Raw genomic sequence first — 230686 nt, 5'->3', positions numbered from 1 at the left:
TTTGAACACAAAGTGCACAAGATTTTTTAAATTAAATATCTTTTTAAGTTTCACAAAGGTACTTCGACAAGCTCAGTATAAACTTCAAACTTAACAAAGAATTATCTCTAATTCTTATTATTAATAGGAATAGATGAATCTCGTTCCTTGATTTTTTGCAGCCCGACTTGAGCGGAAATCCTTTTTTGCTTGTAGTCGATTTCTATTGATACTGAAATTCTCCTGCAAAAAAGATTGGGAGCGGAAGGCGGATAAAGCTGCCCAAATAATTATAGATTTAGTTACAATTATTTAGAATGGTTCAAAGTTACGACAAAATTTATTAAAAATTTCGATGTTAAATATTTATAAAATGACTGTGATTATTGGATTAAGGAATAATTATTGAGTATTTTTGACCAATTCATTTATTAATAACAAAATAAATACGAAACTATGGCATTCGAATTACCAAAATTAGCTTATTCGTACGATGCGTTGGAACCAACGATTGATGCGAAAACAATGGAAATCCACCACACGAAGCATCACCAGGCTTATGTGGATAATCTTAATAACGCCATTGCAGGAACTGACCTTGAAGGAAAATCTCTTGAAGACATCCAAAAAACAGGTACAGATAAGCCGGCTGTAAGAAATAACGGCGGTGGACACTTTAATCACACACTTTTCTGGGAAATTTTAACTCCGGGCGGAAGCAAAGAGCCGGTTGGAAACGTGAAAGCTGAAATCGAAAAAATTGGTGGTTTTGAAAAATTCAAAGAAGATTTTTCTAATGCTGCTAAGACTAGATTCGGTTCTGGATGGGCTTGGCTGGTGAAAAACTCTGATGGTTCTGTGGTTGTTTCTTCAACACCGAATCAAGATAACCCACTAATGCCTGTTGCTGACGTAAAAGGAACTCCGATTCTTGGATTGGATGTTTGGGAACACGCTTATTACCTGAATTACCAAAACAGAAGACCTGACTATGTGTCTGCGTTTTTTGATGTAATCAACTGGGATAAAGTGGAAGAGCTTTATAACAAATAAGATATTAAATTTACTAAATAAAAAAACCATCAGGATTTCTGATGGTTTTTTTGTTTTATCTGATTGAAATGCAGTTTATTTTTTTATTATTTTACTGCTGGAGATCTCACCATTTTCAGTAATGATTTTTAAGATATAAACTCCGGCTGTTACAGACGCTAAATCCAATTTGCTTTCGTTCGTTTTCAAAACTTTTTGTCCATTGCTGTTGTAAAGTTCAAGAGATGCAATCTTTTTGTTCCCTGAAACGTAAATATAATCCGTGGTTGGATTAGGATAAATGGTAATGGACTTCTTGTGTATTTCGTTTGTACCAAGCGATTTTAATTTGAAAATTACCATTATTGTATGATTGTCTGTCACATTTGAAAAAGTGTAAGTGTTTGGTTTTCCAATGTTTTCATTATCTACAATTACAGATTCGACTTCGTAATCTTCTTTTGGAGTCCATTCAAAAGTTTTGTCTGAGCCTGATTTTAGGGCAACAACGCCATTTGGAGAAATCGTTCCCCATTCCTGATTATTTGAATTTGAAGTGATAACGTTTGTCAGGTATTCACTTCCCTGTAAATATGGGTATCCCTGATTCTCGCGTATTTTCCAAATATTGGTAAAATCCCAGGTCAGACCGGTTTCATAAGTGGTTTGTTTCTGGACATTTGTGATGGATTTGTTCATTCCTGACCAATCATTTTCTGTCCCATTAGTAATGATTTGACCATTCACAATCATAGCATCCAAAGCAATATTATTGGTTAGTTCCGCATCAAACTCAACATCACCGGCAATTCTGTGGATCTTATTAAGATTTCCGGTAGGCGATGACATTAATTTAGGATTAAGTGCTGCCGAATTGGAAATGGGTCCCCAAGTTGTTCCTGCAAGGCCTCCAACCAAAGAATACCCGCCAGAAACAGAACCGTAAGCATAACTATTAGAAATACCGTTGGATAATCCAATCAATCCTCCGACATACATTGCATTGTTGTCTGTGACAGCTACATCTCCTGAGGCAAAGCAGTTTTCTATAAAGGAATTGCTGAAAGATGAACCTGCAAGTCCTCCGATATCCACGTAACCACCTTCTGGCGTAGTGTCCGCTACAATCTGGGTTACATTTCCAGTAGCATAACTATAGGAAACAGTTGCTCCTAAAATCCCTACTAAACCACCGATGGATTGACTTCCGCTCACATTTCCGGAAGCGTGGCTGGATGTAATAGTGCCATAAGATTGACCAACTAATCCACCGCCGACTTTTTGGTCAGAATAAACAGTTCCTGTTGCATAAGAATTTGAAACTGAGTCAGAAGCGCCAACTAATCCACCAACCCACATATTTCCAGAAATATTTCCTGTTGCGAATGAGTTATTGATAGCTGCATAAGAATCTCCTACTAAGCCGCCAATTGTGCTGGTTCCTGTCACGCTACCTGAAGCATTGGAATTGGTGACTGGCGCCTGGTTGACACCAATCAAACCTCCCATAAAATTGCCCACAAAAACACTTCCTGTATTTTTCACATTACTGGAAGAACTTGAACCTGAAACCTCGGCTGATGTTTTTCCAATCAATCCGCCCACGTTATCTCCGGCTGTATTGACTTCACCAGAAGATTGGCAGTTGCTTATTAGCGATGAGCTTTCCCCAATCAATCCGCCAACATAGTTATATGCGGTTACGATTCCGGTTACTTTTACGTTATTAATTGTCCCGCTATTAGCTGAACCTGCAAGAATACCAACATAATCTTGTCCTACAATCCCATTGGAAGCGAGCTGGATATTAAGATTATTAATAACAGCATCCGTTGTATTACTGAAAAGTCCAATGTAATTACTTTCCGGCCTGTAAATCCACAGATTTGTGATTTTAAAACCATTGCCTTCTAATGAACCATAAAAAGCGCTCTCACCCTCTTCGCTTCCATAACCGATAGGTTTCCAGCCTTCATTCGGATATTGAGTTGCAATAAATGCTGCTAAATCGATGTCATTAATTATAGAAAAATGTATATCGCTGTTTGCAGAGCCGATGTAATTTCTCATTTCGTCAAGTTGAACGGCATTTGTAATCAAATAAGGACTGGCTTCAGTACCATTTCCTGTTCCGGAGAATTGTGCTTTTGTGCTGACAAACATCAACAAAAGTACAATGATGGAAAAAATAGATTTAATTTTGTACATAAGATTTTTAATTAAAAAGTATAGAGCAAAAGTAGAATCGAATCTGATTTTCAACAAATAATGGAGGTATGCAAAGGGTGTGCATCGTGTTATTATTAATTGTAAAATGGTGAGCGTAATATTTAATATCTTTGATTTCTAAATAGTTACGAAATCCTATCATCTTGTTGATGAATTTTCATAAATTCGGATTAGAATTTATTCTAAATTTAATTTACTATGCGTTTGCGGTTTTTATCCATTATATTTTTCTTTTTATTTTTTACTGCTCATTGTTTTGGAGCCACAGATAGTCAAAGATTTGAAACAATCTCCAACGAGGTCAGTAAAGATGCCTTCATCCGTGATTCCGACACCCAAAATCTTCTGAAAGAATTAGAAAAAATTTCCGCAAATCATCCTGCTTTGGTTCCCCGATATCTCTATTGGAAATCCTTTGTAAATTATGCGCAAGGTGTTTCCGATTCGAAGATCAATACAATCATTCGTTCCAAGCTGGAGTTTTTTAACGAAAAGAAATATCCGTTTGAAAATGCACTTTTGCTACACTCTTTGGCGTATAATGATGTCATCATTGGAAATTACACAGACAGTTTTACAAACTCTTTAAAAGCATTGGTTCGGTATAAAGAACTTAATAATATTTTATTCAAATCCCGTGTTGAGCTTCTGTTAGGCGTTATTTGTTTCAGAACCAGAAATTTTGATATCTCTGAAAGATTTTATAAACAGTCACTCTCGCCGAAGATTCCAAAAGCTGAATATATGAAAGCACAGGTCAATATGTATTGTGCTCAGGCTTTTACAAAGACCGGTATCGAAAAAGCTATCAACGGAATGGTGAAACTGATTCCTGCAGTCGATAAATTAAATGATTTAGGCGTTTCTGCTGTGTTGTATCTCAACATCGGAGGTTGCTATATGCTGGAAAACAAACCGGAATTGGCGCATTCTTATTATCAAAAAGCGATGCAAATCGGAAATCAAATTGAGAATAAATCCTTTATGACCTCTTTGCTCATCAATGAAAGTGTTTACTCGTTAGGAATCGGAAATTTCAAAGAAGCGGAATCTTATATCGAAAAAGCCGAAAAACTGTCTCAGGAAATCGGAAATGCGGAACAACTTTCTTTGGTTTATAACGTCAAATACACCATTTACGAGAAAGAAGGTTCTTCTGAAAAAGCATTTACTTATCTTAAAAAATATAACAATCAAAAAGAAAAAATCCTAAGCAGTTCCAAAACCATAGATTCTTATCAGGCTTATGTAGAAGCTTTTATGGCATCTGCAGAAAAAGAGCTGATGATCTCCAAACAGAAGACAATGCTGGAAAAGCGGAAATTGACCATCACGCTTATTTCTTCAATTTTTATTATTCTTTTAGGAATCGCTTTATCCGTTATTTTTTATCAGAAGAAAAAGCAACAGGCTTTTGTCAAAGAATCTGAAAAAGAGGCGCTTCGTAAGCAATTGGCTTATGAGAAATCAATACAACAAATTAGAGAGGAAAAGCATAAAGAGGTTTTGGATGCTAAAGTTCGGGAAGTCACGTCTTACTCGCTGATTTTATCTAATAAAAACAATGTGCTTCAGGAGATTTTGGAAAAAGCCGGAAAATCCAACGGACATAATGAAAATGAAACCGAACATTTTTCTGAGAACGTGGTTGATATCGTGAGAAAAAATCTGAATACAGAAGTGGAAAGTCACAAATTCATTCATCATTTTAATGAAGTTCATCCTCAATTTTTCAGTAAGCTAAAATCTATCTGTAAAGATCTTACCGAAAATAATCTGCGGATGTGTGCCTACTTCAAAATGGGAATGTCTATGAAACAGGTCGCTGTAATCCTGAATGTGTCGACTGAAACCGTCAAAAATGCGCGTTATCGCCTGAAGAAAAAACTGATGTTGGAAAAAGATGACAATCTGGATGATTTTCTGAGGAATATCTGATATATGCTATTGATTTGTTGAGACTTCCGCCTGAGTGTCCGGTTTTGGTTCTTTCTTTTCCTCTTTGGTTTTTTCAGCTTCCAACTTTGCTTTCTCTTTGTCAAGTTTTTCCTGTTCAGCTTTTGCAATCGCAGCAAGACTGTCTTTTTCTCTTTTTATGGCAACTGCATTGATTTTTGCCATCACACTTTCCGATGTTGCACCTGGTCCAAAAGAATCTATGGCTGTTGTATCGTATGTAATCGCAGGCGTTTTTTCAAAATTTTCCTGACTAACAACAGAATCTTTTTTGGAACAAGAAAACGCAAAAATCAGGATTGCAATAAAATAAATATATTTCATAGCAACAAATATCGAAATTTATTTGATATAAAATTCAGCAATCACTGGAAAATGGTCTGAAATTCTGACACTTCTGTCCACTTTGTAACTGATGGGCTCAATGAATTCTGAGGCAAAAACGTGATCTATTTTAAGCGGAAATTTGAAATCGTGGAAACTGGTTCCGCTTCCTTTACCAGCTTTAAGGAAAACATCTTGCAAATTTTCTGAAACCTTGTAGTATTCGTAGGAATTCGGGACGGCATTGAAATCCCCTGCAACAATTACAGGATAAGGTGATGCATTGATAAAATCTTTGATCTGGTCAATCTGAGTCTGATGCTTTTTGAATGTCGGTATCAACATATGCAAAACTTTCTTTGCTTTTTGTTCGTTGACATCCATATCTTTCGTCGGTTTGATCATTTTTTTATCGAGGAAAAACGGCTCCATATAAACATCAACAAAACGGATCAGCTTTCCACTGATTTTGATATCAGCATAGATGCAAATCCCGTTATTAACGTCTGTTCTTACAATGCCGCTTTCCGAAATCGGATATTTGGACTGGATTTTAACAATTGGATAGCCATTTTCAAAATACTTAAATCCGTCTAGGGGCTTTTTGTTATCATATTCCTGGAAAAAAACAATATCGGGATTCTGCTTATTGAGAAAATCATAGATTGCATCATCGCCCAATTTCCCAAATTTCCCATTAAAAGAGATTAGCTTAAGATTGGGTGTATCTTTTTTAGTCGAAGTAAAATTAATCCATCGTCTTGTCGGGATAATGAAAAATAATGACAAGACAAGAAATACGACCGCTCTTTTTTTCCAGGTTACAATCCAAAAAACTAAGAATAATATATTAATGATAATCAGAACCGGAAATCCCAGCGATAATAGGTTCAAAAATCCGAAAACTCTCGGTGGAATATATGCGTTCATTATTGTCCCGAACAATAGACCAATAATGATAAGATGCAGAATCGTCAGTAAAAGCCGGATGATTTTCATTATTGGATTCTATCTCTGTTTTTCTTCCAATTCCATATGTAAAGAAAACCAATCAATGCGCCGCCAAGATGCGCAAAATGAGCGATGTTATCGCCGCTAAACTGTCTGAAACCTAAAAATATTGAAACAACAATAATAATCGGTGTGAGGTATTTAGCTTTAATCGGAAAAGGAATAAACATAAACATCAGCTTTGCTTCAGGGAATAGCGTTGAAAAAGCGGCAATCACTCCAAAAATTGCGCCTGATGCTCCAACCATCGGTGTTTTTAAAATACCATAAAGGTTCTGAGCTTCAATATTTATTGATGGATTACTTGAAAAATTAGGATAATATCTTACGTAACTTGTGTCAATAGTTTTATATACTTCATGAATATCAAACCCTTGAGATATCAGAATATTTGAAATTTGCATTACTTCCACATAATTCCAAATATTATATAACAGAAAACCGCCCAAGCCTGAAGCAAAATATAGTATTATAAACTTTTTTTGTCCCAAAACTTGTTCCAGAACAGGACCAAAACTCCACAATGTCATCATATTAAAGGCGATATGAAGAATGCTACCGTGCATAAACATATGCGTGATAATCTGCCAGGATCTGAAGTTAGGAGATAAAGGGAAGTATCCAGCTAATAATGCATCAACATTGATGTTGGCGTTTCCCAGCAAAAAAGCACCTACAAAAAAGATGACATTAATGATGATTATATTTTTGGTAACAGGAGTCAGTTGCGAAAACATAGTTTAAAATTTATTTTTAAAATCATCAAAAGGGACTTCTAGCCAGCATCTTTTTCCGTTCACCGTATATTGTGGAAAACCGAGATCCAAGAAATCTTTGACCAATTGCTCGACTTCGGTTTTATAGATAAAATCGAATTTGGATTTGGTTTTGAGCTTAACCCATTGGTATTCAAAATATTTATAAAAATCTTCTTCGGTTCTGTATTCCAAAACTTCGAATATTTTTTCAAGAAACTTGATGACCTGAGATTCTTTCAATGCTTCCGGAACGGCCTCGATTCTCAAAACATTTTCCTGAGCCAGTGTCATTTCGAAACCGAAATCAGGGAGGTACTTTTTGATAGATTTATATTTGTTTTTCTCGATTTCATTCAGATGATATTCTAATGAAAACAAGAGGCTTTGACCGGCTTTTTTCGTTGGCAGATTTTCCTGATGAGAAGACATCAACACACGATGCATTCTTCCCAGATCCAGCATATACGTTTGTCCGTCTTTGTTCAACAGCCAATAGCCGTTTGGTAATCGGAAAAGATCCTCGTCCAGATCGTCATCTTCAAAAAGATTGATTTTGGAAGGTGCAGCCGAAGCGGTAACGTCATAGAGTTCTGTCAGGTTGATTCTTTCCTCGTTTGAGATTTTTTCTGTAACAAAAGGGTTGAAATCTCTGTCCACATTAATCGCAGAAGGCATTGGAGAACTTACATTACTTTTGCTTGGCGTCGGGGCAAAAAAAGCTTCCATTTTCGGATCTCTTTCGAAATCGAGACTTGGCGCCACATTGTAGATTCCCAAAGAGCGTTTGATTGTAGAACGCATCAAAGCAAAAATCAAGGCTTCATCTTCGAACTTAACTTCCGTTTTCTGCGGATGGATGTTGACATCAATTTTTTCAGGATCTAGTTCCAGATAAAGAAAAAATGACGGAATATAACCGGGCTGCAGCAGACCATCAAAAGCTTCCTGCACCGCCTTACTGAGATAAGCACTTTTGAAATATCTTCCATTAACGAAGAAAAACTGTTCGCCTCTCACTTTTTTGGCGCCTTCGGGTTTTGCAACATATCCTTGCAGGTTCACCCAGCCGAGATCTTCTTTGATAGGAATCAAAAGGGGTTGAAGTTTTCTTCCGAAAACATCCACGATACGTTGCATTTGTCCGCCTTTTCTCAGCTTGAAAACAGGTTCGTCATTATGAAACATTTCAAACTCGATGTTTTCGTGGGCTAAAGCAACGCGCTGAAATTCATCAATGATATGACGGAATTCTACATTGTCATTCTTCAGGAACTTGCGTCTTGCAGGAACATTGTAGAATAAATTCTTTACAGAAAAATTAGAACCTTCAACGGTCTGGATCGGATCCTGAAACTGGAAAATGCCACCTTCGATATAAATATTAGTCCCAACAGGCGAATCCTTCTGTTTGGTTTTAAGCTCAACTTGGGCAACCGCAGCAATAGATGCCAGAGCCTCGCCCCGGAAACCTTTGGTGGCAATTTTAAAAATGTCTTCCGTTGAACGGATCTTTGAAGTAGCGTGACGTTCAAAGGCCAGCCTGGCATCCGTTTCCGACATCCCGATACCGTTATCAACCACCTGAAGCAGATTTTTTCCGGCATCACGAATGATGAGCTGGATCTTGCTGGAGCCTGCATCTACAGAGTTTTCCAACAGCTCCTTGACAATAGAAGCCGGTCTTTGCACAACTTCTCCTGCAGCAATCTGATTGGCAACGTGATCCGGTAAAAGTTGAATGATATCTGACATTTTTGCAATTGAACTTTCAAAAATAAGGATAAGAATCGAGTAGTAAAAGTTAAATAATTATAAAGAACTTTGGAAAATTATGATAATTTTGACTTTCAGATAATTAATTTAATTAATGAAAAGAGATCTCTATATTGATTTTGCCAAAGGACTGGCGACTATTTCCATCATCTTTATTCATACGGCATTTTGGAGCGGACAGTTTTATATGCCGACCGAAGCGCGGGTATTTTCTTTGGTTTTCGATGTGGCGTTGTTTTATGCGCTGAGTGGAATCACGTCCGGAAGTAATATTGAGAAAACATTGTACAGATTGCTGAAACTGCAAATCACGTATATGATTTTCGTGACGTTTCTGTTTTTCCTCGATTATTTTTTCAAAGTTCTTGGATTGACCTTTTTTTCATTCGAATGGCTGAAGGATTTTTACTCAACGTTTGGGACTAAATATGTTCCGACAAGCATCTCTTCCGAACCACAATGGCAGGTTCTAGGAAATTGGTATTTGCACGAGTATTCCAATTGTGATACTTTTCCTGTAGTGATGGGTAGTTTTTGGTATTTGAAGGTCTACTACATTTTGACCGTTCTTGGCGTTTTGATCCTAAGATTTTTCCCGAAACATATCAATTGGTTTATTGGGGTTTGCGTTGCCTTAACTTTAATTTTCAATCTGTTTCCTCAATATTATCCTAATGGGCAAGGCGGCTACGTCGCTTTTTACATGGCAGTTTTCCTGATCGGTAACCGTATGAAAGGCAGGACGATTCCAACAAAAATAATTCCTGTTTTGTACGGATTGGTCGCAGTTGCGTTGGCTTGGATGTTTTGGAATTACGGGCTGGAAATTTTCTACAAGCTCAATAAGCAAAAATTCCCGCCTAAAATTCCTTATATTATTTGGACATTATTTTCATTGGTTACATTATTTGTTTTCTATAATCGATTAAAAATCACCAAACCGAATTTCATCACCAATGTCGGGCAAAACGCCATCTTTTTCTATTTCGCTCAGGGAATGAGTTCGTCTTTGGTTTATTTCCTTGTGGTTCCGATGAAAGATTCTTTGCCTTGGTATTTGTTAGTATTGATTATTTACCCGCTCAATATTTTATTAGCGTTTTTGATTTCCAAAGGTTTGAAAAAAGTAGATGATCTAGGCTGGAAGGTGTTGGAATTCTTGAGAGGAAAAACAGCTTCGGAAAATCCATAAAAAAGCGCTCTGAGAAGCGCTTTATAAATTTTAATCGTTTTTCTTTCTTCCGCTCATTGCTACAATGGCAACGATAACGATAAGAACAACCCCACCAATAATCCAATAAGTCGGATTGGTTTGCCATTCCTCCGTAGATGTGGATGTCACGTTGGTAGTTTTTACAACTGCTGAATCCTGAGCGAATGTTAAAGCAGATGATAAAATTGCTAAAAAGCTAAATAAGAATAATTGAGCACGGTTGAGAAGAGTTGAATTTTTCATAATTTTATTATTTGGTTGATGGTAATTTTTCAATATCTGTGCCAATTATTAATGTAATCAATTTTCATATTGCTGTATGGTCGTTAAATTCAGAAAATAATTTTTCTCAACAAAATATTTAATAAAGAGCAATCAAATCCTTATTTTTACAAAAAATATAAAAATGTTTCGTCTTAAACTTCCTACAGATCCGCGCTGGGCAAATATTGCAGAAGATAATCTGGAAGAGATTCTCACAGATCACGCCTGGTGCGAGCAAAAAGCAGCCACCAATGCTATTGGCCTCATCACAATGGTTCCGGAACATACGGAGATGGTGACAGAACTTTTGGCAATTGCGCAAGAGGAACTAGACCATTTCAACCAGGTTCACGAGATTATCAAAAAAAGAGGAGGTGTCCTTGGTAGAACGCGTAAAGACGATTATGTGAATGACTTGGTAAAATTCATTGTGAAAGGTGGTGACAGAAAAGATCTTTTGGTAGACAAAATGCTTTTCGCAGCAATGATAGAAGCCAGAAGCTGTGAACGCTTCAAAGTTTTGACAGAAAATATCAAAGACGAAGAATTGAAAAAATTCTATAACGATCTGATGATTTCGGAAGCCAATCATTATACCACTTTTATTGGATTTGCAAGACAAATTGGTGACCCGGAAAAAGTCAATCAACGCTGGGAAGAATGGCTGGAGTATGAAGCCCAAGTCATCCAGTCTTATGGAAACAAAGAAACCATCCACGGCTAATGAACAGAAGCTTTAACGATTATCTCCGCCTTTTTCTAAGATCTTTTATTCAGGGATTGATCATTATTGGTCCCTTTGCCATTACGGTTTGGGTCATCTGGAGTGTCGTTTTCAGCATCGATAATCTGGTACCTTCTGTCTCAGAGAAATTTCCAGGATTGATATTTTTCATTGTCATTTTCGGAACAGCATTTATCGGATTTTTTGGCAACAAGTTCATTATAGGAAGATTGATTGTGGATGGTCTGGATTATGTTTTGGAGCATATCCCTGGGATCAAATTCATCTATACATCACTGAAGGACGTCTTAGGTTCTTTTGTTGGCGATAAAAAGAAATTCAATGTTCCCGTTTGGGTCAAGACCAATGAAGCGCCTGAGATTTGGAGAATAGGATTTCTTACTCAATCTGATATGTCCGCCGTGAATCTTGAACAAATGGTGGCGGTCTATCTTCCACACTCTTATGCCGTTTCCGGCTGGGTTATAATGACCAACTTTAACAACATCAAGGAAGTAACCGGAATGAGTTCCGCCGAGGCAATGAAGTTTGCTGTAAGTGGCGGTGTTGCCGGATTCCATTCGGATGACAATGTTTTCAAAGCACCGGAGTAGTTTTCATAAGTGATAATTGATGGATGAATAATCGATCACGTAAGTGATATTTTCATTCGGAATATTATAATTTATTTTCTGTCAATTATCAATATAAAAGATCATTCATTTATTATTAATTATCATTTATATTCATTATGAAACTACCTTACGCAGAACCATTTAGAATCAAAATGGTCGAAGAAATATATCAATCCACACAAGAACAACGCGAAGAATGGCTGAAAAATGCCAACTATAATCTATTTAATCTGAGAAGTTCACACGTTTTTATCGATTTGCTGACCGACAGCGGAACCGGCGCTATGAGCGACAAGCAATGGGGCGCGCTGATGATTGGCGACGAGAGCTACGCCGGTTCCCGCTCCTTCGATGCATTGCAGCAAACGGTTGAAAACATCACGGGATTCCCTTACCTTTTGCCAACGCATCAGGGTCGTGCCGCAGAGAATGTCTTATTTTCGGTCTTAGTGAAAGAAGGCGATGTTGTACCAGGAAATTCTCATTTTGATACCACAAAAGGTCACATCGAATTCAGAAAAGCACATGCCATCGATTGTACGATCGACGAAGCTTTTGACATCAATGACCTTCATCCATTCAAAGGAAATCTGGATCTAGAAAAGCTCGAAGCGGTTTACAGATCTCATCCAAAAGAGCAAATCCCGTTTTGTTTGATTACCATTACCTGCAATTCTTCCGGCGGACAACCCGTTTCTCTGGAAAACATCAAAGCGGTGAAAGAATTGTCCGACCAATATGGGATTCCGGTTTTATTCGATTCGGCGAGGTTTGCGGAGAACGCTTATTTTATCAAGAAAAGAGAAAAAGGTCAACAACATAAAACTATCAAAGAAATCTGTAAAGAATTATTTTCTTACGGCGACGGTATGACCATGAGCTCTAAGAAGGATGGGTTGGTCAACATTGGTGGATTCATCGCTTTGAAGAATAGAGAAATCTTTGAGCAAGCTTCTAATTTCACCATTATCTACGAAGGTTTCATCACTTACGGTGGTATGGCAGGAAGAGATATGTCAGCTCTGGCGGCTGGTCTTGATGAAGCGACGGAATTTCCTTATTTAGAAAGCAGGATCTCACAAGTGGAATATCTCGGAAACAAATTGATGGAAGCTGGGATCCCTGTTCAAAAGCCAATTGGTGGGCATGCTGTTTTCATTGATGCACTTAATTTCTTGCCTAATATCAAAAGAGAAGAATTTCCTGCCCAAACATTAGCTATCGAGCTTTATAAAGAAGCCGGGATCCGTGGCGTGGAAATCGGAACTCTGCTCGCGGACAGAGACCCGGAAACGAGAGAAAACCGTTATCCCAAATTGGAATTGTTAAGGTTGGCCATCCCTAGGAGAACTTATACCAACAATCATATGGATTATGTAGCTGCTGCTGTGAAGAACGTTTTTGAAAGAAGAAATGACATCACAAAAGGTTATAAGATCAAACGTGAACCGGCGATACTACGACATTTCACCGTTCAGTTGGATAGGGCATAAAACAAAAGAGAGCAAAATTGCTCTCTTTTTTATTTTCTTTTTTTAGCCTGTTGTTCAGATGCTTCGGACCTCGGTTTTGACATTTGCATTTCAGTAGCACCGGGGATACCAGGGCCGTTAACTGGAGCTGAAATTTTAGCCTTTTCAATAGCCTCGAGTTTTCGTTGCTCCTCTTCAGCAGTCGTGTCAACTGGTTGAGGTTTTTGAGAAATGGCGTTTCCACTTTCGTCTGTGAGCTCCAGTTTCACATCACTCTTTAGGTATTTAAGAAGATCTTTTGCCTTTTTACCTTCTGGTGTATTACCGTAATTCAATACGATCTGTTCCAGCTGCAGTATCATAATTTCTTTGCCTGCGGTTTTCCCTGCATTGTAAGCATTAAGCAAATAGAATTTAGGAATCAAGGCATCTTTCGGGTGATCTGTGATCGCTTTATCAGCAATTGCTGTCGCCTCGGAGTATTTTTCGGTTAAATAAAGATTATAAGCTTCGGCATATAATTTTTCAACATCGTCTGAGGATTTGTTGAAGTCTTTGCTTTTTGGATTTTTGACAAATTCTGCATAAGACGTGTAAGGATATTTTTCCAGAATCAGCCGTTTGGCTTTTTCCGCATCAGCCGGATTTTTTTCATAATTGAAAATAAAAATATTATACAAAGCCATCAGGTCTGTTTCCTCATCAGGCTTATTTTCTACCAAATCATACAGTGTTTTGGTTGCCAGCTTCGTATTGCCAAAGAAGGTTTCATACATTCTTCCCATTCCCAAACTAGCAGTATCTCGGTCTTTTTTTAATCTTCCTAATTCTTCAGCAGAAGTTGGAATTTTCTCGATATAAAATTCAGGCTCCAAACGTCTCGGATCCGGCGCACTTGTAATACCCAAGGCTTCATTTTTAAGATCTTCAATTGTTGCTGATTTGGCAGAATAACGCCAGTTGTCAGCTAAGGTTCTGGTCCCCCAAATTTGCTTGAAAGCACTTTCTCCACGCGGAATGTTATTAGAATTAGCAAAATAAAATGTGGATCCGCCAGTGTTAATTCCGAAATTCTGGAAACTGCCACTGTCTGTAGCGTTGTTAGCAAAGATCGAATTAGCATTATAATCTCCATTATCAAAGCCTTTGCTTCTCTCCGCTCTTTTTTTCTCTAATTCTTCGGCTGCTTCTTTCGCCTTGATTTTATCAATATATTTGGTGAAATAATCCCTTTTTTCGGCATCGGTCATTTTTGCCAAAGCCAGGATACTGTCGTTCTTTTTAACAACGTAATAGTTTTTTGAAAGATTTTTGATATTGGCTGTAAGATCCGTCAATCTATCTTTTTCAGGCTTGTAGGTCATTACTGCTAATGCGCTGTCATAGTAAACGCCAGCTGTCAAATAATCGTCTTTTGCAAAATATTTTTTAGCCAATTCGGAATAAGTGAGTCCACGAATCTGAGGATCAGACTGTTTCTCTTTCAATGCTTTTCTAAAGAAGGAATCCGCGACAGAATCTTTTTTCGCAGAAGTCGCAACTAACCCACTGGCGTAGTACAGCTCATTTTTACGGGAAGCATAAGTTCCTTTTTTAGCAATCTTCGCAAGGTAAGCCATCGCTTCATCATAGCTGTCTGCTTTGCCGTCAAACGTTTTTGCAATCTCTATCTGAGACTTAACCTCGAATTCGTAGCTGTTCGCATATTTGTAAGCTGCTGCAAAAGATTCTCTGGCCTCATCTTTTCTATTGAGATTCGATAGGATTTGACCTCGCAGATAAGCAATTCTGCTTTTTATTTTTCTGTTTTTGTTATAAGTGAAAGCTTCTTCCAAGACTTCTGCAGCTAATTCTTTTTTACCCCATTTCAGGAAATTATCCGCTTGGTAAACCTTAAGAATTCTTTTTTGTTCTTTGGTCAATTTGATCTTCGGATCTTCTTCCAGATCACGAAAAACCTCATCAGCACGGTAATATTCTTTCAGTCTGGAATAATTGGCCGCCTGGTAGATTCTGGCTAAAGGCAATCTTTTATCTTTGCTCATTGTGTTGAAGATATAACCTAAGGCATCCAGAGACTCCAGGTATTTTCCCTGGTACATTCTCGCTTTTGCCAGCAACATATAAGCATCGAATATCTTTTTATTTTTTTCTACGCCATTCACCAAGACAGAATATTTTGAAATAGTCTTTAAAGCCTTCGCTTCCGTAATCTGCAGTGTGGTTACTCCTTTTTTGTTATTGCTTCCAACCTCATTGGAATTGTTGAAAGATGAAGCGTTTGGAGCTGTTCTGGGGCCGCCTCTTAGTGGCATAGGTCCTGTATCTGCGGCATTCTCTCCAGAGGTTGTCCCGTTTTGCAGATCATTAAGATTATCTTCTGTGGTATAAACGGAAATATAAGGATCGTAGAAGTTGTCAACGTGCGCTTTATCTCTGCTTTCCATTTCTGCAAGAAAAGATTCTCTACTGTTGAACAAAGTATTATGAAACGTCATAAATCTGTTAACCGGGCCACTTTTAGTTTTTTTCTTTTTGTGACGCGGGTTACAGGCAATTACGCTTACGACGGCAAGTATGATTAGTAAATATTTTCTCATCTAATTATTTCAAAATGAAATTTCTGGTTGAATCTGTAAAAATAACGAAATTTTGTAAGGAAAATTATCTCAAGCTGTTAGTTTTACAAATTGCTTGGAAAACAATTCAGTTTTTTGAGTTCTTCGTAAACCAAATCCACCGGAAAACCCATCACAGAATAGAAAGAACCGGAAATGTTTTTGATCTTTGCCATTCCCAGCCATTCCTGGATTCCGTATGATCCGGCTTTGTCAAAAGGTTTATAATTGTTGATATAAAATTTAATTTCCTCATCGCTGATCTCCGAAAACTCTACATCGGTTTTACTGGTCTTACTGATTTCTGAATCCGATGTTTTGATGGTAAACGCCGTATAAACCTGGTGTATTTTTCCCGAAAGACTTTTTATCATTTCAAAAGCTTCATCCTCATTTTTTGGTTTGAGAAGAATTTCTTGGTCTAATGCAACAATGGTGTCCGAGGTCAAAAGAATTTCGTTTTCATTAACATCAAAAGCTTTCGCTTTCTTGGCCGAAACATATTCTGCGATTTGATTTGGATTCAATTCAGAAGGATAAGACTCATCAACATCGATTTTAACAACATCGAACTGATAGCCCAATTGTGATAATAATTCTTTTCGTCTGGGTGAATTGGAAGCTAGTAATAATTTCATTGTTAATTATTTAAGCTGATTTTGTTTCTTCGTCCAGATTCCATTTTCCCTGGACTTTCATCACTTGCTCTATCACGTCACGCACAGCTCCTTTGCCTCCATAAACTGGTGAAATATAATCTGAAATGGCTTTCACCTCCGGAACTGCATTTGCAGGACAAGCAGAAATCTCAGCCAATTTCATAATTCCAATATCAGGAATATCATCGCCCATCATTAGAATTTCGGAATCTTGTAAATCATATTTGGATTTGAAATCTTTGTAATCTGTTATTTTGTGCGAAGATTTGGCATAATAATCCTTGATGCCCAGATATTCCATCCTGTTTTTTACCATTGGATCGTTTCCTCCCGTGATGATTCCGATTTTGTAACCTTTTTTCAAGCACTGAACCACTGCATAACCGTCCAAAACGCTCATCACACGAGACATATTCTGGTCTGGTAAAAGGTAAACGCTTCCGTCGGTAAAAACGCCATCGACATCAAAAACAAAAGCTTTTATATTTTTAAGTTTTGATAAATAACTCATTTTAAATTTTTAAAAGAATTGACATAAAAAAGTCCTCTCGAAAGAGGACTATAAAAATAGTGTTTTATGTCTAATTAAGGGTAAAGAGCAGGTTCAATTTTGTTATTATTGTTTTTGATTTCCTCTCTTTGATTTTTTTCCATTGCCCGGAGAACTTCGGAAGGTTCCGACATCATTTTTCCATTCATATTCAGTGTTAACTTCATATTTCCTTGCGATAGCATTTGGCGCGTATCTTTTACTGGATCATTTTTGTATTCTTTCCACTGTTTTTTGAACTGCTCTTCAGAAACCTCGATTTCTTTTCCGCCAGGAACACCAAAGGTTTTTACAACAATTCCGCCACGTGTACTTCCGATTTCTTCTTTTTCGATTTTCTCAACTTCATCAAATTTTTTGCTTCCTGCAAATTTGAAAATATGCGTTCCTGTAGAATCTTCCATTTCTAAAATCAAACCTGGCAATCCCGAAAATTTATAGGGTCCGTCCTGAAAAGGAAAATCCTGAGAAAACCAAGCCGTCCAGGTTCTTCCACCGAAGTCCAGCGTTGCTTTTTGAACTTCGAATTTATCAATCGTTTTCTTATCGGGAAGTATTTTCCACTTCATAGGATTTTCATTTTTAACACTGAATCTGGAATTACCAATACCTGTGTGTAAAACGATATTGAAATCCGGATAAGATTTGGAAACCGAATATCCTATTTTGCCGCCGTTTCCTCCACGGTAATTAAAATTGGTAGAGCCTGTCGCAATTTGTTTTTTAAAATAAGCATCTCTTGTAGAATCGCTTACAAACTTCTGCCTGCTGTAGAATTTGCTGCCGTCTTTTTTGATATCCAGATACATCAATTCTGTCTCGAGAGAGTCTTTCTTTTCGAGATTAGATGCGAATTTGTATTCATACATAATTCTTGTTCCCTGAGCGAATGATAATGCTCCAATGAGAAGGGTTAAAATAAAAAATGTTTTTTTCATAGTTGAATTTTTTATTAAAGTTAATGAATAATAACTAAGAAATTAGTGATTTGAAATTGAGCAAAATAAAAAGGCAGACAAAAAGATGAACTGCCTTTTTGCAATTATAAAATAGTGTTATTTGAAATTAAATTTTACAGTGAACATAAACTGGCTTGGGCGGATGTTGTAAGTGTTTCTTCTTATAGAGTTGGTAAGGGTATTCACAGAAACAGTTTCATAAACTTTTTTATTTCCAATGTTTAACCACTTAAACTCAAAATCAATTTTCTTTTTTACCCAAGTATATTGATAGGAAACATCAAAAAAAGAATTTCTATAGCTTTCCATAGCAAGAGTTGTTGTGATATCATCCCAAATAAATCCGAAAGTATGGTTGTCCGAAGGATAGATGTATGTAGCTAAATTGTGATTCCAATCACTGTTTTTATTGGTTAAATTGCTAGAGTTATCCGTACTTTTTCTCCAGTTCATTGTTAGATTATAATCTACGCTTAGCCAGCTAAAGTATGTATTATTGAATTTGAGACCAAAAGCTTGACCCTCATTTTTAATTGAATAAAATCGTTCATTAATTGTCTCAAAATCTTCATTCACATCACTTATCATACTATAATTTTTACTGTTGCTATTCGTAAAATTGACTGAAAAGTTTGTTTTGAAGCTTGGGAAATATTTTCCTATTTCTGCCCTTTGACTGTTGGATGTTGATGTATTATCTCTTTCTAATATTTCTGATCTTATTGTTCCGTTTGGCGATACTTTCTGATTATTAATCAAATTATTTGTATTGTTACCTATTCTATAACTCACATTGAAGAACAAATTATTAAGAGGATTTCTATACTCCAATCGTGAACTTGCATTTCTAGATGTAGTCTCAGGAAGTTGGGAACTCTTAACTTGTACAAAGGTTGGATTTGTAAGAATATTTCCAGCATATAAATCTCCAAAATTTCCAAAACTATTAGCAATACTTCCAAAAATCCAAAGTTTGAAAAACGACGCAAAATCATAAGAACCAAACATAGTAGGCTCAAATCTGGTTTTATTAATCGCTTGTCCTGTTCCTCTTAAGTTATCGTTATAATCAATTCCATAAAAGTTTACTGGGAGCGTTAGATTCAAGTTTATATTTTGAGATTTGTAATTAACACCGACTTGTGTATAAGGCTGAACCTCGTTCCAATTGATATTATTTTGATAATCCAAGCCGTATAAAGTAGATTCATTCCCATTAATTCCATTAAGATTTGATTTCATCGAATTAAAATTAACACTAATTCCCGCTTCTGGTGTGAAAGTCCATTTTCTATAGCTTAATCCAACTGATGCAGAATGTGTTGTATTAATGCTTTTTAAAGAAATATACTGACGTAATGCTTCAAAATTATTCGGAATAAATTGCTCAGGCGTACTTAATAAAGGATCTGGAACAAAGTTAGAATATCTTCCTGGTCTTGAACTTAATGTTTGTCTATCATTTTGGATACTCACATAACTCATTACATTGAATAACTTATCCTTCCAAGGCAATATTGTGCTTAAAGAGTTTGTAAAGTTAAATGTAGGAGCATTAAGGTTTTCGTCCGCACTTATTTGGTTAAAAGCATCAGCTTGGTTATCTGACCACATTCCTGTCCACGTTGTAGTATTTTTAAAGAAGCCTTTTTTTGCATTCTTTGTAAAGATCATTTCCCCTTTAGCCTTATTAGTATAGAAATCATTGTGTATCGTTCTTTCTATATTAGATCCATTAACTAATATTTCATTAGAATATGAATCTCTTTCAATAGCATTGTTGGTGTAATTAGCATTTAGTTTTAGTTCCCATTCTTTATTTTTGAAGGGGCTTGTTAATAGATTTGCAGAGAAAAAATGAACATTATTCAATAAATACCTTTTCTCTGGTAAATCTGGTGTTTGAGCTTGTTCTACATTTAGCCAACGGTTTGCTGATACTTGGCTTCTTCTTCCTTCCCATCTACTACCAAAAGATAAAAGATTTCCTTCATTCTCAACACTTTCTCCATTGTTATTAGCTTTGTAATTAACAACCCATTGATTTTTCTGTCCGAAGAACATCGGTGTTAATTTCACATTCCAAAGTAATGGACTGAAACCTGCACCGATTTCGCCGCGACCAGTCATCGTTACCGATTTTTTTAGCTTGATGTTAAGAGCGGCTTGTTCCGAAGGGACTTTATCCCTAAGAATACTTACAGGCTGGTGGTTTTCAAGAACTTCAACTTTAGAAACAGCGTCTTTTGGAAGGGAGTTGTTGATTGTTCCGTAACCGCCTTCCATCAGATCTTTTCCGTTAACGTAGAATTTGTTGATCGCTTCACCCTGATAAAGCACAGTTCCATCTTTATTAACCTCAATTCCTGGGATTTTTTTCAAGACATCAGCAAGGGTTCTGTCATTTTTATTTTCAAAAGACTTTAAGTCGTATGAAATGGTGTCACCTTTTTTGGTGATCAGTTTTGTTTTAAGTCTCACTTCCTGGATTTCCGTAGCTTGAGCATCCATGGTGAAATTCAGTTTTTGATCTTCGTTTTTTATGGATTGTGTGATGGGTTTCTGATTGAAAGCTTTAATCTTCAGGTCAAGATTACTTTCTGCAGAAGTTACATTCACTTTATATTCACCCTTCGAGTTGGAGATGCCATAGGCAAGGATGGCGTTTTTTCCAGGTTCTTCAACTGTTACACTTGCACTTGCAAGAGGTTTTCCGTCGGCATCGGTTATCACACCAGAGATCGTTTTTTGCGCAAAAGCAATAAGAGAAAATGTCAGCACAAAAAAGATAGATAGAATTCTTTTCATTGTTATTAATTGTATCACTGAAATGTTAGTAGACGAAATTTGTAAAATGTTACAAACTTTTTATTGGAGTTGTAAAATTTAATTAAGTTAAATCTGAAACAATGAATATCTGATAATTACCATTTATAAAATGAATGAATTCTATTTATAATTGTTATAAATAAGATTGTGCTTTTTTTATTGCAGAATATTAAAATTTAATAAATTTGCCTCTTAATATTACATTAACATGGGAGTTATTCTAAAACCTATTGATATTGTAGATGATATCACAAAGGAAGAGTTCTTTGAAAAATACCTGAAGCCACGAAAGCCTGTGGTAATCAAAAATATGGCGAGGAAGTGGCCTGCTTATCAAAAATGGACGATGGACTATATGAAGCAGACAGTAGGCGATGTAGAAGTTCCCTTGTACGATAGCTCCAAAGCAGATCCGGCGGCGCCCATCAATGCTTCTGCAGCTAAAATGAAATTTGCAGATTATATCGATCTGATTCAAAGGGAGCCGACAGACCTTAGAATTTTCCTGTTTGACCCGATTAAGCAGGCGCCTAAGTTATTGGATGATTATATTTTTCCAAAGGACCTGATGGGTGGTTTTCTGGATAAATATCCAAATATGTTTTTTGGAGGAAAAGGTTCGGTGACGTTTCTTCACTATGACATTGACATGGCGCATATTTTTCACACCCATTTCAATGGGAGAAAGCATATCCTGCTTTTCGATTACAAATGGAAAGACAGATTGTACCAGATTCCTTACGCGACTTATGCACTGGAAGATTATGATATTGAAAATCCGGACTTCAGTAAATTTCCGGCTTTGGATGGTGTAGAAGGTATCGAATGCTTTTTGGAGCACGGCGACACATTGTTTATGCCAACGGGTTGGTGGCACTGGATGAAGTATCTGGATGGTAGTTTCTCGATCTCGTTAAGAGCTTGGGATAAAAGCTGGGCAGTGAAAGCGCATTCGCTTTGGAATCTCACTGTTCAAAGGAACTTTGATAACTTTATGAAGAAGAACTTCAAAGCTAAGTATATGACTTGGAAAGAGAAAAAAGCAATTGAACGGGCCAATTATGCTTTGAAAAGAGGTTTACCAAAATAGGGTGGCTAAATTAAAAAACAAAAAAAGCAGCTAAATTTTAGCTGCTTTTTTATTTATATCAAAGTTGACAACCTTAAACTACACCTTGAGCAAGCATTGCTTCAGCAACTTTAACGAAGCCCGCAATGTTAGCACCTTTTACATAATTTACATAGCCATCCTCTTCTTTACCATAATCTCGACAAGCTTTGTGGATACCGATCATAATTTCTTTTAATCTCGCATCAACTTCTTCAGAAGTCCAGTTCAGTCTGATAGAGTTTTGTGTCATTTCCAGACCAGAAGTCGCAACACCACCGGCGTTAGAAGCTTTACCAGGCGAGAACAATACTTTATTATCCAGGAAATAGTTGATTGCATCAAGAGTTGAAGGCATATTAGCAGCTTCGGTCACACAAAGACAACCGTTCGCAACCAATGCTTTTGCATCATCAAGATCCAATTCGTTTTGAGTTGCAGATGGGAATGCGATATCACACTTCACTTCCCAAGGTCTTTTGCCAGCAAAGAATTGCGCCTCAGGATATTTTTTAGCATAATCCTCTGCTCTGTTATTTCCGGAAGCTCTCAGTTCCAAAAGATACTCGATTTTTTCTCCGGAGATTCCGTCTTTGTCATAGATGTAACCGTCTGGACCAGAGATGGTCACTACCTTACCTCCAAGGTCATTTATTTTTTTAATAACGCCCCAGGCTACGTTTCCAAAGCCGGATACGACAGCTGTTTTACCAGCAATCGATTCATTGATGGTTTTCAACATTTGCTCAGCAAAGTAAACCACACCATAACCCGTTGCTTCCGGTCTGATCAAAGATCCACCATAAGCCAGACCTTTTCCTGTCAAAACTCCTGTAAACTCGTTTCTGATTTTTTTGTACTGACCAAATAGATATCCGATCTCTCTTGCGCCAACACCAATATCACCCGCTGGAACGTCAGTCTCAGGACCGATATGTTTGCAAAGCTCTGTCATAAAAGCCTGACAGAATCTCATGATTTCCATATCAGATTTCCCCTGCGGATCAAAATCAGAACCACCTTTTCCACCGCCCATAGGAAGTGTTGTCAAACTATTTTTGAAAACTTGCTCAAAAGCTAAGAACTTAAGTACACTAAGGTTTACAGTCGGATGGAATCTGATCCCGCCTTTGTATGGACCAATCGCAGAATTCATCTGGATTCTGAACCCTCTGTTGACCTGGATCTCACCTTTATCATCAATCCAAGGAACACGGAAAATGATCACTCTTTCCGGCTCAGCCATTCTCTCTAGGAGCTTCATTCCGGTATATTCTTTTTTAGTAGCGATGAAAGGAATTACAGTTACTGCAACTTCTTTTACTGCCTGAATAAATTCTGGTTCGTTAGGATTCTTGGCTTCGATTTTTGCCATAAATTCCTGGATCTTTTGCTCAACGTTATAGTGTTCCATTATTCTATAATTATGACAACAAATTTAATTTTATTTTCGAATTTCGCAACTAATATTTTGATTTTTATTGAAAATTTAAGGATATTGCTTAAGTTTTTTGCTTAATGTATAATTACATCTTTTGTGTTAAGAATTTTTGAAGTTAATGTTAATTTATTTCAAGTTTTCGAAACGTTATTTTTGATCATTTATCTGATATTGCCTGCCGGAAAGACATTTGATATAGCCATAGAGTTCCAAATCTAAAAGAATTGGTAAAAGCTTATGATGCAGAATGTTAGTTTTGTCTGCAATCTCATCCAGAGAAAGTGATTTTTCTACTGTAATAATTTCTAATATTAATAGATGTTCTTTCTTATCAGCGTCTAATTCTACTTTCGGTTCTTCCTTTGGAAAAAGTTCTGGCTGGATGGCAATATTCAGATTCTGAATTAATGTTTTGATGTCGACAATGGTTTCCGCTTTGTTCATTGCAATCAGCTGATTGCAGCCCTGGCTGTACTGATCTGTAATTTTCCCGGGAAGAGCAAAAACATCACGATCATAGCCATTAGCATAATTAACAGTTGTCATAGATCCACCGCCATAAGCGGTTTCCACAACGATAAGATGAGGTGCAAATCCTGCAATAATTCTGTTGCGTTGTAAAAAGTTTTCTCTGCTGATATTATCGAAACTGGTGTATTCTGAGATCAAAGCACCATTATTATCCAAAATCCTCTTGGCCAGGTTTTTATTAGACGAAGGGTAGATTGTTTTGAGACTTTGTGCCAGAATCGCAATCGTAGGAATTTCATTTTTAAGAGACTCTTCGTGAACACAAGTGTCCGCGCCCAACGCTAAACCACTTATGGTGCAGATATTTGTATTAATTAATTCGGATAAAAAATCCTGGATAAAATGTTTTCCATAAGGTGTCAGTTTTCTGGTTCCGACAATACCGACCGGGTTATGATCAGGATTTAAATAACCTTTGTAGAACAAAATGGCAGGCGCATCATCACAATTCAAAAGGTGTTTTGGATAAGAATCTTCGGTGTGAGAAACGATTTTGATATCGTGTTTTTCACAAAATTTAATTTCCTTCTCGGCAGCAATAAGGAATTCTTTTTTCCCGATATCCCGGATGATGTTTTTCCCGATACCATAGATAGACTGTAGCGCTTTTGGTGTGGATTCCCAAACTTTTTTTGCAGAGCCGCTATGTTTTAATAATTTGCGCAGATTAGAATTGCCAATGTTTCTGCATTGTTTTAGCGCTATGAGGTAAAGATATTCTTCGGAAAACATAATTCATTTGTGTTCCTACGAATATAAAACTATTTTTCCTTTCTGCGGATCTCATCCAGATATTCCCAGATGTTTTCTTGTCTCAGTTGTGGCAGTTCTTCAAAATCTTCCGGGTGGTTGGCGATGTATTCCTGCCACATTTTGTCATCTCTTTCATTGTAATAATTAGGATATTCCCAGATAAACTTTCTTTTCTTCTCACCAAATTTTCTGAAAATAACAGCTAATATGATTCCCGTAATACTTCCTGCCAGGTGTGATTGCCAACTGATTTTACTCGGTTCCTGAAGTTGAGAAAAGAATTCTTCCGGAAAGATTCCCCAAATCAAACTCCCGTAATACAACGCAACTACAAGAGATACTGTCAAGAGTTTCATATTCCAGCGGAAAACACCGCTGAAGAAAATGAAGAATGCCAGCATATAAACCAATCCGCTTGCGCCAATGATACAGTTGTAGTTCCATTGTCCGGTTATGATATCAACAGGTGGCAGCATCCAGACCAATAATCCGGAAGCGATCCATCCAATGAGAAAAATTCTGAAAGCGATTTTGGGATAAAATTCAAATAATAAGAATAGCAAAACCGCCATTGGCAAAGAATTACCTAAGATGTGATCCAGATTACCATGCAGCAGTGGAGCGAAGACGATGCCCTTCAGCCCCTGTGGTAGGAGTGGAATGATAGCACCGTTACAACCTTCGAAAAAACCAAGATTCTGAAGCAAAAAGCAGCTCCACATCAATCCCAGCATAATGATTGGAACCAAAAACGATCTGAGATTTAGATATTTTAAAAACATTAATTATAGATTCACAATTTTACAGCCAATTTCCAGAAAAGGTAATTTTGTCTGTAAAAATTCTGATGATTGATAAGAATTTGGTTATAAAGTCAGATTTTGCAAAATTTAGTTTTATTATTTTTGTTGAAAATTAGGTGTTAATGAAAAAGGTATTGGCGTTATTTTGTATTGTGATGGGCTTTTTATCTCAAGCTCAAGTGACTGATTATCAAAAAATAATTGATTCGATTAATCAAAAAAAATGGGATTCTACGGCTATAGATCTTGACAGTCTTTCTAATCCGAGAATAATTGACATCAAACGTATCAAAAAAGATTCTGTCAAGCTGAACAACACAATTGTTATAGTTCCCGGTGGAGATGATTCCGGGCCTATCACACCTTCTTCTATCTTAACTTTGCCGACTTTGAAACGCTGGTTTATCTTTGGTCAGAACAGTCTGGTTTTTAACCAGTCTTCATTCGCCAACTGGTATGCTGGAGGTAATAATAATATTGGCGTTATCGGGAAAGCGAATTACAATATCGTCTATAAAAAAGATAAACATTACCTTGATAATAATATCCAGCTGGGTTATGGTTTTGTGTCCTCTACAGGTCAATCTACGAGAAAGACAGATGATTACATCAACATTATGACCAACTACGGCTATGAGTTGGCGCAGCATTATTATTTGTCAACAGGTTTCCAGTTCCTGTCACAGTTTACCGCTGGATACAATTATTCCAATACGCCGGATCCGGTTTTCGATGACAGAATTTCAAAATTTATGGCACCGGGATATCTTAACATCGGTATTGGTGTCTCTTATAATCCGAATGAAAATTTCCAGGTAATTCTAAGGCCTGCGAATGGGAAATTCACTTTTGTCCTTGATAAAAAACTTCAGACAGCCGGTAACTATGGTTTGGAAAGAGACGGTCAAAGCATGAGAGCGGAGCTTGGTGCGATGCTGAATGTTCTTTATAAAATCAAATTATTCAAAGATGCGACTTACGTCAATCAAATTAATTTCTTTACCAATTATCTCCAGCATTCTGAAAGAGTCGATATCAACTACAGCGGAAGCCTGAACCTGAAGTTTAATAAATACATCACCACTGTTGTAACATTAGATCTGATGTATGACCACGATCAGATCCAGAAACTGCAGAGAAAACAAACACTTGGCGTTGGCATAACCTATAATTTGGGCTACAAAATGGAGCGCGATAGCAAATCAGGCATTATCAAACCTTTTGTAAATTAAATCATTCTTCTATTTTATTATATTTGTTTAACCAAAAAAACAAATAAATATGAAGAAACTACTATTTTTTGGAAGCCTGCTGTGGGCTTTCTGCTCCTATGCGCAGGAACAGCCTGTGCAAGATTCCACAAAAGCTTGGTCTATCCTTGGTCAAAACACATTGATGCTCAATCAATCCGCATTTTCCAATTGGGTTGCCGGGGGTGCGAATAATGTCGGCTGGCAGGCTGGAGTCAATTACAATATGACTTATGAAAAGGACAAAGATCTTTGGGAAAATCTCATTATTCTTGGTTATGGGATGAATAATACCCAAGGTGTAGGAAATAGAAAAACACAGGATGTGATTAATATTTCTACCAATTACGGGCGGAAAATATCTGATCATTGGTACGCATCTGTCGGCGCCGGGCTTATCACGCAATTTGCTCCTGGTTATGAGGATGGAAATAATCCTGATGCTACTAAGATTTCAAATTTTATGGCACCCGGATATGTTAATCTGGGAGCCGGTTTTACTTATAAACCCAACGATAATTTCACAATGACATTGCGTCCTGCCAACGCAAGATTTACTTTTGTTCTGGACAAAGATCTGCAATGGGCAGGAAATTATGGACTGAAGAATGATGGCGATTCTATGCTATTTCAGTTCGGTTTTCTGGGAACGGCTCAATATAAAGTGAAATTAATGGAAAATATTACGTTGCAAAACAATGCTTCGGTTTTTTCTAATTATCTGGATCATCCGGAAAGACTGGTTTTGTCCTATTCCGGAATTCTGAATATGAAGGTCAACAAGTATATATCGACTAACGTCACTTTGGATCTATTGTACGATCATAACCAAATCAAAAAAACCCAGCTGAAACAAACCTTAGGAATCGGTTTGGCTTATAATATTGATAATGGTCAAAAACGTTCGGAAGATAAACGCAATCAGGAATGGAAAACGAAATAAAAAATTCAAATAAAAAAAGCGGAGATTAATTCTCCGCTTTTTCGTTTAGCCAACCCATTTCTCCAAAATGTTTTTTGAACTTTTGGATCTTTGGTCCAACAACAGCACTGCAATAAGGCTGAGTAGGATTAGCATTATAATAACCTTGATGGTAAGCTTCCGCAGGCCAGAATTTTTTGAAAGGAACAATCTCCGTTACATATTTTCCGTTCCATTCCTGTTTTGCTTCCGATTCTTTCATAGACTCTTCCGCCTCTTGTTTTTGCTTTTCAGAATGATAGAAAATTGATGATCTGTATTGTGTTCCGATATCATTTCCTTGTCTGTTAAGCGTGGTAGGATTATGTAAGAACCAGAATACTTCCAGTAGTTGTTTGAAAGAAATGATTTTTGGGTCGAAGGCAATTTCCACTACTTCCGCATGTCCTGTTGTTCCGGTACAAACTTCCTCATAGGTTGGGTTGTCCTTATGGCCTCCAGAGTAACCAGAAGTTACAGATTCTACACCTTTCAGCATATGAAAACAACTTTCTACACACCAAAAACATCCGCCTGCCAAAGTGGCATACTCCAAATTGTTTTTATCCATTTTTTGATTTGTTAAGGGTTTTGATTTTTTCTCCTGTCCATTACAGTTGACGAGGAAAAAACATAAGATGATTAATAAATAACGAGTCATTTTTCGAAAAGAAAAATCCTTTGATTTTCCTACATCTTAATAGCAAAAATTATTCCTATTAATAAGCTAAGAAAGACCAAAGGATTTCTAATATCAATTATTTATTATTTTCCCATACCAGAGCACTAGCTCCGAGTATAGCTGCGTCTGCCTCGTCCAACTCGCTGAAAACTAATTTTACTTTTGAGCGGAAAATAGGAAGCAGGTTTCTTTCCATATGCAATTTGGCTGGTTTAAGTAAAAAGTCTCCAGCCTTAATAACTCCACCAAATAGCAATATCGCTTCCGGAGAAGAGAACATCACAAAATTAGCCAAAGCTTCACCTAATTTTTGTCCAGTATATCTGAAAACCTCAATCGCTGTCGGATCACCTTTCTCTGCACATTCGAAAACAGTTTTTGAGTTGATGGCATCTTCAGGATATTGATTCAACATAGAATCTGGAAACTCAGCACGGAATTTCTTTGCCGTAATGGCAATTCCTGTTGCAGAAGCATAAGCCTCAAGACTCCCTTCAGAACCGGTGCTCCAGTGCTTTCTTCCACCAGGCTTTACAATAGTATGTCCTAGTTCTCCGGCAAAACCATCGTGGCCATAAATCAGATTTCCTCCGCTGATGATTCCACTTCCTACACCTGTTCCCAATGTAATCATTATAAAATCTTTCATGCCTCTAGCTGCACCAAACATCATTTCTCCAAGCGCTGCTGCATTGGCATCGTTTGTCATTTTACAAGGAACTCCGAATTTGGCTCTCATCAATTCAGCAAAAGGAACGACACCTTTCCAGGGAAGATTAGGTGCCAATTCTATTGTACCCTTGAAGTAATTGGCATTAGGCGCGCCAACTCCAATTCCATCCAGACTGTTGTTTCCTTTGACTTCTTCTAAAAGCGGTGCGATATTCTGATATAGAGCGTCTATGAAATTCTCTACTTCCTTATAATCTTCAGTTTTTATGCTTCCTTTAGCAAGAATTTCTCCACGGTGATTCACCAGCCCGAATTTGGTATTAGTCCCGCCAATATCAATTCCGATTGCTATTTGTTTAGATAGATCAATTAATGACATTCGATTTTTAATTTTTTAAGACCCTAAATTTATGGAAAATCAATGTAATATGTGTCAAATATTAATTTAATTTTAAATTTAGAATTAATGAAAATTTTCAATAAAATTATAATGTTGAATAAAAAAATCCGAATGTTGTCATCCGGATTTTAATATCAATTATTTGGTTTGTGTTTTCTTTCGTCTGCCCCACCAGATCATAAATCCAGTAACCGGCATAGATGCAATGATTAAGCTGACAATGAAGGCGATGATTTTTGTCGGCAAACCCAAGATAGCGCCCACGTGAATGTCATAATTCGCTGCTACGGTTTTCTCGCCAAAGTTCTTGTCCCACGGATCGTGTCTGTGTAATAATTCACCGGAATTTTCGTCAAAAATCAGACTGCTGCTTTTATGATAAGAATAAGACAAATGCTTGACATAGACTTCAAAATTCGGATGTTCGTGGTCGTCCATATGCGGATGCCCAAGGTCCAGACTGAAGCCGTATGCAGTCGGGTAAAGTTCTTTGACCTTATCAGAAATTTTGTCCAAAGTTCCTTCATTTCTCATTTCAATCGGAGCTTTTGTTGTAATCTTAGAAAAATCGGGATAAGTCATTTCGCCACCGGAAAAGATATAATAGATAGAAGCCTGGACAACAAAGAATGCATAGAACAAACCGGTGATGGTCAATATCAATGCAAAAATGGAAGAATAGAAGCCTAGTATATTGTGCAAATCGTAGTTCTTGCGCTTCCACTTGGTGCTGTCCTTCCATTGGAATTTGAAACGCTGTTTTCTGGCCGCTTTGTTCTTAGGCCACCATAGCACGATTCCTGTGATTAGCATTACCAAAAAAATCAAAACAGGAATGCCGACGACGTAAGTTCCCCAATCCTGCTTCAGAAGAAAACTCCAGTGAATGGACTTGACAATGGCGAAGAAACCATTTTTTTCATCATAGACCTGGAGCACTTTTCCTGTGTAGGGATTGACGTAAGCCAGCTTGTAAACAGGAAATTCATCAAAATAATTCCAAGCCGATGTATTGTGTTCGTACCAAAAAAACTGGTAGGACATCTTGTTATCAATTGGCACATTGACCCAGTGAATCGGATATTTTTCTTGGGTCTGCTCATTGACCAGGCGTTCCATCTCGCGGATTGGAAGAATTTTCTTTTGGTCAGGATTGGCTTCGTTATGATAGATGTATTCTTTGCGGCTGAAGTTTTCTATCTCATCCTTGAAAACATAAAGAGCACCTGTAATCGAAATAATAAATATCAGGATACCAATGGACAAGCCAAACCACAAATGCAGTTTGGCTGACCATTTTTTGAAAAATCCTGGTTTCTTTTTATGATGGTGTTTTTTTCTTCTCATAGTTGAGTTTAGAATTTGTAATTCAAGCTGAGAGACAACGTTCTAAGTCTCTGTGGCGTCACTGTAGACCAACCTGAGAAATACTTTTTATTGGCAATATTATCCAATTTTAGAATGATGCTGTAGCGGTCTTCTGTATAAGAAAGTGAGGAGTTCATAATGATGTAGCTTGGTAATGGAAATGCACCCGTGCCACCTCTATTAAGCGTGTAAAAACGACTTGCAGAATTTCCACCGAAACCGATTCCGAAATTTTTCAATACACCTTGCTGAAATTTGTAAGTACCCCAAAAGTTAATGAGATTCTTTGGTCCTGCCTCTTCTGTACGATATCCTACATAAGTGGGATCACCTTTTTTAACATTACTGTCATTATAACTATATCCAGCAATGATATTCATCCCAGTAATTGGACTTCCTAAAAAGCTTATTTCAAAACCTTTACTTTCCACCTCTCCGCCTTGGATGCTGTTGTTTTGCTGAAAAGGATCAGGCATAATTTTGTCCTTTACCAAGATGTTATAATAACTTGCTGTGATAGAAAATTTATCGCCTGCCAAATTCGCTTTCGTTCCTACTTCCCATTGATTAGCGTGTTCTGGATCGAAATAGGCCCAGTATTTTGAACCATCAGCATTTGTATTTTCTACAGGATCAACATTTTGAAAACCATTCATATAATTTGCAAATACACTGACTTTATCCTGAATTGGCTGGTAAACTAAGCCCAATTTAGGAGAAAAAGTTGTGGTTTCTTTAGATTCTTGTGTTGAATATGCTGTAGGTTGACCTGTAAAATGATCGATCCTCATGCTTAACATCGCAGATAAATTAGGTAGAATATTCACAACATCTGAGATATATGCACTGTAGATTTTCGTCTGAAAGTTTCCGGATGCTGCGCCAGACTCAGCCAAAACTTTGTCCACAGCAGATGTTGTGAGTGTAGTTGGTTGGTCTGGGGCGACTGTATCAGTTTGATTGACAATATCTACATTGCCATAACCCATCCAGCCTGTTCCGCCTAAGACAAATTCTCTTTCAAAATAATCAAGACCTACAAGCAATTTATTTTTAACATTACCAAAATTAAAAATACCTACAAAATTTTGCTGAATACCCGTGGTATTAGTTTCTCCTCCAGCTTTCGATATCTGTCTTAGAAAATCTTTGCCATTGGACAAATCCCAAAGATAAGAGTAGTAACCATCAGTTTTTGTATTACTTCTTGATATAATGGTTGTAGATTTCCATTGGTCAGAAATTTTATATTGCGCCTGTGCTTGTAAATTAAAAGTATAGTTATTGATAGTCAGATCATTACTTGTATAAGACTTTTTGTAATTGTCTTTGAAGACCCCAATAGAATTAAAAGTTAAAGCATTTCCTCTGTTTAGAAATATCATTGGTGCGTTAGATGATTCGCCAGTTTTAATTTCGGTATTGATGTAGAAGGTCAAGCGATCATTAGCTACAAATTTTACAGACGGTGCCACATAAAAAGATTCATTGAAGCCTGCGTCCTGAAATGTATTGTTTTTCTGATACGCTGTGTTGATTCTTGCATACAAACTTTTGCTCAATGGAACATTCACATCGGCTGTGATTCTGTTCAGACCATAGCTTCCGGTCACATAATTAACTTCACCACCAAAATAATTGTATGGTTTTTTCGTAATAACGTTAATCAAACCACCGTAGGAAATGACACTTCCGCCATATAAAGTTCCAGATGGGCCTTTTATAGCTTCGATTGTTTCGATCCCAGCTGGATCCAATGTTCCATTACTTAAACTTGGCATTCCATTAACTAGACTTGGCTGTAAAGAGAAACCTCTCATTGTGTAATATTCGCCACCGTCGTTTCCTCTACCTGTTGATTCCCATAATCTTGCAATACCAGTGACATTTTTAAGAGCGTCATTGAAGTTAGTGACAACCTGTTCTTTGATAACGTTCTTGTTGACCGTGTTGTAAACCTGAGGATTTTCAATCTCTTTCAAAGGCATTTTATTCACAGATTCTCTATCTCTGGTAATGTAACCGTGAACTATAACTTCATCAATATCATTAGACTTCTTAATCGTGTCATTTTCCTGTGCATAAGCCAAAGTGGAAACCAATACCACAGCACTCACAACTAGTTTCTTCATTTTTAATGGAATAATTTTGTGCAAATATATTATTTTTAATTGTTCTAAATTAACAACAATTGTGATTTTTGTCAGATTATTAAGAATTATTCCAAATAAAAATCCCGCTGATTGCTCAACAGGATTGTAATTTATGATTCTAACTAATGTTATGCAGGGATTTCTCCTTTATATAAGAATGATACAATCTCTTTATTCACTTTGTCCACCATTTCGCTGAATAGGTAAAAAGATTCTTGTTTATAAATAACCAACGGGTCTTTTTGTTCGTAAACTGCACCTTGCGAAGAGCGTCTCAGGTCATCCATCTCTCTCAAGTGGGTTTTCCAGTTCTCATCAATAATCGCTAATGAGATGTTCTTTTCGAAATCTGTAATAAGCGATTCACATTTGGTTTCGTACGCTTCCTTCAAATCTGTTACGATGGTCATCGTCTTAGCACCATCGCTGAAAGGCACCTGGATCATCTTGAACATAGAACCCTGGTTAAGGTAAACATTCTCAATAATTGGATAAGCATTTTCTTTCAATAGATTCAATCTCAGGTCGTAATCTTCCTTGGCTTTTTTGAAAACGATATCCGTTAAAGCAGGAATCTGAGTGCTGGAAAATTCGGCTTCCGTCACCGGCGCTTCCATTGTGAAATGTTTGATAATCTCGAATTCGAAATCTTTATAATTTCCAGTTGCTTTAGCTTGAGAAACAATCGCTGCAGCAGTGTCGTAAATCATATTCACGATGTCATACTTCAGGTGATCACCGAACAAAGCATTCTTTCTTCTTTTATAAATAACATCACGCTGCTTGTTCATCACATCATCATACTCCAGCAATCTTTTTCTAACCCCAAAGTTATTCTCTTCCACCTTCTTTTGCGCTCTTTCGATAGACTTGGAAATCATAGAATGCTGAATCACTTCACCTTCCTTATGACCCATTCTGTCCATCATTTTAGCAATTCTCTCGGAACCGAAAAGACGCATCAGATTATCTTCCAAAGATACATAGAACTGCGAGCTTCCCGGGTCACCCTGACGTCCGGCTCTACCTCTCAGCTGTCTGTCCACACGGCGGGAATCGTGTCTTTCCGTACCGATGATGGCCAAACCGCCGGCATCTTTAACTTCAGCTTTCAGCTTGATATCGGTACCTCTACCAGCCATATTGGTTGCAATGGTTACTACGCCTGGTCCACCGGCTCCGGCTACAATCTCCGCTTCTTTTTTGTGAAGTTTCGCATTAAGAACCTGGTGTTGGATTTTTCTTAATTGTAATGCTCTGGAAAGTAACTGAGAAATCTCAACAGAAGTCGTTCCCACCAAAACAGGTCTTCCTGCTGAGGTTAGTCTTTCGATTTCTTCGATCACAGCGTTGTATTTTTCACGATTGGTTTTGAAAACCAAATCCTGTCTGTCATCTCTCTGGATTGGTCTGTTGGTAGGAATTACCACCACATCCAGTTTATAAATCTGCCAGAATTCTCCCGCTTCGGTTTCCGCCGTTCCGGTCATACCGGCCAGCTTGTTGTACATACGGAAATAGTTCTGCAATGTAATCGTCGCAAATGTCTGAGTTGCTGCTTCGATTTTTACATTTTCCTTCGCTTCAATTGCCTGGTGAAGTCCGTCTGAGTAACGACGACCGTCCATAATACGACCCGTCTGCTCATCCACGATTTTAACTTCGCCGTCAATGACCACATACTCGTCATCTTTTTCGAATAATGTGTACGCTTTCAGCAATTGGTTCATCGTGTGAACACGCTCAGATTTCACTGCGAAATCTCTGTACAATTCCTCTTTTGCAGCAAATTCTTCTTCCTTGGTTAGGTTTTTCTTTTCGACTTCGGCAATTTCTGTCGCGATATCAGGAAGGACGAAGAAGTTTTGATCCTCGTTACCCGCCGACATATATTCTACACCTTTGTCAGTCAAATCGATTTGATTATTTTTCTCATCGATAACGAAATAAAGGTCCTTGTCTACGATTGGCATATCGCGGTTGTTGTCTGCCATATACTGACCTTCCACCTTCTGAAGCAAGGCTCGGTTTCCACTTTCGGACAAGAATTTAATCAACTGTCTGTTTTTCGGAAGACCTCTGTATGCCTGAAGTAATTTGAATCCACCTTCTTTGGTATTGCCGTTGGCAATCAGTTTTTTAGCTTCGTTGAAAATGGCAGAAACTGTTTTTTTCTGAACTTCAACAATTCTGTCTATTGAAGGTTTAAGAACATCAAATTCCTGTCTGTCGCCCTGAGGGACAGGACCAGAAATAATCAATGGTGTTCTGGCATCATCAATCAAAACAGAATCCACCTCATCGACAATGGCAAAATTCAATTCGCCCTGAACCAGTTCCGTTGGGTTGGTTACCATATTATCTCTAAGATAATCGAAACCGAATTCGTTATTGGTTCCGTAAGTGATGCTTGCCTGATAAGCTTTTCTTCTGGAGTCTGAATTAGGCTGATGATTATCAATACAATCAATCGTCAACCCGTGGAATTGATACAATGGCCCCATCCACGCAGAGTCTCTTTTTGCTAGATAATCGTTAACGGTTACAACGTGAACACCTCTTCCCGGCAAAGCGTTAAGGTAAATTGGGAGTGTTCCAACCAAAGTTTTACCTTCACCGGTTGCCATTTCTGCAATTTTTCCGGAATGTAATACGACACCACCAATGAACTGCGTGTCATAATGAACCATATCCCAAACTACAGGTGTTCCGGCTGCATCCCAAGAGTTTTTCCAGACAGCGGTATCGCCATCCAGCACTACAAAATCTTTCGTAGCAGCCAACTCGCGGTCTCTGTCTGTTGCAGTCACGCGGATTTCTCCGTTTTGTGCCAAACGTCTTGAGGTTTCCTTTACCAAAGCAAAAGCTTCCGGAAGGATCTCATTAAGAACCTTTTCTTCCACCTCGTAGGACTCTTTTTTCAGACCTTCGATTTTGTTGAAAAGCGATTCTTTTTCGTCAACGTTGGTAGAGTTTTTTATCTGCTCTTTTATTTCGTCGATTTGGGATGTAAACTTAGCAGTTGCAGATTTTATTTTTTCTTGAAATTCTGCGGTTTTGGCTCTCAATCCATCATCAGATAATGACTGGATGTTAGGTTCAACTGCTTTGATTTTTGTGACAACTTTTTTTACTTCTTTTAAATCTTTTGCATTTTTGTCTCCCAAAAAACTTTTAAGAACGGTATTTAAAAAACTCATAAATTTCTGATTTATGCTTTGAAACCATTGTTCAAAGCGTTTGAATTACACTTGTTGTGTGATATATTTTGAAGCTTTGATGTAAAGCTTATCGACGATTAATACTCGTCTTCGTTCCAAAGATAATCCTCGTCTGTAGGATAATCGCTCCAGATTTCGTCGATCGCATCGTAGATTTCTCCTTCGTCCTCAATAGCCTGAAGGTTTTCCACAACTTCCATTGGCGCTCCGGTACGGATAGCGTAGTCGATCAATTCTGCCTTGGTCATCGGCCAAGGTGCATCACTTAAATATGAAGCTAATTCTAATGTCCAATACATAATTAAATTTTTTGCAAAAGTAAAAAATTAGGTGATATTTTATATATGTTTCTACTGATTTTCAATAATATTTAAAAATAATTTCATTTAAATTTTAAATGATCATGCTATCAGCGATTCATTAATGCCGATTTCCCAAAAACCATTCCACAAATTTTTTTGTGCCATTTTGGAAGTTTGTTGTCGGTTTATAGCCAATCAGAGACTTTGCCTTTGTAATGTCAGCATTAGTTTTTAGGACATCTCCCGGTTGCATTGGTAGCATCTTTTTATGGGCTTTTTTGTCCAATATAGTTTCCAGAGTAGAAAGCATTTGATCAAGAGTAACAACTTCGCTTTCTCCAAGGTTCAGGATTTCATAGACTTTTTCATTGTCTTCCAGATATTTTATAGACTTAAGAATCCCGTCAATAATATCATCTATAAAGGTGTAATCTCTTGCAGTAGAACCGTCGCCGTAGAAAGGAATTTCTTGATTCTCGGAGATCAACTTAGCGAATTTGTGAATTGCCAAATCCGGTCTCTGTCTCGGTCCATAAACCGTAAAAAACCTTAGCTGAATCATATCGATATGATAAAGATGATGATAAACGTGTCCTAAGATTTCGCCGCTTTTTTTGGTTGCTGCGTAAGGGGAAATTGGATTATCTACGTTATCAGATTCAGAAAACGGAATCTTTTCATTATTGCCATAAACGCTTGATGATGAGGCACAAATGAATTTTTTAATTCCAGATTCTTTACAAAGTTCCCAAAGATTCATTGTACCGCGAACGTTAACCGCTTCATAATCCAAAGGTCTTTCAATAGAAGGACGAACGCCTGCCAAAGCGGCCAAATGGATAACCAGATCAATGTTATGCTTTTTGAATATTTCCTCAAGACCTTCTTTGTCACGGATATCTTGATAATAAAGTTGATAAAACTCTGACTTTGTATAAGATATGAGGCTGCTAATGTCAGCTTGTTTATCAGTAAACCTAAACTCAATTTTATTATTTAAAGAATCTAAAGTGTTTTGGACTTTAATTTTATAATCATAAAAATCGTCGAAGTTGTCAATGTTGATGACAGAATGTCCGTTTTTTAAAAGATTCTCTATTAAGTGTGAACCTATAAAACCGCTTCCTCCGGTTACAAGATATTTCATAAAACTGATTGTGTTGCGAATATAAGGATTTTGTGATATTTTTTTGGATTCAAAGCTTTCATTACTTACATTTATTCAAAATATTTAAAAGGCTCAAAAATGCAATTCTCCGGACAAATTTTAAAAATGATTTCCCAAAACGGACAACCGATTCAATATTATCTTAATCTCAGAGGTGATTTGATTAATATGAATCAGCTTTTCGGGAAAGAACTCCACATCAAGCATATCGGCTACGAATGTGTGAATTGTGGAAGCGATGAAAAAGTCTACCGAATGGGATTTTGTAAAAAATGCTTTTTCGAAAGTCCTTATGCGAGTGACACAATCATTCGTCCGGAATTATCGACGGCGCATCTGGGCGTAGCAGAGAGAGATTTGGAAATCGAGAAAGAAATACAATTAGTTCCGCACATTGTTTATCTGGCTTACACCGGTGATGTGAAGGTGGGTGTGACAAGAGAATATCAGATCCCGACACGATGGATTGACCAGGGTGCCACTTTCGCTTTGCCAATTGCAGTTACGGACAACCGCTATGAAGCCGGGATGATTGAGGTTGAACTGAAAAAACATATTGCTGACAAAACCAATCCGAAAAAAATGCTTCAGGATGATTATGAAGATACTTTAGATTTGATTGATTTCCGAAATAAGATTGCAGAATACTTTCCCAACGATTTCAAGAAATTTGCAGTAACGGAAGATAACGTTGTAAAGTTAGATTTTCCTTATGAGAAACCGGAGAAAATCAATGTTTTTACGCTGGACAAAAAGCCTGAGTTCAATGGAGTTTTGAAAGGCATCAAAGGACAATATCTTCAGTTTGAGGGAGACGATTTTATCAATGTCAGAGGACACGAAGGTTATGTGATAGAATTGAATCTGTAAAATGGAACGGTTTTTAGTAATCAATTAATTAGAAAAAAAATGGATGAAAAAAACTTTAAAAATTTGCGGAATAGTTCTTGGAAGTATTTTGCTTCTCATATTGATTGTCAACATCGGGTTCAGTCTTTGGCTGAAATATAAATTGCCCGATTACCTTAAAAACAAAACACCTTACGAGATCTCTTACCAATCTCTGAATGTCGAAATATTAAGCGGAAGCATCTCTGCCAATCAAATCAAAGTCAAAACAAAACAACCAAATAATCTGGAGCGCATAGCTTTGGATGGTTCTTTGGAAGGATTGAATATCAGTAGATTAAGTATTATTCAATTTTTGAAAAATGACAGAATAGAAGCTAATTCTATCAAGCTTACAAAACCTAATCTACAGGTCCGATTAGCAAAACCAAAAGTCGACAAAACCGGGAAAAATCCAATTCCGTTTACTATCAAAAATATTGAAATTGAGAACGGAAATATTGGAATCAAAAAGTCGGATCAGACGCAATTATTCTCCGCAAAAGATCTCAATCTTGATGTCAAGAATCTAAGTCTTAATCAAAATCCCAATGAGCTGCCTTTTGCTCTGGATAGCTATAATATTACGGCGAAAGATTTCTTTTTTCGTCTGGATCAGGTCTATTCCATCTCATGTTCTGATATCACAACTAACAATGGAAAGTTAGAAATCACTGATTTTGAAATGAAATCTTTGGTTGATTTCAAAAATTGGGAACAAAGCTTCAGAAGCCAGAAAAGTTTGTTTGGAATCAAAAGTAAAAGCCTGATTTTCGATGAACTGGTTTTTAGCAAAACAAATTTGAGCCTGAAAAATGCGAAGATCAAAGATCCCGAATTTGTGATTCAGAACCGTGACAATAAGGTTGTTAAAACGAATAAAGAGAAATCTCAATTCGACCTGAATTTCGAAAATGTTGATATTCTTAATGGTAAATTATCGATTCTGAAAGCGAACGGAAAGAAGACGCTTTCCATTGCAAAATTTGATGCTAACATCAAAAGTTTTCTGATGAACGAAGACACTTCAAAAAACAAATTGCCCTTCAGTTATCAGGATTATAAAATTACCGGCAGTCAGTTTTTTTATGATGCCGGAAAATATTATACGATGGATTTGTCAAGCTTCAATATGACTTCGCAACATATTGATTTAATGAATTTTAAATTAAATCCGAAAGTTACAAGGGCAGCGTTTGTAAGAATGATCCCGATGGAAAATGATTTGTTTGATATTTCTGCAAAAAGAATTCAGCTAAATGGATTGAAATGGAAATTTGAAAAGGATCAGCCGGATATTTTGCTAAAAGAAGCAAGATTAACGAATGTTGACGCCAATATTTTCAGAAGTAAAATACCAAAAGATAATCCGAAGGAAAAGCTACTATATTCTAAATTACTGAGATCAATTAAATTCCCTTTAGTAGTTGAAAATCTGAACCTTGTACAGTCCAAACTCGTGTACGAAGAAGATAAGCCAGATTCTAATGGACCAGGAAAAGTTTTCTTCACGAATTTCAATATGAATGTTAAAAACCTCAATTCAAATAAACGAAAAGGTGCGAATACCAAAGTTCCGATTGTCATCAATTGCAGGTTTATGGACGCATCACCAATGAAAGTGAATTGGAATTTTGATACGGCTAATATGCGTGATAATTTCACAATTGGAGGTTATATCAATCATCTTCCGGCTAATGACATCAACCCATTCATCAAACCTTATATGAACATCACTGCGACCGGGACGATTACAGGACTCAATTTCGATTTCAAAGGGAATAATGACATTATGAACGGAAAATTCCGAATTACGCACAAAGATCTGAAAGTGACTATTCTGGATAAAAATACCAAGGAGAAAAAGAAATTCTTATCAGCTGTTGCTAATCTCGTTGTAAAGAAGGATTCTAAAAAATTCCCCGAGTCTGTGGACATCTATGTTGAAAGAAACAAGCAGCGTTCGTTCTTCAACTTCTATTGGAAAGGAATCGAAGACGGACTGAAGAAATCTCTTTTGGTAATTAAAATCGACTAAAAAATAAAGCTTTTCTTAAAAATAGAAAAGCTTTATTTATATATTAATTCAAATTAAAAATCGAATTCTTCTCTTTCTTCTGTCGGAAGTGACTTTAGGAATTGATCAAATTCCGGACCTGTATAATTACTATTGGCGCCGTAAGAATCGATAATCATCGCTTTGTTGCCATAGACATCCTCGACTAAGTAGAGTGCAATATTATCGTCCGGATCACTTGCACCTTCGAATCTGTAAACACGGATGATTTTGAGATCTTCTGCATGATAAGACTTTTCGGTCCCGCTGATAACAAATTTTTTATCCTCTGTCATTCTTACTTCATCTGTAATTCCTTTCTCTCTTAGCTTCTCCATCACCTGTGAGAGCGTTAGCATTGGTTTTGGGCTCATAATAATATTTTTTTGGATTGATAACCAAACACCATCAAATCGTGAACCAAAAAAAGACTTCACAAATTTTGTAAAGTCTTAAAAAAATAAAAGTTATGAAAAATTAATTGTCCTTCTCTTCTTCACTGATTAGGATAATTATTTGTTGACCTTGTAACGTTTGTCAGGAGTTCCGTCCTTTTTCAACGTTTTTGCGGCTTTATATCTTTTGTCCGGAGTTCCGTCTTTTTTCAGTTTAACATCAGGCGTGTTCGCTACTTTCGCAGCTTGTGCTTCCACGGATTTTGTTGCTTTTCTCTCTGTTTTTTGAGCTTGTTTTTTTGCAGTTGGAGCTGCTGGTGCTGTTTGAGCTGTAGCCATTCCTAATCCGAATGTTAACAGCAATGTTGTAAGTAGATTTTTCATTTTATTGTCGTTTTGGTTCAACAAATTTATATTATTAATTGATTTAAAATTAAGAATAAAAAACTTTAACCAGAAATTATAACAACTTAAAAACGGCTTAAAAATTTTTAATTTGATTTCTCCCTTAAGAATGGGGGAAATTAAAGTTAGATTAAAAATTATAACGATACGCTAAACTAAAGTTGAGGAATATGGCTTTTGAGTAATAGTCGGCGATATCAGGGTTTTGATTTCCGATTTTAGCATTATAGAAATTAAGCTTGGTTCCGAATACCACTTGTTGATGACCTTCGTTATCAATTGTATAGATAGCTTTAGCCCCGAAATTTAATCCGCCATTTCCTTCAGAAAATTTACCAGAATTATCCAGATAAGGGCTTTTCATCCGGTAAGTGCTGTAACCTACGATTTCTTCCACAAAAAAGTCTTCCGTGATTTTGTCTTTGTGGAAAGCATACCAATCAAAATTGTTCATTGAAGGCGCACCTAGATAACCGAATTTTTCAGCATTTTTGACATTGGCTAAGAAGTAAGTATATTCTACTCCAAGTCCGAAATTTTTATAAAGATTCAAATTTCCGCCAATCCCGAAACCATAAAAATAATCAAAAGTGTCTTTGAGAAAATTATCGCCAAGTACGGTCATTATTTTCACGTGAGGATCTATAGACGACCTGACATTCTCTGTCCAATCCTGCTTTTTTCTTCTCTGAGAAAAAGTCGAAACCGAAATTATGGCTAAAGAAAAGAGTAAAAATTTCTTCATTATTTCAAGGTAATATCATTGAAGATAACGTAAGTCACACCATCCGGAATCTCAATGCTCAGGGAATCGCTGGAGATTTTACAGCCTGGCGTATCGGTAGAAAAGGATTTGATTTTAAAATCCTTGAGTTGAAGTTTGTAAGCGCCTTTGTCATAAGGTCCGGCCAAAACAAAACTCCCGCTTTCTTTCGGAAAACTTTCTGCAATTATTTTTTTATCGACGACAAGATGAATAGGATCTTCTAAAAATTTCCCATCAGAATAAGTGAATTTTCCTTCCACATAAGCACGGAAAATGTTTGCGTCATCATCTTTACATTGTATGAAAAGAATAGATAACAGGCAGAAGATGGCTTGTATTTTGAAACTGAATTTCAAATGCTCATAGTTTAAGGTCGTAAAATTAAAACTAATTTTTTTGAAAAATAGTATCTTTGCCACGCAAATAACGGTTCCGAAATTTTCTCGGAATCGCTTTTTGCGTTTATACCTACATTAAATGGAATTAAAAAAAATCAATCAAAATCTTTTGCCAGACTTGCTTCAGAAACAATTCGGGAACGAGATTTTTTCACAGATATCAAAACATCAGCACATTTCGGTCAAAGGAAGTGCAGGTTCTGCGGTTTCAATTCTCGCTTCGGAATTGTTTCTGACTCAGAACAAAACCATTCTTTATTTGGTGGATGATAAAGAAGATGCGCTTTACATCAATGCGGAAATGGAAGATTTGTTGGGAAGCGACAACGTTCTTTACTTTCCGGCAACACATCTTGAGCCATATCAAATCGAGAAAACCCAGAATGCGAATCTGGTTCTGAGAACTGAAGTCATCAATAAACTCAATTCCGGAAAATCTCCGAAAGTGATTGTTGCTTTTATTGGTGCATTGTCAGAAAAAGTTCTGAAGAAAGAAGATTTCAAAGCGATTTCTCATCAGATAAAAGTGGGCGACCAACTGGATTTTGATTTTGTGGATGAGTTGCTGAACCATTATCAATTCAACCAAACAGATTTTGTTTCCGAGCCGGGAGAGTTTTCCGTTCGTGGCGGGATTGTCGATGTTTTTTCTTTTTCTAATGAGAAGCCTTTCCGAATCACATTTTTTGGAAATGAGGTCGAAAGCATCAAAACCTTTGATATCGAATCGCAGCTTTCTTTGGATAAGATTGATGAATTCCAGTTGGTTTCCAATATGAATTTTTCGGTTTCAGGGACCAAAGTTTCTTTGTTTGAACTATTACCGGAAGACAGTTTTATAGTTTCAAAGAATCTTTACCTTTCCACCAAAAGAATCAGAGATTTTTATGAAAAAGCATTAGAGAAATTCGAAACGCTGAGCAAAGACATCAAACATAGAAGTCCAGACGAATTATTTATTTCTGAGCCTGAATTTCAGAATAAATTAATCAAATTCAAAACGATAGATTTCAGTTCTCAAACTTTCAAACTCCCAAATTCTCTAACTCTCGAACTTAGCCAGACACAACAACCAAGTTTCCATAAAAACTTTGAATTGCTGATTCAGGATTTGGAGGAAAAACAAAGTCAAGGTTTTGACACCTGGATTTCATTTTCAAGTGAAAAACAAAAAGAAAGATTAGAATCGATTTTTGAGGAATTAGAGCACGAGATTCCGTTCAAAAGCTTCAAATCGGAATTGCACGAAGGTTTTGTAGATTCTGATAATAAGATTCTGATTTATACAGACCATCAGATTTTTGACCGTTATCAAAGATATCAATCCAAGAATACATTTGCGAAGTCAGAGCAATTAACACTCAAAGATTTGATGTCTTTGAAAGTTGGTGATTATATTGCACATATCGACCACGGCATTGGGAAATTTATGGGTTTGGTAAAAGTCAATAACGACGGGAAAATTCAGGAATGCTTCAAACTGACTTACAAAAATGGCGATTTGCTTTACGTAAGTATCCATTCACTTCATAAAATTTCGAAATATAACGGACCTGAAGGAAGAGAAATCGTTCTTAGTAAACTCGGTTCGCCAGCCTGGAAATCATTAAAACAAAAAACAAAAGCGAGAGTTAAGCAGATTGCTTTTGATTTGATAAAACTCTATGCGGAAAGAAAAACTGCAAAAGGCTTCCAGTATTCGCCGGATTCTTACCTTCAAAATGAGTTGGAAGCGAGCTTTCTTTACGAAGATACGCCAGACCAGGAAAAAGCAACGCTGGATGTGAAACAGGATATGGAAGCAGAAGGTGTGATGGACCGGTTGATTTGCGGTGACGTTGGATTCGGGAAAACGGAAGTAGCGATTCGCGCAGCGTTTAAAGCAGCGACCGACGGAAAACAGGTTGCGATTCTGGTTCCGACAACGATTCTGGCTTTCCAGCATTACAGAAGTTTCAAAGAACGATTGAAGGATTTTCCTGTTAATATTTCTTACTTAAACAGATTCCGGACAGCCAAACAGAAATCGGAAACCAAAGAAGGTCTTAAAAATGGTAAAATTGACATTGTCATCGGGACTCACCAGTTGGTTGGAAAAGATATCAAGTTCAAGGATTTAGGTTTATTGATTATTGATGAGGAACATAAGTTTGGTGTTTCTGTTAAAGACAAATTGAAAACGCTAAAAACCGATGTTGACACCTTAACATTGACTGCGACGCCAATCCCGAGAACTTTGCAATTTTCATTAATGGCGGCGAGAGATTTGTCGGTGATTAAAACGCCGCCGCCTAACCGTCAACCTGTGGAAACGCAAATCATTGGATTCAATGAAGAAATTTTGCGTGATGCGATTTCTTATGAATTGCAGAGAGACGGACAGGTTTATTTCATCAATAACCGAATCGAAAATCTTAAAGATATTGCAGGACTGATCCAAAGATTGGTTCCTGATGCAAGAATCATTACTGGTCACGGACAGATGGACGGGAAACAAATGGAAACCAACATCCTCGACTTTATGGAAGGAAAATATGATGTTCTCGTTTCTACAACGATTGTAGAATCCGGCGTGGATGTCCCAAACGCAAATACTATTTTCATCAATGATGCGCAACGATTCGGGATGGCAGATCTGCACCAGATGCGTGGAAGAGTTGGGCGAAGCAACAGAAAAGCATTTTGTTACCTGATAACGCCGCCGTTCGATATGATGACGTCTGATGCGAGAAAACGTCTGGAAGCGATTGAGCAATTCTCGGATTTGGGAAGTGGTTTCCAGATTGCGATGAAGGATCTGGAAATCCGAGGCGCAGGTGATTTGTTGGGCGGAGAACAGAGTGGATTCATCAACGAAATGGGCTTTGAGACGTATCAGAAAATGATGCAGGAAGCTTTGGAAGAACTCAAAGATGATGAGAATTTTGAGAATCTTTTCGAAAATGAAGAAGATAGAAACAAACTTTTCAAATCCACAAAGGAAGTTAATATCGATACAGATTTGGAATTGATGTTGCCAGATGATTACGTGAGTTCAACGGAAGAACGTTTGTCGCTTTATCAAAAGTTAGCAGATATTCAGAATGCTAAAGAGTTACAACAATTTGAAAATGAGCTGACAGACCGATTCGGAAAACTGCCGGATGAAGCGATTAATCTTTTGAAATCTGTGGAACTGAAATGGCTGGCGGCTGAAATTGGATTTGATAAATTGGTGGTGAAGAATAAAGTGTTTCTTGGTTATTTCCCAGCGAATCCTCAAGACAAATTCTATCAAAGCGAGAAATTCAAAAAAATCATATCTTATCTTACACAAAATCCTGCAGAAGCTACGTTAAAAGAAAAGAACAACCAGCTGATGATGCGAAAAGATAATGTGACAAATGTGGATGAAGTGAACCTGGTTTTGAATAGGATTTTGGCTTAGAATTGATTATATTTGATTAATAAAATTGGAGAGATGAATACTGATTTACAGATACAAAATAAAAAATTGGAATTAATCCAATGGTTATCTACAATTGAAGATTTGAGTTTTCTTGAAAAGATTTCGGATTTGATATCTCGCGAAAGAAAAAAAGACTGGGCAGATGAAATTTCTGATGCCGAAAAAAAATCCATCGAAAAAGGAATTGCTCAAGCGGATGAAGGTAGATTAAATCCACATTCGAAAGCAAGGGAAATCTATGGAAAAAGACTTTGAGATTTTATGGACTGATTTAGCTCTGGAAGAACTGGCGCAGACTGTTGAATATTTGGAACAGGAGTTTACAGATAAGGAAATCGATAACTTGGGAAACGAGATTGAGAGAATCCTGTCTATTATCACACAAAACCCTGAAATTTTTCCTTACTCGGACAAGTATAAAATTAGAAAGGTTGTTATACTAAAGTTTAATAGTTTATATTACAGGATCTTAAATGATAAAATCGAGATTGTTTCATTCTTTTCCAATAGACAGAACCCTGAAAACAGAAACATATAACTTCTTTGAATTTTAAATTTTATGAATGTTTGTTACGTTAATCCGGTGGAAAGAAAATTTATTCAGTTAACTTTCATAATATTTAGCTACCTCTGCAATGCCCAGACCCTAAAATACCATTATGACAAAGAAATGACCTTCTTCAGTGAGGTGGATAATAAGGCTGGTATTTCAGTAAAATTTAATTCTAAAGATCAATCAGTTCCTGTTTATTCGATAGATTACAATTCTGATAAGAAATATATTAGAAATACCATTAATTTCTATTATGCTTACCGGAAAAACATTTACAGAATGGATGGTGTTTTATACAACAAAAAGTATGTTTCGGGCAATGGTTTCCGCACTTATAGTGCTTCGTCGCCAATCCGATATTTTAAAAAAGCATCCGATACGTTGTATGATTACAAATCGTATAAAAATCTTGAGAAAAGAATCGCAACAGATAAAGACGGAACCAAAATAGAACTGTTTATTGCAAATCTAAAAGACAATATCGATTATTCTGAACCGGCATTGTTTTATCTCTCGGAACATTATGGGATTTCACCAGGCTTAGGAAAAGGCGAGGTTGTGGTCTATGCCAATTATATTTTTAATAATAATTACAGTTCGGCAAATTTTGTACAGCTTAATGATATTAATGAGGATGTCTACTTCAACAAAGAACAAATCGAATCTCTCATTGATGACAACTACAACGAGTTTTCCAAGAGAATAATGCCGGTTAAAAATCCTACTTATTGTTCTGTTATACCATTTGGGAGTAATGTAGATAAGAAAACCATAGAGGAAATACAAAGCTTTTTATCCGAGATGTGTGAGTATTTCGAATTGTGGAGTAAATATGAAACGAACGATCAGTTCAAAAAATATTACGATTCTGAGGTCAACAGAAGAGCAGAAATCTATAAGAATAACGGTGAACTCAATGAGAAGCAGCTGAAAGTTTATATTGATGAACTCAGTCAACTTAAGAACCTGAATTCTGAAGAAAATTTTGATTTCAACTAAATAAATCCTGCCTCTCAAAAATTACCTGAACATTTATTTTAAAAAATTAACTTTGCAAACACAAACAAAACAATGAAAAATATACTTTATTATATATTCGGATTTTTTATTCTGTCCTCTTGCAGTCCCAGTCAAGATGAAAATGGTGATTTCTTACAAGGCGTTGAGTATGGTACGGGTACTAATACAGGAGGAGGCAATGGTGGATCGACCACAACTAGGTTTTTAAGTAAAGTTTCTGGTATTGATTCTGACGGAGAAAGAACGACTGTAGATTATATCTATACGGGAAGCAAACTTACATCAGTTAAAAGTCAATTTGACGATGGTAATGAAAATGCCGTTCTGACATACAATAGCAATAATCAGATTATACATATGGATATTACCAATGTAGAATCTGGCGATACAAGACTGACGAAACTGGATTTAGTTTATGATTCTGGGAAATTAAAATCTGTCAGCGGAACTACAGAATCTGGTGGAACACTTCTGTATAAATCAACAACAGATGTAACATACAGTGGTGAAAAAGTTACAAAGGTTCTAACTAAAATGAATGCTGAAGATCCTGATAATCCTGGACAATTCATTTTAGAATATGAAGTGACAAGTAATCTGACTTATGCAGGAAATAATATTTCTAACTGGAAATTGGCGACAACTTCTGCAAGTGGCGGTCCTATTACAATTCCGCCAATTGTTATTGAATCTGCATTAAGCAACTATGATACGAACAAAAATCCTTTTGCTTCGTTACCTTTAGCTTACAATATTTTATCAACGCATTATAATACTTCTAATCAAGGTATGTTAGGGCTTTCTGCAAATAACTACAAAACTGTCAAAGTTACAACAATGGGAATGTCACAATCTCTTACAATGACATATCAATACAACTCTGATAGCTATCCTACAGAGATGACTTCTAATGCCGGGGATAAATTAAATTTCCTATATAAATAATGAAATATCTTATTGTCGGCATCGGGAACAAAGGAGAAGAATATGCAGAAACCCGACATAATATCGGTTTCAAAGTTGCTGAAAAGATCGCTGAAAAGATCGAAGCACCTTTCAAATCTTCTAATTTCGGACTTTTGGCTGAAGGTAAATATAAAGGCAGAAAAGTCTTTGTTCTAAAACCTGATACTTACGTAAATCTTTCCGGAAACGCCGTTAAATTCTGGATGCAGAAGGAAAATATTCCGTTAGAAAACATTTTGATCATTACCGATGATCTGGCTCTGCCTTTTGGCTCTCTGAGAATGAAAATGAAAGGTTCTGATGCCGGTCATAATGGGCTGAAAAGTATTCAGTCACAACTCAATACCCAAAATTACACCAGATTAAGATTTGGGATTTCTGCCGATTTCCCGGAAGGAAAACAAGCAGATTACGTTCTCGGAAAATGGAATGCTGAAGAACAAGACAAACTCCCTGAGAGAATTGAGAAGTTTTCTCAGGCGGCTTTATCTTTTGTTTTTGCCGGTGTGCAGAATACGATGACAGCTTACAATGGGAAATAAGCAAGCCGGATAATAAATTACCCGGCCTACTACCCTAATTGTATGAAGAAAAAATATTTCCTATAACCAAGTTACAACGCCAGTTTCTACGTCGTAATTTGCACCCACGATTTTGATTTTACCTTCGTCTTCCAGCCTTTTCAAAGTTGAGCTTTGCTTTCTGATGTCTTCAATTGCGTGCTTTACATTGTGGTGATTCAGTCTTTCCAGAAGGTCTTCGTTCTTGGAAGAGCGCTCCTCACCCTCTTTAATGATATTTTTGATGATTGGGTCAAAGTGTCCAATCAAATGATTCAGGTTATCCATTCCCATTCCTTCGATGGCTGCTGCGTCCAGACCACCTTTCAGTGCACCGCATTTGGAGTGTCCAAGAACCACTACCAGTTTAGAACCAGCTACATTACAGCCAAATTCCATTGAGCCAAGAATATCCTGATTCACAAAGTTACCTGCGATTCTTACACTGAAGATGTCTCCAAGGCCTTGATCAAAAATCAACTCAGCAGAAGTACGGCTGTCGATACAGCTCAAAATAACAGCAAATGGCCATTGTCCTGCACGCGTTGCATTCACCTGCTCCAGAAGATCTCTGTTTGCTTTCAGGTTGTTGACGAATCTTGCATTACCTTCTTTAAGGATTTCCAATGCTTTTTCCGGAGTAATGGTTGCCTGCGTTTCTGATGTATGTGCTTTCATATTTTTAAAATGTTTAAATATTTGTGTTTTTTGACTGTTAAAATTTAATAATAAATAATTTGGTTACATTGCTCTTTTGTGGTTCACCACCACGTGAGAATCCTGATCGCTCGCATAATCTCTATACGAGGTTTTGAATCCCACCAGTTCTACTTCTATATCCTCTTCTTTTGCTCTTACATTGGCAAAATCCTGAATCATTTCCAATACATCTGTTGTTATATATGAAGTCGTCTTGGCATCGATAATTACCTTGGAACCAGACTTGATATTCTTCAATGTTTTTTTGATTGCCGCCTTGTTCAGGAAAGAAACTTCTTCTGCCAATTTGATGGTGATCTCATCGGCATCGTTCAATGTTTCTCTGCTCAGGTAATAAGCACGTTTCATATTGCCTTGCAGGATATAAATAATTGAAATCAATAATCCAATCCCAACACCTTTCAGCAAATCCGTTGCCACAACAGCCACTACGGTTGCCACGAATGGGATAAACTGATATTTTCCGTTGTGCCAAAAATGCTTGAATGTAGCTGGTTTTGCCAATTTGTAACCAACCAAAATCAATACCGCTGCTAAGGTTGCTAACGGAATCAAATTCAATATGACCGGAATTGTCAAAACACAAATCAATAAAAGAACACCGTGGATGATGGCAGAAAGTTTGGATGTTGCACCCGCACTGGCATTGGCAGAACTTCTTACAACTACCGATGTCATCGGTAATCCTCCAATAAATGAGCTGATCAAATTCCCAATTCCCTGTGCTTTCAGCTCCAGGTTGGTGTCAGTGATTCTCCTTCTCACATCCAGCCTGTCGGAAGCTTCGATACAAAGTAAAGTCTCAATAGATGCTACAATTGCAATCGTTGCGCCTGTGATCCAAACTTTTGGATTGGTGAATCCTGCAAAGTCAGGAAACGTTATTAGGTTTTTGAATTCGTCCAATGTCGTTGGAACAGGAAGCGTTACTAAATGCTCGGGGGAAATGGCCAATGAACTTCCCGACAATTTGAAAAATTCATTAATCAAAATCCCCGCGATCACAGCGACTAATGCGCCCGGTAATAACTTCATTCTTTTCAGCGCAGTCACATTATCCCAAGCCAATAGAATTCCCATTGAGATTAAGGTTACAATGACCGCTCCAGGATGAATCGCTGCTAATAATTCTGAAAAGTAGCCGACATTAAATCCATTATCGAATAACGACTGATGCCCTTCATAATCTTTATCAAAGCCCACTGCGTGTGACAGCTGCTTCAAAATAATAATGATTCCGATACCGGCCAACATTCCTTCGATAACGTTGTTCGGAAAATAATTCGAAATACTACCAGCTCTGATAAAACCCAGAATCAACTGTATCACTCCGGCAATAATCCCGGCACAAAGAAATAACTCAAATGCGCCAATATCGGTAATGGCTACTAAAATAATTGCTGTAAGACCAGCTGCCGGTCCGGAAACCGAGATGTTGGAATTACTGATTGATCCCACTACAATACCCCCAACAATACCTGCAAGAATACCCGATAGTGGAGGAGCTCCGGATGCCAATGCAATTCCTAAGCATAATGGTAATGCCACAAGAAATACGACAAGACCGGATGGAAAGTTCTCTTTGATTCCTCCAAACAAAGATTGTGACTTTTTCATAAGAAAATAATAAGTTTGACTGATGCTGTTGCCCGACCTAAAAGGCAACTTCATCAATATAAATAACAGATGTAATTGATAACCAACACGAGTTGATTAAAATGAATTCAAAAAACAGCAGGTGCTCTTCGCTGTGTGATTACAGCCAATGCCCGAACGTTTTCTGAGAAAAACCAGAATGTTATTTATGCTTCCGGAGGTGGAGAGAATATGCTGAGAGATGGCGGGAAATATAACGTAGATTCCCAGCTTACAGCGATTTTGTTGTGTGTATCCGCTTCATAAAACTTCAGGAAATCATGGATATCCATTGTTTTAGGAATGGTTTTTTCGTAAAGAACGATAGTGTTGCTGGAGTGCGACTCTTCCTCGCTGATGACAACATTGGTTCTAGGCAGTTCCCAGCCAAACATTGCGGCTAATCCCGGAAGAGCCGTAAAATTGAGAAAGACCGTTAATGTTATAATACTCCAAAATTTCATATACGCTTTAATGAACTATTTTTTTCTGCTCATCACCCAATCAGAATCTGTCAAGTTGTAGATCTTCTGAATGTCTTTTAATATCTTTTCAAAATCGATTTCTAGGTCGATTATTTTTCCTGTTCTGAGGTCGAACACCCAGCCGTGAACAACGGGCTGCTCTTCCAAAATATAACGTTCCTGTACGCAAGCCATCTTGATGACGTTGATGCATTGCTCCTGAACATTCAGTTCCACCAGGCGGTCATATCTTTTGGCTTCATCTTCTATAGCGTCCAGCTCTACCTGATGCAGTCTGTACACATCCCGGATGTTTCTCAGCCAAGGATTCAGTAGACCGAGATCCTGTGATGTCATTGCCGCTTTAACACCGCCACAGTTGTAATGGCCACATACGATAATGTGCTTCACCTTCAGATGTTCTACTGCGTACTGAATGACCGCTGTTGAACTCATATCCAAAGTGTTGATGACATTGGCTACATTTCTGTGAACAAACACCTCGCCCGGTTCTGCGCCCATCATATCTTCTGCCGTTACCCGGCTGTCGGAACATCCGATGTAGAGATATTCGGGGTTTTGTGTTTTGGCGAGTTGATGAAAATATTCCGGATTATCCGAGATTTTAGCCTCTACCCACTTCTTGTTGTTCTCAAAAATAGCTTCGTACGACTTTGCCATTTAATGGTAATTTAATGTTATTTATTTCGTTGAAATCATTTCCGATTTCAATAGACCGAATCAATAACAATACAAAAATAAAGGTTTACAGCGTAATAAACTAATATTTAACAAACTTTTAATATTAAGAATTTATTATTTTCAGTTCAGACCCGGAAACAGATAAAAAAAATCAGCCGTAAGGAATCCTACGACTGATTCTGTTTAAGAAACAGTTCCTGCATACTGAGAGTTGGAAGCTGTTTCGCCATCTTCTGTCCGGAAAGCGATCCAGATATGAAGCGGTTTACTCTGAAAGTTGACTGGCAGGCTAACCGTGTAAGCGGCATCGTAACGTTTGGCGGCATTCTCTACAAACATAGAGATGTCTTCATCCTTAATAGCCACCAGAATCTGTGCAAAATCGTTTTCTCTTTCGGTGTTGCCTGCAGCATTATCCTGCCAGGTGACTTCCAGCGTACCAGCTGTGGCCAGGTTCAAAGCAAGCGGAACCGGTGCTAAGAGGGTGCCCTTGGAAAAAGAAAGCATGGGATAGTCTGGTGTGATGGTGGCATCTGCATAATTGATCTTGAAGTTTTCCATCAGATTGGTCATGGCCAGGTTGTAAGAGGATTTCATCCCCATACGCGTTCCAAAATATTTGCAGGCGTAACCACGGTAGGACTGCATAAAAAGGGCACATTTTTTCATCCGGTTCTGAATCAGAAGCTGTTTGACAGTTGGTTGCCCCGAGCGTTTTTTGGGACGAACTCTGGAGATTTCGTTTCCGGAGACATTGGCTACTACGATACGCCCTGTGCGTCCTGAAGTGCCTGATAGTAATGAGTCATATAATTTTCCCATAATTGATGTTTTTTTAATTAATGATTTGTTAAAAGTTGTTTGTGTCAGCTGATGGGTCAAAAGTATCGAGGTGTAACGACAGAAGTTGACGTGATTTATTTTTTTTAATTTTTTTAATGCAAGGGCGCTTCGCTCATCAAGGCATTTTTATTTTTAAGCGGGCTTCGAGAGCCTCAGCCTGGCAGTGTTATGCTACTGGATTATTGGAGGTTTTTTTTTAACGCAAAGGCGCAAGCTTTTTTTGGTGGGTATGTTTTAGGAGGCGCAAGGACGCTTCGCTCATCAAGGAGTTGGTTTTATGTGGCTTCAAAAGCTTTAGCTTGACTGTGTTTTTTGATTAATGACGCATTTAAGACACTTCGACTGCGCTCAGTGTGACACTGTTTGCTGTGAAAATTGTTTATGAGTGTTTTTTAATCGCAAAGGCGGGAAGATTTTTGTTTGGGTTGGGTTGTAAGAGGCGCAAAGACGCTTCGCTCATCAAGGAATTTTGTTTATGTGGCTTCGAGAGCCTCAGCCTGATAGTGGTTCTTAAATGGTAGTGAAGTGATGATGCGTTATTGCACTTCGACTCCGCTCTGTGTGACATTTCTGATACTGAGTGTTCATAGTTTATGTTGTAATCTGCTGATCTTTTGTTGCTTATGATGTTTTTATTTAACATAATATGAGTGGTTGTATATCCTTTGTATATCCATTCTTCGATAGTTGTATAACCATTCTATATCCTTTGTATATCCCTTCCATATCCTTTATTCGATGTTTCTTCGATGTGGCATTAATTCTGAAAAGATGTTTTGATGTTTGGGGTTTTTGGTTTTGCAGTAACAGGGATTTGAGAAATTAATATTATTTTTGCTCACAAAATTATAATGCGACAAGATTTGGCGCATTGCTGTGCTATTATTGCACCGTGAATGATAACTAATAATAGAAAACTCAAATATGAAAAAAGATTTCTACCACACTATTGGTGCTGGGTTCTGCCGTACTTTTTTCGCAGAAGATCTCCTGGCAAAAGAACATCGGGTCCAATACCCAGGACTGGTAATGTTCCAAAGTTAGTGATGGATATGGTTTTTAACATTAACTCGTTGAAAATCAAATAAAATAATAATTAATAAATTTAAAAACGAGAGTAGGAATTACCTACTCTCGTTTATTTTTGGAGGAAAAATAGATTACAAATGATTGAGAGTCATTATAGATGTGCTAAAGTTAGTGATACGGGAATTTCACTTTTTACTATTCAAGCAAGATCAGAAAAGCAACCCGATGTGGCTGGTTTATGCAATTGATAAAGTGACCAGAGAAACCGCAGCTTTCTAGAAGAACTATTAGTTTTAGCAGAAGCTTTATAATTTTATCCGTTATTGAAAATCTACTTTTGAACTAAATATTAACAAAAGCCAGCAGATAATTTACCATTTAATTGATATGAAATATCAAATAGCTCATATCTAATTCCTATTTTTGCAAAAAATTTAACCGTTGATAAGGATAACAGAAAATAATGATTGGGTTGTATATTGTATTCTTGGGAGTATCTTTACATACGTTATCCTTTTATCGGTTTTCCAGAGAGATGCGAACATCAAAGATTTTTTAACTCAGAAAATCGAAGATTCTAATAATATTACACCATCTTGGGTTATCATCTCGATAGTGAGATGCGTAATGATCTCATTACTCCTATCCCAGTTTGTCCCGATTGTTCCGAAAACATTTTCCGACATACAATTGTTTGGTTTTCAGATTAATAAATTCGGTTTTACTTTTCTAACACTGGCAATATTTGATTTGGTTAAAAATATCTTAACCTTTTTTTTCTACTCCAGCATCGGAAGCGGTAAAAACCTGAAAGGCTTAGCGCTGGTTGCCAGCAAGTTCTTTTTTCTGGAATCCATTGCTGTTATCATTGCAGGATTTGTACTTTATTTTTACCCGGTTGATCTTGTGAAGTATTTCTATTTCATTATTGGTCTGGTTGTTGGATCGTTTGTTTTGAAAAATTCGATATACATTTTCCACAACCAGCCGATATTACCGGAAAAGTGGTATTATAAATTTTTGTATATTTGCACGCTTCAAATCGTACCCGTTTTGGTACTTTGGAAGTTCTTGTTTTATTAAATGTAACATTCACATTATAAGATGAAAATCAAATCTATTTTAGTTTCACAGCCCGCTCCGAATGAATCGTCGCCTTATTTGGAAATAGCAAAAAAAGAGAAAATCAAAATTGATTTTCGTCCTTTTATACACGTAGAAGGTGTGGATGCGAAAGAACTCAGAACTCAGAAAATAGACCTGACACAATACACAGGCGTTATTTTTACGAGTAAGAATGCGATTGACCACTATTTTCGTCTTGCTGAGGAAATGAGATTCACCGTTCCGGATTCTATGCGTTACATCTGCCAGTCAGAAGCTATTGCCAACTATTTGCAGAAACATATTGTTTACAGAAAAAGAAAAATCAGCTTCGGAGAAAAGAACTTCTCAGACCTGGCAGCGTTGTTTAAAAAACATCCAAGTGAGAAATATCTTTTGCCGTCTTCTGATGTCCTGACGCCGGAGATCCCGAAAGTTTTGGATGCCACCAACCTGGATTGGACCCGAGCTATAATGTACAAAACCGTTGCAAGTGACCTGACCGATATCAATATCAAGGACTACGATATGCTCGTATTCTTCAGTCATCAGGGGATCAAATCTTTAGGAATCAATTTCCCGGATTTCAAACAGGAAGATACAAAGATTGCGGTTTTTGGAACAACAACACAGGCTGCAGCAGAAGAAGCTGGTTTAACAGTGAATGTGATGGCGCCTACCAAAGAGACGCCGTCTATGACAATGGCGATAGAAAAATATATCAAAAGCATCAATAAATAATTATTGACCCCATAAATCAAAACCGTCTTCTTTCTGAGAAGATGGTTTTTTGTTTATTTTTGTTAAATCTGAAATTAAATTCAGACTAATACTTTCAAATAGAATGAATGCTCCAAAAGCTAAAAAAATAGATAAACTTCTAGAAATCCATAACGATAAAAGAAATGACCCTTATTTCTGGATGAATCAACGCGAAAATCCCGAGGTCATCCAATATCTGGAGCAAGAAAATTCTTACACAGATTTTGTAATGAAGGATACAGAAGACCTTCAGAACGATTTGTATGAAGAGATGAAATCCCGATACAAAAAAGACGATGAGTCTTTGCCTTATTTCTTCAACGGCTACTGGTACATTGTACGTTATGAAGCCGGGAAAGAATATCCTATTTTCTCAAGAAAGTTTCAGTTTCTGGACAATGAAGAAGAAATTCTCTTGGATGTTAATATTCTGGCAGAAGGTGATGCTTTTTTTGAGACAGGTAGCATCTCCGTAAGCGTTAATAATGACCTTCTCGCCTATTCTACAGACAACATCGGGAGAAGAATTTACAAGATCTATTTCAAGAACATCAAAACAGGACAAATCTATTCTGATGTCATTGAAAACACAACAGGAAAAGCCGTTTGGGCCAATGACAACGAACACGTTTTCTATATCCGGAAAGATGAGAGCCTGAGAGCTTTTCAGATCTACCGTCACAAATTAGGAACCGATGCTAACGAAGATGTTTTGATTTTCCACGAGGAAGATGAGACATTTGACGTTAGTGTATTTAAAACCAAATCATTAGAATACATTTTCATTGCTGCATCATCTACTAATGAAGATGAGATGAGATTTATTCCGGCTAATGATGTTTTTGCAGAATGGACGATTGTTCAGCCAAGAACAGAAGATTTGGAATATTCTGTGGAGCATTACGAAGATGATTTTTATATCATTACCAATGCTGATGATGCTACGAATTTCAAAATCGTGAAAACCAAGGTCAGTCAACCATCAATGGAACACTGGCAGGATTTTATTCCGCACAGAGAAAATGTCTTGTTGGAAGGTTTTGAGATTTTTAAGAATTATTTTGTACTCGAAGAACGCGAAAAAGGTCTTTTACAAATTAACATTATTGATAATCAAAACAATAACTCTTATTATTTACCATTCTCTGACCCGACTTACACCGCTTATATCGGCATCAATATGGAGTTTGATACGGATATTTTACGTTTTGGCTATACGTCATTGACCAAACCATCTTCCACTTTCGAGTACAATATGAAAGAAAAAACAACTGTACTTCTGAAACAACAGGAAGTTTTGGGCGGCAAATTTTTCGCAGAAAATTATATCTCGGAAAGAATCTGGGCAACTGCAAGAGACGGAAAAGAAGTTGCGATTTCTTTGGTTTATCATAAAGATACACCAAAATCTGCAGACACGCCGTTGTTGCTTTACGGTTACGGAAGCTATGGACATACGGTTGATGCGACGTTTTCCAGCGTGAGATTATCGCTTTTGGATAGAGGATTTATCTACGCTATTGCTCACATCAGAGGCGGCGAATATCTTGGACGCGAATGGTATGAGGATGGGAAAATGCTTCAGAAGAAAAATACGTTTTTTGATTTCATCGATGCCGCAAAATATTTAATATCAGAAAATTACACCTCTCCAAAACATCTTTACGCAATGGGAGGAAGCGCAGGCGGGCTTCTGATGGGCGCCGTGATGAATTATAATCCGGAGTTATTCAACGGGATTGTGGCGCAGGTTCCTTTTGTGGATGTAGTGACAACAATGCTGGACGAAACCATTCCTTTGACGACAGGAGAATACGATGAATGGGGAAATCCAAATGACAAGGAATATTATAATTATATGAAATCCTATTCGCCGTATGACAATATCGAAGCCAAAGATTACCCTAACATTCTGATTACAACAGGCTTTCACGATTCCCAAGTACAATATTGGGAGCCGGCAAAATGGACGGCAAAGCTCAGGGATTTGAAAACGGATAATAATATTCTGATTTTCAAAACCGATATGAGTTCCGGACACGGAGGTGCAAGTGGACGATTCGAGAGTCTGAAGGAAATTGCTTTGGAATATGCGTTTCTTTTGAAGATTGATAAGTAAATTAAACACAAGGAGCGCAAGGTTTTTCACAAAGGACACAAATTATTTGGCAAAGTCAAATCTTTGTGACCTTAAAAGCAATTGAATGATAAAAATCTTTGTGTACTTTGTGTTGAAATTTTAAATTGTCTCAATCAAAATATTAATCAATGAAAAGCGACAACACCAGAATTTACACAATGTCTTTTGCCGGCGTTTACCCACATTACATCGCGAAAGCGGAAAAGAAAGGCAGAACCAAGGCTGAAGTTGACGAAATCATCTTTTGGCTGACAGGTTATGATTCTGAGAAACTTCAGAACATCATTGATAATAAAGTGGATTTCGAAACTTTTTTCGCTGAAGCTGATATCAATCCGAATGTTACAAAAATAACCGGTATGATTTGTGGCTATCGTGTAGAAGAAATGGAAGATGGACTGATGCAGAAGATCCGTTATCTGGACAAGCTGATAGACGAATTGGCAAAAGGGAAATCTATGGATAAAATCTTAAGGAAATAAAAAAGCAGAAGTTGAACGGTGGAAGTAAGAAGATTATCAATTCTTAGCAACCACTTTTATCAACGATCATTTACCATTAATAATTATGAACGAATCCGAAATCTGGAAAAAAATAGAACACTTTTTTGAAGTTAATTTTCAAACTGAGAAAAATCCTCCCATAGAAACTTTCCTATTCATTATTGGCGTTCAGGAATTGGGGAGCGGGCAACAGAAATTCACCAAAGATGATAAGGTCAATTTGGTTCATATCGCTGTTTGCAGATTGTTGGAGCCTTTTGGTTATTACAAATTCACGCATTATGAAGATGGTTGGCCGCAATTTGAAAAGCTGGACGACCTTCCGGAATTGAAACCCAATGAACAATCGCTGTTAATGAAAAAAGCGATTATCCAATATTTTATTGATGAGGAAATTGAGTTAGATTAATTAATCTTTTGCTAGAATATCCTCCAACTGATTCAGTCCCATTTTGAAACCTTCTTCAAATCCCATTTCAACAAGCTGATTCAGTTCTTCCTGTGAATTAAAATGCAGATTAAAGGTCATTCTGGTTCCTTCATCAATTCCTGTGAAGCCAATTAACCAAGCCGTTTGTGGCAGATCTGTTTTAACTTTTCCTTTTTCATCCGCAAAAGCATCTGTCCAGGCAATACTTCTGTGTGGCATTATTTCACCATAACTTGCCAAGGCAAACTCTTTTTCACCATCCGGACCTTTCATTGCATATAACCAAACGCCATTTTCGCGGAAATCCATTTTTTCGGTTTCGCATTGCCAAGGTTTTGGCGCCCACCATTGGTCAATCAATTCTGACTTGGTGAAATAGTCCCAAAGCGTGGAAACATCAGCTTTATAAACTTTCATCACATAAACTCCGGTGTCAGAATCCTTATTAAAAACAATTTCTGAATTCATAATTTTTTCTTTTTCTAAAATTAATATTAAAAAATCACACCAAAGTTTTCCTATGGCAACATTTTTGATTATTCACAATAAAATGTTAAAAAATACGTTTTTAAGAAATATTTAATAATTGAATGCCGTTTTTTTTATTGAGATAATCTTAAAAAGAGTAATTTTAACTTTTCAAAATTAATAATTACAATGAATAACAAGTTTATTCCTATTATTTCTGTTTTTATGACGATTTCTCTGGTGGTTTTCGTCTCCTTGCAGCTGTATTGGATTAAAGAGTTATACACTTCTCTTGAGCAGGATTTTTCTAACAAGGTCTATTCTGCATTGGAAACATCAACTCAGAAAGTAAATCAAATTGAAGTCAACAAATATTGGAATGAAACCTACGGTGGCGTTGGAAAGGAAGTTTTAGCATCAGCTAATCAGCCTGTTAAAACTTACATTCAGCAAAGTTCCGATTCTGCGAACCGTTCTAACATCCTTTTCCAGACAAGTATTGTTGAGAAAAAAAACATCCCGGTTTCTGCCAAAGGAGACACGTTGTACACAACGAAACTTTACAAAGATGAAGGTCAATTAAAACTGAAAAGAAATTCACCTGAGCCATTGACCACCAATATCAGCCGAGACCTTGACAACAATTCTTATCAGATGAAGGAATTTGCCCGTTTGAGCGCAACCAACCTTCCGATAGAAAAACGTGTTGACAGCAAAACTATTGATTCCGTTATTTCAAAAGAATTAAGATTGAAAGGAATAGATACAAAATTTGGCTTTGGTGTTATCAACAAAACCAATCAATTAACAACGATTGCCAATAATATCTATCTCGACCAGAAAGATAAGACCAATTATACTTATCCGCTTTTTACAGACAGCAAAGACCGCACGCTTTATACGCTGGCGTTAGTTTTCCCAAGAAAAGATTACTCTTTGGTAAAGCACAATTTACCAATGTTGTTGGGAACCTTCATCTCATTACTGACGATTTTGGGGATCTACATCATCTCGATTAATTATATGATGCGACAGAAGAAAATTGCCGAAATCAAGACCGATTTCATCAATAATATGTCCCACGAGTTCAAGACACCTTTGGCGACCATTTCGGTTGCGACTGATTCTTTGGCCAACGATAAAATCGCGACAGACCCGGACAAGGTCAAATATTATTCGGGATTGATAAAACAGGAAAATCTTAGGATGAAGAAACAGGTGGAAACCGTTCTTAATATGTCCAAACTGGAACGTAACGAGATGCCGCTTCATCTGAAAGAAACCAATGTGCGGGAACTGATTAAAAGCATCGCTGAGTCTTTTCGACTGATTGTTAATGAGAGAAACGGCAGTCTAACAACGGAATTCAATGCGACCAAATACAATTTCTTGGTTGATGAATTTCATATTTCGAATGCACTAATCAACCTTTTGGACAATGCTAACAAATACTCGCCTGACACGCCTGAAATAAAAGTCAGCACAAGGAATGAAGGCAACTGGTATGTGATAGAAATTGCGGACAAGGGAATGGGAATGGAATCTAATAATAAAGCAAGAATCTTTGAAAAATTCTTCCGCGAAGAAACAGGAAATATCCATAATGTAAAAGGTCAGGGTCTTGGATTGTCTTATGTTAAACGAATCATCGAAATCCACAAAGGTCAGATTCTCGTAGATTCTCATAAAGGGAAAGGCAGTACGTTCACCATTAAATTACCTATGGTATAAATTTTTGAGTGAAATATTAATAAAATTAAATTTTAAACAACAAATCAAAATATTACTAAACGAAGAATCATATTCTTCAACTTAATTATTAATTACAAAGCTATGAGCAACAGAATATTATTAGTAGAAGACGACCAAAGTTTTGGCGCAGTTCTTAAAGATTATTTGACCATCAACAACTTCGAGGTCACATTGGCAACTGACGGAGAAATGGGACTGAAAGAGTTTACAGAAAAGGAATTTGACATCTGTATTTTCGATGTGATGATGCCGAAAAAAGACGGATTTTCTTTGGCAGAAGATGTGAAGAAAATTGATAAAAACACACCAATTATTTTCCTGACGGCTAGAAATATGCGTGAAGATATCCTGAAAGGTTATCAAATCGGAGCGGATGATTATATCACAAAACCATTTGATACTGAATTACTTCTTTATAAAATCAAAGCTATTCTGCAAAGAAGCGCTGTTTTGGAAAATGAGGACCAGGAGCAGTTCAAAATCAGTAATATTTTCTTCGATTCTATGTTGAGACAACTAAGAGTTGGCGAAAACGAATATAAGCTTTCTCCAAAAGAAAACGAACTTTTGAAATTGCTTTGCATTCACAGAAACGATTTTATGCCTAGAGATCTGGCATTGAGAAAAATCTGGAAAAAAGAGAATTATTTCACGGCAAGAAGTATGGATGTTTACATTGCTAAACTGAGAAAACTTCTGAAAGATGACGAAGGTTTGGAAATCATCAACGTTCACGGCGAAGGTTTCAGACTATTAGTGAAAAACCCATAAAAATAAAACCCTTCAGAGTTTCTGAAGGGTTTCATTTTTTAAAATTATAAACACTTCGACTCCGCTCAGTGTGACATATCTAATAATAACTGTTCATATTCAACATTGTCAGTCTGAGCGGAGTCGAAGACTTTTATAAATTTTAATTCGTTGCCATATTATCTTTTGGAGAACCAAGAATTGAGTCTGCTTTTTCAGCATCTTTTAACCATTGTGAACTTGCCAGATAATTCTGGTCCGGAAAATAAATGAACAGACACGTCCTGTTTTTTATCGTATCGATAATTGGTTTTGCCAAACTCGTCGGAACAGCCGGGCAACCCCAGCTTCTTCCCAATCTCTTTTCAGACTTGATAAAATCCTCGCTCACATACTTAGCGCCGTGCATCACAATGCATCTTTCCAAAGCTGCATCATTATAACCTCTATCCATCCCGAATAACCGCAAAGAATAGCCGTTATCACCGGTGTAGGTCTGTTCTGTAACATAGAAGCCCATACTCGACTGATGCGAATCTTCTGTGTTGGAAAAGCTCGTTGCAAACTCTTCGCCGGTTCCTTTTCCGTGTGCTACCAATGTGTTGAATAAGACTTTTTTCTCACCCAAATCTATGACCCAAAGTCGTTTTCTGTTGGAAGACAAACTAAAATCACAAACCGAAAGCAACTCGGCAGACGGTCTCAATTTTCCGGATCTTTTCAAATTTTGGAATCCCCAAAAAGCTTTTTCGAAGACTTCAAAATTCAATGTTTCATCCGTAAACTGAAGTTCTTTGTAGATTTCTTCTGCAGGATTTTGTGGCGAGAAATTCTTTTTTGGGCTTAGCTTAATTTCTTTGATACTTATCTTGGGCTGTGAAAAAACCTCAGAACTCACAGGATAAAAAGAAGTTGTAATCAAATAAACTAAGCATAACAATAATGGGAATTTCTTCATTAATTATAAATATTAAGTTTTATTTTAGTCGTGCAAAATTATATATAAATCATTTTCAGACTCTTAGAATCAATTTTTTTAACTAATTTTTAGGAGACTTTAACGCAAAACAATTCATTTTGAACGATTTTTATTAAGACTTTATTATGATTAAGATTTTTAAAATGATAAATTGCAGTAAACTTTTGGAGTATGTCAACACTTAAAATTGCAGGATTAAACCTAGATATTGCTTGGAAAAATAAAGAAGAAAATTTCAGACAAATTGAAAATGAATTTGCTACAACTGAAGCAGATTTATTTCTTTTGCCAGAGATGTTTTCTACAGGATTCTGTATGGAAGCTGATGAAGTGGCGGACAGAAATGAGGAGTCTTTAATGTGGATGAAATCCTTTGCTAAAGACAAAAATTCGGCAGTTGCAGGAAGTGTTTCAGTAGAAGAAAATGGAAAATTCTATAACCGATTTTATTTCGTTTTTCCAAATGGAAATTATGAATATTACGACAAACGACATCTGTTTTCCTACTCTGGTGAAGACAAAATTTACACTGCCGGAACTGAGCGAAAAATTATCGATTATAAAGGATTTAAGATTCTTCTGCAGGTTTGTTTTGATTTGCGTTTTCCCGTTTTTTCGAGAAATCAGAATGATTACGATGCCGTTTTATACGTTGCGAATTGGCCAAAGTCACGAGTTGAAGCTTGGAAATCACTTTTAAAAGCTCGTTCAATCGAAAATCAGGCTTTTCTTTTTGGATTAAACCGAATCGGAACCGACGGCTATAATCTTGAATATGAGGAAAGTTCATTGGTTTATTTTCCCGATGGAAGAGAAATATCCGAAAGGAAAAATAACCTCATCATCACTGAATGGAATTTGGATGAATTGAAAGATTTTAGAAGCAAATTTCCTTTTTTGAATGAAAGGGATGAGTTCCAATTGAATTCTAATTAGAATACTGCTCCAGCAACCCAACCAAAGAATTAACATCGTGAACACCGCTTTCTTTCCAAAGCAATTCGCCATTCTTGAAAATCGCTAAAGTAGGAACACCGCGAACGCCATTATCTGCAGCAATTGAAGGAAACTGGTCAACATCAATCTTAACGATTCTCGCTTTTTCACCAACCTTTTCTTTGACAGAGTTCAAAACAGAAGACTGTACCTTGCAAGGCTGACACCAAGTGGCAAAAAAATCAACGAGAACGGGACGTTCGGATTGTATAAGTTCTTGAAATTTCTGTGACATAACTAAGATGTTAGAAGTTAGGTTTTAGTTATTAGATTTTTATAAGCTCAGAATGACATATTAAAATTTAGCATTGTCAGGCTGAGGCTCTCGAAGCCTTTTTAATTCTATAAAGTTTTAGTCTGGCAAACAAAATTGCTCAGGGGAAATTTACCCGTTTTCTTAATAGCATTGAATCCGCCGTCAATCTCAGTGAAATTCCTGTAACCCCTTGCCTGCAAAATACTTGCCGCAATCATACTCCTGTAACCACCCGCACAATGGATGTAAAAATGCTCCGAATTATCTATAGAGTTAACCCAGTCATTGATATAAGCCAGGGGTTTGCTGTAAGCTTCATCGATGTGCTCTGCTTCATATTCCGTTTCCTTTCGGACATCAATCACCTTCACATTGCCAGAATATTCATTTGCAAATTCATCTGCTGTAATTCTTTTAATCTCGTCCGTTTCTTTTCCGGAATTTTTCCACGCTCCGAAACTTCCGTCCAAGTAACCTAAAACATTATCAAATCCTACTCTACTCAATCTGGTAATCGCTTCTTCTTCAGTCCCTTCGTCAGAAACTAAAAGAATCGGTTGCTGAACATCCACAATCATCGCTCCAACCCAAGGTGCAAAATCCCCTTTGATTCCGATGTTGATAGAATTAGGAACAAAACCTTTATGAAAAACAGCCGCACTTCTTGTGTCCAGGATCAAAGCGCCGGTTTCTTCTGCCGCAGTTTCAAACTCTTCAACGGACAATGGATTATTACCTTTTTTCAGAACCTGGTCAAAACTTTCGTAGCCGCCTTTGTTCATTGCGACATTCATCCCGAAATATTTTGGAGGCGCAGTCAATCCATCCAGGACTTCATTAATAAAAGATTCTTTATCCGGTTGATTGAGAGCGTAATTGGTTCTTTTTTGATTTCCCAAAGTATCCACTGTTTCTTTCTGCATATTTTTACCACAAGCAGAACCAGCGCCGTGAGCAGGATAAACTGTAATAGCATCGTCCAAAGGTAAAATCTTGCTGTGAAGACTTTCGTATAACATCCCGGCCAAATCTTTTTCAGTGAGTTCGCCCGCTTTTTGTGCTAAATCCGGTCTTCCTACATCGCCCAAAAACAAAGTGTCGCCGGAAAAAATTGCTGTCTCCTTTCCACTTTCATCAATCAGAAGAAAAGTCGAGCTTTCCAGAGTATGTCCAGGTGTATGAAGAACTTTAATCTTAATTTTCCCAACTTCAAAAATCTGATTATCTTCTGCAATAATCGCATCAAAATCGGGTTTTGCTGTTGGTCCGAAAACAATTGGAGCACCGGTTTTTTTAGACAAATCCAAATGTCCTGAAACAAAATCGGCGTGAAAATGGGTTTCAAAAATATATTTCAATTTTACATTATCCTTTTCCAAACGCTCCAGATAGGGTTTCACTTCTCTTAGCGGGTCAATGATTGCAGCTTCGTTTTCAGAAGTGATGTAATAAGCGCCTTGAGCAAGACAACCAGTATATATTTGTTCAACCTTCATTTGGTTTTAGATAAATTTTATTTTAAAAAATATTGTTTGGTTTTAGTTTTCAATACAAATATGAGGTTATTTGGATTAACTATAAATAATTTTTTGAAAGATATTATGAATAATTTCGATTTGAAATTAAACAAATGTTCAAATTCTATCTCATTATCAACAATTAAGCCGATAGCTATTAAGCTTTTATGATTTATGACAGGCGTTAGAATGAGAATAGTTTCAGGCATTTTAGATATTCATTCATAAAAAATGTCTGTTAAAATTCATTTTTATTATTTTTATTGAATCAAAACAATTAGTATGATTCTGAATCCTGTTGACATTGTAGAACGCATTGATAAAGAAGATTTTCAAAAGAAATATTTCAAACCGCACAGACCGCTTCTGATAAAAGGTTTTGCGAAACAATGGGGCGCTTACGAAAAATGGAATCTGGATTATATCCGTGAAAAAGCCGGTGACCAAATTGTCCCAATCTACGACAACAAACCTGCTGACGCCAACAAAAGTTCTGATACGCCGGCAACTAATATGAAGATGAAGGATTATATTGATATTATCAAAAGTAAACCTTCTGACCTCAGAATCTTTTTTTACATCATTACCGACAGATTGCCGGAATTACTGAAAGATTTCACTTATCCGGATTTGGGGATGAAATTCTTCAAACGTCTTCCCACTCTGTTTTTTGGAGGGAGTGAAGCGCATGTTCTGATGCATTATGATGTGGATTTGGGAGACTTTTTTCACGTGCATTTTGGCGGCAAAAAAAGAATTTTATTGTTTGATCAGAAACAAAATGAATTACTTTATAAAGTTCCACTGTCTGTTCACACTATAGAAGAAATTGATTACGACAACCCCGATTACGAGAAATATCCAGCTTTGAAATATGCGACCGGAACCGAAATACTGATGGAACACGGCGACGCTTTGTTCATCCCTGGCGCTTTCTGGCATTACAACCGTTATCTGGAGCCTGGTTTTTCTTTGTCTATCAGAGCATTGCCCAATCGACCTTCAAAATTTTTGAGTATGCTTTATCACGTTTTCATTATGCGATATACGGATAAGCTGATGCGAAAAATATTCAAGGCAAAATGGGTGAAATATAAAGAAGATTGGGCTTACCGGAAAAGCTCCAAAGCTCTGGAAAAGTTGAAGAAAAAATAATTTTCAGCGAAACATCCTTCTTTTTTCTGGCTATTAATTTCGTATTTTAGCGCTTCTAAAATTCAGACAATTGGCAAAGAAAGAAACTCCGTTAATGATACAATACAATACGATTAAGGCGAAATATCCTGATGCATTATTGTTGTTCCGTGTGGGAGATTTCTACGAAACTTTTGGACAAGATGCAATAAAAACGTCGCAAATTTTGGGAATTGTTTTGACCAAAAGAGCTAATGGTGAAGGTCATATCGAACTGGCTGGATTTCCGCATCATTCGGTGGATTCTTATCTTCCAAAATTGGTTAGAGCCGGGATGCGTGTTGCGATTTGTGATCAATTGGAAGACCCGAAAACCGTCAAAGGAATTGTGAAACGTGGTGTCACAGAATTGGTTACGCCAGGTGTTACGTTCAACGACCAGGTTCTGACTTCTAAGAAAAATAATTTCCTTCTTTCTCTTCACAAGGAAAAAGAAAAATACGGAATGGCTTTGGTCGATGTTTCCACAGGGGAATTTCTCGTGAGTGAAGGCAATCTTGAAAAGCTGCTTCATATCGTTCATACTTTTGACCCGAGCGAGATTATTTATCAAAGGACTTCAGAAATACCGAGCCAATTGAAAAATAAAAATGTTTTCAAGCTGGAAGACTGGGCGTTCAGATATCCTTATGCTTACGAAAAACTGACTTCACATTTCAAAACACAATCATTGAAAGGTTTCGGGATTGAGGATTCTAAGTTGGGAATCACGGCTGCCGGAGCAATTTTCGCTTATTTGGTAGAAGATACACATCACGCATTGTTGCAGCATATTACAAGAATTCAAGTGATTCCACAAGATGATTATCTGATGATGGACAACTTCACGCTGAGAAATCTCGAAATTGTCTATTCTGCCAATCACAATGGGAAATCGCTTCTTGATATCATCGACAAAACTTGTACCCCGATGGGCGGAAGATTGTTGAGACGCAGATTGATTTTACCTTTAAAAAACATTAGTGATATCAACCGAAGATTAAGCCTGATTGAATTTTTGAACAAAGAAGATTCTTTGAAATACGATATCAAAGATTTGCTGAAAGGCATTTCTGATTTGGACAGGTTAATTGGAAAATTAGCTGCTGAAAAGATTTCACCGAAAGAATTAGGTTATCTCCGTCAAAGTATCATTAATATTAATGAAATCAGAAAAAAACTTCTGAATTTTCCTGACGTTTTAGCTTGGATTGATCCTTTCATCAACCTTGAAGAATTAATTACATTAATCAGCAAGCATCTGAACGACGAGCTTCCTGTGAACATCAACAAAGGGAATGTCATCCGAGAAGGAATCTCGGAAGAACTCGATTATTTAAGAAATCTTCAAAGTAAAGGTCGTGGCTTCCTGGATGAAATGTGTCAACGTGAAATTGAACGAACAGGAATCACAAGCTTGAAAATCGATTTCAACGGTGTTTTTGGCTATTATATAGAGGTTAGAAATACGCACAAGGACAAAGTTCCGGAAGACTGGATTAGAAAGCAGACTTTGGTTAATGCCGAACGTTACATTACTGAAGAACTGAAAGAATATGAAAGTCAGATTCTTGGTGCTGAAGAAAAAATCAGTAAATTAGAATTGGAACTTTACAGAAATGTCTGTGAAAATGTTCTGATTTATATTGACCAATTACAGGAAAATTCAAAGTTAGTCGGCGAACTGGATTGTGCAGTTGGTTTGTCTGAATTATCTGTTGAAGATAATTATACAAAACCGATTCTGAACGATTCTTTCTCGATTGATATCCAGGAAGGGCGACATCCGATCATTGAAAAGTCATTACCTCTTGGTGAATCTTACATCCCGAACGATGTTTTTCTAGATAGAGATTCTCAGCAGATCATTATGGTAACCGGACCGAATATGGCCGGTAAATCTGCAATTCTGAGGCAAACTGCAATAATTTCTTTGTTAGCTCAAATCGGAAGCTTTGTGCCTGCAAAACACGCTGAAATTGGAACGTTAGACAAAATTTTCACCAGAGTTGGTGCAACGGATAACTTATCTGCCGGCGAATCGACTTTTATGGTAGAAATGAATGAAGCCGCAAATATCCTTAATAATATATCCGACAGAAGTTTGATTTTGCTGGACGAAATCGGGCGTGGAACGTCTACTTATGACGGTGTTTCCATTGCTTGGGCGATTGCAGAATATCTTCATCAGCATCCTACGCAACCGAAAACATTGTTTGCAACGCATTATCACGAGTTGAACGAAATGTCTGTGAACTTCGAGAGAATTAAGAATTTCCACGTGTCAATCCAAGAAGCAAAAGGCAATATTATTTTCCTTAGAAAACTGATTTCCGGCGGAAGTGAACATAGTTTTGGTATCCACGTTGCGAAGTTAGCAGGAATGCCTTCAAAAGTAGTCAATCGTGCGAATGAGATTCTTAAAACTTTGGAATCCAGCAGAGCAACGCAAGATTCCGGAGAAAAAATAAAACGGGTGACTGAAGAAAATCTTCAGCTTTCATTTTTCCAATTGGACGATCCAGTTCTTGAAAATATCCGTGAAGAATTGACGAAAATCGACATCAATACTTTGACACCAATTGAAGCTTTGATGAAGTTGAATGCGATTAAAAAGATGATTGGAAAGTAATTCTATTTTCCAGACTCTTTTGTAGAAACCGTATCTACTACATTTTTATTTGGAGATAAAGCAGCCGAATCTACACCTTCATTTCTCATATGTTCTGCGCTGTGATCTGCTTTTCTTTTATCCCTTTTGTCCTTATCAGGAACACAACCGATAATTAATGACGACAATACTCCGATGAATAATAGCTTTTTCATAACAATAAAATTTGGTTAAGATTTCTTTTTCAAAAATTGAACCGAAAATTATTGTTAAATATTTATAGTTAAAGGAAATCGGAATTTAGATTTTACTTTTTCTCCTTTAACTTTTGCTGGAAGCCATTTCTTTTTTACTTTTGAGACGGCTCGTATTGCTTCTTCGTTCAAGCTTTCATTTTCTCCAAATGCTTGTATTTCTGAAAGACTTCCATCATTTTCTATGGAAAATCTAATTTCAGTTCTATTAATACCTTTTCCTGTAACTTTTCTTGTTCTAAAATTATTAATGACTTCTTGGCGAAAACCTTTTATCCCTGTGGGAAACTCTGACATTGCGTCTGATTTTGCCTCCCAAATAGTTCTCATTTCATTTTCATTTTTATCTTGAGAGAAGGCTGTAATGCTGAATAATAAAACAAATAGTAATAAGATTTTTTTCATAATTATTTTTTCCAAAGATATTCAATAATTGAAATTATCAAAAGTATTTTTTAAATTTGAATATGAAGACTTTAGTAAAATTTCTCTTGTTGATTTTTCCTTTCTTGATAAATGCTCAGATTCAAACTGATGTTTCTCTGATTAAGTATGAAGATTTAGAAAAGCGTATTCCACAAGAAAAAGATAAGTTTGTTGTGGTTAATTTTTGGGCAACCACTTGCGCACCTTGTGTCAAAGAATTGCCTCATTTCATTGAAGTGAATAAAAAATATTCTCAAAATCCGAATTTCAAAATGCTGTTAGTTTCTTTGGATATGGCGAGAGACAAACAGAAAGTCATCAATTTTATCAAGACCAAAAACCTGACTGCAGAAGTTGTGATTTTGGATGATAACAAAAGGATGAATACTTGGATTCCGAAATTCCAGAAAGATTGGGAAGGCGAGATTCCGGTAACGTTTTTCTATAAAAATGGCGAAAAGGTATTCTTCAATAATGGCGAAATGTCCTTGGAAGAGCTAGAATCAGCAATTAATAAAAATTACAATCCATAAAAATATTTAAAATGAAAAAAATAAAATGGCTTTTCTACGGTCTAATCCTGATTTTGGGATTATTAAGTTTTACCAAAGTTTACAATTCCGGTTACCAAGTTGGCGATGAAGCAACAGATTTCAAACTGAAAAACGTGGATGGAAAAATGGTTTCATTAAGCGATTTCAAATCTGCAAAAGGTTTTATCGTTGTTTTCACCTGCAACCATTGTCCGTATGCGAAAAAGTATGAAGACAGAATAATTGCACTGGACAAAATGTACAAAGACAAAGGTTATCCTGTGATTGCCATCAATCCGAATGACCCAAATGTTCAGCCTCAGGATGGTTTTGCGGAGATGCAGACGAGAGCGAAAGAAAAAGGTTTTACGTTTCCATATTTGGTAGATGAAGGTCAGAAAATTTATCCCGTTTATGGCGCTACGAAAACGCCACACGTTTATATTTTGAAAAAAGAAAACGGGAAAAATATCGTGAAATACATCGGAACGATTGATAATAATTACGAAAATCCGAATGATGTTTCAGATCATTATGTTCAGGATGCTGTGAATCAGCTTTTGAAAAACGAACCCGTCAAAACCGAGAAAACAGTTGCGATTGGTTGCACAATCAAAGTGAAAAAATAAAAAAATCGAGGTAATAATTGCCTCGATTTTTTGTTTTAGTTAAAAGCAATTCCGTGAAAATTAATTTTAAATTCGATTACAAAAACTTTCTGATTGCAGTTTTGATTTTTATCGTAGAGGTTTTGATTGCTACAAAACTCAAAGATTGGTTCTTTGTCAGAGCTTATTTGGGTGATGTTTTTGTTGTAATGCTGATGTTTTATTTTATTAAAGCATTCTTCGATTTCAATTCAACAAAACTGGTTATCGGAATTTTCATTTTTTCCTGCCTGATTGAGTTTGCGCAATATTTTCACTTCGGAGAATTATTGGGTTTCAAAGACAATCGCATAATGATGATCGTTCTTGGCAACTCATTTAGCTGGATTGACATTCTCTGCTATTTTGCCGGATGTGTGGTTTTATTCTTAATCGAATCAAAATTCTATCGTCCAAAAGTATCGTAATGATCTTCAGCATATTTTTCCAAACGGGCAAGAAGTGCCACATTTTCCTTTTCCAAAGGCGAGAGGTCAGCATCCACATTGTTGGAAACAGGAACGTACCAATCTGTATTCTCGAAAAATTGGCGGTAAGTTGCTTTTTTGAAAGAATAACCATGGCGTGCAAAAACCGTATTTCTGATAATCTGAAGATCTAATTTGCGAAGGTTTTTTAAATCTTTTTCAGCTAATTTTTGTTTGGAAGCATTGATAACAAAAACCTTGTCAGACGCGCTTCTGTAAAATGTATTTTCGTAAGTTTCTGTTTTGCCTTCGTCAGTCACATAAGATTCCGTTTTCACTTTTCCGCCATTCCAATCTACGGGATTTTCGTAATCACTTTCTTCATAACTTTTCTTTGAAAGCATAAAATTAGGATTATAGGCAAACTCTTTTCTTATCAGCTTCACGGTTTTCTCCGGTGATTTCACATCAGATTTGTTGTAAGCAGACCAATCTCCAACCAAACTGTCCTGCTTAATCTTGAGTTGAAAACGCCCGTCTGATTTATCACTTCCAGGCTCATCTAAGACAAAATCCAAAGTATTTTCATTCAGAATGCCACGAAAAGGTCTTTGATTGCCATTCACAACAGAATAACCATAAACGCTGTCTTTTGTGATTCTATTGATTTTGACTGATATTTTCTTATACTCTTCGATCTGATTGCCGTATTCGGTCGCAATTGGTTTTGAGTTGAAATCTCCGGTGTAGATTCCGTACCAATCTTTATGGAACTCCTGCTCTACTTCCTTTTTCGAAACCAAAGAATCCGATTTTGTTTTTTCTTCGGATTTCGTTTCTTTTTTACAGGAAATAACAGAGACAGTCAAAATTGCACTTGCAAAAATTAGATTTAAGGTTTTCATCGGTTTTGTTTTTTGATTAAATATTCTACTAATAACAAGTTGGGAATCCATCCAAGCCAAGCAATAACCTGATAAACATCCATTGGATTGGGCTGGAATAAATATACTAAAATTACTTTCCACATCCGCAATGTGATCGCAGAAACGGCCAAAGCATAACTTCGCCACATCCAGAATTTGTGCTGGACGATATTCTTTCTCCGAATTTCTGAGTACGATTTGTAAGTTGTGTAAAACCAAAGAATGCCAAGCAACACAAAGGACAGTTTTGCTGTCCATCCGCCATTGGCAAAAAAGCCAATATAAATTCCTGATAAAGAGGAAAAAATTAATGTTACAAAAACATAAATTCTACCGGAAAATCTATGTAAGTATTTTAAATTTTTATCAAAAAAAACAGCAATAAATCCTGCCAACAAAGCGAAAATACTGCTGTATACGTGTATGTAAAAAATAGGGAGATATTCCGGTCGGGAAGTCACTTCTGTCTGCTTGATCATCAAGAAACTGACATCAGAAGCTATTGGAACATAATCCAAAGTAATGTTCAGCATCAGCCAAAAAAAATAAATAAAAGTAATTGCAACAATTGCTTTTAAGATAAAATTCCTGGATTTTGCCGAACCAAGCATTTTTTTTAAATCGGAACAAAAATAACGGCTGCAACCGCTGCTACAACAATAGCAATGGATGCTAAAACATCTGGTTTTTTGATATCACGCACTTCGCTTCTTTCAATTTCAACCATTTCTCCAGCCTTGTTTTTACCATAGATTTTGGTTGCGTCCACTTTCAAAACTTCGATTTTCTGAGTCTTAGCATCTTTGGTTTGGATAGAATATTTTTTGTAAAGTTCTAGTGTATTGTCGTACATCGGCTTGTTTGGAGATACAACAGTTGTCTTACAAGAAACCATTAAAAAAAACACGGCTAACAGAAGTGTTTTCAGAATATTTTTCGAATATTTCATTTTCAAATTTATTTTTCAAATTTAATAAAAGATTTCATTACAAAGCGTTCAGATGTTGAGAAATCAACCAAGCTTCGCTCCAACAGGCTTGGAAATTAAAGCCTCCTGTAACTGCATCTATATCAAGAACTTCGCCAGAAATATAAAAATCAGACAAAATTTTGGAAGACATATTCTTAAAGTTAACTTCTTTAAGGTCAACACCTCCTGCCGTTACGAACTCATCTTTGAAGGTTGATTTACCGGTAACCAATAGTTTTTTCTGACAAAGATTTTCAAGAATCAAAGCCATTTCTTTACCGGAAAGATTAGCAATTTGTTTTTCGGGATTGATTTGATTGGTTTCCAGAATCTTGTTCCAGAAACGATTGGTCACATCAAATATTTTCGATTGTCCGATGGATCTTTTCGGATTTTGATTTTTGAATTCTTTTAATTCTCCCTCTGCATCAGAAATTGGTTTTGAAATGAAATTAACTTCAATCTCAAACTGATATTTCAACTTTGCTAAAGTTCTGGCTTCCCAAGCCGAAATTTTCAAAACTGCAGGACCAGAAAGTCCCCAATGTGTAATCAACAAAGGTCCGGATTCTTCAGTTTTCAGACTCGGAATTCTGATTTCCGCATTTTCAAAACTTGTTCCCGGCAGGTCTTTCAACAAATCATTTTTGATATTGAACGTAAATAAGGACGGAACCGGTTCCACAATTTTGTGCCCAAGATTCTCAATAATTTTCAAAGACTTGGGTGAACTTCCGGTTGTGTAAATCACAATATCGGCTATGAAATCGCCTTGTTTTGTTTTAATTAAATAAGTTTCATTTTCCTTGATAATTTCTGTAACAGAAACCTGATTTTTAACTTCAAAGTTTTTATTTCGAACCTCATTGATCAAAGCATTCATAATACTTTGAGAAGAATCGGACTCAGGAAAAATCCTGTTATCTTTTTCGATTTTCAAAGGAACATTTCTGGATTCGAACCAATCCATTGTATCGCCCGGTTGGAATTTGGTAAAAACACTTAGTAATTCCCGATTGCCTCTCGGATAAAATTGAGTCAACTCTCTTGGATCAAAACAAGCGTGCGTCACGTTGCATCTTCCGCCTCCGGAGATTTTCACTTTTTGCAAAACATCAGAATTTTGCTCGAGAATAGTAACATAATATTTGTTTTCGTCTAGGTTTGCAGCAGTAAAGAATCCAGCAGCACCTCCACCAACAATTATTATTTTCTTTTTTTGAGAATTCATTGCTGCAAAATTACATTTTTAATATCCACCTCAAATGGTTAATTTTGAAGAATATTAAAATCGAAAAAATGTCTGTTTATTACCATAAATTTGAAGTGAGATGGAGTGATATTGATGCGAATCGTCACCTGGGAAACTCAACCTATGTTGATTATTGCTCACAAACGAGAATGGCTTTTCTTAATAAAAACAAAATCGGATTGACTCAACTGAATCGTTGGGGCGTTGGCCCGGTAATGTTGCACGAGCGCTATTCTTTCTTCAAAGAAATCTATGCGGATCAGACAGTTTATGTAGCTCTGGAAGTTGCTGCTTTGTCAGAAGACGGATCAATTTATCAGTTCGTTCACAAATTTTATCTGCCAGACGGAACGCATTGTGCAACAGCGGAAGCAACCGGCGTTTGGATTGATATGATGTTGAGAAAAACGACAACGCCACCAGATGATATTATGGAAGTGATGAACGAGTACAAGTCTGAAAATGTGCAGACCATCACAAGAGAATATTTGAAAACTTTGCCTTTCCGACCAGAAAATATAGATGCTTCTCTTTTAGAAAACTTTAAATAAATTTTACTTTAATGATATTCAGCTTTTATCATTAATCATTTATAATTCATCATTAATTAAAATTATGCTCGAAGATAAATCACAAGAATTAACGCCTATTTCCAAGTTGGGAGAGTTTGGATTGATAAAACATTTGACCGAAAACTTTCCTGTGGTTCAGAACTCTACCAAAGTTTCTATTGGTGACGACGCTGCTGTCATCGATTCTGAAAACCAAAAAGTAGTTGTTTCCACAGATATGTTGGCGGAAGGTGTTCATTTCAATTTAGGCTATGTTCCTTTGAAACATTTGGGCTATAAAGCTGTTGTTGTGAACCTCAGCGATATTGCTGCAATGAATGCAACACCAACTCAAATTTTGGTTTCCGTTGCTGTTTCCAACCGTTTCCCGGTTGAAGCTCTGGAAGAAATCTATGCCGGAATTGCTTTGGCTTGCAACAGATACAAAGTGGACTTAATTGGCGGAGATACAACAAGTTCCAACGCTGGTCTTGTGATTAGCGTTACAGCAATTGGTCTTGAAAATGAAGAAAAAATTGTTAAAAGAAATGGTGCAAAACCGAATGATCTTTTGGTAGTAACCGGAGATCTTGGTGGTGCTTATCTGGGACTTCAGATTTTGGAAAGAGAGCATTCTGTCTATTTGGCAAACCCGAATATGCAGCCTGAAATGGAAGGCTACGATTATATCTTGGAAAGACAATTGAAACCGGAAGCAAGAACGGATATCAAGAAAAAACTGGAAGAATTGGATATTTTACCAACGTCTATGATTGATGTTTCCGATGGTTTGGCTTCGGAAGTTTTGCATTTATCAGATCAATCCAAAGTTGGATTCCATTTATACGAAGAAAAAATCCCGATGGATGAATCGACCATTCATACATCAGAAGAATTTAATCTCAATCCTGCAATGGCTACTCTGAATGGTGGGGAAGATTACGAACTATTATTTACCATTTCGCCATCGGATTTTGATAAAATTAAAAATCATCCGGACTTTACAGTCATCGGTCATGCAACGGCAGAAGAACAAGGCAATTTTTTGGTAGCAAGAGGTTCAAACCAATTGATTCCGTTGACAGCACAAGGCTGGGATGCCTTCCTTAATAAAGAGTAAATCTTTTGGAATAAAACTTGTAAAACACAACTATATTTAAAGAATAAACGATGAAAATTTTAAAAACCTCAGCTTTTGTAATTGCAGCATTAGGTATAACCGCTTGTGTTACCAATCCAATTACAGGTAGATCTTCTATCCAGATTGCTAATAATTCCGAAATTGCCACAGCAGCAGCAACGGAATACAGGACAACACTTTCCAAAGCAAAAGTTGTAACCGGAACAGCAGATGCCAACCGTATCAAAAATGTGGGTGCTAGAATCAAAGATGCAGCTTACAGATATTACAAAAGTATCGGAAGAGAATCTGCGTTAACTGGCTATAGCTGGGAATTTAATCTGATTCAAGACAGTCAATTGAATGCCTGGTGTATGCCTGGTGGGAAAGTAGCTTTTTATACCGGAATAATGCCTGTTTGTAAAGATGATAACGGTGTTGCCGTTGTGATGGGACACGAGGTTTCGCACGCTTTGGCAGGACACGGAAACGAAAGAATTTCTCAGGCGATGTTGGCTCAATACGGAGGAAGTCTTCTTGGAGGAACAATGTCTAATAGCCAATGGGCAGGCGTTTTTGAAAAAGTTTATCCAATCGGAGCACAAGTTGGACTGTTAGCTTACGGAAGAAAACAAGAATCTGAAGCAGACGAAATGGGATTGCAATTAATGGCAATGGCGGGTTACGATCCAAGAACAGCGACCGCTTTCTGGCAAAGAATGGAAGCCTCTTCTACTGGCAGCAGAACGCCAGAATTCTTGTCAACGCACCCTAATCCCCAGAACAGGATTGCTGATCTAAACGCTGACATGCCAAAAGCACTGGAATATTACAAAGCTGCTGGCGGAAAATTGTAAACTTTTTTAGTTAATTTAGATCAAAATTTAAAACTATGAAAAGTTTAATTGTCATTGGTATTATTTTATTCGGTCTTGGCGCATTGCTATTTTATCTAAATGATATGGCCATTGATCTGAGAGTTGTTTACGGCTCACTTTGCGGCATTGGAATAGGACTGATTATTGGCGGCTTGGTTGGCTATGTCAGCAAAGGTAATGCTGTAAAACAAGCGCAAATAAGACAAGAATTCAAACAGCTTCAGAAAGAAAAAGCCGAATTGGAAAGACAAAAAGCAGAAAATAATATAAATAACGGCAGTTTCTAGAGGTTTTTAATAAACTGACCTGGTGTTGTATTGGTATATTTCTTAAAAATTTTGTTGAAATAAGTAATATTATTAAAACCTGTAGCATAGCAGCTTTCTGCTATGCTTTTTTCTTGGGATAACAAGATACAAGCCTTATCGATTCTGTAACGATTGACAAATTCTACAAAGGTTAATGATGTTGCTTTCTTGAAGAAGTTACAAAATGCGGGCTTTGTGAGATTTGCCAAATCTGCTGCCTGCATAATGTCGATCTCGTTCTGATAACCATTTTCAACATAAGTAAAAACGGCTTCCAGCCTGGTTCTGTTTCTGGAAACGATGGTATAGGGCATCACTTCTGTGTTCATCAATTCAAAATCCTCGGTCTTGGAAAGATCGAATAAGATCTCCAGAAGCAAAAGATAGCGTTTATAGCCTTCTGCCTTGGCAATCTCTTCCAACTTTGGAATGAGTCGGTTTTTTACTTTTGAAGAGAAAAGAACACCATATCTGGAGATTTCCAAAAGCTTTTTAATAGAACCGGTATCCACCTCACCTTCCGGCAATGATAAAATCTCTTCTTTGAACAATATTACGATTTCTTCGTGCGGATCGGTGGCATTGAGCCCAAACCCGGAATGAGGAATATTGGAACCAATCAAGGCTAATGCGCCGTCTTCGAAATGACTCTTGTGATAACCGACATGTCGGGTACCTTTGCCATGCAGTACACAAACAATCTCAATTTCAGAATGATAATGGTATTGCCAGTTGAGTTCAGATATCGGAACGTCCTTGATATGGAAGACTTTAAAAGAGCTATTTTCGTCCGGCTGGATATGTTCAAGAATAACTTTCATTCAAGTTAATATTATTTCAAAGCAAAAATAAACAAAACATATTAATATTGTTCAATTTTTCATTTATTAAGTTAAACATTTGTTGAATAAAAGCTTATACTTTCGTATTACAAAAATGTTTTCTCACATAAGAGAATTTTTTTGTGAATTTTTAAGGTCTATATATGAAGAGGGCTGGAAATAATTTTCCAGCCCTCTCATTTTTTATGATCGATTGATTAGTTGAAATTGTAACCAATACCTACAATAAACATACTTGGGCGATTATCGTAACGAACGACTTCATCTCCAGTAGCAATGTCTATAATTTTTCTCGAATCTTTAGAAAAAGCTCCTTCGTATCTTGCATTAATAACAAATTTAGACAGTGTTGCCTGAGCTCCGAATTGATAACCTACGGTAAATTCGTTTTTCGCATCTACTTTAAAATCATTGTAGTTCTTATCTCCTGATAAATTGTAAGATGCTACAGGACCAACAAAAGCTGCCAATTTTCCAAGCAAGAAATTATGACCTAACAATACTGGAACATCTATACGATTATTCTTAGCTTCAACTGTTACATCGTCAACGGTCAAGGTATTTTTAAAAGTTGTGTAATAAATTTCCGGCATTACAAACCAACCTCCAACAGGAGATCCAATTTTTGCAGCTAAACCAATATTGAATCCTGCTTTGTTATCACCTTTACTTTCCCAGGCACTTGTAGCAGTACTTTCTATATCCTTCCATTTTGCTGAAGATGTATTGAAAAGCGCATTGGCTCTCAATCCTACAGTTACTTGCGAATAAGCCATTACTCCTAGGAAGATAGCTAACGTACTAATTAGTTTTTTACTCATTTTGATTTTATTTTTCGGGTTTATTATTGTTATGTGTTAAACTTGTCTGATCATTTTCCAGCATAAATTCTCTCAGCTGCTTAAAAAGTTCTGATGAGTAAACGAAATCTAATAGGTTTTTATTTTTCGCTGTTGCCAGAATGTCCTTGTTCCCTTCCCATTCCTTGATGCCTAATCTCAGATAAAGGATTTTCTCACCAATGGTCATCACAGAGTTCATATCGTGTGTGTTGATGATGGTGGTAGTATTATATTCTTTGGTGATTTCCAAAAGAAGATCATCTATGACATTAGATGTATAAGGATCCAATCCAGAATTCGGTTCGTCACAGAAAAGATACTTGGGATTGTTGACAATAGCTCTGGCAATAGCCACCCTTTTCTGCATCCCTCCGGAGATCTCGGATGGATATTTTTTGTTGGCTTTGTCCAGATTGACTCTTCCTATGACTTCCAGAACCTTTCTTTTCTTCTCGCGGTAAGTCAGATTGGTGAACATATCCAAAGGGAAGCTGATGTTCTCTTCCACATTCATAGAATCAAAAAGCGCACTGCCCTGGAAAACGGTTCCGATCTCAGAGCGTAAACCCTGCTTCTCTTCTCGGGACATCTTCATAATATCTCGTCCGTCAAACAAGATACTTCCGCTGGATGGCTCATAAACGTTGAGAAGAGATTTCAGAAAAACGGTTTTACCAGATCCACTCTGTCCGATAATCAGATTAACCTTTCCTGTATCGAATGTCGTGGTAATCCCTTTAAGAACCTCAACATCATCGAAACTTTTTCTTAATTCTTTTACTTCTATCATTAGCTTAGGAACATCTGGGTTAATAATAAATTCATAATAATGACAGCAATCATCGTCCACACCACAGCTTGTGTGCTGGCACGTCCTACTTCCAGAGATCCGCCTTTCACATTATAGCCAAAATAAGCAGGAATAGTTGCAATTAAAAAAGCAAAAACTGCAGTTTTCATAAAGGCATACCAAATGAAATAAGACGGCATGTACATTTGTATTCCGGTGATATAATCTGCTTTGGTCCAGTTGCCTGTTGCCAATCCGGCGACATAGCCGCCCCAAATCCCTACAACAATACTGATTGCAATCAGGATAGGATTAAAAACAACGCTGGCAACAATTTTGGGCAATATCAAAAAATTGGGAGAATTGACACCCATAATATCCAGAGCATCAATCTGTTCAGTAACCCGCATTGTACCAATACTTGATGCAATATAGGAACCCACTTTACCTGCAAGAATTACAGAAATAATGGTTGGGGAAAATTCCAGAATCAAAACCACTTTGGTAGCATAGCCCACAAAACTGTTAGGAATGGGAAATGATGACGCATCGAAGTTGTTGAACATCTGGATGGATACAACCGCACCAACAAAGAATGAAGTGAATAATACCAACCCGAAAGAGTTAACTCCAAGGTCATAAAACTCTCTTACCAAAAGTTTCATATAAACACTTCTCTTCTGTGGGCGGCTCATGGCCTTTCCCAGCAGTAGGAAATATTCTCCAATAGATTCAAAAAATCGTTTTAACATACGGCAAAATTAGTTCTTTTCTGATTAATATCAGCGTGCATTTTTATCCCCTACAATTACTAAGAAAATTGTTTTCAGAATGATAACAATATCCATACTAAAACTCCAGTTCCTCACATAAAATGAGTCTGCAAGGATTCTTTTTTTCATTCCAAGATTCATATCACCTTCATCTCCACGCAAGCCGCTCACCTGGGCCAAACCTGTAATGCCGGGTTTTACCATACTTCTGAGGCTATATCTGCTGATCTTCGGTTTATAAAAATCGTCTACCAAAAGCATATGTGGTCTAGGTCCGACGATAGACATATTACCCTTGAGAACATTAATGAATTGTGGCATCTCGTCCAGACTTGTCTTTCTCAGAAATTTTCCGACTTTGGTAATTCGCACATCATCACAATCGGTTGTTTTAGCTGCAGACTGATTGTTTACCTTCATTGTTCGGAACTTCAAACAATCAAAAACCTCATCGTGATAACCATATCGTTTCTGGACAAAAAACACGGGACCTTTTGATCCGTCCAATTTGATTAATAATGCAATAAGCGGAAACAGCCAAGAACAAATCCCAACCAAAATAATTACTGAAAATAAAATATCAAACAACCTTTTAATCGTTACATTCGTAAAAAAGTCTAACGGATACTTGGCTTGGGACAAGACCGGAACGGTTTCTATATAATTGAATTCATATTCAAAAAACTGATTCTGAATAATATTAGGAACTAATGAGATTTTCACTTTATTAAGTTCTGCCTGACGGAAAAGATCGTCCTCAAATCTCTTTTCCAGACTGTGTTCGGAAGGAATAAAAATCGTGTGAATCCCATTATTTTTCCAGAACTCTATAATTTTTGACAGATCATAATTGTCTTTGGGATAATCATAGATTCTGTATCCATAATCCTTACGTTGATTGATGATATCACTTAAAACTGTAGAAGAAGCGCTTTCGCCAATGAACATAACATTCCTGTGGTTCTTCCCGATACTTCTGATATATTTCAAAAGGAAATAGATGAAAGTTTTGATGGGAATGACTACCAGAAGCAAAATCCCTGCAAGATAAAAACGTTCGGTTTTGAGGAAATCATTCTGACTGACTTTCCCCAACATCACAACTCCTATGAAAAAGAAAAAAACGTGAATCAGAATCCGCTCCAGATAAATAGTATACGTTACGTTTCTCGGGATATGATAAAGCCTTGTTCTTCCACTCAATAACAACCAGAAAAAGCACAATAATAGAATGGATAAAATATTCTGCTCCAGCGAGTCCGAATCATATTTAACTTCGAAATTTCTCCAATAATAGATTACAAATACCGATGATACCAGAATCATATCCAGTAAAATCACAAATACTTTGAAATATCGGGAATATCGGAGTCTCTGCATAAATCAAATTTAAGGAATATTCAGATACTTATGCGTTTGGATAGAAGATCTCCATTTTGGATGTTCTAATATAAAATCTGTGATCTTCGGATACATCGCATCACGTTTGCTCCACTCACTTTGGAGGTAAAGGACACAGTTTTCATTTACTTTTTCACCTTGTTCCTGGGCAAATTTAAAATCATTTTGATTGAAAATAATCATCTTCAACTCGCTCGCTTTTTGATAAATATCAGCCAATGGAAGCCCTGTTTTCTTAGGCGAAAGTGTAATCCAATCCAGATGTCCACTTATTGGGTAGGCACCAGAAGTTTCAATATGAATGGTGCAGCCCAATTCTTTCAGCTTCGAGGTCAAGATTTCTAGGTTCCACATCAGAGGTTCCCCTCCTGTCAGAACAATCGTCTTACAATATTTGGCAGCCGTTTCTGCAATTTCTTCCGTATTCATCAACGGATGAAGTTTTGGATCCCAACTCTCCTTCACATCACACCAATGGCAACCCACATCGCATCCGCCCAAACGAATGAAATAAGCCGCTTTCCCTGCATGAAATCCTTCTCCCTGAATAGTGTAAAAATGCTCCATTACCGGGAGCATTTTACCTTCTTTTAATAAAATATCTTCTTCTTCCTTAGTCATTATAAACTGACGTTTTATAGGCAATGATGGTATTTTTCATCAGCATTGCTCGCGTCATTGGCCCCACTCCTCCCGGAACAGGTGTGATCCAACTTGCTTTCTCTGCACAACTGTCAAAATCTACATCGCCTGCAAGATAATAACCTTTTTCAGAATCATCATCTACTCTAGTAATCCCAACATCTACGATAACTGCGCCTTCTTTGATCATCTCTCCTTTCAAGAAGTTGGGATCACCAAGAGCTGTTATCACAATGTCTGCTTTTTTTGTATATTCTTCTATATGCTCTGTGTAAGAGTGGGTCAAAGTCACTGTAGAATTCCCTGGAAAATCTTTTCTTCCCATTAATATACTCATTGGTTTTCCAACGATTCTACTTCTTCCGATGATTACACAATCTTTTCCTTTGGTTTCGATATTATATCGCTCCAATAATGTCAAAATTCCGAATGGTGTCGCTGGCAAAAAGGTATCCATTTCCAAAGCCATTTTGCCGAAATTCTCTGGATGGAAACCATCTACATCTTTTCTTGGATCAATCGCCATAATGATTTTTTCCTGATCAATCTGCTTTGGCAAAGGCAATTGAACGATGAAACCGTCCACGGCTTTTGATTTATTCAACTCATCAATCTTTTCCAACAATTCCGATTCTGATACTGTACTTGGAAATTTAATCAATGAAGAACTGAATCCAACTTCCTCACAATCTTTCACTTTGCTGTTCACATAAGCTTTGCTTGCACCATTGTTACCAACAAGAATCGCAACCAAATGCGGCGCTCTTCTGTTGTTGGCAAGAATTTTCTCCACCTCTTGCTTAATTTCAGCCTTTACTTCTTTTGAGACCTTCAGTCCATCTAGAATTTGTGCCATTTTTCTTTCTTTTTACTTTTTAGATTTATTTGAAAAAAATGAAATGTTCCTTTCCCAACATTTCACTTTTATATTTTATCGGTTAGATTTATAGAAATTGATCAATCCGTTTGTAGAACTGTCGTGTGTTTCAACTTGACCTTCAGTGTCCAATTCCGGAAGGATTTTTCCTGCCAAAACTTTCCCTAATTCTACTCCGAACTGGTCAAAACTGAAAATATTCCAGATGACACCCTGAACAAAAATCTTGTGCTCATACAAAGCAATCAATTGCCCTAATGAAAACGGTGTTAATTCCTTAAACAAGAATGAGTTCGTCGGCGTATTTCCAGCGAATATTTTATAATTCAATAATTTCTCAATTTCTTCTTCCGTTTTTCCGGATGCTTTTAGTTCCTCATAAACTTCTTCGTGAGTCTTTCCAAAAGCTAAAGCTTCTGTCTGAGCAAAATAATTAGCTAATAGAATATCCTGATGTTCACCAACTTCATTCGGTGATTTGGCATAAGCAATGAAATCTGCCGGAATCAATTCTGTTCCTTGGTGAATCAATTGATAAAACGCATGCTGACCATTGGTTCCAGGTTCTCCCCAAATGATTGGTCCTGTTTCATAAGTTACAAACTCGCCATTTCTGTCTACTGATTTACCGTTACTTTCCATATCACCTTGTTGAAGATAAGCTGAAAAACGGTCAAGATACTGAGAATAAGGCAAAATCGCATAAGTTCCAGCCGCATAAAAATTACGGTACCAAACGCCTAAAACACCCATCAAAACAGGAATATTTTCTTTAAAATCTTTAGTTTGAAAATGAACGTCTGTATCGTTTGCACCTTTCAACAGTTGTTCGAAGTTTTCATAACCAACAGACAAAACGATGCTGAGTCCAATCGCGCTCCAAAGCGAGTAACGGCCACCAACCCAATCCCAAAATTCGAAGATATTTTCTTCTGCAATTCCGAATTTTTTTACAGCTTCGATATTGGTTGATAATGCTACGAAATGTTTGGCAACATCTTCATCTTTAGCACCAGATTTCAGGAACCATTCTTTTGCAGAATTCGCATTCGTCATTGTTTCCTGAGTCGTAAAAGTCTTGGAAGCAATGATGAACAAAGTTGTTTCCGGATTAAGATCTTTAACAACCTCTGCCATATGATTGCCGTCCACATTGGAAACGAAATGAACATTCAATCTTGTTTTGAAATGCTTCAATGCAGAACAAACCATCACTGGACCAAGGTCAGAACCTCCGATTCCTACATTCACAACATCTGTAATTTCTTTACCTGTAAAACCTTTATGAGAACCAGAAATTACGGATTCTGAAAAAGTCTTCATATGATCCAGAACTTTCTTAATTGCAGGTTTGATATTTTCCCCATCAACTAAAATTTCTTTATCAGAAAAATCTCTCAAAGCCGTATGTAGAACTGCTCTACCTTCTGTCTCATTGATTTTATCACCAGAAAACATTTTTCTGATCGCTTCTTTCAACTGAGTCTCTTCAGCCAATTGAAGTAATAAATCCAAAGTTTTAGCATCAACCAAATTCTTAGAATAATCAAAAAGATAATTTTCTGTTTCTAATGAAAATTCCTGAAAACGATTCGGATTATACTGGAACAAAGTTCTCAACTCAAAATCATTATTGGCAAATTGTTGATCTAAAGCTTTCCAAGCAGCAGTCTGGATAGGATTTATTTTTGGTAACATTCTTTAAAGTTTTAAATTTAAAATCAAGCTTACAAGAAATTCTTATAAGACCTGCAAATTTACGAAAAATAAGCCACTTGAATTTAAATTGTTTTTAACATAATATGACAATTGTTTTGCAATAAAAGAATGATGAAAATTTCTAAATTTTGACTTATCGTTTTTGACAAATAATTAGGTCAAAAAAAAACGAGAGTGGTATTAGATATCACTCTCGTTGTTTTATACAGAAGCTAATCTTAGCTTTTTTGAAATTTTCTATTTTGCTTCTTCTTTCTCTGGAAACATTACTGAAATCAACACTGATAAAATCAAAATCCCCCCAACAATTCCCAATGAAACCGGAGACGAAATATGATACCAAGGCGAGATCAACATCTTCACTCCAATGAAACTTAGAATTATTGCTAATCCGTAAGGTAATTTGCTGAACATATGGATGAAGTTGGATAGCAAGAAATACAATGATCTCAATCCTAAAATCGCAAAAATGTTAGACGTATAAAGAATAAATGGATCTTTTGAAATGGCAAAGATTGCCGGAATAGAATCCACTGCAAACAATACATCCGTGAACTCAATTACTGCAACTACAACCAAAAGTGGTGTTGCCATTTTGATTCCGTTTTGTACAGTGAAGAACTTGTCTCCATCATAGTTATCGGAAACTTTCCAGAAGCTTTTGATTAATTTTGCACCCGCACTTTCGCTGTAATCCTGTTCATCGTCATCGTCTCCGCCACCCCAGGATTTGATGCCTGCATAGACCAAAAACAATCCAAAAAGTGTCATAACCACATTGATTCTAACCGGATGTCCGAAAACATTCATTTCTGGCAGATAAGTCAAATCGATCAACTCAACACCTGCGAAGATGAAAATCGCTCTGAAAATCAACGCCCCGATAATTCCCCAAAACAAGACTTTGTGATGCAGATGTCTTGGAACTTTAAAAAACCCAAAGACGAGAATGAATACAAAAAGATTATCAACCGACAACGCTTTTTCTATCCAATAAGCGGCTTGGAACTGGGTGAATTTTTCAATTGCCAGAGCGTGTCCGCCTGCATCCTGATTGAAAACCCAATACACAACACCTGAAAAAATCATGGATAGAGAAATCCATACAACGCTCCAGACTGTCGCTTCTCTGGAAGACACTTCGTGCGCTTTTTTGTTGAAAACGCCAAGATCCAATAATAGCATAATAATGACTACTACGGCAAATCCTGTTACAAGACCTGGGTGCAAATCGATAACACTCTTATCCATATCTTTTAATTTATTTATTTGTCAAAGCTATATCCATTAATTCTGTCTTCATAATTTCATTGCCAATTCAGACAGTCATAAACGGGATCAAATCTACGATTTTTAATAATGCAATTGTTATCTTATAATTGATACCACACAGTCTCTTATCGAACGAGCATCGAACAAAGGATATACAACGGATATAGAATGGATATACAACTATCGAAGAAAGGATATACAAGGGATATACAAGCATTGATATTATGTTAAATGATAACCTGTTAAGATCCTTAAAATCAAATATTAAGCCTCGACAAAAATAAAAATTTTACATCACGACACGTTTTGACGTTAACCCATAATACTTTTGGCAAATATAATATTCAAAGTATGACAATTGTCTTGAGAAAATACAATTAATGATTTGAAATTAAACCTAACTTTACAGAAGCAAAATGTAGATTATGGATGATTTTCTAGCCGCCAGATCTCAAATGGCAATGTCCCTGGGCTTTCACATCATATTTTCCTGTGTCGGGATGGTAATGCCTTTTCTAATGGCTTTCTCACATTACAGATATTTAACAACCAAAGACGAAGTCTATAAAGGACTAACTAAAGCCTGGAGCAAAGGAGTGGCAATTCTTTTCGCAACCGGTGCTGTTTCGGGAACGATGTTGTCTTTTGAATTGGGTCTGCTTTGGCCAAAGTTTATGGAACACGCAGGTCCGATTTTCGGGATGCCTTTTTCTCTGGAAGGAACTGCCTTTTTCATTGAGGCAATAGCTATTGGATTTTTCCTATATGGTTGGGAAAAATTCAACAAATGGTTTCACTGGTTTTGCGGCGTTGTAGTCGGCGTAAGTGGACTGGCTTCCGGAATTTTGGTTGTAGCTGCCAATGCCTGGATGAATAGCCCGGCAGGCTTCGATTATATTGATGGAAAATATCTGAACATCGATCCGATAAAAGCAATGTTCAATGAGGCTTGGTTTCCACAGGCGTTTCATATGACCGTGGCAGCTTTTGCAGCAACAGGATTTGCTGTAGCTGGGATTCACGCCTTGATGATTTTGAAAAAACGAAATGTCAATTTCCATACAAAAGCATTCAGAATTTCTGCAGGATTTGCAATTATCGGCGCTTTACTCGCTCCTATCAGTGGTGATGTTGCAGCCAAATCTGTCGCTGTAAGACAACCGATAAAATTGGCGGCGATGGAAGCGCATTTCGAAACGGAAAAAGGCGCAAGTTTCGTCATTGGCGGAATTCCAGATGAAGAAAATGAACAAATTAAATATGCTATAAAAGTTCCGAAAGTTCTAAGTTTTCTGGCTTGGGGCGATTTTGATGCTGAAGTGAAAGGGCTGAAAGATTTTCCAAAAGACCACTGGCCTCCGGTTGCGGTTGTTCATTACGCTTTTCAAATTATGATATTTTTCGGAAGTGTAATGATGATCATTGGCTTGATTTACCTCATCGCAACATTTTGGAAGAAAGAATGGCTGACCAAAAACTGGTATCTGAAAATGTTCGTTGCAGCAATTCCATTCGGTTATATCGCATTAGAAGCGGGTTGGACAGTGACGGAAGTTGGCAGACAACCCTGGATTATTTACGGCATTATGAAAACCATTGATGCGGTGACTCCGATGCCGGGAATCCAATATTCGTTTTACTTTTTCACATTGATTTTCATTTCGTTATCATTAATTATCATCTTCTTGTTATTGAGACAGCTCAAGATGGTACCGAAATTATACGACCCTACTGACCCTAATTATAATCCTAAAAATAAGAAATAATGATTTACGTAGTTATTGCATTTCTCTGGGTTTCAATTTGTTTGTATGTGATTACAGGTGGTGCAGATTTCGGAGCTGGGATTATCGAATTATTTTCCAAAAAATCTTATCGTAACCAAACGAAAAAGATAATGTCCAAATCTATCGCACCAATTTGGGAAGCGAATCATATGTGGCTGATTATTGCAGTCGTGGTATTATTTGTCGGTTTTCCTACGATTTACACAACCGTTTCAACCTATCTTCATATTCCTTTGGTTTTGATGCTGATTGGGATTATCGCAAGAGGAACCGCTTTTACATTCAGAAATTATGATGCTGTTGAGGATAACTGGCAAAAATTATATGCACAGATTTTCTTTTATTCAAGCTTGTTGACGCCATTTTTTTTAGGAATTATTGCAGCGGCAACGATTTCTGGCTCGATAGATCCTGAAGCAAAAGATTTTCTGAGTTTGTACATTTTCAGTTGGCTGAATCCTTTCGGAGTTTGTGTAGGATTTTTCACCGTTTCGCTTTGTGCTTATCTGGCCTCGTTGTTTTCTCTTCACGAAGCGAGATTCAGTGATGCGCTGCCAATTATGAAAAAAAAGGCAAGAGAAACAGCTATTTATGTAGTCGTAACGGGCGTTTTAGTTTTTGTAAGCGCTCATTATTCTGACATCCCTTTATTAAAATGGATTTTCTCAAAAGCTTTGGGAATTATCGCCATAACACTGGCAACAATCAGTTTATTGTTTACCAACGAGGCCATCAAGAAAGGTCATTTTCTGTTGGTCAGAATTTATGGTGGATTTCAAATCATTATGATTCTTATTGCTGCCACTTATCAGCACAATCCTAATATCATTCTTTTTGCCAACGGTGGTCATCTTTCTCTGTTTGATGAAAGTGCAGCGCCAAAAACTATTGAAGCTCTTGGCTGGGCTCTTCTTTTGGGAAGTATTTTCATTCTGCCGTTTCTGTTTTATCTGTTGATGTCTTTTGGCAATCAAAGCAGAAAAGATCCGGAATAATAAAATAAACCAAGAGTCGTTTTTTACATAGTGGTTTTATTTTTGATATGAAAAACCATTTTTAAATTCAATCGATAAATTATGAAGAAATTGCTATTGACAATGGGTTTGTTGGCTGGCGTTTTGTCTTATGCTCAAGCCTGGAAAGGTGCAGGGGACCAAAAAGCACAAGCGGGAATTAATGTTTGGGGATTTGGAACCGGACCTACTGCAAGTTATGATTATGGACTTTCCAACCTCATCTCTGTTGGTGGAGGTGCGAATGTTTATTTTAATGAAGATGATGATAATCCTTTTGTTTTTGGACGTGTTGGGTTTCACTTACAAGAAGCTTTGGCATTACCTTCTGAAATAGATATCTATCCTGGTGTTAATGTAGGAGTTGCCGGTAGAAACTTCGGTTTAGGCGTTTATCTTGGTGCAAGATATTTTTTCACAGAGAACTGGGGCGCTTTTATAGAAGCCGGGAACAATGGAAGTTTTGGTGTTTCTTATTCTTTCTAAATTTTGACTAAAAATATAAAAGCTTCTGGGTTCTCAGAAGCTTTTTTTGTTTTATACATTGGAAAATTTTACTTGCTCATTTCTTGCTCTATTTTCTCAATCATTTTCTTGGCATTCCCATTGGTTCCGCCAAGACCGATTGCTTTTTTATAACTCTCTAATGCCAAATCATATTGCTTATTGGTAAAATAAGCTTCTCCTAAACTATCAAATAGATTTGCGTCTTTAGGAAATTCCTTGGTAGCCAATTTGAATATGGTTATGGATTCATTGTTTTTGCCGAGTCTTAATAATTCATATCCCAATTTATTAAGTTCTCCAGGATTCTCAAAACTGTATTCATTTTTAGAATTTTTCTTAAGTAAATAATAGGTTTCTATCGCTTTATTGACGTCATTGACAGCTTCTTTTCTTATGGCTTGATAAATAGATTTTTTAGGAATTTTGTACTCTTTTCCCAACATCAATTTATGTATAATATGTCCTAAATCCCAAACTCTATTGAGGGTATTGGAAACCAGAATTATCGTAATATTATTTTTAAGATCATTTAAAAAGATCGATTCGAATTTATACGAAACGCCATTATGTCTTTGTAGTTCTTCTTTTTCAAAGTATCTGCCGAGTGACCCTCCTTCGTCTTTGGCGTATGGATTATTCAACAAAGTTTGGAAGGATTCTTTGGATATTAATCGATTAGAATTCAGCGCTTCAATCCATTTATAGAGATCATTGATATCTACCCAAAGCCATCCGCTAATAAATTGCATTTCCGGACATCTGACATTGTCCATATCATAAGAAGACGTTCGGTTTTTATATCCCGATTTGGGATCAAATACCGAGTTGGTCATTTTTAAAGGCTTAATTATATTTTTAGAAACGAATTCCTCAAATGACATTCCGGTTACCTTTTCAATGATTCTTCTCTGCAAGAAAACATTACCATTATCATACCTGTAACTGGTTCCCGGTTCGAATAATAGGCTATCATTACTTCGCAAAATCTTCCACGCCTCTTCATCATTTTTCGGGGCTATTAACCCATTTTCTATCCTAGGAATCCCACTGGCATAATTAATCAAATGGCGGATGGTAACTTTCTCTGACCATTTTGGTAATCCTAAATTAAATTTGGAAATCGGGTCATCAAGATCGAGAAGACCACGCTCCACTAAAATCATTATAGAAACCGCATTAAATTCCTTTGCAATAGAACCAATGTTAAATATCGATTTTTTATTTAAAAGCGTTTGCTTCGTTTCATCTGTAAATCCGAATGATTTTTGATAGATGATTTTGTTGTTTTTAGCGACAAGGACATTTCCGTTGAATAAACCTCTTTCATAGGATTTCGCCATTACAGAATCAATTTGATTGGCATAAACTGATTCTTTTTTCGATTTGTTTCTGTTGTTTAAGTTATTCGCGGTTTGTGCAAAAGTACTTATTGATATAATCAGAATAATGATTAAATGTAGTTTTTTCATTTTATAACTATTTTTTTAGTTATAACAACTAAATAAAAGTTTTTATTACATCGGAAATGTAATTTTTAATTTAATCAAGAAAAAAGAAAAGCATTCCGAAATGTCGAAATGCTTTTTTGTTATCTATTCTTTTAGCTTAATATTCTTATTCTGTGGTGGAAGCGGAACGTAGCCATCATCATTAATGACTTTTGGAAACTCGTGGTTTGCCCATCTAGTTTTGGCGTCTTCTATAATTTCTCTTGAAGTTCCAACGAAATTCCAATAGATATATCTTGGTTCCGGAAAAGGTTCGCCTCCGAAAATATAAACTGTCGAATTCGGTTTTAATGTGAAATGACAAAGTTTGGAATCTTTCGCAATCAGGATGTGTTTTGGTGTGTATAGATTACCTTCGCTTTCAATATTACCTTCCAAAATGTATAGGGAAGATTCTCCGAAAAGATAATCGCCAAGAACAATTTCGCGGTCTTCCTGAAGTGTATTTTTGACTTCCAAAAAATACAATGGCGAATAAACAGGAACGGGAGATTTACGTCCGAGGATTTCACCAGCGATTAATTTATAATTGACTCCGTTATCTATCCAGCTTGGGATATCTTCTTTGTTGATATGGAAAAATTCGGGTTCCATTGTTTCCAATTCTTTTGGAAGTGCGACCCAAATTTGTAATCCGTGGAGGTTTTTATCGGTGGTTCGCAGATATTCTGGTGTTCTTTCGGAATGGGCAACACCTTTTCCGGCGGTCATCCAATTGACAGCACCTTCTTTGATTTCGATTTCCGTACCGATGGAATCTCTGTGCATAATGCTTCCCTCGAACAAAAATGTCAAAGTGGAAAGCCCAATGTGTGGATGCGGCGGAACATCCATATTTTCGTAATCTTTGAGCGCAGCCGGTCCCATATGATCAATAAACACAAATGGACCAACACTTCTCTTCTGAGAAAATGGCAACAATCTGCCAACCAAAAAGTTACCAATATCCGCAGCACGCTCTTCGATTATCATCTCGATATTTGACATAATTTCATTTTTAAATTTGATTTAAAATTAAGGATTTCTATCTAATATTTACACTTTTGATTTACCGTTGAATCACTCGCAGCCCGACTTGAGCGGAAATCCTTTTTTGCTTATACAAATGTTCTATTTTATGTGGAATCTTCGTGCAAAAAAGATTGACTTCGTCGAACCACTTCGTTAGGTTTGGGAGTGGAAGGCGGATTAAGCTGCCCGAATCATCATTATCATTGAGTGTTATTTTGGCAGAGAAAAGGCTGATTTTTACATTGGTATAGTTTCTGACTAAATGATTACCTTTGACAACTATAATTTTAAAATGTATTAATGGAATTAGCATTAAAAATATTTCAGTTTATCCTGAGCATTTCTATCCTTGTAACTTTACACGAAATCGGGCACTTCCTGCCGGCGAAATGGTTTAAAACCAAAGTAGACAAATTCTTTTTATTCTTTGATCCTTATTTTTCCATCTTCGCAATGAAGAAAATCAATGGAAAATGGCAATATAAATTCTTTTCTAAAAATCAGCCTACGGATGAAGAGGTTGAAATCAACGGTAAAAAAATAACACAGCCAATCGATGTTTCCAAATTACCGGACAGCGACTGGAGAAAACACGAAGGTGTGAAATATGGCCTTGGATGGCTCCCAATGGGCGGTTATGTAAAAATCGCCGGAATGGTGGACGAAAGTATGGACACGGCTCAGCTTTCCAAACCGGCTGAACCTTGGGAGTTCCGTGCAAAACCGGCTTGGCAGCGATTGATTATTATGCTTGGTGGTGTAACAGTTAATTTCTTTTTGGCTTGGTTGATCTACTCTTGCTTATCTTACTTCACCGGAGAAACTTATCACGATAATTCGAAATTCGAGAATGGGATTGCGGTTTCTGATGCCGGTAAAAAAATGGGCTTGGAAACAGGAGATAAAATCCTGAAAATAGACGGAAAACCTGCAGAAAGAATGGAAACCTCAACCGTTAATATGCTTTTTGCTGATAACGTAACTGTTCTAAGAGGTGGAAAAGAAGTAACTTTCCCAATCAATGAGGATGGTGTAGCTGAAGTTCTACACGCTAACGAGGCGAAACTTTACTTTATGAATCGTTTTCCTGCCGTGGTTGACACTTTAACTCCAAATATGCCGGCAATAAAAGCTGGATTACAAAAAGGAGACAAAATTGTTGGCGTCAACGGACAGAAAACGGAATTCTATGACCAAGTTACGGATGCTTTAAAGGCAAATAAAGGTGGAGAAATCAGTTTAGATATTATCAGAAATGATCAACCCCTTACAATCAAAGCTAAAGCAACTCCGGAAGGAAAATTAGGATTTGGTCCTAACTTCCAATTGGCTCAGAGTTATCTGAACAAAAGCGAGACAACGAAAAATTATTCTTTTCTGGAAGCCATCCCAAGAGGGTTTACAAGAACTATTGATGTTTTGACAATGCAGGTGAAACAATTTAAAATCATCTTTAACACCAAAACACAAGGTTATAAAAAGGTTGGAGGTCCTATCGCCATCGTAAATAATATGCACGTTGAAAAAAGCAAGGATGGAAGCCTTTCTATCGATTGGGAGTTTTTCTGGGGCTTTACGGCTATGTTCTCTGTTTGGTTAGCATTCCTTAATTTGATTCCAATCCCAGGATTAGATGGTGGTCACGTCTTGTTTACATTGTGGGAAATCATCACAAGAAAACCAGTTCCGCAGAAAATTTTGGAAAATGCGCAAATGGTAGGTGTAATTTTCTTATTAGGCCTTATGGCGTTAATCTTTGGAAATGATATAGTTAAGGTTGTAGCGCAATTTTTTAGTCAAAAAAATTAAAAAAAGTTGTCCAAAAATTTTTGGAAGTATAAAAAAAGTTTCTATATTTGCACACGCTTAAAGCAAATGGAAACATTCCTCTTTAGCTCAGTTGGTTAGAGCATCTGACTGTTAATCAGAGGGTCGCTGGTTCGAGCCCAGCAAGAGGAGCAAAACCACTAGATTAGTCTAGTGGTTTTTTGTTTTTATATACTTCTTATATTCTATAAAATTCTAATATTTATTCTCTCGCTTTAGATTTTGTTTTTTAATCCAAACAAAAAGGACGCAGAATAAAACAAACACGACTATTAAAAGTCCTGAATTGACCAATACCTGATTCAACCCGAATTTTGATACATCTACAAACGGATAAGGATAAAAACCCGAATAATTCCCTCGAACGAGAATATAAAGCAAATACACCAAAGGAAATATCAACCACTTCGGAATGTGATTATAATTAAGCTTATTATCCTCAAACAAAAACCAATAAATAATCGCTAATCCTGGGATGATGGAATGTAATAGTTCATCAACAATCATTTGAAGTCCTGCCGGGCTCCAAGTGTGTCTCAAAAGAATCTGATAGACTAAGCCAACAATCGTGATGTAAACTGTGATCGGCGTCAAAACTTTAATCGTTTCTTTTTGGAATGCCTGAACTGAGAATGAAACAGCCAAAATCAAATTACTCAAAATCGTAAAATAACTGAAGAATCGAATTACCGATTCCATCACAGAAACGGTTCTTGTTTCCATCATCAGATAAAACTGTAGAATCACCGCCATCCATCCTAAAATCGCAAGAAATAACGCCACTTTCTGTTTCATATTTTGATTAATTTAATAATGATATCACAACTATAAAGATTAAAACCGCTAATCCAACCAAAATAGTCATAATCAAATGACTGAAAATTGATCGCATAATAATATTTATCGGTTTCATTGGTTTGAAAAACTGGAGATTCGTCCAAAAGTGCAATCCCAAATCAATCAAATAAACAATCAGCATCACAGTTCCAATATTGAGAGAATGCTTGACCAAGAAAATAAACGGTAAAAAGACAATCTGAACAATCAGTCTTTGCCCGGCTTTGTAAGTATTCAGAACAAGGTATTCTACAAAATTGTAACCTTTGTTATGAAAGCAAATCCAGGTTCCCATTGTGTACAAAGGAATAGTCGCCAAAGTTACCCAACTGAAATGTGACAAAAACCATTCATCAAGGTTCAAAGATTTCCCATAACCAATGTCAGATTTTAAAGACTCTTCCGAAGCTGAAAACAGATTAATACCAAACCAATGGCAAAGCAAAATATAAAATCCTGTCAATATCAGAACAAAAGAAAATGGTTTGATATGACTCACTCTTTTTCCTTCCAGATATTCGCGGATTGTGTGTCCTGGTCGCAGAAACAATTGCTTGGAAGTATATAACAGTCCTGCATCAATATGAAAAAGGCTGTGCGTCAACTGATGCCTGAGATAATGATAATTAATTAGCTTTGTATCAGCTGTTTGACCACAATTGTTACAAAATTTCCCTTCAAAACGATGACCACAGTTCTTACAAATTTTCATAATCGATTAGTTTATTTCTTGTTTTTCTCTTCAATCCACCGGCTCATATATTTTGTCGAATTCAACTGATGATGCTGCAGGATTTTCCCGAGATAATTCTCCGTCCGATGATTTTCCAGATTACTATAAATTTTCGAGATTGTTTCAAAAAACTGATTAACATATAACTTCTTATCAAAAACTTCATTCAAAATCTCAAAAGCATTTTCATTGGCTCGATTCCAAACTGATTCATTTTGATATAATTCAATTGCCTTTTCTATAAATTTCCCATCAGAATCCTCGGTAAAACCATTCCAAGGTAAATTTTTGTGCATTGCTTCTGAACCAATTGATGAAGTTACATTAGGTAATCCAAATTGCATACTTTCCCAAAGCTTTCCTTTCAAACCGGCACCAAAAGGAATCGGAGCCAACAAAACTTTGTATTCATTAAAAAGTGATTCAACATCGTCCGCTCTTCCTTTTACCAAAAAACCTTCTTTATCATTATGCAGTTGATAAACTTTCTCAGAAGCATAGGCACCATAAATATGAAGTTCAGCTTCCGGAAGTTGTTTCCGAATTGATTTCCAAATGGATTTCAGTTTCAGAACCGTTTGCCAATTGGGTTCGTGTAAGAAATTTCCGATACTTACAAAATGTTGTCTTTCTTGAAAAGCAGTCTTATTTTTCTCAATCTTTTCAGTCAAAAACGGAATGTAAAACAGAATATCAGGATTGATTTTAAACTTCTCTGTTAGCAATTGATATTCAAATTCCGAAATAATCAAAGACAAATCACAACGCAAAATCGAAGCAATTTCTCTTTTGAAAACATCATTAACAAGATCTTCATTACTAACTTCCCGTTTCTCAACAAAAGCTTTCCGTCTCGCTTCTCTAAGGAAATGCAAATCTTCTGTATCATTGATTTTCATAGCATTGGGACAATTCTCAGAAACGCGCCAACCAAATTGTTCTTCCGTCACATAACGGTCAAAAAGCACGATATCAGGATTGAGTTTTTTTATTTTCTCATCAAAGCTTTCGTTATTGATTTCGATTTTTTGGATTTCGATTTTTTCTGAGAATTCGATGTTGTTGGAAGCCGTCATAAACGTGATTTTATAATTTGCTTCCGAGAACAATTGGATAAGCTGCATCATCCTGTGACCTGCTGCAGTAGAAGCCGGCTCCGGAATAACAAGACCGATAATGACAAGATGTTTCACAATCACAAAAATAGAGATTCTTTATTGATTATTTGGGCAGCTTTATCCGTCTTCCGCTCCCAATCTTTTCACTCCACTTCGTTGCGTAAAAAGGATTTCCGCTCAAGTCGGGCTGCGGATTCGGCATTCAATCAACATTTGTCATCAAACAATTACTTTGTCATTCCGTTTAATAATCATTCATTTTCAAAAAAATAAATGCTAATTTTGATGTATGCGAATAGAAAACGAAATCAAGTTAGGGTTCAAAGATGTGATGTTTCGTCCGAAGCGTTCTACACTCAAATCCCGTTCAGAAGTGACTATAGAAAGAGAATTCACTTTTCTACATACTCAGAAAAAATGGAGCGGCGTTCCTCTGATTGCGGCGAATATGGACACCGTCGGGACTTTCGAAATGGCGGAAGCACTTTACAAAGACAAAATCATTACGGCTGTTCACAAACATTATTCTGTACAGGAATGGTCTGATTTCCTGAAAGATAAAAGCGATGAGTTCTACCAATACATTGCCCTGAGCACCGGAACCGGAAAAGCGGACGAGGAGAAGATCAAAACAATTTTGGACGCCAATCCGAAAATTCAGTTTTTGTGTATTGATGTTGCCAATGGTTATTCCGAACATTTTGTGGAATTTGTGAAAAAAGCACGTCAGAATTTCCCCGATAAAATCATTATGGCAGGCAACGTTGTAACCGGCGAAATGGTAGAAGAACTGATTCTTGCTGGTGCTGATATCATCAAAGTAGGGATTGGTCCAGGTTCGGTTTGCACGACTCGTGTAAAAACCGGTGTTGGCTATCCACAACTTTCCGCAATCATCGAATGTGCGGATGCAGCACACGGTTTGGGCGGCCAAATCATCGGCGACGGTGGTTGTAAAGTTCCCGGAGATGTGGCGAAGGCTTTTGGTGGCGGCGCAGATTTCGTAATGCTGGGCGGGATGTTTGCCGGACACGACGAAAGTGGCGGTGAAATCGTAGAAGAAAATGGGAAAAAATTCAGGCTTTTTTACGGAATGAGTTCTCAAACAGCTATGGATAAACATTCCGGAGGTGTTGCAGAATATCGTGCTTCTGAAGGTAAAACCGTGAAAGTTTCTTATAAAGGTCCGGTTGCGGAAACTGTAAAAGATATCTTAGGCGGCGTTCGTTCAACGTGTACTTATGTTGGGGCTGCGAAGTTGAAAGAACTTTCTAAGCGAACCACCTTTATACGTGTGCAAGAGCAAGAGAATCAGATTTTTAATGGATAAATTTTGAAAAATATTTTTCACATAGCTAATGGCGATTTTCTTGCTGAAGATTTGAGGAAAACTTCAATCAATGGCGAAATTATTGTTTGTCGTGAGGCTTTGGTTACTGGAGATTTGAAAGCTGATTCTTTGAAAGAATTTTGGGAAGTAAGAGCCAAATCAATTTCCGAAGATTACAAAGTTTCCAAGGAAAGTTATTATCAAAAATCGGTTTCTGAGTTTGAAAAGATTCTGAATATTCCTGAAGGTTCTGATGTTAATCTTTGGTTTGAAGATGACCTGTTTTGCCAGGTTAATTTGTGGTTTTGTATTTCATTGCTTTCAAATAGAAAGGATTTAAAACTCTATAGAGTTTTTCCGAAAGCAAATACAGAAAATCATTGGAAAGGTTTTTCAGATTCAGAAAATTCTGATCTGGAAGAATCGTTAAAATCCAGAGTTTTACTTAATGAAAATGACATCGAGTTAGCCATAAATCTTTGGAAAGCTTACCAGAATAATGATTTGAATTCTTTGAAACAATTATCAGAAAACCAATTCATTTGCTTTCATTTTTTGAACAAAGTTGTTGACGCTTATATCAATATAAAACCAGAAAATTTCATAAAAAATCAAATTGAAAATGACTTGACAGATTTTGATTCGGTTTTTAAAAAATTTCAGGAAGAATTAGGAATTTTTGGTTTTGGAGATTTGCAGGTCAAGAAGATTTATGAGAAAGTTTTAAATGAAAAATAAAGAAAACCAGCCAAATTCGGCTGGTTTTATATTAAAGATTATCTAGTTCTCTTCTTAAAGCAATCGAAGCTTTTTTCACTTCTTCCGTCCAATCATCGGCCGCATTTCCGTCTGCACCGTCAGAAATATATTTCAGGCAAAGAAAATCGATTCCTTCCTGCTCTGCAACTTTCGCCAATGCAAAAGCTTCCATATCGATAACATTATATTCAGGATTGATATGTTCCATTTCGAATTGGTCGCCAGAACCGCAGATTCCGCTGGGGAGATTTTCTACATTCAATCCATATTCCAGAAGAACTGGTTCGCCGGAAAGTGGTGTTTCAAACTTCTGAAAACCCAAAGCTCTGACATCCATATCTCTCTCAATAAAACGACTGCAATTCACAACACTTCCTCTGTCAAAAGTTGTACTTCCTGCTGTTCCAAGATTGATAATTAAATCCGGATTAATTTTCTGAATGGCTTTTGTCAAATTATAAGTAGCTTTAACTTTTCCTATTCCTACAAAGACTTTATTGTAATTTTCGAATTCTTTTTCTGCTTCAGATTCCAAAGCAAAAACCAGTAAAATATTATTGTAATTCCTTCCGTTGATTATCATTGTTTAATATTAGTTCACAAAATAATTTAAAAATATCCTATTACTCTGCAATATAATCGAAAAATGATACCCCATCCTAAAAAAGATGGGGCAAACATTTATGTTAAATTAATTACGAAGTTACTTTTTAATCAGCTTCTGTGTATCTATATTTCCGTTATCAAAAGTCATCTTAATGATATACTGACCTGTAGCAAGTTGTGATACATCAATAGTTTTGGACGTTGATTCCATTACTTTTCTACCATTCATATCAATTACCTCAGCTTTTTTAAGATCAGCTTCATTCCTGATGGTTACAAAATCTTTAGCCGGATTCGGGAAGATAATAGACTGGAATTTTTTTACGGTCTCAGTTACGGCAAGACTCTCCTTTACATTCAATGTATAATCTTCTGCCTGGCCCTGCGAGAAGACACCGCAAGAAAAATTGGCATATTCATTAAAATTAGAGATAATTCTCATTTTAGTGTCGCCGAGCTTAGCACTAGCCGGTATTGGTAACTGGTATGTTACAGTGTTACCTGTCACTTGGAAAACCTTTCCGATGTTATAAACTTCTCCGTCATCGCCCAGATAACCATTCTGGTTCCAGTCTACATAAACGGTTATCGCCTGGTTGGAAGTATTGTTGTAAGTCTGAGCATTGACCTGTAATGGATATGTTTTACCTCTCTCCACATCTGTCTTGATAGCAGAGAAGTCCTCGTAGCCAATATTATCAGTAGATGGATTATTGATGGTACCGATTTTTACATTATCGATTGGCATCAGGAAATTGAATTTTGGAACACAGTATTCATCCAAAGGATTGGTCTCAACACAGCTTCCAATTAACGTAAATACGCCGTCTGCACCACCTGTGGTCGGTCTCCAGTTTGTTTGTCCATCTCCGCTGTAATAAGTTTCCTTACCGCTGTTTCTGATAGTTGTCGTTTCCCAGAATGATGGATTCTCCTGTACTTTATTAACTACTTTTACAACCAACCAATATCTTCTACCGGTTGCACCTCCGGGAAGCATAACAGCTTCAGGAAGATTGAATGTATTTTTCCTAAATGTAAAGCCATCTCTTTCGTTAAGGTCAGTAACGTTATTTGGTTGTACCCCTTCATAATTTTGAATAATACCACTTGGTGTACCGTAATCATCTCTGTCCATTATCATAATATCAAAAGACTCAATGCCTCCCTTGTCAATTGTATTAAGAATGATATCTGTCACAGTTAGATTGGTATGTGCCGCAACATTGAATTCATTGGCCATATAAAGCAATTTAAGGTCACCTGCTCCTGTTTCAAAATTGTTGCTTGGCGTAGATGGTGCGCAAACTGCAGGATAGTTTTCTACACTGTCGCTATTTCCGATAACAATGTCATCCAATGTGTTAGAACGTCCTGTTTTAACAATTGCTTCAAAACAAATTTGTAATTGAGAAGATTTTTCCGGTAGTGTAATCACCGCTTGTTTCCAATCCGGAACGTTGAACAGATAATTTTTGAGAACTTTCCATTCTGATGTTGGAGAAAGCCTGTAATATACATTCAGGAAATTCTGATAAATTCCCCACGCTTCCTGGCTATAGAAGAAAGAAAGTGTTGGTGTTTCTAATCCGGTTACATCCATCACAGGGCTGATTAGCTTAATTTTAGGATTGGTAGATCCTGCTGCAATCTGAGAGCACGCATTGAGTTGTCCGGAGTGGGCATTTACAACGTTGTAATCAACACCACCGGCAGCGCCTTTCTTATAGATAAATCCATCGTAGTTAGGGTTAACTCCACCTGTCACCTGCTGTGTCCAGCAAGAACGGCTCGGGCTGTCGGCCTCAAAAGTTTCTTTGAATGGAAAACTGCTGACCGTGTTACAAGTCTGTGCGTTGAGATTCCCATTTATGATAGCAATAGCTGCTGCGAATAAAAAGTAGAACTTCTTCATTTCAATTTCGATTTTTAACTCTACGAAAATAGTTTGGAAAAATCAGTTTTTCAAAGAAATGAATAGCTCTATTATGGAAAATTTATGATTTTGCTATTATTTTAAAATCAACAACTTATTGATTATCAATATTATATGTTTTCCGAGACTTGTTTTTTCAGCAAAAGTTTTTTCTTCTGCATTTTAACTGTTTTGAAGAGTAAAATGCTAATAATCACACCAAAAAATATAGACGAAAGGGCAATCAGCAAAAGATATTTTTGATTAATCGAATCTTTTTCAACATCATTCTCAACTTTTTCCTGAGAAATCAGCTGGTTGACCGATTTTGCTGTTTCAATATTACTCTGTGCCACCTGCTTCCTAAAAAGCATCTCATAATAATCGTGTTTTTCGATATCCTTAAGCTGCAAATAATTTTTTGAAAGTAGGTCATAGATATCGTTTTCAATATCATCCCGCGCGGATTGATTTTTTCTACTATTTAATATTTTGAAAAGCAATTCATTAGAAAGATCATACTTGCCTTCTGCTGCTAAAATTTTGGCATTTCCAAGTGTTATAAAAGCTTCCTGTAACTCGGCAAACTGTGGCGGATATGGCTGCGAAGATTCCTTGGGATTAATACTTGCCAACTTTAGGTTTTCAAGTGCTTCATTCAGCCTTTTTTGCTGTATCAGACAAGACGCTTTGTTAAGATAAGCAATTTTAATATTGATCTCCGCTAAAGGATTTTTAGAATCTATATACTCATTAATAGCCTTGTTAAAGTAAGACAAAGCAATATCACTATCCAAGCTGTAGAAATAGTTCATCGCCTTTAGGTAAAAAATATTTCCTCTGACCAGTGACAGAGAATCTTTAATTTTCGGCGATGCTAAAAGTAATTCTGCCTGGTCGAGATAGATTCTTGTCTTTTCATTGAGTTTAAGAAACTGGTAGGTATTTCCAAGAATGCCCAATATTTTTATCTTAGTAATGACATCATCGCCGTTGTCTGCCATTTTCAATGTCTCATTCCCATATTTGATGACCTCCAGCCGGTTCTGGAGAAGGTTTGAAGTATTGGTAAGAATAAACAGGCAGTGGAGTTTATCCTTGTGATTCAGAGAGTTATCTTTGTAATATTTCTCTGCAATCTGATAAGCCTGTTTGGGATTCATCAGCATCAGTTTATCCGCTTTTTTAAGAACGGCTTCGGTTGTCTGGGCATTGATAAGAGTAGAATGGCCCAAAAATAAAATCATTATGAGAACCCATCGTTTCATTCTTCTTTTTGTTTTAATAGTTGAATGTAATTGGCTGGGGACATTCCGGTCACAGATTTAAAGACCGCAGCAAACGCACTGTGCGTAGAGAAGCCGCTTTCCTCTGCAAGATATTTGATTTTATAGCTTCTGTAGATAGGTTTCTCCTTCAGCTTATTGATGATATAATTGATTCTCAATTCATTAATATAAGCATTGAAGTTTTTTTGCTTGTGTGTATTGATAGTTTCTGAAAGATATTTTGTATTGGTTTCCAATTTTTTGGCAAGATTCTGAAGGGAAATTTCAGATTTTATAAAATCTTCTGTTTTTTCAAAGTCATCCAGTTTTTTCAGCAATAGATTTTCTGTTTTTTCGGAAATGACCTGTGGCTGAGGTGCTTTTTTCTCCTTAAGCAGGTTAATTCTTGTAATAAAGTTCTCATATTCTTTGTTTTGGGAATTGATTTGGAAATACCATAACAAGATAAGGCCTGTAATCAATAGTCCTGCACCAATAATCGAAAATAAAATAGTCCTGCCATTATCTATCTTATTATTCAGCTCATTGTGTAGATGTTCCTCTATAATGTTGAACCATTTATTTTTAGCTGAAAAACGTGTTTCGTTGAGTGTTTTCAATACCAAATCTTTTTTTTCTACAGCATCTTTATAATCCTCATTAGAATTTTTTTTGGCATAATAGTCTACCAGAAAATCATAATAATTATATCTCAGATTTAGGTTGGGCGTTTGAGCCAGAGCATCTACAGGAAGCTTAAATAAAATCTGCTCAGCATCCTCAATTTTATCATTCTTGAGAAGATACTTTGCATAAACAATCCGGAACTGAATATCACCTTTATATAAGTTATACAAACCTTCTATAAAAAAATTATCCGAAGAATTTTTATCATTATTTGTAATGAATTCATAGAGGTAAAATAGATTTTCCCTTGCAATCATCAGATTTTCCGTCTTTGCTTTTTTTAAAATTTGCGAAAGCTCTCGGGTCAAATTTTCGGATTGGTTTTGATTTAGTTTCTCCAACAGAGTTATGATTTGATTGGAGAATTGTACGTCATTTTGTTTTAAAGTTCCCTCGATTGATGCATTATCACTAATGCTCAGATAATATAAGATACTTTTTTTCAGAACAATTATACTTGATGGAAAATCCTCGTTATTTCTAGAAATTTTTTTTAATGCTTCTGTCAGATTATTTTGGAAAAACAAAGATTTGATTCGCAAATAATCCAATTTTTCTTTTTCTTCGGAATCCAGCTGGAAATTCTTCTCCAGATAATCCAATACTTCAGTAGCTTTATCGGGTGTCAGCACCATTTCGTAATTGGCCTTCTGAAAAAGCTGGTTTTTCTCCGGATCGACAGATTTCCCGAAAACCAACACATTGCAAAACGCAAATAACAGAAAAACCACTCTTTTCAGCATTTGTAAAAATCAAATGATAAATTTATATCTTTTTTGACGGAAAGAAATAAAAAACTCACAGAATTTAATTGTTCTGTGAGTTTTTAACATTTTATTTTAAGTTGCTTATGTCAACATTCCTCCGTCAACATTCAGAACCTGTCCTGTAACGTAAGAAGATAATTCACTTGCGAAGAAAACGCAAGCATTGGCAACATCTGCCGGCTGGCCTCCTCTTTTCATAGGGATTCCATCTCTCCATCCCTGAACTGTTTTTTCGTCCAAAGCAGCCGTCATTTCAGTTTCTATGAAACCTGGCGCGATAGCATTGCAACGGATATTTCTGGAACCTAATTCCAAAGCAATAGATTTAGTAAAACCAATAGCTCCGGCTTTTGAAGCCGCGTAATTGGCTTGTCCAGCATTCCCTTTTACACCAACAACCGAAGTCATATTGATGATAGAACCGGATTTTGCTTTCATCATCGGTTTAATAACTGCTTTTGTCAGGTTGAAAACCGAATCCAGATTAACTTTTATAATCGTGTCCCAATCTTCTTTTGACATTCTCAACATCAGATTATCTCTTGTGATTCCCGCGTTATTTACCAAAATATCAATCGTTCCGAATTCTGCCAACACATCCTCAACTAATTTTTGAGCAGCATCATAATCCGAAGCATCTGACTGATAGCCTTTGATTTCTGTTATTTTGCTTAATTCTGATTCTAGTTCCTTAGCTTTTTCAACAGAGCCGGCGTAAGTGAATGCTATTTTTGCGCCTTCTTTGGCAAAAACTTCCGCAATTCCTCTTCCGATTCCACGCGTTGCTCCGGTGATGATTGCAACTTTACCTTGTAGTAATCCCATATATTTTTATAATGTTTTCTAATTTTATTATGGCAAAAATAATACTTTAAGAATTATTGACAATCCTTTGGTTTTTTCTCAATATGTTTTTGAAGTTTCTCGCTCCATTTATAACAATGTTCTTTGATTAAAACCATCTTATTTTCTTTTACTTTATAAATATTTTTGACAATAGATGCCCCTGCACAACATTGGTTGGTTTCTGTAATCAATTTATTTTTCTCATCAAATTCCAAAGAAGTTCCAGAAAAATCACTTGCAAAAAATTCATTATTCTTATTATCAAACAAAAAATAGGTTTTTGAAGTGTTTGGACCTGCATAAGATTGCATACAGCTGGAAAAGTCTTCGTAACCATCAAAATTATAATCTCCGACCGAAACATCATAGATACTATCAAATCCGCATTCTTCCATTTTCATTTTCTGAAAAATCTGATTGCTTTTTTTATCGATAATTAAAAGATAATTCTCATCCTCTTCTTCTGTTCCTCTGAAATAAAATCTTTTGGTGCTTTCTGATTGTAAAAATGATTTTTGATTTGCTTTTTTCTTTAAATAGAAATTCAATTGAGCTTCTGTTTTGAGATTTGTCCAAGTTCCCAAGTATTCTTCTTTTTCATCTTTAAAATTATTAAAATAGAATTTTGCCGTCTTCAAATCTCCATCCATCTCGAAAAGCGTTAAATTTCCATTCTCAATAATTCCTTTAATAGAAATTGGTTCATTGAATTTTGAATAAATATAAATTCCATCAGCAAATTCTCTATCAATATTAAGAACCATCTCAATTGGGTAATTACCAATTTTCCCTTCATAACTGACTTGAGTGAAGAAAAAAACTGGAAAAAACAGAAATATGAGTTTAAGAAAATTCATTCTTTATATTGAATTATTCACAATCAGAACAATCTCACCTTTTAAAGTTTTACTTTTCGAAAATTCAATTAACTCATTGATTGTTCCTCTTTTAGTTTCTTCGAATTTTTTGGAAATCTCTCTGCTAAGACTTACTCTAGTTTCTTCCCCAAAGAATTCTTTGATTTGCTCAAGTGTTGTATTGATTTTATGCGGACTTTCGTAAAGAACTATTGTTTTCTTTTCTTCAGCTAATTGTTTCAGTTTGGTTTGTCTTCCCTTTTTCTGAGGAAGAAATCCAGCAAAATAAAAATCGTGATTAGGCAAACCAGAAACAACCAAAGCAGGAACAAAAGCTGTTGCACCTGGCAAACAAATCATTTCCAGACTTTTGTCTGCACAGGCTTTCGCTAAAAGATAACCCGGATCAGAAATTCCCGGTGTTCCCGCATCTGTAATCATGGCAATATTCTGCCCGTTTTCCAAATCCTGAATAACTCTGTCAGTCGCCTGATGTTCGTTATGTAAATGATAGGATTTCAAAGGTTTGGATATTTCGTAATGTTTCAAGAGAACGCCAGAAGTTCGGGTATCTTCACACAGAATATAATCTACTTCTTTCAGAACCTTCACAGCCCGGAAAGTCATATCTTCCAGATTTCCAACGGGTGTCGGAACAAAATAAAGAATGCCGCTCATCTACAAAAACCTGTTTTCTACCAAAGTCCAAAGTCTTTGCGCATAATTATCCACTTTTTTCCAGTCTCTTTCGTAATAGATATCACTCAAATACTCCTGAGCTTTATCCAAAGAATTGAAAGAATTTAGAACTGTAACGACTTGATTCAATTCACTTTGACTACCGTTGAAAAGATATTGAGAAAACGCAATTCGGTCATTCAAATCCAGCTTGAATTCTGGTTTTGGCTTCGGCGCTTCCATGTAATCTGTCGGTACATTATTTTTCAATAAGCTTCCTGAGGTTTGAACGGGAGCAGGCTTTTCAACTTCTTCTAAATGGTCATCATCAAACAAGGATTTGGCGATTTTCAGACCTTTGATATTGGCTAATTTGAATTTTTTATCGTGATGTTCTTCTTGATTCTGTGATTCATAAACTTGCTGAGATTTTTCTTTCGGCTGTGTATTTTCTTTAGAAAATTCTACAATTTTTCGTCTGTTTTCCTCCAATTCCTTTAGTTTCGCTTCTTTCTCAGCCAATCTTGTTTCATAATCATCTTGAGAATTTCCTGCATTTGATTCATCTTTTGTCATTGCAAAAGAAAATTGACTGTCCTGCATTGGTTCAAGTTTTTCAGCCGGTTCTTCTAACAGCTTTTCTTCCTCAGCTTCGATCTCTTCAACGGCTTCTACTATTTCTTCGTGATAATTTTGAGCTTCAATTTCATTAACAAGTTCTGTTTCTGAAATCTGTTCTTTAAACTCTTCATTTTGATTACCAACTTCGATTTCATTTTCAATAATTTCGTTAAGTTGATTTTTCTCTTCAGTTTGTCCAACAATTTCATTTTCAAAAACTGTTTCCTCAACCAAATTTTCCTGCGCATCAATTTCAGCAAAAGAATGAACTTCTTCTACTTCCGGAACATCTTCGAAAATATCGTGAACTTCCGTTTCCTCAACAATGATTTCTGCAACCTTATTCTCATCTTCAAATTTTTCAACTGATAATAAATCTGAATTAACGTTTGTTGATTGATTGTCAATGGATTCCAAAGGTTCAATTTCTATTGACGAATAATCAAATTTCTGAGAAATTTTAAGAAAAGAAAACTTCTGATAAAGTTGGTTAATTTCATTTTCCTTGTTCAAAATCGCTTCATAAGAATCAGATTCCGCCAATTCTGACAAAAGAATTTTGATTTCAGCGAAGATTTTCTTGTATGTATCTTGCAGGTTTTGCATAATAAATCTTATTAATTTTTACTTAAATTTGATGTTTATAAATTTAAGAACAATTTTGTTCCCAAAAAGAATTCATCAAGGTTTTCTTTAGAATTTTAAAACAATTTTTTGCTAAATTAATAATGTTTTTAGAAAATACAATTAATCATTCCAAACAAAGCGGTTGGATGGAAGTTATCTGCGGTTCTATGTTCTCGGGAAAAACGGAGGAACTTATCAGAAGACTCCGTCGTGCGGAAATGGCTGGTCAGAATGTGGAAATTTTCAAACCAAGAATCGATACACGCTATTCTGAGGAAGATGTGGTTTCTCACAACCAGACTAAAATCCGAAGTACAGCTGTGGAAAGCCCTTCCGAGATTCTTTTGTTAGGTTCTAATTGTGATGTGGTGGCGATAGATGAAGCTCAGTTTTTTGATGAAAGTATTGTTGATGTTGCCAATCAATTAGCAAATAATGGAATCCGGGTTGTGATAGCCGGTTTGGATATGGATTTTCTTGGTCGTCCGTTTGGCCCAATGCCGAACCTGATGGCAACCGCAGAATATGTAACTAAAGTCCATGCTATTTGCCGAAGAACAGGAAATCTTGCCAACTACTCTATGAGGACTTCTGCAGGAACGGAATTAGTGGAATTGGGAGAAACCGAAGCTTATGATGCGGTAAGCAGAAAAATTTTTGTGGAGGAAGTTCTTAATAAAGATAATGAGATAAATTAGTTTATTTCTTGATAATCAATGAATTACACAGCAAAAGAAATTGCACAAATAACAAATTCCAAAATTATTGGAAACAGTGAAATCAAAATCAAAAATATTGCTTTTGACAGCAGGACTATTTATTCTACAAGGCATACTGCATTTCTTGCGATCAATACCAAAAAGAATTCCGGGCAGAAATATATAGAGAATGTTATAGAAAAAGGAATTGATACGATTATCACTGAACATCAAATAGACAATTCTTCTATCAATCAAATCATTACAAAAAATTCGGTTGAGTTTTTACAGACTCTTGCCAAATATCATTTTGAACATTCTGACATCAATTCGATTGGGATAACCGGAAGTAATGGAAAAACAATTCTGAAAGAATGGCTGTATCAATGCCTTTCTAATGAATATGTTACAGTTAAAAGCCCAAAGAGTTTTAATTCTCAAATTGGTTTACCTCTGTCACTATTGCAAATCGATAGAAAACACGAACTAGGAATTTTCGAAGTTGGGATTTCCAAGCCTGACGAAATGGAAAAACAGGAAAATGTTTTCCACCCGAAGATTGGATTATTGACGCATATTGGAACTGCTCACTCAGCTAATTTCAGTTCCGAGGAAGAATTAATTCAAGAAAAATTAAAACTGTTCAAACATTCAGAAATTATATTTTATAATTCTGATAACGAATTGACACACAAATTAATTAATCAATTATATTCAAGTAAAAATTTAATATCTTACGGATTAAAGAATAATAATGACATCACGATAGTTTCTGATGTTAATGACCGAATTCAGGATATTAAAGTCAAATATTTCGAAGAAGAATTCTCACTTCCAATCAATCAAAGAGATGAGGCAACATTAACCAATGTATTGGCTTTGATAGGAATTTTGAAAGAGTTGAAGCTATCAAATCTTCAGATTAAAGAAAAAATCGATGCGCTCAAAGCGATTGAAATGCGTCTGGAAAGCATTGAAGGCATTAGAAATAATCTGATTATCAATGATTCTTATAATTTGGATTTAGATTCTTTGAAAATTGCGTTTCAGTTTATCGGTGAATATAACAAACCAAAAAAATCTCTGATCCTTACAGATATTTTGGATTCTAACGAGAATTCCGAAGAGTTATATTCTGAAGTTTCTGAATTGGTAAATGAACAAAAATTCGATAAAGTTTTTTTGATTGGAGAGGAAATTAGCTCATTTTATAAACAGTTTAATTCCGAAACTTATACTTTTAATAATACTAACCAATTTATTGATAGTAAAGTCATTAACGATTTAGAAAATCAGGTTATTCTTCTGAAAGGTGCAAGAAAATTCGAGATTGAAAAAATTAAGGAAATTCTTGAGCTCAGAAAACACGATACAGTTTTGGAAATCAATCTGAATGCTATTCTTCATAACATTAATTTTCATAAATCATTATTAAAACCCGAAACCAAAATGATGGCAATGGTAAAAGCCAATGCTTATGGATTAGGAAGTTATGAGATTTCCGAATTTCTGCAGCACCATCATATTGATTATCTTGGTGTTGCATTTGCAGACGAAGGTGTTGAACTGAGAAAAAAAGGAATCACAACGCCGATTATTGTTATGAATCCTGAACAACACAGTTACGACAGCGTTATCGAATATAATCTGGAACCGGAAATATATAGTCTGCGAGTTTTAGAATTATTCAATGAACAATTAATAAAATCTGGAAATCAATTGAAATATCCTATTCACATCAAATTGGAAACAGGAATGCATCGTCTTGGTTTTAAGGATTTTGAATTAGATGAATTAACTGAAAAATTAAACGCTATGAATGTCAAAGTTCAAAGTATTTTCAGTCATCTCTCATCTTCTGATATGCCTGAAGAAAAAGAATTTACATTGAATCAATTAAAAACATTTGAAAAAAATTCTAGTTATTTGATTTATAAATTGGGTTATGAGCCAATCCGACATATCCTTAATTCTTCTGGAATTACCAATTACACTGACTATCAATATAATATGGTAAGAATCGGAATCGGAATGATTGGAGAAACTTCAAACCCGGAAATTAAAAAGCAGCTTCAACATTCAGTCAGTTTTAAAACCGTTATTTCTCAAATTTCTGATATAAAAACTGGAGAATCTGTTGGTTATAGCAGAAGATTCAAAGCGGAAGAAGATACAAAGATTGCCACCATTCCTGTTGGTTATGCGGACGGAATTCCGAGATTGATTGGAAACAAGGTCGGGAATATTGGTATCAACAATCAACTTTGCCCAATTGTGGGAAGCATTTGTATGGATATGATGATGATTGATGTAGATAATGTAAATGCAAAAGAAGGCGATTCCGTAACAATTTTTAATTCTAATCCGTCATTAGAAGAATTTGCAAAATATTGTGACACCATTACTTATGAAGTATTAACTTCTATTTCTCCCAGAGTCAAAAGAATCTATATAAAAAATTAACAATGATCAAGAAGCTCTTTTATCTGATTCCATTTTTAGCTTATCTGATGTGTTATTCTCAGATAAAGGAAAATCTTGTCATTCCGAAAAATCCTAAAATTGGATTGTCTCTTTCCGGAGGTGGCGCAAAAGGTTTCACACACGTTGGTGTTTTGAAAGTTTTGGATTCTCTTGGTGTTAAAATCGATTATATCTCCGGAACCAGTATGGGTGCAATTGTCGGTGGACTTTATGCGGCTGGTTATACAGGTAAAGACATCGAAAAAATCGTAATGGATACCGATTTCTACTCATTAATAACCGACCCAAAAACCCGACAGGAAACCAGTTTTTTCAACAAAAGTGTTGATAAATATCTGTTTACCGTTCCCTTGAAAAATGGAAAGATTACATTTCCCTCTTCTATTAGTACCGGTCAGAGAAATGTTTACTTACTGAAAGAACTTCTGAGAAACGTTTCAAATATTGATGATTTCTCCAAACTTCCGATTCCTTTTATGTGCATCGGAACCAATATAGAAAGCGGTCAGATGAAGATTTTTGAGAATGGCGATTTAGTTTCTTCTATTATGGCGAGTTCCGCATTTCCTTCGCTTTTAGATCCTGTGAAAGTTGGTGATAGTATTTATGTTGACGGTGCGATGACGGTTAATTTCCCTTCAAAGCCATTGAAAGATAAAGGAATCGATATTGTTATTGGTGTTGACCTCAATCAGCCTTTGGCAAAACGTGAGAATCTGAATAGCATTATTTCTATTCTTAATCAAATCATTGATATCAACATCAAAAAAGAAACACTCAACCAGTATAAGTACACAGATATCAATATCAAACCGGACCTTACCGGAATGACTGCTACAAGTTATGACGATAAAAGAAAAATCCTGGACAGTGGTTATGTTGAAGCCCAAAAATATGTTGATATTCTGGACAAATTACCAAAACGAAATTTTGACAGAATAAGATCATCAATCAATCCAATTTATTCCAGCGTTTACAAAATAGACAGTCTTGTGGTTGAAAATGGAAGGATCTATAAATCCAACTATATTCGAGGAAAAATGGGGCTTAAACTGCCTTCTATGCAGACTTATGGAAGTGTGAACAAGATGATTGATAAATTGTACGCAACCAACAATTATAAGTTCATTAATTACGATATCGTTCAGGAAAACAACAGCAGTTATCTCAAATTATATGTCACTGAGGATGAATCCCGTCATTTTTTGAAATTTGGGCTTCATTACGACGAAGTTTTCAAGACCGGATTATTGCTCAATTATTCAGCAAAGCGGTTGTTATTTAGAAACTCCAATTTGTCTTTAGATGTAGTAATTGGTGATAATCCGAGATATTATTTCAATTATTTTATAGATAACGGATATATTCCGGGTTTTGGTTTATATTCATCAGGAATGACATTCGATCTGAAAAATTTTGATAATAATACAACCGAAACTTGGGATTGGTTCAGAAACGAAGTGTTTATTCAGTCTGTTTGGAAAGACAAGTTTGCAATTGGAGGAGGTTTGAGCCACGACTATTTTGAAAGTGAACGAAACGGTGCCAATAAAATTGTAGAAAAATACCTCAATCCGTATGTCTTCTTAAAAAGTGATACTCAAAACGACCGCGACTTTCCGACAAAAGGTTTTTATCTTAACGCGGAAGGAAAAATCATAGATCTTTTCAATTCAGAATTAGAGAAGAAACCAATCAATATAAAAGCAGATATCAAGATGAATTTTTACATTTCAAAAATGTTCACTTACCGTCTGAATTTATATGGAGGGATTACAATTGGAGACAACCTTCCTTCTTTTTATCAATATAGAGTTGGAGGAATTTTTGAACAACCTATAGCCAATTATAAACAATTTGCAGGATACCAGTTTGCATCTTTGACAGATAATAATATATTCATTGCTTCCAATGATCTACAGTTGAGATTCAATAAAAACTACTTCCTGATAGGGAATTTCAGTTTTGCAAATATGTTTAGCTCTATTAAATTTGAAGATGCTGTCAAACTCAATTACAGTTCCATAGGACTTACCGCTGGTTACAAATCTCCTTTTGGCCAGATAAAAGTTAATTTCAGCAAATCTCTTAACAAACATAAAGGCGTTTTCAGTGTCATTTTAGGACATTGGTTTTAAAAATATGATAAACTTTTTTTTTGAAGAAATCGACAAAGTACAAATCCATTCAAAAACATCAGAATGGCTGGAAAACTTGATTCAAACAGAGAACAGGAAGCTCGGCGAAATCAATTATATCTTTTGCGATGACGAGTATCTTCTCAAGGTCAATCAGGATTATCTCGACCACGATTATTACACAGATATCATCACATTTGACTATGTGAAGGGAAAAACCATTTCGGGAGATATTTTCGTATCTTTGCCGCGCATTTTGGACAACGCTTCTACTCTATCCCAAAACTTTGAATCAGAATTCAATCGCGTTTTGGCTCACGGGATTCTTCATCTTTGCGGATACAAGGATAAAACCGAGGAAGAACAAACCCAAATGCGAGCAAAAGAAGATTTTTATATCAATCAATTTAAAAATTTTTAGGAGCTATTTCCCGCTTTCCGCTCATACTCCTCACGCCAATGCTTTCCCCAAAGCTAGTTGCGGGGTAACCGCTACAAAGCGAAGAATGAGCTTCGACGATTCAATAAAAAATAATTAAAAATATTGAGTCAATCGGGGCTAGTTACAATATTATAGTCAATGTTCCACGTGAAACATTACCTTTAAAATATAGAATATGATAAGCGAAATATATGACGTAATTGTAGTTGGAGCTGGTCACGCAGGTTGCGAGGCTGCTGCTGCTGCTGCCAATCTTGGTTCAAAAACGCTCCTTGTCACAATGAATATGCAAACCATTGGACAAATGAGCTGTAATCCTGCAATGGGTGGAATTGCAAAGGGACAAATTGTAAGAGAAATCGACGCAATGGGAGGCTATTCCGGTATTGTGGCTGATAAATCTGCCATCCAGTTCAAGATGTTGAATCTCTCCAAAGGTCCTGCAATGTGGTCTCCAAGAACACAAAACGACCGAATGATGTTTGCGGAAGAATGGCGATTAGCTCTCGAAAATACACCTAATCTTGACTTTTTCCAAGATATGGTTAAGCAATTAATTATTGAAAATAACAAAGTTGCCGGAGTTATAACATCCCTTGGAATCGAAATCAAAGCCAAATCTGTTGTTTTAACCAATGGAACCTTTCTTAATGGTTTGATTCACGTTGGAGATAAACAATTAGGTGGTGGAAGAATGGGCGAACCAAGAGCTTTCGGAATTACTGAGCAATTAGTTTCTTTAGGCTTTGAAGCTGGGAGAATGAAAACAGGAACTCCTCCACGTGTGGACGGAAGAAGCCTTGATTACTCCAAAATGGAAGAACAAAAAGGAGACGAAAATCCTCAGAAATTCAGTTATTTAGATACACCAAAATTAACCAAACAATTAAGCTGTCATATTGTTTATACTAACGAAACTGTACACGATATTTTACGTGAAGGATTTGATAGAAGTCCTATGTTTAATGGAACTATTCAGAGTTTAGGTCCAAGATATTGTCCAAGTATTGAGGATAAAATTAACCGTTTTGCTGAGAGAAACAGACATCAGTTATTTGTAGAGCCAGAAGGTTGGAAAACTGTAGAAATCTACGTCAACGGCTTCAGTTCATCTCTTCCGGAAGATGTTCAAATCAAAGCTATGAAACATATTCCTGGTTTCGAAAATGTAAAAGTTTTCCGTCCAGGTTACGCTATAGAATACGATTACTTCCCTCCTACTCAATTGAATCATACATTAGAAACAAAACTGGTTGAAAACCTTTACTTCGCTGGTCAAATTAATGGAACAACAGGTTATGAAGAAGCTGCCGGACAAGGTTTAATTGCCGGCATCAATGCACATAATAAAGTTCACGATAAAGGAGAATTCATTCTTAATCGTGATGAAGCTTATATCGGAGTTTTAATTGATGATTTGATTACAAAAGGAACTGAGGAACCATATAGAATGTTCACTTCCAGAGCTGAATACAGATTACTACTTAGACAAGATAATGCTGATATTAGATTAACTGAAAAGGCATATAATCTTGGTTTAGCAAAAGAAGAAAGACTAAGAAAAGTTGAAGAAAAAATTGCTAAAAGCGATGAATTAGAGACTTTCCTTAGAGAAACTTCTCTTAAACCAGGAATCATTAATCCTATCCTGGAAACCATAGAATCCTCTCCTGTTGACCAAGCTTATAGAGCAGCACAAATCTTGACTCGTCCTAATATGACTTTGGAAAGATTAGAAGCGATTGAAGCTATAAAAGATGTAGCTTCTACTTATGAAAATGAAGTAAGAGAACAGGCAGAAATCAATATCAAATACAAAGGCTATATCGAGAAAGAAAAGGAAAATGTAGCTAAACTGAATAGATTAGAAACCATCAGAATTCCTGAAGATTTTGATTATTCCAAAATTACTTCTCTTTCTGCAGAAGCTAAACAAAAAATGGGTAAAGTAAAACCTAAAACCATTGCACAAGCAGGAAGAATCAGTGGTGTTTCTCCAGCAGATATTAATGTACTTTTGATATACTTGGGTAGATAAAATTATAAATGTTCCACGTGAAACATTTCAAAGAACAATGTTATTTTTCATTGTTCTTTTTGTTTAAAAACTTTTATTAAGAATGAAAATTAAAGACCATTTTCTTACACAAGAAGAATTTGAAATTGTAGAAACTGATACAAAAGGTATTTTCAAAACCTCCCCTATTCCTTCTAATATTTCAAGATATTATGAGAGTGAAAATTATATTTCACATCATCAAGATTCGGGAAGTTTAAAAGAAAAACTTTATAAATTTCTACAGTCTTTTAATCTTCAATACAAAAAAAATATTCTTGTTGATAGAATTAAAAAAGGTTCTAACGTTTTAGATTATGGTTGTGGTGCTGGAGAGTTTGTAAAATATATTGAAAATGATTTTCAAACTTTTGGATTTGAACCCAATTCAGATGCCAGAAATGCAGCTATAAATAAAATTCAAAAAGCTAAAATAATTGACGATATAAATGCAATTGAAAACCAAAGTTTAGATGCAATTACATTATGGCACGTTTTCGAACATATCGAAAATCAGAAAGAAATCTTGGAAATATTTAATCAGAAATTAAAAGAAAAAGGTTTGTTAATTATTGCTGTTCCAAATCCAACTTCGTACGATGCGAAACACTATAAAGAATTCTGGGCAGCGTATGATGTTCCAAGACATATCTATCATTTTTCAAAAAATGGAATGGAAAATCTGATTTCAAAAAACCCAGATTGGAAATTAAGAAAAATCAAACCGCTCCTACTCGATTCATTTTATATCTCGATGTTGAGTGAAAAATATAAGAAATCACCACTTTTTTGGCTAAAAGCTGTCTTTCACGGAGCAATTTCCAACGTAAAAGCACTTTTTTCGAACGAATTTTCAAGTTTGATATATATTATCGAAAAAAAATAGAAAATCGATTTTTGATATATTTCTGAAGGTCAATTTTCAGCTGTTTTGTTGAAAAATTGTTATTAATAATAAAAAATAGAAAATTTCAAGTTATTTTTAATCTAAAATTAAATTCGCTGAGAATCGCTTAAAAAATTTTATTTGAATCTTGATCAATTATAGACAAAATAAAACCGACAAAAATTTGTCGGTTTTATAATTTATGTTGAAAAGTAAATTTCTATTTGTTAATGGCAGCAACTCCCGGAAGTTCCAATCCTTCCAAACTCTCCAACATTGCTCCTCCTCCTGTTGAAACATAACTCACTTTATCAGAATAACCAAATTGTTTTACGAAAGCAACACTGTCCCCTCCTCCAACTAATGAGAAAGCTCCTAATTTTGTTGCTTCTGCAATACTGTCTCCTAAAGCTTTAGTTCCGGCAGCAAAATTTGACATTTCAAAAACTCCGATTGGACCATTCCAAAGAATTGTTTTAGAATTTAATAAAACATCATTGAAAATTTCTCTTGATCTTGGACCAGCATCCAGACCTTGCCAACTCTCCGGAATTTCTCTGATATTACATTCCTTTCTATTCGCTTCATTATTGAAATCATCAGCGATGATAACATCTGTCGGAAGATAAACTTCTACACTATGTTCTTTTGCTTTAGCCAAAATTTCAAGAGCTAAATTCAATTTATCATCTTCAACAATAGATTGTCCGACTTTTCCGCCAAGTGCTTTGATGAATGTAAAAGACATTCCTCCTCCAATAATTAAATTGTCAACTGCAGGAAGGATATTTTCTATAATGGTGATTTTTGTGGAAACTTTAGAACCTCCAAGTATCGCGGTTACAGGTTTTTCACCAGATTTCAGAACTTTATCAATCGCTACAAGTTCTTTTTCCATTAGTAAACCGAAAAATTTAGTAGAAGGAAAGAATTGAGCAATTACAGCTGTAGAAGCATGTGCTCTGTGTGCAGTTCCAAATGCATCATTGACATAAGCATCACCTAATTTTGAAAGTTGCTCAGCAAAAGACTCATCACCATTTTCTTCTTCACTATGAAAACGCAGATTTTCCAATAATAAGATTTCTCCTGGTTGCAGAGCGTTAGCAGCCTCTTCTGCCTTCTCTCCTACCGATTCCTCCACAAACTTAACTTCTTGACCAAGAACATTAGAAACTTCGCTTAAAACGTGCTTAAGAGAATATTTATCATTTACTTCGCCTTTTGGTCTTCCAAGATGTGTCATTAATATGACAGAACCACCATCAGACAAAATTTTATCTACAGTAGGTTTCACTGCAGTAATCCTTGTATTATCTGTTACTTTAAGATTTTCATCCTGAGGCACGTTGAAATCAACTCTCACCAAAGCTTTCTTATTTTTAAAATCGAAATCTTTTATTGTCTTCATTAAATTTTTATTTAAGGTTTTTAAATAGAGATTCAAAAGTTCTCCTCTCTTTGTTTCACAAATTTAAAACTTATTCTTCCCTTTTGAAAATTTAATTCCGAAAAGAAATCCACAAACTTATTTTACAATCATAAACAACTTCTTTTTCTTTTTAATAAAAATAAATATTGTAGTCTATTGTTGTAGTTCGGTATTATGGGGAAAACTTTAAGATGATTATTTTACCACAGAAAATATGGAGTAATGAGTAGGTTGTTAACATTGATTTAATATTGATTATCAAAATATTATCATTGTTATTAACAAATGTTTGTAATTCTGAAATCGGCTCTTTATTAGAAATATTTTTGCGGATAAAACCAACGAATCTCAACAAAAAGTTTTTTGAAAATATGAATTGTTTTTTCTGATGAAACTTGCATTACGAAAATTAAATTAAGATTAAAAGAATTATTTAATAGAAGTTATCAACAGGTTTTCTAACAATTTCTAACAATGTATTATCTATTCATTAATAATATCAAAATTTATTTGATGTTTAAATATTATAATATAAATTATGTTGATATATAATCACTTATTATTAAATATTATTATCAATTATATTAAAATATCATACCAACAATTACAAAATATGTAGTAAATTTATATTGTTAAAAGTAAAAAATGATAATTTAAAATGAAAAAGATAGCAATAGCCGCAGATCACGCAGGTTTTGAGTATAAAGAACTGATAAAAAAATACTTGGAAGGAAAAGTTGAAATCAAGGATTACGGAACCTACTCTGCTGATTCTGTAGATTACCCGGATTACGTACATCCTGCCGCAAGTTCAATAGAAAACGGAGAAAACGAATTGGGAATCTTGATTTGTGGAAGTGGAAACGGTGTTCAAATCACTGCTAATAAACATCAGAAAATCCGTTGTGCATTGTGTTGGATGCCGGAAATCGCTTCTCTTGCTAGACAACATAATGATGCCAATATGATTTCTATTCCAGCGAGATTCATTTCAAAAGAATTGGCATTTGAGATTGTAGATAAATTCCTGACAACGGATTTTGAAGGTGGAAGACATCAGAACCGAGTTGATAAAATCGCATTCTGCTAGATATAGAGAGACTTACAATTTTGTAAGTCTTTTTTATTTGAATTAAGATGAAAAAAATCCAATTATTATTAAAGTTGTATCTTTGCAATGCATTTCACAGAGAAAGTTCTTTCTCACGAAACCATAAATTAATACAAAGGTTTCCAAAACTCCCCTATTTTATTTTATCTTTAATAAAAATTAAATCCTATTTGGGATTGTTGTTGTTGGACATAAATGAAGATGAATTTTAAATTTTAAACAATGAAAAACAAAAAGAATATAAGTCATAAAAACGAACAGAAACTTCTCGATTTGGGAAGAACAATTCTTCGTTTTATGAGCAAAAAAACTTCCAAAATCTACAATTATAAACAAATTGCGGAAGGAATAGATTACAAAAATCCAAGACAAAGAGAGCTTGTAATTCAGGCGCTTCACAGACTCTTGGCAAGTCAAAAAATTAAGGAAACCGAGAAAGGAAAATATATTGTCAACCTTAATATAGAAGGTGCTCTGACTGGTGTCATCGATTTTAACCAATCCGGAAATGCTTATGTAAAGGTTGATGGAATCAATGATGATATCTTCATCCATCAGAAAAACGTAAAAGATGCATTACAAGGAGATAAAGTCCTGATTGTAACTTATAATTTTAAAGGTAAAAAGCTGGAAGGTTCGGTGGTAGAAGTTCTGGAAAGAGCAAAAGAAGTTTTTGTTGGAACTTTCCAGAAAATTGCGGAGAAAGATTTCGGATTTGTAGTTTTGGATAAGAAGAAACTTAATACCGATATTTTTATTTCCAAAAACCATTTCAATGGCGCAGAAGACGGCGATAAAGTCATCGTTAAAATGCTGGAATGGAAACCGGGAAGCAAGAATCCGGAAGGTGAAATCACAACTGTTCTTGGTGCTCCAGGCGACCACGAAACAGAAATCCATTCGATTTTGGCAGAATATGGTTTGCCTTACAATTTCCCACCAGAAGTAGAACACGATGCAGACCAAATCGACAGAAGTATCAATGCAGATGAAGTGGCGAAACGCTGGGATATGCGTGATATTCTGACATTTACGATTGACCCAAAAGATGCTAAAGATTTTGATGATGCTTTGTCTATCAGAAAATTAGAAAATGGACTTTGGGAAATTGGTGTTCATATTGCGGACGTTTCTCATTATGTGAAACCTGGGACTATTTTGGACGATGAAGCTTATGCGAGAGCAACTTCGGTTTATCTGGTTGATAGAGTAGTGCCAATGCTTCCGGAAGTTTTGAGTAATGATGTTTGTTCACTACGACCAAATGAAGATAAATTCACATTCTCAGCTGTTTTTGAACTGGATGAGGATGCAAAAATCCATAAGCAATGGTTTGGTAGAACAGTTATCCATTCGGATAGAAGATTTGCTTACGAAGAAGCTCAGGAAAGAATCGAAACTGGTGAAGGCGATTTGGTTGAGGAAATTCTTCAATTGGACAAATTAGCCAAAATAATGAGGGCGGAACGTATCAGAAATGGTGCGATTACTTTTGATAGGAGCGAGGTAAGATTCAATTTGGATGAAAACAACAAACCGATTGGCGTTTATTTCAAAGTCAGCAAAGATTCTAACCATTTGATTGAGGAATTTATGCTTTTGGCCAATAAAAAAGTTTCGGAATTCATCTCATTAAATAAAAGAAATGAACCAACAGGAAATACTTTTATTTACAGAATTCACGATGACCCGGACCCAGCAAAATTGACGGCTTTACGAGATTTTGTAGGAACTTTCGGTTACAAAATGGATTTAGCAAATACTCAAAAAGTTGCTGAATCTTTGAATAAATTATTGAGCGATGTCAAAGGAAAAGGTGAAGAAAATATGATCGAAACTTTGGCAATGAGAAGTATGAGTAAAGCCGTTTATTCCACAGATCCGATTGGGCATTACGGACTTGGCTTCGAATATTATTCGCATTTCACATCGCCAATTCGCCGTTATCCGGATTTGATTGCGCACAGATTGTTACAACATTATCTTGACGGTGGAAAATCGCCAAATAAAGATGAAGTGGAAGAAAAGGCAAAACATTGTTCAGCAATGGAAAGATTAGCTTCTGAAGCGGAAAGAGAAAGCATCAAATTTATGCAGGTCAAATTTATGGAAGACCACGTTGGAGAAGTTTTCTCAGGCGTTATTTCCGGAGTTGCAGAGTATGGTTTCTGGGTGGAAATTCCTGAAAATGGAGCAGAAGGAATGATAAAATTGCGCGATTTGGTGGATGATTCTTATTCTCTGGATGCGAAGAATTATGCGATTGTAGGTTCCAGAACTGGCAATACTTATCAGCTTGGAGACGAGGTAAAAATAAAGGTTGTAAAAGCAAATTTGATTGCAAAGCAACTTGATTTTAAGATTGTTGAGTAAATGAAACGATACAAAATAGATTATTATAAAGATATCGGTAAGGTCTTATTGATTTTTATTAATATCTATTTGTTTTTCAATTATGTAGTTAATACACAACTTTCAATTATAGAGATATTAGGACTATTATCAGCATTTATAATTTTAGGATATTTTGTATATAAATATTTTGATTTTCAGAGATTTATAAAAAATATTTGTTTTTATTTGCTGGTAATATTGCCATTTATTTTCAATGTTTTTTTCTTCATTAATTTTACATTTTCAGGAAAAGAAGAAGTAGAAAAATATAAGTTTGATTATACACTTACTTCTTCAGACACAAGAAGTAATCCACGAAAAAAGGTAATTTCTACAACAATAAAATTGAATACGAGAAAATATGATGATTATTTTTTCTTTAAGACATTTGCAGATTATAAGAAAATAGAAAAGAATAACATTGTAACTTACACATTTTCAAAAGGATTATTTGGACTAAGAGTTTTGAAAAAGTATGAATTTTCGAAAGAAGATTAGTTTTTTAAATTCTAATAATCCATGGAATATCTAAAGTCTAATATCTAGTTTCTACTTATTTGCGGTATTTAAAAAGTAAAATGTATTTTTGCTTTTGTCTTATTACAAGATACATTATACTTTTTACAAAAAAATAATAATGCTCGAACTCATTTTATACGCTGTCGGATTAGGAATAATGCTAAGTTTGGTCTTTATAGGACCTATTTTTTTCTTACTGATAGAAACCAGTTTTTCCCGCGGTCCAAGACACGCCATTGCCTTGGATATTGGCGTAGTTTCGGCTGACCTTCTTTGTATTCTGGTCAGTTATTATGCCAGTGCAGACCTGGTCAGTTTGATAGATAAACATCCCGGATTTTATCGGATTTCAGCATTTTTAATTTTGATTTATGCCATTTATATGTTGCTTTCCAGAACCAAAATGCACATTGAAGGCGAAGAAAAACTCATCGACCAAAATTATTTCAAAACATTCTTGAACGGATTTTTACTCAATTTATTGAATATTGGCGTTGTCCTTTTCTGGCTAGTAACCGTAGTTTCTGTCCGTAATGCCTATCCAAAAGTACAGGATTTTATACTTTATATTGGGATTGTGATTGGAACTTATCTTCTTATCGACCTTTCCAAAATCCTTTTAGCAAAGCAATTCCACGACAAACTGAATCAACGAGTTGCCAACAAGATCCGAAAAGCAGTTGGTTGTATTTTGGTGTTATTCAGCTTCTTTATTTTCCTTCAAAGCTTTAAAAAATTCAATAAGTTCGACGAAAAATTAGAAAAGGCAGAGAAGCAACAACCGAAGAAAAGATAATTAAATTTGGGTAGCTTAATCCGCCTGTAGTTTATCCTGAGTTTGTCGAAGGGCTCAACCTCTCAAGTCGGTTGCAGATTCCACATAAATACCAGTAACCTAAACATAATATTGTGATTTCGCAGGAAACCTAACGGAGTGGTTCGAAGAAGTCAATCTTGACTTTTATGAGCGAAGCGCCTTTGTGAATCTTAAAATATTTTTAATTAGGAAGAAAAACATAGCGAGCTTTGCGTTAAAATTGTTATCATTGCTATATTCAAATAAGCAACACAAATGCAAAATACAACTTTTCCAAAATCCCTAAAAAAAGGAGACAAAATAGCCATCATTTCCCCGGCAGGTTCTGTCGAGATTCCACAATTGGACAAAACTTTGGAATTAATCAAGACCAAAGGTTATGAACCTGTTTTAGGCGAAAATCTCTATACAAAATACCAAAATGGCTATTCATATGCCGGAACAGAAAAACAACGAATAAATGACATTAATTGGGCTTTAAATGATAAAGAGATTTCTGCAGTATGGGCTTCGAGAGGTGGTTATGGTTGTCAGCATCTTTTGCAGGAGTTAAAATTGACAGAATTCAGGAAAAATCCTAAATGGTATATTGGTTATTCTGATAATACGGTGATTCAAGGTTATCTGTTGAAAAAAGGTTTCGCATCTATCCATGGACAAACGATTAAAACATCGAGTTTTGGGGTTACAGAAGAAAGTTACGAATTGATTTTTGATATTCTGAAAGGTAAAAAACTCAATTATAAAATCGATTCAAATCCTAACAATAGAGTAGGAGAGACCTCCGGAATTTTGATTGGTGGTAATCTCGCTTTGGTTTATGCGCTTTTGGGAACTAAATATTCTTTTGATTTTACAGATAAAATTTTATTCATAGAAGATATTGGTGAAAATTTCTACGCCTTAGACCGGATGATAATGAGCTTGGAATTAGCCGGAGTTTTTACCAAAATCAAAGGATTAATCGTTGGAGGAATGACCAATATGGGTAAGGAAAGTGAAAACAAAGATTACGAAGAATCCTTCGATTCCTTCACTTATCAATTGATTGCGGATAGAATTTCGAAATATGATTTTCCAACAGTTTTTGGCTTTCCAAATGGGCATATTTTTGACAACAGACCTTTAATCATTGGTTCAGAAATCAAACTAAAAGTTGATAAAAAAGTAACTGTTGAGTTTTATTAATCATAATCTAGGATGGCTGACCACAATGACTTTGGAAAAATAGCTGAAGATTTAGCTGTTGATTTTTTAGTCAAGAATCAATATAAGATTCTGGCGCGCAATTTCCGTTACCTGAAAGCCGAAGTTGATATCATTGCTGAAACAGAAAATCAAATCGTTATTGTTGAAGTCAAAGCCAGGCATACAGACGTTTTTATTGAACCTCAGGAAGCGGTTAGCAAAAAGAAAATCAAATTGTTAATATCAGCTTCTAATTATTTCATTGAAGAAAATAATATTAATAAAGAAGTGAGATTTGATATTGTTTCAGTCCTTCCTAACCAACAAAAAACTTTGGAAATACACCACATTATTGATGCTTTCCAAAGTTTTGAAATATAGTTTTTCAGACTAAAAGATAATAGACAAAAAGAAAAAGGACTTTCTGTTCATAATCTTTTATCTATCAGTCCATTTTCTCAAAAGCCTCACTTATTTTATCTCAACACATCCGACTCTTCCGCCCGCATTTCCAGTAGGTTGCGTATGAAAATCATCTACTCCGGCGTGGATAACGACCGATTTTCCAATAATATTTTTCATCGGGTCATCACATCCAAGACACCATTTATCAGTAGTGAAAATTAGTTGTGCCTGTCCGTTTTTATCCGCATCAAGATTGCCGATATCGCCCATATGGAAATGGTCAGATTCCCATTTGCCGTGGTCGTCTTTGGAAGGATTCCAATGTCCGCCAGCAGATGAAGCGTCTGTTGCACTGCAGTTTCCAAACTCGTGGATATGAACAGCGTGCATTCCCGGTTTGAGTTTGAATACGCTCAGATCCATCGTAACTTCTCCTTTTTTTTGAGTAAATGTTGCAGTTCCCTGAGTCTCGGTATGAGATTTTGGACGAACGGTGTATTGTTTAGAAACTGTTTTGCAGGAAGCCAGCATTAAGCCGGCGATTCCAATTAGTAATAAGTTTTTCATAAGATAGTTTATTTGTTAATTGTCGATATAACAAATTTAAAGCCAATATGATGAAGAATTGTTTTACGTGAAACATCTACGATTCGGTTAGCAATATCTACGGTTCGGTCATAATTAATTTACTATTATCCTCGGCTAAAATATCTTTGAATCAAAATTAACATTATGAAAACTCAAAGCAGAATTTTCACACTTTTTTTTCTTTTGGTTGGTATTAGCATCTGGTCACAGATTACCATTTCTGGAAAAGTCACTTATAAGAACAAAGCATTGAAAGACATCAGCGTTACGCTTAAAGATACGTATGACGGTGCAACTACTGATGCTAATGGAAACTATTCTTTCACAACCACAGAAACAGGAGATAAGACTTTGGTATTTTACGGAAAAGATTATGATGAGGTTGAACTACCTGTGAAAATCGAGGGAAAAGATATTGCAATGAATGCTAATCTAAAGGAGCAAATCAGCGAAATCAATGCAGTCGTGATTACTGCAGGAAGCATAGAAGCCAGCGATAAAAAACGTGCGACAGCATTACTGACACCTTTGGATGTTTATACAACAGCCGGCGCTAATGGACAGATTTCCTCAGCTTTAGGCTATTTGCCGGGTGTTCAGAAAGTAGGAGAGAGTGAAGGTTTATTTGTACGAGGTGGAACCGGAGCGGAAACTAAAATCTTTATGGACGGCAATCTGGTCAATAATTATTTTACCAATTCGGTTCCGGGAATTGCTGGTAGAGACCGTTTCAATACATCGTTATTTAAAGGTAATGTGTTTTCAAGCGGTGGCTATTCAGCAGTTTATGGACAGGCGTTGTCTTCTGTTCTGATTTTGGAAAGTGTGGATTTGCCGGATACAACGTCGTTTGATTTCAGTGTTTCCCCGATTTTTCTAAGTGCGAATTATCAGAAACTAAATCAGAAGAAAACAGCTTCCTGGGGTGTTGCGGGTGGTTATTCTAATCTTGGATTGATGGGAAAACTATTCAATTTCAATACAGATTTTGACAAATATCCTCAGGGTTATGGATTCGATGGAAACTTCAGAATTAAAACTAAAAAAGGCGGTTTCATCAAATATTACGGAAGTGTGGATGAGAATAAAATGGCAGTCGGTTCCGAAAGTTTGGAAGAAGATTCTGACAAAAATATGGTCAGTCTGAAAGGCCAGAATATGTATCACAATTTGTCTTACAAAGAGAAATTCGGAAAGTATCTTTTGAATATCGGAACATCTTATACTTACAATTCTAACGATTTGAATTTTGCAACTTTTAAAGATAATGTTGAGCAATCTAATACACCAATTAACAACCAATCCAATTATATCAATGCAAAGGCTGTTATCGAAAGAAAAATCAACAGAGCAAGCATTGTGAGAGGAGGTTTTGAATTAAATAATGCTGATGAAACAATGAAATATGGAACTTTTGAAAGAGATTATAAAGATTTGATTTCGTCTGCTTTTGCGGAAACCGATTTGATTTTTACTAATAATTTAACTGCAAAAATTGGAGCAAGAACAGAACATTCTTCTTATCTGGATAAATGGAATTTCTCTCCGAGAGCAGCTTTAGCTTATAGGATTTCCAAAGACTGGACAACATCTTTCGCTTACGGGATCTTCTATCAGAATCCCGAAAGCAAATATCTTTACAGCAAGAATTTTGATTTCCAGAGGGCCGACCATTATATTTTTCAGGTTCAGAAAAATTCTGATGGAAGAAGTCTAAGATTCGAAGCGTTTTATAAAAATTATAAAAGTCTTATTAAAACAAAATCTTATATCTCAGATAGCTTAATGACCAGTAATCAAAATCAATATTATCAAATTGCCAATATCAATAATGGTAAAGGCTTTGCAAAAGGAATCGAGTTATTCTGGCGAGATAAAAAAACCTTCAAAGACATCGATTATTGGCTGACCTATTCCTACCTGGATTCTAAAAGAGATTTCTTAAACTATCCTTTTAGTTTAGCACCGAATTTTGCTTCAAAACATACATTCAATGCCGTTGCTAAGAAATTTGTGATGGACTGGAAAACAGGATTTAATTTGTCATATACTTATTCCAAAGGGCGTCCTTATTATGATTTGGTTTCAAAAAACGGAGAGAATATCGTTCGTCACCAAGGAAAGCTGAAGGATTACAGCGGGCTGAATTTCAGTATCAATTATGTTCCAAGTGTTGGGAAGAAAGATTCAAAGTCATTCACTGTATTTGTCTTGAGTATTAATAATATTCTTGGAAATAAAAATATTTACGGCTATAATTATTCTGCAGACGGAAACAGTAGAACAGCCGTTAGACCTCCGGTTAATACGTTTGCTTTTGTAGGCGTATTTGTAAGTTTCGGGGTTGATAAAACGAATGATGCGATTAATAATAATTTGTAAATGATTTAAAACCACAAAAGGCACAAAAGTTTGATTTTAAATCAGTCAACTTATTTGAACTTTAAAAATTCAACATAGAGTAATCAAATCAATATTAATCTTTGTGACTTTTGTGGTTGAAAACTTAATTAAAGTTACAATTCAGTCATTAAAAACAACAACTCGGTAGAATAAAATTTAAATGAACAAAAACTCATTCTATCTTTGAATCAGAAATTTAAAATAAACAATTAAAAAATATCCAAATGAAAAATCTAATCTTAACAGCAGCATTACTTTTTGTAAGTACAATCACATTTGCACAAACAGCTTTTGAAAAAGCAATGACAGAGAAAATCGCTAAAGTAGAAGACCACAAAACACCAGACGAATTCACAGCTTTAGCCAACGATTTTGACAGAATCGGAACGAAAGAGGCAAACAATTGGCTTCCGTATTATTATGCTGCCTTTGCAACCATCCAAAAAGGGAGAATCCTGATGCGTAGCGGGGATAAATCCGGCTTAGATACGGCTGCAGATGAAGCAGACAAATATATCGCAAAAGCAGAAGCGCTCAGTCCGAATAATGCGGAACTCTTCATCCTGAAAAAAATGACAAGCGGGCTCAGAATGATGGCAGACCCGATGTCCAGATATATGAGTGAAGCGCCAATTGCTCAACAAGCTTTGGCAAAAGCTCAAGAACTAGATCCTAATAATCCTAGAATCACAGTTTTACAGGCAGAAGATGCTTACTTCACACCAGAACAGTTCGGTGGCAGCAAAGAAAAGGGAATTGAATTATTCAAAAAAGCCATTGAGCAGTTCAATGCTTACAAATCAAAAACGTTTCTCGACCCAAAATGGGGAAAAGCTGAAGCAGAATATTTCCTGAGTCAGAAATAAAAAAGACTTTCATCTTCACAAAATTCCTTCGTTTTTACGAGGGAATTTTAGTTTTAATACACAGCAATTAGTTCTAGCCTGGAGGAAGTTGGGTAAAAGATGTTATCAATGCAAGATGTAAGGCTTTATAAAATCAAGTGATTTTTCTAATTCCCTGCCAGCCAATCCTTGAAATCCTTCACACGTTCTCTGCTCACCGTAATCTCTTCATTCGGTTGGAAGTCTAGATCAACCTTATAATTCGGAGAAGTGTGGATGTTTTTGATGTAATCTGAACTGATGATAAATTGTCTGTTGACGCGGAAAAATTTAGTGTTGTCCAAGACATTTTCCAATTCGTCCAAAGTGAAATCTGTTGGGAAATTCCGTTCTTTAGTTTGCAAGTAAACAATTTTATTTTCGCTGTAGAAACAACTGACTTCGTTGATGGAAACCACTTTCAGATTGTAACCGATTTTGACCAAAATTCTGGAAAGCGTTGATTTTTCTTTTCGAACAATCTGTCTGATTTCCTGAGAATTAACCAAACCTTCTTCCGGCAAAAATGATTTGAATTTCTCAATGGCTTTAGCCAAGTCTTCTTCTTCAATCGGTTTCAGGAGATAATCGATGCTGTTCAGTTTGAAAGCCTTTAAGGTGTACTGGTCAAAAGCGGTTGTGTAAATGATGAAAGCTTTGGTTGAAACTTTATCAAAAATATCAAACGATAATCCGTCGCCTAAAACGATGTCTGAAAAAATCAGCTGTGGATGTTCATTTTCCTGAAACCAATCAACTGCTTCTTCCACAGAATTGAGGCTCGCAACTAATTCTAAATCAGGAAATAGGCTTAATAATTTTTCCAGCCTTCTGACCGCTGGTTTTTCGTCTTCAATGATTATCGTTCTAATTTTCATAGTTTCTTAATAAATGTAGGGAATTAATTTTTTGGTTGATTTTTTATAATCGAGATAATCCTGTCCAAATTGTTCTGTAAGGGCTTTTTCTTCAATTTTAATTCTATACAAAAATGCTAAAAATGGTGGAATAAATGCTATAAATAATGCAAGCCAATTGTTTAAAAATAAACCTAAACCTAGAAACGTGAGAAGAGAAGCCGCGTAAGAAGGATGTCGCAAAACACTATAAATCCCGTCTTTTTTTATTTTATGGCCTTGACGGATAGTCACATCCACAGTAAAATATTTGCCAAGAGATTTTATGATTAAAAACCTTGTCAAAATCCCGATAAACAATACAACCAACCCGAGATAGATTATCCAGTTTTGTGTTGTCATCATCAAATTAAAATCTTCAAAATGAATATATGAAACAAAAATTGATAACGATATGGATGAGATAATAACAATCCAAAGCAAGCTGAGGGAAGACTTGTCTTTACCTTTTTGGTCAGAATTATTGGATGACATTTGGCTTTTATAAAAGACCTCGGTAAAAAGCCAAGCTCCCATTAGAATATAAAAAAATATCTGTATCATTTTATTTATATTTCTCTGTCAATTCCTTGATTTTCTTGTCTTCCCAATCTTTTCCGAAGAAGAAACCCGGACAGAAAACTCCTATAGCTTGCGCTATCAATCCGATTCCCCAAAAAACCGGAACTGCCCAAATCTGCCAACTCCAAATGCTATGTTCATCACGAATTTCGCTCCAGTTGGCAAAAATAAGAAATAGATTCACCAAAACATAGATTGTCAAATGGGTGTAAAAGCTTTTCAGACGTTTTACTTTTCTTACGGCTTCACGATATTGGATATCGTTTTTATCGTTAATAATTTCCATTGTTTTGTTTTTTGATTTCTTTGTTAATCATATCATTTTCCCAATCGGAGTTGAACAAAAACAGTTTTGCACCTTTGATGGCCAGAATCAATCCCCAGATGATAAAAATCCACGATAAGTGCATCTCACCAAGGTTCTGCGGAAATCCGTTTTTGAAAAATCTGACGCCGTAAACAACCATAAATACGATTGCGAAAACCAGAATTCCGGTATAGAATTTTTTGATTTTTTGTACTCTTTCCACAGCCATTGCATAACGTGGATTGTCTTTATTAATATGTTCCATTGCTATTGATTTTTAAATTGATTTTTGATTATTCATTATTTCACGAATCTTCTTTTCTTCCCAATTTTTACCGATGGCGAAGACGGTCATTCCGTGCGCCAGAAGTCCGATTCCCCAGCCTAACATTGGCCAGTAAAACCAAATTTGTTCAGGCGAAGTCAATAGATTGATGATTACTAAAAAAGGAATCACGACGCAATAAGAGATTAAGTTTCCGTAGAATCCTTTCAGTTCTTTTACTCTTTTTACCGCTCTTTCGTAAGCGACATTTTCTGTAGTTTCTGAAGTATAAGTTGCCATTGTCTGAGAATTTTTTTCGATTAATATTGGTATTTTGACTTTAAAAGTTTGTTCTGATTTTTCTATGAATACATTTTGTTTAGTAAGTAGTGCATAACGCTGAACGATGTTGGCTAAACCGATTCCTGCGCTTTCTTTAAGTTGCTCTCTCACTTGGAGATTATTCTCGATGCAGAGGAACTTTCCTTCTGTAAAGATTCTGATATTCAATGATTTTGATGAGGTTGCGAAATTATGTTTGATGCAGTTTTCTAATAATAATTGTAAGGAAAGTGGAACTACAAATTTTTGTAAATCATCATTATTGACGTCAAAAGTAAAATTCACGCTGTCTTCAAATCTGGTTTTCAAAAGGTTGCAATAGATTTTAGCAAATTCTATCTCGTCCTCCACTTTGACCATTTCTTTGTCTTTCTGTTCGAGAACATAACGATAAATCTTTGACATCGATGTCGTGAATTTCTGCGCCTGTTCCGGGTTTTCATCAATCAAAGCCGTTAAGACATTCAAAGAATTAAAAAGAAAATGTGGGTCCAACTGATTCTTTAACGATTCGAATTGGGCGTTGGCAGATTTGGCAATCAGTTTCTGTTCTACAACTTCTTTTTTGGTGTTCTTTTTCAGTTCCTCCATAAAACCTTTAGCGTGAAGGAAAGCCGAAATCATCAAAGCAATATTAATGGTGAACCAATTGATAAAGTTATATTTTCCAGAGAAGAAAGCTTCCGTTGTCGCCGTTTTCTGAATCACTACAAAATTGAGATAACCACATAAATAGCTTACTACAACATTCACAATAACCAAAGCAATGATTCCAAAAATGGTTCGAGTTCTGGTTTGTTCCGCCCAAGGGAATTTTTTGTTCAAAAACTCGTTGGTCAATCCATTACTGATTCCGATGAATAATGAGTACATCAGACAAACTAAAAGTCCATAGAAAAAGTTCTCCACTGTTTTCTCATCAGTGTCCACGATGAAGAAAAAAAGATTAACGCCGAAACCGACCCAAAACAGTGATATGATATTTTTTCTTTTCATTTCTTAATTTCTTGGTTCAAAATTATTTCAATATCAGAAGTTAAGCAATTAATATTGACCGAACTGTAGAAAAAACCGACTGAATTGTAAAAAATGTCATTTTGTTGAAAACAAAAGGGAACACTATTTGCTTTTGAGAATGGAAATTAATATTGATATGAAGAGAAATATCGAAATAATATTTGCAGGATTATTTGGTACAGCCGCAGTCCTGAGCGCTATAGCGGTAAGGAAATATTTTAAAAACAAAATCTATAACAGCGATTATTCTGACCATCATTTGTTATTCGGCACACCTAGAAAAGCGTATGCAAACCCGAATGACGGTGTAGAATTGGACGCTTTCCTTTAACACCAACACTATTTATATTATACAAATTTCCGGTTCTTATGAGCCGGATTTTTTTGTGGAAAACTTTCCGGAATTTTAAGAGAGTTTTTATTTTTCAAGTGATAATTTTGAAACAACAATTCCAATCATTTTTATCGCAAAGGCGGAAAGTTTATTTCCTTATTAACTTATTTAAGTCGCAAAGCTTTGCGACTTAAAACGATTTTTTAATAACTATTCTTTGTGCCTTTGCGTTAATTTTCATCAACTTATGTCAGATTTAATTCCAAAAGGTCAAGGTGCACAGCGTAATGTCATCAACCGCTTCGACAGATATACTTTCGAGCCTGAAGATTATGAATTGGACAAAATAAAGACCCAGGTTACGGAAGTTTTTCCGAAAACGATTATCAACGTCATCAAAAGTCCGGACCTCTCTATGGATTATTCGATGAATCCCTATCAAGGCTGCGAACACGGGTGTTCATACTGTTTTGCAAGACCGACCCACGAATTTTGGGGTTATAGCGCAGGAATCGATTTTGAAAGAAAATTGATGGTCAAGAAAAATGCACCGCAACTTTTGGAAAAAACCTTTCAGAAGAAATCTTACGTTCCGAAACCAATTATGCTTTCAGGAAATACCGATTGTTATCAACCGATTGAAAGGCAGTTTGAAATTACCCGAAAACTGCTTCAGGTTTGTTTGGATTACAGGCATCCGGTTTCCATCATCACCAAAAACGCTTTGATTTTGAGAGATCTTGATATTCTTGAAAAAATGGCAGAGAAAAACCTGATTTCGGTGAATATGAGCATCCCGACACTTAATGAAGATTTGCGACGTGTGATGGAACCGAGAACTTCTACAGCAAAAAATAAACTGAAAGCGATTGAAGTTTTATCCGGGAAAAATATTCCCGTGAATGTGATGATTGCACCTGTGATTCCGGGATTGACAAGTGACGAAAGCCTTTTTATAATGAAATCTGTTTCCGAAGCCGGCGCAAAAAGTTGCGGTTATACTCTTGTCAGACTGAATGACACTGTTGAACCGGTTTTCGTTCAATGGCTGGAAGCACATTTTCCCGACAGAAAAGACAAAGTCCTGAATCTCATCCGCTCAATGCGTGGTGGAAATCTGGGCGAAAAGCGATTTTTCCAGCGTTATCAAGGCGAAGGCAATATTGCAGAAATGATTCATAAAACCTTTGAAATCGGAAAGAAGAAATTTTTTAATAATCGTGAAAGAGCAGTTTTGACAACTGAACATTTTACAGGAAGCAGAACGCAACAATTGCGATTGTTTTAGTATTTTTATCGCAAAGTCACAAATTATTCTTAATTGTAATTCGTTAAAAAGTCGCAAAATTAAAATCAGAATACAATATTTGCGGCTTGAAACAGCAAGTTGTTTACATTTTTCCGCCTTTGCGATAAAATAAAACAAGTCTTTTAATTAAATTTGCAAACTGATTTATTTCTCAGTAATTTTCCCAAATGAAGCAATATTCAGCAAAACGCAGCATCCAGATTCTCGCACATATTCTTGAACAATACGGCATCGATAAAATCATCATTTCTCCAGGTTCCAGAAACGCACCTTTGGCGATTCATTTTTCTGAGATTGATGCGTTCCAATGTTACAGTATTGTGGACGAAAGAACGGCGGCTTTTGTAGGTTTAGGAATTTCAAAATCTATTAAAAAACCTGTTGCTATTACGTGTACAAGCGGTTCAGCTGCAGCTAATTATTATCCAGCGGTTGTAGAAGCATTTTATCAGAATGTCCCGCTTTTGGTATTGACAGCAGACCGACCTGCTGATTTTGTTGATATTTTTGACGGGCAAACCATTCGTCAAAAAAATATTTTCCAGCAGCATTCTTACGGCGATTTCGAATTATTGGAAGATGAAAAAGACGGCGCAGATGATTATAATTTCGAAACCATTAAAAAAGCGGTTGAGCTTTGTATCGAAAAAAGCGGACCGGTTCATATCAACATTCCTTTGACAGAACCACTTTACAATTTGTTGGAAGAATTGCCTGTAATGCCAGCTGTTGAGAAAACAATTCAGAAAAAGAATTATGATGTTCCATCTCATTTGATTGCGGACTGGCATACTTCCAAGAGAATTATGATTTTGACAGGAACGTTGGCGCCTAATCCGGAACTGGAAGCTCAACTTTCCCAATTGGTTAAAAATCACACCGTTGTTGTTTTGACGGAAATGAATTCCAATCTTCAGCACGACAAATTTTTCGCTCATATCGACCGTTACATTACTGATTTTTCTGAGGAAGATTATCATACTTACGCGCCGGATTTGTTAATTACCATCGGGCAGAATGTGGTTTCCAAAAGAGTGAAGCAATTCCTAAGAAAAGCCAAACCAAAGCAGCATTGGCATATTGATGAATATTGGCAGCCTGATACATACTTTGTTCTGAGTCAAAAGATTGAAACAAAACCAGAAGTCTTCTTTTCTAAATTATTGAAATCTATCAATCTGGAACCCAGAGCTTATTTCAACCTTTGGGATGTTCTGAAAGATAAAAAAGATGCAAAGCACGAAGAATATCTCAACAAAGCACCTTTTTCAGACTTTTATCTTTTCAATCAATTATCCAATCATATTCCTGAAAATTACAGAGTTCATTTCTCTAATTCTTCGGCAATCCGATATGCGCAATTATTTGAATATCAGAAATATGATGTGTACTGCAACCGCGGAACCAGCGGCATCGACGGTTGTACTTCTACTGCGATGGGATTTGCAATGATGGAGGATGAACCAACGATTCTGATTACCGGCGATTTATCGTTTTTCTATGATATCAACGGACTTTGGAATCAGTATATTCCACCTTATACGAGAATTGTGATTTTCAACAATGGGGAAGGCAATATTTTCAAAATCATTCCTGGACCAAGCGGAACTAATGCTTTGGACGAATTTATCGCCACTCAACATCACAGAAATGCAGAATTATTAGCAAAGAATTTTGGATTTGATTATACCCGAGTTGAAGATGAGATTTCTCTTGACCGCGTTTTACCCAATTATTTCAAGCCGGATTCAAAACCGAAAATCCTGGAAGTCATGACTTCGGAATCTAATAATGCGGATATTTTGAAGCAGTATTTTGCGGAATTGAAATAAATTATTTCTCTCGTAGATTTAGCGGATTACGCAGATTTTAGAAGATCAGCAAAATCAGCGAGATTCTAAGTTTAAAATTCCAAATCAGATTCTTCTTTCGGAAGATTAATGATTTTTTCAATCGGATAAATAAACATATCATCGAAGTCATTCAATGCATTGATCAACTGAAAATGCGTGAAATCTTTGATATTATCTAGTGTGATTTCTGTTTCTTTGATTTCTTTTAATTGTAAAAGATTTTGTCTCATCACGCCATTCAGAAGATAACTTTTCGGTGTGAACCAAGTTTTATCTTTAAGGAACAAAAGATTGGAATACGAAGTGTCTGTAATCTGGTTATTTTTCACAATAATGACTTCATCTGCGTGACTTTTATCTTTCAGTTTTTGTAACTGAGTTCTGTCTGCAGACTTAAAGCTGTAATTGATTTCATTATCAATAACCAATTCAAAATCATCTAATTCTGAAATCGCATGAGGAATAATCTGTGTTTTGAAATTGTTTTCCAGATCATATTCGATTCGGAATTTGTAAAGCCCGTCTTCATGGTGTTCCAGATTGAGGAATAAACTGTAAATATCAATTTTGCATACTTTTCCGAAATTCGAAAAAGTGTCGTTCATCCTTTTCTGATGAAGTTCTTTCAGGAAAATATTCTGGTCTTCAACTTTGATACTTTCAATAAATCGGGACATAGATTTTGTTTTTCATTTCTTCATATTCGCTGAAAAGGTCACTTTGATGGGTAATTCCACCTCCGCTTTTGAAAAACAGTTTCTCGTTCTCTTTTTCAATAAAACGTATCATTACGCAGGAATCCAGATTTTTTCCGTCAAAATAACCCGCAATTCCTGTATAAAATCCTCTTTCATATTGTTCGGCTTCCAAAATAATTTCCAAGGTTTTAGGTTTTGGTGCACCAAGAATAGAACCTGCGGGCAATAACTTTTGAAGAATTGTTCCAATTTTATTCCGATATTCTGGTTTGATTAAGCCTTCGATTTCGGAACTCATTGCCAAGAGATTTTTCTGCTTCGTTTGGATATAATCGATTCTTTGAAATTCTTTAACCTGAACATTGTCCGCAACCATGCTCAAATCATTTCTCAACAAATCGACAACCGTGTAATGTTCTGCTTTTTCTTTTGGGTCATTTTTCAGAATATTTTCTGCATCTTCGATTTCTGCATCGATTGTTCCCTTCATCGGATGTGTAAAAATCTTGTTGTCAACAATTTCTACAAATGTTTCCGGCGAAAAAAACACAAATTCATCAGGAACAAGAACTTTGTATTTTGCTTTTGAAAATTTAAAAATATCGTCTATGCTAAGATTGGTTTCGATTTCCGTTTTGGTGGTGTAGTTGGTCAGATATGAATTTCCTTTTCTGAGGTTTTCCTGAACGAATTCAAATCCTTTTTTATAATCTTCTAATATTTCCGGAAACGATTTCCACTCAAAATCCGAAATTGTCGAGTGTTGATAATTGACGTTTGTAAGATTCGGAAAATCAATTAACAAAGCCTTATTTTCAATTTCGATTTTTGTAAAGATTCTGACCTCATTCATCAAAAAATTAATCAGAAAAAAGAAGGGTTCTTTTCTCTCTGATAATTCGTCCATCTTTTGAAACTGCGGATTCTGAAACATAAAACAAAAATAAGGGAAAAGATGATAGAGAAAAGATAAAAGACTTAAAATATGGTTTATCAATTCCAATCCTTATTTTTGCAAAAAGTTTGAGGAATGACGACGCAAAAACCGGAAATTGGAAAAATACTGACAGAAGCCTATCAATATTGGATGAGAACTTTGCCGTTCCAGCTGTTATTTACGGTGATCTATTTTTCTGTGATTATGTTTGCCGGTGCTTATGCGTTCCGATACTACGGGCTTTTTGAACAAGTGAATCAGTTCTCACAGCTGATGTATTCTGATTTTCCAGCTTTTATAAAAAAGTACGAGGAACTGATGAAAACCGAAAACGCGATGTATTTTACAATGGCTGTTCTCATCATCAAGTCTGTGATTTTCCCTTTGAATATAGGCTTTCTCAAAATCTACAGGAAACTGGATATCGGTGAAGCTGTGGCGATGTCAGATCTGTTTGCGGGATTCCAGGGTCATTATTTCTTTTTATTTCTGATTTACTCACTTTTCTGGAATATTCTTAACAGCTACATCTTGATTATTCCGCCATTGAGCCTTGTCTGGATGGGAATGATGTTGTTTGTTCCGGCTTTGGTCTTTTATAAGAATTACAATTTTTTCCAGGCTTTCAGAATTAGTGTTCAGGCTTTTCAGAAAAATTTTATTGTGATTTTGCTGGCATGTCTCGTTTCTATACTCGTTTCTTATTGTGGGCTTATCATTTTCTTTTTCGGAATCTTCGTGACGTTTCCGTTTTGGAATGCCGGGATTTATGTTCTTTACAAACACTTGATTGCTGATTTTCAGGAATAATTTTTCCTGAGTTCATCCATTTCAAAAAATTTTTGTGTAGATTTGAGTATCAACTACAAAAATAAACTCAATGGAAAATTTTAATGAATTCGATTCGCAGGCGACATCTCCGAACAGAGAGGCGGGAGCAATCATCTCTCACGCTTTGGAAATCTTTAAGAACACTTTTTTGTACTGCTTTTTGGCGGTCGTAATTTATTTTTTATTAGGCTTCCTGGTGCAAATGTTAACAGGATTCAATTCTCAGCTTTTGGTAGAGCAGATAAGGGAGTCTGGCGGTAATGTCAATTATCAAGATATCATTGCTGCACCCGGGTTTGCGGCTTACAGTGGCGCCAATTTTCTGGTTACGCTTCTTCTTACGCCAATTTTTGTAAGTCTAATCTATGTCGCTAACAAGTCTAATTTTAAACAGCCCATAACTGTTTCTGATATCTTTTTTGCCTACAAGCAGAATTTTATTAATATCGTAATCTACGCTTTGATTACTCAAATTGCATTAACAATTTTGTTATTAATGTGTCTTTTACCAGCACTTTTTGTGATGCCTTTCTTCTTTTTGGGTTATCCTATTTTGATTTTTGAAAAGGCTAGCGCTTTTGATGCACTGAAGAAATCCTTCAATATTGTTCAGGAAAACTATGGCACGATTTTATTTACTGCAATTTTGGCTGCGCTTATCAGTATTGCAGGGATTGTACTTTGCTGTGTGGGAGTTTATCTTACCATTCCGTTTGCCTACATTGCGATGTATTCTACTTACTGTGCATACTTTGGTGCGCCTAGACAAATAGAACAATAAATAAATTCAAAAATAAACTATGTCAGATTCCGGTAAACCAATAGATTCTGTTGTTATCAAACAGGTCGCATTAATTCTTCTTATATGTGTTTTTGTTGGGTTGATTTGCTGGAATTTGGCATTATTTATTCCCTCGTTTTTAGGAGCAGTTACGCTTTACATTATTTGCAGAAAGTATAACTTCTACCTCATTGAAGAGAAAAACTGGAAGCCTTGGCTATCAGCAACTGTTTTGATGCTGGCTTCATTAATTATATTGATTTTACCGGTCTATTTTACTGTTGACCAGCTGGTTTCCAAATTGGGAAATGCACAGGTTTATATGCAGAAGTTCAATATTTTCCTGGAAAAAATTCATCAGTTTATCTTTCAGAAAGTTGGATTCGACATTTTGAGTAAGGAAAATATTGCTAAAGTCACCAATTTTGCAGGAACCTTTTCTACCAAAGCTCTGAGTACGACGGTTAATACTTTTACAGTTATCATCTCGATGTATTTTGTGCTGTATTTTATGTTTGTAAAAGCCAGATTGTTCGAAAGAATGGCAGCAAGAGCAATGCCTTTCAAAAGAGCTAATACACAAATGTTGGGCGATAAGTTTGTTAAATTGGTTATGGCAAACGCCATCGGCATTCCGGTTGTGGCTTTAGGACAAGGTGTAGTTGCTTTGATTGGTTATTATATTTTCGGAGCGCCAAGTCCAATGCTTTTATTTGCATTAACAGCTTTGGCATCTATGTTACCAGTTGTTGGTGCGGCAATCGTCTATCTTCCTGTTGGGATTTTTATGATTGCCGAAGGACAAACCGGGCCAGGTGTTGGGATATTAATTTATGGGTTGGTCGTCGTGGGCTTAACGGATAATCTTTTGAGATTCACATTACTGAAGAGACTGGAGGATATCCATCCATTAATCACGGTTTTCGGGATTATTATGGGTATGAACATTTTCGGATTTATGGGATTGATTTTCGGCCCGATTCTGATGTCGATTACGGTATTACTAATCCAGGTTTACCGGGATGAGTTTTCTGAAGAAGATGCACCGCCGCCTTTACAGCTGCCTGCAGAAGATGATGAACTTGAAAATAAAACAGATCTTATAATTTGAAATGGAAGGAATCAATCCTCAAATCCTGAAGGAAATCTGCGAAGTGAAAATGCCTTTTGGAAAATATAAAAACACAATTTTAGCCGATTTGCCAATTTCTTACCTGGAATGGTTTCTGAGAAATGGTGGTTTTCCAAAAGGAAAACTCGGGATGCAGCTGGCTACCATCTACGAAATCAAGCTGAATGGATTGATGGATCTGTTAAAACCTCTCAGACGTTAATTTTTTCGGTAAATTTGCAATAATAAAGTTATATGAAGAAAAAAATAAACGCTGTAAGAAGGTCTATTATGAAAAGTCTTACCAAAAACATTGGTAAGTCTCATGCCGAGGGGAAACTTAATCAAAATTTTGTTGTCAAACGAGTTCTTATTTCCCGCCCCAATCACAGGTTGGGAAATATTCTGTTATTAACACCATTGGTTCAGGAGATTGAAAAAACATTTCCCAACGCTAAGATCGATTTGTTTGTGAAGGGTGGTATAACACCAATTATCTTCAAAAATTATAAAAGTGTTGACAAGATTTTCCAGCTTCCAAAAAAGCCTTTCAGTAATTTGTTTCAATACATAAAGGGTTGGTTTTCTCTGAAATCCAATAAATATGATTTGGCCATTAATGCTACGCAAGGTTCGTCTTCGGGAAGATTATCCATATCCTTTGCAAAAGCAGATTACAAATTCTTTGGTGAGGATGTAGAAGATCTTAAAATACAACATTCTGATTATAACCATATTGCAAAAAACACAATTTACAATCTCAGAAATTATCTCTCTCAGATTGGTCTCGAAGATCATCGGTCTCAGGTGCCTTTTTTGGATTTAAGATTAGACAAAGAAGAGCTAGAGGATGGAAAGAAAAAATTACACGATCTGGTAAAAAATGACAAGAAAACCATCTGTCTTTTTACCAATGCTACTGGTGACAAATGTTATTCGGAATCCTGGTGGACAGCTTTCTACGACAAATTGGAATCGGCATTTCCGGATTATAATATTATCGAGCTTTTGCCTGTGGAAAATATCTCCAAACTAAATTTTAATATTCCGAATTTTTACAGCAAAGATGTTCGTGAGATGGGTGGTTTTATCGCAAACTGTGCCATTTTTATCGCGGCTGATAACGGTGTGATGCATCTGGCAAGCGCTTCCGGAACGCCGACAATAGGTCTTTTTTCTGTGACAAATGAAACCATGTATAAGCCTTATAATCACAAAAGTTTATCCATTAATACCAATAATGTTGATAATGATAAAGTAATAGAGCTGATCAAATCGTCTTTAAACTAATAACCTAAAAACAAGAAGATAATGAACTGGGTATTTTCAGAAGGTTTTTCTCAATATAAGGACGATGTTTCGTCTATTATAAAAAACTTTAAAAACAGTGGTGTTCCTATTGGTCCTGGCGCGAGGAATGTGGTTAAGGTTTTTGAGATTGATGGTAAGCAGTATAACTTCAAATCCTTCAAACAACACAATGTCATCAACAGGCACGTCTATAAATTCTACCGGAAATCGAAAGCCAGACGTTCTTTTGAATACGCCAGCATTTTGCTCAGCAAACATTTTTACACGCCCAATCCCGTTGCTTACATCGAGTATCACGATTTTTGGGGATTGACGTCAAGCTATTACGTTAGTGAACAATTGGGAAATTGTTTTCCATTGACGGATGCGCTTCATAATCCTGAGTTTACTGATAGAGAAACGATCTTTAAAGCTTATGCTTCGCTCATTTACAATCTGCACGAAAATGGAATCGAGTTTATAGATAATGCATCGGGAAACTTTTTGATTAAAAAAGAAAACGATACTTATAACTTTTATCTGGTCGACCTCAACAGAATGAATTTCCATACAAATTTCCCGACTGATAAAAGGTTACAGAATTTTGCAAGATTGACAAATGATACCGAAACGATGAAAATCATCAGTGCAGAATATTCCAGATTATCAGGAATCCCAGTAGAATATTGTCTTCGGAAAATCAGTGAAGCATCAGAAAAAATGGTAAGAAAGCGTAAAATCAAAAAAATCCTGAAATTTTACAAATATTTTCTTCCCAAATAATCTACGCTTTTAAAGCTGCAATCTCATCTCGCAGTTTAGCTGCTTTTATGAAATCCAGATTTTTTGCAGCGGCTTCCATTTCTTTTTGCTTCTGAGCCACAATTTTCTCAATATCATCGCTGCCATAATTCGCTTTGGTCTCGGCCACTTCCTGGAGGATCTCTTTATGCGTATATTTTTCGTCTGGAAAATCCTTGCTTCTTCCCACCAGGTTTTCACTGATTTTTTTGTTCAATGCCTGAGGAACTTTGCCGTGCTCTTCGTTATATTTCATCTGCTTTTCACGGCGATAATTGGTTTCATCAATCGTAGCCTGCATAGATTTTGTCATTTTATCGGCGTACATTATCGCTCTACCATTCAGGTTTCTAGCTGCTCTACCAACTGTCTGAATCATTGAACGACGAGAACGCAGCATCCCTTCTTTATCTGCATCTAGAATCGCAACCAAAGAAACTTCCGGCAAATCCAAGCCTTCTCTCAAAAGATTAACCCCAACCAAAACATCAAACAATCCTAAACGCAAATCCTGCATAATTTGAATCCTCTCCAAAGTCTCCACATCAGAATGGATATATCGTGTTCGGATTCCAACTTTTGTAAAATATTTTGTGAGTTCTTCCGCCATTTTTTTGGTTAATGTCGTAACGAGAACTCTTTCGTCCAGCTCTACTCTTTTATGGATTTCTTCAATCAAATCATCAATCTGATTCATTGTGGGACGTACTTCTATAATTGGATCCAAAAGTCCTGTAGGACGGATAATTTGCTCAATATAAGTTCCACCGGATTTTTCCAATTCATAATCTGCAGGTGTTGCCGAAACATAAATGACCTGATTCTGCATATCCTCAAACTCATTGAATTTCAAAGGTCTATTATCCATTGCTGCCGGCAAACGGAATCCGTGTTCTACCAAAACTTCTTTTCGGCTTCTATCACCACCGTACATCGCGTGTACCTGAGGAACCGTAACGTGACTTTCATCAATCACCATTAAGAAATCTTTCGGAAAATAATCCAACAAGCAAAAAGGTCTTGAACCCGGAATTCTCCCGTCCATATATCTGGAATAATTCTCAATTCCGGAACAATAGCCCAATTCCCGAATCATTTCAAGGTCCAATTCTGTACGTTCTTCCAATCGTTTGGCTTCCAAAGGCTTTTCAATTTCCCGGAAAAAATCAACCTGTTTTACCAAATCATCCTGGATCTGACGGATGGCACTTTGCATCGTTTCAGGTGTCGTTACGAAAAGATTAGCCGGATAAATATTAATTAAATCGAAATTCGAAATCACATTGCCTGAGACAGGATCAAAACTTTGGATTTTCTCTACATCATCTCCAAAAAACTGGATCCTAATCGCTGTATCCGCATAAGCCGGATAAATATCTATCACATCGCCTTTTACACGGAATGTTCCTCTCTGGAATTCGTTCAAAGCTCTGGAATATAAAGCACTAACTAATTGATGAAGCAATCTCGTTCGGGATAATTTTTCATTTTTCTCGATGGTGATTAATGATTTATGAAATTCTGTCGGGTTTCCGATACCGTAGATACAGGAAACAGAAGCTACAATCAAAACATCCCTTCTTCCGGAGAGCAGACTTGCTGTTGCAGACAACCTCAGTTTTTCAACTTCTTCATTGATGCTCAGATCTTTTTCGATATAAGTATTGGTTGAAGCAATGAAAGCTTCCGGCTGATAATAGTCGTAATAGCTAACAAAATATTCAACCGCATTTTCTGGAAAAAACTCCTTGAATTCCATAAAAAGCTGAGCCGCGAGAGTCTTGTTGTGCGCCAAAACCAAAGTCGGTTTTTGAACTTGCTGTACCACATTGGCAACGGTAAATGTTTTTCCGGAACCGGTAACACCAAGAAGAGTCTGATATTTTTCACCGATATTGATACCTTCTACCAGTTTCTCAATCGCTTGAGGCTGGTCTCCAGTAGGTTGATATTCTGATTGAAGTTTGAATTCCATCTAACAAAAATACAAAATAAAAAAACGTTTCGGGATGCGAAACGTTTGATGTTGATGATAAAGATATTCTATTGGAAATTCATCGTAATTGGAAGTTTAAAAACAGTTGCAGATTCTTTTCCATCTTCGGTCGCTGGTTTCCATTTTTTGTCCTGAACAACAGATTTTAGGCTTCTTATTGCCTCATTATTGAAATCCTGATTGCTACCTTCCGCTCTGATGTCTTTGGTTACCCCGTTTTCATCAATCGAAATATAAAGATTGGTTCTCAACATTCCTTTGTTTTCAAGTTTTGAAGAATCAAAAGTATTGGCGAATTGTGTTCTTAATGCTTGTAAACCTTCTGGAAACTCTGCAGGTTTTCCTTCTCTTGCTGGCGGCGGCGGAGGTGGGATTGGCAATTCGTTTTCTTTAAGCTCCTTTTGTGCTGATATTGTTTTTACTTTTTTAGCATTTTTAAGTTTAAGGTTATTTTTTGCTTCCATTTTCTGTGGAATCGTATCAAGTTTTGTAGAATGACTAACTACTATTTCTGGCGTACTTATCCGGTTTTCAAGCTTGATTTCCGAAGCATAAACTTTTTGAACAAACAAAAGACTCAATCCTGCAAAAGCAGAAACCGCAACTATTTTTTTTGTTTTTTCGAATTTTGACTTTTTAATTGTCATCATAATAAATCGTTTTTTGGTGTTATTGTAATTGAATTGGTGTGTCAGTTTTAGATTCTGGGTTTGGAGAATTTCTGAAAGAATCAAGGTCTGATAATCTTTCACGTTATTTTTTTGTTGAATAATGCTTTCATCTGCCAAAAACTCGTGGTTATCTGTCATTGCTTTTTTATAAAAATATAAAGCCGGATTGAACCAGGAAATAATTTTCAAAAGTTGTAAAAATAGAATATCCCAAGAATGTTTCTGAACCAAATGTGTTTTCTCATGTTGAAAAATTCGGTTATCGATTTGCCCTTTTTCGAAGTAATTTTTGTTCAGATAGATTTTATTCCAAAAACTGAACGGAGGCAGATTTTTATCTACTAATTTCACTTTCTGATTTTGATAATTGATCTCTTTTCCTTTCAGAGTAATAATTTTTCTAATTGAAATTACAGTTCTGATAATCAAACCAATTGATATTAAAATACAAATTGGAACAATCAAACTCATCCAATTAAAATCAGTTGCTTGAGTTGTTGTCTGCATCAATTGTTGAGTTTGGATTTCGTCAAAAATCAATTCTTTTTTCTGTTGAGAAACAGCAGGAAGGTTGATTTTCACAAACGGAATTACATAAGAAAACACCAAAGCCAACAAAAGATAAAACCTGTTGAAGCGGAACATTTTCTCTCTTTGCAAAAACAAATAATAAACCCCTATCAACAACGATGAACAAAGGATTATTTTGAAAATAATGATTAACATTTTAGTCAGTTATTTCTTTGTCAATGATATCTCGTAGTTCTTTCAATTGTTTCTGGGACAATTTTGCATTCGAAGTGAAAAATGATGCAAACTGACTCACAGAATTATTAAAAAAACGGTCAATCATAGAAGTCATTTCTTCCTGGAAATAATCTTCTTTCTTCACTTTTGGAAAATATTCTCTCGAGTTTCCATAAGTTTTGTAGCCTATCAAATCTTTGTTCTGCATTCTTTTGAGAAGAGTTGCAATGGTTGTTGCAGCAGGTTTTGGTTCCGCATATTCTTCCAAAATATCTTTCATAAAAACCTTTTCTTTTTGCCAAAGAATCTCCATTAAAACAATTTCTGTATCTGTCAATTTTTGTTCTTTCATTCTACAAATATAAAATTTATTCTACAAATGTAGAATTAAAATTTAAACTAACAAATTTTACTGGCATTATTTTTCCATTCCAAACAGAAAATAAATATTATGTTAAAATCCACACTTCCTTTTTTCCTTTCGTTAATCGGTGCATTTTATTCGTGCCAAAGCAAGGGAAAACCCAGCAAAGTCTCTGCTATAGAGGAAAAAGCAAATACGAATTACAAACCTGCATTTGCAGGACAAACAAGAATAACACCTGTAAAAACTACAACACCTTACAATGTTGAAGTTTTGAATACTTCTCTGGGAAAACCTTGGGGAATTATCAATCTACCTGACGGCAGATTTTTGATCACTGAGAAGACTGGATTTATGAATGTTGTTTCTGTAGATGGTAAACAAGTTTCGAAAATCGATGGCTTTCCAAAAGTAGATGCTAAAGGACAAGGCGGAATGTTAGACGTGGCCTTGGATCCAGATTTTAAAACCAATAATATCATCTATTTCAGTTTTTCTGAACCTTATGAAGGCGGAAATCATACCGCTGTCGGAAAAGGTAGATTATCTTCTGATCTTAAAACAATTTCTGACGTCAAAGTGATTTTCCGAGCAACACCAACTTACGATGGCGATAAACACTACGGTAGCCGATTGGTTTTTGACAAAGACGGAAATCTGTTCGTCAGCACAGGCGAAAGATCAGATAAACAAACAAGAGTTTACGCTCAGAAAACAGATAATTATCTTGGTAAAATCCTGAAAATTACCAAAGACGGAAAACCCGCTCCGGGAAACCCATTCATAGGAAAAGATGGTTACAAACCTGAAATCTTTGCCTACGGAATCCGTAGCCCGCAAGGTTTGGCTCTGGATGAAAAAGGTCAGCTTTGGGATATCGAGATGGGACCAAGAGGTGGAGACGAAATCAATCTCATCCAAGCTGGAAAAAATTATGGTTGGGGCGATGTGACTTACGGAATCGAATATTCCGGAGAAAAAATCAATAATGGAACAACACAGAAAGCCGGAACAGAACAACCCGTTTACTATTGGGATCCTGTGGTTTCGCCAAGTGGCGTAACATTTTATACAGGAAATATCGAGGAATGGAAAAATAATCTTTTCATCGGATGTCTAAGCGGCGAACATATTAATAGAATCGTGATTAAGGACAACAAAGTGGTTGGCGAAGAACGATTGCTTCTTGATCAAAAAGAAAGATTCCGGGATGTTCTGAACGGGATGGATGGTAATCTCTATGGAATTACAGATAGTGGAAAACTTTATAAAATTTCTAAAAAATAAATTCAAAATCCTGATTAAATCAGGATTTTTTTATGCGGTCAGCTTTCTTGATTCCCTGAAAATCTTTCAGATAAAAAGGTTCAAAATAAGCGACATTTTCAAAATCTTGTTGATTGAATTTATCCACAGATTTTTTAATCAATCCTTTTGCTGATGGATAAATATCATGTTTGAATTCTGCATTCGGAAGATTGAGAATTTCCTGTGCTTTTTTTGCGCCATCTCCAATGAAAAGAATTTTCTTGTCCACTAATTCTGAAAAAGAATTTTCATCGAGGATTTTTGCTTCAGTTTCAGAAATAATTTTGCCAGATTGCCCGTCAAAATAAGCGGTGTAAACTTCCATTCTTCTGGCATCAATCAAAGGAATAATCAATTCAAACCCTTGATTCACAAATTCTTCAACCATAGAATCCAAAGAATTAACGGCAATCAAAGGCAATTTAAGTCCGTAACAAAAACCTTTTGCAGAAGCGGCACCAATTCTAAGACCTGTATAAGAACCAGGACCTTTTCCCAAAGAAATAGCATCCAAATCTTTCAAAGAAATTTCTGCGCCTTCCAAAGCCCATTCAACAAAGCTGTGAAGACTTTCGGATTGTTTATAATTATCAGAAACTTCCTCGCAAAGGCAAAGCAGATTTTCGCCATCAGAAATGGCAACAGAACAGTTTTTTGAAGAGGTTTCTATGTGAAGGATTTTCATTCTGCAAATGTAAGGATTAAGGAAGAATTATTTCAAACTCACACTTTGTCGGCTCCACAATTTCCAGATTCCTTTTTGTCGAATCCAGAATTCGAGAACAGATAATTTCATTTGGAATATTTCATTTTTGTAAAGTCCTTTTACAGCAATAGTTCTTCTGACGTTTGCGAATTTATTTTTGATTTTAAATTCCTTCAATTCGGTTTGTTTTACGGATTGATATTTTACTTTTCCGGATTCGAAATCTGTTTTGAAATCATCTTTATTCTGAATCCAGCCATTGGAATGTCCAAAAGAAACATCGTCAGAAAACAATTCTAATATCTTGGAATTGTTATTTTGCATCAAAGAGTCCAACTTCGAAACCTGCATCAACAATACTTTTTCTTTCTTAGAATAATTCTGAGAAAATCCAGCAACAAAAAACAGGCAGAAAAATAAGCTTAAAAACCTCATTGTCAGATTATAATTTTCTGTAAATCGTCCTTGGTTCCGCCTGTGCTTTTGGATAAATCGTCATATCAGAAACCGAAATTCTTTCCGGAACATTGATGCAATAAGCAATCGCATCCGCAATATCTTCCGCAACCAAAGGCTCATAACCCGCATAAACTGTTGCAGCTCTTTCATCATCCCCTTTGAATCTCACTTTAGAAAAATCAGTTTCTACAGCTCCCGGTTGGATATTCGTAACACGGATTCCAAATTCTGTCAACTCGATTCTCATTCCTTCGGAAATCACATCAACGGCTTTTTTGGAAGCACAATAAACGACTCCATTAGCATAAGTTTGCCTCGCAGCAACGGAGCTGATATTGATGATTTGTCCATTTCTTTTTTCTTTCATCAGTTTGATAATCGGTTGAGAAACATACAATAGACCTTTCACGTTGCCGTCCATCATCGAGTTCCAATCATCAATATTTCCATCAGAAATCGGGTCTAATCCATGAGCATTTCCTGCATTGTTAATCAAAACATCAATGTTTTTCCAATCTTCCGGAAGTGAATTAATGGCAGAAAAAACCTCATCCGAATTACGGACATCGAAGTTTAAACTAAAAATTTCGGTTTGTTGGGATAATTCAGTTTTAAGTTCTTCGAGAACGGTTTGATTTCTGCCGCATATAATCAATCTGTTTTTCTGTTGTGCTAATAAAACAGCTGTCGCTTTCCCAATTCCGGAAGTGGCTCCGGTGATGAATATTGTTTTCAACTTATAATTAGATTTAATCTTACAAATTTAAATTATATCAAAGAAAAATCCCGAATAATTCGGGACTGATTTATTTCTTATCTCGCTGAAAATCCAGACTAACGGAATTCATACAATATCTGGTTCCGGTTGGCGGCGGTCCGTCATTGAAAACGTGTCCCAAGTGAGAATCGCAGCGTTTACAAAGAACCTCTATACGTTCCATTCCGTGAGACGAATCTCGCTTGTAAATAACGCCGTCTTTATCCGCTTCAAAGAAACTCGGCCATCCGCAAGTGCTCGCAAATTTAGAACTTGAACGGAACAAATGATTGCCACAAACTGCACAGTAATATTCTCCGACTTCATCAAAATCGTTATACTTTCCAGTGAAAGGATATTCCGTATTGGCTTCACGAGCAATAGCATAAACTTCTGGAGAAAGGATTTTTTTCCATTCTTCGTTGGAAACATTCAGTTTAGTTTTGTCCGTCCTTGAATAGTAAGGGTTATTGGTGTGTGTATTATCTTCCATTTTAGTTTGTTGTTGCGGTTTGGTTAAGTCAACTTTTTTCTGCGCACATTGGAGCAGAAATGAATTGATTAATATAAAAAAAAATAATTTTTTCATTGATGTAAATTTACTAAATCTGATATAAGATTCCATTATCATAAGATAGTTAAACAAACGCACTCATTCCCGTAATAGAACGACCGACAATCAACGAGTTGATTTCCTTGGTTCCTTCGTAAGAATAGATAGCTTCTGCATCTGCAACAAAACGGGCAACATCGTGTTCCAAAAGAATTCCATTTCCACCCATTACTTCTCTTGCTTGTGCTACTACATCACGAGTTCTGAGACTGCAAAAAACTTTTGCCAAAGATGCGTGTTCGTCTTTCAAAATATCAGCATCCTGCATTTCGGACAATCTGAAAACTAAGGTTTGCATTGCTGTTAAATTAGATAACATTTCTACCAAATGTCCCTGAACTAATTGAAACGAGGCAATCGGCTTCCCGAATTGTTTACGTTTTCTGGTATACTCCAAAGCACTTTCATAAGCACCTCTTGCGCATCCTGTCGCCATCCACGCAACGCCAGCTCTTGTCATTTGAAGGACTTTTGCAGTGTCTTTGAAACTGTTGGCGTGTTCCATTTTCTGGGAATCGGCGACGAAACAATCTTTCATTGTAATCAATCCGTTTTGGACAATTCGGAGTGCCATTTTTCCTTTGATTTTTTCGACTTCAAATCCTGGTGTGTCTTTTTCGACAATGAAACCTTTTACCTGATTATCATCTAAATCTCTCGCCCAAATGATAATCACATCCGCAAAAGTGGCGTTCCCAATCCATTTTTTCTGTCCATTCAGAATCCAGCCGCCATCTACTTTTTTGCAGGTTGTCGTTAGTCCACCAGCTGCGCCTGAACCAACTTCCGGCTCAGTCAATCCAAATGCGCCAATCAAATCAAACTGTTGCATTCCCGGAAGGTATTTTTGCTTTTGTTCCTCGGAGCCGCACATATAAATAGAACCCATTGATAATCCAGACTGAACACCAAAAAATGTCGCCAAAGACGCATCAACTCTGGCAATTTCCATTGCAATGACGCCTTCCATCAGGAATGGTAAATTCGGGCAGCCGTAACCTTCGTAGGTGACACCACAGAGATTCAGTTTTTTGAATTTTGGAATCAGTTCGTGTGGAAAATCGTCTGTCAGCCAATATCTGTTGACCAAAGGTTTGGCTTCTTTCTCCATAAATTCCCGAACCTGTAATTGAATTGCTCTTTGCTCTTCTGTCAGCTTCATATGCAGTTCATAAAAATCGCCGTTAATAGGTGGCAATTCTTTTTTCCTTCCGGATGAATCGAGCATTTTTGCTAAACCTTTGATTTGATTCTCATCTAATTTTGAGAATTGATCCATCAGTTTTGGAAGGTCAACTTTTTGTGAAATTTTGGAGATTTGGTCTATATCAATATGTTTTAGGAGATTGAAAATTCCTTTGATTTTGGAAATAGTGCTGTTCATAGATTTCTGTTTTCCTGTAGAATGCAAAGAATATTCCTAAAACACTTTTACAAATATCTTCTCATCTTCTTTTTTTCTGAAAATCTATTTTACAAAAAATTAAAAATCAGCGCGTTAAAACCTCGACTCTCTTTACAAATAGTTTCGGATTGATTTGCAAAATAGCTTTCATCTTAATTATCAATTTTGAGTCAGACAAAAATAAAAGAAACTCTTAACCAATCTTTTGGAGCGTCATACGATTGCAGCCCGAGCTGAGTGGAGCTCATTTTTTTGCTTGGCAAAAGCCTGGACAAAAATAGCGGGAACGGAGCGCGGAAATAGCTGCCCATATAAAAATATTAATCTCAAAATAATCTATTATGAAACCGTTTGCGATTCCATTTTACGATTAAAAAGAAATAAAATATATTCAAAATGAAAACGAAAATCTTATCAATCAGCTTAGTGGCATTACTTTTAATTGGATGCAAAAAAGGAGAATATACAGAATCCGCTTATGCAACAGCAGATAGTGCTGTAGTTGTTTCTGACAGCGTTTCTATAGCGGCAACTCAAGTTGTCGAAGGCAAACAATTTGTGAAAACTGCGGAAGTGGATATGGAAGTGAAGGATGTTTATGATGCGACCATCTCGATTGAGAAACAGCTGCAATCGCTTGGCGGATTTGTGACTAAAAGTAGAATGGAAGCACAGACTTTGTCCGAAGATACTTACAATACGTCGGATGAGTCGGCGATGTTGATTCGGAAATTCCAAAATCAGAACAGGATGCAAGTTAGAGTTCCGACTCAGAAATTAGGTGAATTTTTGGATTTCATTAATGATAAGAAAGTATTCCTTAATTCCAGAATTATTTCTGCTGAAGATGTTTCTGCCGGAATCCGATTAGCAAAAATGGAATCTGAAAGACAGGCTAAAACTCAATACAATATTTCTCAACTGAAGGCGGGAAAAGACAAAGTCAAACTGGACGACAACAATATGTCCGAAGCCAATCTACAGAAATATTCTGACGAAATTCTTGCTGATAATTTGAAATTCTCAACCGTCGATATTTTCATCAAAGAACCAAAAACGAGTGTTGCAAAAATTCCTATCATCAACACCAAAAATATTGATAATGAATACAAATACAATTTCTTATACGATGTGAAAAATGCTTTTGTGGAAGGATTTTATTTGATTCAGCAATTATTTGTTTTTCTTATTTCTATCTGGCCGATTGTTTTTATTGGCGGTTTGGTATTTTACTTTTTGAGAAGAAAAAAAGCTTTTGTGAAAACTGAGAAATAGGTTTATGAAACACAAAAGTCACAAAAGTTTTATTCATTTTTAACACAAAGATCACAAGGATTTCTTGATGTTTTAACTTTTTAGGGTCACAAAGATTTGACTTCGTCAAATGATAACTTGTGCGCTTGTAAAAAAATCTTTGTGTCTTTTGTGGTTAATATAAATTTCATAATTTTGCAAAACGATGTTGAAAAAACTGCAATTGATATTAATGATTTTCTGTTTGGGAATTTTTGTATTTCCGAAGCAGAATTTTAATGTTCAAGTTGCTCAGAGTTCTTGTTGCGAAGCGCAGAAAAACAATTCTGACTGTTGCAAAAAGTATGAGAAAAAATCAGATTCTTGTCATCACGATTCCAAAAAAGGAAAAGACTGCAAAGACAATTGCACCACTTGCAAAACCTGCAGTTCCGGATTCGTATTTTCGGTTGTTCTGAATAACTTCGACAACAAGTTGAGAACACCGATTTTCACCACCAACAATCAATTTTCTTATTATTCACAATCGCCTCTTGCGCGAACTTTCAATATCTGGCAACCGCCTAAACTTGGTTAATTTTAATTAGTAATTTCCTGCTGATTAAGCAAATCTTGCAGATTTTTTCTGAAAGTTAATCTGCGAGAATGTAAAACTTCAAGATTTTTTATAAAATCTTAATTCAAACAATTAAATTAATCAAAATGAATACAATCATAAAATCAGGAATTTTATTCCTTTCCATATTTCTATTCTCCAATTTTTCTGCTCAAACCAAATCTTTCAAAGCCAGAGTAGAAGGCAACTGCGGAATGTGTAAAGAACGCATCGAAACGGCTGCTAAATCTGACAAAAACGTAAAGTCAGCGATTTGGAGTATGAACAAAAAAGTCTTGACCGTAAGTTATGACGCGTCTAAAACTGACAAAAAAACGGTTTTAAAAAACGTTGCGGAAGTGGGTCACGACAACGAGATGTTCCGTGCTTCTGACAAATCTTATGATGATTTGGATGCTTGCTGCCAGTACGACCGTCCTGACAACAGCAAAAAGTTGGCGAAAAATGCTGATAAAAACAAGTCTGCGAGCTTAAGTAATTAATTTAAATTTTTTGACGATGAATTATTTAAGTAGAAAACTTATGTTTTCTGTGCTGCTCGTTTGTTCCGTATTCTCTTTTGCACAAACCGTTACAGAACAGTTTTTAGTAAAAGGAAATTGCAATATGTGTAAGGCCAGAATAGAAAAAGCAGCTTTGAAAGCCGGCGCGCAGACCGCCAATTGGACCGCTGATAATCAAACGTTGACAATGACGCTTGACGAATCGAAAGTCAAATGTGATGATATCCTGAAACAAATCGCTGAAGTTGGTCACGACAACGAGAAATATAAAGCGCCTGAAGATGCTTATAAAAATCTGCCTTCTTGCTGCCTGTACACAAGAGGTTCTGATTTCAAAGCTCCGAATGAAAATGCCGACCACGACTCAGATTCCGATAAAAAAACCAATCAGATTGAAGGTGTAAAGCTGACGAGAGAAAAAGAAGCAACAGCTATCAGCAAAAAAGAAGCGGGATTGATTTTCAATATCAGTTCCAAAGAATTGCTGAAAGCCGCTTGCTGCAACCTTTCCGAAAGTTTCGAAACCAACGCAACTGTTGATGTGTCATTCAGCAATGCGGTGACAGGAACCAAGCAATTGAAAATGCTCGGATTGGACCAGAAATATACACTTTTGACCAAGGAACAATTGCCTGAAATTCGTGGATTGGCTTCGCCTTATGGATTGAACTTCATTCCTGGAAAATGGATTGGCGGAATCCAATTAACAAAAGGCGGGAGTACAGTTGTGAATGGTTACGAAAGTATTACGGGTCAAATCAATACCGAACTTTTGAAGTCTCACGACGATGATAAAAAATCGGAAACAGAAATCAATTTGTTTTCCGATAACAACGGTCGTGTTGAAGCGAATGTAACTCACACTTCTCTTATTTCCGGCAAATGGACGCAAAGTGTTTTGCTCCACGGCAACGGCACTTTTGGCGATACCGATATGAATGACGACGGCTTTCTCGACAGACCAAAAGGAAGTCAGTTTAATGTAGCTTATCTACTGAATTACAATGATTTGGAAAACTCTGGATTCGCTTCACATTTCGGAATTAATTATCTGAAAGATGAGAGAACAGCAGGACAAATCGGATTTAACAAAAGAATTCCACAAAAAGATCAATCGCTTTATGGTGTTGGGATTGATATTTCGAGATTTCAGTTGTGGAACAAAACCGGTTATGTTTTCAAAGGGAAACCTTACCAAAGTTTGGGTTGGATGAATCAATTGACTTATCATCAGCAAGATAGCTTTTTCGGATTGAGAAATTATTTTGGGAAAGAGACTTCTTATTATTCCAACTTGATTTTCGAAAGTATCATCGGAAATACGAACAACAAGTATAAAGTTGGTGCAAGTTTTCTTTATGACAAATACGATGAAGATTATCTTTTGGACAATTACAAAAGAACCGAAACCGTTCCTGGGTTGTTTGCAGAATATACTTTGACAGGCGAAAAATTCACTTTGGTAACAGGTGCTCGTGTTGATTTTCACAATCTTGCAGGAACGCAGTTTACACCAAGAATGAATTTCAAATATGATTTGACGCCGAAAACGATTTTCAGAATTTCGGCAGGAAGAGGTTTCAGAACTGCGAATATCTTTGCAGAAAGTCAGTCTTATTTTGCATCCAACCGACAAATTCAAATCATCAATAATGGTGGTGAAATCTATGGTTTGAAGCCGGAAATTGCTTGGAATTACGGCGTAAGTTTGCAACAAGAATTCAAATTATTTGGAAGAAAATCCACGGTTTTGGCTGATTTTTTCAGAACGGATTTCCAAAATCAGGTTGTGACAGATTTGGATGAATCTGCACAGAAAATTTTGTTCTATAATCTTGAAGGAAAATCTTTCGCCAACAGTTTCCAGACGCAATGGGATTTCCAGCCTGTGAAAAATCTGGAATTCCGAGTGGCTTACAAATATTATGATGTTGTTTTGGATTATTTGAGCGGTCTGAAAAAAGTACCGTTTATGGCGAAACATCGTGGATTTGCTAATCTAGCTTATTCAACTAATAAAACGGAAAAAGGTAGATTTTGGAGCTTTGATACGACGTTAAATTTAGTCGGAAAACAAAGACTTCCGAATACAAAATCGAATCCGGCGGAATTTCAGTTAGCTGATTATTCGCCGAGTTATTCGACTTTGAATGCTCAGATTTCCAGAAACTTCTCGGAGAAAATCAGAGTTTATTTGGGTGGAGAGAATTTGACCGGATATCAGCAGAAAGTGGCGATTCTTGACGCAGCTAATCCGTTTGGAAATTATTTTGACGGCGGAATGGTTTACGCACCAATTATGAAACAGAATTTCTACATTGGCGTGGATTTTAAGTTTTAATATTTTAAACCACAAAAGTCACATAGTTTTTTTGATAATGTTAATTATATCTTAGAATAATTAGTATTCAACTCTTTTGTGTCTTTTGTGGTATAAATTAAAATAATCTGAATAAAAATCTTAATTTTAATAAAAATTAAAGCATTGAAAACAATAAAAATCCTAATAGCTGGTGTCACATTGTTATATTCTTGTGACAAAGCGAAAACAACTGTTGCAAAAACTGAGATTCCAAAGAGTGATTCTGTTGCAATAGACAGTACAGCAAATGCAACAACACCTGCTCCGGCTGAAGTTGCATCATCTGTCACCAATCTTTCTACATCTGGAAAACCTGCTGTGAATCCACCACACGGACAACCGTACCATCGTTGCGAGATTGCTGTTGGTGCGCCAATCGACAGTGCGCCGACACAAAATGTTGCACCACAACAAGCCGCTCCGTCAATTTTGAATCCAAATCCTGCGCCTGCAGTTTCAGCTACTCCAGCTGCACCAGTACAAGCTTTTGGTCCAAAACCAGCTTTGAATCCGGCTCACGGCGAACCTCATCATCGTTGTGATTTGGCAGTTGGTGCGCCTTTATCCTAAAGATTTAGTTTTTATTGAAATATGAAATGCAACCGTGAGGGTTGCATTTTTTTTTATTATTTGAAATCGATTTATGATTCTTTATTATAAAATTGAGTCATCAATTCATTCGCTTTTTCAAAGTCATTTTCTGAAACTTTCAGTTGAACGCCACCGCTTGTGTTATTGAACAAATTGTAAGTATTCGCTAAAATATTGCCGAAAACATAAGTTTCAATATCATTGGTTTCCAGGAAAATTTTGAGCATTTCGGCTTCGATTTCTGTATTGAAAATCTTGAGTGTGATTAATTCCATAATGATGGTTGATAAATGATAATTGATTTGGATTCAAAGGATTAAAAACAAAAAAAAATAATCCAAACTACTAAATGATTTGAACAAAAAATTAGCTGTGCCTTAAAATTTCCCGATTGATTTCATTAATCAGTTCAGGACCTTCGTAGATGAATCCCGTGTAAAGCTGAACAAGACTCGCGCCAGCTTCTAATTTTTCAATCGCATCTTGCGCTTTGTGAATACCACCAACGCCGATGATTGGAAACGCTTTTCCACTTTTCTCAGACAAAAACCGGATAACTTCTGTAGAACGTTTTGTTAATGGTTTTCCGGATAATCCACCCATTTCGAATTTATTTTCTGAAACTAAATTTTCTCTTGACAACGTTGTATTCGTTGCGATAACACCAGCAATTTGAGTTTCTTTAATGATATCAATAATATCCAAAAGCTGAGAATCAGTTAAATCCGGTGCAATTTTCAGAAGAATAGGTTTTTGTTTTGGCTTTTCAAGATTGAGGTTTTGAAGTGTTGATAATAATTCTGTTAACGGTTTTTTATCCTGAAGTTCACGGAGATTGGGTGTGTTTGGAGAACTGACATTGACCACGAAATAATCCACGTAAGGAAATAATTTCTCAAAACAGATTTTGTAATCGTCAACCGCTTCTTCGTTCGGTGTGACTTTGTTCTTCCCGATATTTCCGCCAATCAGAACATTTTTGTTTTTTTTCAGACGTTCAATTGCTTCGTCAACACCGCCGTTATTGAAACCCATTCTGTTGATAATCGCAGAATCTTCTTTCAGTCGGAACAATCTTTTTTTATCGTTTCCAGCTTGAGGTTTCGGCGTCAGAGTTCCGATTTCTATGAATCCGAATCCAAGGTCAGACAACTCATTAAACAACTTGGCGTCTTTATCAAAACCAGCGGCTAATCCAACCGGATTTTTGAATTTCAATCCGAAAACTTCACGTTCGAGACGTTTATCTTCAATTGGTTTTGGTAGAAATAATTTGGCAAGAAATCCAAAATTCTTCAGAATAGAAAATGTAAAATGATGAACTTCTTCGGGGTCAAATTTGAAAAGAATTGGACGAATGAGGCTTTTGTACATCGGAGAAAAGTTTTACAAATTTACGTTTTTGTGAGGATAATTAATTAAAATTAAAGGGAAAGTTAAACACAAAGGCACAATGAATACTTTTTTACCACAAAAGGCACAAAAGAAATCTGTGGAAAATCTTTTGTGCCTTTTGTGGTTTAAACAACATTTTCAGATTCAGGAAGAATAATCTAAAATCTTTATATCTTTACTTAGATTTTATCCGAAATTTTAAATGATTCCACATACTTTTTATAAAAGTTTAATTTATATATTTTTCCTTTTGTTTCTGCCTTTTCAAGCTTTTGCCATGACGCCAAAAGACTGCGAGAAAATGGTCATCAAGGCTGTGGAGGCGATGAACAAAAAGGAATTTGTAAAGTCGCTGCAAATCCTTAGCAAAACCAAAAAAATTGCGCAGGACAACCATTGGTATCGGGAAGAATTTCTGGCTGTCAACAACATCGGCGCCAATTACTATATGATGCTGGATTATGGCGAGGCGCTGAATAATTATTTGGATGCTTACAAAATTGCCGTTGCTCATTTAGATGAAAAATCGGAAATGACAGTTCTGAACAACATTGCGATTCTCTATTCCAGAGACAATAAAATTGATAAAGCCAAAGATTATTTTTCCAAAGCTTATGAATTAGCCGGAAAGGTTAACAACAACACTTCCAAAGGATTATATGCTATTAATCTGACTATTGTTTATAATGAAAAAGGCAATTACAAAACAGCCAAAAAATATATTGATGAGGCTCTGAAGCTGACTGCTGATTCGCCGTATTATCTACTGGCAAAGTCAACGTATATGGAAACATTGGTCAATCTCAAACAATATGATGCAGCAGAAAAAATAGCCAATGAACTGCTTCCGAAACTGAATGGTGTGGAATATGCCGAGTATAGAACGCAGGTTTATTATAATCTTTCAACAATTGCTGAGCAAAGAAATGACCTTCAGAAAGCGTTTCAATTTTTGCAACTGGCCGAGAAAAACAATCTCAACTTCGATTTTAAAGAAAATCTTTTCGAGAGATTCAGCGCGCTATACAAAAAAGCGAATAATATCGATCGCGCTGTGTCTTACAAAGATTCGATAATGGCTGTGAAAGATTCGGTAAATAGAATCAAAAACGGACAGCTTTTCGAGAACAGTAAAATCAAATTCGAGCTTCACAATTCGCAAAAGGATTTGGCAGAGAGCAAAGGTCAGCTGACCTCGCAACGTTCTTTTTTCATCAAAGGAATTTTGCTCGCTATTTTCATTGTTCTGATTATTTTCTGGGCCTTGAGAAACAGCATCGTCAAAAACAAGCAGCAGAAAATCATTGAACAGAATAACGCAGAAATTGCCAAACTGGAACTCGAAAAAGAAAAAAAGAATAAGGAAATCCTTGAAAATCAATTAAAAGAAAAAGAGGTTCTGGCTCTTCTGGAACAGGAGAAATTCAAAAACGAACTGGAAGCCAAGAACAGAAAACTCACTACTAAAGCACTTCAACTCTCGACAAAAATCGAATTGATTGATGACCTCATCAAAACTTTGTCCCGAGAATCTGATGATTTGAAAAATGTGGACCTCAGTAATATCATTCAGCAATTTAAAATTCTCCAGAAGCAGACACACGAGGAAGAAAGTTTTCTGGTTCACTTTGAAGAGGTGAATCAGGGTTTTATCAACAAACTGAAACAGCTGCATCCAGACCTTAATTCCAATGACATCAGATTCCTGTCTTATGTATATATGAACCTTTCTATGAAAGAAATCTCAATTATTTTCAACATCACGCCGGAAGCCTGTCGCAAACGAAAGGAACGGATTGTTAAGAAAATGGGATTGGACGAGAATATTGACCTATATCATTATATAACAGTTATTTAGCGAAAATGTCACGCTTTTTCTAACGGAACGTCCTACTATTTCTGCATTAATTTTTTGTATTGCTAACATTTATCATAACATTTGTTTGATAAAATTAGATATATGAAATCGCCGTGATTTGGAAATTAAACTCCAATTAACAATTGAGCGATTACATAAGGCAATTAAAAAATCAAAATTTACTTATGAAAAAATTTACTCTTTTAGCGGGATTTTTATTGGCGCTTTTTACCAATGAAACAGATGCACAAGTTCAGGTTTTGGGCAAAAATGAATTCGGGAGGATTTTTGAGGTGACATACAGCACTGTTGAACAAAATACCATTTATGCAACAACGATTACCAACCATATTGTGGTTTCTAAGAACAATGGCGTTTCCTGGGAAGTCTTTTATTCGGTTCCAACGGAAATCGGAAATATTACCAAACTGAATATTAGCAAAAATGGCTCTTTCCTAACATTTTCTACTTTGAAGAACGGAATTGGTGAAGTTCACATTTTTGACATTGCTACCAAAACGATTACGAGAACCTTCTCGATGCCAAATTATTCAGAAGGCGCTTATGTTTCGGCTTATAATTTCTTTGGCGACGATCAAGACAACCTGATTGTGAGTTCGCAATTTCCTTTGGGTTTCGGAACTGCCAACCGGGTTTTCACTACCGATGACGGCGGACAAAACTGGAAAGAAATCTATTATTCTATGGATAATAACAATATTATCACCAGTTACGTCGCCTTCAACCCGGCTGATAAAAACAAAGTCTATATTGCAAACGGCAACGGTAGCCAAGGTGTTTATGGCGGTTTGATGATTTCTGATGACGGTGGTAATACTTTCGCTACAAAGCTTGAAGGAAGTGTTCTCGCAACGCTGGAATTCAACCCGAATAACCCGAACGAAATCTACGTTGGGACAGGAATCAGCTTTGGAGCGAGTCCGGAAAAACTGCATCATTCTACAGATGGCGGCGCAACTTGGGAAGACAAAAATATCACCTGGGGAAGCAATGGAATTCTTAACAACATTATTGATATTAAATATAACCCACTGGATAACAACCACATCATTGTTTTAGAAGAAGATGAAATTGTAACTTCTAAAGACGGCGGTGCAACCTGGCAAAATGTAGAATATCCTTATGATAATCTGGATAGCTATTATTATGGAATCAAAGCCAGCTTCAACCCGTTCAAGGCTGGAGAATTGTTTATTACAGCGAATTACAAACCATTATTCTCCGTAGACAACGGAACGACGCTGACGCAGATTCAGACGCCGTTTTTCAGTTCGACCGGAAGAGTAACATTGTTCGAAAAAGACAATTCGAAACATCTTTTTTATAGTGTTCAGAATGGCTTTGTCCACAGAAATCTGGCTGATAATTCTGAGAATGCTTTTGACATTCAGCCTCTTAATGTTTTTACTAATAATAATGGACCGGCTTACATTCCGGATTCTAAAAAAGAAGGCAGAGTTTATTCTTACAAAGGCGGATTTTTGGGCTCAACTTTGGCGGTGAGTGATAATTTTGGCGCTGATTTTTCTCCAATTTTTGAAACATTCACAAGTGGATTAACCAATATCATCCCTGATCCACAGGTTAGCAATCAGATTTATGCAACATTCAACAATTGGGACCAAGGCGAATTGGATAAAATCAACTTCAACAATCCGAGTGATATTGTTGTGACCAACATTCCGCTTCCAACTCAAGGTACAGTTTACAAAATTCTGCATCCGAACAATATCTCTGATGAGTTTTTCATTTTGGTAGGCTCAGAAATTTATAAAACAACCAATGGCGGAACAGATTGGACAGCAGTTACCATTGACGCTAATTTCCCATTTGATGCTGTAGTTTTTGATATTTCTCAAAATCCTAAGAATACAAATCAGTTGGCTCTCGCAACCTCACAAGGTGTTTTTGTCTCAAGTGATAAAGGCGTAACATGGAATCAAGTGTCAGATTTTGTAGCCTTCAAGGTGGATTATTCTGATGTTAATAACGGCGTTCTTGTAGCGGCAACCTATACGTCAATGTACACGACTTTCAATATTTTCTATTCCGTGGACAATGGCACTAACTGGAAAAATGTTGATCGTGATGATTTGCTACAAACCGAAACTAATTCTATCTCGGTTGATTTCTCAGACAAGAAAGCCTTCATTTACATTGCGTCTGCAGATTTGGGATTGTTAGGCTATAATTTGAATTTGGACGTTTTAGCAACCGGCGAAGCTTCCGGAGACAAAGCAAAAGTGCTGGTTTACCCGAATCCGGTTGTTGATGTTTTACACGTTGATAACAAGAATCTGAAATCTATTGCACTTTACAGTATGGAAGGTAAAAAACTAGTGGAAACTCAATCCAACGAACTAAATGTTTCCAAACTTCCAAAAGGTGTTTACGTGCTAAGAATCGTAACATCTGACAACAATATTGTCAGCAAAAAAATCATCAAAAAGTAATAGTTAGTAAAAATGAATTGATGAAAAATTAATTGGAAAAGCTTCTCAAATTGAGAGGCTTTTGCTTTTTAAAGCTTTCTAAAAATTAAGTAAATTCCTCAAGATCAAAACCTAAGATTTTTCCAATTTCTAAAAAGCCGGGATTCACATTCAGACTTGCATCGATGGAAATATCTTCTTTGGTAATTGGGTGCTGGAAATTAAGCTGATGCGAATGCAAAGGCATTGCAGTCACGTTAAACGTATTCAACCACAATTTATTCTGCTTGTTGCAACCGTGTTTTCTGCAACCTAAAATCGGATGCAAAATATGTTTGAAATGCTTTCTCAATTGATGAAATCTACCCGTTTCGGGAATCGCTTCTACCAAAGAATAACGGGAAGTCGGATGTTTTAGAAATGGTAAATCTATTTCGGAAATCATCAGTCGTTTGTAGTACGTAACTGCATTTTGAACGATTTCATTTTCATTGGTCAAATCGTAATCAATCGTTTCTTCCTCTTTTGTCCAACCACGCAGAATCGCCAGATATTTCTTCTCAACTTCGCGATTCATAAACTGGTCACTTATTAATTTTAGGGTTTCTTTATCAAAAGCAAATAGCAAAACACCCGATGTTTTCCGGTCGAGACGATGAACAAGATGAACCTTTTTGTCAATTTGACTCTTCAATTTATCTACCGCATATTCATCTGCCGGGCCGGCATATTTTGACTTATGAACCAAAAGTCCGCTCGGCTTGTTGATGGCGATAAGGTAGTCGTCTTGATAAAGAATGTCTAACATTGGGCAAAAGTAGAGATTTTCTCCATAATCTATTTGCTGTGTAAATTTTGCTTTTAGAATAGTTGTAGTGAATTTTTATCCTGCAATTGAGTTTCATATCATATTTAAATTTCTATTTTTGAGAAATTTTTAAAACTAATCTATGAAACAATCAATTTTAATTCTGACGGTGATTCTTAGTCAATTATCTTTTGGGCAGGTAAGCTACCAGAAAAATAAACTGATAAAAGACGGCGTTAAGTATAAGTTCTCAAAGTACGAAGACGTGTTTACAAAACCTGACGCAAGAGACTATTTCAAAAAAGCAAGAACTAATAAAACAGTTGGTGAAATCTTTGCTTACACAGGCGGATTTACGCTTGGTTTTGGCATCGGAAGGTTATTGGCAGGAGGCAACAAAACCGCCTACGTCAATGGTGTGAAACAAACTTGGAAAGCAGAGTCTAAAGGCTGGGGCTTAGTTGCTGCCGGCGCAGGTCTGATAGGAATCGGTATTCCATTTGCTCTTGCTGCCGACAAAAATGCAAAAAAAGCAGTAGCAATAGAAAATGGGGAATCGACAGCTTTCAGACCGTATTTCAAAATAGAAAGTGCAGGTAATGGCGTTGCGATGAGTTACAATTTTTAAAAGTCTTTCAATCTCCATATTTGGAAACTCCGCCTAGTGAAGTCGGAGTTTTTCTATTGTGCGCCAGCTGCGCAAGTGCGGAGGGCATTGTTAGAGCTCCTGCGCCTTAGACGCAGAGCGACTTCCCGTAGAACGACCCGCTTGTTTCGGTTCGGGAAAAGCGTTGGAGAAACAAAGGGATGCGCCCAAATCCTATAAAAATGAATACGAAAAATTTGCTGTAAAATTCCTACTTTTGCACTTCAATTCAACATAAATTATGGCAAAGCAAGAAGATGTTTTCAAAAAAGTGGTTTCCCACGCTAAAGAATATGGTTTTATTTTTCCTTCCAGCGAAATCTATGACGGACTTTCGGCCATCTACGATTACGGGCAGAACGGCGCGGAACTGAAAAATAACATCAAACAATACTGGTGGAAAGCGATGGTTCAGCTGAACGAAAATATCGTGGGGATTGATTCTGCTATTTTTATGCACCCAACCATCTGGAAAGCTTCCGGACACGTGGATGCGTTCAACGACCCGTTGATTGACAACAAAGATTCTAAAAAACGTTTCCGTGCGGATGTTTTGGTGGAAGATTACTGCGCCAAAATCGAAGACAAGGAAAATAAAGAAATAGAAAAAGCGGCAAAACGTTTTGGTGACGCTTTCGACAAAGCTGAATTTGTAGCAACCAATCCTAGAGTTTTGGAGTACAGAGCAAAAAGAGAGGCTATCCTTTCCAGACTGGCAAAATCTCTTGAAAAAGAAGACCTTGCCGATGTCAAAGCTTTGATTGAGGAATTGGAAATTGCTGACCCGGACACTGGTTCTAAAAACTGGACGGAAGTGAGACAATTCAATCTTATGTTTGGGACAAAATTGGGTGCTTCTGCAGATTCTGCAACGGACCTTTACTTAAGACCAGAAACTGCTCAAGGTATTTTCGTGAATTATCTTAATGTTCAGAAAACTTCTCGTTATAAACTGCCTTTCGGGATTGCTCAGATCGGTAAAGCATTCCGAAATGAGATTGTTGCGAGACAGTTTATTTTCCGAATGAGAGAATTTGAACAGATGGAAATGCAGTATTTCGTTCCACCGGGAACGGAACTGGAATTCTACGAGCAGTGGAAGAAAACACGTCTTAACTGGCACTTGGCGCTTGGTTTAGGAGAGGACAATTACCGTTTCCACGACCACGAAAAACTGGCGCATTATGCCAATGCTGCTGCTGACATCGAATTTAATTTCCCATTCGGATTCAAAGAATTGGAAGGAATCCACAGTAGAACTGACTTTGACCTTTCGGCTCATGAGAAATTCTCTGGCAGAAAGATCCAGTATTTTGACCCGGAAAGAAATGAGAATTATGTGCCTTATGTTGTAGAAACATCGGTTGGTCTGGACAGATTATTCCTGGCGATTTTCTCCAACTCACTGAAAGATGAAGTTTTGGAAGATGGTTCGGAAAGAACTGTTTTGAGCCTTCCGCCGGCTTTGGCACCTGTAAAAGCAGCAATTCTTCCATTAGTTAAAAAGGATGGACTACCTGAATTTGCCGATAAGATTTTCAACGATCTGAAGTTCGATTTCAATGTGATTTTTGAAGAGAAAGACAGTATCGGAAAACGTTACAGAAGACAGGATGCGATTGGAACGCCTTTCTGCATCACTGTTGACCACGATTCTCTGAACGACAACACTGTAACCCTTAGATACAGAGATACAATGCAACAAGAAAGAGTTCCGGTTTCTGAACTGAGAAGGATTATTGATGAGAAAGTGAATTTTAGGACTTTGCTTTCTAAGATTTAAGTCTTTGAGAGCCTCAGACTGACAAATCTTATATAAAATAAAAATCCTGAAATTAGTTTCGGGATTTTGTTTATTTTTAATACAAATTAATTAACCTATGAAAAAAATATTTATTTTTAATTTCCTATTAACGCTTAATCTTGTTTATTCTCAATCTTGGACTTGGGGAATTAAAGCTACTGGAACGTCCCAAAACTATAATGCAATTGATTTGAAAGTGGATGGCGATGGGAATATGATTCTTGCAGGATATTATAGATTAAATTTCAGTTTAGGTAATTTTTCTATTTCTTCTCCTGATGATTATTACAGAGATATTTATCTTGCAAAAATTAATTCGAATAAAGAGGTTCTTTGGCTTAAAAGTATAGACGGAGGAGGAAGTTATGGAGACAAAATAACCGTAGAATCTGATGATAATGGGAACTATTACCTATCAGGACAAATTGACAGTAAAATCTTTATCGCAAAATATGATTCTAATGGCAATGAATTGTGGCTTAATAACTTTAATAATGAGAACTACGGTTATGGCACAGCCATATCATTCGATGAACAAGAAAATATATATCTAGCTGGAGGACGTGGAGACACATTTTTTTTGGCTAAACTAAATCCTAATGGTGAAACTGTTTGGAAAAAGTCGAATAGATATAATTATTCCGATGCTATTTCTATTTCTGATATTGACGTTGATCGTTTTGGAAATATTTATTTGATCGGGATTTTTGCTGCTGATACGATCACTATAGACAGATTTACATTAACAAATGATGCTGGCGGTTATGATGATATGTTTTGGAGTAAAATTGATACAGACGGTAATTTTCTCTGGATAAAATCCTCGACAGGAAGAACGTATAGATCTCCAAAAATATCTTTAACACATAGTAATGAAATAGTTATATCCGGAACTTATCGCGAGACCTTAAAGCTCGATAATGTAGTTATTAATTCTTACAAATGCTGTGGTTATTCTACACCTTTTATTGCAAAACTTGATTCTAATAATAATCCTGTTTGGATAAAAAATGGAAGCCGATATTCTTTTAACTATGATTTTTCTTCCAATTATGTAGACATGAAAACAGATTTTTCTGGTAATGTTTATTTAACAGGAAGTTATTATGATAATGGATATAATGTTTTTTTTGAAAAATTTGACAACAATGGAGATTTTAAATTTAGAAATGATATTCGCAATGATAGTGGTTACTTTTCTCATGCATTGGATATAGACAATCTCGGCAATTTGTACTATGCTGGTTATAATTACCGAGAAAACTTTATAAATTACAATGTTTATTCGCCTCCTTTGTCCGCAGGAATTGGACAATTCAATACCAATGCCCCTACTTTTAACAAAATCAAAAAACCTATTGTTAATGGAAATAAGCTATTGTGTACTAATGATAATTCTTTAAATTTTTCAGCAATTGGTGAAAACATTAAATGGTACTCTGATTCACAATTAACTAATTTACTTGGTTCCGGTAATTCTTTTAATTTGAATTATATTAATGATACAAAAATATTTGTGACTCAAACTATCAATAATATAGAAAGCTGGCCAAGAGTTGTTGATGTAAAGAAATCCGATTTAAATATTAATAATATCAATTTACAATATAATTCTCCTAGACTTTCTGTTATTAACAATTCTGAATATTCATATCAATGGTATTATAACAATGTATTAATTACAAATGCTAATACATATTATATTGATGTTGAGAATGAAAATAATTATTTAGATTATAGCGTTGTTATAAGCCAAAGTAATTGCTCTGTTACAGTCGACACAAATATTCTTGGATTAAATGAAAATAAAATAGAAAACTACACTATTTATCCAAATCCTGTGATAGACAATTTTAGTCTAAACATTCCAAATAATACTGATATAATATCTATTGATGTAATAGATTCAAGTGGAAAATTAGTAAAATCATTTGACAAAAATTCAAAATACAATATTTCAAATATTCCTACTGGTAAATATTATGTACTAGTAAAAACAAAAGCTGGAAATAATATAATTTCCATTATAAAAAAATAAAATAAAATAATCCCGACATTTGAGTTCGGGATTTTTTATTTTAAACGATGACTCAACCAATTATCTTTTCCGCAGAAATCCAGCAGCACCAAGACATCAATGCTGCCTTTATCAATTTTCCTTTTGATACAATTGAATTATTTGGAAAAAAAGGACAGGTTAAAGTCAAAGTTCTGCTTGATGATAAAGTGGAATACAGAAGCAGCCTTGCCAATATGGGCGGCGGTTGTCACAGATTGGGATTGACTCAAGCGATTAGAATAGAATTAGGAAAGACATTTGGAGATATTGTTGAAGTTAAGCTTTGGGAAGACAAAGAAGAACGAATTGTTATTGTTCCCGATGATGTTCAGGCATTACTTAATCAAAACGATAAAGCGAAAGAATTCTATGATAAAATGTCTTACACGCACAGGAAAGAATATATCCGTTGGATAGAAGATGCTAAAAAAGAAGAAACGCGCGAACGCCGGAAAATCAAAATGATAGAAATGCTTCTGGAAGGTAAAAAAGGGATTTAAAATTTTAAATCCCTTTTCTTTTTATTTCACTCTCACCAAATGCATCACCTGATTATCCTGAGAAATCAGAAGCGAATCGCCTTTGGTTTCAGCGGAAATGGTATTTCTTTCATAGAATTCTCCCTCTGCAGTTTTCTTTTTGAAATCTAAAACAAACTTGTTATTATTAGCTTCCAAAATAATGGTTTTTGATTTCCCATTATCCGTAAAAGTAGCTTTGGCTCGACTTCCATCCCCAGCTTTATAAGGAACCGAATATTCCTGTACTTTCTTACCGTCCACAGTTTTCTCCATAGAAGTTGTTGTGACGCTATCGATTTTCCCGTTCTCATCAGTAACAGTTGTTTCTGTGGAATAAGATTCGGAAGTCATTTTAGTATCATTTTTTTTGCAGGAAACTAATGCTAAAGCAGCTACAAAGCCAGAAATTAACGTGTATTTTTTCATAGTTATAAAGGTTTTAAATGAGTGATTTTTGTATCAAATTATTGTCCAAAAACAAAAAATCCCGAAACTAATTTCGGGATTTTTATCATAATAATTGCAATTTTACTTTTTCAGGGATTTGATTCCCATTTCGAACAATGCAAAACTCAAAAGATCAGCATTTTCGCCAATCACCTGTTCTGTAGAACGTCCTGCACCATGACCTGCATTTTTCTCGATTCTTAACAAAATTGGATTGTTACAAGCTTGTTTTTCCTGCAACTCAGCTCCAAATTTGAAAGAATGCGCAGGCACAACTCTATCATCGTGGTCACTTGTGATGATCATTGTCGATGGATAACAAGTTCCTGCTTTCACTTGATGAACCGGAGAATAAGACTTCAGATATTCGAACATTTCTTTGCTGTCTTCTGCTGTTCCATAATCATAAGACCAACCAGCGCCAGCTGTGAATTTATTATATCTCAGCATATCCAAAACCCCAACACCAGGGAAAGCTACTTTTGCCAGATCCGGTCTCATTGTCATCGTCGCACCAACCAAAAGTCCACCATTGGAACGCCCGGAAAGCGCCATAAATTCTTTTGATGTATAACCTTTCGACTGCAAGTATTCTCCAGCAGCGATGAAGTCATCAAACACATTTTTCTTCTGTTGCTTGGTTCCTGCATTGTGCCATTTCTTTCCATATTCTCCACCACCTCGGATATTCGGAACAGCATAGATTCCGCCATTTTCCATCCAGATGGCATTCACAACAGAGAAACTTGGTTGAAGGCTGATGTTGAATCCTCCGTAAGAATAAAGAATGGTTGGATTTTTCCCATCAAGCTTAGTTCCTTTTTTGTAGTTGATCATCATCGGGATTTTGGTTCCGTCTTTCGAAGTGTAGAAAACCTGCTCGGAAACATAATCTTCCGGATTGAATTTCACTTTTGGCTTCTGATAAACTTCTGATTTTCCGGAAGCTACATTATATTTATAAATCGTTCCCGGCGTAATGTAGTTGGTAAATGAATAATAGATATCCTTATCTTCTTTTTTACCTCCAAATCCGGAAACCGTTCCTTTTCCCGGCAAAGCAATTTCTCTGACCAATTTTCCTGTCTTATCAAATTGCTTCACAAGGCTAATCGCATCTTTCATATATTTCCCGAAGAAATAGCCGCCAGCTTCAGAAACGCTTAAAACATTTTCAGTTTCAGGAATAACATCTTTCCAGTTTTCAGGACTTGGATTTTTGATGCTCACTTTCACCAAACGCATATTCGGAGCATCTTTGTCTGTGAAGATGAAAAGGTCATCGCCTTGTGTATCCACAATATCGGCATTAATGTCAAATCCTTTGTTGATCTGTACAAAGTCACCTCCATTTTTCAAATCCTTGATATAAAGCTCATTGCCATTGGTAGCATTAGCCGCTGAAATAATCAGGAATCTTTGGTCTTCGGAAACGCCTGCAGAAAGATATCTTCTTGGCGTTTTTTCGCCACCGAAAATTAATTGGTCTTCGGATTGTTTTGTTCCTAATTTGTGGAAATAAACTTTGTGCTTATCCGTCATTCCGGAAAGAACGGTTCCTTCTTTCGGCTTATCATAGCTAGAGTAATAGAAACCTTCATCACCTTTCCACGCAATCCCACTGAATTTCACGTCAACAATCGTTTCATCGATTTGTTTCTTAGAAATCGCATCGATGATGATGATTTTGTTCCAATCGCTTCCACCTTCGGAAATAGAATAAGCGGCAAGGTTGCCTTTTTTGTTAAACGACAAATTCGAAAGTGAAGTCGTTCCTTTATCAGAAAAAGTATTCGGGTCAAGGAAAACTTCAACGTTTTTGGTTTTATTATTGGTTCTATAAAGCACAGATTGCGCCTGCAAACCATTATTTTTAGAATAATAAGTATAATCGCCTTCTTTGAACGGTGCTGATATTTTTTCGTAGTTCCATATATCTCTCAATTGATCTTTAATCGTTTCTCTGAAAGGGATTTTGGAAAGATAATTTTGGCTAAATTCTACTTGGTCATCAACCCAAACTTGAGTAGCATCAACATCATTTTCTAAGTAACGATAAGGATCTGGAACTTTTTCACCAAAGTAAGTGTCTACTTGATCATCTTTTTCTGCTTCAGGATATTTAATTTTTGTCATAGATTGAGCTTGGGCACCAACATAAAAAACAACGGCTGCTGTTGCAAAGATTGATTTTACTTTCATTTTTAATTTTTTGAATGGTCTCAAAAATAGTGAAATTCTTCAACAATTAAGGCATCCTTACTCTGGCACACTTCATTTTGTAATACGTTTTATCAAAAAAAATAACGAGAGCAGATACTTTCTACTCCCGTTCTAATTTTTATTTGATGATAAATGCTTATTTAGGAAATCACGCCACTTCCAATCAATTCATCATCGATATACCAGGCTGCAAATTGTCCTTCAGCAATTGCAGATTGAGGATTCTCAAATTCCATAAAAAAGCCATCTTCGAATTGATAAATCGTAGCTTTCTCCAAAGTCTGGCGATAACGGATTCTTGCCAAAACATCCATAGATTCTCCGTTTTTTAGCCTCAAATCTTCACGAACCCAATGCACTTCTGAGTTGTCGATTTTCAAAGCACTGCGGAAAAGTCCAGGGAAATTTCTTCCTTCTCCTACGAAAATAATATTGTTTTCCATTTCTCTGGAGATGATGAAACAACTCTCTTTGTGTCCGCCGATTCCTAAACCTTTACTTTGTCCGATAGTAAAGAATTGCGCACCCTGATGTTTGCCAATCACTTTTCCATCTTCTTTTTTATAACTGATTTTTGCCGACAGATATTCCAGTTCTTCTTGTTTTGAAGAAAAGTTTGGTTGAGGTTTATGATATTCAGCAAAATCATTGAAGATTTCTACAATTTCGCCTTCTTTCGGAACCAATTGCTGCTGAAGAAAAGTTGGCAAACTCACTTTTCCGATGAAACAAAGCCCTTGTGAATCTTTTTTATCAGCCGTCACCAAACCTTGTTCTTTCGCAATTTCGCGAACTTCAGGTTTCGTCAATTCTCCAATTGGGAACAACGCTTTTGATAATTGGTCTTGACTCAACTGGCAAAGGAAATAACTTTGGTCCTTATTATTATCTTTCCCAGCTAAAAGATGAAAAATCTCTTTTCCATTTTCATCAATTGTTGAATGAACTCTGGCATAATGTCCAGTGGCAACTTTCTCAGCGCCAAGCGACAGAGCTGTTTTCATAAACACATCGAATTTCACTTCTCTGTTACAAAGTACATCGGGATTGGGCGTTCTGCCTTTCTGATATTCATCGAACATATAATCTACAATTCTTTCTTTGTAGAGTTCGCTCATATCAATCACCTGAAACGGAATTCCTAATTTTTGTGCAACGAGAAGCGCATCATTACTGTCTTCTATCCAAGGACACTCGTCCTCCAAAGTTACCGACGCATCATTCCAGTTGCGCATAAAAAGTCCGATAACCTCGTGACCCTGCTGTTGCAAAAGATAAGCGGTCACGCTAGAATCTACGCCTCCGGAAAGGCCAACTACTATTTTCATTTGATTTCAATTTTACGAAACTCTTGACGGGAGTTCTTAGTTTGATGGCGCAAAAATACGATTAAAATATTCGCCAAAAAACCATAATTTTAGACATTGAGAAAATCGATAGTATGAAATAAGCGATAATTAATTTTAATTTGGGCAACTATTCCGCCTTCCACTCCCGCTATTTTTGCCATCGCTTTTCCAGCTACAAAAAATGAGCTCCGTTCAAATCGAGGAACGAGATTCATCGATTCAAATAAAAAAAATAGAAAGTATGAGATAAGTCGGGTTGCGAGCAATTCGGTTTTTCAATTTAAATTGATAACATTAAAACTCAAATATTATGAAAAAACATTTCACTGTATTATTGATGATGATTAGCTTTTGGTCGTTCTCTCAAATTGCAATGAGTTCCGGAACTCAAACCAATCGATGGACTTTCGGAGGTGGTTTGGGAGTTGGTTTCGGAAGCAATTCTTATTTCAACCTGCAGGTTTCACCAAGAGTAGGTTACAAAATCACAGACCAATTAGAAGGTGGAATCATAGGAAACGTTTCTTGGCAAACTTCTGATTATTACAAATCAACAATGTTTGGTGTTGGCCCTTTTGCGAATTATTATTTTGCACGTTCGTTTTTTGTAGGCGCCAATCTTCAGCAATATTTCATCAATTCGAAAGAAAAATTCTCAGGTTATAAATTTGATACAGACGAAACTGCGCTTTACCTTGGTGGTGGTTATATGCAGAGTTTAGGAAACAATGCCTATGCACAATTTGGAATAATGTACAATGTGCTTTGGAAAGAGAGAAGCAGTATTTTCAGTACCGGATTTATTCCTAGCGTTGGATTTGTGATAGGACTATAAAAAAAGAACCCTCTTTATTATCACCATTTGTGTTTAGAAATATTAAGAGGGCTCTTGTAAGAGACTGCAAATGTAAAAGGAAAAAATGAAGTAAAAATTTACATTTGTTAATTTCCGCGTAAAATTCTCTTTTTTATTCTACTTAGAGATACCGGCGTGATTCCCAAAAGAGAAGCGATATATTTTGAGGGCACTTTTTGTAAGACAGCCGCATTTTCTTCGAGGTGTTTTTGGTAGCGCTCTTCGGGGTTAAGAAGTACAAAATCTTCTATGTTTTTCAAAAGAATGCCTATCATCATAAGAAACATATCAGCCCTTAAATTGTTAATTGTAATGCTCTGTTGTGAACCGAGATGTATTGCGTCGTAAGTGAGTTCAAAAAGCTCTGTTTCTCCAATAGACTGATAAAAATATCTGGAGGGTTGGTTGTAAATAATTCCGTCGTAGTTACCGAAAAAACTTTTTTTGTTGTGAAAAAGAATGGTTTTTTCTGTACCATTATCAGACAAATGATAAACACGGACAATGCCACTCTTGATGAAATAAACTTTCCGATTATTATCTCCGGGTCTGATATAGATTTCACCAGATTCAAATGTCCTTAATTTGGTATATGGCGAAAGAATTTCTACATCTTCCACTGTGATGCCGGGAATATTTTTCAGCAAAAATTCTTTTGAAGATTGTTCCATAGATACATAAAAAGGCCACCTTTACAGGTGGCCGCTATAGTTTTGAATGTGAATTATTTTACACTTTCTTTTTTCTCTTTCAGAGTTTCTCCTTCCAATCCATCTTTGGCCTCATTGACTTTAAGTACAACCTTTTGCCCTTCACTGAATTGTTTGTTGACCAACATCTCTGCTAACAAGTCCTCGATGTATTTTTGGATGGCTCGTTTCAGCGGTCTTGCGCCGAAATCTTTGTCCCAACCTTTTTCAGCGATGAAATCTTTAGCCTCATCTGTCAGTTCAACTTTATAACCCAATTTCTCGAGTCTGCTGTAAAGTTTTCCTAACTCAAGGTCGATGATTCTTCTGATATCTGTTTGCTCAAGAGAATTGAAAATAATGATATCATCGATTCTGTTCAGGAATTCCGGAGCGAAGGCTTTTTTCAATGCACTTTCGATGGTTGACCTGGCTCTTGCATCCGAATTGGTTTTCTTCGCATTAGTTCCGAATCCAACGCCGTCACCAAAATCTTTCAAGTCTCTGGTTCCAATATTGGAAGTCAGGATGATAATCGTATTTCTGAAATCGATTTTTCGTCCAAGAGAATCTGTTACGTGACCTTCATCCAAAATTTGCAATAAGATATTGAACACATCTGGATGCGCTTTTTCAATCTCGTCCAAAAGCACTACTGCGTAAGGTTTTCTTCTAACAGCTTCTGTTAATTGCCCGCCTTCTTCGTATCCAACGTATCCCGGAGGTGCACCAACCAATCTTGAAACAGCAAATTTCTCCATATACTCACTCATATCAATTCGGATCAATGCTTCATCAGAATCGAATAATTCACGAGCCATTACCTTCGCCAATTCGGTTTTACCAACACCTGTTGTTCCAAGGAAAATGAATGTTCCGATAGGTCTGTTCGGATCCTTCAATCCGGCTCTGTTTCTTTGAATTGCTTTTACGACTTTCTTAACTGCGTCTTCCTGGCCAATTACTTTTCCATTAAGCTTTTCGTCCATCTGAGCCAGTTTATCCAGTTCGTTTTTGCCAACTTTTGTTACAGGAACGCCGCTCATCATAGAAACAACTTCAGCAACGTTTTCCTCGGTTACTTCCTCTTTTTTCTCCTTCACATCTTTGTCCCATTGTTCCTGCGCCAAATTAATTTCGATCTGAAGTCTTTCCTCTTCGTCTTTCAGTTTTCTGGCTTCCAGATAATCCTGTGCTTTTACAGCTTGCTGCTTTAGTTCTTTTACTTCTTCGATACGTTTTTCGTGATCGATGATTTCTGTAGGAACTTTCATATTCTTAATATAAACTCTTGATCCGGCTTCGTCCATCGCATCAATCGCTTTGTCTGGCAAGAATCTATCTGTAATGTATCTAGCAGTCAGATTAACACAAGCACTAATTGCTTCATCGCTGTAATGAACATTGTGATGATCTTCGTATTTATCCTTGATCTGATGAAGTATTTGGATCGTCTCTTCAATAGAAGTCGGTTCAACCATTACTTTTTGGAACCTTCTTTCCAATGCGCCATCTTTTTCAATATACTGACGGTATTCGTCCAGAGTTGTAGCTCCGATGCATTGGATCTCGCCTCTTGCCAAGGCAGGTTTGAACATATTAGAAGCATCCAAACTTCCTGTAGAACTTCCTGCGCCAACAATGGTATGCAATTCGTCAATGAAGAGAATGACATCTCTGTTTTTTTCCAACTCCGTCATTATCGCCTTCATTCTTTCTTCGAACTGGCCACGATATTTGGTTCCGGCAACAAGACTTGCTAAGTCAAGTGTGATAACTCTTTTACCATAAAGAACTCTGGAAACTTTTTTCTGTTGAATTCTCAAGGCTAATCCTTCAGCAATTGCAGATTTACCAACACCAGGTTCCCCAATCAAAAGAGGATTGTTTTTCTTTCTTCTGGATAGAATCTGAGAAACTCTTTCAATTTCTTTTTCGCGACCGATAACTGGGTCTAATTTTCCGTCTCTTGCAAGAGCTGTCAAATCACGGCCAAAGTTATCCAAGGTTGGTGTTTTACTTTTCTGAGAACCAAGATTTCCCGTCGGCTTTTTCATTTGGCTGTAAGGTTCTTCTTTCTCATCATCGTCATCATAAGCACTGTTCTGAGGTAGCTGATCTGTATTCTTCAACAACGTTCTGTAGGCTTTTTGCACGGCATCATAATCGATGTCATAAGCCTGGAGAATGCTGGATGTGGGATCTTCCTGCTTGTAAAGAATCCCCAACAAAAGATGTACAGTATTGATATCAGCAGATTGATATTGGCGACATTCCAGCTCAGATCTTTTTACAGCCTGATCAGCCATTTTTGTGAAAGAAATACTTCCCATATTTGCTGTGAAAGGATTAGTGTTCACAGCACTTAAGGTTTCGATTTTTCTTTTTATCTGGGTGAGATCTGCACTAAGATTTTCGAGGATTTCTTTTGCAGAATTTTCGGTTTTGATAATTCCTAAAAGGAAATGTTCAGTATTCAGAAACTCACTCTGCAAACGCCGTGCTTCATTTTTGCTTTGTTTGAACACGCGGTTCAAACCGTCTGAAAATTTATAATCCATAATTAAAAATATTCACTAAGTTATGTTTTTTATAAACAATCCTACAATAATTAATTGTAAAATTTAAATATTTGGTTGCAAATTAATTGCCAACTGAAAAAACAGGACTTTCTGACATTAATTTTTTTATTGCTACGAAAAAATGTTTAGGTTTGTAATCCTCAAATCAATACAATGAATCATTGGGCAGAATACGTCGGATATCTGGCTTCAGCTTTTATAGTCGGGAGTTTCTTGTCAAAGAAGATCAAGGCTATCCGTACGATTAATCTTTTGGGTTGTATCTGCTTTGTAATCTACGGTTTATTCAATGGATTGCTTTGGCCTGTCATCATTCCGAATGCGCTTCTTGCATTGGTTCAGATTTATCAACTTATAAAAAACGATTAAGACGTGAAAGTTATTGTAAGTGTTTTTAATAATCTGTACACAGATCAACGTGTTGAGAAATTCTGCAAAACACTTTATGACAATGGTTATCAGCCTGTTTTGATCGGTAATAACTGGATGGGGACACCGGATATGGAACGCCCGTATCCGTTTGTCAGGATTGCTTTAAAATCAAAAAAATTGCGGTTTGCTTACATCGAGTTTCAGCGGAAATTGTACAAAGAAATTAAAAAATATGCTGACAATAAGACCATTTTATTAGCCAATGATTTGGAAACAATAATGCCAAATTATCTCATTTCTAAGAAATTGGGCATCCCGATCGTTTTTGACAGCCACGAGATTTTTACCGAAATGCCCACGATCCAAGGACGCTGGGTAAAAAATGTGTGGAAAAAAATTGAGAGTACTTTTGTTCCAAAAATCAGAAGAATGATCACAGCAAGCGATTCTTACGCCAATTGGTTTGTGAAGGAATATAAAATTAATAAACCAGTTGTTGTCAATAATTTTCCTAGAAAAATGGAATTTAGAGGTACAACTGAGAACTCAAAAAAAATCATTCTTTATCAGGGTTGGCTCAATTATTCACGAGGAATTGATAAAGCCATTCTTGCAATGCAATCGATTGAAAATGCAGAACTTTGGATTGCAGGTGGAGGACCAATGGAAAATGAATTTAAGGAAATTGCAATTCAAGCGGATGTTTTGGATAAGGTTAAATTTCTTGGAAAATTATCTCCGGATGATCTTCGGAAATTGACGCCTAAAGCTGATGTTGGAATCAGTATCGAAGAAAATAATGGACTGAGCTATTACTATTCTTTACCCAACAAAATCTCAGATTATATCCAATCCCGCGTTCCGGTTGTTATATCGGATTTTCCGGAAATGAAAAATATTGTGAAGACTTTTGGTGTTGGAGAAATCATAGACAATCATTCCCCCGAACATCTTGTGGAAAAACTGAAAATTGTTCTCGAAAAAGGAAAAGCTTCCTATCTTCATAATCTGAATGTTGCGGCTGACGAACTTTGCTGGGAAAATGAGGAAGGTAAAATCCTCAAAATATTCTCGGACTGCAAAAAAGAAATCGAAACACGACATTAACTTTTTCCCCTTTTTCTGATCTAAGGATTGCATAATTTTTGATTAATAATACTTCTAAAAATAAAGAATATGAGAGCTTTTGTTTTGATGATAAGTATGGTTTTGATGACCATCAGCTGTGGCAGCCAGATATATCTGGATCCGGCAACATTGAATTCCTCAATAGAAAATAAAGAATTTGACTTCAACGCTACCCGTGCATTTCCAACAAATTATGACGTCATCAATGTTCTGAACTCTATGCCTGGTTCTACTTCTACACGATTGATGAATCTTGACCCGGGATATGGATTCAATCTTAAAAAAGATTTGTTCAGTGTAGCCTTACCTTATTTTGGAAGAGCCTTCAATGTTAATCCTGGCGACGCAACAAAAGGCGGTTTGACTTTCGAATCTAAAGAATTCACAGTGAAGCAATCCACAAGTAAAAAAGGAAATACACTTTTGGTAATTACGCCAAGAGACCAAAGAGAAAATTATGTTTTCAATCTGGAAATTTTCAAAAACGGAAGCGCATTTCTGTCGATTCAATCCAATAACAGGCAACCCATCAGCTTTGACGGAAATATTTCGGCTCCGAAGTAATTAATTTCCCAATAATTTCTTAACAAAATCACTGGCTTCGGAACTTGGATTAGACAAAAGTTCTGAAGCATTTTTTTTATGTTCCTGGAAAGAACTTTCTAAGGAGTGGTTGTTTTTAGCTCTTTCAAGAATATATTCTCGCACCCAGAATTCAAATCTTTTTTGAGCCTGATTTTTTCTGGTTTCATGGAAAGTTCCATTTTTCGTTTTCAAAGAAATATAGTCCTCGACTCTATGAAAGATTTCATCAAGACCAGATTTTTCTAAAGCAGATCCAAGAATCACCGGAATTTTCCAATTTTTCTCTTTTGGAGTGATGAATTGCAATGCTCTAGTCAATTCGGTTTTCGTCATTTTAGCTTTTGAAAGATTCTCGGAATTGACTTTATTAATGAAAATTAAATCCGCCATCTCCATTATTCCACGCTTGATTCCCTGTAATTCGTCACCAGTTCCAATGACTTTCAGAAAAAGAAAAACATCCGTAATATCATTCACCAAAGTTTCACTTTGACCAACGCCAACGGTTTCAATCAAAATATAATTAAAACCTGCTGCTTCACAAATCAGCAAACTTTCAAAAGTGGTATTCGCAATTCCTCCCAGAAATCCGGAACTCGGACTTGGGCGGATAAACGCATTTGGATCTTTGGCCAATTCTTCCATTCTGGTTTTATCGCCAAGAATACTTCCTTTGTTGATCGAGGAACTTGGGTCAATTGCTAGAACAGCGACCTTTTTACCTTGTTCAATGGCATATTTTCCAAAGCTTTCTATAAAGGTAGATTTTCCAGCACCCGGAACACCTGTAATTCCGATTCGGATAGATTTTCCTGTAAATGGCAAAATTTCCTTCAGTAATTGATCCGCAATTTCCCGATGTTCAGGCTTTTTACTTTCAATTAGAGTAATAGCTTTTCCCAAAATCCTTTTATCAGAAGATTTGATTCCGGAGATGTAATCTTGTAAACTGATTGTTCTATTCATTAGGAATTTGGAATTATTACAAATTAGGATTTAGGTAATTTTCGGAATCTTATATTTTCTATTTTTGATAAGAATAAAATCCAAAAATATGAAAAAAACGATATATGCCTTATGTTTTGTAGGCGCAATTATCTATTCCTGTACAACAAAAACAGTGGCGACTTCTACGGCCTCTATCGACACCAGTGCAGAATACGTAGCTAAAGGTAAAACCGTATTTGACCAGCATTGCGGAAAATGCCACGGACTTCCGGAAGCTTCTGACCACACGCCGGAACAATGGAACAAGATCATCGCAAGAATGGCTCCGAAAGCAAAACTGAATTCTGATGAAACCAATTGGGTTCTGGCTTACGTAACGGTTAACGCGAAGAAGTAAATTTTGGGCAATCCCTCTCCAAGGCTTTAGCCAACGCTCGGGTCGGGCTATCCACTCATATCTTTTGCTTTTCCCAAGCTAAATCTTAGCCGAAAAGCAAAAGGATAACCGTTACTATCCCTATTGCGACCATTATTGCGTATAAAACAAAAGGAAACCATTAATTGGTTTCCTTTTTCTTGTTGTTTTTCGCTTTACTTTTGGTTTTCTTTTTCTTGGGTATTTTCTCTTTGATGAATTTTTCTTTGCTCTTCAAAAAGTCCAACATAGATTGATCATAAGCGAATTTTTTAGCTTCTTTCAAAATTTCCAATGCTTTTTTGAAATCCATTTTGATTTCAGACAGATAAGATTTTTGCATTAAAATTCTGCATTTATCAATTCCTTTTATTTTCAAAGAATATTCGATGAGTTTTTCTGCTTCGTCCAAATCCTCATTGTCCAAAAGACATTTGATGTAATATCTTGGCGTGTTGAGATTTGTAACGTCGCATTGCAATGCTTCTTCGAAATAGAGTTTTGCTTTTTCATAATCGATGAGCATTTCGCTGTAGATTCTTCCCATCAGACAAAGCGAATCCGCATCTTCCGGGTCATAAGAAAGCGCATAGTTGAGCGCTTCCAAACAATCTGGCAAGCTGTATGGATAATTATCCAAAGCTTCGAAATAATATTTACTTTTAGTTAAGGTCATTTCTGTAGTTTTTTAATTCATTTTTCAGTTGATGTCTTTCTTTTTTGAAAGATTTTTCCTGATAATTCTTTTTGAAATCTGTTCCTGAAAATGTTCTGACAGGATTTCCTCTCTGAACATTCAAATGGTTGTTCCAAGTTTCCTGCATTTGTTTTTCCAATTGCTGAATATGAAGTTCCATCACCTTTTCTTTTAATCTTATGATGGAAAGCTTCTTATTTTCCAGTTGCGAGCGTGAATCCTGTACGAAAACACTTTGTCCGGTTTTCGGATAGGTTGCACGAACTGCGGTTTCAACTTTATTCACATTTTGTCCGCCACTTCCCTGGCTTCTCGTTGTCTGAAACCGGATATCTTTTTCATTAAAATTAATTTTCTCCAAACCTTCCAGTTCGAAAATCCCGATAAACCAATTGCTTCTCTTATGCAGTTTTCTGAATGTGCTTTTCCCAACCCAAAGAATGCTTCCGAGCCAGCTTTTAAGAAATTCATTGATTTCTTTTCCTTTTAAAAGAAGAGTCACAGATTTCAAGGTCAGGTTTTCATCACCATTTTCACGGTGAATGATTTCGTAATCGATTTTATTTTGTTTTGCTTCCTCAAGAAAAACCTTCAGAACTTTGGCAACTACGCATTGACATTCCGAAGGTCCTCTTCCTGAGGTTATTTGTATTATTTTTTCCATTGTTTTTTAATTTGTTGTCGGTTGATGGTTGTCAGTTGATGGCGTTAAAAATTCTAACAACCATCAACCAAAAACTAACAACCAAATTATTTGTCCATTCTCACAATTCGAGGTTGGAAAGTCCCAAGAATATCTACCAATTCGCTTTGTGCATTCATCACTTCGTTAATGTCTTTGTACGCCATTGGAGCTTCTTCGGCATTTCCGCCTATCAAAGTGACATTCTTGAGTTTTAATTCTTTTTTGATGTCATTTTGAGTAAAAAGAGCTCTGCATTCACCTCTTGAATGCGCTCTTCCTGCACCGTGAGAAGCTGAATTCAAGGAATCGGGATTTCCTTTTCCACGAACGATGAAGCCTTTTGCCGTCATCGAACCTGGAATCATTCCCAATTCATTTTCATTAGCTGGAGTTGCGCCTTTTCGGTGTACAATCACTTCTTTTCCGTTGTGAATTTCTTTCCAAGCGAAGTTGTGATGGTTTTCAATTCTGGCTTTTACTCTTCCGCCGACTGCTTTCACCAATCTTCTGTGAATATCGTCGTGACAAGCTGAAGCGTAATCTCCTGCGAGATTCATCGCTGTCCAGTATTCAATTCCGAGATGTGTGTTCAAGTCAAGCCAAGCAAAATTTTGTGCTTCTTTCGGTAGTGGACATTGTTCTGTCGCAACTCTTGAATAATACTGGGCAATTTCTGCTCCCACGCCACGTGAACCGCTGTGTGAAAGAATCCCAAGGTATTTTCCTGTCGAAAGATTGATTTGTTCGTCTTCTTCCGTAATCTCCACTTCCCCGAATTCCACAAAATGATTTCCACCGCCGGAACTTCCCATTTGTTTGATGGCTTTTCCTTTTAATCTTCTCAAAATCGGAATTAAATCGAACGTATCTCTATCGAAAATCTCGTGGTCGATATGAGATTTATGTGTTTCGTACATTCCGAATTTGGTATGTTCGGCAAGAGCTTTTTCGTACTTATCTTTTGCGCCGTCAAGATATGAAATTGGCGTATCCAAAATACTTAGCGACATTCGGCAACCGATATCCATTCCAACTCCGTAAGGAATCACGGCATTTTCTACGGCGAGAACTCCACCAATCGGAAGTCCGTAACCGCTGTGTGCATCGGGCATTAAAGCTCCCTGCGTTGAAATTGGCAATTTCAAAGCGGTATACAATTGATTTTTTGCTTCATCCGAAATGTTGTTTCCGAAAATGTGAAAATCTGCTCGGTTCGTGTTGAGCATTCTTTTCTCGGTTTTCTTCGATGACAGCAAAGCTTCTGCGATTTGTCCGAAGGTTAAATCTTTCTCGAAGTTTTTCGGATTTTGGTGGATTTCCTTCAAAAGAGATTTTACATAATGAATATTTTTGGTTGCAAAGTTTCTCTTCATAACTTCCAAAGCGATGTTGACGCTCTGATTATTTGGATAACCTAATTTTAATATATCTTTTCCTTTTAGTTTTAAATTTCCCATCTTTCTAGATTTTAGATAATAGATGTGAGCTGATAGACTTTCTCGCATCAAATATTTGAATCAACTAAATCTATAGTTGATTGATTATTGTCATAATGTTTTATGACAAATGGTGATTTGGAGATGAAATCCCTAGCCCTGATTGCAGTGGAAATCCTTTTTCTTTTTCGAAAAAGAAAAAGATTGCAACGGAAAGCGGGAAATAGCTCCTAATAAAAATTGATTTCGGGTAAACTGTTTTGAGTTTGAAATATTGCGTAATAAAAAACCCGAAAATCTTACGACTTCGGGTTTTGATATTTCATTGTACTGTTATTCTAAGAGTGTACCAAACCACGAAGCCTCGCCTTTGCAAAAGGCAATCCTACAGATGTATGTTGATTGTATTTGAACATTGCTTCGTTATTTTTTATTGGTTGAACTTGATTTTCAGGTGCAAATATAGAAAATATTGGAATATTGTGATTTATTTTTTTATGTTTGCGAAAAAACTAAATGAAAACTTTCTATTACATCTTCCTGTTTACTTTTTTGAGCATAAACATTAATTCTCAAATCACATTCGAGAAAGGCTATATTATTACAAACGACGGAAATAAAGAAGAAGTTCTTATTAAAAATCAAGATTGGCTGAATAATCCTGTTGAATTTATCTATAAAATAGGTTCAGAACCGTCTGAGAAAAAAGGGACGATACAAAATGTCAAAGAATTTGGTGTTAATGGTTATAATCGATTAGTGTCTTATAAAGGTGATATTGATTATTCTTCTAATAATATTGCTGCATTATCGATAAAAAAATCACCAGAGAATGTTTATAAGGAAATTTTTCTTTATGAAATAATTGCTGGAAAAGTGAATTTGTATTCTTACACGGATAAGAATATCACAAAATTCTTCTATTCTACTGAAGGTAATAGAGAAATCAATCCTTTGATTTATAAACAATATTATTTTGAAGGCGATGTTTCAAAAATTGCTACAAATGAAGAATATAAAAATACTTTGAAATCTCTTTTCTCCGATAATCCGGATGTTTTAAACAAAATTGATCGAACAAGATATACGAATGAAGATTTAAAAAAAATATTTTCACTTTATAATGGAGTTGGGATTAATACAAATGATAAAAACAGAGTTAAGGGACAGATAAACCTGGCTTTGCGTCCGGGAATTGCCTTTTCAAGTTTTAAATTTAATTCATCAAGTTTGGGATCGAACTCAACCGCAAAATTACCTTCAAAAGCCAGTTTCAGATTTGGTGTTGAATTAGAATATCTGCTTCCATTTAATAAAAATAAATGGGCCGTAATTTTTGAGCCGAATTATTATTCATACAAATCCGAAGCTAAATTTTTCAATGATACTTATAACGGAATAATTGATTACTCTGTAATTGAGTTACCAATTGGAATCAGACATTATATGTTCTTGAACAATGATTCAAAAATTTTCATTAATGTTCAGGCTGTGCCCTTCAAAATTGTTGGTAACAAGTCTCTGTTCACAAAAGAATTTGTTAACATTAATTCAAAATCAGAGTTTTCTTTGGATAAAACGAACCAATTTTATGGAACATTCGGAGTTGGTTATAGTTACAGAAATTATATGATAGAGTTCAGAGCATCTACTTCAAATAATCTTTTAAACAGTTATGAATTGTGGAATTCTAACTTTAGTAATATCGCAATTGTATTTGGTTATCAGATTTTCTAGAGTTAAGCTAAAAATTTATCCAATATCTCCACCGCACACTTCGGTAAATTGGTTCCTGGTCCGAAAATAAAATCTGCACCATTGGCATATAAAAATTCATAATCCTGCTGTGGAATTACGCCGCCGACAACGATGGTAATATCGTCTGCGCCCAATTTTTTCAATTCTTCTACCACTTGTGGAACAAGCGTTTTGTGACCGGCTGCCAAGGAAGAAACACCTAAAATATGAATGTCATTTTCAACAGCCTGTTTTGCAACCTCTTCCGGAGTTTGGAATAACGGAGCAACATCCACATCAAATCCCATATCGGCGAAGGCTGTCGCAACGACTTTGGCGCCACGATCGTGACCGTCTTGTCCCATTTTGGCCACCATAATTCTTGGTCGTCTTCCTTCTGCATCTTCAAATTTCTGACTCAATGCAACAGCTTTTTCAAAGTATTCGTTTTTTCCTGCATTCATAGCGTAAACTCCTGATATGGTTCTGATATTGGCCTTGTAACGTCCGAAGCTTTCCTCCAAAGCATCGCTCATTTCGCCAAGTGTTACTCTTCTTCTTGCCGCTTCTATACAAAGCTCGAGAAGATTTCCGTTTCCTGTTTTTGCGGTTTCTCTGATTTTGTTTAAAATGTCTTCGACAGATTCTGAGTTTCGTTCAGCTTTTATTTTTTCTAAACGTTCGATTTGTTTTCGGCGAACTTCCGTATTGTCGATGTCGAGAATATCGATGTCGGTTTGTTTCAGATTAGATTTGAAGGAATTAACACCGATGATAAATTCTTCTCCACTATCTATTTTCGCTTGTTTTCTCGCGGCAGCTTCCTCGATTCTCATTTTTGGGATTCCGGCTTCGATGGCTTTGGTCATTCCGCCTTCTTTTTCGACCTCATCAATGTATTTCATAGCTTCGTCAATCATCTGCTGGGTTAATGATTCGACTAAATGACTTCCACCCATTGGATCAACAACATCGCAGATTCCGCTTTCTTGCTGAAGAATGATTTGCGTATTTCTGGCGATTTTTGCTGAATAATCTGTTGGTAAAGCAATTGCTTCGTCCAACGCATTGGTGTGAAGAGATTGTGTTCCGCCTAAAGCCGAAGACAATGCTTCAATGGCCGTTCTTGTGATATTATTGAAAGGTTCTTGTTCTGTTAAAGACCATCCGGATGTTTGGGAATGTGTTCTTAAGGCTAAAGATTTTTGATTCTGAGGATTGAACTGTGTCAAAAGATTGGCCCAAATATATCTTGCAGCGCGCATTTTAGCGATTTCCATAAAATGATTCATTCCGATGGCCCAGAAAAAGGACAATCTTGGTGCAAAATCATCAACGTTCATTCCGGCTTTGATTCCGGTTCTTACATATTCTAAACCGTCGGCTAATGTGTAAGCCATTTCCAAAACTGGCGTTGCACCAGCTTCCTGCATATGATAACCGGAAATCGAAATTGAGTTGAATTTCGGGATGTTTTTGGAAGTGTATTCGAAAATATCGGCAATGATTTTCATTGATGGTGTCGGTGGATAAATGTAAGTGTTCCGAACCATAAATTCTTTCAGAATATCATTTTGAATGGTTCCTGACAATTTATCCTGAGAAACCCCTTGTTCTTCTGCAGCTACAATATAGAAAGATAAAATCGGTAAAACGGCACCATTCATTGTCATTGAAACCGAAATCTCATCGAGTGGAATCTGGTCAAAAAGAATCTTCATATCTTCAACAGAATCAATCGCAACTCCTGCTTTTCCAACATCACCAACAACTCTTGCGTGGTCAGAATCATAACCTCTGTGTGTTGCCAAGTCAAAAGCTACTGAAAGTCCTTTTTGCCCGGCTTGGAGATTTCGTCTGTAAAATGCATTGGATTCTTCGGCTGTGGAAAAACCTGCGTATTGACGAATGGTCCAAGGCTTCTGAACGTACATCGTGGGATACGGACCACGAAGAAAAGGTGCAATGCCTGCAGAACCGTTCAAAATGCTTTTATTTTTGACGTCTTCTGCAGCATATTTTGATTTTAGTTCCAAACCGTCTTTTTCAAACGTGTAATTTTCTGAATTCGAATTGAATTTAATGTTTTGAAAATCAGGGTTTTGGGTTTTTATTTTGTGGCGCATTTTTCCTTTTATCTTTCTGAAAGTAAATGTAATAAATTTTGAAAATGTGATGAACCACAAAAGGCACAAAAGTTTTGGTAATAAATGCAGAGAAATATTATGATGATTATTTTGTGATTTTTAAACGTAAAGGCACAAAAGGATTTTATGGAATTCGATGTTTTAAGGCACAAAGATTTGACTTCGTCAAATTTTATCATAATGTTTTTGTTATAAGCTTTTGTAATTTTTGAAAGCAAAGCTTGCAAAGACTTTTTTCCAATATTGAAAATATTTTAAAGCTCGCAAAGACGTAAAACTCATCAAAGAACAAAGGCTGATAACACTTCGACTCCGCTCAGTATGACAAGTCTAATACTATGGTTTCATTTCAACGATGTCAGTCTGAGCGGAGTCGAAGACTTTTTAGAATTAGAGTTTTTATTCCAAGCGACAATTTGTCATTATTTTTTTGATGGTCTTTTTTTTGAGAAACGTTGGATTGACGGCGAAGCTGCGACAGGGATAGTAGTGGAAATCCTTTTGCTTTTTTAGATTCTTTACTTCGTTCAGAATGACAAATGTTCTAAAGCAAAAGATTGCAACGGATAGCCCGGTGACAAAATAGCTTGGGAAAAGTTTTGGGTTTTGGCAGTCGCCCTAATTGTGTTGGAGAGTTTGAGGATGGGAGAGTTTGGGATTTTGAGAGTAAATAATTAACAAAAAATAAAATAAATATGGCAACAGGAAGTATTAATGTATCGGTGGAGAATATTTTTCCGCTGATTAAAAAATTTCTTTACAGCGACCACGAGATTTTTCTGCGTGAGTTGATTTCTAACGCAACAGATGCGACGACGAAACTGAAGCACCTTACAACAATTGGTGAGGCGAAAGTGGAATATGGCAACCCGATAATTGAAGTTAAAATTGATAAAGATGCAAAAACGCTGACTATCAAAGATCAGGGAATCGGGATGACAGGCGAGGAAGTTGAGAAATATATCAATCAAGTCGCTTTCTCCGGTGCCGAGGAATTTCTGGAAAAATATAAAGATTCTGCTAAAGATGCCGGTATTATCGGTCATTTTGGTCTTGGATTTTATTCGGCGTTTATGGTGGCGGAGAAAGTGGAAATCTTGACTAAATCTTACAAGGAAGATGCGAAAGCAGTTCGTTGGATTTGCGACGGAAGTCCGGAATATACGTTGGAAGAAACTGAAAAATCTGACAGAGGAACAGAAATCGTGCTTCATATTGCAGAAGATTCGACGGAGTTTTTGGAGGAATCTAGGATTCGTGAATTGCTGACAAAATATAATAAGTTCAATCAAGTTGCGATAAAATTCGGAACGAAAACTGAGACTTTGCCTTTGCCAGAAGGTTCTGCTGAAGATGCAAAACCTGAAACTGTTGAGGTTGATAATATCATCAACAACACCAATCCGGCTTGGACAAAATCGCCGTCTGAACTGAAAGACGAGGATTACAACAATTTCTATAGAGAATTGTATCCGATGCAGTTTGAAGACCCGTTGTTTCACATCCATTTGAATGTTGATTATCCTTTCAATTTGACAGGCGTTTTGTTCTTTCCGAAATTAGGAAACAACCTTAATATCGAGAAAGATAAAATTCAACTGTATCAAAATCAGGTTTTTGTGACGGATGAGGTTAAGGGAATTGTTCCGGATTTCTTGATGTTGCTGAGAGGTGTGATTGATTCGCCGGATATTCCGTTGAACGTTTCCCGTTCTTATCTTCAGGCCGATGGCGCGGTGAAGAAAATCTCTTCTTATATCACGAAGAAAGTAGCGGACAAAATGGTTTCGTTAATCAATGAAAACCGTGAAGATTATGAAAAGAAATGGAATGACATCAAAATCGTTATTGAATACGGAATGATTTCTGAGGACAAATTCTTTGAAAAATCTGACAAATTTGCGCTGTATCCAACAACTGACGGAACCTATTATCTTTGGAACGATCTGATTGAAAAAATCAAATCAAACCAAACAGATAAAGACGGAAAAACTGTGATTCTTTATGCTAATAATGCTGATGAACAGCACAGCTACATCCAATCTGCGAAAGAAAAAGGTTATGAGGTTCTATTGTTGGATTCTCCGATTGTTCCGCACCTCATCCAGAAATTGGAAGCTTCGAAAGAGAATGTTTCTTTTGCGAGAGTGGATGCAGACCACATCAATAATTTGATTAAAAAAGATGAGCCTAAGATTTCTAAACTAAATGATTCGGACAAAGAAACTTTGAAGAAGAATATTGAGGAATCAATTAATGACCAGAAGTTTACAGTTCAGTTAGAAGACCTGGATTCTACAGATGCACCGTTTACTTTGACTCAGCCAGAGTTCTTTAGAAGAATGAAAGATATGCAGGCGACCGGCGGTGGCGGAATGTTCGCAATGGGCGGTTTCCCAGAGATGTACAATTTAGTTGTGAATTCTAATTCTGATTTCGCAGGAGAATTATTGAAAAAAGAAGATGCTGATGAGAAAAAAGCGATGATAAATCAGGCTTTGGATTTGGCAAAATTGTCTCAGAATCTTTTGAAAGGAAAAGAACTAACGGATTTTATCAAGCGTAGTTTTGAGAGTTTGAAGTAATAAAGTATTTCATTAAGCATAAAAAAGCGGAACTAAATTTTAGTTCCGCTTTTTTGTTATTTGATTTTCGAAAGCACATCCACCGTTTCTTCCAGATAAAAATCTCTTTCAAGATTTTTTCTCCAGTTTTCTGTTTTCTTGGCAAAAGCCTCGTCTTTTTTAATTCTTTCCGCTTCGTCTGTGTGAAGCGTGAATTTCAGTCCGTTATTGAATTTTTCCAAACCTTTGAACTTTTCGATTTGTGCTTTACGCATTTTCATCAATTCATTGAATTTGGTTTGATTCAAAGTGATAGTTTCTTCTTTGTCCAGCGCTTCTTTCCATTCCGCAGATTCCTGCAACATTTTGTAGTTGTTATTATCCTGCAATTGTCTGTCTAGCTCTGCCTGTAACTGAGGAATGTTCAATCCGGTCAATTTTTTGTAAGACGTTGTTTCGATTTTGTCCCAAGGCAAAGCGAATTGGTCAAAACGCTCCCCAACTTCTGCATAAGAGAAGAAATCTTTCATTTTAAGATCAGCTTCTACACCTTTTCTCTGGGTTGATTCTCCGGAGACTCTATAGAATTTTTGAATTGTCAATTTCAAAGCTCCGAAATCGTCATTCGTATTCAGGAATCTATTCAATTCCACAAAAGTCTGAACCGTTCCCTTTCCGAAAGAACTTGGTGAGCCAATCACAGCCGCTCTTCCGTAATCCTGAAAAGCGCCCGCTAAAATTTCTGAAGCTGAAGCAGATAATTCGTTTTGCATTACAACCAATGGACCTGTCCAGATTGGTTCATTGGATTTATTACTTAAAGTTTGGATTTTTCCTCGGCTGTCTTTTACCTGAACATACGGGCCAGCGTTCATAAACAATCCCATAATGTCACCAACTTCCGTCAAAGAACCTCCACCATTGCTTCTTAGGTCAAGAATAATACCTTCTACATTTTCTTTTTTAAGTTTGATTAACTCCGCTTTGATATCATCAGAAGCATTACGTCCACCATTCTCTTTTTCAAATTCTACATTGAAACTTGGAAGATAGATGAACCCATATTTTTTACCGTTTTTAGAATTAACAACAATGCTTCTTGCAAAAGTATCTTCGATGGTTACTTCTTCACGAATCATCGTCACTTCTTTGATGGTCTTGTCTTTTTTCTCAACAGTTAAAGTGACAGGCGTTCCTTTTTCCCCACGAATCAGTCTTACCGCTTCGTCAGACAACATCCCGACAACGTTTACAGGTTCTTCATTCGGTTTTGATCTTACTTTCAGGATTTTGTCCCCGGCCGTCAGCTGTTTTGATTTCCAGGCAGGTGCACCTATTGTTAATTCGCCAAGATATAAATAACCTCTCTTTTCCTGAATCAAAGCACCAATACCAATTACTTTTCCTGTGAATTGCATATCAAATTCCTCTTTATTTTTCGGAGAGAAATAATTGGTATGCGGGTCAAAAACTTCGGTATAAGCATTCATATAGACTGTGAACCAGTCCATTTTCTTTCTCTTTTTGAATCTTCTAAAAGAGTCTGTAATCAAATCTTTCACCTCAGCAGTTGCCTTTTCACGCTTTTTCTCAGCAGAAAGCGGCGCGTATTTTATTGTATCCGGAAGCTTGTTATTCACCACAGAATCTTTTTTCTTTTTCTGAGCCTCTTCCTTGCTGTTCATCGTTTCAATTTCCTGAAGGATATTATACTTGATGTATTTTTTCCATTCTTCACGCTGTTGCTTTGCGTCAACAGGATTGCTTCTTTTCTTTGGCTCCAAAATTAATTCGTCATTTTCCTCCAGATTGATTGGTTTGGAAAAGATATCCTGAGTCATTTTATCGATTTCGTCAACTCTTTGGTAGAGTCTGTCAATCGTTAGTTTATAGAACACAAGGTTTCCCTGGTTAAGGTAATCATCCAGTTTGGTATAATGCTTTTTGAATTCATCCATATCGGACTGCAGAAAATATCTTTTTGAAGCATCTACGCTTTCAAAATATTTATCATAAACATCCTGGGAATAAGCATCGTTAATCGGTTTTGGACTGTAATGAAGATAGGAAAGTGTATTTTTCACGCTGACCATTATGGTCTGCATTTTTTCATCATCATTTTGTGGAGAGTTGAAACAGAACATCAGCGTCATCAGCGGCGCAAACATCAGCAGTTTCTTTAACTTGATTTTTTTGAACATATAATTTTTAAATCTGTACTTGGATTAGTATTTTTTCCGTTTTGAATGTTACGAAGATATTCAAAAACGAAACCAAATTTAACACCTTATTTTAATTAAAGTATTATAAATTGGTTATTTTTGGATTGATTTTAAAAAAAATCATCAAAAAAAGAAAAATATAAAACGGAAATTTATGAACAGACCATTGATATTGGTAACCAATGACGACGGAATTACTGCGCCTGGCATTAGAAAATTAATCAGTATAGTTAACGAAATAGGAGACGTCATCGTAGTCGCTCCCAATTCTCCCCAGAGTGGAAAAGGTCACGCTATCACCATCAACTCGACTTTGAGCTTCGAAGAACTGAATCTTGAAGGACCCCAGAGAGATTTCTCTTGCTCCGGAACGCCTGTGGATTGTGTAAAAATGGCTTTGGACAAAATTCTTCCGAGAAGACCGGATTTAGTAGTTTCTGGCATCAACCACGGCGCTAACTCTTCCATTAATGTTATCTATTCCGGGACGATGAGTGCGGCGGTGGAAGCCGGCGTGGAAGGTTTGCAAGCCATCGGTTTTTCTCTTTCCGATTTGAAATGGGAAGCGGACTTTGACCAGGCAGAAGAATTTATCAAAGAGATTGTTCTTAAAACTCTGGAAAACCCAATGCCAAAAGGCGTTGTTCTGAATGTTAATATCCCGAAATTAAATAAAAACGATATCAAAGGCATCAAAATCTGTAAACAAGCCAATGCAAAATGGGAAGAAAGTTTTGACGAGAGAACCAATCCACACGGGAGAAAATATTACTGGCTGACAGGCTACTTCAACAATATGGATGAGTCCGAGGATGCAGACGAAACCGCTTTGGCAAATGGCTATATAAGTATTGTCCCTGTAAAATTCGATTTGACAGCTTATGAATATATGAACGAACTCAATTCAATCTATAAATAAAAATGGATGGAGTTTATCAGACAATATTTGCTTTCGAAGGGCATTCCGCTCACCGAAGAGAACTGGAAACCTTTTGTAGAAAAAAACATTAGAAAAGAATATAAGAAAAAAGATGTTATCCTAAAGAAAGGCGAAGTTGATAATTACCTTTCTTTTGTAGAAACCGGTGCGGCACGCCTTTTTTTTAATAAGGAAAATAAAGAACTGACGATAAGGTTTGTATTTCAAAATCAATTCCTTACGGCTTATGATTCTTTCACCCAGCGGACACCTTCCAGGTGCTATATAGAAGCATTGACCGATATGGTGGTCTGGCAAATCCATTATGATGATTTACAGGAGATCTATCAATCTCAGGCAATCGGCAATCTAGTAGGGAGATTGACGGTTGAAGCGCTGTATGTAGAAAAACTCAACAGAGAATTTTCTTTCCTCAGTGAAACTGCGGAAGAGCGATATCTTTCACTTTTGAAACAACAACCGGATCTTTTCCAGCAGATTCCATTGAAGCAGATTGCGTCGTATATGGGAATTACGCCACAGGCTCTCAGTCGTATAAGGAAACGTATTTCTTAACCATGGTTCATTTTATTTGTTATAAATAAGATCTACATTTGCATTAAATCAATTTTTAATTGAAAAATCCAAATGAAGGAAAAATGCATTCAGAGTTCTGGATGCTTTTTTTATTAAGCTATATTTGTATCAAGAATCTTTAGAATGATTGATTTACCAGGATTAGCAATCAAAAATTTTTACGATAAAACGAAAAGAGCCAAACTCTATGTCCACGACAACTTTGGGCCAAAAGTAGAAATGCCGGTTTCCCACTACTTCAGAAATGAAAAGCAATTGCCTGTTCTTGAAAAAAAAGCGATGGATATCTGCCAAGGAAAAATCCTGGATGTTGGCGCCGGAGCAGGGAGTCACCCGCTTATTTTACAAAGAAAAAGCTTAGATGTAACAGCATTGGAAATTTCTCCCGCGGCTTGCGAAACTATGCAAAAACGTGGGGTGAAAAAGGTTGTTTGTGATGATATTTTCACCTACGAGAGAGAAACATTTGACACACTTTTGTTGTTGATGAATGGAATTGGGTTGTGTGGCAATCTGGATGGTTTCCGAAAATTAGTAAGAAAAGCTAAATCGTTGCTTAATAGAGGCGGCATTCTGATTTTTGATTCTTCCGATATTGCTTATATGTACGAAGAGGAGGAGTTACCAACTGATCGATATTACGGCGAAGTCTCTTGCCGGTACGAGTATCAAAAACAATTAACGGACTGGTTTAGCTGGCTTTATCTCGATAAAAATACAATGGTAAAATTAGCTTCCGAAGAAGGCTGGACATCAGAAATCATTTTGGAAGATGACAATGACCAATATCTGGCAAAGCTATATCAATCGTGATCATAGGTTTCCACACCGCCAAAATTAATTGGCATATTGAAACGCGTTTTCACGGCAATTCCGTTTTGTTTGGCGGGTGACCATTTATTTTTTATTCTTTGTGCACAAAATTCCAGATCTTTCAAAAGGATTTCATAATTTTCTACTTTTGGCTCCAGCGAGAAGTTATCCAGTTTACCATTGATGTTGACATCAAATGACAAAACAAACCTTCCTTTTGGAAGATAAGTATCATAATCCAGATAAGCATAAGCCATTTTTCTGAAGTCCTCACGGAAAGCATTTACGCCCCCAGGAAATTGGCTGTTATCAACTCTTGGGTAGGTTACTTTTTGAATATCATCTTGAATTAGAACTTTTGGATTAAATATAAAACCGTAAAAAGCAGCTTTCTTTCCATTATTTTTCTGTGCAGGCTGCCAGTTTTTGATCATTCCGATACTTTTGATCATCATATCATAACTGCATTTTTCCTCTTCCAAAACCTTCTTCGGCGGATTGGTATAAACTGGTTTTCCTGATTCACTGATTTTTAGATTGACGAAATAATTCTGATAAGTTTTACAGTTAGCTAGATTATTATCCTTGATGATCTGATGCAAATCCTTATACAATTGCTCTCTTCCTCCGGCATACGCATCTTGTCCTTCGGGATAATTAGGTAAAGTTTTCCAATCTTGAGACAGACAAAGGAATGATGTAAGCACAAAAAACAATTTATAAATTTTTTTCATAAAAAAAACCGCCTTTAATTGGGCGGTTATAAAGGTATTATTTTTTTTAGATTCAATTGAAAGCGTTGTCGTAAGTCATCGATGAAAAATCGATTTTCAGAATAGCTTTAGAATCTACAGGATTACCATTGCATTTGGCAGGAATCCAGGTTTTTCCAACCTTTGTTGCTGCGTCTTTCAAATCTTTAAGGAAAGGTTCACTATTTGCCACTTTTGGTCCTGCTTCAACTTTGGAAAGAACACCATCTTTGGTAATGTCCAGTTTTACAAAGAACAAACCATTGATCGAGTAAGAGCTCCAGTTGACATTTTGTTGAAGCTTTTCTTTCAATTCTTTGATGTAAGCATCTGTTCCGCCAGGATACCTCAAACTTTTGAATTGAGAAGGATTACAAGACTCATCTTTTATTTGATAAATTCCTCTTACGCTGTAAGTCACAGAACTTGTAGAAGCATCCGCCATTGGGATATCAATATTCAAGGATTCTTCAACGTCGTTATTTTGAGCAAAAGCTAATGAAGACATCAGCAAGCTCAATGAAAATAGTATTGATTTCATAGTATTTGATTTATATAATTTTAGAATGAAATTTTATGCCAAAATAATTCTGATTAGCAACAAATTACAAAACTTCAATCTGATTTTTTAATAAATCTTCAAATTCATCTCTTTTTCTGATAAGATGCGCTTTTCCGTCAAGAAACATGACTTCCGCAGGCTTCAATCTCGAGTTGAAATTCGAACTCATTTCAAAACCGTAAGCGCCAGCATTTCTGAAAACAATCACATCACCTTCTCTCACTTCATTGATTTTTCTGTCCCACGCAAAAGTGTCTGTCTCACAGATATTTCCAACAACCGTATAGATTCTTTCCGGACCTTTTGGATTAGAAAGATTTTCGATAATGTGATAAGAATCGTAGAACATCGGACGGATCAAATGATTAAAACCTGAATTGACACCCACAAAAACAGTCGCAGTGGTTTGTTTAATAACATTAGATTTTACAAGGAAATGTCCACTTTTACTCACCAAGAATTTCCCAGGCTCAAACCAAAGTTGGAATTTTTTTCCAGAAGTTTCCTCGTGTTTTTTAATCGCAGCATTAACTTTTTTTCCAAGAGATTTCACATCCGTTTCGATGTCGCCATCTTGATAAGGAACTTTGAAACCGCTTCCCATATCCAGATATTTCAGATTTGGGAAATGTTCTGCCAATTCGAACATAATTTCAAGACCTTGAAGGAAAACATCAGGGTCTTTGATTTCGCTTCCCGTGTGCATATGAAGTCCTTCCACATTGATGTTGGTAGATTTCATAACACGCTCGATATGACGAAGCTGATGAATAGAAATTCCGAATTTGGAATCGATGTGACCGGTTGAGATTTTATAATTTCCTCCCGCAAAAATATGAGGATTGATTCTCACAAAAATTGGATAAGAACCACCGAATTTATTTCCAAATTGCTCCAAAATCGAAATGTTATCGATATTGATATGAACATTCAGAGACATTGCTTCCTCGATTTCTGCCAAGTCAACACAATTCGGTGTAAAGAGAATTCTATCGTTGGAGAAACCTGCCTTCAAACCCAATTTCACTTCGTTGATAGAAACACAGTCAAGAGAAGCACCTAACTTTTCGACATATTTCAGGATGTTTATATTGGTTAAAGCTTTGGCTGCATAGAAAAATCTTGTGTTCTTCGAGAAAGAAGAAGTCAACTTTTCGTATTGTTCGCGTATCGAATTAACGTCATACACATAAACGGGTGTCCCGAATTCTTTTGCTATAGCCAGCAAGTCCTGATTTGTCATAAGGTAGATTTTTAAAAATAAAAAGGCAGATTCTTATAAAAAGAGTCTGCCGCAATAGATATCTTATGCACGCAACTCTTTATACATTCCAAACCTTAGTGAACCTTACAGCTCCCTTTTTTCCGATTTTGTTTTGTTTAAATATTTGCATTGCTTTGTTTAAAATTTTTTGCAAAATTAGAGTTTATCTGTAAATCCTGCAATGTTTTAGGTTGATTTTTATTTTGGGCAGCTTTTCCGCCTTCCGTTCCCAATCTTTTTTGCCCTTGAATATTCAAAAAGTCATTAGCTAAAAATCTTACTTTTTAATTTTGACTCAAGTTTACTCCATGATCATAATAATTAGAATCCTTAATATGTAAATGATTATTATTTCCCCAGATTTGTACTGGAACATAGGAATTCCATTCTGTGAATTGATAATCGTCTCTAAAAGCATTTCCAATCATGTTCAAATAATGCTCGTGATTCGTAAATTGTTGTAGCTCATTATATGATCGGAAATCTACTAATATATTGTGTGAGGCACCTTGATATACTCTGCTAAAACTATTTCCGATCAAATTAATTGTACCTCCGGTATATGGTAGATAAAATAAATCTACTCCATTTGTTGTCCCCTCAAAATAACAATTTATTAAATTTAATGAGTTTTTACCATTAATACCTATATAAGAACAAACTAAAACATCACTAAAATTCCCTTCAAAATCACAGCTGTCAAATTTTACATTATGAACCCCCTCCAAATGAATAGAAGTATCGTTATTAGAATTAAAAGTACAATTTACAAAATTTAGTAGGTTTGGATTTGTAATTTTATCAACACCTGAGCCAATATCTCCTTTAAAAGCATATTTGCAGTAATGAATTTTTAATTTTTTGAAATAGGATATGCAGGAATCAATTAACATAAAACCTAAGTTAAATTTAAAAATTTGAATTTCTTCGATGCTTAAGCAAATTAACTTTTCAATTTTTATAGCTATACCTCCAGATGGCATAGATACATTAGGTCTACTGATAGAAAAGCATTTTGCTGTAAAACCATCTGCATGATCTAAGTTACCTTTTACATCAAAAACAGTATGTTCGTCATCACCTTCATCTAGAATATAAGTCACATGTACTCCTTTGCCCGATAGCTCAAATTTTCTATCCTTACCATTACTGTTCGCATCATTAATATTAGTTGTAAAATCAATCACAATGGTTTGTGAAACCTTTATTTTGCCTGCAGGTAAAACAACATTCCAACCTGTTTTTACACCAAAATTCACCGCTTTTTGTAATGCTATAGAATCATCAGTAATCTCATCGGCTTTCACACCAAATCTCTTGGCTGATATTTCAGCTCCAGATAATATGCTGGAATCAACATAATAATCAGATCCCTTTTTTCTATAGATAATACCATCAACTTTGGAATCATCCATTGGATAATTATTGATCCAGTGTGTGACTTTCTTGAAGTTAACATTTTCATAAGTATAGCTATCTACTAATTGCACTACATTATTATTTTGGTAAGTGCTCCCCGACGCGAAAAAATCATCAGTATAAATCATTTTTTGTTTTTTAAAATATTAATAAACTAATTAATTTAAACTCTTGTAAGAAGTTTAGATTACAAAAATGATAATAGATAACGACAAAACTTGACGTATTACAGATTAAAAATTGTTTTTATTTATTAAATAGTAAACTTTTAGACGAATGAATATCTAAAATAAAAAATCAGTTAATCTTTGGCAATTCCGTCACATCATACTCATTTCTCAAAAGCGCCAACTGCAAATCATTCTGCAAATCCTGCGTAAATCTAGGCACAGGCAACATTAGTTTTTTGATTTTATCCAAAGATTGAATCTGATGATACAATTCATAAAAACCAAAACCAATTAATTTGCCTTTTTCCAAAACCAGAAATGATTTTTCGCCTAAAGTTCTTCCGGATGACGACCAGATTTCATTCCTTCCTTTGAGATTGATTTTCTGAGTAAATTCAACAAAATCTTTCAGATCTTCTTTGGATTTGATGTAATTGATTGCTTTCAATCCTTGAGTAAAACTCTTGAATCTCAGTAATGGTTTATCTTCCTGGAGTTTAATTTTCTCAAGAATATATTTATTTTTTCTGTAGAATAGTCCGAAAGTCAATTGCTGTCTCTTATGAATGCCTTTGTTTTGCATCATCAGTTTGGCGATGAGATCGGTACCTGTTAATTCGTAAGAAATCTTTTCGGTCTCGTCCTGAAGTTTTTTGTATTTAGCCTTATCGGAATCGAAGATTTTTTTCGCTGATTTATAAAGGTCTTCAACAACATCAGAATAGATGATTTTCCAGTCCTTATTTTGGAAATACACAATTCCTCTTTCATTAGGAAGATCTTCTGTCAGAATCTGAACTTTACTGATATAATTTTTTTCCTGACTTTCCTCCTGTTGCAACTGAATAATTTCGTTGTACTTGTCTTTGATAATCAACAATTTAAATAGGTCTAAAGTTGCTCTCGCATCGCCACTTGCACGATGCGCTTCACTCAACGGAATCCCAATGGATTTACAAAGCTTGCTCAAAGAGTAGCTTTTCTCTTCAGGAATCAGCTTTTTAGCTAACGGAATTGTATCTAAAGTGTTGATTTTAAATTCATAACCAAGGCGTTTGAATGATTGGCGAAGCATTCTGTAATCGAAGTCGATATTATGTCCCACCAATATAGAATCCTGTGTGATTTCCACAACACGTTTCGCAATCTCGTGGAATTTAGGTGCAGTAATTACCATTTTCTGTGTGATTCCTGTCAATTTTTGAACAAAGCTGGAAATCTCATCTTCGGGATTCACGAGTGAAATGAATTGGTCTGTAATCTCGTGACCATCAAAACGATAAATGGCAATTTCTATAATGCTTTCTTTCCTGAAGGGCGCTCCGTTACTTTCTATATCTATTATTGAATACATCTACATTTTTCCTTCTACAAAGTTAAACGATTTAGGAAACCGACATCCTCAAACATTTTATTATTGATGAGTTCTATTTTTTTGATGGAGCCAACCGGCACAATTGTAATAACTTTACTCCCTTTCTCAACATAAAAAAAGTAAGCGCTATTGGAGTCAATCAGGTAAATATCTTTCTGATTTCCAGAATCATCGGTAATCCTGTGTTTTATTTTTAGCTTATTATTTGTGATTCTGTCCTTTACATTGAGTCCCGTTCCAACACCGCCACCAAGAAAGAAAGCAGAAATCATAAACGCAATTGCAAAATAGACTTGCTTTTTAATATGAACTTTCAGGTCAACATCACTAGAACCCGGTTTTTTCTTAAGATATTTTTTGGCTACCATAGAATCTCGAACCCATTTTTTATGGCTGTTATTGGCAAGAAAATTATAATAAAAAAAGAAGCCTATAATCATTAAAGTGACTGTCAGTAAGATAATTGGCTGAGATGTCAATTCTGCGATAGGACTTATCAAAATATCCATTATTGAAGAATATTTCAGAAAATTAATTCCTAACATATAGAAAAAAACGCCGTCTCTAAGTATTCCCAAAATAATGAGATATAAATAGCCTAAAGGTAAAAATGTCTGTAGTTTTTCAATCAGTTTGTAATCCATTTAATAGCCTTTTTATCTCCTTTTCTTCATACTGAACATTCCCAAAATAAACTTCGCACCTTCTCTTGCCAAAGTGTTTAGAAAAGTTTTTCCAGCGCGACTTTCGATGACTTGCTCAAACATTCCTTGCTCCTCTTTTGGTTGTGCAGGTCTTCCTCTTGTTGGCGTTGGGATAACAGTTTGTGTATGTTCTTCGATCCTTTTATTCAGGATTTCGTACGCACTTTCTTTATCGATGTCTTGTTCGTATTTTTTGACAAGGTCAGAATTTCTGGTCAGTTCATCGATTTCTGATGCGGTTAAGATCCCCATCCGGCTTTCAGGCGAAATCAAATAAGTTTGGACTAAAGGCGTCGGAACCCCCTTTTCGTCCAATGCGGTTACAAAAGCTTCTCCGATTCCAAGATTTTGGATGAGTTCATTGGCTTTGTAAAATTCTGTCGTTGGATAATTTTCTACAGCTTTGTCGATCTCTTTTCTGTCTTTCGCCGTGAAACCTCTCAAAGCGTGCTGAATTTTCAAACCTAATTGGCTCAAAATATTCTCCGGAACATCGCCAGGGATTTGAGTGATAAAATAAATCCCGATTCCTTTGGAACGAATCAACTTTACCATCGTTTCGATTTGAGAAAGCAAGGTTTTTGAAGCTTCATTAAAAAGCAAATGCGCCTCGTCAATAAACAAAACCAATTTTGGTTTTCCACTGTCGCCTTCTTCAGGAAAGGTCATATAAATCTCGGCAAACAATGATAAAATGAACGTGGAAAAAAGATTAGGCTTATTCTGAATATCATCAACTCGGAAGATATTCACAACACCTTTTCCATCTCTGGTTTTTAGCAAATCATCCACTTCAAAACTTGGTTCTCCAAAGAAAGTCGTTGCGCCTTGTTGTTCCATCGCAACAATCGAACGAAGAATGGCACCCAAAGATGCGGGAGCAATCGAGCCGTAATTGTCAGCCAATTCTTTTTTACCAATCGGATTATCAGTCACATATTGCAAAACTTTTTTCAAATCATGTAAGTCAACCAAAGGCAAGGCTTTATCATCACAATATTTAAAAACAATCGACATAATACTTTGCTGAGTGTCATTCAAGCCAAGAATTTTACTCAATAAAATCGGTCCAAATTCCAAGACTGTAGCACGAAGTTTCACACCTTTTGCGCCGGAAATGGTCATCAATTCTACCGGGAAACTCTGCGGCGAATAAGGCAATTGCGTTTTAGAATATCGGTCTTTGATGTTGTCATTTTCTGTTCCGGGTTCAGCAATTCCGGATAAGTCACCTTTGATGTCCATTACCAAAGTCGGGATTCCTGCGTGAGACAATTGCTCTACAAAAACCTGAAGCGTCTTGGTTTTTCCTGTCCCAGTCGCTCCGGCAATTAAGCCGTGTCTGTTAACAGTTTTCAGAGGAATAGAAACATTGACTTCTGTAATAACTTCTCCGTCCAGCATTCCTTTTCCGAGGATAATGTGTTCGCCTTTGGGATTGTATTTTGAATTAAGGTCGGTTATGAATTTTTCTTTATTTGACATCGATTGGTTTTTTCAATCCTTAAAATTAAAAATAATTTTCAGAATCAATTTAAAACTTGAGCGATTTATAAAGTTATCACAGGATTTTATTTTGATATCAATTATCTTTGTGATCAAAAGTTTTTGTATGCGCGCTTACAACACAAAAAACTTCCTAAAAATACTCATCAGTCTCCACAAAAGTGACACGCTGAGTATTCTTTTTCCAACGATGCTTCTCGTAGGAATTTATTCTTACGGCATCTATTATTTGGAAGTAGAGTATTTGCATTTGACTTCCAAATCTTCGGTCATTAATATAGGAATGATCCATTCTTTGCTGGGATTTGTATTGTCTTTGCTTTTGGTTTTCAGGACTAATACGGCCTATGACCGTTGGTGGGAAGGGCGAAAACTTTGGGGGAAATTAGTCAATGACAGCCGGAATTTTATGATTAAGATAAGTAATATTTTGGATGATAGAGATGTTAAAGCCAAAACTCAGATTGCGCGTTATCTTAAGCTCTTTCCTCATTTGCTGGCAACACATCTTTCCAAAGAATCGACGAGGTTGGTTTTGGATGAGGATTTTACCGACCTTAAAAAAGAACTGAAACACCACGGACCAGCAGAATTGGTATTTTTATTAACCAAAAAGCTCTATCATCTCAAAAAAGAAAACAAGATTTCTGATACTGAGATGTTGTTTCTTGATGCACAATTGTCAGGTTTTCTGGATGTTTGCGGCGGTTGTGAAAGAATCAAAAATACACCGATTCCATATTCTTATTCATCATTCATCAAGAAGTTTATCGTTTTTTATGTTTTGGCTTTGCCAATCGCAAATGTTGTGAATCTTGGTATTTTTATGATCCCGATTACAATGTTTGTATATTATGTTCTGATGAGTTTGGAGCTGATTGCAGAAGAGATAGAAGACCCGTTCAACAACGATGAAAATGATATCCCGATGGAATCCATCGCACAGAATATCGAGAGAAATATTGATTTAATTTTAAATAAAGCCTGATTTTGACAAAGAAACTGAAACTAGAAGAGCTAGGAAGAATAGATGTAGAAACGTTTAAGAAAACAGCGAAGATTCCTTTGGTTGTGATTTTGGACAGCGTGAGAAGTATGCATAATGTTGGTGCGATTTTCAGAACCGGCGACGCTTTTCTGATAGAAAAAGTGGTACTTTGTGGCATAACACCTCAGCCTCCTCATCGCGAAATTCATAAGGCAGCACTTGGCGCAACAGAAAGTGTGGATTGGATATATGAGCAGGATATCAATGTCGCTATCGATAATCTTAAAAGAGAAAACTTCGAAATTATTGGGATTGAACAAACTTCATCAAGCCAATTGATAACAGATTTTGAAATTAATCCAGAAAAAAAATACGCTCTGATTCTCGGTAATGAAGTTGACGGAATCAGCGATGAAGCTTTACCAAATATTGATGTTTTCCTGGAAATTCCTCAACTTGGAACCAAACATTCTCTGAACGTAAGTGTCTGTGGCGGAATTGTAATCTGGGAATTTGCGAAAAATCTTAACAAAATTCTAAATACAGGGACATAATAGAAGTCATGAAGGATACAATTGGAATTGATTTTGTGAGCCTTGTGAGAAAAACTTTGTGGTTTGAAAATAAAAAACTGCAAACACAATGAAGTGCTGCAGTTTGAAATAAATCTAATAAAAAGTAAAAATGAAAGGCGACAAAGATATATTTTTATTTTTATACAAAGCAATAGTTGGCGTAAAAAAACATAAAAATTTTTAAAATCTTTTGTGGCTAAGTAATTTTTGTAAATTAGCATAATGTTTATCAAAGATTACATTTCCAAAGACTATCCGGCTTTCGGCGTCAGAGACTCAATAGAAGAAGCTTCTGAGGTTGCTAAGGAATTTGGATATTCCCACGTTTTCATTGTGAGCAAGGGTATTTTTCTTGGTGGATTAAGCCAGCCGTTTTTGGAAGACAGTCCGGAAGGCAATCTGGATTCGCTTAACATCCATTACGAGCGTTTTGCAATTATGGAAGACAGCAGTTTGCTGGACAGCATCAAGCTTTTCCATACCTTCAATGCGAATGTGGTTCCTGTAATTTCCAAAGAAGAAAAATATCTGGGTTACATCTCCTGTGACGATATCTTCAATGAGTTTTCCAAATACCCTTTGTTTTCCGAAAATGGAGCGATTTTGACGATTCAGACAACGGGTTTGCATTATTCTATGACAGAGATTGCGCAGATTGTCGAAAGTAATAATGCTAAGATCTACGGTGTTTTTATCAACGCTATCAAAGAAGACAGTATAGAAATTACGCTTAAGATCAGCAACGAAAATCTTAGTTCTATAGATGAAACTTTTGAGAGATATGGCTATGTTGTGGTTCACAAACATTATGATGATGAGAAAGAAGAACTCTTGAAGGACCGTTTTGGGTTTTTCCAGAAATTTTTGGAGATTTAAATTATGAAAGCAGCCATCTATTCCCAAAAGAAAGATCTTGATACATTTTTGTATCTCAACCGATTCATTTCAGAATTGGCGCTAAGAGAAGTATCTGTCGTTCTTCACGCCGAGATGGCAGAAAATCTGAATTTTTCCAAAGAATTCGAAACATTTTCCGGCAAGGAAGAGCTTAAGAATAAGAATGTCAATATCGTTTTTAGTTTTGGAGGCGATGGAACAATCCTTAATGCTTTAACATTCATACAAGACCTTGAGATTCCGATTATTGGAGTCAATACAGGGCGATTAGGATTTTTGGCAAATTTCCGAAAGGACCAGATTTTCGATGAGTTGGATTCTATTATTCTCGATAAAAATTATAATATCAGCGAACGTTCGGTAATTAAAATTACAACGGATGATAATTCTCAGATTGATTTTCCATTTGCTTTGAATGATGTCAGCCTTTCCAGAAAAGAAACAACATCAATGATTACTGTGGAATCTTATATTAATGATGAATTCCTGAACGTTTTCTGGGGCGATGGATTGATTATCTCCACGCCTACAGGTTCCACCGCATATTCATTAAGCTGTGGAGGGCCGATTATTTCTCCGAGTAATGACAATTTTGCAATTTCGCCTATAGCACCTCATAATCTGAATGTCCGTCCTCTCATTGTAAAAGACGATTCTAAGATAAAATTGACGGTCAAAAGCCGTGTCCCGCAATATACATTGGCTTTGGATTCGAGACTTTATCATATGGATGTTGGGAGCGAAGTTATAATTGAGAAAGCTGAATTTTCTCTGTTTCTCATTAAACCAAAAAATTTCAGTTTCTACGAAACGATTCGTCAAAAACTGCTTTGGGGAAATGATAAGCGGAACTAAAAACAAAAATTATTATCTATAACATAGGATCTGTAAAAATGAAATTTGAATTGTTAATAATTTCGTAAGTTTACAGTCCAAAAAATCTTAAAAAAATATAATAAAAATGAGCAGAAAATTTCCGGCAGGAGTTGCCACTGGTTCTTTAGTAACAGAGATATTTGATTATGCCAAAGAGAAGCAATTTGCACTTCCGGCAGCTAATGTGATTGGTTCTAGTAATATCAATGCAACTTTGGAAACTGCTGCAAAACTGAATGCGCCTGTTATCATCCAATTTTCCAATGGTGGTTCTGCGTTCAACGCAGGAAAAGGCCTTAATAACGACGGGCAGAGAGCTGCAGTTCTCGGTGCTGTTGCTGGTGCAAAACATATCCACACTTTAGCAGAAGCTTACGGAGCGACTGTTATCCTTCACACAGACCACTGCGCTAAGAAATTGTTGCCTTGGGTAGATGGACTTTTGGATGCGAGTGAAGAATTTTACAAGCAAAACGGAAAGCCGCTTTACTCTTCTCATATGTTGGATTTCTCAGAAGAGCCAATTGAAGAAAACCTGGAGGTTTCTGCAAAATATTTCGAGAGAATGAACAAAATGGGAATGACGCTTGAAATCGAATTAGGCGTAACTGGAGGTGAAGAAGATGGTGTTGATAACTCTGATGTTGACAGCTCAAAATTGTATACTCAGCCAGAAGAGGTAGCATATGCTTACGAAATCCTTAAGAAAGTATCTGACAATTTTACCATTGCAGCAGCTTTTGGAAACGTACACGGTGTTTACAAACCAGGAAACGTAAAATTGACTCCGAAAATCCTTGACAATTCTCAAAAATTTGTTCAGGAGAAATTCGGAACGGGAGACAAGCCTGTGAATTTTGTATTCCACGGAGGTTCCGGTTCTACTTTAGAAGAGATCAGAGAAGCTATCAGTTACGGTGTTGTGAAAATGAACATCGATACAGATTTGCAATTCGGTTACACAGAAGGAATCAGAGATTATATGACAGAACAGATTGAATATCTGAGACATCAAATTGGAAATCCAACTGGCGCAGATGCTCCGAACAAAAAATTCTATGACCCAAGAGTTTGGGTAAGAAAAGGAGAGGAAACGTATATCAAGAGATTGACGCAGGCTTTTGAAGACCTGAACAATATCAATACACTTTAATTAAATTATAAATTTTAGATTATAAATTTTAAATGTCATCGATGCTTAATTTTTATAATCTAAAATCTAAAATCTAAAATTATATCAATGGCATTTGATTGGTTTAAAAGAAAAACCCAAAACATTACAACTTCTACAGAGGACAAAAAAGATGTTCCGAAAGGACTTTGGCATAAAACACCGACGGGAAAAATCATAGAAGCTGAAGAACTAAAAGCTAATAATTTTGTGTCTCCGGAAGATGGTTTCCACGTAAGAATCGGAAGTAGAGAATATTTCGATATGCTTTTTGACGATCATAAATTCAAGGAATTGGATGCGGATGTGGAAAGTGTTGATATTCTTAAATTTAAGGATACAAAGTCTTACACAGACCGCCTGAAAGAAGTGAAATCAAAAACAAAACTGACAGACTCTATTAGAAATGCAACCGGAAAAATAAACGGAGTAGAAATGGTAGTTTCTTGTATGGATTTTGCTTTTATCGGAGGTTCTTTGGGCTCAGTAATGGGAGAAAAAATCAGAAGAGCCATCGATTATTGTATCAAACATAAGTTGCCTTATATGATTATCTGCCAGTCTGGTGGCGCGAGAATGCAGGAAGCAGCTTATTCATTAATGCAATTGGCGAAAGTTCAGGCTAAGTTGGTTCAGCTTTCTGATGCTGGCTTACCTTACATTGCTTACTTGACCGACCCTACTTTTGGTGGAATTACAGCTTCATTTGCAATGACGGCTGATGTGATTATTGCTGAACCGGGTGCTTTGATCGGCTTTGCGGGACCTAGAGTGATCCGTGAAACCATTGGTAAAGATTTGCCGGAAGGTTTCCAGACTTCAGAATTCTTGCAGGAAAAAGGATTTGTTGATTTCATCGTGAAAAGGACAGAAATCAAAGAGTCGATTTCAAGAATCGTAAAATTATTGGTACACGAGTATCATTAATTAAATTTAAATACAAAATGCACTCTCTCAAATTTGGGAGAGTTTTTTATTGATGAGATTTATAGGCATATTTTTCAGAACATTAAAGTCATTGACCTTTGGAAAACTTTTGAAAGTTTTTTCTATTGGATTGATGCATCCTTTGTTCGCCATTTTATATACTTATGCGAGCTTTAAAGCCTTTGCGAAAGCGAAAGAATTGTATCCTGAAACCAATTCTAATAATGGTGAAGGAAACGCATTTCGACATTCTTATTGGTGTTGTTTGATTATGATGTACTTCTGCAAAGTGTCTTCGCCAAGAAAATCATTGGAATGGTGTGAAAAACTCACCAATATGCACGAAGAATTGTTTCCGAATGAACCATTAGAAACCAAAATGGACCTTCATAATAACAGAGTCGGGATGGATTATTTTATGAGTCTGATTCCGGGTGTTCATCGCCAGTTTTTTGAAAGTAGTTTTTTTATTAAGGAATTGCAGGAAAGAACTAAGAATGGCGTTTTAATAAAATCTATAGACGAAGAAGTTGATAAAGATGTTTTGATATATCTGGAATAAAAAGACGCTCAATCGAGCGTCTTTTTCCTTAAAATTTGAAGTGATATTACTTCTTGATAAATTTCTTCGTTGTCGTTTTTCCGTTTTCGAAAGTTATTTTGATGAAATAATTTCCTTTCGTTAAGCTGGAAACATCTACTATATTGTCTTTAGTTTCCAGTACTTTTTGTCCTGTTACAGAAAGGATTTCAACAGATTTCAAAGCATTTTCTGTATTCACCTTGATGAATTTATCAGCCGGATTTGGTCCAAAACTGAAATCAGCTTTAGCATAATCATTTACGGTCAGAGAGTTATTCGTTTTATTTACACATCTTACAGAGTAACCAAAGCTTTTCGCATCACCACCAAAACCAGTTGTGCTAAGAGATGAAGTTCCTAAGTAAGCATAACGGTAAAAATTAGGGTTTGCACTAGCCGACCTTGTCCAAAGGTAAGCACGTTGTCCTTCAAAAGCCCAGCCAGCATCTTTACGGGCGCCAGCTCCTGCAATCTTAAGATTACTCTCAAAACCTCTCTGCATTCCTCCGGTAGTAGCTCCTGCAGGTTTTGGGAAAATGTTTTCTTTTGTCATTACAAGATCCCAATCCGCTTCAGATGGCATTTCCCAATTGTCTCCAATTGCTTTGCATGGATCCATTCCATTGTGTTCGGTCACTTCAGAAAGATTTTTTGCGGTCCAATTATCATTTTGTTCAGGATTGGCAAACCAACCTGTGTAGTTAGAAGACCAAGGTGTTCCACCTCCGATATAGAAAAGATTTGTTCCAGCTCCTAAACCAAAAGGATTGTTTGGTGTTGGATAAGTTTCTGTCGTCTGAGACGTTTTTAATTGATGACCATCATCCCAACGTCCGTATTGGAAATAATCGCCACGCGCACCTTCGTCAGCGATACTTGTAGCAACATTGGAACTTCCAAGATTTTGTTGTAGCCACTCGTTTCCATCAGCTGCTCTTACGGTTTTGTAAAAAACAGTTTGGTTTTGGTAAGTCAAACTTACACAACCATTATCACCAATGTTCCCGCCTGCAGTTTGTGGTGTACAGTTTTGAGCTTGTACATTAAAAAAGGCTGCAAACAGACCTAAACTAAGATATTTATTAATCATATAATTAAATTTTTCCAACAAATGTATTTATTTAGAATTAATAAAAATAATAAAATGATTTATGTCATAATAAGACATTATGTAAAACACCACATAATTTGTTTTGTATAAGTGGATTGAGTTTAATCAAGACTAACTTTCATTAATAATAATTTTAAAATCATAATTATTATTTGTTGAATTATAAATAAAAATTGACGATTCGTGAGAACCGCCAACTTAAAAATTAGATATAGAATAGAAGTTTTACCACGCTTTCACAGCACCTCCTTTGAAGGTTTGTTGTGCCGCAGATTCTACTTCCGGAGATTGGTATGCTTGTACGAATTTTTTCACTTTTTCATCATTCTTATTATCTTCTCTTGCAACGATAAGATTAGCGTAAGGCGAATCTTTATCTTCTTTGAATAATCCTTCTTTTTCAAGGTCAAGACCAGCTTGAGCCGCAAAATTATTATTGATAATTGCCAAAGCTACTTCTTTGTCTTCCAAAACCCTTGGAATCTGAGGTGCTTCCAATTCCAGGATTTTCAGGTTTTTCGGATTAGCGATAATGTCAGTTACTTTAGGCAACAATCCAACGCCATCTTTCAATTTCAGAATACCTTGTTTTTGCAACAACAATAATGAACGTCCGCCATTGGTCGGGTCATTAGGAATCACAATAGTTTGTCCGGGTTGCAATTCGGAAACTGATTTTATTTTTTTTGAATAAGCTACAATCGGGTAAACAAAAGTTTTTCCCACAACTGCTAATTTATAACCACGTTGTCTGGATTGCTCTTCAAGATAAGGTAAATGCTGAAAAGCGTTCACATCAACATCACCTTGGTTCAGAGCTTCATTCGGAACGACATAGTCATTAAAGGTAACCAATTCCACATCCAAGCCGTATTTTTCTTTCGCTACTTTTTTAGCAGCTTCGGCAATGTTTTGTTCTGGCCCGGTTGCGATTCCCACTTTCAGAACATTAGGGTTTGATTCTTTTTTGCTGCAGGCTGATAATGTAATAATAGCTAATGCTAAAGCCAATATTTTTGTCTTCATTTTTTTTAAATTTTTATCTATGATTGAATTTTTTTGAAAGAAAGTCTCCGGAAAGCTGAATAATGAAAACCAGTACGATTAATAATATTAGAACAGAATTCATTACTGCAAAATCATATCCGATATAACCGTACTGATAACCAACTTGTCCCAATCCGCCGGCACCAACTGCACCGCCCATTGCAGAATATCCAACTAGTGTAATTAATGTAATACTCACATTATTGATTAATGAAGGCAAAGCTTCTGGTAAAAGGACTTTTCGGATGATTTGAAACGGTTTTGCACCCATTGCTCTCGCTGCTTCTATCAAGCCTGAAGGAATTTCCAACAGGCTGTTTTCTACTAACCTTGCAATGAATGGTGCGGAACCTACACTCAACGGAACCAACGCCGCTGCAACGCCAATCGATGTTCCTACAATGGTTCTTGTGAAAGGTATCATCCAGACAATGAGAATGATAAAAGGAATCGAACGGAAAATATTGACTATAATAGATACGATTTGGTGTGATATCTTATTTTCCAATAATTGGCCTTTTCTTGTGAGAAAAAGAAAAATTCCCGTCGGCAATCCTAAAACAAATCCGAAAAATCCTGAAACCAAGGTCATTATAATTGTCTCAATTGTCCCTTGAAATAACAAATTGATAATACTATCCGACATAACCTAAAATTTCTGTGTTTGTATATTCATTTTCCAAATAAGCCAAAGCTTCGTTAATGTTTTTTCCCTGCAACTCCAGAATCAAAATGCCAAAGTTCAAATGGCCAACATACTCCAGTTGTGCGCTGATAATCTTAGCTTTAACCTGAAATTTTTCAAACAGATTAATAATAACAGAACTTTGTTCATCATTGCCTCCGACTAAAATTTTAACCAACGGATTGTTATTCTCGCTGTCAATATTGCTGATAGAATTTTGATAAATCAATGGCAATTCGACATTCAGAGAAGCTTGGATAAAACCTTTCGTGATTTCTTTTTCAGGATGGATGAAAATTTGTTCCACTTTTCCTTGTTCCGCCAATTCGCCATTGTCAATCACAGCCACTTTATCACAAATACTTTTGATCACTTCCATCTCGTGCGTGATGAGAAGAATCGTAAGATTTAGATTTTGATTAATGGATTTCAGAAGTTGCAGAATTGATTTCGTAGTTGCAGGATCCAATGCGCTGGTCGCTTCGTCACACAACAAAACTTTCGGGTCGTTGGCCAAAGCTCTCGCAATCGCAACTCTCTGTTTTTGTCCGCCGGAAAGATTTGCCGGATAATCTTTTGCTTTGTCCTTCAGTCCAACCAACTCCAAAAGCGAATCCACTTTTTCTTTGATTTGAGATTTAGATTTTCCTTCTAGTTCCAATGGAAAAGCCACATTATCAAAAACATTTCGAGATGACAACAAATTAAAATGCTGAAAAATCATCGCAATCTTTCTGCGTTCCAAAGTCAATTGAGCTTCGGATAATTTTGTCAATTCTACATTATCGACAATCACTTTTCCTTCGTTAGGTTTTTCCAGAAGATTCACGCAGCGAATCAACGTACTTTTTCCCGCTCCGGAAGTTCCAATCACACCGAATATTTCCCCCTTTTCAACAGACAGGGAAACATTGGACAAGGCTTGGACGGTTTTATTTTTAGTTATAAAACGTTTGGAGACGTTCAGCAGTTCAATCATTTTGATTCATTAATTAAAAAATAAAAAACCTTTCACATAGAAGTATGAAAGGTTTTCAAAATAAACACACTATTATTACTTCTTCATATATATTCGAAAAGTTAAATCGTAGCAACAAAACATTTTTCCTGACATAATAGTGTTTTAAAAAAAGCCTTTGCAAAACTAAAAATTCAATTCATACTAGACAAGTATAATTTAAATTAAATGACAAATGTCAGTTTTTACTGTTTTGATTTGGGCAGCTTAATCCGCCTGTAGTTTATCCTGAGTTTGTCGAAGGGCTCCCAATCTTTTTTGCAGAAATTTTCAAATAATTTAGAAATTAAGAATCAGCAAAAAAGGATTTCCGCTCAAGTCGGGCTGCAGATTCGTTGTTCCATTTTAACGTAGTTTTTAATATAAAGTTTGTCATTCAGTAGGAATCACAACAAAGTGTGATAAGCATTATTTAGATTCCTGGTGAATGACAATATTGTGTTTTTTGCATTCAATAATTCTAATGTCTAGAATCTAACTTCTCCAATTGATTTCCTTTTTTTCTTACATTTACTGAAATTAATTTCCAAGAATGGTTCTAAGCAGGATTTGGTCCGCCTTCATCATCATTGCAATTGCGGTTGCCTCGATTAAGTATTTCAGTTCAGAAAATTACAGTCAGATTTTTAATGATATGGTTGTGGGAAAAGGTGGAGACACGATTCACATTGGCTACAAGCCGTTGGTCAAACTTCCTCTGGAGATTAGAAAACCATTGATGGATAATCTCGAGTTTGAACAAAACCACATTCATTACCAGGCCAATGAGTCGCCTGATGTGAGAATCTACCGCATTCAGGAAACCGACGGTGTCATCGGAACCAGCGAAACAGCAGTTAATATTTGCCTGAAGCTCATTGGAATTATGGCTTTGTTTATGGGCTTTATGAGTATCGCTGAAAAAGCAGGCGGAATCAATTTCCTAAGCCGATTGATTCAGCCATTTTTCTCAAAACTATTTCCTGAGATTCCAAAAAACCATCCTTCATTCGGGCATATGATGCTGAATTTCAGTGCCAATCTTCTCGGTCTTGATAATGCGGCTACACCTTTCGGACTCAAAGCCATGGAAAGTCTCCAAACTTTGAATCCTGATAAAGATAAAGCAAGCAACGCACAGATTATGTTTCTCTGTCTCCACGCCAGCGGATTGACTTTGATTCCGGTATCTATTATTGCGATCCGTTCATCAATGGGTTCGGAAACCCCGACGGATATTTTCTTGCCCTGTATGATTGCGACTTTTTGTGCGACTCTCGCAGCGATGACAATCGTTTCTATCAGACAAAGAATTAATCTATTCCAGCCAATAGTTTTGGCTTATGTTGGCGGGATTTCGGCAATTATAGCTTTGTTGGTAATCTATCTGGTTCAATTGAATAAGGAAGAATTAGATTCTTTCAGCAAAGTAATGAGCAACGGAATTATCCTATTGATTTTCTTTGCTATTGTTCTTGGCGCAGTTTACAAAAAAATCAACATTTTCGATGCGTTTATCGATGGCGCAAAAGAAGGATTTACGGTTTGTGTGAAGATTATTCCGTATTTAGTTGGGATGTTAATTGCGATTTCATTACTCAGAACAAGTGGCGTTTTTGATGTCATTATCGACGGAATGAAATGGATTGCCAGCGCATCACACCTCGACACCAGATTCGTGGACGGTTTACCAACAGCTTTGATAAAACCATTATCAGGTTCTGGAGCCCGCGGAATGATGGTGGACACGATGAAAACCTTTGGAGCAGACAGCTTTCCGGGGAAATTATCCGCGATTCTCCAAGGAAGTTCTGATACTACCTTTTACGTTATAGCTGTTTATTTTGGTGCTGTTGGAATTAAAAATACAAGATATACTGTTGGCTCGATGTTATTGGCTGACTTAGTTGGCGTAACGGTTTCGGTAATTTTGGCGTATTTATTTTTTGGGTAACTAATGAAAAACCAAAAAAGAAATATCTTCGAAGAATCGGCGGAACTTGTTGGTTGGGTGCAGATTTTTCTTTCGCCATTCTTAATTAGTTTAGTATTAGCAGCGATTGTTCATTTTTCGTTTGATTCAATTTTTGCTACTATAATATCACTATTGCTTGTCATTATTGGAATATTAGTTGGAATTAAATTTGCCAACAAAATTTACAAATCAAAACAAGGGACAATTCATTTTGTATCTAGAACTTCTGCAAGTCCAGAACTTGATAAAGAAGAAAATAAAATTAAAGAATGATTCAAGATAAAGACTTTACATTAAGATTAATTCGTCAATTAACCCAAGCTTTAGAAAAACTACTTCTCGGAAAACCGGAAGAAAGTCTGATGCAAAAAGAACTGGATTTTGATTCTTTGATGAAAGATATTTTCAAGATCAATTTCGAAGTTATGGCTTCAAAGCCAAAGGAAGAGATTATCGAAATCGTGAAAGAAAGAGAAACTAAAGATCACGCAGATTATTACGAGATGCTGGGCAATCTTTTTATGTTCCATTACAGGACGGAAAGAAAATTGGATTTTGCGGATAAAGCCAAAACATTCTACGAATTATATCTGCAGATCAGCGGAATTTTCGCAATGCCTGTCATAAACCGTATTACTGAATTGACATCAGTGTTAAAATAAATTAATTTTGACTATTTCAGTAGGATTAAAATAAAAAAATTATTCTTTTATTTGTATTTTTGCGCGTTATCGAGTGAGCATTATGATTTTTAAAACTAAGAAAGATACAAAATATACCTATGTAGAAGCAGGCCAAGGTCATCCAATGGTGCTTTTACACGGGTTGATGGGAGGCTTAAGCAACTTCGATAAAATGATTAATTTTTTCTCGGACAAGGGTTATCAGGTTTTTGTGCCCCAATTGCCTATTTACGATTTGCCGATTCTGAATACCAATTTAACGTCCATTTCAAAATTCGTCGCCAAATTCATTACAGATGTTATCGGGAAACCGGTGACAATTGTCGGAAATTCTATGGGTGGTCATATCGGATTGATTCTGACAACAACTCGCCCGGAACTGGTGAGAAACCTTGTTTTGACAGGCAGTTCTGGTTTGTATGAAAGAACTTTTGGAGACAGCTTTCCAAGAAAAAGCGATAAAGATTATATCAAGAAGAAAACCCAGGATGTTTTTTATGACCCGATTGTGGCAACTGACGAATTGGTAGATGAGGTTTTTGCAGTTGTGAATGACAGAATGAAAGGCATCAAAACCGTAATGTTGGCAAGAAGCGCCATCAAACATAATATGCTGAATGACCTTCCTAAAATCACTTGTCCAACCTGCATCATCTGGGGGAAACAGGATAATGTAACGCCGCCGGAAGTAGCCGAAGATATGCACAAATTCATCCCAAATTCCGAATTGCACTGGATCGACAAATGCGGTCACGCAGCAATGATGGAAAAGCCGGATGAGTTCAATGAGATTCTATACGCCTGGCTGCAAAAAGTAATGTAGTCAGAAATCAATAAAAACTTTTCAGACCATTAAGAATTTGAATTTTTTAATTTTAAATAAATTTGATTCTTGATGGTTTTTAAATTATGAAAATATGCAGATCAAAACCGCAGAATTTGTAAAAAGCAGTCAAAAATGGCAGGAATGCCCGGAACCGAAGATCCCGGAATATGCATTTATCGGACGTTCCAATGTTGGGAAGTCTTCTCTCATCAATGCGATGATGAATCACAAAGATCTTGCAAAAACTTCGCAAATACCAGGAAAAACACAACTTATCAATCATTTTTTGGTTAATGAAAGTTGGTACCTTACGGATTTGCCGGGTTACGGTTACGCCAAGGTTTCCAAAAGTCTGAGAAAGGATTTTGAAAAATTGATTACCAATTATATTCTTAACAGGAGAAACCTTGTGAATCTTTTTGTGTTAGTAGATATCCGCCACAATCCTCAGAAAATTGATTTGGAATTTATGCAATGGTGCGGCGAGAGTGGTGTTCCGTTTTCCATTGTATTTACAAAAGCCGATAAACTAAGATCTGGCGCTGCTGAGAAAAATGTTGAGGTCTACAAAAATGAATTGCTGCAGTCTTGGGAAGAACTGCCGGATTTGTACATCACTTCTGCAGAGAAAAAGGAAGGTGGCGATTTGATCCTGAATTATATCCAGAAAACCAATGACTTTTTGGAAAAAAACAAAGTGAAATTTGATGAATGATATTGTTTGGAAAATCAAGACTTTTCCGGAGTTCACAGTTGATGAGCTCTATGCGGTGATCAAAGCGAGAGTCGATGTATTTGTTGTGGAACAGAATTGTCCGTATCCTGATTTGGACGGCTATGATCAAAAAGCGATTCATCTTTGGGCAGAAAAAAATGGTGAAGTTTTAGCTTATTGCAGAATCTTTGACAAAGGAATCAAATATCCCGAAACCTCTATTGGCAGAGTGATCACAACAGAAAATGGAAGAGGAACGGGCCTGGGAAAACAACTGATCCAATATGCCGTAGAGATTATCGAGAACCGTTTGGGAACCTCAGAAGTCAGGATCTCTGCTCAGGATTATCTGTTGAGATTCTATTCCGGTTTTGGATTTCAAGACACTGGAAAAAAATATTTAGAAGATAACATCCCTCATACCGAGATGTTTAGAGCATAAAAAGAGTCTGAAGTAGAACCTTCAGACTCTTTTGAAAATTGCATTTATTCTTGATTTGTGTTTTTACGGTTATTAATCTGAGGCAAAGTTAGATACATAAAAGCACATTTATTTACGGGAAAACCGTAAAATTCAAAATTTAACATCAAATTATTCCAATGTCTTTACCGAAAGCAATGAGTTCTTCAGTGTTTTTTGCGGCTAAAGATAATTTCATCATATTGATTCTTTTTTCTACGCTGCTTAAGCTGTTGGGGTAGATGTTCTGTTCCAGTAGCTTCTTAGGTATATTTTTTTGTAAAATGCCATCCGATAATAATTTAAGCAGAGTAATGTCAAAGTTGCTAAATTCTAGAGTGTTAGCGCTTTTTATTGGCAGCTTAAGATCGTGAGATATATAGGTGTTTCCATTGTAAACAGCTTCGATTGCTTTTTTCAATTCACTGGAATCGGAACGTGCTTTTTTGACGTAAGCATTGATATTAAGCTCTTTGAACAACAAATCGATGACACCAACTCTATGCTCTCCCGAGAACACGATGACCTTAAGTTCTGGACAAATATCACGACAACATTTTATCAGTTCGCGTCCGTTTTTTATCAACTGTGTATGATGGTCTTCTTCAAAAGATAAATCGGTGATTAATACTTCGTAACACAATTCATTCTCCAGAGCTTTTTTCACAAACGCCAAAGCATCATCGCAATAATAGACGTAATCAACATCTGGAATTTTCAATTCCTCCAACACCCTTTGGACAGAAAAATTACTGCTTTCGTGATCTTCTGCGATCAAAATTTTACTGAACATATCTGAAATTCTTTTTACGATTAATTGCTTTTATTTGATTCCAGCTTTGTAATATTTATTGAGACTTTCAATCCGATATTGCTGTCTTCAATTTTCATTTTCGCACCAATATCTTCCAATCGGGTCTTCATATTCCTGAATCCGTTTTTTTCTACAAAATCTTCAGATAATCCGACACCATTATCAGAATAGAAAATCTGGAACAAATCATTTTCCCGGCTGAACCTCAAGATAACCTGAGTTGCAAAGCTGTGCTTTTTCATATTTACAAGCAGCTCTCTGATAACCTGGAACAATTCTTCTCTAAAAGATGGAGCCAGACTTTCCCAAAAATCAGGATCATTCCCGATGATGATGATCCTGGTATTATCATTATCGAATGAACCTGCCAGCGTCAATATTTTTTCATTAAATTCCTGTCGGGATGAACTGTCATAAGACAAATCTCTCGACTTTTCGTACATCAGTTCTAGTTTGTCCAGAATTTTTTCTTTAGGCAAATCTTTTTGATTTTCTATGGTTATCATCACTTCATAGATTCCGTTAGCTACAACATCGTGCACTCTTTTTGAAAAATCAAGCCGTTGTTCCTGGAGTTTGTTATTGGCTTCCAGTACCAGTCTTTCACGTCTTTTTTTGACCCAGTTGTAAGTAATAATGACGATAACAATGAAAACGAAAACCAAGAGTCCAATCACCAGATTCTGAACCTTAACCTGATACTCGTGCCTCGCATGTTCTTTTTGCAGCAACAGATTTTCTGTTTTGGCTTTTTCACTTTCATAACGGATCAGGGCAAATTGATTTTTAGCTTTATTTTGACTGTTTATCAGACTATCCTGTGTTTTGGAGTAAGAATCAAAATATTGCTGAGCTTCTGTTCCATCAGACAATTTAATCAGGTTTTGCAAAGCCTCCAGTTCATCAACAGGATATTTTAATTTCTTTGCCAAAGTCAGCATTTTCTTCGCATACAATTTTGAAGAGTCGGGTCTTTTATTGAGATAATAAGCCGACAAATAAGCATAAGCTGCATCTTTTGTCCAGTCGTCATCAATGTTTTGACTTAATTTTTCTGCAGTGATATAATTCTTAACAGGATTATAATTTTGGTCTCCAAACCATCTTGATCTCGAATAATTGAGTAGAAGCTTTGGGTAATAATCGCTTTTGGGACCAACGCTATTAATCAGCTTATTATAAATAAAAACGGCGCTGTCATATTTTTTCTGATTGTGAAAAAGGATAGCCAGGTTATTTTGCAGCATCATTTTATCAATAGGATCTTTCGCAAAAGGCTTTGCCTTTTTATAGAACTGTTCAGCGTCTTTGTAGTTTTTCAAACTGCTGGAAGCAATTCCCAAATTATTATAATTCGAAAAAATAAAACCGTGATGTGCTGTGTCTTTTTCTTTAAAATATTGAGATGCAATCAGACTCGTTTCTATACACCCAAAATTATCACCGATACTTTCCTGGATAAAAGCCATATTAACATAACTCTTCCCAACCCCGAAACTGTCGTTTCTTTTTAGAAAAAGGTCTTTCCCTTTGTTCAGATAAAAAAAAGCGCTGTCCATCTGGTTGTTATCCATCAAGACAAAAGCCTTTTCGTAGAAAGGATTAGAACGTTTTTTAGAAGTGATTCCTGACTGACTTTCTTTCTCGGAACAAGAGAGCAAAAGCAACATCAGAAAACAAAAAATTGATTTTTGCAAATTTTACAATTTATCCGAAATTTACTAAAAATTGAAGATAAATAAGAATATAACAGGATCAATAATCGTTCATATTGTCTATTTTTGTTATTCATTTGATTTGAAGTCATGTCGATCAACGTTCTTGAACAATATCTCCCGGAAAACACGCTTCCTTTTCTTAAAAAATGGTTTGCGGACTATTTTATACACATAAAAATTACCAAAAACAGAAATAGCAAACTGGGAGATTACCGGAAACTTCCGGATAAATCTCATCAGATCACGGTCAACTCAACATTAGATAAACAGTTATTCTTTTTTGTATTGACACACGAGCTGGCGCATCTCATTGCATTTGAGAATTTTAATTTTAGAATCAGCGCACACGGAAAGGAATGGAAGGATACTTTCAAAGAAATGCTGTTGGAAAGTATTGACATTTATACGGATGATTTGAAACCGATTATTAAAAGATTTTCCAAAAATCCCAAAGCCAACTTTATGGCGAGTCCGGAACTGGTCAGATATTTCCATATCGAAGATCCGGAAGATCGGTTTATTTTTGTTGAAGATTTGTCGGTTAAAGATAATTTTCATTATAAAGGAGATAAATATGAAATCCTTGAAAAAAAGAAAAAGTTATATCTTTGTATCAATTTGAATAATTCGAAAAAATACCTCTTTCGTCCGTTGGCAAAGGTTGAAAAATTAACATTAGATGAAGAATAATAATTATTGCGTCATAATGGCTGGAGGAATCGGAAGCCGCTTCTGGCCGATGAGTACCAAAAAATTTCCAAAGCAATTTCACGATATATTAGGAACGGGAAGAACGATGATTCAGCAGACTTTTGACCGGATCAATCAGCTGATTCCTACAGAGAATATCTATGTCATTACAAATCAGGAATATGTAGAATTGACACAGCAGCAATTACCAGATGTTCCGGCAAGTAATATTGTGGGAGAACCTGCAATGAAAAATACTTCCGCTTGTAATATCTATATGGCTAAAAAGATTGAAAATGTAAATCCGAATGCCAAGATTATTGTAATGCCGGCAGATCATTTAATTTTAAAAGAAAAAACTTTTCTTGAGAAAGTAGAGTTGGCGTTTGATTTGGTATCGAAAAACGATTATCTGATTACATTAGGAATTACTCCAACAAGGCCTGACACGGGTTATGGTTACATTCAATTCATTCAGGAAAAAAATGAAAATTTCTCTAAAGTAAAAACATTTACAGAGAAGCCTGACCTCGAAATAGCAAAAAGTTTCCTTGAGTCTGGTGACTTTCTTTGGAATGCAGGAATTTTTATTTGGAGTGCAAAAAGCATTTTATCGGCATTTAAAAAATATTTGCCAGAGATGTCAAATCAGTTTAATGGATGTGAATATAATACGGAATCAGAAGATGATTATATTGATCTGATTTATCCTACAGTAAGCAAAATATCAATAGATAACGGGATTCTCGAAAAAGCCAATAATGTCTATGTCATTCCTTCTAATCTGGGATGGAGTGATCTTGGAACCTGGACTTCTGTTTACACCAATGCTGATAAAAATGATGAGAACAACGCTATAAGTTCCAAAAATGTGTTGACTTACAACTCGAAAGGTAATGTCATCAGAATCAAGAATCAAAACAAAGCTGCAGTGATTGACGGATTAAAAAATTATATCATTGTAGATACAGAAAAAGCACTCTTGATCTGCCCAAGAGAAAATGATCAGTTGATAAAAGATTATGTTTTGGATCTGAAAAACTTAAAAAAAGGAGAACGATTTATGTAAATCCGGATTTATAATTTTAAAAATAATAGAACTCTTTGGTAATTATCAAAGAGTTTTTTAATTTTAGGATTAAATAAAACACAAATGTTAGTTAAAGTTTCCGGTGCAGCCATCCACGGCGTTTCAGCACAAATCATTACCATAGAAGTCAATGTAGATCAAGGCGTAGGTTACCACTTAGTTGGTCTGCCGGATAATGCCATCAAAGAAAGCAGCTACAGAATATCTGCTGCGCTTAAGAATTCCGGATTCAAAATTCCGGGAAAGAAAATTACAATCAATATGGCTCCGGCAGATCTGAGGAAAGAAGGTTCAGCCTATGATATGAGTATTGCTTTGGGGATTTTAGCCGCGTCAGATTTGATCAAAGCGGAAAGTTTAGGAGATTACATTATCATGGGAGAATTATCTCTCGATGGCGGACTTCAGCCAATAAAAGGGGTTTTACCAATTTCAATCAAGGCAAGGGAAGTTGGATTCAAAGGGATTATTCTCCCGAAACAAAATGCAAGAGAAGCGGCTATTGTTAATAATCTTGATGTTTATGGTGTCGAGAATATCAAACAGGTTATTGATTTCTTTAATGAAGATTTGCCTTTAGAAAAGTTTGAAATAGACACCAGAAAAGAGTTCCAGGATAAGATAGACCATTTTCCTTTTGATTTTGATGAAGTGAAAGGCCAGGAAGCAGCCAAGCGAGCAATGGAAGTGGCAGCTGCGGGTGGACATAATATTATTCTGATAGGATCTCCCGGCAGCGGAAAGACTATGATTGCTAAACGTCTCCCAAGTATTCTTCCGCCTTTAAGCCTTAAAGAGGCTTTGGAAACAACAAAAATACATTCGGTTGCAGGGAAAATGGGAGCAGAAACATCCTTGATGACGATTAGGCCGTTTCGTTCTCCACACCATACGATTTCGGATGTTGCACTTGTTGGAGGCGGAAGTTATCCCCAGCCTGGCGAGATTTCTTTAGCTCATAATGGTGTTTTATTTTTAGATGAAATGCCCGAATTTAAAAGAACAGTTCTTGAAGTAATGAGACAACCTTTGGAGGATCGCGTTGTAACCATTTCCAGAGCAAAGTTTACTATCGAATATCCTGCGAGCTTTATGCTTGTTGCAAGTATGAATCCAAGCCCTAGTGGCTATTTTCCGGATGATCCCAATAATACATCTTCAGCCTTTGAGATGCAGCGTTATATGAACAAGTTGTCAGGGCCGCTTTTGGATAGAATTGATATTCATATCGAAGTTTCTAAAGTAGAATATGAACAGCTGGCCGAAAAACGAAAAGGAGAAAGCAGTGTCAAGATCCGTGAAAGAGTAGTGAATGCAAGGAATATACAAACCAAAAGATACGACGATCTTGACATCAGTTACAATGCTCAAATGGGACCAAAGGAAATTGAAAAGTATTGTGAGCTGGACGAATATTGTCAATTATTGATAAAAGCAGCAATGCTCAAACTTAATCTCTCCGCAAGAGCCTACGACAGGATTCTAAAAGTGGCAAGAACAATTGCAGATCTTGAAAATTCTGAGAATATTCAAGGTGATCACATTTCTGAAGCGATACAGTACAGGAGTTTGGATCGGGATTTTTGGAATGCTTAGAACAATCCGCCTTCATTCTGATTCTCGAAAAAAGTATCGATTTCTAAGTTTCCGGATTTAGAAGCAGCTACAGCTAATTGATCACAAAGCTCATTTTCAGGATGACCGGCGTGACCTTTGATCCAATGGAATTTAGGTTGATGAAGTTGATATAATTGATAAAATTCTTTCCAGAGATCAGGGTTTTTCACATTTTTCCAACTGCGTTTGATCCACCCTAAAATCCATTTCTGATTAATCGCATCCGCAACATATTTGCTGTCAGTGAAAATGTGAACATCATTGTCATTCGTTTTCAATTGTTTGAGAGCGACAATAACAGCCATCAGTTCCATACGGTTATTGGTGGTTTTTCGGAAGCCTTTGGAAAAGGTCTTCTGGTATTTTTTTCCGGGCACACGCATCAGGATCCCATAACCGCCTGGTCCGGGATTTCCGCTACAAGCACCGTCAGTAAAGATTTCGATTTTGAAACTCAAAACAAAAATTTAGAAAGGCATATCATCATCGTCATCGTCATTCATTGCAGAGCCAGATAACTGATTATTATTCGGAATTCCAAATGCTGAATGCGGATCACTTGTAATAGTAATTCTGTCGAAACCGGAAGGTTCATCTTTTTGTCCAAAGTTGGAAGGTGTATATTCGTAATTGGTTCCGAGATCAGCAAACTTACCAATGTTCTTATGGAATGCTAATCGAACATCCGCAGTTGCACCATTTCTGTGCTTGGCGATAATGATTTCTGCCTGATTTTCCGTGCTGGTTTCTGCGCCTTCTTCATCATTATCCCAAACCGCAATTTTGTAATATTCGGGACGGAAGATGAAGGATACGATATCCGCATCCTGCTCAATCGCTCCGGATTCTCTCAGGTCAGAAAGCATTGGTCTTTTTCCGGGTCTCGTTTCCACGGTTCTGGAAAGCTGAGAAAGTGCAATCACGGGAACATTCAGTTCTTTTGCAATCGCTTTTAATGAACGCGAAATCATTGCAATTTCCTGCTCACGGTTGCCACCACCTTTTCCGGAACTGGCGGTCATCAACTGGAGATAATCGACCATAATGATTTTCACGCCGTGTTGCATTACCAGTCGTCGGCACTTTGCACGGAAATCGAAGATAGAAAGGGAAGGCGTTTCATCAATATAAAGTGGAGCGTTTTCCAAAGCCGAAACGTTCGTAAATAACCTTTGCCATTCATCATCGGACATTTGTCCTTTTCTCAATTTTTCTGAGGAAATTCCAGTTTCGGAAGAAATCATCCTCGTAATTAACTGAACTGAAGCCATCTCCAGGGAGAATAATGCCATTGGAATATTGTGGTCTACACAAATGTTTCTTGCCATCGATAGAATGAAAGCCGTTTTTCCCATCGCCGGTCGTGCTGCAATAATGATGAGGTCAGAGTTTTGCCAGCCTCCGGTTTCTTTGTCCAAAGCAGTAAATCCGGACGGGATTCCTGACAGACCTTCCTTATCTTTTAGCGATTTGATTTTGTCAATCGCTTCTTTTACTAATGAATTGGCTGTGTCGAAGCCTTTTTTAATGGTTCCGTTCGTGATTTCGAAGAAAGATTGCTCGGCTTTATCCAGCAATTCGAAAACGTCGGTGGTTTCTTTATAGGAACTATCGATAACGTTAGCGGAAACGTTGATCAAAGAACGAAGGATGAATTTTTCAAGGATCACACGCACGTGATATTCGATGTGGGCAGAAGAACTCACACCCATTGTCAGATCGATGATGTAATGATCGCCACCGGCAAGATTCAGTTTTTCATTTTTTTTCAAATCCTGAATGACCGTCATTAGATCGATTGGCGAATTGCTCTCGTATAATTTCAGGATTGATGAAAAAATCGTTTGATGCCTCGGATCGTAAAAAACATCGGGGGTTAACAAATCAATAGAATGGTCAAGACCCTTTCTGTCAATCAAAAAAGTACCGATGACGATTTTCTCAAAATCCAATGCGTTGGGCGGCATTTTGCCATCCGAAATAGATAATTCCTTTGCAAAATTACCGTGAATCAAACTCGATAATGTTTCCTTTTCTGCCATTGTACAAAGATAGTTTTTTTGATAGGTTGAGGTCAATGAAAATCCTAACAAAATTATTCACAATTCCTGCAAACACCTTTTGCTGCAAGAAATCGTATGTTAGTAATTTTTAAAAGTCAAAGAAATCTGTAACAAAATGTACAAAAAGCGAACTTAATATATAGAAAACCTAATAATATTCAGAATTCATTAAATTTAACAAAAAATAAACTTTTATGCTGCAACGATTCATCAGATTAGAATTCAAAAGTTTTTTCCGGTCAAGTTCTCTGGCAGCCAATATTGTCGTTAAGATTTTCCAGCTTCTGGGAGTCTTATACATTCTTGCCATATTTGTTTTTGCTGCTTTCGGTGCATTTTATTATCCGAAAAAAGAATTGCACATCGACCCATTACCATTTATCAGCAAGTTTCTTATCTATTGGCTGATTGCCGATCTGTTCCTTAGATACTTTTTCCAGCAGATGCCGACTCAGAATATCAAACCTTTTCTGACGATGAATATCAGGAAAAGTACGCTAGTCAATTATATGATCAGCAAGACGTTTCTGTCATTTTTTAGTTGGGGCGGACTTTTTATTTATTTGCCGTTGTTAGGAATTTTGCTTTATAATGATTATTCCGTTTTGGGCAGTTTTTCTTGGGTTTTTGCACTGATTATTTTGAGTTTCAGCATCAATCTGATTAATATCCTTCTCAACGGTAAAGATTTAGCCGTTTGGATTATCGGAGGATTTTTGGTCCTTGCTGGCGGATTAGATTATTATAATATCATTGCTTTATCATCGGCTTCTGAAAAGTTTTTTATGCTTTTCTATAATCATTGGTTCGCGATTGTATTGCCGATTGCACTATTCGTTATTCTCTATATTATTTGTAGAAAATTCATTTATGACAATTTCTATCTCGACAAAGGTTTGGAAATGAAACAGGAAGTCGGGAAAACAGAAAACATCCAGTTTCTTAATAAATATGGCGTTCTCGGCACTTTCATCAACAATGATATCCGAATGATAAAACGAAGCAAGGCTGCAAAATCCATTGCATTGGGAAGTTTTTTGTTCTTGTTTTATGGTTTGCTTTTGTTCAGTTCACCAGCTTATAAAACCGCTTATATGCAGCTGTTTATGGGGCTTTTCGTAACTGGTGGATTTCTGTTTTTGTTTGGACAGAGAGTTCCGTCTTTCGACAGTTCTTACTATCCACTGATGATGACACTGAACGTTCCTTACAAAGAATATCTGAAAGCCAAATGGTGGATGATTGTGAGCGCTACTGGCGTCAGTATGGTTTTGGCGGTTGGTTATGCGTTCGTGAGTTGGGATTTGTATTTCACTTTTTTGGCGGGCGGACTTTATAATATTGGTGTTAATTCTCAGGTCGTTTTACTATCAGGCGCATTTAACAAAAACCCGATTGACCTCAATGCGAGAGGAAAAACATTGGGGAAGAAAAATAATTTCAGTTTCAAAAATATCCTGCTTCTTTTGCCACAAATGGTTTTGCCAATGGCGGTTTTCGGCGTTTCAAAATACTTTTTCGGAACAACGACAGCTGTGGCCAGTTTAGGCGTTTTGGGATTGATAGGTTTCTTCCTCAGAGAAAAATTCTTCGATTTCATTGTCAAATTATATAAAAAAGAAAAATACTCAACCATCAAAGCCTTTAAGGGCAATTAGACGTAAATTTTGTCTTCATTAAGTTTTACGCCTTTGTGAACCTTATGTTTTCAATATTAATAAAAAATCTTTGTGGACTTTGTGTTCAAAAAAAACTCTCACTTCTAAAATATAAATAAAATGATAACAATAAATAACCTGTCCAAAGTCTACGAATCCAAAAAAGTTTTATCCATAGAAAACCTAGAATTTCCAAAAGGTCATACCATTGGCTTAGTCGGGAACAACGGTGCTGGAAAAACAACCTTATTCAGCTTGATTCTGGACTTGATAGAACCAAGCTCTGGATTTGTTTCCATCGATGGCGAAAAAGTAAACGAATCCGAAAACTGGAAAAACAAAGTCGGTGCATTTATCGATGAGACTTTTCTCATTGGTTATTTGACTCCGGAAGAATATTTTTATTTCTTAGGAGAACTCAGAGGACAAAGCAAAGCGAATGTTGACGAATTCCTGAAAAATTTTACCGATTTCTTCAACGGAGAAATCCTGAATGCTAAAAAATACATCCGCGATCTTTCCAAAGGCAATATGAAAAAAGTCGGAATTATCGGCGCATTGATAGGAACACCAGCTATTATTATTCTGGATGAACCTTTCGCAAACCTTGACCCATCAACCCAAATCAAACTGAAAAACCTCATCAGAGACTGGTCACACAACTCAGATTCCACATTCCTGATTTCCAGCCACGATTTGGCTCACACCACAGAAGTTTGTGAAAGAATTGTGGTCATCAACAAAGGCGAATTGGTAAGAGATATCCAAACTTCTCCGGAAACATTGAGAGATTTGGAGCAATACTTTGCAGACCAAGTTTCGGTAAGTTAAATTTAATTTCTCGCAGATTTTGCAGATAAAGCAGATTTAAAATTTCATCTGCTCAATTTGCGAAATAAAGAATTGATTAAAAAACCACAAAAGTCATAAAAGATATTATTTTTTCTTTTGTGACTTTTGTGGTTCAATAATTTATTAATGTGATGAAACGGCTTTCAGTCCAACGATGGAAGCAATTAATGTGAAAATAAAAAACAATCGCCAAAATGTTGCTGGTTCTTTGAATATAAAAATCCCAATCAGAACAGTTCCAACGGCACCGATTCCCGTCCAGACTGCATAAGCCGTTCCCAACGGAAGTGTTTGCGTTGCTTTGATGAGCAGAAGCATACTTGCAATCAATGATATTCCGAATCCGGCGTACCAAAGGTAAGATTCCGCGCCCGATGTTTCTTTGGCTTTTCCTAAACAAGATGTGAATCCAACTTCAAAAAGTCCTCCAAGAATTAAAAAAATCCAGTTCATTTATTCATTATTTTAATGATGCAAAGTTCCGAATTGAAAGCTGCGGATTTTTTTACAAATGTTAAAAAATTAATCAAATATCACTTCGAATTCTGCTCAGACTAACTTGTGTGATTCCCAAATAGGAAGCGATGTAACCCAATTGAACTCTTTGAATAATTTCGGGTTGTTTTGTTAAAAGTTCTTCATAACGCTGACTTGCCGTTCTGAATTGTCTGGAAATAAATAATTCTTCCGTTTTTACCAATTCTCTTTCGGCTAATTTTCTTCCCCAATTGGCAATATTGATATCGGTTTCAAATAGCTTTCTCAAAGCATCGATTTTTAATTGATACAAAACGCAATCTTCCAAAAGCTGAATATTTTCATAATTTTGATAATTATCAACATAGCTTTTCATTGGCAAAACCACGTCGCCTTCTTTACCAAACCAAAACGTAAGGTCTTGATTTTCTTGAGGAACAAAAGCTCTTACAATTCCTTTTTTAATAAAATAAACCGTCTTTTCTACTTTTCCGGCTTTGATGATAATGCTATCTTTCGGAAACTCAACTTCTGAAATCAAATTCTTTAAAACAGATTTCGAATGTTCTGGAAGCTCGAAAATTTGGTCAAGAATTGTATCAATATTCATAGGTTGAAATTAATCAATTAAAACAAAAAACTCCAAGGAAATCCTCGGAGTTTTGATAATATGTTAGAATCTGAAAATCTTATTTTAAGCTTCCCACCATATCTTCTGGCTTAACCCATTCATCAAATTGTTCCGCTGTCAATAATCCAAGGTTTACGGCTTCTTCTTTCAAAGTAGTACCATTTTTATGAGCTGTTTTAGCAATTTTTGCCGCGTTTTCGTAACCGATGTGCGTATTCAACGCTGTTACGAGCATCAGAGATTTGTCAACCAATTCTTTGATTCTCGGTTCATTTGGCTCAATTCCAATCGCACAATGGTCATTGAAAGAAATCATCGCATCTGCCAACAATTGTGCGGACTGCAGGAAGTTCGCAGCCATAACTGGCTTGAAAACATTCAGTTCATAATTTCCTTGCGTTCCTGCAAAAGAGATTGTTGTATCGTTTCCAAGAACTTGCGCGCAAACCATTGTAATGGCTTCATTCTGAGTTGGATTCACTTTTCCTGGCATTATGGAAGAACCAGGCTCATTTTCAGGAATGAAAATTTCCCCGATTCCGGAACGTGGACCAGAAGCCAACAGTCTGATATCCTGAGCGATTTTATAAAGAGAAACAGCTAACTGCTTCAACGCACCGTGCGTTTCAACGATTCCGTCATGCGCCGCCAAAGCCTCGAATTTATTCGGAGCTGTTACAAATGGCAATCCTGTGAAATCAGCAATATATTTTGCCACCAAAACATCATAACCTTTCGGCGTATTCAGCCCGGTTCCAACCGCAGTTCCGCCAAGAGCCAATTCTTTCAAATGGTCAAGCGTATTATTGATTGCTTTTTTCGCATAATCCAACTGCGCCACATAACCCGAAAATTCTTGTCCCAAAGTCAAAGGCGTCGCATCCATCAGGTGCGTTCTTCCGATTTTTACAATATTCTGGAATTTCTTTGCTTTTTCGTCCAGCGTATTTCTTAGTTTATCCAAAGCTGGCAAAGTCGCTTTTACCACTTTCGTGTAAGCTGCGATGTGCATTGCTGTTGGATAAGTATCGTTGGAAGACTGAGATTTGTTCACATCGTCATTTGGATGAACTTCCGTTTTCTCGCCTAATTTTCCACCACTGTTCACGTGAGATTTATTCGCAACAACCTCGTTTACATTCATATTAGATTGCGTTCCCGAACCGGTTTGCCAAATTACAAGAGGAAATTGGTCATACAATTCGCCTGCAAGAATCTCATCACAAACTTTCCCGATTGCATCTCTTTTCTCATTGGAAAGAACACCTAATTCCGCATTGGTATAGGCCGCCGCTTTTTTCAGGTAAGCAAATGCATCGATGATTTCGCGCGGCATACTTCCTTCCGGACCAATTTTGAAATTATTTCTGGAACGCTCCGTCTGCGCACCCCAAAATTTATCAGCAGGCACTTGCACCTCGCCCATTGTGTCTTTTTCGATTCTGAAACTCATTATATTTGATTTAAATTTTAAAATTAACCACAAAAGTCACAAAAGCTCATTAAATAAGTTAAAGAAATATTTTTCCTTGCTAAGTTCTACGGCTTTGCGACCTTAAAAACTGTTTGTTAAATTATAATTCTTTGCGGACTTTGCGTTTAAAATAATCTCGCAAAGGCGATACAATTACAACCTTACGAAAATACTAAAAACTGAAAATTCAGCAAAATGAAAAAAATCAAGCGATAAATTTTGTCAGATTTAATTAAATCTTCTATTTTTGCTTAAAATTATAGCATTATGATGTTATCAGCTTTTTGGCCGTTTTACCAATTCCTTTGGACTGTTTATTTCTTCACAATGATGTTGTGCGGATTCTGGTGTATTTTGATGTTCTTCGGATTCATCGTACCATTGTGGTTGACAGAAGGTGTTGCAGAATACTTTGGTAAAATCAACAAGAACTTTGACCCGGAAAAAGTAAGATACAAGAAATTGTACGAGCAGGAAGGTGTAGAAGTTATCTACCAAAGACCAGCAGGCGAAAGACCAGCGAGTCACGGTCACCACCATTAATTGGGCAATTTTCTTTTCGTGAGAGATTGCACTCAAAGCGAAACAATATATAAGAAATCCATTCTTTCGAGAGTGGATTTTGTTTTTATTAACCACAAAGACACGAAGAAATTCAACAAAGAACACTAATTAAACTAAATTTTTTGTGAACCTTGTGTAAAAACTTTGTGCCTTTGTGGTTGAAAAAAATCAAACTATTTTTCTTGATTCTTTGCTCTTTCTTCTTGTTTCTTAATTCCGTATCTTTGCCAACTAAAATTTACCTATGTCTAAGTCATTAATTCCGAAACTGGAAGCGATCAAACAACGATATAATGAGGTGGCCGACCTTATCATCCAGCCGGATGTGATTACGGACCAAAAAAGATATTCTGCCCTGAACAAAGAATACAGCGACCTGGGAAAAATCGTCAAAGTTTTTGATGATTACAAAGCTGCGCTCGATACGATTGCTGAGTCAGATGAAATCATTGCGGACGGTTCTGATAAGGAATTCGTGGAAATGGCAAAGCAAGAAAAATATGAAGCTCAGGATAAACTTCCAGCTTTTGAAGAAGAGTTAAAATATCTTCTAATTCCAAAAGACCCAGCCGATGACAAGAACATCATTCTGGAAATGCGTGCCGGAACCGGTGGCGACGAAGCTGCAATTTTCGTGGAAGATATGTACAGGATGTATTCGATGTATTTCAAAACGAAAGGCTGGAAACACGAAATCACCGATGCCAGCGAAGCGTCCAAAGGTTATAAGGAACTCATAATGAAAGTGGAAGGCGAGAGCGTTTACGGGATTATGAAATTCGAATCCGGTGTTCACCGTGTGCAGCGTGTTCCGGAAACCGAAT

The 230686-nt window shown here is 36.3% G+C and carries 216 protein-coding genes and 1 tRNA gene (1 of these 217 cut by a window edge); 106 read left to right on the top strand and 111 right to left on the bottom strand.

All coding sequences use genetic code 11. The annotated features are described in order from the left end of the window. Positions 1 to 435 precede the first annotated feature (435 nt). On the top strand, positions 436 to 1032 hold the full coding sequence (locus BXY58_RS02210) for a superoxide dismutase (RefSeq protein WP_120212166.1): 597 nt from the start codon (positions 436 to 438) through the stop codon (positions 1030 to 1032). A gap of 75 nt (positions 1033 to 1107) precedes the next feature. On the opposite strand, the gene BXY58_RS02205 is transcribed toward BXY58_RS02210, so the two are convergent. Further along, complete coding sequence (locus BXY58_RS02205; RefSeq protein ID WP_120212165.1) at positions 1108 to 3219, bottom strand: T9SS type A sorting domain-containing protein; 2112 nt, start codon at positions 3217 to 3219, stop codon at positions 1108 to 1110. A 219-nt stretch (positions 3220 to 3438) separates the two neighbouring features. On the opposite strand from BXY58_RS02205, the gene BXY58_RS02200 reads away from it, so the two are divergent. Beyond that, positions 3439 to 5178: a transcriptional regulator gene (locus BXY58_RS02200; RefSeq protein WP_120212164.1), complete on the top strand. Its 1740-nt coding sequence runs from the start codon at positions 3439 to 3441 to the stop codon at positions 5176 to 5178. Positions 5179 to 5184: 6 nt separating this feature from the next. Here BXY58_RS02200 and BXY58_RS02195 read toward each other — a convergent pair whose 3' ends face one another. From BXY58_RS02195 to mutL, 4 genes are read right to left on the bottom strand one after another with little or no spacing between them, the layout of a single operon-like run. Further along, positions 5185 to 5520, bottom strand: coding sequence for a hypothetical protein (locus BXY58_RS02195; protein ID WP_120212163.1), 336 nt, complete (start codon positions 5518 to 5520; stop codon positions 5185 to 5187). An 18-nt stretch (positions 5521 to 5538) separates the two neighbouring features. Then, positions 5539 to 6519: an endonuclease/exonuclease/phosphatase family protein gene (locus tag BXY58_RS02190; RefSeq protein ID WP_120212162.1), complete on the bottom strand. Its 981-nt coding sequence runs from the start codon at positions 6517 to 6519 to the stop codon at positions 5539 to 5541. Further along, on the bottom strand, positions 6519 to 7268 hold the full coding sequence (locus BXY58_RS02185; protein WP_120212161.1) for a rhomboid family intramembrane serine protease: 750 nt from the start codon (positions 7266 to 7268) through the stop codon (positions 6519 to 6521). The genes BXY58_RS02190 and BXY58_RS02185 overlap by 1 nt, the downstream gene beginning before the upstream one ends. A 3-nt stretch (positions 7269 to 7271) precedes the next feature. After that, complete coding sequence (mutL, locus tag BXY58_RS02180; RefSeq protein WP_120212160.1) at positions 7272 to 9041, bottom strand: DNA mismatch repair endonuclease MutL; 1770 nt, start codon at positions 9039 to 9041, stop codon at positions 7272 to 7274. 115 nt (positions 9042 to 9156) lie between these two features. Between mutL and BXY58_RS02175 the strand changes: the two genes are divergently transcribed. Next, entirely contained in the window at positions 9157 to 10254 is a 1098-nt protein-coding gene (locus BXY58_RS02175) for an acyltransferase family protein (RefSeq protein ID WP_120212159.1), read from the top strand. Between the two features lie 30 nt (positions 10255 to 10284). Here the strand turns inward: BXY58_RS02175 and BXY58_RS02170 are convergent, their stop codons facing one another. Beyond that, the gene (locus BXY58_RS02170) at positions 10285 to 10518 is read right to left on the bottom strand and encodes a hypothetical protein (protein ID WP_120212158.1); all 234 of its coding nucleotides are present in this window, start codon (positions 10516 to 10518) and stop codon (positions 10285 to 10287) included. A gap of 163 nt (positions 10519 to 10681) precedes the next feature. On the opposite strand from BXY58_RS02170, the gene BXY58_RS02165 reads away from it, so the two are divergent. The 3 genes from BXY58_RS02165 to tnaA all read left to right on the top strand — a co-directional run bounded on the left by BXY58_RS02165 (position 10682) and on the right by tnaA (position 13391). Further along, positions 10682 to 11263 (top strand): MiaE family protein, encoded by a 582-nt coding sequence (locus tag BXY58_RS02165; RefSeq protein ID WP_120212157.1) that lies wholly within the window; start codon positions 10682 to 10684, stop codon positions 11261 to 11263. Next, positions 11263 to 11877, top strand: a complete 615-nt coding sequence (locus BXY58_RS02160) for a DUF502 domain-containing protein (protein ID WP_120212156.1) — start codon at positions 11263 to 11265, stop codon at positions 11875 to 11877. The genes BXY58_RS02165 and BXY58_RS02160 overlap by 1 nt, the downstream gene beginning before the upstream one ends. Positions 11878 to 12014: 137 nt before the next feature. Continuing rightward, entirely contained in the window at positions 12015 to 13391 is a 1377-nt protein-coding gene (tnaA, locus tag BXY58_RS02155) for a tryptophanase TnaA (RefSeq protein ID WP_120212155.1), read from the top strand. Positions 13392 to 13420: 29 nt separating this feature from the next. Here tnaA and porW read toward each other — a convergent pair whose 3' ends face one another. From porW to BXY58_RS02130, 5 genes are all read right to left on the bottom strand, one after another. Then, on the bottom strand, positions 13421 to 15970 hold the full coding sequence (gene porW / locus BXY58_RS02150; RefSeq protein ID WP_120212154.1) for a type IX secretion system periplasmic lipoprotein PorW/SprE: 2550 nt from the start codon (positions 15968 to 15970) through the stop codon (positions 13421 to 13423). Positions 15971 to 16053: 83 nt separating this feature from the next. After that, the gene (locus tag BXY58_RS02145; RefSeq protein WP_120212153.1) at positions 16054 to 16626 is read right to left on the bottom strand and encodes a Maf family nucleotide pyrophosphatase; all 573 of its coding nucleotides are present in this window, start codon (positions 16624 to 16626) and stop codon (positions 16054 to 16056) included. A gap of 10 nt (positions 16627 to 16636) precedes the next feature. Further along, positions 16637 to 17158 carry a KdsC family phosphatase gene (locus tag BXY58_RS02140; protein ID WP_120212152.1) on the bottom strand — a complete coding sequence of 174 codons (522 nt, stop codon included), beginning with the start codon at positions 17156 to 17158 and terminating at the stop codon, positions 16637 to 16639. Between the two features lie 74 nt (positions 17159 to 17232). Then, entirely contained in the window at positions 17233 to 18135 is a 903-nt protein-coding gene (locus BXY58_RS02135) for a GLPGLI family protein (RefSeq protein ID WP_120212151.1), read from the bottom strand. Positions 18136 to 18252: 117 nt separating this feature from the next. After that, positions 18253 to 20964: a carboxypeptidase regulatory-like domain-containing protein gene (locus BXY58_RS02130; RefSeq protein WP_120212150.1), complete on the bottom strand. Its 2712-nt coding sequence runs from the start codon at positions 20962 to 20964 to the stop codon at positions 18253 to 18255. 229 nt (positions 20965 to 21193) lie between these two features. Here BXY58_RS02130 and BXY58_RS02125 point away from each other — a divergent pair, with 229 nt between their 5' ends. After that, on the top strand, positions 21194 to 22075 hold the full coding sequence (locus BXY58_RS02125; protein ID WP_120212149.1) for a cupin-like domain-containing protein: 882 nt from the start codon (positions 21194 to 21196) through the stop codon (positions 22073 to 22075). 73 nt (positions 22076 to 22148) lie between these two features. Here the strand turns inward: BXY58_RS02125 and gdhA are convergent, their stop codons facing one another. The 3 genes from gdhA to BXY58_RS02110 all read right to left on the bottom strand — a co-directional run bounded on the left by gdhA (position 22149) and on the right by BXY58_RS02110 (position 25600). Then, complete coding sequence (gene gdhA / locus BXY58_RS02120; RefSeq protein WP_120212148.1) at positions 22149 to 23507, bottom strand: NADP-specific glutamate dehydrogenase; 1359 nt, start codon at positions 23505 to 23507, stop codon at positions 22149 to 22151. Between the two features lie 174 nt (positions 23508 to 23681). Continuing rightward, positions 23682 to 24797: a DNA-processing protein DprA gene (gene dprA, locus BXY58_RS02115; protein WP_120212147.1), complete on the bottom strand. Its 1116-nt coding sequence runs from the start codon at positions 24795 to 24797 to the stop codon at positions 23682 to 23684. Between the two features lie 29 nt (positions 24798 to 24826). Continuing rightward, positions 24827 to 25600 carry a rhomboid family intramembrane serine protease gene (locus BXY58_RS02110; RefSeq protein WP_120212146.1) on the bottom strand — a complete coding sequence of 258 codons (774 nt, stop codon included), beginning with the start codon at positions 25598 to 25600 and terminating at the stop codon, positions 24827 to 24829. 143 nt (positions 25601 to 25743) lie between these two features. Here BXY58_RS02110 and BXY58_RS02105 point away from each other — a divergent pair, with 143 nt between their 5' ends. Both BXY58_RS02105 and BXY58_RS02100 read left to right on the top strand, forming a co-directional pair. Continuing rightward, positions 25744 to 26853: a DUF3078 domain-containing protein gene (locus BXY58_RS02105; RefSeq protein ID WP_120212145.1), complete on the top strand. Its 1110-nt coding sequence runs from the start codon at positions 25744 to 25746 to the stop codon at positions 26851 to 26853. 49 nt (positions 26854 to 26902) lie between these two features. Continuing rightward, complete coding sequence (locus BXY58_RS02100; RefSeq protein ID WP_120212144.1) at positions 26903 to 27814, top strand: DUF3078 domain-containing protein; 912 nt, start codon at positions 26903 to 26905, stop codon at positions 27812 to 27814. A gap of 25 nt (positions 27815 to 27839) precedes the next feature. Here BXY58_RS02100 and msrA read toward each other — a convergent pair whose 3' ends face one another. The 7 genes from msrA to BXY58_RS02065 all read right to left on the bottom strand — a co-directional run bounded on the left by msrA (position 27840) and on the right by BXY58_RS02065 (position 37777). After that, complete coding sequence (msrA, locus tag BXY58_RS02095) at positions 27840 to 28403, bottom strand: peptide-methionine (S)-S-oxide reductase MsrA (protein ID WP_371868381.1); 564 nt, start codon at positions 28401 to 28403, stop codon at positions 27840 to 27842. A gap of 187 nt (positions 28404 to 28590) precedes the next feature. Further along, positions 28591 to 29565: an ROK family protein gene (locus BXY58_RS02090; RefSeq protein WP_120212142.1), complete on the bottom strand. Its 975-nt coding sequence runs from the start codon at positions 29563 to 29565 to the stop codon at positions 28591 to 28593. Between the two features lie 159 nt (positions 29566 to 29724). Continuing rightward, complete coding sequence (locus BXY58_RS02085) at positions 29725 to 30933, bottom strand: PepSY-associated TM helix domain-containing protein (protein WP_120212141.1); 1209 nt, start codon at positions 30931 to 30933, stop codon at positions 29725 to 29727. Positions 30934 to 30941: 8 nt separating this feature from the next. Then, on the bottom strand, positions 30942 to 33086 hold the full coding sequence (locus BXY58_RS02080; RefSeq protein WP_120212140.1) for a TonB-dependent siderophore receptor: 2145 nt from the start codon (positions 33084 to 33086) through the stop codon (positions 30942 to 30944). Positions 33087 to 33235: 149 nt separating this feature from the next. Then, positions 33236 to 36307, bottom strand: a complete 3072-nt coding sequence (gene secA, locus BXY58_RS02075) for a preprotein translocase subunit SecA (protein WP_120212139.1) — start codon at positions 36305 to 36307, stop codon at positions 33236 to 33238. Between the two features lie 98 nt (positions 36308 to 36405). Beyond that, the gene (locus BXY58_RS02070) at positions 36406 to 36627 is read right to left on the bottom strand and encodes a DUF2795 domain-containing protein (protein ID WP_027382805.1); all 222 of its coding nucleotides are present in this window, start codon (positions 36625 to 36627) and stop codon (positions 36406 to 36408) included. Between the two features lie 121 nt (positions 36628 to 36748). Then, positions 36749 to 37777, bottom strand: coding sequence for a GDP-mannose 4,6-dehydratase (locus BXY58_RS02065; protein ID WP_120212138.1), 1029 nt, complete (start codon positions 37775 to 37777; stop codon positions 36749 to 36751). 99 nt (positions 37778 to 37876) lie between these two features. Between BXY58_RS02065 and BXY58_RS02060 the strand changes: the two genes are divergently transcribed. Then, entirely contained in the window at positions 37877 to 38668 is a 792-nt protein-coding gene (locus BXY58_RS02060; protein ID WP_120212137.1) for a DUF2797 domain-containing protein, read from the top strand. Between the two features lie 43 nt (positions 38669 to 38711). Then, positions 38712 to 40724 carry a hypothetical protein gene (locus tag BXY58_RS02055; RefSeq protein WP_120212136.1) on the top strand — a complete coding sequence of 671 codons (2013 nt, stop codon included), beginning with the start codon at positions 38712 to 38714 and terminating at the stop codon, positions 40722 to 40724. A gap of 53 nt (positions 40725 to 40777) precedes the next feature. On the opposite strand, the gene BXY58_RS02050 is transcribed toward BXY58_RS02055, so the two are convergent. From BXY58_RS02050 to BXY58_RS02035, 4 genes are all read right to left on the bottom strand, one after another. Next, a complete protein-coding gene (locus tag BXY58_RS02050) occupies positions 40778 to 41116 on the bottom strand; it encodes a hypothetical protein (protein ID WP_120212519.1) in 339 nt (112 codons plus the stop codon). 138 nt (positions 41117 to 41254) lie between these two features. Beyond that, a complete protein-coding gene (locus BXY58_RS02045) occupies positions 41255 to 41521 on the bottom strand; it encodes a hypothetical protein (protein WP_120212135.1) in 267 nt (88 codons plus the stop codon). Between the two features lie 151 nt (positions 41522 to 41672). Next, entirely contained in the window at positions 41673 to 42287 is a 615-nt protein-coding gene (locus BXY58_RS02040; protein WP_120212134.1) for a hypothetical protein, read from the bottom strand. Continuing rightward, positions 42287 to 42664 carry a hypothetical protein gene (locus BXY58_RS02035; RefSeq protein ID WP_120212133.1) on the bottom strand — a complete coding sequence of 126 codons (378 nt, stop codon included), beginning with the start codon at positions 42662 to 42664 and terminating at the stop codon, positions 42287 to 42289. Before BXY58_RS02035 ends, BXY58_RS02040 begins: the two co-directional genes overlap by 1 nt. Positions 42665 to 42785: 121 nt before the next feature. Between BXY58_RS02035 and mfd the strand changes: the two genes are divergently transcribed. From mfd to pth, 6 genes are all read left to right on the top strand, one after another. Then, the gene (mfd, locus tag BXY58_RS02030) at positions 42786 to 46133 is read left to right on the top strand and encodes a transcription-repair coupling factor (protein ID WP_120212132.1); all 3348 of its coding nucleotides are present in this window, start codon (positions 42786 to 42788) and stop codon (positions 46131 to 46133) included. Between the two features lie 33 nt (positions 46134 to 46166). Further along, entirely contained in the window at positions 46167 to 46409 is a 243-nt protein-coding gene (locus BXY58_RS02025) for a hypothetical protein (protein ID WP_120212518.1), read from the top strand. Next, entirely contained in the window at positions 46393 to 46692 is a 300-nt protein-coding gene (locus tag BXY58_RS02020; RefSeq protein WP_120212131.1) for a type II toxin-antitoxin system RelE/ParE family toxin, read from the top strand. Before BXY58_RS02025 ends, BXY58_RS02020 begins: the two co-directional genes overlap by 17 nt. Positions 46693 to 46713: 21 nt before the next feature. After that, a complete protein-coding gene (locus BXY58_RS02015; protein ID WP_120212130.1) occupies positions 46714 to 47706 on the top strand; it encodes a hypothetical protein in 993 nt (330 codons plus the stop codon). A 72-nt stretch (positions 47707 to 47778) separates the two neighbouring features. Beyond that, positions 47779 to 48672, top strand: a complete 894-nt coding sequence (locus BXY58_RS02010) for a hypothetical protein (protein ID WP_120212129.1) — start codon at positions 47779 to 47781, stop codon at positions 48670 to 48672. Then, a complete protein-coding gene (pth, locus tag BXY58_RS02005) occupies positions 48672 to 49235 on the top strand; it encodes an aminoacyl-tRNA hydrolase (protein ID WP_120212128.1) in 564 nt (187 codons plus the stop codon). The genes BXY58_RS02010 and pth overlap by 1 nt, the downstream gene beginning before the upstream one ends. A gap of 60 nt (positions 49236 to 49295) precedes the next feature. Here pth and BXY58_RS02000 read toward each other — a convergent pair whose 3' ends face one another. The 5 genes from BXY58_RS02000 to BXY58_RS01980 all read right to left on the bottom strand — a co-directional run bounded on the left by BXY58_RS02000 (position 49296) and on the right by BXY58_RS01980 (position 53596). Then, positions 49296 to 49931, bottom strand: coding sequence for a carbonic anhydrase (locus tag BXY58_RS02000; protein ID WP_120212127.1), 636 nt, complete (start codon positions 49929 to 49931; stop codon positions 49296 to 49298). 63 nt (positions 49932 to 49994) lie between these two features. Next, the gene (locus BXY58_RS01995; RefSeq protein ID WP_120212517.1) at positions 49995 to 51590 is read right to left on the bottom strand and encodes a SulP family inorganic anion transporter; all 1596 of its coding nucleotides are present in this window, start codon (positions 51588 to 51590) and stop codon (positions 49995 to 49997) included. A 185-nt stretch (positions 51591 to 51775) separates the two neighbouring features. Continuing rightward, positions 51776 to 52072 (bottom strand): hypothetical protein, encoded by a 297-nt coding sequence (locus BXY58_RS01990; protein WP_120212126.1) that lies wholly within the window; start codon positions 52070 to 52072, stop codon positions 51776 to 51778. 15 nt (positions 52073 to 52087) lie between these two features. After that, the gene (locus BXY58_RS01985) at positions 52088 to 52753 is read right to left on the bottom strand and encodes a carbonic anhydrase (RefSeq protein ID WP_120212125.1); all 666 of its coding nucleotides are present in this window, start codon (positions 52751 to 52753) and stop codon (positions 52088 to 52090) included. Between the two features lie 204 nt (positions 52754 to 52957). Continuing rightward, a complete protein-coding gene (locus BXY58_RS01980) occupies positions 52958 to 53596 on the bottom strand; it encodes a DUF6266 family protein (RefSeq protein ID WP_120212124.1) in 639 nt (212 codons plus the stop codon). A gap of 1491 nt (positions 53597 to 55087) precedes the next feature. Between BXY58_RS01980 and BXY58_RS01975 the strand changes: the two genes are divergently transcribed. The 5 genes from BXY58_RS01975 (at position 55088) to BXY58_RS01955 (ending at position 59564) form a co-directional block, all read left to right on the top strand. Next, positions 55088 to 55729, top strand: coding sequence for a DUF4271 domain-containing protein (locus tag BXY58_RS01975; protein ID WP_120212123.1), 642 nt, complete (start codon positions 55088 to 55090; stop codon positions 55727 to 55729). A 21-nt stretch (positions 55730 to 55750) separates the two neighbouring features. After that, positions 55751 to 56491, top strand: coding sequence for a uroporphyrinogen-III synthase (locus tag BXY58_RS01970; RefSeq protein ID WP_120212122.1), 741 nt, complete (start codon positions 55751 to 55753; stop codon positions 56489 to 56491). Positions 56492 to 56594: 103 nt separating this feature from the next. Next, complete coding sequence (locus BXY58_RS01965; protein WP_120212121.1) at positions 56595 to 58631, top strand: S9 family peptidase; 2037 nt, start codon at positions 56595 to 56597, stop codon at positions 58629 to 58631. A gap of 149 nt (positions 58632 to 58780) precedes the next feature. After that, positions 58781 to 59134: a DUF2200 domain-containing protein gene (locus BXY58_RS01960; RefSeq protein WP_120212120.1), complete on the top strand. Its 354-nt coding sequence runs from the start codon at positions 58781 to 58783 to the stop codon at positions 59132 to 59134. 85 nt (positions 59135 to 59219) lie between these two features. Next, complete coding sequence (locus BXY58_RS01955; protein WP_120212119.1) at positions 59220 to 59564, top strand: hypothetical protein; 345 nt, start codon at positions 59220 to 59222, stop codon at positions 59562 to 59564. Here BXY58_RS01955 and BXY58_RS01950 read toward each other — a convergent pair whose 3' ends face one another. After that, positions 59565 to 60053, bottom strand: coding sequence for an SRPBCC family protein (locus BXY58_RS01950; protein ID WP_120212118.1), 489 nt, complete (start codon positions 60051 to 60053; stop codon positions 59565 to 59567). A gap of 189 nt (positions 60054 to 60242) precedes the next feature. Here BXY58_RS01950 and BXY58_RS01945 point away from each other — a divergent pair, with 189 nt between their 5' ends. Together BXY58_RS01945 and BXY58_RS01940 are read left to right on the top strand one after the other, a co-directional pair. Continuing rightward, positions 60243 to 61784 carry a sensor histidine kinase gene (locus BXY58_RS01945; protein ID WP_120212117.1) on the top strand — a complete coding sequence of 514 codons (1542 nt, stop codon included), beginning with the start codon at positions 60243 to 60245 and terminating at the stop codon, positions 61782 to 61784. A gap of 102 nt (positions 61785 to 61886) precedes the next feature. Continuing rightward, positions 61887 to 62576, top strand: coding sequence for a response regulator transcription factor (locus BXY58_RS01940; RefSeq protein ID WP_074236017.1), 690 nt, complete (start codon positions 61887 to 61889; stop codon positions 62574 to 62576). Between the two features lie 142 nt (positions 62577 to 62718). Here the strand turns inward: BXY58_RS01940 and BXY58_RS01935 are convergent, their stop codons facing one another. Continuing rightward, entirely contained in the window at positions 62719 to 63513 is a 795-nt protein-coding gene (locus tag BXY58_RS01935) for a murein L,D-transpeptidase catalytic domain family protein (protein WP_120212116.1), read from the bottom strand. A 192-nt stretch (positions 63514 to 63705) separates the two neighbouring features. On the opposite strand from BXY58_RS01935, the gene BXY58_RS01930 reads away from it, so the two are divergent. After that, positions 63706 to 64470, top strand: coding sequence for an amidohydrolase (locus BXY58_RS01930; RefSeq protein ID WP_120212115.1), 765 nt, complete (start codon positions 63706 to 63708; stop codon positions 64468 to 64470). Here the strand turns inward: BXY58_RS01930 and BXY58_RS01925 are convergent. Further along, complete coding sequence (locus tag BXY58_RS01925; protein ID WP_120212114.1) at positions 64463 to 64765, bottom strand: thioredoxin family protein; 303 nt, start codon at positions 64763 to 64765, stop codon at positions 64463 to 64465. The two genes, BXY58_RS01930 and BXY58_RS01925, sit on opposite strands and share 8 nt — an antisense overlap. Before the next feature lie 107 nt (positions 64766 to 64872). Next, entirely contained in the window at positions 64873 to 66282 is a 1410-nt protein-coding gene (locus BXY58_RS01920) for an MBL fold metallo-hydrolase (protein ID WP_120212113.1), read from the bottom strand. Positions 66283 to 66585: 303 nt separating this feature from the next. Here BXY58_RS01920 and BXY58_RS01910 point away from each other — a divergent pair, with 303 nt between their 5' ends. After that, entirely contained in the window at positions 66586 to 67458 is an 873-nt protein-coding gene (locus BXY58_RS01910; protein WP_120212111.1) for a cupin-like domain-containing protein, read from the top strand. A gap of 94 nt (positions 67459 to 67552) precedes the next feature. Next, on the top strand, positions 67553 to 70108 hold the full coding sequence (gene mutS, locus BXY58_RS01905; protein ID WP_120212516.1) for a DNA mismatch repair protein MutS: 2556 nt from the start codon (positions 67553 to 67555) through the stop codon (positions 70106 to 70108). 2 nt (positions 70109 to 70110) lie between these two features. Here the strand turns inward: mutS and BXY58_RS01900 are convergent, their stop codons facing one another. After that, a complete protein-coding gene (locus BXY58_RS01900; protein ID WP_120212110.1) occupies positions 70111 to 70302 on the bottom strand; it encodes a hypothetical protein in 192 nt (63 codons plus the stop codon). Positions 70303 to 70356: 54 nt separating this feature from the next. Then, on the bottom strand, positions 70357 to 70746 hold the full coding sequence (locus BXY58_RS01895) for an energy transducer TonB (protein ID WP_120212109.1): 390 nt from the start codon (positions 70744 to 70746) through the stop codon (positions 70357 to 70359). 62 nt (positions 70747 to 70808) lie between these two features. Here BXY58_RS01895 and BXY58_RS01890 point away from each other — a divergent pair, with 62 nt between their 5' ends. Genes BXY58_RS01890 through BXY58_RS01880 form a run of 3 tightly spaced genes read left to right on the top strand, consistent with a single transcriptional unit; the run spans position 70809 to position 72375 of the window. Continuing rightward, on the top strand, positions 70809 to 71300 hold the full coding sequence (locus tag BXY58_RS01890; protein WP_120212108.1) for a TlpA family protein disulfide reductase: 492 nt from the start codon (positions 70809 to 70811) through the stop codon (positions 71298 to 71300). Between the two features lie 11 nt (positions 71301 to 71311). Then, positions 71312 to 71929, top strand: coding sequence for a thioredoxin family protein (locus tag BXY58_RS01885; RefSeq protein ID WP_120212107.1), 618 nt, complete (start codon positions 71312 to 71314; stop codon positions 71927 to 71929). Between the two features lie 53 nt (positions 71930 to 71982). Next, positions 71983 to 72375 (top strand): ribosomal maturation YjgA family protein, encoded by a 393-nt coding sequence (locus BXY58_RS01880; protein ID WP_308659097.1) that lies wholly within the window; start codon positions 71983 to 71985, stop codon positions 72373 to 72375. Here BXY58_RS01880 and BXY58_RS01875 read toward each other — a convergent pair. Genes BXY58_RS01875 through BXY58_RS01860 form a run of 4 tightly spaced genes read right to left on the bottom strand, consistent with a single transcriptional unit; the run spans position 72354 to position 75502 of the window. Further along, positions 72354 to 73280 (bottom strand): YARHG domain-containing protein, encoded by a 927-nt coding sequence (locus tag BXY58_RS01875; RefSeq protein WP_120212106.1) that lies wholly within the window; start codon positions 73278 to 73280, stop codon positions 72354 to 72356. The two genes, BXY58_RS01880 and BXY58_RS01875, sit on opposite strands and share 22 nt — an antisense overlap. Continuing rightward, positions 73277 to 73912, bottom strand: a complete 636-nt coding sequence (locus BXY58_RS01870) for a DUF2306 domain-containing protein (protein ID WP_120212105.1) — start codon at positions 73910 to 73912, stop codon at positions 73277 to 73279. Before BXY58_RS01870 ends, BXY58_RS01875 begins: the two co-directional genes overlap by 4 nt. A 5-nt stretch (positions 73913 to 73917) precedes the next feature. Beyond that, entirely contained in the window at positions 73918 to 74250 is a 333-nt protein-coding gene (locus tag BXY58_RS01865; protein ID WP_120212104.1) for a bacteriophage spanin2 family protein, read from the bottom strand. Between the two features lie 37 nt (positions 74251 to 74287). After that, complete coding sequence (locus tag BXY58_RS01860; RefSeq protein ID WP_120212103.1) at positions 74288 to 75502, bottom strand: BaiN/RdsA family NAD(P)/FAD-dependent oxidoreductase; 1215 nt, start codon at positions 75500 to 75502, stop codon at positions 74288 to 74290. 68 nt (positions 75503 to 75570) lie between these two features. On the opposite strand from BXY58_RS01860, the gene BXY58_RS01855 reads away from it, so the two are divergent. The 4 genes from BXY58_RS01855 (at position 75571) to BXY58_RS01840 (ending at position 78359) form a co-directional block, all read left to right on the top strand. Next, a complete protein-coding gene (locus tag BXY58_RS01855) occupies positions 75571 to 76074 on the top strand; it encodes an acyl-CoA thioesterase (RefSeq protein ID WP_120212514.1) in 504 nt (167 codons plus the stop codon). Positions 76075 to 76138: 64 nt separating this feature from the next. Further along, positions 76139 to 77194 carry a thiamine-phosphate kinase gene (gene thiL / locus BXY58_RS01850; RefSeq protein WP_120212102.1) on the top strand — a complete coding sequence of 352 codons (1056 nt, stop codon included), beginning with the start codon at positions 76139 to 76141 and terminating at the stop codon, positions 77192 to 77194. Between the two features lie 50 nt (positions 77195 to 77244). Next, the gene (locus BXY58_RS01845; RefSeq protein WP_120212101.1) at positions 77245 to 78051 is read left to right on the top strand and encodes a M48 family metallopeptidase; all 807 of its coding nucleotides are present in this window, start codon (positions 77245 to 77247) and stop codon (positions 78049 to 78051) included. Between the two features lie 35 nt (positions 78052 to 78086). Next, a complete protein-coding gene (locus BXY58_RS01840) occupies positions 78087 to 78359 on the top strand; it encodes a hypothetical protein (protein WP_120212100.1) in 273 nt (90 codons plus the stop codon). On the opposite strand, the gene BXY58_RS01835 is transcribed toward BXY58_RS01840, so the two are convergent. The 9 genes from BXY58_RS01835 to BXY58_RS01795 form a co-directional block, all read right to left on the bottom strand. Continuing rightward, a complete protein-coding gene (locus tag BXY58_RS01835; RefSeq protein ID WP_120212099.1) occupies positions 78356 to 79201 on the bottom strand; it encodes an AraC family transcriptional regulator in 846 nt (281 codons plus the stop codon). The genes BXY58_RS01840 and BXY58_RS01835 overlap by 4 nt on opposite strands. A gap of 218 nt (positions 79202 to 79419) precedes the next feature. Then, a complete protein-coding gene (locus BXY58_RS01830; RefSeq protein WP_120212098.1) occupies positions 79420 to 80043 on the bottom strand; it encodes an outer membrane beta-barrel protein in 624 nt (207 codons plus the stop codon). A 7-nt stretch (positions 80044 to 80050) separates the two neighbouring features. Beyond that, positions 80051 to 80854 carry an ABC transporter ATP-binding protein gene (locus BXY58_RS01825; protein ID WP_120212097.1) on the bottom strand — a complete coding sequence of 268 codons (804 nt, stop codon included), beginning with the start codon at positions 80852 to 80854 and terminating at the stop codon, positions 80051 to 80053. Continuing rightward, entirely contained in the window at positions 80854 to 81606 is a 753-nt protein-coding gene (locus BXY58_RS01820) for an MlaE family ABC transporter permease (protein ID WP_120212096.1), read from the bottom strand. Before BXY58_RS01820 ends, BXY58_RS01825 begins: the two co-directional genes overlap by 1 nt. A gap of 30 nt (positions 81607 to 81636) precedes the next feature. Beyond that, a complete protein-coding gene (locus tag BXY58_RS01815; RefSeq protein ID WP_120212095.1) occupies positions 81637 to 83007 on the bottom strand; it encodes an exopolysaccharide biosynthesis polyprenyl glycosylphosphotransferase in 1371 nt (456 codons plus the stop codon). Positions 83008 to 83016: 9 nt separating this feature from the next. Then, complete coding sequence (locus BXY58_RS01810) at positions 83017 to 83649, bottom strand: 7-carboxy-7-deazaguanine synthase QueE (RefSeq protein WP_120212094.1); 633 nt, start codon at positions 83647 to 83649, stop codon at positions 83017 to 83019. Beyond that, entirely contained in the window at positions 83642 to 84526 is an 885-nt protein-coding gene (locus tag BXY58_RS01805; RefSeq protein WP_120212093.1) for a bifunctional 5,10-methylenetetrahydrofolate dehydrogenase/5,10-methenyltetrahydrofolate cyclohydrolase, read from the bottom strand. Before BXY58_RS01805 ends, BXY58_RS01810 begins: the two co-directional genes overlap by 8 nt. A 75-nt stretch (positions 84527 to 84601) precedes the next feature. Continuing rightward, entirely contained in the window at positions 84602 to 86245 is a 1644-nt protein-coding gene (gene pgi, locus BXY58_RS01800; RefSeq protein WP_120212092.1) for a glucose-6-phosphate isomerase, read from the bottom strand. Positions 86246 to 86503: 258 nt separating this feature from the next. Further along, the gene (locus BXY58_RS01795; RefSeq protein WP_120212091.1) at positions 86504 to 87517 is read right to left on the bottom strand and encodes a TerC family protein; all 1014 of its coding nucleotides are present in this window, start codon (positions 87515 to 87517) and stop codon (positions 86504 to 86506) included. A 446-nt stretch (positions 87518 to 87963) separates the two neighbouring features. Between BXY58_RS01795 and BXY58_RS01790 the strand changes: the two genes are divergently transcribed. The 3 genes from BXY58_RS01790 to BXY58_RS01780 all read left to right on the top strand — a co-directional run bounded on the left by BXY58_RS01790 (position 87964) and on the right by BXY58_RS01780 (position 90824). Continuing rightward, on the top strand, positions 87964 to 89304 hold the full coding sequence (locus tag BXY58_RS01790) for a cytochrome ubiquinol oxidase subunit I (RefSeq protein ID WP_120212090.1): 1341 nt from the start codon (positions 87964 to 87966) through the stop codon (positions 89302 to 89304). After that, positions 89304 to 90320 carry a cytochrome d ubiquinol oxidase subunit II gene (locus BXY58_RS01785; protein WP_120212089.1) on the top strand — a complete coding sequence of 339 codons (1017 nt, stop codon included), beginning with the start codon at positions 89304 to 89306 and terminating at the stop codon, positions 90318 to 90320. Before BXY58_RS01790 ends, BXY58_RS01785 begins: the two co-directional genes overlap by 1 nt. Positions 90321 to 90401: 81 nt before the next feature. After that, on the top strand, positions 90402 to 90824 hold the full coding sequence (locus tag BXY58_RS01780; RefSeq protein ID WP_120212088.1) for a DUF6646 family protein: 423 nt from the start codon (positions 90402 to 90404) through the stop codon (positions 90822 to 90824). A 68-nt stretch (positions 90825 to 90892) separates the two neighbouring features. Here BXY58_RS01780 and BXY58_RS01775 read toward each other — a convergent pair whose 3' ends face one another. Together BXY58_RS01775 and BXY58_RS01770 are read right to left on the bottom strand one after the other, a co-directional pair. Continuing rightward, a complete protein-coding gene (locus BXY58_RS01775) occupies positions 90893 to 92314 on the bottom strand; it encodes a serine hydrolase domain-containing protein (protein ID WP_120212087.1) in 1422 nt (473 codons plus the stop codon). A gap of 123 nt (positions 92315 to 92437) precedes the next feature. Further along, positions 92438 to 93340, bottom strand: a complete 903-nt coding sequence (locus tag BXY58_RS01770; protein ID WP_120212086.1) for a pirin family protein — start codon at positions 93338 to 93340, stop codon at positions 92438 to 92440. Between the two features lie 324 nt (positions 93341 to 93664). Between BXY58_RS01770 and rseP the strand changes: the two genes are divergently transcribed. Continuing rightward, complete coding sequence (gene rseP, locus BXY58_RS01760) at positions 93665 to 95173, top strand: RIP metalloprotease RseP (RefSeq protein WP_120212084.1); 1509 nt, start codon at positions 93665 to 93667, stop codon at positions 95171 to 95173. Between the two features lie 76 nt (positions 95174 to 95249). After that, positions 95250 to 95323, top strand: a tRNA-Asn gene (locus tag BXY58_RS01755). 63 nt (positions 95324 to 95386) lie between these two features. Here the strand turns inward: BXY58_RS01755 and BXY58_RS01750 are convergent. Genes BXY58_RS01750 through BXY58_RS01740 form a run of 3 tightly spaced genes read right to left on the bottom strand, consistent with a single transcriptional unit; the run spans position 95387 to position 97954 of the window. Next, complete coding sequence (locus BXY58_RS01750) at positions 95387 to 95986, bottom strand: Pr6Pr family membrane protein (RefSeq protein ID WP_120212083.1); 600 nt, start codon at positions 95984 to 95986, stop codon at positions 95387 to 95389. Between the two features lie 7 nt (positions 95987 to 95993). Then, positions 95994 to 96740: a DUF3667 domain-containing protein gene (locus BXY58_RS01745; RefSeq protein ID WP_120212082.1), complete on the bottom strand. Its 747-nt coding sequence runs from the start codon at positions 96738 to 96740 to the stop codon at positions 95994 to 95996. A gap of 11 nt (positions 96741 to 96751) precedes the next feature. Further along, positions 96752 to 97954, bottom strand: a complete 1203-nt coding sequence (locus tag BXY58_RS01740) for a glycosyltransferase (protein ID WP_120212081.1) — start codon at positions 97952 to 97954, stop codon at positions 96752 to 96754. 214 nt (positions 97955 to 98168) lie between these two features. Here BXY58_RS01740 and BXY58_RS01735 point away from each other — a divergent pair, with 214 nt between their 5' ends. Both BXY58_RS01735 and BXY58_RS01730 read left to right on the top strand, forming a co-directional pair. Then, positions 98169 to 99209: a GMP reductase gene (locus BXY58_RS01735; protein WP_120212080.1), complete on the top strand. Its 1041-nt coding sequence runs from the start codon at positions 98169 to 98171 to the stop codon at positions 99207 to 99209. A gap of 3 nt (positions 99210 to 99212) precedes the next feature. Beyond that, a complete protein-coding gene (locus BXY58_RS01730) occupies positions 99213 to 99947 on the top strand; it encodes a DUF1835 domain-containing protein (protein ID WP_170144178.1) in 735 nt (244 codons plus the stop codon). Between the two features lie 31 nt (positions 99948 to 99978). Here the strand turns inward: BXY58_RS01730 and BXY58_RS01725 are convergent, their stop codons facing one another. The 8 genes from BXY58_RS01725 to BXY58_RS01690 all read right to left on the bottom strand — a co-directional run bounded on the left by BXY58_RS01725 (position 99979) and on the right by BXY58_RS01690 (position 108819). Further along, positions 99979 to 100551: a 5'-methylthioadenosine/S-adenosylhomocysteine nucleosidase family protein gene (locus tag BXY58_RS01725; protein WP_120212078.1), complete on the bottom strand. Its 573-nt coding sequence runs from the start codon at positions 100549 to 100551 to the stop codon at positions 99979 to 99981. 120 nt (positions 100552 to 100671) lie between these two features. Further along, positions 100672 to 102489: a GEVED domain-containing protein gene (locus BXY58_RS01720; RefSeq protein ID WP_120212077.1), complete on the bottom strand. Its 1818-nt coding sequence runs from the start codon at positions 102487 to 102489 to the stop codon at positions 100672 to 100674. Between the two features lie 131 nt (positions 102490 to 102620). Beyond that, positions 102621 to 103757 (bottom strand): hypothetical protein, encoded by a 1137-nt coding sequence (locus BXY58_RS01715; protein WP_147366786.1) that lies wholly within the window; start codon positions 103755 to 103757, stop codon positions 102621 to 102623. Beyond that, positions 103754 to 105187, bottom strand: a complete 1434-nt coding sequence (locus BXY58_RS01710; protein ID WP_120212075.1) for a helix-turn-helix domain-containing protein — start codon at positions 105185 to 105187, stop codon at positions 103754 to 103756. Before BXY58_RS01710 ends, BXY58_RS01715 begins: the two co-directional genes overlap by 4 nt. Before the next feature lie 105 nt (positions 105188 to 105292). Further along, entirely contained in the window at positions 105293 to 106036 is a 744-nt protein-coding gene (fabG, locus tag BXY58_RS01705) for a 3-oxoacyl-[acyl-carrier-protein] reductase (protein WP_120212074.1), read from the bottom strand. A gap of 53 nt (positions 106037 to 106089) precedes the next feature. Then, a complete protein-coding gene (locus BXY58_RS01700) occupies positions 106090 to 106914 on the bottom strand; it encodes an XAC2610-related protein (protein ID WP_120212073.1) in 825 nt (274 codons plus the stop codon). Positions 106915 to 106917: 3 nt separating this feature from the next. Continuing rightward, positions 106918 to 107592, bottom strand: a complete 675-nt coding sequence (gene rsmI, locus BXY58_RS01695) for a 16S rRNA (cytidine(1402)-2'-O)-methyltransferase (protein ID WP_120212072.1) — start codon at positions 107590 to 107592, stop codon at positions 106918 to 106920. Next, positions 107593 to 108819 carry a hypothetical protein gene (locus BXY58_RS01690; protein WP_120212071.1) on the bottom strand — a complete coding sequence of 409 codons (1227 nt, stop codon included), beginning with the start codon at positions 108817 to 108819 and terminating at the stop codon, positions 107593 to 107595. It abuts the gene before it with no gap. A 122-nt stretch (positions 108820 to 108941) separates the two neighbouring features. Here BXY58_RS01690 and BXY58_RS01685 point away from each other — a divergent pair, with 122 nt between their 5' ends. From BXY58_RS01685 to BXY58_RS01660, 6 genes are all read left to right on the top strand, one after another. Continuing rightward, positions 108942 to 109538: a thymidine kinase gene (locus tag BXY58_RS01685; RefSeq protein WP_120212070.1), complete on the top strand. Its 597-nt coding sequence runs from the start codon at positions 108942 to 108944 to the stop codon at positions 109536 to 109538. Between the two features lie 18 nt (positions 109539 to 109556). Continuing rightward, positions 109557 to 112001: a bifunctional UDP-N-acetylmuramoyl-tripeptide:D-alanyl-D-alanine ligase/alanine racemase gene (locus tag BXY58_RS01680; RefSeq protein ID WP_120212069.1), complete on the top strand. Its 2445-nt coding sequence runs from the start codon at positions 109557 to 109559 to the stop codon at positions 111999 to 112001. 2 nt (positions 112002 to 112003) lie between these two features. Next, positions 112004 to 114160 carry a patatin-like phospholipase family protein gene (locus tag BXY58_RS01675; RefSeq protein WP_120212068.1) on the top strand — a complete coding sequence of 719 codons (2157 nt, stop codon included), beginning with the start codon at positions 112004 to 112006 and terminating at the stop codon, positions 114158 to 114160. A gap of 4 nt (positions 114161 to 114164) precedes the next feature. After that, complete coding sequence (ybeY, locus tag BXY58_RS01670; protein ID WP_120212067.1) at positions 114165 to 114581, top strand: rRNA maturation RNase YbeY; 417 nt, start codon at positions 114165 to 114167, stop codon at positions 114579 to 114581. A 196-nt stretch (positions 114582 to 114777) separates the two neighbouring features. Next, on the top strand, positions 114778 to 116640 hold the full coding sequence (gene mnmG, locus BXY58_RS01665) for a tRNA uridine-5-carboxymethylaminomethyl(34) synthesis enzyme MnmG (RefSeq protein WP_120212066.1): 1863 nt from the start codon (positions 114778 to 114780) through the stop codon (positions 116638 to 116640). A gap of 82 nt (positions 116641 to 116722) precedes the next feature. Continuing rightward, positions 116723 to 117544, top strand: coding sequence for a class I SAM-dependent methyltransferase (locus BXY58_RS01660; RefSeq protein WP_120212065.1), 822 nt, complete (start codon positions 116723 to 116725; stop codon positions 117542 to 117544). Between the two features lie 220 nt (positions 117545 to 117764). Here BXY58_RS01660 and BXY58_RS01655 read toward each other — a convergent pair whose 3' ends face one another. Next, positions 117765 to 118955 carry a phosphoglycerate kinase gene (locus BXY58_RS01655; RefSeq protein WP_120212064.1) on the bottom strand — a complete coding sequence of 397 codons (1191 nt, stop codon included), beginning with the start codon at positions 118953 to 118955 and terminating at the stop codon, positions 117765 to 117767. Positions 118956 to 119634: 679 nt separating this feature from the next. On the opposite strand from BXY58_RS01655, the gene rpiB reads away from it, so the two are divergent. The 6 genes from rpiB (at position 119635) to BXY58_RS01625 (ending at position 125386) form a co-directional block, all read left to right on the top strand. Further along, positions 119635 to 120066, top strand: a complete 432-nt coding sequence (gene rpiB, locus BXY58_RS01650) for a ribose 5-phosphate isomerase B (RefSeq protein ID WP_120212063.1) — start codon at positions 119635 to 119637, stop codon at positions 120064 to 120066. A gap of 243 nt (positions 120067 to 120309) precedes the next feature. Then, a complete protein-coding gene (gene rnr / locus BXY58_RS01645) occupies positions 120310 to 122460 on the top strand; it encodes a ribonuclease R (protein WP_120212062.1) in 2151 nt (716 codons plus the stop codon). Beyond that, positions 122461 to 122979 carry a hypothetical protein gene (locus BXY58_RS01640; protein ID WP_120212061.1) on the top strand — a complete coding sequence of 173 codons (519 nt, stop codon included), beginning with the start codon at positions 122461 to 122463 and terminating at the stop codon, positions 122977 to 122979. It begins immediately after the preceding gene. A gap of 139 nt (positions 122980 to 123118) precedes the next feature. Next, positions 123119 to 123796 carry a LysE family translocator gene (locus BXY58_RS01635; protein WP_120212060.1) on the top strand — a complete coding sequence of 226 codons (678 nt, stop codon included), beginning with the start codon at positions 123119 to 123121 and terminating at the stop codon, positions 123794 to 123796. 276 nt (positions 123797 to 124072) lie between these two features. Next, positions 124073 to 125005 (top strand): S66 peptidase family protein, encoded by a 933-nt coding sequence (locus BXY58_RS01630; RefSeq protein WP_120212059.1) that lies wholly within the window; start codon positions 124073 to 124075, stop codon positions 125003 to 125005. A gap of 12 nt (positions 125006 to 125017) precedes the next feature. Next, a complete protein-coding gene (locus tag BXY58_RS01625; RefSeq protein WP_120212058.1) occupies positions 125018 to 125386 on the top strand; it encodes a YraN family protein in 369 nt (122 codons plus the stop codon). A gap of 90 nt (positions 125387 to 125476) precedes the next feature. Here the strand turns inward: BXY58_RS01625 and BXY58_RS01620 are convergent, their stop codons facing one another. Next, positions 125477 to 125977 (bottom strand): superoxide dismutase family protein, encoded by a 501-nt coding sequence (locus BXY58_RS01620; RefSeq protein ID WP_120212057.1) that lies wholly within the window; start codon positions 125975 to 125977, stop codon positions 125477 to 125479. A gap of 165 nt (positions 125978 to 126142) precedes the next feature. On the opposite strand from BXY58_RS01620, the gene BXY58_RS01615 reads away from it, so the two are divergent. Both BXY58_RS01615 and BXY58_RS01610 read left to right on the top strand, forming a co-directional pair. Next, complete coding sequence (locus BXY58_RS01615; protein WP_120212056.1) at positions 126143 to 128380, top strand: TonB-dependent receptor; 2238 nt, start codon at positions 126143 to 126145, stop codon at positions 128378 to 128380. 245 nt (positions 128381 to 128625) lie between these two features. Continuing rightward, the gene (locus BXY58_RS01610) at positions 128626 to 129267 is read left to right on the top strand and encodes a tetratricopeptide repeat protein (protein WP_120212055.1); all 642 of its coding nucleotides are present in this window, start codon (positions 128626 to 128628) and stop codon (positions 129265 to 129267) included. Between the two features lie 146 nt (positions 129268 to 129413). Here the strand turns inward: BXY58_RS01610 and BXY58_RS01605 are convergent, their stop codons facing one another. The 5 genes from BXY58_RS01605 to BXY58_RS01585 are packed head-to-tail and all read right to left on the bottom strand — an operon-like array spanning position 129414 to position 132673. Further along, complete coding sequence (locus tag BXY58_RS01605) at positions 129414 to 130163, bottom strand: LytR/AlgR family response regulator transcription factor (protein WP_120212054.1); 750 nt, start codon at positions 130161 to 130163, stop codon at positions 129414 to 129416. Between the two features lie 6 nt (positions 130164 to 130169). Next, entirely contained in the window at positions 130170 to 130745 is a 576-nt protein-coding gene (locus tag BXY58_RS01600; RefSeq protein WP_120212053.1) for a methyltransferase family protein, read from the bottom strand. 1 nt (position 130746) lies between these two features. Beyond that, positions 130747 to 131049 carry a 2TM domain-containing protein gene (locus BXY58_RS01595; protein WP_120212052.1) on the bottom strand — a complete coding sequence of 101 codons (303 nt, stop codon included), beginning with the start codon at positions 131047 to 131049 and terminating at the stop codon, positions 130747 to 130749. Next, a complete protein-coding gene (locus BXY58_RS01590; RefSeq protein WP_120212051.1) occupies positions 131036 to 131335 on the bottom strand; it encodes a 2TM domain-containing protein in 300 nt (99 codons plus the stop codon). Before BXY58_RS01590 ends, BXY58_RS01595 begins: the two co-directional genes overlap by 14 nt. A 12-nt stretch (positions 131336 to 131347) precedes the next feature. Then, a complete protein-coding gene (locus BXY58_RS01585) occupies positions 131348 to 132673 on the bottom strand; it encodes a 2TM domain-containing protein (RefSeq protein WP_120212050.1) in 1326 nt (441 codons plus the stop codon). Between the two features lie 157 nt (positions 132674 to 132830). On the opposite strand from BXY58_RS01585, the gene BXY58_RS01580 reads away from it, so the two are divergent. From BXY58_RS01580 to menD, 3 genes are all read left to right on the top strand, one after another. Next, the gene (locus BXY58_RS01580) at positions 132831 to 133025 is read left to right on the top strand and encodes a hypothetical protein (protein WP_170144177.1); all 195 of its coding nucleotides are present in this window, start codon (positions 132831 to 132833) and stop codon (positions 133023 to 133025) included. A gap of 250 nt (positions 133026 to 133275) precedes the next feature. Next, on the top strand, positions 133276 to 134316 hold the full coding sequence (locus BXY58_RS01575) for a PA0069 family radical SAM protein (protein ID WP_120212048.1): 1041 nt from the start codon (positions 133276 to 133278) through the stop codon (positions 134314 to 134316). A 188-nt stretch (positions 134317 to 134504) separates the two neighbouring features. Further along, positions 134505 to 136169: a 2-succinyl-5-enolpyruvyl-6-hydroxy-3-cyclohexene-1-carboxylic-acid synthase gene (gene menD, locus BXY58_RS01570; protein ID WP_120212047.1), complete on the top strand. Its 1665-nt coding sequence runs from the start codon at positions 134505 to 134507 to the stop codon at positions 136167 to 136169. 71 nt (positions 136170 to 136240) lie between these two features. On the opposite strand, the gene BXY58_RS01565 is transcribed toward menD, so the two are convergent. After that, entirely contained in the window at positions 136241 to 136867 is a 627-nt protein-coding gene (locus tag BXY58_RS01565; RefSeq protein ID WP_120212046.1) for an aminotransferase class IV, read from the bottom strand. Further along, a complete protein-coding gene (locus tag BXY58_RS01560; protein WP_371868377.1) occupies positions 136851 to 137795 on the bottom strand; it encodes an aminodeoxychorismate synthase component I in 945 nt (314 codons plus the stop codon). Before BXY58_RS01560 ends, BXY58_RS01565 begins: the two co-directional genes overlap by 17 nt. Before the next feature lie 123 nt (positions 137796 to 137918). Between BXY58_RS01560 and BXY58_RS01555 the strand changes: the two genes are divergently transcribed. The 6 genes from BXY58_RS01555 (at position 137919) to BXY58_RS01530 (ending at position 142621) form a co-directional block, all read left to right on the top strand. Beyond that, positions 137919 to 138635 carry a DUF2189 domain-containing protein gene (locus BXY58_RS01555; RefSeq protein WP_120212044.1) on the top strand — a complete coding sequence of 239 codons (717 nt, stop codon included), beginning with the start codon at positions 137919 to 137921 and terminating at the stop codon, positions 138633 to 138635. A gap of 70 nt (positions 138636 to 138705) precedes the next feature. After that, complete coding sequence (locus BXY58_RS01550) at positions 138706 to 139437, top strand: beta-carotene 15,15'-monooxygenase (RefSeq protein WP_120212043.1); 732 nt, start codon at positions 138706 to 138708, stop codon at positions 139435 to 139437. A 19-nt stretch (positions 139438 to 139456) separates the two neighbouring features. Beyond that, on the top strand, positions 139457 to 140548 hold the full coding sequence (locus tag BXY58_RS01545) for an AI-2E family transporter (RefSeq protein ID WP_120212042.1): 1092 nt from the start codon (positions 139457 to 139459) through the stop codon (positions 140546 to 140548). Between the two features lie 10 nt (positions 140549 to 140558). Further along, a complete protein-coding gene (locus tag BXY58_RS01540) occupies positions 140559 to 140771 on the top strand; it encodes a DUF3820 family protein (RefSeq protein WP_120212513.1) in 213 nt (70 codons plus the stop codon). Between the two features lie 32 nt (positions 140772 to 140803). After that, positions 140804 to 141838 (top strand): glycosyltransferase family 9 protein, encoded by a 1035-nt coding sequence (locus BXY58_RS01535; RefSeq protein WP_120212041.1) that lies wholly within the window; start codon positions 140804 to 140806, stop codon positions 141836 to 141838. 21 nt (positions 141839 to 141859) lie between these two features. Then, on the top strand, positions 141860 to 142621 hold the full coding sequence (locus BXY58_RS01530) for a lipopolysaccharide kinase InaA family protein (protein WP_120212040.1): 762 nt from the start codon (positions 141860 to 141862) through the stop codon (positions 142619 to 142621). 1 nt (position 142622) lies between these two features. Here BXY58_RS01530 and uvrB read toward each other — a convergent pair whose 3' ends face one another. The 3 genes from uvrB to BXY58_RS01515 form a co-directional block, all read right to left on the bottom strand. Continuing rightward, positions 142623 to 144614 carry an excinuclease ABC subunit UvrB gene (gene uvrB, locus BXY58_RS01525; protein WP_120212039.1) on the bottom strand — a complete coding sequence of 664 codons (1992 nt, stop codon included), beginning with the start codon at positions 144612 to 144614 and terminating at the stop codon, positions 142623 to 142625. A gap of 68 nt (positions 144615 to 144682) precedes the next feature. Then, positions 144683 to 145951: a M56 family metallopeptidase gene (locus tag BXY58_RS01520; RefSeq protein WP_170144176.1), complete on the bottom strand. Its 1269-nt coding sequence runs from the start codon at positions 145949 to 145951 to the stop codon at positions 144683 to 144685. Between the two features lie 82 nt (positions 145952 to 146033). Beyond that, complete coding sequence (locus tag BXY58_RS01515; RefSeq protein WP_120212037.1) at positions 146034 to 146405, bottom strand: BlaI/MecI/CopY family transcriptional regulator; 372 nt, start codon at positions 146403 to 146405, stop codon at positions 146034 to 146036. A 99-nt stretch (positions 146406 to 146504) separates the two neighbouring features. Between BXY58_RS01515 and BXY58_RS01510 the strand changes: the two genes are divergently transcribed. Further along, a complete protein-coding gene (locus tag BXY58_RS01510) occupies positions 146505 to 147704 on the top strand; it encodes a PQQ-dependent sugar dehydrogenase (protein WP_120212036.1) in 1200 nt (399 codons plus the stop codon). A 19-nt stretch (positions 147705 to 147723) separates the two neighbouring features. On the opposite strand, the gene tsaB is transcribed toward BXY58_RS01510, so the two are convergent. The 5 genes from tsaB to BXY58_RS01485 all read right to left on the bottom strand — a co-directional run bounded on the left by tsaB (position 147724) and on the right by BXY58_RS01485 (position 151644). Beyond that, entirely contained in the window at positions 147724 to 148410 is a 687-nt protein-coding gene (gene tsaB / locus BXY58_RS01505; RefSeq protein ID WP_120212035.1) for a tRNA (adenosine(37)-N6)-threonylcarbamoyltransferase complex dimerization subunit type 1 TsaB, read from the bottom strand. A gap of 27 nt (positions 148411 to 148437) precedes the next feature. Next, on the bottom strand, positions 148438 to 148866 hold the full coding sequence (locus BXY58_RS01500; RefSeq protein ID WP_120212034.1) for a nuclear transport factor 2 family protein: 429 nt from the start codon (positions 148864 to 148866) through the stop codon (positions 148438 to 148440). A gap of 7 nt (positions 148867 to 148873) precedes the next feature. Beyond that, complete coding sequence (locus BXY58_RS01495) at positions 148874 to 149626, bottom strand: SDR family NAD(P)-dependent oxidoreductase (RefSeq protein ID WP_120212033.1); 753 nt, start codon at positions 149624 to 149626, stop codon at positions 148874 to 148876. A gap of 70 nt (positions 149627 to 149696) precedes the next feature. Beyond that, positions 149697 to 150236 carry a peptide-methionine (R)-S-oxide reductase MsrB gene (gene msrB, locus BXY58_RS01490; protein WP_120212512.1) on the bottom strand — a complete coding sequence of 180 codons (540 nt, stop codon included), beginning with the start codon at positions 150234 to 150236 and terminating at the stop codon, positions 149697 to 149699. A gap of 49 nt (positions 150237 to 150285) precedes the next feature. Further along, a complete protein-coding gene (locus tag BXY58_RS01485; protein WP_120212032.1) occupies positions 150286 to 151644 on the bottom strand; it encodes an acyl-CoA dehydrogenase family protein in 1359 nt (452 codons plus the stop codon). A gap of 417 nt (positions 151645 to 152061) precedes the next feature. Here BXY58_RS01485 and BXY58_RS01480 point away from each other — a divergent pair, with 417 nt between their 5' ends. From BXY58_RS01480 to BXY58_RS01460, 5 genes are all read left to right on the top strand, one after another. Then, positions 152062 to 152940 carry a DUF4349 domain-containing protein gene (locus BXY58_RS01480; protein ID WP_120212031.1) on the top strand — a complete coding sequence of 293 codons (879 nt, stop codon included), beginning with the start codon at positions 152062 to 152064 and terminating at the stop codon, positions 152938 to 152940. 184 nt (positions 152941 to 153124) lie between these two features. Then, complete coding sequence (locus BXY58_RS01475) at positions 153125 to 153496, top strand: hypothetical protein (RefSeq protein ID WP_120212030.1); 372 nt, start codon at positions 153125 to 153127, stop codon at positions 153494 to 153496. 125 nt (positions 153497 to 153621) lie between these two features. Then, on the top strand, positions 153622 to 154017 hold the full coding sequence (locus BXY58_RS01470; RefSeq protein WP_185140454.1) for a heavy-metal-associated domain-containing protein: 396 nt from the start codon (positions 153622 to 153624) through the stop codon (positions 154015 to 154017). A 40-nt stretch (positions 154018 to 154057) separates the two neighbouring features. Continuing rightward, positions 154058 to 156379 carry a TonB-dependent receptor domain-containing protein gene (locus tag BXY58_RS01465; RefSeq protein WP_229728394.1) on the top strand — a complete coding sequence of 774 codons (2322 nt, stop codon included), beginning with the start codon at positions 154058 to 154060 and terminating at the stop codon, positions 156377 to 156379. A 144-nt stretch (positions 156380 to 156523) separates the two neighbouring features. Continuing rightward, positions 156524 to 156970 carry a hypothetical protein gene (locus BXY58_RS01460; RefSeq protein ID WP_120212028.1) on the top strand — a complete coding sequence of 149 codons (447 nt, stop codon included), beginning with the start codon at positions 156524 to 156526 and terminating at the stop codon, positions 156968 to 156970. A 71-nt stretch (positions 156971 to 157041) separates the two neighbouring features. Here BXY58_RS01460 and BXY58_RS01455 read toward each other — a convergent pair whose 3' ends face one another. Together BXY58_RS01455 and BXY58_RS01450 are read right to left on the bottom strand one after the other, a co-directional pair. Beyond that, entirely contained in the window at positions 157042 to 157266 is a 225-nt protein-coding gene (locus BXY58_RS01455; protein ID WP_120212027.1) for a putative signal transducing protein, read from the bottom strand. Between the two features lie 91 nt (positions 157267 to 157357). Then, the gene (locus tag BXY58_RS01450; RefSeq protein ID WP_120212026.1) at positions 157358 to 158365 is read right to left on the bottom strand and encodes a quinone-dependent dihydroorotate dehydrogenase; all 1008 of its coding nucleotides are present in this window, start codon (positions 158363 to 158365) and stop codon (positions 157358 to 157360) included. A 298-nt stretch (positions 158366 to 158663) separates the two neighbouring features. On the opposite strand from BXY58_RS01450, the gene BXY58_RS01445 reads away from it, so the two are divergent. Both BXY58_RS01445 and BXY58_RS01440 read left to right on the top strand, forming a co-directional pair. Continuing rightward, positions 158664 to 160244, top strand: coding sequence for a tetratricopeptide repeat protein (locus BXY58_RS01445; RefSeq protein WP_170144175.1), 1581 nt, complete (start codon positions 158664 to 158666; stop codon positions 160242 to 160244). 185 nt (positions 160245 to 160429) lie between these two features. Further along, positions 160430 to 162718, top strand: coding sequence for a T9SS type A sorting domain-containing protein (locus tag BXY58_RS01440; protein WP_120212024.1), 2289 nt, complete (start codon positions 160430 to 160432; stop codon positions 162716 to 162718). An 85-nt stretch (positions 162719 to 162803) separates the two neighbouring features. Here BXY58_RS01440 and BXY58_RS01435 read toward each other — a convergent pair whose 3' ends face one another. Next, positions 162804 to 163505, bottom strand: a complete 702-nt coding sequence (locus BXY58_RS01435) for a pseudouridine synthase (protein WP_120212023.1) — start codon at positions 163503 to 163505, stop codon at positions 162804 to 162806. 142 nt (positions 163506 to 163647) lie between these two features. Here BXY58_RS01435 and BXY58_RS01430 point away from each other — a divergent pair, with 142 nt between their 5' ends. The 4 genes from BXY58_RS01430 (at position 163648) to BXY58_RS01415 (ending at position 168514) form a co-directional block, all read left to right on the top strand. Next, positions 163648 to 164133 (top strand): hypothetical protein, encoded by a 486-nt coding sequence (locus BXY58_RS01430; protein WP_120212022.1) that lies wholly within the window; start codon positions 163648 to 163650, stop codon positions 164131 to 164133. A gap of 259 nt (positions 164134 to 164392) precedes the next feature. Further along, a complete protein-coding gene (locus BXY58_RS01425; protein WP_120212021.1) occupies positions 164393 to 165934 on the top strand; it encodes a glycine--tRNA ligase in 1542 nt (513 codons plus the stop codon). Between the two features lie 97 nt (positions 165935 to 166031). Next, entirely contained in the window at positions 166032 to 167993 is a 1962-nt protein-coding gene (locus BXY58_RS01420) for a T9SS type A sorting domain-containing protein (RefSeq protein WP_120212020.1), read from the top strand. 47 nt (positions 167994 to 168040) lie between these two features. Continuing rightward, positions 168041 to 168514: a YdeI/OmpD-associated family protein gene (locus BXY58_RS01415; protein ID WP_120212019.1), complete on the top strand. Its 474-nt coding sequence runs from the start codon at positions 168041 to 168043 to the stop codon at positions 168512 to 168514. 21 nt (positions 168515 to 168535) lie between these two features. On the opposite strand, the gene BXY58_RS01410 is transcribed toward BXY58_RS01415, so the two are convergent. The 3 genes from BXY58_RS01410 to mnmA form a co-directional block, all read right to left on the bottom strand. Continuing rightward, positions 168536 to 168961, bottom strand: coding sequence for a hypothetical protein (locus BXY58_RS01410; protein ID WP_120212018.1), 426 nt, complete (start codon positions 168959 to 168961; stop codon positions 168536 to 168538). A 102-nt stretch (positions 168962 to 169063) separates the two neighbouring features. Further along, positions 169064 to 171184, bottom strand: a complete 2121-nt coding sequence (locus BXY58_RS01405) for a prolyl oligopeptidase family serine peptidase (protein ID WP_120212017.1) — start codon at positions 171182 to 171184, stop codon at positions 169064 to 169066. A gap of 161 nt (positions 171185 to 171345) precedes the next feature. Next, positions 171346 to 172533, bottom strand: coding sequence for a tRNA 2-thiouridine(34) synthase MnmA (gene mnmA / locus BXY58_RS01400; protein WP_120212016.1), 1188 nt, complete (start codon positions 172531 to 172533; stop codon positions 171346 to 171348). 331 nt (positions 172534 to 172864) lie between these two features. On the opposite strand from mnmA, the gene BXY58_RS01395 reads away from it, so the two are divergent. Next, a complete protein-coding gene (locus BXY58_RS01395) occupies positions 172865 to 173389 on the top strand; it encodes a hypothetical protein (protein ID WP_120212015.1) in 525 nt (174 codons plus the stop codon). Positions 173390 to 173496: 107 nt separating this feature from the next. On the opposite strand, the gene BXY58_RS01390 is transcribed toward BXY58_RS01395, so the two are convergent. Both BXY58_RS01390 and BXY58_RS01385 read right to left on the bottom strand, forming a co-directional pair. Further along, complete coding sequence (locus tag BXY58_RS01390) at positions 173497 to 174081, bottom strand: Crp/Fnr family transcriptional regulator (RefSeq protein ID WP_120212014.1); 585 nt, start codon at positions 174079 to 174081, stop codon at positions 173497 to 173499. 53 nt (positions 174082 to 174134) lie between these two features. Further along, positions 174135 to 176660 carry an ATP-dependent Clp protease ATP-binding subunit gene (locus BXY58_RS01385; RefSeq protein WP_120212013.1) on the bottom strand — a complete coding sequence of 842 codons (2526 nt, stop codon included), beginning with the start codon at positions 176658 to 176660 and terminating at the stop codon, positions 174135 to 174137. A gap of 174 nt (positions 176661 to 176834) precedes the next feature. Here BXY58_RS01385 and BXY58_RS01380 point away from each other — a divergent pair, with 174 nt between their 5' ends. The 3 genes from BXY58_RS01380 (at position 176835) to BXY58_RS01370 (ending at position 178745) form a co-directional block, all read left to right on the top strand. Then, positions 176835 to 177050 carry a uroporphyrinogen decarboxylase gene (locus tag BXY58_RS01380; protein ID WP_120212012.1) on the top strand — a complete coding sequence of 72 codons (216 nt, stop codon included), beginning with the start codon at positions 176835 to 176837 and terminating at the stop codon, positions 177048 to 177050. 3 nt (positions 177051 to 177053) lie between these two features. Next, the gene (locus BXY58_RS01375) at positions 177054 to 178160 is read left to right on the top strand and encodes a glycosyltransferase (RefSeq protein WP_120212011.1); all 1107 of its coding nucleotides are present in this window, start codon (positions 177054 to 177056) and stop codon (positions 178158 to 178160) included. Between the two features lie 69 nt (positions 178161 to 178229). After that, positions 178230 to 178745 carry a DUF4251 domain-containing protein gene (locus BXY58_RS01370; protein ID WP_120212010.1) on the top strand — a complete coding sequence of 172 codons (516 nt, stop codon included), beginning with the start codon at positions 178230 to 178232 and terminating at the stop codon, positions 178743 to 178745. Here the strand turns inward: BXY58_RS01370 and meaB are convergent, their stop codons facing one another. After that, entirely contained in the window at positions 178746 to 179732 is a 987-nt protein-coding gene (gene meaB, locus BXY58_RS01365; protein WP_120212009.1) for a methylmalonyl Co-A mutase-associated GTPase MeaB, read from the bottom strand. A gap of 88 nt (positions 179733 to 179820) precedes the next feature. On the opposite strand from meaB, the gene BXY58_RS01360 reads away from it, so the two are divergent. Beyond that, positions 179821 to 180111 (top strand): c-type cytochrome, encoded by a 291-nt coding sequence (locus tag BXY58_RS01360; RefSeq protein WP_120212008.1) that lies wholly within the window; start codon positions 179821 to 179823, stop codon positions 180109 to 180111. Between the two features lie 160 nt (positions 180112 to 180271). Here the strand turns inward: BXY58_RS01360 and BXY58_RS01355 are convergent, their stop codons facing one another. From BXY58_RS01355 to BXY58_RS01345, 3 genes are all read right to left on the bottom strand, one after another. Then, complete coding sequence (locus tag BXY58_RS01355; protein WP_120212007.1) at positions 180272 to 180805, bottom strand: tetratricopeptide repeat protein; 534 nt, start codon at positions 180803 to 180805, stop codon at positions 180272 to 180274. Beyond that, entirely contained in the window at positions 180792 to 181490 is a 699-nt protein-coding gene (gene prfH / locus BXY58_RS01350) for a peptide chain release factor H (protein WP_120212006.1), read from the bottom strand. Before prfH ends, BXY58_RS01355 begins: the two co-directional genes overlap by 14 nt. Positions 181491 to 181576: 86 nt before the next feature. After that, positions 181577 to 182968 (bottom strand): RtcB family protein, encoded by a 1392-nt coding sequence (locus tag BXY58_RS01345; RefSeq protein ID WP_120212005.1) that lies wholly within the window; start codon positions 182966 to 182968, stop codon positions 181577 to 181579. A 495-nt stretch (positions 182969 to 183463) separates the two neighbouring features. Between BXY58_RS01345 and BXY58_RS01340 the strand changes: the two genes are divergently transcribed. After that, the gene (locus tag BXY58_RS01340; RefSeq protein ID WP_120212004.1) at positions 183464 to 184684 is read left to right on the top strand and encodes a hypothetical protein; all 1221 of its coding nucleotides are present in this window, start codon (positions 183464 to 183466) and stop codon (positions 184682 to 184684) included. Between the two features lie 2 nt (positions 184685 to 184686). On the opposite strand, the gene scpA is transcribed toward BXY58_RS01340, so the two are convergent. Continuing rightward, the gene (gene scpA, locus BXY58_RS01335) at positions 184687 to 186810 is read right to left on the bottom strand and encodes a methylmalonyl-CoA mutase (RefSeq protein ID WP_120212511.1); all 2124 of its coding nucleotides are present in this window, start codon (positions 186808 to 186810) and stop codon (positions 184687 to 184689) included. A gap of 716 nt (positions 186811 to 187526) precedes the next feature. Between scpA and htpG the strand changes: the two genes are divergently transcribed. Further along, the gene (gene htpG, locus BXY58_RS01325; protein WP_120212002.1) at positions 187527 to 189416 is read left to right on the top strand and encodes a molecular chaperone HtpG; all 1890 of its coding nucleotides are present in this window, start codon (positions 187527 to 187529) and stop codon (positions 189414 to 189416) included. Between the two features lie 56 nt (positions 189417 to 189472). On the opposite strand, the gene BXY58_RS01320 is transcribed toward htpG, so the two are convergent. After that, a complete protein-coding gene (locus tag BXY58_RS01320) occupies positions 189473 to 191596 on the bottom strand; it encodes a carboxy terminal-processing peptidase (RefSeq protein ID WP_120212001.1) in 2124 nt (707 codons plus the stop codon). Between the two features lie 175 nt (positions 191597 to 191771). On the opposite strand from BXY58_RS01320, the gene surE reads away from it, so the two are divergent. The 3 genes from surE (at position 191772) to BXY58_RS01305 (ending at position 193946) form a co-directional block, all read left to right on the top strand. Further along, entirely contained in the window at positions 191772 to 192536 is a 765-nt protein-coding gene (surE, locus tag BXY58_RS01315; RefSeq protein ID WP_120212000.1) for a 5'/3'-nucleotidase SurE, read from the top strand. A 6-nt stretch (positions 192537 to 192542) separates the two neighbouring features. Further along, positions 192543 to 193112, top strand: coding sequence for a Crp/Fnr family transcriptional regulator (locus BXY58_RS01310; RefSeq protein ID WP_120211999.1), 570 nt, complete (start codon positions 192543 to 192545; stop codon positions 193110 to 193112). Between the two features lie 144 nt (positions 193113 to 193256). Continuing rightward, positions 193257 to 193946, top strand: a complete 690-nt coding sequence (locus BXY58_RS01305) for a class I SAM-dependent methyltransferase (RefSeq protein ID WP_120211998.1) — start codon at positions 193257 to 193259, stop codon at positions 193944 to 193946. Here the strand turns inward: BXY58_RS01305 and BXY58_RS01300 are convergent. The 7 genes from BXY58_RS01300 to BXY58_RS01270 all read right to left on the bottom strand — a co-directional run bounded on the left by BXY58_RS01300 (position 193937) and on the right by BXY58_RS01270 (position 201677). Next, a complete protein-coding gene (locus tag BXY58_RS01300; protein ID WP_147366785.1) occupies positions 193937 to 194653 on the bottom strand; it encodes an energy transducer TonB in 717 nt (238 codons plus the stop codon). The two genes, BXY58_RS01305 and BXY58_RS01300, sit on opposite strands and share 10 nt — an antisense overlap. 79 nt (positions 194654 to 194732) lie before the next feature. Next, a complete protein-coding gene (locus BXY58_RS01295) occupies positions 194733 to 195239 on the bottom strand; it encodes an energy transducer TonB (RefSeq protein ID WP_147366784.1) in 507 nt (168 codons plus the stop codon). A 64-nt stretch (positions 195240 to 195303) separates the two neighbouring features. After that, the gene (lysA, locus tag BXY58_RS01290) at positions 195304 to 196503 is read right to left on the bottom strand and encodes a diaminopimelate decarboxylase (protein ID WP_120211995.1); all 1200 of its coding nucleotides are present in this window, start codon (positions 196501 to 196503) and stop codon (positions 195304 to 195306) included. A gap of 305 nt (positions 196504 to 196808) precedes the next feature. After that, the gene (locus tag BXY58_RS01285; RefSeq protein ID WP_120211994.1) at positions 196809 to 198071 is read right to left on the bottom strand and encodes a glycosyl hydrolase family 28-related protein; all 1263 of its coding nucleotides are present in this window, start codon (positions 198069 to 198071) and stop codon (positions 196809 to 196811) included. Positions 198072 to 198240: 169 nt separating this feature from the next. After that, complete coding sequence (locus BXY58_RS01280; protein WP_120211993.1) at positions 198241 to 199467, bottom strand: 3'-5' exonuclease; 1227 nt, start codon at positions 199465 to 199467, stop codon at positions 198241 to 198243. A gap of 14 nt (positions 199468 to 199481) precedes the next feature. Beyond that, positions 199482 to 200132, bottom strand: coding sequence for a hypothetical protein (locus BXY58_RS01275; protein WP_120211992.1), 651 nt, complete (start codon positions 200130 to 200132; stop codon positions 199482 to 199484). Between the two features lie 12 nt (positions 200133 to 200144). Then, positions 200145 to 201677 carry a helicase HerA-like domain-containing protein gene (locus tag BXY58_RS01270; protein ID WP_120211991.1) on the bottom strand — a complete coding sequence of 511 codons (1533 nt, stop codon included), beginning with the start codon at positions 201675 to 201677 and terminating at the stop codon, positions 200145 to 200147. A 127-nt stretch (positions 201678 to 201804) separates the two neighbouring features. Here BXY58_RS01270 and BXY58_RS01265 point away from each other — a divergent pair, with 127 nt between their 5' ends. The 7 genes from BXY58_RS01265 to BXY58_RS01240 all read left to right on the top strand — a co-directional run bounded on the left by BXY58_RS01265 (position 201805) and on the right by BXY58_RS01240 (position 207694). Next, a complete protein-coding gene (locus BXY58_RS01265; protein WP_120212510.1) occupies positions 201805 to 202686 on the top strand; it encodes a bestrophin family protein in 882 nt (293 codons plus the stop codon). Between the two features lie 2 nt (positions 202687 to 202688). Further along, positions 202689 to 203240, top strand: coding sequence for an RNA methyltransferase (locus BXY58_RS01260; RefSeq protein WP_120211990.1), 552 nt, complete (start codon positions 202689 to 202691; stop codon positions 203238 to 203240). A 243-nt stretch (positions 203241 to 203483) separates the two neighbouring features. Next, positions 203484 to 204137: a CBS domain-containing protein gene (locus BXY58_RS17025; RefSeq protein ID WP_185140453.1), complete on the top strand. Its 654-nt coding sequence runs from the start codon at positions 203484 to 203486 to the stop codon at positions 204135 to 204137. 3 nt (positions 204138 to 204140) lie between these two features. Beyond that, positions 204141 to 205013, top strand: a complete 873-nt coding sequence (locus BXY58_RS17020; protein WP_185140452.1) for an NAD kinase — start codon at positions 204141 to 204143, stop codon at positions 205011 to 205013. Between the two features lie 106 nt (positions 205014 to 205119). After that, the gene (gene fbaA, locus BXY58_RS01250; RefSeq protein WP_120211989.1) at positions 205120 to 206187 is read left to right on the top strand and encodes a class II fructose-bisphosphate aldolase; all 1068 of its coding nucleotides are present in this window, start codon (positions 205120 to 205122) and stop codon (positions 206185 to 206187) included. Positions 206188 to 206274: 87 nt separating this feature from the next. Further along, a complete protein-coding gene (gene accD / locus BXY58_RS01245; protein WP_120211988.1) occupies positions 206275 to 207132 on the top strand; it encodes an acetyl-CoA carboxylase, carboxyltransferase subunit beta in 858 nt (285 codons plus the stop codon). Positions 207133 to 207184: 52 nt separating this feature from the next. After that, positions 207185 to 207694 (top strand): DUF6973 domain-containing protein, encoded by a 510-nt coding sequence (locus tag BXY58_RS01240; RefSeq protein WP_120211987.1) that lies wholly within the window; start codon positions 207185 to 207187, stop codon positions 207692 to 207694. A 46-nt stretch (positions 207695 to 207740) separates the two neighbouring features. On the opposite strand, the gene BXY58_RS01235 is transcribed toward BXY58_RS01240, so the two are convergent. The 4 genes from BXY58_RS01235 to BXY58_RS01220 form a co-directional block, all read right to left on the bottom strand. Next, entirely contained in the window at positions 207741 to 208805 is a 1065-nt protein-coding gene (locus tag BXY58_RS01235) for a T9SS type A sorting domain-containing protein (RefSeq protein WP_120211986.1), read from the bottom strand. 246 nt (positions 208806 to 209051) lie between these two features. After that, positions 209052 to 209852 (bottom strand): methionine ABC transporter substrate-binding lipoprotein MetQ, encoded by an 801-nt coding sequence (gene metQ / locus BXY58_RS01230; RefSeq protein ID WP_120211985.1) that lies wholly within the window; start codon positions 209850 to 209852, stop codon positions 209052 to 209054. Positions 209853 to 209865: 13 nt separating this feature from the next. Then, positions 209866 to 210519 carry a methionine ABC transporter permease MetI gene (gene metI / locus BXY58_RS01225; RefSeq protein WP_120211984.1) on the bottom strand — a complete coding sequence of 218 codons (654 nt, stop codon included), beginning with the start codon at positions 210517 to 210519 and terminating at the stop codon, positions 209866 to 209868. Then, a complete protein-coding gene (locus BXY58_RS01220; protein WP_120211983.1) occupies positions 210509 to 211537 on the bottom strand; it encodes a methionine ABC transporter ATP-binding protein in 1029 nt (342 codons plus the stop codon). Before BXY58_RS01220 ends, metI begins: the two co-directional genes overlap by 11 nt. 571 nt (positions 211538 to 212108) lie before the next feature. On the opposite strand from BXY58_RS01220, the gene BXY58_RS01215 reads away from it, so the two are divergent. The 6 genes from BXY58_RS01215 (at position 212109) to BXY58_RS01190 (ending at position 216196) form a co-directional block, all read left to right on the top strand. Continuing rightward, positions 212109 to 213509, top strand: coding sequence for a nucleoside recognition domain-containing protein (locus BXY58_RS01215; protein WP_120211982.1), 1401 nt, complete (start codon positions 212109 to 212111; stop codon positions 213507 to 213509). A gap of 3 nt (positions 213510 to 213512) precedes the next feature. Further along, positions 213513 to 213803 carry a hypothetical protein gene (locus BXY58_RS01210; RefSeq protein ID WP_120211981.1) on the top strand — a complete coding sequence of 97 codons (291 nt, stop codon included), beginning with the start codon at positions 213513 to 213515 and terminating at the stop codon, positions 213801 to 213803. Continuing rightward, a complete protein-coding gene (locus BXY58_RS01205) occupies positions 213800 to 214192 on the top strand; it encodes a hypothetical protein (protein WP_120211980.1) in 393 nt (130 codons plus the stop codon). The genes BXY58_RS01210 and BXY58_RS01205 overlap by 4 nt, the downstream gene beginning before the upstream one ends. Before the next feature lie 82 nt (positions 214193 to 214274). Further along, a complete protein-coding gene (locus tag BXY58_RS01200; protein ID WP_120211979.1) occupies positions 214275 to 215036 on the top strand; it encodes an alpha/beta fold hydrolase in 762 nt (253 codons plus the stop codon). A gap of 94 nt (positions 215037 to 215130) precedes the next feature. After that, complete coding sequence (gene yihA / locus BXY58_RS01195) at positions 215131 to 215754, top strand: ribosome biogenesis GTP-binding protein YihA/YsxC (protein ID WP_120211978.1); 624 nt, start codon at positions 215131 to 215133, stop codon at positions 215752 to 215754. Next, on the top strand, positions 215747 to 216196 hold the full coding sequence (locus BXY58_RS01190) for a GNAT family N-acetyltransferase (RefSeq protein ID WP_120211977.1): 450 nt from the start codon (positions 215747 to 215749) through the stop codon (positions 216194 to 216196). The genes yihA and BXY58_RS01190 overlap by 8 nt, the downstream gene beginning before the upstream one ends. 145 nt (positions 216197 to 216341) lie before the next feature. On the opposite strand, the gene BXY58_RS01185 is transcribed toward BXY58_RS01190, so the two are convergent. Together BXY58_RS01185 and BXY58_RS01180 are read right to left on the bottom strand one after the other, a co-directional pair. Further along, on the bottom strand, positions 216342 to 217007 hold the full coding sequence (locus BXY58_RS01185) for a response regulator (protein WP_120211976.1): 666 nt from the start codon (positions 217005 to 217007) through the stop codon (positions 216342 to 216344). 20 nt (positions 217008 to 217027) lie between these two features. Continuing rightward, entirely contained in the window at positions 217028 to 218725 is a 1698-nt protein-coding gene (locus BXY58_RS01180; protein ID WP_147366783.1) for a tetratricopeptide repeat-containing sensor histidine kinase, read from the bottom strand. 108 nt (positions 218726 to 218833) lie between these two features. On the opposite strand from BXY58_RS01180, the gene BXY58_RS01175 reads away from it, so the two are divergent. From BXY58_RS01175 to BXY58_RS01165, 3 genes are all read left to right on the top strand, one after another. After that, a complete protein-coding gene (locus BXY58_RS01175) occupies positions 218834 to 219436 on the top strand; it encodes a SprT-like domain-containing protein (RefSeq protein WP_120211974.1) in 603 nt (200 codons plus the stop codon). Next, positions 219426 to 220505: a mannose-1-phosphate guanylyltransferase gene (locus tag BXY58_RS01170; RefSeq protein ID WP_229728373.1), complete on the top strand. Its 1080-nt coding sequence runs from the start codon at positions 219426 to 219428 to the stop codon at positions 220503 to 220505. Before BXY58_RS01175 ends, BXY58_RS01170 begins: the two co-directional genes overlap by 11 nt. A gap of 84 nt (positions 220506 to 220589) precedes the next feature. Then, positions 220590 to 222122, top strand: a complete 1533-nt coding sequence (locus BXY58_RS01165) for a YifB family Mg chelatase-like AAA ATPase (protein WP_120211973.1) — start codon at positions 220590 to 220592, stop codon at positions 222120 to 222122. On the opposite strand, the gene rnhA is transcribed toward BXY58_RS01165, so the two are convergent. Beyond that, a complete protein-coding gene (gene rnhA / locus BXY58_RS01160; RefSeq protein ID WP_120211972.1) occupies positions 222119 to 222601 on the bottom strand; it encodes a ribonuclease HI in 483 nt (160 codons plus the stop codon). The genes BXY58_RS01165 and rnhA overlap by 4 nt on opposite strands. A 9-nt stretch (positions 222602 to 222610) precedes the next feature. Next, positions 222611 to 224185 carry a replicative DNA helicase gene (gene dnaB / locus BXY58_RS01155; RefSeq protein ID WP_120211971.1) on the bottom strand — a complete coding sequence of 525 codons (1575 nt, stop codon included), beginning with the start codon at positions 224183 to 224185 and terminating at the stop codon, positions 222611 to 222613. Between the two features lie 215 nt (positions 224186 to 224400). Between dnaB and BXY58_RS01150 the strand changes: the two genes are divergently transcribed. Next, on the top strand, positions 224401 to 225864 hold the full coding sequence (locus BXY58_RS01150; protein WP_120211970.1) for a DUF5687 family protein: 1464 nt from the start codon (positions 224401 to 224403) through the stop codon (positions 225862 to 225864). Positions 225865 to 225984: 120 nt separating this feature from the next. Then, a complete protein-coding gene (locus tag BXY58_RS01145) occupies positions 225985 to 226695 on the top strand; it encodes an ABC transporter ATP-binding protein (protein WP_120211969.1) in 711 nt (236 codons plus the stop codon). 144 nt (positions 226696 to 226839) lie between these two features. Here BXY58_RS01145 and BXY58_RS01140 read toward each other — a convergent pair whose 3' ends face one another. The 3 genes from BXY58_RS01140 to fumC form a co-directional block, all read right to left on the bottom strand. Continuing rightward, on the bottom strand, positions 226840 to 227169 hold the full coding sequence (locus tag BXY58_RS01140) for a DMT family transporter (RefSeq protein WP_120211968.1): 330 nt from the start codon (positions 227167 to 227169) through the stop codon (positions 226840 to 226842). 73 nt (positions 227170 to 227242) lie between these two features. Beyond that, entirely contained in the window at positions 227243 to 227803 is a 561-nt protein-coding gene (locus tag BXY58_RS01135) for a Crp/Fnr family transcriptional regulator (RefSeq protein ID WP_120211967.1), read from the bottom strand. Positions 227804 to 227882: 79 nt separating this feature from the next. Continuing rightward, positions 227883 to 229277, bottom strand: a complete 1395-nt coding sequence (gene fumC, locus BXY58_RS01130) for a class II fumarate hydratase (protein WP_120211966.1) — start codon at positions 229275 to 229277, stop codon at positions 227883 to 227885. Between the two features lie 288 nt (positions 229278 to 229565). On the opposite strand from fumC, the gene BXY58_RS01125 reads away from it, so the two are divergent. Continuing rightward, a complete protein-coding gene (locus tag BXY58_RS01125; protein ID WP_120211965.1) occupies positions 229566 to 229841 on the top strand; it encodes a hypothetical protein in 276 nt (91 codons plus the stop codon). A gap of 265 nt (positions 229842 to 230106) precedes the next feature. Further along, positions 230107 to 230686: the 5' portion of a peptide chain release factor 1 gene (prfA, locus tag BXY58_RS01120; RefSeq protein WP_120211964.1), read on the top strand. Its footprint extends 509 nt past the window's final position; the window shows 580 of its 1089 coding nt (coding positions 1-580); it begins with the start codon at positions 230107 to 230109; its stop codon lies off the right edge, out of view.

The organism is Epilithonimonas arachidiradicis, from assembly GCF_003610695.1.
GTDB classification, from domain to species: Bacteria; Bacteroidota; Bacteroidia; order Flavobacteriales; family Weeksellaceae; genus Epilithonimonas; species Epilithonimonas arachidiradicis.
The sequence above is the reverse complement of the archived record's forward strand: the minus strand, read 5'-3'. Positions and strand labels throughout refer to the sequence as shown.

Bases quoted from the DNA above. Each gene is read 5' to 3' on its own strand.
- BXY58_RS02210 (WP_120212166.1), top strand. From the start codon at position 436: ATGGCATTCGAATTACCAAAATTAGCTTATTCGTACGATGCGTTGGAA.
- BXY58_RS02205 (WP_120212165.1), bottom strand. From the start codon at position 3,219: ATGTACAAAATTAAATCTATTTTTTCCATCATTGTACTTTTGTTGATG.
- BXY58_RS02200 (WP_120212164.1), top strand. From the start codon at position 3,439: ATGCGTTTGCGGTTTTTATCCATTATATTTTTCTTTTTATTTTTTACT.
- BXY58_RS02195 (WP_120212163.1), bottom strand. From the start codon at position 5,520: ATGAAATATATTTATTTTATTGCAATCCTGATTTTTGCGTTTTCTTGT.
- BXY58_RS02190 (WP_120212162.1), bottom strand. From the start codon at position 6,519: ATGAAAATCATCCGGCTTTTACTGACGATTCTGCATCTTATCATTATT.
- BXY58_RS02185 (WP_120212161.1), bottom strand. From the start codon at position 7,268: ATGTTTTCGCAACTGACTCCTGTTACCAAAAATATAATCATCATTAAT.
- mutL (WP_120212160.1), bottom strand. From the start codon at position 9,041: ATGTCAGATATCATTCAACTTTTACCGGATCACGTTGCCAATCAGATT.
- BXY58_RS02175 (WP_120212159.1), top strand. From the start codon at position 9,157: ATGAAAAGAGATCTCTATATTGATTTTGCCAAAGGACTGGCGACTATT.
- BXY58_RS02170 (WP_120212158.1), bottom strand. From the start codon at position 10,518: ATGAAAAATTCAACTCTTCTCAACCGTGCTCAATTATTCTTATTTAGC.
- BXY58_RS02165 (WP_120212157.1), top strand. From the start codon at position 10,682: ATGTTTCGTCTTAAACTTCCTACAGATCCGCGCTGGGCAAATATTGCA.
- BXY58_RS02160 (WP_120212156.1), top strand. From the start codon at position 11,263: ATGAACAGAAGCTTTAACGATTATCTCCGCCTTTTTCTAAGATCTTTT.
- tnaA (WP_120212155.1), top strand. From the start codon at position 12,015: ATGAAACTACCTTACGCAGAACCATTTAGAATCAAAATGGTCGAAGAA.
- porW (WP_120212154.1), bottom strand. From the start codon at position 15,970: ATGAGAAAATATTTACTAATCATACTTGCCGTCGTAAGCGTAATTGCC.
- BXY58_RS02145 (WP_120212153.1), bottom strand. From the start codon at position 16,626: ATGAAATTATTACTAGCTTCCAATTCACCCAGACGAAAAGAATTATTA.
- BXY58_RS02140 (WP_120212152.1), bottom strand. From the start codon at position 17,158: ATGAGTTATTTATCAAAACTTAAAAATATAAAAGCTTTTGTTTTTGAT.
- BXY58_RS02135 (WP_120212151.1), bottom strand. From the start codon at position 18,135: ATGAAAAAAACATTTTTTATTTTAACCCTTCTCATTGGAGCATTATCA.
- BXY58_RS02130 (WP_120212150.1), bottom strand. From the start codon at position 20,964: ATGAAAAGAATTCTATCTATCTTTTTTGTGCTGACATTTTCTCTTATT.
- BXY58_RS02125 (WP_120212149.1), top strand. From the start codon at position 21,194: ATGGGAGTTATTCTAAAACCTATTGATATTGTAGATGATATCACAAAG.
- gdhA (WP_120212148.1), bottom strand. From the start codon at position 23,507: ATGGAACACTATAACGTTGAGCAAAAGATCCAGGAATTTATGGCAAAA.
- dprA (WP_120212147.1), bottom strand. From the start codon at position 24,797: ATGTTTTCCGAAGAATATCTTTACCTCATAGCGCTAAAACAATGCAGA.
- BXY58_RS02110 (WP_120212146.1), bottom strand. From the start codon at position 25,600: ATGTTTTTAAAATATCTAAATCTCAGATCGTTTTTGGTTCCAATCATT.
- BXY58_RS02105 (WP_120212145.1), top strand. From the start codon at position 25,744: ATGAAAAAGGTATTGGCGTTATTTTGTATTGTGATGGGCTTTTTATCT.
- BXY58_RS02100 (WP_120212144.1), top strand. From the start codon at position 26,903: ATGAAGAAACTACTATTTTTTGGAAGCCTGCTGTGGGCTTTCTGCTCC.
- msrA (WP_371868381.1), bottom strand. From the start codon at position 28,403: ATGGATAAAAACAATTTGGAGTATGCCACTTTGGCAGGCGGATGTTTT.
- BXY58_RS02090 (WP_120212142.1), bottom strand. From the start codon at position 29,565: ATGTCATTAATTGATCTATCTAAACAAATAGCAATCGGAATTGATATT.
- BXY58_RS02085 (WP_120212141.1), bottom strand. From the start codon at position 30,933: ATGAGAAGAAAAAAACACCATCATAAAAAGAAACCAGGATTTTTCAAA.
- BXY58_RS02080 (WP_120212140.1), bottom strand. From the start codon at position 33,086: ATGAAGAAACTAGTTGTGAGTGCTGTGGTATTGGTTTCCACTTTGGCT.
- secA (WP_120212139.1), bottom strand. From the start codon at position 36,307: ATGAGTTTTTTAAATACCGTTCTTAAAAGTTTTTTGGGAGACAAAAAT.
- BXY58_RS02070 (WP_027382805.1), bottom strand. From the start codon at position 36,627: ATGTATTGGACATTAGAATTAGCTTCATATTTAAGTGATGCACCTTGG.
- BXY58_RS02065 (WP_120212138.1), bottom strand. From the start codon at position 37,777: ATGAAATATCTTGTAACCGGAGGAAGCGGTTTTATAGGTTCACACTTA.
- BXY58_RS02060 (WP_120212137.1), top strand. From the start codon at position 37,877: ATGCAATTCTCCGGACAAATTTTAAAAATGATTTCCCAAAACGGACAA.
- BXY58_RS02055 (WP_120212136.1), top strand. From the start codon at position 38,712: ATGAAAAAAACTTTAAAAATTTGCGGAATAGTTCTTGGAAGTATTTTG.
- BXY58_RS02050 (WP_120212519.1), bottom strand. From the start codon at position 41,116: ATGAGCCCAAAACCAATGCTAACGCTCTCACAGGTGATGGAGAAGCTA.
- BXY58_RS02045 (WP_120212135.1), bottom strand. From the start codon at position 41,521: ATGAAAAATCTACTTACAACATTGCTGTTAACATTCGGATTAGGAATG.
- BXY58_RS02040 (WP_120212134.1), bottom strand. From the start codon at position 42,287: ATGAAGAAATTTTTACTCTTTTCTTTAGCCATAATTTCGGTTTCGACT.
- mfd (WP_120212132.1), top strand. From the start codon at position 42,786: ATGGAATTAAAAAAAATCAATCAAAATCTTTTGCCAGACTTGCTTCAG.
- BXY58_RS02025 (WP_120212518.1), top strand. From the start codon at position 46,167: ATGAATACTGATTTACAGATACAAAATAAAAAATTGGAATTAATCCAA.
- BXY58_RS02020 (WP_120212131.1), top strand. From the start codon at position 46,393: ATGGAAAAAGACTTTGAGATTTTATGGACTGATTTAGCTCTGGAAGAA.
- BXY58_RS02015 (WP_120212130.1), top strand. From the start codon at position 46,714: ATGAATGTTTGTTACGTTAATCCGGTGGAAAGAAAATTTATTCAGTTA.
- BXY58_RS02010 (WP_120212129.1), top strand. From the start codon at position 47,779: ATGAAAAATATACTTTATTATATATTCGGATTTTTTATTCTGTCCTCT.
- pth (WP_120212128.1), top strand. From the start codon at position 48,672: ATGAAATATCTTATTGTCGGCATCGGGAACAAAGGAGAAGAATATGCA.
- BXY58_RS02000 (WP_120212127.1), bottom strand. From the start codon at position 49,931: ATGAAAGCACATACATCAGAAACGCAGGCAACCATTACTCCGGAAAAA.
- BXY58_RS01995 (WP_120212517.1), bottom strand. From the start codon at position 51,590: ATGAAAAAGTCACAATCTTTGTTTGGAGGAATCAAAGAGAACTTTCCA.
- BXY58_RS01990 (WP_120212126.1), bottom strand. From the start codon at position 52,072: ATGAAATTTTGGAGTATTATAACATTAACGGTCTTTCTCAATTTTACG.
- BXY58_RS01985 (WP_120212125.1), bottom strand. From the start codon at position 52,753: ATGGCAAAGTCGTACGAAGCTATTTTTGAGAACAACAAGAAGTGGGTA.
- BXY58_RS01980 (WP_120212124.1), bottom strand. From the start codon at position 53,596: ATGGGAAAATTATATGACTCATTACTATCAGGCACTTCAGGACGCACA.
- BXY58_RS01970 (WP_120212122.1), top strand. From the start codon at position 55,751: ATGAAAATCAAATCTATTTTAGTTTCACAGCCCGCTCCGAATGAATCG.
- BXY58_RS01965 (WP_120212121.1), top strand. From the start codon at position 56,595: ATGAATGCTCCAAAAGCTAAAAAAATAGATAAACTTCTAGAAATCCAT.
- BXY58_RS01960 (WP_120212120.1), top strand. From the start codon at position 58,781: ATGAAAAGCGACAACACCAGAATTTACACAATGTCTTTTGCCGGCGTT.
- BXY58_RS01955 (WP_120212119.1), top strand. From the start codon at position 59,220: ATGAACGAATCCGAAATCTGGAAAAAAATAGAACACTTTTTTGAAGTT.
- BXY58_RS01950 (WP_120212118.1), bottom strand. From the start codon at position 60,053: ATGAATTCAGAAATTGTTTTTAATAAGGATTCTGACACCGGAGTTTAT.
- BXY58_RS01945 (WP_120212117.1), top strand. From the start codon at position 60,243: ATGAATAACAAGTTTATTCCTATTATTTCTGTTTTTATGACGATTTCT.
- BXY58_RS01940 (WP_074236017.1), top strand. From the start codon at position 61,887: ATGAGCAACAGAATATTATTAGTAGAAGACGACCAAAGTTTTGGCGCA.
- BXY58_RS01935 (WP_120212116.1), bottom strand. From the start codon at position 63,513: ATGAAGAAATTCCCATTATTGTTATGCTTAGTTTATTTGATTACAACT.
- BXY58_RS01930 (WP_120212115.1), top strand. From the start codon at position 63,706: ATGTCAACACTTAAAATTGCAGGATTAAACCTAGATATTGCTTGGAAA.
- BXY58_RS01925 (WP_120212114.1), bottom strand. From the start codon at position 64,765: ATGTCACAGAAATTTCAAGAACTTATACAATCCGAACGTCCCGTTCTC.
- BXY58_RS01920 (WP_120212113.1), bottom strand. From the start codon at position 66,282: ATGAAGGTTGAACAAATATATACTGGTTGTCTTGCTCAAGGCGCTTAT.
- BXY58_RS01910 (WP_120212111.1), top strand. From the start codon at position 66,586: ATGATTCTGAATCCTGTTGACATTGTAGAACGCATTGATAAAGAAGAT.
- mutS (WP_120212516.1), top strand. From the start codon at position 67,553: ATGATACAATACAATACGATTAAGGCGAAATATCCTGATGCATTATTG.
- BXY58_RS01900 (WP_120212110.1), bottom strand. From the start codon at position 70,302: ATGAAAAAGCTATTATTCATCGGAGTATTGTCGTCATTAATTATCGGT.
- BXY58_RS01895 (WP_120212109.1), bottom strand. From the start codon at position 70,746: ATGAAAAAAATCTTATTACTATTTGTTTTATTATTCAGCATTACAGCC.
- BXY58_RS01890 (WP_120212108.1), top strand. From the start codon at position 70,809: ATGAAGACTTTAGTAAAATTTCTCTTGTTGATTTTTCCTTTCTTGATA.
- BXY58_RS01885 (WP_120212107.1), top strand. From the start codon at position 71,312: ATGAAAAAAATAAAATGGCTTTTCTACGGTCTAATCCTGATTTTGGGA.
- BXY58_RS01875 (WP_120212106.1), bottom strand. From the start codon at position 73,280: ATGAAAACCTTAAATCTAATTTTTGCAAGTGCAATTTTGACTGTCTCT.
- BXY58_RS01870 (WP_120212105.1), bottom strand. From the start codon at position 73,912: ATGCTTGGTTCGGCAAAATCCAGGAATTTTATCTTAAAAGCAATTGTT.
- BXY58_RS01865 (WP_120212104.1), bottom strand. From the start codon at position 74,250: ATGAAATATTCGAAAAATATTCTGAAAACACTTCTGTTAGCCGTGTTT.
- BXY58_RS01860 (WP_120212103.1), bottom strand. From the start codon at position 75,502: ATGAATTCTCAAAAAAAGAAAATAATAATTGTTGGTGGAGGTGCTGCT.
- BXY58_RS01855 (WP_120212514.1), top strand. From the start codon at position 75,571: ATGTCTGTTTATTACCATAAATTTGAAGTGAGATGGAGTGATATTGAT.
- thiL (WP_120212102.1), top strand. From the start codon at position 76,139: ATGCTCGAAGATAAATCACAAGAATTAACGCCTATTTCCAAGTTGGGA.
- BXY58_RS01845 (WP_120212101.1), top strand. From the start codon at position 77,245: ATGAAAATTTTAAAAACCTCAGCTTTTGTAATTGCAGCATTAGGTATA.
- BXY58_RS01840 (WP_120212100.1), top strand. From the start codon at position 78,087: ATGAAAAGTTTAATTGTCATTGGTATTATTTTATTCGGTCTTGGCGCA.
- BXY58_RS01835 (WP_120212099.1), bottom strand. From the start codon at position 79,201: ATGAAAGTTATTCTTGAACATATCCAGCCGGACGAAAATAGCTCTTTT.
- BXY58_RS01830 (WP_120212098.1), bottom strand. From the start codon at position 80,043: ATGAGTAAAAAACTAATTAGTACGTTAGCTATCTTCCTAGGAGTAATG.
- BXY58_RS01825 (WP_120212097.1), bottom strand. From the start codon at position 80,854: ATGATAGAAGTAAAAGAATTAAGAAAAAGTTTCGATGATGTTGAGGTT.
- BXY58_RS01820 (WP_120212096.1), bottom strand. From the start codon at position 81,606: ATGTTAAAACGATTTTTTGAATCTATTGGAGAATATTTCCTACTGCTG.
- BXY58_RS01815 (WP_120212095.1), bottom strand. From the start codon at position 83,007: ATGCAGAGACTCCGATATTCCCGATATTTCAAAGTATTTGTGATTTTA.
- BXY58_RS01810 (WP_120212094.1), bottom strand. From the start codon at position 83,649: ATGACTAAGGAAGAAGAAGATATTTTATTAAAAGAAGGTAAAATGCTC.
- BXY58_RS01805 (WP_120212093.1), bottom strand. From the start codon at position 84,526: ATGGCACAAATTCTAGATGGACTGAAGGTCTCAAAAGAAGTAAAGGCT.
- pgi (WP_120212092.1), bottom strand. From the start codon at position 86,245: ATGTTACCAAAAATAAATCCTATCCAGACTGCTGCTTGGAAAGCTTTA.
- BXY58_RS01795 (WP_120212091.1), bottom strand. From the start codon at position 87,517: ATGGATAAGAGTGTTATCGATTTGCACCCAGGTCTTGTAACAGGATTT.
- BXY58_RS01790 (WP_120212090.1), top strand. From the start codon at position 87,964: ATGGATGATTTTCTAGCCGCCAGATCTCAAATGGCAATGTCCCTGGGC.
- BXY58_RS01785 (WP_120212089.1), top strand. From the start codon at position 89,304: ATGATTTACGTAGTTATTGCATTTCTCTGGGTTTCAATTTGTTTGTAT.
- BXY58_RS01780 (WP_120212088.1), top strand. From the start codon at position 90,402: ATGAAGAAATTGCTATTGACAATGGGTTTGTTGGCTGGCGTTTTGTCT.
- BXY58_RS01775 (WP_120212087.1), bottom strand. From the start codon at position 92,314: ATGAAAAAACTACATTTAATCATTATTCTGATTATATCAATAAGTACT.
- BXY58_RS01770 (WP_120212086.1), bottom strand. From the start codon at position 93,340: ATGTCAAATATCGAGATGATAATCGAAGAGCGTGCTGCGGATATTGGT.
- rseP (WP_120212084.1), top strand. From the start codon at position 93,665: ATGGAATTAGCATTAAAAATATTTCAGTTTATCCTGAGCATTTCTATC.
- BXY58_RS01750 (WP_120212083.1), bottom strand. From the start codon at position 95,986: ATGAAACAGAAAGTGGCGTTATTTCTTGCGATTTTAGGATGGATGGCG.
- BXY58_RS01745 (WP_120212082.1), bottom strand. From the start codon at position 96,740: ATGAAAATTTGTAAGAACTGTGGTCATCGTTTTGAAGGGAAATTTTGT.
- BXY58_RS01735 (WP_120212080.1), top strand. From the start codon at position 98,169: ATGCGAATAGAAAACGAAATCAAGTTAGGGTTCAAAGATGTGATGTTT.
- BXY58_RS01725 (WP_120212078.1), bottom strand. From the start codon at position 100,551: ATGATAATCAACGGAAGGAATTACAATAATATTTTACTGGTTTTTGCT.
- BXY58_RS01720 (WP_120212077.1), bottom strand. From the start codon at position 102,489: ATGAAGAAGTTCTACTTTTTATTCGCAGCAGCTATTGCTATCATAAAT.
- BXY58_RS01715 (WP_147366786.1), bottom strand. From the start codon at position 103,757: ATGAAACGATGGGTTCTCATAATGATTTTATTTTTGGGCCATTCTACT.
- BXY58_RS01710 (WP_120212075.1), bottom strand. From the start codon at position 105,187: ATGCTGAAAAGAGTGGTTTTTCTGTTATTTGCGTTTTGCAATGTGTTG.
- fabG (WP_120212074.1), bottom strand. From the start codon at position 106,036: ATGGGATTACTACAAGGTAAAGTTGCAATCATCACCGGAGCAACGCGT.
- BXY58_RS01700 (WP_120212073.1), bottom strand. From the start codon at position 106,914: ATGAATTTTCTTAAACTCATATTTCTGTTTTTTCCAGTTTTTTTCTTC.
- rsmI (WP_120212072.1), bottom strand. From the start codon at position 107,592: ATGAGCGGCATTCTTTATTTTGTTCCGACACCCGTTGGAAATCTGGAA.
- BXY58_RS01690 (WP_120212071.1), bottom strand. From the start codon at position 108,819: ATGCAAAACCTGCAAGATACATACAAGAAAATCTTCGCTGAAATCAAA.
- BXY58_RS01685 (WP_120212070.1), top strand. From the start codon at position 108,942: ATGTTTTTAGAAAATACAATTAATCATTCCAAACAAAGCGGTTGGATG.
- BXY58_RS01680 (WP_120212069.1), top strand. From the start codon at position 109,557: ATGAATTACACAGCAAAAGAAATTGCACAAATAACAAATTCCAAAATT.
- BXY58_RS01675 (WP_120212068.1), top strand. From the start codon at position 112,004: ATGATCAAGAAGCTCTTTTATCTGATTCCATTTTTAGCTTATCTGATG.
- ybeY (WP_120212067.1), top strand. From the start codon at position 114,165: ATGATAAACTTTTTTTTTGAAGAAATCGACAAAGTACAAATCCATTCA.
- mnmG (WP_120212066.1), top strand. From the start codon at position 114,778: ATGATAAGCGAAATATATGACGTAATTGTAGTTGGAGCTGGTCACGCA.
- BXY58_RS01660 (WP_120212065.1), top strand. From the start codon at position 116,723: ATGAAAATTAAAGACCATTTTCTTACACAAGAAGAATTTGAAATTGTA.
- BXY58_RS01655 (WP_120212064.1), bottom strand. From the start codon at position 118,955: ATGAAGACAATAAAAGATTTCGATTTTAAAAATAAGAAAGCTTTGGTG.
- rpiB (WP_120212063.1), top strand. From the start codon at position 119,635: ATGAAAAAGATAGCAATAGCCGCAGATCACGCAGGTTTTGAGTATAAA.
- rnr (WP_120212062.1), top strand. From the start codon at position 120,310: ATGAAAAACAAAAAGAATATAAGTCATAAAAACGAACAGAAACTTCTC.
- BXY58_RS01640 (WP_120212061.1), top strand. From the start codon at position 122,461: ATGAAACGATACAAAATAGATTATTATAAAGATATCGGTAAGGTCTTA.
- BXY58_RS01635 (WP_120212060.1), top strand. From the start codon at position 123,119: ATGCTCGAACTCATTTTATACGCTGTCGGATTAGGAATAATGCTAAGT.
- BXY58_RS01630 (WP_120212059.1), top strand. From the start codon at position 124,073: ATGCAAAATACAACTTTTCCAAAATCCCTAAAAAAAGGAGACAAAATA.
- BXY58_RS01625 (WP_120212058.1), top strand. From the start codon at position 125,018: ATGGCTGACCACAATGACTTTGGAAAAATAGCTGAAGATTTAGCTGTT.
- BXY58_RS01620 (WP_120212057.1), bottom strand. From the start codon at position 125,977: ATGAAAAACTTATTACTAATTGGAATCGCCGGCTTAATGCTGGCTTCC.
- BXY58_RS01615 (WP_120212056.1), top strand. From the start codon at position 126,143: ATGAAAACTCAAAGCAGAATTTTCACACTTTTTTTTCTTTTGGTTGGT.
- BXY58_RS01610 (WP_120212055.1), top strand. From the start codon at position 128,626: ATGAAAAATCTAATCTTAACAGCAGCATTACTTTTTGTAAGTACAATC.
- BXY58_RS01605 (WP_120212054.1), bottom strand. From the start codon at position 130,163: ATGAAAATTAGAACGATAATCATTGAAGACGAAAAACCAGCGGTCAGA.
- BXY58_RS01600 (WP_120212053.1), bottom strand. From the start codon at position 130,745: ATGATACAGATATTTTTTTATATTCTAATGGGAGCTTGGCTTTTTACC.
- BXY58_RS01595 (WP_120212052.1), bottom strand. From the start codon at position 131,049: ATGGAAATTATTAACGATAAAAACGATATCCAATATCGTGAAGCCGTA.
- BXY58_RS01590 (WP_120212051.1), bottom strand. From the start codon at position 131,335: ATGGAACATATTAATAAAGACAATCCACGTTATGCAATGGCTGTGGAA.
- BXY58_RS01585 (WP_120212050.1), bottom strand. From the start codon at position 132,673: ATGAAAAGAAAAAATATCATATCACTGTTTTGGGTCGGTTTCGGCGTT.
- BXY58_RS01580 (WP_170144177.1), top strand. From the start codon at position 132,831: ATGAAGAGAAATATCGAAATAATATTTGCAGGATTATTTGGTACAGCC.
- BXY58_RS01575 (WP_120212048.1), top strand. From the start codon at position 133,276: ATGTCAGATTTAATTCCAAAAGGTCAAGGTGCACAGCGTAATGTCATC.
- menD (WP_120212047.1), top strand. From the start codon at position 134,505: ATGAAGCAATATTCAGCAAAACGCAGCATCCAGATTCTCGCACATATT.
- BXY58_RS01565 (WP_120212046.1), bottom strand. From the start codon at position 136,867: ATGTCCCGATTTATTGAAAGTATCAAAGTTGAAGACCAGAATATTTTC.
- BXY58_RS01560 (WP_371868377.1), bottom strand. From the start codon at position 137,795: ATGGACGAATTATCAGAGAGAAAAGAACCCTTCTTTTTTCTGATTAAT.
- BXY58_RS01555 (WP_120212044.1), top strand. From the start codon at position 137,919: ATGACGACGCAAAAACCGGAAATTGGAAAAATACTGACAGAAGCCTAT.
- BXY58_RS01550 (WP_120212043.1), top strand. From the start codon at position 138,706: ATGGAAAATTTTAATGAATTCGATTCGCAGGCGACATCTCCGAACAGA.
- BXY58_RS01545 (WP_120212042.1), top strand. From the start codon at position 139,457: ATGTCAGATTCCGGTAAACCAATAGATTCTGTTGTTATCAAACAGGTC.
- BXY58_RS01535 (WP_120212041.1), top strand. From the start codon at position 140,804: ATGAAGAAAAAAATAAACGCTGTAAGAAGGTCTATTATGAAAAGTCTT.
- BXY58_RS01530 (WP_120212040.1), top strand. From the start codon at position 141,860: ATGAACTGGGTATTTTCAGAAGGTTTTTCTCAATATAAGGACGATGTT.
- uvrB (WP_120212039.1), bottom strand. From the start codon at position 144,614: ATGGAATTCAAACTTCAATCAGAATATCAACCTACTGGAGACCAGCCT.
- BXY58_RS01520 (WP_170144176.1), bottom strand. From the start codon at position 145,951: ATGTTCCGCTTCAACAGGTTTTATCTTTTGTTGGCTTTGGTGTTTTCT.
- BXY58_RS01515 (WP_120212037.1), bottom strand. From the start codon at position 146,405: ATGAAAGAACAAAAATTGACAGATACAGAAATTGTTTTAATGGAGATT.
- BXY58_RS01510 (WP_120212036.1), top strand. From the start codon at position 146,505: ATGTTAAAATCCACACTTCCTTTTTTCCTTTCGTTAATCGGTGCATTT.
- tsaB (WP_120212035.1), bottom strand. From the start codon at position 148,410: ATGAAAATCCTTCACATAGAAACCTCTTCAAAAAACTGTTCTGTTGCC.
- BXY58_RS01500 (WP_120212034.1), bottom strand. From the start codon at position 148,866: ATGAGGTTTTTAAGCTTATTTTTCTGCCTGTTTTTTGTTGCTGGATTT.
- msrB (WP_120212512.1), bottom strand. From the start codon at position 150,236: ATGAAAAAATTATTTTTTTTTATATTAATCAATTCATTTCTGCTCCAA.
- BXY58_RS01485 (WP_120212032.1), bottom strand. From the start codon at position 151,644: ATGAACAGCACTATTTCCAAAATCAAAGGAATTTTCAATCTCCTAAAA.
- BXY58_RS01480 (WP_120212031.1), top strand. From the start codon at position 152,062: ATGAAAACGAAAATCTTATCAATCAGCTTAGTGGCATTACTTTTAATT.
- BXY58_RS01475 (WP_120212030.1), top strand. From the start codon at position 153,125: ATGTTGAAAAAACTGCAATTGATATTAATGATTTTCTGTTTGGGAATT.
- BXY58_RS01470 (WP_185140454.1), top strand. From the start codon at position 153,622: ATGAATACAATCATAAAATCAGGAATTTTATTCCTTTCCATATTTCTA.
- BXY58_RS01465 (WP_229728394.1), top strand. From the start codon at position 154,058: ATGTTTTCTGTGCTGCTCGTTTGTTCCGTATTCTCTTTTGCACAAACC.
- BXY58_RS01455 (WP_120212027.1), bottom strand. From the start codon at position 157,266: ATGGAATTAATCACACTCAAGATTTTCAATACAGAAATCGAAGCCGAA.
- BXY58_RS01450 (WP_120212026.1), bottom strand. From the start codon at position 158,365: ATGTACAAAAGCCTCATTCGTCCAATTCTTTTCAAATTTGACCCCGAA.
- BXY58_RS01445 (WP_170144175.1), top strand. From the start codon at position 158,664: ATGACGCCAAAAGACTGCGAGAAAATGGTCATCAAGGCTGTGGAGGCG.
- BXY58_RS01440 (WP_120212024.1), top strand. From the start codon at position 160,430: ATGAAAAAATTTACTCTTTTAGCGGGATTTTTATTGGCGCTTTTTACC.
- BXY58_RS01435 (WP_120212023.1), bottom strand. From the start codon at position 163,505: ATGTTAGACATTCTTTATCAAGACGACTACCTTATCGCCATCAACAAG.
- BXY58_RS01430 (WP_120212022.1), top strand. From the start codon at position 163,648: ATGAAACAATCAATTTTAATTCTGACGGTGATTCTTAGTCAATTATCT.
- BXY58_RS01425 (WP_120212021.1), top strand. From the start codon at position 164,393: ATGGCAAAGCAAGAAGATGTTTTCAAAAAAGTGGTTTCCCACGCTAAA.
- BXY58_RS01420 (WP_120212020.1), top strand. From the start codon at position 166,032: ATGAAAAAAATATTTATTTTTAATTTCCTATTAACGCTTAATCTTGTT.
- BXY58_RS01415 (WP_120212019.1), top strand. From the start codon at position 168,041: ATGACTCAACCAATTATCTTTTCCGCAGAAATCCAGCAGCACCAAGAC.
- BXY58_RS01410 (WP_120212018.1), bottom strand. From the start codon at position 168,961: ATGAAAAAATACACGTTAATTTCTGGCTTTGTAGCTGCTTTAGCATTA.
- BXY58_RS01405 (WP_120212017.1), bottom strand. From the start codon at position 171,184: ATGAAAGTAAAATCAATCTTTGCAACAGCAGCCGTTGTTTTTTATGTT.
- mnmA (WP_120212016.1), bottom strand. From the start codon at position 172,533: ATGAAAATAGTAGTTGGCCTTTCCGGAGGCGTAGATTCTAGCGTGACC.
- BXY58_RS01395 (WP_120212015.1), top strand. From the start codon at position 172,865: ATGAAAAAACATTTCACTGTATTATTGATGATGATTAGCTTTTGGTCG.
- BXY58_RS01390 (WP_120212014.1), bottom strand. From the start codon at position 174,081: ATGGAACAATCTTCAAAAGAATTTTTGCTGAAAAATATTCCCGGCATC.
- BXY58_RS01385 (WP_120212013.1), bottom strand. From the start codon at position 176,660: ATGGATTATAAATTTTCAGACGGTTTGAACCGCGTGTTCAAACAAAGC.
- BXY58_RS01380 (WP_120212012.1), top strand. From the start codon at position 176,835: ATGAATCATTGGGCAGAATACGTCGGATATCTGGCTTCAGCTTTTATA.
- BXY58_RS01370 (WP_120212010.1), top strand. From the start codon at position 178,230: ATGAGAGCTTTTGTTTTGATGATAAGTATGGTTTTGATGACCATCAGC.
- meaB (WP_120212009.1), bottom strand. From the start codon at position 179,732: ATGAATAGAACAATCAGTTTACAAGATTACATCTCCGGAATCAAATCT.
- BXY58_RS01360 (WP_120212008.1), top strand. From the start codon at position 179,821: ATGAAAAAAACGATATATGCCTTATGTTTTGTAGGCGCAATTATCTAT.
- BXY58_RS01355 (WP_120212007.1), bottom strand. From the start codon at position 180,805: ATGACCTTAACTAAAAGTAAATATTATTTCGAAGCTTTGGATAATTAT.
- prfH (WP_120212006.1), bottom strand. From the start codon at position 181,490: ATGGAAAAAATAATACAAATAACCTCAGGAAGAGGACCTTCGGAATGT.
- BXY58_RS01345 (WP_120212005.1), bottom strand. From the start codon at position 182,968: ATGGGAAATTTAAAACTAAAAGGAAAAGATATATTAAAATTAGGTTAT.
- BXY58_RS01340 (WP_120212004.1), top strand. From the start codon at position 183,464: ATGAAAACTTTCTATTACATCTTCCTGTTTACTTTTTTGAGCATAAAC.
- scpA (WP_120212511.1), bottom strand. From the start codon at position 186,810: ATGCGCCACAAAATAAAAACCCAAAACCCTGATTTTCAAAACATTAAA.
- htpG (WP_120212002.1), top strand. From the start codon at position 187,527: ATGGCAACAGGAAGTATTAATGTATCGGTGGAGAATATTTTTCCGCTG.
- BXY58_RS01320 (WP_120212001.1), bottom strand. From the start codon at position 191,596: ATGTTCAAAAAAATCAAGTTAAAGAAACTGCTGATGTTTGCGCCGCTG.
- surE (WP_120212000.1), top strand. From the start codon at position 191,772: ATGAACAGACCATTGATATTGGTAACCAATGACGACGGAATTACTGCG.
- BXY58_RS01310 (WP_120211999.1), top strand. From the start codon at position 192,543: ATGGAGTTTATCAGACAATATTTGCTTTCGAAGGGCATTCCGCTCACC.
- BXY58_RS01305 (WP_120211998.1), top strand. From the start codon at position 193,257: ATGATTGATTTACCAGGATTAGCAATCAAAAATTTTTACGATAAAACG.
- BXY58_RS01295 (WP_147366784.1), bottom strand. From the start codon at position 195,239: ATGAAATCAATACTATTTTCATTGAGCTTGCTGATGTCTTCATTAGCT.
- lysA (WP_120211995.1), bottom strand. From the start codon at position 196,503: ATGACAAATCAGGACTTGCTGGCTATAGCAAAAGAATTCGGGACACCC.
- BXY58_RS01285 (WP_120211994.1), bottom strand. From the start codon at position 198,071: ATGATTTATACTGATGATTTTTTCGCGTCGGGGAGCACTTACCAAAAT.
- BXY58_RS01280 (WP_120211993.1), bottom strand. From the start codon at position 199,467: ATGTATTCAATAATAGATATAGAAAGTAACGGAGCGCCCTTCAGGAAA.
- BXY58_RS01275 (WP_120211992.1), bottom strand. From the start codon at position 200,132: ATGGATTACAAACTGATTGAAAAACTACAGACATTTTTACCTTTAGGC.
- BXY58_RS01270 (WP_120211991.1), bottom strand. From the start codon at position 201,677: ATGTCAAATAAAGAAAAATTCATAACCGACCTTAATTCAAAATACAAT.
- BXY58_RS01265 (WP_120212510.1), top strand. From the start codon at position 201,805: ATGCGCGCTTACAACACAAAAAACTTCCTAAAAATACTCATCAGTCTC.
- BXY58_RS17025 (WP_185140453.1), top strand. From the start codon at position 203,484: ATGTTTATCAAAGATTACATTTCCAAAGACTATCCGGCTTTCGGCGTC.
- BXY58_RS17020 (WP_185140452.1), top strand. From the start codon at position 204,141: ATGAAAGCAGCCATCTATTCCCAAAAGAAAGATCTTGATACATTTTTG.
- fbaA (WP_120211989.1), top strand. From the start codon at position 205,120: ATGAGCAGAAAATTTCCGGCAGGAGTTGCCACTGGTTCTTTAGTAACA.
- accD (WP_120211988.1), top strand. From the start codon at position 206,275: ATGGCATTTGATTGGTTTAAAAGAAAAACCCAAAACATTACAACTTCT.
- BXY58_RS01240 (WP_120211987.1), top strand. From the start codon at position 207,185: ATGAGATTTATAGGCATATTTTTCAGAACATTAAAGTCATTGACCTTT.
- BXY58_RS01235 (WP_120211986.1), bottom strand. From the start codon at position 208,805: ATGATTAATAAATATCTTAGTTTAGGTCTGTTTGCAGCCTTTTTTAAT.
- metQ (WP_120211985.1), bottom strand. From the start codon at position 209,852: ATGAAGACAAAAATATTGGCTTTAGCATTAGCTATTATTACATTATCA.
- metI (WP_120211984.1), bottom strand. From the start codon at position 210,519: ATGTCGGATAGTATTATCAATTTGTTATTTCAAGGGACAATTGAGACA.
- BXY58_RS01220 (WP_120211983.1), bottom strand. From the start codon at position 211,537: ATGATTGAACTGCTGAACGTCTCCAAACGTTTTATAACTAAAAATAAA.
- BXY58_RS01215 (WP_120211982.1), top strand. From the start codon at position 212,109: ATGGTTCTAAGCAGGATTTGGTCCGCCTTCATCATCATTGCAATTGCG.
- BXY58_RS01210 (WP_120211981.1), top strand. From the start codon at position 213,513: ATGAAAAACCAAAAAAGAAATATCTTCGAAGAATCGGCGGAACTTGTT.
- BXY58_RS01205 (WP_120211980.1), top strand. From the start codon at position 213,800: ATGATTCAAGATAAAGACTTTACATTAAGATTAATTCGTCAATTAACC.
- BXY58_RS01200 (WP_120211979.1), top strand. From the start codon at position 214,275: ATGATTTTTAAAACTAAGAAAGATACAAAATATACCTATGTAGAAGCA.
- yihA (WP_120211978.1), top strand. From the start codon at position 215,131: ATGCAGATCAAAACCGCAGAATTTGTAAAAAGCAGTCAAAAATGGCAG.
- BXY58_RS01190 (WP_120211977.1), top strand. From the start codon at position 215,747: ATGAATGATATTGTTTGGAAAATCAAGACTTTTCCGGAGTTCACAGTT.
- BXY58_RS01185 (WP_120211976.1), bottom strand. From the start codon at position 217,007: ATGTTCAGTAAAATTTTGATCGCAGAAGATCACGAAAGCAGTAATTTT.
- BXY58_RS01175 (WP_120211974.1), top strand. From the start codon at position 218,834: ATGTCGATCAACGTTCTTGAACAATATCTCCCGGAAAACACGCTTCCT.
- BXY58_RS01170 (WP_229728373.1), top strand. From the start codon at position 219,426: ATGAAGAATAATAATTATTGCGTCATAATGGCTGGAGGAATCGGAAGC.
- BXY58_RS01165 (WP_120211973.1), top strand. From the start codon at position 220,590: ATGTTAGTTAAAGTTTCCGGTGCAGCCATCCACGGCGTTTCAGCACAA.
- dnaB (WP_120211971.1), bottom strand. From the start codon at position 224,185: ATGGCAGAAAAGGAAACATTATCGAGTTTGATTCACGGTAATTTTGCA.
- BXY58_RS01150 (WP_120211970.1), top strand. From the start codon at position 224,401: ATGCTGCAACGATTCATCAGATTAGAATTCAAAAGTTTTTTCCGGTCA.
- BXY58_RS01145 (WP_120211969.1), top strand. From the start codon at position 225,985: ATGATAACAATAAATAACCTGTCCAAAGTCTACGAATCCAAAAAAGTT.
- BXY58_RS01140 (WP_120211968.1), bottom strand. From the start codon at position 227,169: ATGAACTGGATTTTTTTAATTCTTGGAGGACTTTTTGAAGTTGGATTC.
- BXY58_RS01135 (WP_120211967.1), bottom strand. From the start codon at position 227,803: ATGAATATTGATACAATTCTTGACCAAATTTTCGAGCTTCCAGAACAT.
- fumC (WP_120211966.1), bottom strand. From the start codon at position 229,277: ATGAGTTTCAGAATCGAAAAAGACACAATGGGCGAGGTGCAAGTGCCT.
- BXY58_RS01125 (WP_120211965.1), top strand. From the start codon at position 229,566: ATGATGTTATCAGCTTTTTGGCCGTTTTACCAATTCCTTTGGACTGTT.